The organism is Leclercia sp. W17, assembly GCF_003336325.1.
Classification (GTDB): domain Bacteria; phylum Pseudomonadota; class Gammaproteobacteria; order Enterobacterales; family Enterobacteriaceae; genus Enterobacter.
On record NZ_CP031101.1, the window covers coordinates 288,358 to 514,684 of the forward strand.

The window sequence follows — 226,327 nt, forward strand, 5'->3', positions numbered from 1 at the left end:
GCGCCGTAGTCAGCCAGCCCGCACGAAACGTAGGCCCGGTAAGCGCAGCGCCACCGGGCAGAAGGCCGCAGGTTACTTCTTCGCCTGCGCCTTAAACTTCTTCATCCACACCAGCAGCTCAAACACGCCGAAGATAAAGACGCGGGCCTGCTGCCAGCCGGTCATCTGCGGACCGTCTTTCGGTAATCCGTTTTTTAGCATCACCATCTGCAGGGCATGCATAAACGAGGTAAAAATCAGCGCCACGTTAACAAAAATGTTCATCGGGCGTGGGAACGGGTGGACGAGGTTGAGGAGCAAAAATGCCCAGACCCCCAGCATCAGCAAACGACCCAGATTAATCAGTACCGGCATCAGTCTCTCCTTGTGATTGACGGTGATAAAGACGATAGGCGACCTGTCCGGCCACTTTCTCCCGGTGCAGATCCCAGTGGGCGGGCACCGGCGGTAAACCGTTTTCTACCTCGCTCTCGACGTAGATTAGCGCATCATCCGCCAGCCAGCCGTTGTTTTCCAGCAGCGTTAGCGTCTCTTCCAGCAGCCCTTTGCGGAACGGCGGATCGACAAATACTACATCGTGTGGAGTACCCGCCTGGGCCAGAAACGCGAGGGTATTGGTGTTAACGACGCGGGCATGCGCCGCTTTCAGCGTCACCAGGTTTTGCTGTAACTGCTGGGCGACACTGCGATCCATCTCCAGCAGCGTGGTGCTGGCGGCGTAGCGTGACAGGGCTTCAAGGCCGAGCGCGCCGCTTCCGGCGAAGCAGTCCAGGCAACGGGCATCTACCATTGAAGGTGCCAGCCAGTTAAACAGCGTCTCACGGACGCGGTCGGTGGTCGGGCGCAGGCCGGGGCTGTCCGGGACGGGAAGTTTACGGCCACGCCACTGGCCGCCGATGATGCGAATTTGGCCCGCGGCAGCACGGTTGGGTTTCTTCATATTGTTGCTCAGGTCACTCGTACGGCCTGCGTTTTGCAGGCGGTGATGTGCGTTAAGTTAAGTGATAAACTATTTCATCATTTTTTTAGCTTCCATGTATATAGCGCCAGTAATTAACCGCGAGGGGTGTAGTCGCAGATGGCAAAAGAGAAAAAACGTGGCTTCTTTTCCTGGCTGGGATTTGGTCAAAAAGAGCAGGAAACCGAGCAGCAGAACGAAGAACAACAGAGCGCAGAACAGCCCGCAGCGGTTGAACAGCCGCAGCCTGAAACCCCTGTTGAAACCGTCGCTGACGTAGAAGCAGAAACGCGCACCCACAGCCCGCAAGAGACCGAAGCCTTTGCTGAAGAGGTGGTTGAGGTTACAGAGCAGGTTCAGGAGCGCGAAAAACCGCAGCCGGTTGAACCGGAGCCTGTCGCCGTTGAGCCAGAACCTGTCGCGGTCGAGGAGATTGTCGAGCCGGTCACGGAGGAGCTCCCGCCGCAGGCTGTCGAGCATGAAGAATTACCGCTGCCGGAAGAGATCGCTGAAGAGAGTAAAGAGGCGATTCCGGAAGAGTATCTGCCAGAAACCGAAGAAGAGACGATCAGCGACGAAGAGCTCGAAGCGCAGGCGCTGGCGGCTGAGGCGGCTGAAGAGGCGGTGATGGTTGTCCCGGTCGCCGACGAGAACGAGCCGGTTGAAGAGATTGTTCAGGAGCAGGAAAAACCAACCAAAGAAGGTTTCTTCGCGCGCCTGAAACGCAGCCTGATTAAAACCAAAGAGAACCTCGGTTCCGGATTTATCAGTCTGTTCCGCGGTAAAAAAATCGACGATGATCTCTTTGAAGAGCTGGAAGAACAGCTCCTGATTGCCGACGTTGGCGTGGAAACCACCCGCAAAATCATCAGCAGCCTGACGGAGAGCGCCAGCCGTAAACAGCTGCGCGATGCCGAAGCGCTCTACGGCCTGCTGAAAGAAGAGATGGGTGAAATTCTCGCAAAAGTTGACGAACCGCTTAATATTGAAGGCAAAATGCCATTTGTTATTCTGATGGTTGGCGTAAACGGCGTGGGTAAAACCACCACCATCGGCAAGCTGGCGCGTCAGTTTGAACAGCAGGGTAAATCGGTGATGCTGGCCGCGGGGGATACCTTCCGTGCTGCCGCCGTTGAGCAGCTGCAGGTGTGGGGCCAGCGCAACAATATTCCGGTGATTGCCCAGCACACCGGCGCAGACTCCGCATCGGTGATTTTCGATGCGATTCAGGCGGCGAAAGCGCGCAATATCGATGTCCTGATTGCCGATACCGCAGGGCGTCTGCAGAATAAATCGCACCTGATGGAAGAGCTGAAGAAGATCGTCCGCGTGATGAAAAAGCTGGACGAAGATGCACCGCATGAAATTATGCTGACTATTGATGCCAGCACCGGACAGAACGCCATCAGTCAGGCGAAGCTGTTCCATGAAGCGGTAGGGCTGACCGGGATCACGCTGACCAAGCTGGATGGCACCGCGAAAGGCGGGGTGATCTTCTCGGTAGCGGATCAATTTGGTATTCCTATCCGCTACATCGGTGTTGGCGAACGTATCGAAGATTTACGTCCGTTTAAATCGGGCGACTTTATTGAGGCACTTTTTGCCCGAGAGGATTAACAATGATTCGCTTTGAACACGTCAGCAAGGCCTATCTCGGTGGGAGACAAGCGCTGCAGGGAGTGACATTCCACCTGCAGCCGGGCGAGATGGCATTTCTGACCGGCCACTCCGGCGCGGGGAAAAGTACCCTGCTCAAGCTTATCTGTGGGATCGAACGGCCAAGCGCCGGGAAAATCTGGTTCAGCGGCCACGACATTAGCCGCCTGAAAAACCGCGAAGTGCCGTTTCTGCGTCGGCAGATCGGCATGATTTTCCAGGATCACCATCTGCTGATGGACCGCACGGTCTTCGACAACGTGGCGATCCCGCTGATTATCGCGGGCGCCAGCGGGGATGATATTCGTCGTCGCGTGTCGGCGGCGCTGGATAAGGTCGGGCTGCTGGACAAAGCGAAGAACTTCCCTATCCAGCTCTCCGGCGGTGAACAGCAGCGCGTGGGCATTGCCCGCGCGGTGGTGAATAAACCGGCGGTGCTGCTGGCGGATGAACCGACCGGTAACCTGGACGACGCCCTTTCCGAAGGGATCCTGCGTCTGTTTGAGGAGTTTAACCGCGTGGGGGTGACAGTACTGATGGCGACGCACGACATGGGGCTGATTGCTCGTCGTTCGTACCGCATGCTGACGCTCAGCGACGGTCATTTGCACGGAGGCCTCGGTGAATAAGCGTGACGCAATGAACCAGATGCGGCAGTTTGGCAGCAAACTTGACCGTTTTCGTAAATCGGCAGGCGGCCCGGGAGAGGGCAACCGCAATGCGCCGAAGCGCAGCAAATCCGCGCCAAGACCCAACTCGCGCAAAACCAACGTGTTTAACGAGCAGGTGCGTTACGCCTTCCAGGGCGCGCTGCAGGATCTAAAAAGTAAACCGTTCGCCACCTTCCTGACGGTCATGGTGATCGCCATCTCCCTGACCCTGCCCAGCGTCTGCTACATGGTCTACAAAAACGTTAATCAGGCGGCGTCGCAGTACTATCCTTCTCCGCAGATCACCGTTTATCTCGATAAATCCCTCGACGATAACGCCGCTGCCCAGGTCGTGGGTCAGCTGCAGGCCGAGCAGGGGGTCGAGAAGGTGAACTACCTGTCGCGGGAAGACGCGCTGGGCGAGTTCCGTAACTGGTCCGGGTTTGGCGGCGCGCTGGATATGCTGGAAGAGAACCCTCTGCCAGCGGTGGCGGTGGTGATCCCCAAACTGGATTTCCAGGGCACCGAGTCGCTTAACACCCTGCGCGATCGCGTCTCCCGTATCCACGGCATTGATGAGGTGCGGATGGACGACAGCTGGTTCGCCCGTCTGACGGCGCTGACTGGCCTGGTCGGGCGCGTTGCGGCGATGATCGGCGTGTTGATGGTAGCGGCGGTGTTCCTCGTTATCGGCAACAGTGTGCGCCTGAGCATCTTTGCCCGTCGCGACACCATTAACGTGCAGAAGCTGATCGGCGCCACCGACGGTTTCATCCTGCGTCCGTTCCTGTATGGCGGCGCACTGCTCGGTTTTGCTGGTGCATTTCTTTCACTGATTTTGTCAGAAATTTTGGTGATGCGACTTTCCGCCGCGGTAACCGAAGTGGCGCAGGTTTTTGGAACTAAGTTTAATATCAGTGGCTTATCCTTCGACGAGTGCCTGTTATTGCTGCTGGTTTGCTCGATGATCGGCTGGATAGCGGCCTGGTTAGCAACCGTGCAACATTTACGTCACTTTACCCCTGACTAAAAAATCTCTGGTATAATCTTTCCCTGCATTGAGAATCACCGTGCAGGGAAAGAGCCTTTCGTTGACTCTGACCCGCATCATCATCTTCATGTCACATTTTGTGCGTAATTTATTCACAGTTTCACTCGGAACTTGTGGATAAAATCACTGTCTGATAAAAGAGTGAGTGATATTCTCGTTGCTCATTAATTCTGGCATGTTCGTTGCCTGATGGGGACAAACCGCCGCCAGAAAAATTGATTGAGAGGAATGAATGACCAAAGAAATGCAAACTTTAGCTTTAGCCCCTGTTGGTAACCTGGAATCTTACATCCGGGCCGCTAACACCTGGCCGATGTTGACGGCCGAGGAAGAAAAGGAGCTTGCTGAAAAGCTGCATTACCAGGGCGATCTGGAAGCAGCTAAGACGCTGATCCTGTCTCACCTGCGCTTTGTTGTTCACGTTGCTCGTAATTACGCGGGCTACGGCCTGCCGCAGGCAGACCTGATCCAGGAAGGTAACATTGGCCTGATGAAGGCGGTGCGTCGCTTCAACCCGGAAGTGGGTGTGCGTCTGGTCTCCTTTGCTGTGCACTGGATCAAAGCGGAAATCCACGAATACGTGCTGCGTAACTGGCGTATCGTGAAGGTCGCCACCACCAAAGCACAGCGTAAACTGTTCTTTAACCTGCGTAAAACCAAGCAGCGTCTGGGCTGGTTCAACCAGGACGAAGTGGAAATGGTTGCGCGCGAGCTGGGCGTGTCCAGCAAAGACGTGCGTGAGATGGAATCGCGAATGGCCGCGCAGGACATGACCTTTGATATGTCCTCTGACGACGATGCCTCCGACAGCCAGCCGATGGCCCCGGTTCTCTATCTGCAGGATAAGTCATCTAACTTTGCCGACGGCATTGAAGATGATAACTGGGAAGAGCAGGCCGCCAACAAGCTGACCTATGCAATGGAAGGCCTTGACGAGCGTAGCCAGGATATCATCCGTGCCCGCTGGCTGGACGAAGACAACAAGTCCACCCTGCAGGAGCTGGCCGACCGCTATGGTGTCTCCGCTGAACGTGTGCGTCAGCTGGAAAAGAACGCCATGAAAAAACTTCGCGCCGCTATCGAAGCGTAATCCCCGCGAAGCTCCCCGATAACCCTCGAATGCAAATTCGGGGGTTTTGTTTTTTTAGCGCCCGTACTGGCAAATACTCCCCTCCTGGCAAACAGTTACCTGACGCCGTGTGCTGACTCGTTAAAGCCTCGCTTACCTTATATACATTACAAAATAGCTATTCCAATTCGATAAAAATGGGGTATGTTTTAGCAGAGTATGCTGAAAAGTCGCGTACGGCAGACGCATAATTGAAATAAAGCGCCAAAAAACAACATCACAACAAACACAATAACCATCACAATGGGGATTCTCAGGATGAATATGAAGGGTAAAGCCTTACTGGCAGGATGTATCGCGTTGGCTTTCGGCACCGCTCAGGCTGATATCAAAGTGGCCGTTGTCGGCGCAATGTCCGGTCCGGTAGCCCAGTACGGCGATCAGGAGTTCACAGGTGCAGAGCAGGCGGTTGCCGACATTAATGCCAAGGGCGGTATCAAAGGCGAAAAGCTGCAGATCGTAAAATATGATGATGCCTGCGACCCGAAACAAGCGGTTGCGGTTGCCAACAAAGTGGTGAATGACGGCATCAAATACGTTATCGGCCACCTCTGCTCCTCTTCCACGCAGCCTGCGTCTGACATCTACGAAGATGAAGGCATTCTGATGATCACCCCAGCGGCTACCGCGCCGGAGCTGACCTCCCGTGGCTATAAGATGGTCATGCGTACCACCGGGCTGGACTCTGACCAGGGCCCAACCGCAGCGAAATATATCGTTGAGAAAGTGAAGCCGAAGCGTATCGCCATTGTCCATGACAAGCAGCAGTACGGTGAAGGCCTGGCGCGTTCCGTGCAGGACAACCTGAAAAAAGCGAACGCTAACGTGGTCTTCTTCGACGGTATCACTGCCGGTGAGAAAGATTTCTCTACTCTGGTGGCGCGCCTGAAGAAAGAGAACATCGATTTCGTTTACTACGGGGGTTATCACCCGGAGATGGGCCAGATCCTGCGTCAGTCTCGCGCTGCCGGTCTGAAAACGCAGTTCATGGGTCCGGAAGGGGTGGCGAACGTCTCCCTGTCTAACATCGCCGGTGAATCTGCGGAAGGCCTGCTGGTGACCAAGCCGAAGAACTACGACCAGGTTCCTGCCAACAAACCGATCGTAGACGCCATCAAGGCGAAGAAACAGGATCCAAGCGGAGCCTTTGTCTGGACCACCTACGCGGCGCTGCAAACCCTGCAGGCGGGCCTGAATCAGTCCGCTGAACCGGCTGACATCGCTACCTGGCTGAAAGCGAACTCCGTTGAAACCGTAATGGGGCCGCTCTCCTGGGATGAGAAAGGCGACCTGAAAGGCTTTGAATTCGGCGTGTTTGACTGGCATGCCAACGGTACGGCGACCGACGCCAAATAATCCTCAGGGCGAGCGTCTCATCGCTCGCCCTTTTTTTATCTTCTCGAATTCCCTCCTCTGACATCATCCCCGTCGTTTCGCGCTCGTCCGCTATTCCATTTCGCTAATCTCAAAAAATGTGATCATATATCTTATTTTTTAAAACTATATAGTTTTATTATGGCGTCACTGCAGGGAAATGGTCACGTTTTAGATATGGATAACTTTTAATATTTATTTTGATACATACAGCTCGTTAATAGAACGCGATGTATATAACCTGCATCGCGACGGCAATGATTCCGACGACCGCTACGGCGTGCAATTGCGCTTTAAATATTATCTCTGCTAAAGCCTTATATTTGCCGCTTATTACGGCAATAAATAATTGCTGAGGATAATAGGCAATATCGCTTTGCCGATAGCGTTTGGATCGCCTGCGCCCAAATGGCATTTATCCGTGAATAACTTATTGCCGCTCTGCATAAAAACAGGGGTTTTGCATAAAGGGAGAATACCTATGCCAGAAAATTACGAAGGAATGATTATGGGGCTAATTACCCATGCCGGCAGCTGCAACAGCCTGGCTTTCGCTGCGCTTCAGGCGGCGAAACGACAGGATAATGATCAGGTGCAGCGTCTGTTAGCCGAGGCGAAAAAGGTCCACCAGAACAGAGCGGAAGGCACATCATGACGGTTTTAGATACGATTGCCGGTTTTTCGCAAAAACTGGCTGGCCAGGTGCATCTGCGCAGCCTGCGCGACAGCTTTATTATCGCTATCCCGTTTTTAGTGTTGGCCGGGCTTTTTATTATGGTCAACTACGTCTTTCTCGATACCAACGGCTTTATGCGCCACGTGCTCTCTGCCGACACCATGGTGCAGTGGCGGGGTATCGGCGAGCGGGCGCTCAACGGCACCATGAACATTTTGTCCATTATGCTGGCGGTGCTGGTGGCCTATTCGCTGGCCAGCAAGCGTAAGTTCGAAAGCCCGATCATTGCCGCGATGGTTTCGCTGGCCTGCTTTTTTGTGCTGATGCCGGTTACCGCCTCCGTTACCGCTGCCACCGGCGAGACGGTGAGTGTGACGGGCGTGGTGCCCTACGCGCAGACCAACGCGGGTGGGGTATTTCTGGCGATTCTGTGCGCCTTTCTCTCTACCAGCATTTTTCTGAAGATCTCCAGCTCCCCGGCGCTGCGGATCTCGCTGGGGGAGGAGGTGCCTCCTATGGTGCAGCAGTCGTTTAACGCCCTGTCTGCCATCATGATCACCGTGGCTTTCTTCTCCGTCGCCACCTTTGCCATTACCAGCCTGACGCATACCGAGCTGTTTGCGCTGATCCAGACCCTGGTGCAAAAGCCGCTGGTCCATCTGACCACCAGCCTGCCGGGCTTTATTACCTTAACCACCCTGACGAACTTGCTCTTTTCGCTGGGTATTCACCCCTCGGGTATTATCAACCCGGTGCTGGAGCCGCCGCTGCTGGTCGCCATGCAGGAGAACATGGCCGCCTTCGCCGCTGGCCTACAGCCGCCGCACATTATCGTGCTGCCGTTTCGCGACCTGTATGGTCACATGGGCGGAACGGGTTCAACGCTGGCGCTGCTGCTGGCGATCCTGCTGCGCAGCCGCATGAGCAGCCATAAAAAGTTCGCCAGAACGGTGATTGCTCCTGGAGTGTTTAATATCAACGAGCCGGTGATTTTTGGCCTGCCGGTGATCCTCAACCCGCTGATGATGATCCCGTTTATTTTCTACCCGCAGATAAACTTTATCATCGCCTATTACGCCACCGCCTGGGGCTGGGTATCGCATATTGTCGCCTACGTACCCTGGTCGGTACCGCCTTTGCTCTCCGGCTGGCTGGGATCGGGAGGCGATCTGCGCAACGTGGTGCTGCAAATTATCCTGATTGGCGTTGGGGTCGTGATTTACCTTCCCTTCCTGCTGGCCTATGAGCGCTCAATCAGCGCGAAAAAAGCGCAGCAGGTCATCGAGACCATCGCCACGACGCCGCCAACAGCCCCTGAGCCAGAACCGGCAATCGCGCAGCCGTTGCGCGAGGGCGAGGCCCACCCGCTGGACGATAAAACCATCGTGCTGATGTGTAACGAGGGCATGTCCACCTCGCTGGTGGCAAAAAAGATGCGGCAATATGCAGAGAGTATCCACTGTACCGCGTCGATTAGCGCCACCCATATCGGCAACCTCGAAGAAACCGTGCAAAAAGCTGACCTGATACTCCTCTCGCCGCAGCTTACCTATATGGAAAGCAACGTTCGGGAAACGGCAGGAAATCGCTGCCGCGTGGCGCGGGTTAACCCACAGCATTTTTCAAATATGAATGGTCAGGCGCTCATTGAGCATGCCGTCACGTTGTTAAAATAAGGAAGTTATATGATTAATTGCGCATTTATTGGCTTTGGTAAAAGTGCTACCCGCTACCATTTGCCCTACGTCCTGATCCGCAACGATAAATATCGTGTGAAAACGATTTACGATATTGTCGCTAAGCCGGAGATAGAGTCCCGGCCGCAATACCGCGGAATTACTTTTACCCGTGACGTTAACGAGATCCTTACGGATGACACCATCCGCCTGGTGGTTATCTGCACCCACCCGGACAGCCACTATTCCTGGGCAAAGGCCTGCATCGAGCACGGCAAAAACGTCATGGTCGAGAAGCCGTTTACTACCACGCTGGACGAGGCGAAGACGCTGCTGGCGCTGGCGAAGCAGCACGGCGTCACCGTCACGCCGTTTCAGAACCGCCGCTTCGACTCCTGTTTCCTGACCGTGCAGCAGGTGATTAAGAGCGGCCTGCTCGGGGATATCGTGGAAATTGAGAGCCACTTCGACTATTTCCGCCCCGAGGCGCAGCCGCAGGTTAACCACCCCTTCAACGGCGCATTTTATGGCCTTGGGATCCACACCCTCGACCAGATGCTGGCGCTGTTTGGCCGGCCGCGCCAGGTAGCCTATGACATCCGTAGCCTGCGGCTGAAGCAAAATCCCGACGATACCTTTGAAGCCCAGCTCTATTACGACGACCTGAAGGCGATCATTAAAACCAGCCATCTGGTGATGACGCCCTATCCGCGGTTTATTGTTCACGGCACCCGCGGCTCCTTTATTCAGATGCAGATCGACCGTCAGGAGAGTTACCTGAAGGAGAATATCATGCCGGACCACCCGGCATTTTGCGCCAATAACCAGCCGGGCATTATTGAATATCTGAATGAGGAGCAGCAGACGGTTAAGCGCGAGGTGCCTGCGGTGCGCGGCGATTATGGCCGGGTGTATGACGCACTCTACGACACCATAATGAACGGGGCCGCCAATTACGTCAGCGAGCAGGATATGTTGACCAACCTGGAAATACTTGAGGGCGGTTTTAGCCGCGCCACGCCTTTCGTTATCGATTTGGATTAATACTATGAAACGGATATTAAATTGCCGGGCGTCCGATTTTCAGCGCCAGCCTGATGCGGCGGCGTTAGTGGCGGCCATTCGCGCTTCTGAGGGGCGGGTCGTGCTCGCCGAAGTGGCGGCGGAATCACCGCCGCTCTACCCGGATGTCACCAATGCCGAGCTGGTGGCGGCGTTCGGTGCCGATATGGTTCTGCTCAAGGGATACAATACCGCCACCCATGCGGTTGCCGGAGCGCCCGTGGCGGGGGGAGTTGAGCAGGTCAAAGCCCTTACCGGCAGGCTGGTGGGCGTCAGCCTTGAGGTGACTCCCGAAAACGACGCCGATAACCCGCGTAGCCTGTCGCGGCACGCGCTTGAACAGGTGCAGGGGGCGGATTTCCTCTGCCTGACCGGCTACGACAAGCCGGGGGTGGATCGGCACAGCATGCTTCAGGCGATAAGCCTTGCGAAGGCGCACTTCCCCGGCTTTATCATGGTGGCGAAGTTCAGCGCCCGGGGGCTGATGGCGGCGGCGGAATATGCGGAGTACGCGACGGCGGGCGCCCACGCGGTGGTGATCCCCGCACCAGGAACCTGTCAGGGGAGCCGTGAAGGGGAGGTGAGCGCGATCGTTGATGCCGTACACCTGGCGGGCGCCCTGGCTATTACTACCATCAGCACCAGTCAGGAGGGGGCAGACGGCGCAACGGTGAGCCAGATTGGTCTTGCCAGCAAGCGCTGCGGCAGCGACATCCATAGCTTTGGGGATGCTGGCTGCGCGGGAATAGCCGACCCGGAAGCGATTTATCGCCTGTCGATTGCCGTACGCGGAAAAAGGCACACCTGGGTTCGGATGGCCTCATCTATAATGCGTTGAGATTTCTATCTGCCTGTATTTATAGTATAACAGGCCTATGTTTATAGGTCTGTATTGTGGTCAGAATGCCGAAGTATCTTGCTATATATAAAGAGATTAAAAAAAGAATACTTTCTGGCTACTACGCCCAGAATAGCCAGCTGCCGGAAGGAAAGAAATTCGCGCTGCTTTTTGATTGTAGCGAACTGACTATTACCAAGGCGCTGGATATTCTGGTTAAAGAGGGGCTGGTCGTCAGAAAAAGAGGTCTCGGCTCTTTTGTTAAATTACCGTTTAATACCTCGTCAATTAATAGCCATCTGAAGGGCACCAAAGCGCGCTGTGATGAATCAGGCGAGACAATAACAACGCGAGTAATTGCTTTTTCCGCCATTCCCGCCCCGACCGACGTGCAGGAAAAACTCCAGCTTGGCGGCGATGAGATGGTCTATTCGATCCTTCGCGTCAGGGTTATTAACGACGTGCCGGCCATTATCGAAAAAACATTTATGCCGGTGAACGTTATTCCTGGCCTCAACTATGCCAACGTGGCGGACTCCATATACAGCTATATTACCGACGCGCTGGGCTATCAGATCCACAGCAGCCACATGATGATCACCGCCTCCATAGCAGATGAGCAGCAAAGCCAGCTATTGCAGCTGGCAGAGCCGGAGGTGGTTATCCACGTTGAGCAGACCGCCTATTTAGATAACGGCAAGCTGTTTGAATACTCGGTCGCCACTCACCGCTATAACCGGTTTAAATTCGCCACCGAGTTTATTAAATACAATTAAGCCGCAGGCTTATTCCTGCCCGTGGTGGACCCATCCGTCCTGCTGCGCCACAAACCCCAGCGCCTGCATAAAGGCCGCCATCACGCCGCGGTCTTCGACGCCCACGTCCGCCATCCACCACGAGGCCACGCTCGGGTTATCGCGCATCACCTCTTCAACCAGATATTGCCCTACGCCGCGACGACGCGTGACTTCACGCACGCGCAGGGAGTCCAGCGCGCCTTCCGTCCCGCTCAGCGTGACGCGCACCGCGCCTAACAGCCGCTCGTTAAAGCGCGCAGCATAAATTCGATGGGTATCATCAACGGTGAGGGAGGCGGGGGAGTATTCCGGCCAGATTTTGCCAAGATCGATACGATCCTGGTCGCTAAAGGTCACCAGACGGACGATAGTCAGTTTCATTAGCAGCTTATCCACGTAAAAAAAGTACAGGCAGTGTACTCAATTTATCCTGCTGACGGCTTCTCCTTTTTCAATCCATTCTTTAGGTGATTACTTTTTTGGCAGCCAAATGTACAGCCAGAAAACGCAGGGATCGAAAAATAAGCAGAATATTAACCTAAAAGGCAGCGTTTTATTCCGCTCTTTGTACCGTTATTTTATGCTGCAAACTCTACTTTTAGTTGTTTATCTCTGCCTGATTTCAGAATATTATCTTTGCTTAATCACCTGAAATATAGAGATTTTACTCTGATTTTTGTGAAAAAACTGTGCTAAACCATTAAAGGCAATAGCAAAAGTTGCGTTGTTTAATAAAAGTACAGAATGCTTTTTAACCATAATAAAACAAAATATATACATCACGTCACGAATGGGGATTCACCAATGAAAAGGAACGCGAAAACATTGATCGCGGGAATGGTTGCACTGGCAGTTTCGCAGGCGGCCATGGCGGAGGATATTAAAGTTGCGGTGGTAGGTGCATTGTCCGGTCCGGTTGCCCAGTGGGGTGATATGGAGTTCAACGGCGCGCGCCAGGCAATTAAAGACATCAACGCCAAAGGCGGCATAAAAGGCGACAAACTGGTCGGTGTGGAATATGACGATGCCTGCGACCCGAAACAAGCCGTGGCCGTTGCCAACAAAATTGTGAACGATGGTATTCAGTATGTGATTGGCCATCTCTGCTCTTCCTCCACCCAGCCTGCCTCCGATATCTACGAGGATGAAGGCATTCTGATGATCACGCCGGGCGCCACTAATCCTGAACTGACCCAGCGCGGCTATCAGTACATCATGCGTACCGCAGGGCTCGACTCTTCACAGGGGCCGACCGCGGCGAAGTACATTCTTGAGAGCGTGAAGCCGCAGCGTATCGCCATCATCCATGATAAGCAGCAGTACGGCGAAGGGCTGGCCCGCTCTGTACAGGATGGCCTGAAAAAAGGCGGTGCCAACGTGGTCTTCTTTGACGGCATCACCGCAGGCGAAAAAGACTTCTCCGCACTGCTGGCGCGTCTGCAAAAAGAGAACATCGATTTCGTCTACTACGGTGGGTACTACCCGGAAATGGGGCAGATGCTGCGCCAGGCGCGCGCTATCGGTCTGAAAACCCAGTTTATGGGGCCGGAAGGGGTAGGTAACGCCTCCCTGTCGAACATTGCAGGCGATGCGGGCGAAGGCATGCTGGTGACGATGCCAAAACGCTATGACCAGGATCCGGCGAACAGCGCTATCGTTAGCGCTCTGAAAGCCGAGAAGAAAGACGCGAGTGGTCCGTACGTCTGGATCACCTATGCCGCCGTACAGTCTCTGGCTACCGCCATGGATCGTACCGGCAGCAAAGCGCCGCAGGATCTGATTAAAGATTTAAAAGCACACGGGGCTAACACCGTGATTGGGCCGCTGAACTGGGATGAGAAAGGCGATCTGAAGGGATTTGAGTTTGGTGTCTTTAAGTGGCACGCCGACGGTTCATCCTCGGCCGCCAAATAATTATCCCACCGCCCGGCAGGACCGGGCGGGAATAGAAAGGTTACCTTATGTCCGAGCAGTTTCTCTATTTTCTGCAGCAGATGTTTAACGGCGTCACGCTGGGAAGCACCTATGCACTGATCGCCATCGGTTACACGATGGTGTACGGCATTATCGGCATGATCAACTTCGCCCACGGCGAGGTGTACATGATCGGCAGCTATGTCTCCTTTATGATTATCGCCGCGCTGATGATGATGGGCATCGACAGCAGCTGGCTGCTGGTGGCCGCCGGATTTGTCGGGGCGATTGTCATTGCCAGCGCCTACGGCTGGAGTATCGAACGGGTGGCCTATCGCCCGGTACGTAGCTCCAAGCGTCTGATTGCGCTGATCTCCGCGATTGGTATGTCCATCTTCCTGCAAAACTACGTCAGCCTCACCGAAGGGTCGCGCGACGTAGCGCTGCCAAGCCTTTTTAACGGCCAGTGGATTGTCGGTGCCAGCGAGAACTTCTCCGCCTCCATCACCACCATGCAGCTGGTGATCTGGGTTGTGACCTTTATTGCGATGCTGGCCCTGACGCTGTTTATCCGCTACTCCCGCATGGGTCGCGCCTGCCGCGCCTGTGCCGAAGACCTGAAAATGGCGAGCCTGCTCGGAATCAACACCGACCGCGTGATTGCCCTGACCTTCGTGATTGGTGCGGCGATGGCGGCGGTGGCCGGTGTTCTGCTCGGCCAGTTCTACGGCGTTATCAACCCGTACATCGGCTTTATGGCCGGGATGAAAGCCTTCACCGCGGCGGTACTGGGCGGTATCGGCAGTATTCCGGGCGCGATGATAGGCGGCCTGATCCTGGGCGTGGCCGAAGCGCTCTCCTCGGCCTATCTGAGTACCGAATATAAAGATGTGGTGTCGTTTGCCCTGCTGATTCTGGTTCTGCTGGTCATGCCTACCGGTATTCTGGGTCGTCCGGAGGTAGAGAAAGTATGAAACCGATGCATTTTGCTATGGCACTGCTCTCTGCGGCGATGTTCTTCGTGCTGGCGGCGGTCTTTATGGGCGTTCAGCTGGAGCTGAGCGGCACTAAGCTGGTGGTGGATTCCGCGTCGGATATCCGCTGGCAGTGGGTCTTTGTTGGCACCGCGGTGGTCTTCTTCTTCCAGCTGCTGCGTCCGGTTTTCCAGAAGACGTTGAAAAGCGTCTCCGGGCCGAAGTTTGTCCTGCCAGCTATCGACGGCTCAACCGTCAAACAGAAGCTGTTCCTTGTGGCGCTGCTGGTGGCGGCCGTGGCGTGGCCGTTAGTGGTCTCACGCGGCACGGTGGATATCGCCACCCTGACCATGATTTATGTGATCCTCGGCCTCGGTCTGAACGTGGTGGTGGGGCTTTCCGGCCTGCTGGTATTGGGCTACGGCGGTTTCTACGCCATCGGCGCTTACACCTTCGCCCTGCTGAACCACTATTACGGCCTCGGCTTCTGGACCTGTCTGCCGCTGGCGGGGCTGGTCTCTGCTGCCGCCGGTTTCCTGCTTGGCTTCCCGGTGCTGCGCCTGCGCGGTGACTATCTGGCGATTGTGACCTTGGGCTTCGGCGAAATCGTCCGTATCCTGCTGCTCAATAATACCGAAGTAACCGGCGGCCCGAACGGTATCAGCCAGATCCCGAAACCGACCTTCTTCGGCCTGGAGTTCAGCCGTTCCGCCCGTGAAGGCGGCTGGGACACCTTCAGCAACTTCTTCGGCGTGAAGTACGACCCGTCCGACCGCGTGATCTGGCTCTATCTGGTGGCGCTGCTGCTGGTGGTGCTCACCCTGTTCGTGATTAACCGTCTGCTGCGTATGCCGCTGGGGCGTGCATGGGAAGCGCTGCGTGAAGATGAGATCGCCTGCCGCTCCCTGGGCCTGAACCCGACCCGCATCAAGCTGACTGCCTTTACCATCAGCGCCGCGTTTGCCGGTTTTGCCGGAACGCTGTTTGCCGCGCGTCAGGGCTTCGTCAGTCCGGAATCGTTCACCTTTGCGGAATCCGCCTTCGTGCTGGCGATTGTGGTGCTGGGCGGGATGGGCTCGCAGTTCGCGGTGATTCTCGCAGCCATCCTGCTGGTGGTCTCCCGTGAGCTGATGCGCGACTTTAACGAATACAGCATGCTGATGCTGGGTGGTTTGATGGTGCTGATGATGATCTGGCGTCCGCAGGGTCTGCTGCCGATGACCCGTCCGCAGCTGAAGCTGAAGAACGGGCAGACAAAAGGAGAGCAGGCATGAGTCAGCCATTATTATCCGTTAACGGCCTGATGATGCGTTTTGGCGGCCTGCTGGCGGTCAACAATGTCTCTTTGGATCTGCATCAAAAAGAGATTGTGTCGCTGATCGGCCCGAACGGTGCCGGTAAGACCACGGTCTTTAACTGCCTGACCGGTTTCTACAAGCCGACGGGCGGCACCATCATGCTGCGCGACCAGCACCTGGAAGGGCTGCCGGGCCAGCAGATTGCCCGCATGGGCGTGGTGCGTACCTTCCAGCACGTGCGTCTGTTCCGCGAGATGACGGTGATTGAAAACCTGCTGGTAGCCCAGCATCAGCAGTTAAAAACCGGGCTCTTCTCCGGCCTGCTGAAAACCCCGGCGTTTCGCCGTGCCCAGGACGAAGCATTAGATCGCGCCGCCACCTGGCTCGATCGTATCGGCCTGCTCCAGCATGCTAACCGCCAGGCAAGCAACCTCGCTTACGGCGATCAGCGTCGTCTGGAGATTATCCGCTGCATGGTAACCCAGCCGGAGATCCTGATGCTCGATGAACCGGCGGCAGGGCTTAATCCGAAAGAGACCAAAGAGCTGGATGAGTTGATTGTCGAGCTGCGTAACCATCACGACACCACCATCCTGCTGATTGAGCATGATATGAAGCTGGTGATGGGCATTTCGGATCGTATTTACGTGGTGAACCAGGGGACGCCGCTGGCGAACGGCACGCCGGAAGAGATCCGCAACAACCCGGACGTGATCCGCGCTTACCTGGGTGAGGCATAAGATGGAAAAAGCGATGTTATCTTTTGACAAGGTTAATGCCCACTACGGCAAGATCCAGGCCCTGCACGACGTCAGTCTGCACATCAATCAGGGCGAAATCGTCACCCTGATTGGTGCCAACGGCGCGGGGAAAACCACCCTGCTCGGCACCCTGTGCGGCGACCCGCGCGCCACCAGCGGGCGTATCGTCTTTGACGGTAAAGACATCACCGACTGGCAGACCGCAAAAATCATGCGTGAAGCGGTGGCGATTGTTCCGGAAGGACGGCGCGTCTTCTCCCGCATGACGGTAGAAGAGAACCTGGCGATGGGTGGCTTCTTTGCCGAGCGCGAACAGTTCCAGACCCGCATCAAGCGCGTGTATGACCTCTTCCCGCGCCTGTTTGAACGCCGTATTCAGCGGGCGGGCACCATGTCCGGCGGGGAACAGCAGATGCTGGCGATTGGTCGCGCGCTGATGAGCCAGCCGCGCCTGCTGCTGCTCGACGAACCCTCGCTCGGGCTGGCGCCAATCATCATTCAGCAGATCTTCGACACCATCGAGCAGTTGCGCAGCGAAGGGATGACCATCTTCCTCGTGGAGCAGAACGCCAACCAGGCGCTGAAGCTCGCGGATCGCGGCTACGTGCTGGAGAACGGTCGGGTAGTGCTTGAGGATACCGGCGATGCCCTGCTGGCGAACGAGGCGGTGCGGAGCGCGTATTTAGGCGGCTGAGCCGTCTGTATTGCCCGGTGGCGCTTACGCTTACCGGGCCTACGGGATCGAGTAGGCCGGGTAAGGCGAAGCCGCCACCCGGCTTTTTTTACATATACCCCTTCACACAATCATCATCCCCCTGACGCCCTGTTGTCATATCTCTGTAAACAAACGGTTATTTTTCTGTAATTCGAGCATGTCATGTTACCTCGCGAGCACAAAACGCGTGATATCGCGCATCCGGCACAATAAGAGAGATGACAATGACATCGTTACGACACACAGCTTTGGGTCTGGCAATGGGTCTGGCTTTTGCGGCTAACGCAATGGCCGTCACCACTATTCCGTTCTGGCATTCCATGGAAGGGGAGTTGGGTAAAGAGGTTGACTCCCTGGCGCAGCGTTTCAACGACAGCCACCCGGATTATAAAATTGTGCCGGTGTACAAAGGCAACTATGAGCAGAGCCTGAGCGCGGGCATTGCCGCGTTCCGTACCGGTAACGCCCCGGCGCTGCTGCAGGTCTATGAGGTGGGCACGGCCACCATGATGGCCTCCAAAGCCATCAAGCCGGTCTATGAGGTGTTTAAAGAGGCGGGCATTAACTTCGATGAATCGCAGTTCGTGCCAACCGTGGCGGGCTATTACACCGATTCTAAATCCGGTCATCTGCTCTCCCAGCCGTTTAACAGCTCCACCCCGGTGCTGTACTACAACAAAGACGCCTTTAAGAAAGCCGGTTTAGATCCAGAGCAGCCGCCGAAAACCTGGCAGGATCTGGCGGAGTACACCGCCAAACTGAAAGCGGCCGGCATGAAGTGCGGCTACGCCAGCGGCTGGCAGGGCTGGATCCAGATCGAGAACTTCAGCGCCTGGCACGGCCAGCCGGTAGCCACCGAGAACAACGGTTTCAACGGCACCAACGCGGTGCTGGAATTCAACAAGCCGGAGCAGGTGAAGCACATTGCCCTGCTTGCCGATCTGAACAAGAAGGGCGATTTCAGCTACTTCGGACGTAAAGACGAATCCACCGAGAAGTTCTACAGCGGCGACTGCGCCATCACCACCGCTTCGTCCGGCTCGCTGGCGGATATCCGTCACTACGCTAAATTCAACTACGGCGTGGGGATGATGCCATACGACGCCGACTCGAAAGGCGCGCCGCAGAACGCCATTATCGGCGGGGCCAGCCTGTGGGTGATGCAGGGTAAAGATAAGGACACCTACAAGGGCGTGGCGGAGTTCCTCGACTTCCTGGCGAAGCCGGAAAACGCCGCCGAATGGCACCAGAAGACCGGCTACCTGCCGATCACCAAAGCCGCCTATGACCTGACCCGCGAACAGGGCTTCTATGACAAGAACCCAGGGGCAGACATCGCCACGCGTCAGATGCTGAACAAGCCACCGTTGCCGTACACCAAAGGGCTGCGTCTGGGCAACATGCCGCAGATCCGTACCGTCGTGGATGAAGAGCTGGAAAGCGTCTGGACCGGCAAGAAAACCCCTCAGCAGGCGCTGGATGCGGCAGTCGAGCGCGGAAACCAGCTGCTGCGCCGCTTCGAGCAGTCGACCAAATCGTAATGTGAAATGCCCGGTGACGCGTAGCGATCCGGGCCTGGAAGACCGTAGGCCGGGTAAGGCGTAGCCGCCACCCGGCGCTGTTCAGGAACACAACCCTCATGTCCTCATCCCGTCCGGTGTTTCGCTCCCGTTGGCTGCCGTACCTGCTGGTCGCACCGCAACTGGTCATCACCGTTATCTTCTTTATCTGGCCTGCGGGCGAAGCGCTGTGGTACTCGGTGCAGAGCGTCGATCCGTTCGGGCTCTCCAGCCAGTTTGTTGGCCTGGATAACTTCGCCGCCCTGTGGCACGACAGCTACTACATCGACGCCTTCTGGACGACGATCAAATTCAGCGCCCTGGTGACGGTGAGCGGTCTTCTCGCCTCGCTCTTCTTTGCCGCGCTGGTGGATTACGTGGTGCGCGGCAGCCGCTTGTATCAGACGTTGATGCTGCTGCCTTACGCCGTGGCTCCTGCCGTCGCCGCGGTGCTGTGGATCTTTCTATTTAACCCCGGGCGCGGGCTCATCACCCATTTTCTGGCAGAGTTAGGCTATGACTGGAACCACGCCCAGCACAGCGGCCAGGCGATGTTCCTGGTGGTTTTCGCCTCGGTGTGGAAGCAGATCAGCTACAACTTCCTCTTCTTCTTCGCCGCGCTGCAGTCCATTCCGCGTTCGCTGGTAGAAGCCGCCGCGATTGACGGCGCAGGCCCGATCCGCCGCTTCTTCCGGCTATCGCTGCCGCTGATCGCCCCGGTGAGTTTTTTCCTGCTGGTGGTCAACCTGGTCTACGCCTTCTTCGACACCTTCCCGGTGATCGACGCCGCCACCGCAGGCGGCCCGGTGCAGGCCACCACCACGCTGATCTATAAGATCTACCGCGAAGGCTTTGCCGGTCTGGATCTCTCGGCCTCTGCCGCCCAGTCGGTGGTGCTGATGTTCCTCGTCATCATCCTCACGGTGGTGCAGTTCCGCTATGTTGAAAGTAAGGTGCGCTACCAATGATTGAGAACCGTCGCGGGCTGACGATTTTCAGCCATACCATGCTGATCCTGGGGATCGTCGTTATCCTGTTCCCGCTGTATGTCGCCTTTGTCGCCGCCACGCTGGACAGAAACGCCATATTTGAAACCCCAATGACCCTGGTTCCAGGTTCGCATCTCTTCGAGAACATGGCGACCATCTGGACCCAGGGCGTGGGGGTCAACAGCGCCCCGTTCTGGCTGATGATGCTGAACAGCTTCATCATGGCATTCGGCATTACCGTGGGCAAAATCACGGTGTCGATGCTCTCGGCGTTTGCCATCGTTTGGTTCCGCTTTCCGCTGCGTAACCTCTTCTTCTGGATGATCTTCATCACCTTGATGCTGCCGGTGGAGGTGCGTATCTTCCCGACGGTAGAGGTGATCGCCAACCTCGGGATGCTCGACAGCTATGCGGGCTTAACCCTGCCGCTGATGGCCTCGGCCACCGCCACCTTCCTGTTCCGCCAGTTCTTTATGACCCTGCCGGACGAGCTGATTGAGGCCGCGCGGATCGACGGCGCCTCGCCGATGCGCTTTTTCCGCGACATCGTGCTGCCGCTGTCGAGAACCAACCTCGCGGCGCTCTTTGTCATCACCTTTATCTACGGCTGGAACCAGTACCTGTGGCCGCTGCTGATTATCCAGGACGTTAATCTCGGCACCGCCGTGGCGGGCATCAAAGGCATGATCGCCACCGGCGAAGGCACCACTCTCTGGAACCAGGTGATGGCGGCGATGCTGCTTACCCTTATCCCCCCGGTCGTTATCGTTTTAGCCATGCAGCGCGCGTTCGTGCGTGGTTTAGTGGACAGTGAGAAATAAGATGGCAGGTTTAAAATTACAGGCAGTGACCAAAAGCTGGGACGGCAAAACCCAGGTGATTCAGCCGCTGACCCTCGACGTGGCGGACGGCGAATTTATCGTGATGGTTGGCCCGTCGGGCTGCGGCAAATCCACCCTGCTGCGCATGGTGGCGGGGCTCGAGCGCGTCACCTCGGGCGATATCTGGATTGACCGCCAGCGCGTGACCGAGATGGAGCCCAAAGATCGCGGCATCGCGATGGTGTTTCAGAACTACGCCCTCTATCCGCACATGAGCGTGGAAGAGAACATGGCCTGGGGGCTAAAAATTCGTGGGATGGGCAAAAGCCACATCGACGAGCGCGTCAAAGAGGCGGCGCGCATTCTGGAGCTGGACGGCCTGCTGAAGCGCCGCCCGCGCGAGCTCTCCGGCGGCCAGCGCCAGCGCGTGGCGATGGGTCGCGCCATTGTGCGTGACCCGGCGGTGTTCCTGTTCGATGAACCGCTCTCCAACCTTGATGCCAAGCTGCGCGTGCAGATGCGCCTTGAGCTGCAGCAGCTGCACCGACGACTGAACACCACCTCTCTGTACGTTACCCACGATCAGGTGGAGGCGATGACCCTCGCCCAGCGGGTGATGGTGATGAACAAAGGTGTGGCCGAGCAGATTGGCACCCCGGTGGAGGTGTATGAAAAGCCCGCCAGCCGCTTTGTGGCGAGCTTTATCGGCAGCCCGGCGATGAACCTGCTGGAAGGGCGCATCAGCACCGCGGGCACCCATTTCGAACTGGAGAGCGGCATGGCGCTGCCGATCAACTGGTACTATCGCGGCTACGCCGGGCGTAAGATGACCCTGGGTATCCGCCCGGAACATATTGCGCTAAGCTCGCAGGCGGAAGGCGGCGTACCGCTGGTGATGGACACCCTGGAGATGCTGGGGGCCGATAACCTGGCGCACGGACGCTGGGGCGAGCAGAAGCTGGTGGTGCGTATGTCGCACGAGGAGCGCCCGAAAGCGGGCAGCACGCTATGGCTGCATCTGCCGGAAAATCATCTGCACTTATTTGATGGTGAAACAGGACAACGCATATGAGTAACTGGCCTTATCCCCGCATCGTCGCCCACCGGGGCGGCGGTAAACTGGCACCGGAAAACACGCTGGCGGCCATCGACGTTGGCGCGCGTTACGGTCATACCATGATCGAGTTCGATGCCAAGCTGTCGAAAGACGGGGAGATCTTCCTCCTGCATGACGATAACCTTGAGCGCACCAGCAACGGCTGGGGCGTGGCGGGTGATCTGCCGTGGCGCGATCTGCTGAAGGTGGATGCCGGAAGCTGGTTTAGCGGCGAGTTTAAAGGCGAACCGCTGCCACTGCTGACTGAGGTGGCCGACCGCTGCCGTCAACACGGGATGATGGCCAATATCGAAATTAAACCGACCACCGGCACCGGGCCGCTCACCGGCAAGGTGATTGCGCTGGCGGCGCGTGAGTTGTGGGCAGAAATGACTCCACCGCTGCTGTCGTCGTTTGAGATTGACGCGCTGGAAGCCGCGCAGGCTGCTGCGCCTGAATTGCCGCGTGGGTTATTGCTGGATGCCTGGCGTGATGACTGGCGCGAGCTGACCAGTCGACTGGAGTGCGTATCCATCCACCTGAACCATCGCCTGCTGGATGAAGCGCGGGTAAGCATACTGAAAAACGCCGGATTACATATCCTGGTTTACACCGTCAATCAGCCCCAGCGAGCAGCGGAACTGCTGCGCTGGGGCGTGGATTGTATCTGTACCGATGCGATTGCCCTTATCGGCCCGGACTTTCAGCCCTAAGGCTTATTGAGCATGTCGCCATTCTGCCGCTGCGGCAGCATATGTTGCTGCTGCACGCCGCCGGAGTCGACACTGCCGCCGCTGAGCATCCCGCCGCTGGTATTAGGCAGAACCTGCACCCCCGGCTGGCTCTGCTGAATCCGCTGGGTGTTGTTATCCATCTGCGTTTGCAGGTGCTGCTGCTGAACGCGGGTTTGCGTTTGCAGTTGCTGGTTTAGCATCCCTGTTTGCTGTTGCTGCTGCATCATCATCTGATTTTGCATTCGCTGCTGGCTGGGGTTCTGATAGCCCGGCTGATTGGGGTTATTCAGGGTGTTGATAGGCTGCGCGAATACGGTAAACGGCAGTAACGCCGCCACAAGAATGAGACGTTTCATGGTCATTCCCTCCATCTGAAGCCTTCTGTAAGTTTATCTCGAATCCGCCATTACGATGATTTTTTAAGAGTTATGAACCAGGCTTAAGCGGGAGCATGAGTCCCTGTACCTGGAGAATAAGAATGATGAAACCAACGTTTTTACGCTGGGTGGCGATTGCTGCCCTGACGGCAGGCGGTACGTTTTGCGTGGCAGCGAATCCGCCGGCGGCACCGCCGGTCTCCTATGGTGTGGAAGAGGATGTGTTCCATCCCGTGCGGGCGCAGAAAGGGATGGTCTCCTCAGTGGATGCCCTCGCGACCCAGGTGGGGGTGGATATTCTCAAACAGGGCGGTAATGCGGTGGATGCGGCGGTGGCGGTGGGCTATGCGCTGGCGGTGACCCACCCGCAGGCGGGCAACCTCGGCGGTGGCGGCTTTATGATGCTGCGTACCAAAGATGGCACCACCACGGCGATCGACTTCCGCGAAATGGCGCCGAACCAGGCCACGCGGGATATGTTCCTTGATGACCAGGGCAATGCCGACAGTAAAAAATCGCTTACCTCCCATCTGGCGACCGGTACGCCGGGCACCGTTGCGGGCTTCTCGCTGGCGCTGGATAAATATGGCACCCTGCCGCTGAACAAGGTGGTGCAACCCGCCATCAAACTGGCGCGGGACGGCTTTGAGGTCAACGACGCGCTGGCCGACGACCTGAAAACCTACGGCAGCGAAGTGATCCCCAACCATGAGAACAGCAAAGCGATCTTCTGGAAGGAGGGCGAGCCGCTGAAGAAGGGCGATAAGCTGGTTCAGACGAACCTCGCCAAAAGCCTGGAGATGATCGCGGAGAACGGCCCGGACGCCTTCTATAAAGGGGCGATTGCCGACCAGATTGCCGAAGAGATGAGTAAGAACGGCGGGCTGATCACCAAAGCTGATCTCGCGGAGTACAAGGCGGTGGAGCGCACGCCGATTAGCGGCGACTACCGCGGGTATCAGGTCTACTCCATGCCGCCTCCGTCCTCCGGCGGGATCCACATCGTGCAGATCCTCAACATCCTCGAAAACTTCGATCTGCATAAGTTTGGTTTCGGCAGTGCAGACACATTGCAGGTGATGGCCGAGGCGGAAAAATATGCCTACGCCGACCGCTCGGAGTATCTGGGCGACCCGGATTTCGTTAAGGTGCCGTGGCAGGCGCTGACCAATAAAGCCTACGCCAAATCCCTGGCCGATCAGATCGATATCAACAAGGCCAGACCGTCGAGCGAGATCCGCCCCGGTAAGCTGGCGCCGTATGAAAGCAACCAGACCACCCACTTCTCGGTGGTGGATAAAGATGGTAACGCAGTGGCGGTGACCTATACCCTCAACACCACCTTTGGTACCGGGATCGTGGCGGGCAACAGCGGCATTCTGCTCAACAACGAGATGGATGACTTCTCCGCCAAACCGGGCGTGCCGAACGTCTACGGGCTGGTGGGCGGGGATGCCAACGCCGTAGGGCCGAAGAAGCGTCCGCTGTCGTCAATGTCGCCGACGATTGTGGTGAAAGATGGCAAAACCTGGCTGGTGACCGGCAGCCCGGGCGGCAGCCGGATTATCACCACCGTACTGCAGATGGTAGTCAACAGCATCGATTTCGGGATGAACGTGGCCGAGGCGACCAACGCCCCGCGCTTCCATCACCAGTGGCTGCCGGATGAGCTGCGGGTGGAGAAGGGCTTCAGCCCGGATACGCTGAAACTGCTGGAGCAGCGCGGACAAAAAGTGGCGGTGAAAGAGGCGATGGGTAGCACCCAGAGCATTATGGTCGGGCCGGACGGCGCACTGTACGGGGCATCGGATCCGCGCTCGCCAGGGGATTTGACGGCCGGGTATTAAACGGTTTGCCGGGTGGCGGCTCCGCCTTACCCGGCCTACAAGGTTCCGTAGGCCCGGTAAGCGTAGCGCCACCGGGCAATACTCACTTAACCCGCGCCATATAGAGCGCATCGACAAATTCGCCGTCACGCAGGGCGAATCGCTTCCCGGTGCCTTCCACCACAAATCCGTACTTGCGGTACAGGGCAATGGCAGGCGCGTTGTCGGCAAACACCGTCAGCTCAATACGTTCGATGCGCAGCCAGTTGTCGCACAGGTTGATCATCTCCCGCATCAACGCGCTGCCCGCGCCGCGACCCTGCACGTCGGCAGAGACGCTGATACCAAAGGTCGCCACGTGGCTGCGTCGGGGGTTTTCCATCACGTCCAGCGCCAGATGACCGACAACGTTACCGTCCAGGCAGGCCACCAGATGGCGTCTGCCCGGCTTTTTCATTACCCGTTCCTGCCACATCTCCATCGACGGATGAGGAAGTTGTAGTGTCTGGTGATACACCCCCGGATGGGTATTAAGCAGGCGTAAAGCTTCGGCATCGGCGGCTTCAACGTGGCGTATCACTATCTCACTCATTCCTTCTTCCTCAGTCAGTTAGGTTCCTTTCCAACATCCGTCAGTTTGAAATGTGAGTCAACAAGCATTTTTTGCAAAAAATCAGTAGACAAGTGAGAATGAGAATGATTATTATTGTCTTGCGTTCAGGGAGTCCGCGACGGAAACCTGAAAGCACGACATTGCTCACATTGCTTCCAGTATTATTTTAGCCAGCGTCTCGCTGGCTTTTTTTTGTTTACAGCTTTTGCGAATGCAGGCGATCCGGTATATCAGCCGGGTTCTCTTTTATCATGCCCACCACGTTGTTCTTCTCCGCGACAGCCGGTAAGACCTCCGCCTGGCCGGAAAAGACGCCGCCTTTTTTGATCGCCAGGGTCCGGTAGAGCAGGGTGCCGGTAATCTGGCCATTTTCGCAGATTTCAATGGCCTCGCTGCTGCACTGACCGATGACCTTACCGTCCACGATCAACTCCCGGCAGGTGATGTTTCCCTCTACATAGCCCCCACGCATGATTTTTATCAGGCTCTCTTTAGAGTCGATATTGCCGTTCAGCTTGCCGTGAACATAGACGTGCCCGCCGGAAACGATATTGCCTTCAAAATGCACATCGCTGGCGATCACGGTGGTGCCATGCTTCTCCACCGCGGTGGGTTCTTTTTCAATGACCGGTGCCGGAGGGAGAATTTCTTGCTTGTCAGTTTCGGTTTTTTTTTGTTTCTTAAACATGAGGTTAACCTGATTAGATAGAAGAGGGAGACCAAAGGCCATTAGGGTTAATGCCGCGAACAGCCACGTCAGGGAGGGGGCATTGAAGCACCAGGCGACCAGGGCGAGCAGCCAGAAGAGAAGTGCGCTATTTAACGCGAGGTATTTTCTGTCCATAGAAAATGAGCGCGACTCCTTTCGCGAGCATGTTAATTTGTCTGCCTTCTTATCCTGGGATTCAGAGGCAGGGTCAAGGTTATGCCCGTTATTTTCGGATTCGATATAGCAATATATTCACGGCACGGTTTGCCCGCCGGAATAAGCCTAAAAGATTGATGGGGTTAAATTCGCCAGCAGGTTGCGCTATGGTTGAAGGCAGAGACCTTAGCCAGGAACAACATCATGACACTACACTGCGCATTTATTGGATTTGGCAAAAGCACCACCCGCTATCACCTTCCCTATGTACTTACCCGTAAAGCCAGCTGGCATGTGGCGCATATCTTCCGCCGCCACCCGAAACCGGAAGAGCAGTCTCCGCAGTACTCCCATATTCACTTCACCAGCGATCTCGACGAGGTATTGAACGATCCCGAAGTGAAGCTGGTGATCGTCTGTACCCATGCCGACAGCCATTTTGAGTACGCGAAACGCGCGCTGGAAGCGGGTAAAAACGTGCTGGTGGAGAAGCCATTTACTCCGACGATGGCCGAGGCGAAAACGCTGTTCGAGCTGGCGCGCAGCAAAGGGCTGACCGTCACGCCGTATCAGAACCGTCGCTTTGACACCTGCTTCCTTACCGCGAAGCAGGCCATCGAGAGCGGCAAGCTGGGCGAGATTGTCGAAATCGAAAGCCACTTCGATTACTACCGTCCGGTGGCGGAGACCAAACCCGGCCTGCCGCAGGATGGTTCGTTCTACGGCCTTGGCGTCCATACCATGGACCAGATAATCAGCCTGTTTGGCCGCCCGGATCACGTGGCCTATGACATCCGCAGCCTGCGTAATAAAGCCAACCCGGACGATACCTTTGAAGCACAGCTGTTCTACGGCGACCTGAAAGCGATTGTCAAAACCAGCCATCTGGTGAAGATCGACTACCCGAAATTTATCGTTCACGGCACCAAAGGCTCGTTTATCAAGTACGGTATCGACCAGCAGGAGACCAGCCTGAAGGCCAATATCATGCCGGGTGAACCAGGGTTTGCGGCGGACGATTCCGTGGGCGTGCTGGAGTACGTTAACGACGCGGGCGTGACGGTAAAAGAGGAGATCAAACCGGGCACCGGCGACTATGGCCAGGTCTACGATGCGCTGTACCAGACCCTCACCTGCGGCGCGCCAAATTACGTCAAGGAAATTGAAGTGATGACCAACCTGGAAATCCTTGAACGCGCCTTCGAACAGGCATCACCTGCCACGATAACCCTTGTCCGATAAGCCTGAATGACTCCTCTGTGCTTGTTCAGATATTTTGAACAGAGGAGTCAATTTTCACCCTCTATGATCCCAGGTCGATTGCGTCCACACTTACTCCATCGAAACGAACTGAGGGTAAAAACAATGATTTTCTTACGCAAAGCAAACGACCGTGGACACGCAAATCATGGCTGGCTGGACTCATGGCACAGCTTCTCGTTCGCCGATTATTACGACCCGAATTTTATGGGCTTCTCGGCACTGCGCGTGATTAACGATGACGTGATTGACGCAGGCCAGGGCTTCGGTACCCACCCGCACAAAGATATGGAAATCCTGACTTACGTGCTGGAAGGGGCGGTGGAGCACCAGGACAGCATGGGTAATAAAGAGCAGGTGCCGGCGGGTGAGTTCCAGATTATGAGTGCGGGCACCGGAGTGCGTCACTCCGAATACAACCCAAGCAAAACCGACCGTCTGCGTCTGTACCAGATCTGGATCATTCCGGAAGCGAAAGGCATCACCCCGCGCTACGAGCAACGCCGCTTTGACGCGCAGCAGGGTAAACAGCTGGTACTGTCGCCGGATGCCCGTGACGGCTCGCTGAAAGTGCATCAGGATATGGAGCTTTACCGCTGGGCGCTGGCGAAAGATGAGCAGTCTGTGCACCAGATTGCCGCCAACCGCAAAGTGTGGATCCAGGTGGTGAAAGGCGACGTGACCATCAACGGCACCAAAGCGACCACCAGCGATGGTCTGGCCATCTGGGATGAGCAGGCGATTTCTGTCCATGCTGACAGCGCCGCTGAAATCCTGCTGTTCGACCTGCCGCCGGTCTAAATAATTACGCAACCTTCCCTTTAAACGGGGAAGGTTGCGCTTTGTCCGTGATAAACTGAGAAAATCTCTCACTCATGATTTCTCAGGACGATGAAAAAGAAACGCCCCGTACTTCAGGATGTCGCCGATCGCGTCGGTGTGACCAAAATGACGGTCAGCCGTTTTTTACGTAACCCGGAACAGGTTTCCGTGGCCTTACGTGGCAAGATTGCGGCTGCTCTCGATGAACTGGGTTATATCCCCAACCGTGCTCCCGATATTCTCTCCAATGCGACCAGCCGTGCGGTGGGCGTCCTGCTTCCCTCCTTAACCAACCAGGTCTTCGCCGAAGTGCTTCGCGGCATCGAAAGCGTCACCGACGCCTTTGGCTATCAGACCATGCTCGCCCACTACGGCTACAAGCCGGAGCTGGAAGAGGAGCGTCTGGAATCTATGCTTTCCTGGAACATTGACGGCCTGATCCTCACCGAACGCACCCACACCCCACGCACGCTGAAGATGATCGAAGTGGCGGGTATTCCGGTGGTGGAGCTGATGGACAGCCAGTCGCCGTGCCTGGATATCGCCGTTGGGTTCGATAACTTCGAAGCGGCCCGGCAGATGACGGCGGCGATCATTGCCCGCGGCCATCGTCATGTCGCCTATCTTGGCGCACGTCTGGACGAACGTACTATCATCAAACAGAAGGGGTACGAGCAGGCGATGCTCGACGCGAACTTAACGCCCTACAGTGTGATGGTAGAGCAGTCCTCTTCCTACACCTCCGGCATTGAGTTGATGCGTCAGGCGCGTCGTGAATATCCGCAGCTTGATGGCATCTTCTGTACCAACGATGACCTCGCGGTGGGCGCCGCTTTTGAATGCCAGCGTCTGGGCCTGAAAATCCCGCAGGATATGGCGATTGCCGGTTTCCACGGTCACGACATCGGCCAGGTCATGGAGCCGCGTCTGGCGAGCGTCCTGACGCCGCGTGAACGCATGGGTCGTATCGGTGCGGAACGCCTGCTGGCGCGCATTCGTGGTGAAGCGGTGTCGCCTAAAATGTTAGATTTAGGTTTCACTCTGTCACCAGGTGGATCTATTTAGCGTGACAAGTTTGAACTAGCTCACACTTATTCACTTCGCGCACGTTTGGATATTGCTTCTCGTCAGCCCCGGCAGGACAATGTTACCGATAACTGTTACCCGTAACAATCGACTGAGGGACATACTTTGAGCACCACAAATCCAGATCACCACGTTTATGTCCTGATGGGCGTTTCCGGTAGCGGTAAGTCCGCCGTTGCCAGCGAAGTGGCACATCAAATCCATGCTGCGTTTCTTGATGGTGATTTTCTCCATCCGCGTAGCAACATCAACAAAATGGCCTCAGGTGAGCCGCTGAACGACGACGATCGTAAACCGTGGCTGCAGGCCCTGAACGATGCGGCGTTTGCCATGCAGCGCACCAACAAAGTCTCGCTGATCGTCTGCTCTGCGCTGAAAAAGAGCTACCGCGACCAGCTGCGCGAAGGTAACGCTAACCTCTCCTTTATCTACCTGAAGGGCGATTTCGACGTGATTGAAACCCGTCTGAAAGCGCGCAAAGGGCACTTCTTTAAGACCCAGATGCTGGTGACGCAGTTTGAAACCCTGCAAGAGCCGGGCGCGGATGAAAGCGATGTACTGGTTGTGGATATCGATCAGCCGCTGGACGGTGTTGTTGCAAGCACCATTGAGGTCATCAACAAAAGGCAGTAAGTTTTGAGTACGTTAACGCTTGTTTTAACAGCAGTAGGCTCCGTGCTGCTACTGCTGTTTTTGGTCATGAAGGCCCGTATGCACGCCTTCGTGGCTTTGATGGTGGTATCTATTGGTGCAGGTCTCTTTTCCGGCATGCCGCTCGACAAAATCGCCGCGACCATGGAAAAAGGGATGGGAGGCACGCTGGGCTTCCTGGCGATTGTGGTCGCGCTTGGCGCAATGTTTGGCAAAATCCTGCATGAAACCGGCGCGGTCGATCAGATCGCCGTCAGGATGCTGAAATCGTTCGGTCACAGCCGGGCGCATTACGCCATCGGTCTGGCCGGTTTGATCTGCGCCCTGCCGCTGTTTTTTGAAGTGGCGGTAGTGCTGCTGATTAGCGTGGCGTTTTCGATGGCGCGCCACACCGGCACCAACCTTGTGAAGCTTGTTATTCCGCTGTTTGCCGGTGTCGCCGCCGCCGCAGCGTTCCTGCTGCCTGGCCCCGCGCCGATGCTGCTGGCCTCGCAGATGCATGCTGACTTTGGCTGGATGATCCTCATCGGCCTGTGCGCGGCAATCCCGGGCATGCTCATTGCCGGTCCGCTGTGGGGCAACTTCATCAGCCGTTACGTTGAGTTGCACATTCCTGACGACATCACCGAGCCGCATCTGGGCGAAAACAAAATGCCCTCCTTCGGCTTTAGCCTCGCCCTGATCCTGCTGCCGCTGGTGCTGGTCGGGCTCAAAACCATCGCCGCGCGCTTTGTGCCGGAGGGATCGAGTGCCTACGAATGGTTTGAGTTTATCGGTCACCCGTTCACGGCGATCCTGGTGGCCTGTCTGGTAGCGATCTATGGTCTGGCGATGCGCCAGGGCATGGCGAAAGACCGCGTGATGGAGATCTGCGGTGCAGCGCTGCAGCCGGCGGGTATTATTCTGCTGGTGATCGGTGCGGGCGGGGTGTTCAAGCAGGTGCTGGTGGATTCTGGCGTTGGGCCGGCGTTAGGCGGCGCGCTCACCGGCATGGGTCTTCCGATTGCGGTGACCTGCTTCGTGCTGGCTGCAGCGGTGCGTATCATTCAGGGCTCCGCTACCGTGGCATGTTTGACCGCCGTCGGGCTGGTGATGCCGGTGATTGAACAGCTGAACTACTCCGGCGCGCAGATGGCGGCGCTCTCTATCTGTATCGCGGGGGGATCTATTGTGGTCTCTCATGTGAACGACGCGGGGTTCTGGCTGTTCGGTAAATTTACCGGGGCGACGGAAGCGCAGACGCTGAAGACCTGGACGATGATGGAAACCATCCTCGGGACGACCGGGGCGATTGTCGGGATGATTGCGTTTACGTTGTTGAGCTAGCAGCTACCGTAAACCGTAGGCCGGGTAAGGCGTAGCCGCCACCCGGCTTTTTTGTGTGTGCAGGAAACGTAGGCCGGGTAAGGCATAGCCGCCACCCGGCGTGAACATGCGGCAACGGGAGTGGTTCCGTTCACCTTACGTTTAATGCTTCTCTGTATGCCACGTCACCCCTGACCACCCCGGCTCCCGGCCAGGAAAATCGCCGCGTTGCGGTCCCTTCGGCTTATGACTTGCGGCTGTCGGGTCGGGGGCGATCCTACATCCCTGTAGGTCGCCCCCTCTCGGCGCGTCCCTGCGCCTCGCCCCGGCCTCCAGTCAACGCCTCAGCGATTTTCAGCCGGACCAGGGAGCCGCTGTGGGTGTTTTGCTTATCTGACTCTTTTCGTCGCTGGGGATTTAATTTCGGGTTATGTGGGCAGGGATGTAGGCCGGGTAAGGCGTAGCCGCCACCCGGCTTTTTTGTGTGTGCAGGAAACGTAGGCCGGGTAAGGCATAGCCGCCACCCGGCGTGAACATGCGGCAACGGGAGTGGTTCCGTTCACCTTACGTTCAATGCTGCTCTGTATGCCATGTCACCCGTGAACGTGTCAGAGGGGCTCGCCGCTGTCCCCCTTACCACACTCTTTCGGCGCATCTCTGCCCTCGACTCCGCCTCCAGTCAATGCCCCAGCGATTTTCAGCCGGACCAGGGCGCGCTGCGGGTGTTTTGCTTACCTGACTCTTTTCGCCGCTGAAGATTTAATTTCTGGTTATGCGAGCCGGTAAAACGCCGGGTGGCGCTTGCGCTTACCCGGCCTACATTACTTAACGCGATGTCCAAATTACAGGAAAGTAAAAAAGCTACAGCGACACCCAGGTCCGGCTGAAAATCGCCGAAGCGTTTCCCGCAGGCCGGGGCGAGGCGCATGGACGCGCCGAGAGGGCATAGCCTGCATGGATGCAGGCTATGCCCGACCCGATAGCCGGAGGGAATAAGCTGAGGGCACCGCGGAGCGGCGATTTTCTTGCCGGTAGCCCGGGTCGCCAGGGTGGTGGCGATTGAGCCACCCTGGCACGTTCACCGGTGCGGGTGTAACAGAGAAGCAAGGAACATGAAGTGAACGGAACTACCGCTGGTGCCAGTATATTCCCTTAAACCTAAACCCAACCCCTCACCCCTTCATCCACGCCCGAATCCCATCCAGGAACATCTGTGTCGCCATCATCACCAGGATCAGCCCCATTAGCCGCTCCAGCGCATTCACCCCTTTCTCCCCCAGCAGGCGCAAAAACAGCGACGACTGCAGCAGAATGATGAACGTTCCGCCCCAGGCAATCAGCAGGGCAATCACCAGGTGGCTCATCTGGTTCGGATACTGATGCGACAGCAGCATCAGCGTCGCCAGAATGGTCGGCCCGGCGACCAGTGGGATCGCCAGCGGCACAATAAACGGCTCTTCACCCGCCGGCAGGCCGCTGCTGTTGCCTTCGGTGCTCGGGAAAATCATTTTGATGGCAATCAGGAACAGAATAATCCCGCCGGAAATGGAGACCGTTTCAGCGCGTAAGTTCAGGAACGCGAGGATTTTCTCGCCGGCAAACAGGAAGATAAACATCACCAGCAGAGCGATGAGCAGCTCGCGGATCATGATGGCCCGACGACGCTTCGGCTCGGTGTGTTTCAACACCGACATGAAAATAGGCAGGTTTCCGAGTGGATCCATAATTAGGATCAATAAAACAGCGGCGGAAATGATTTCACTCATCGTACATTATCCCTGATACTTGTATGGTTTCCCCGATGATTAGCTCTTTTTCTGATCGGCGGGCAATCATCGATTAATTTCGCTTGCGACTTTGGCAGCATTTTGTAATGTGAAGCATATCCCAGTTCAATACTGGCTTGCACAAACATCACACACCCTCTGCAGGAAAAAAATGCTATGAAAAACGTTGGTTTTATCGGCTGGCGCGGTATGGTCGGCTCTGTACTCATGCAACGCATGGTTGAAGAGCGCGATTTCGACGCTATCCGTCCGGTCTTCTTCTCCACTTCCCAGCTCGGCCAGGCTGCACCGTCCTTTGGGGGTACCACAGGCACGTTGCAGGATGCTTACGATCTGGAAGCGTTGAAGGCGCTGGATATTATTGTCACCTGCCAGGGCGGCGATTATACCAACGAAATTTATCCAAAGCTTCGTGAAAGCGGCTGGCAGGGCTACTGGATTGACGCGGCCTCTTCGCTGCGCATGAAAGACGACGCCATCATTATTCTTGACCCGGTTAACCAGGATGTCATTACCGACGGCCTGAACAAGGGCGTGAAGACCTTCGTGGGCGGCAACTGTACCGTCAGCCTGATGCTGATGTCGCTGGGCGGCCTGTTTGCTCAGGATCTGGTGGAGTGGGTCTCTGTGGCGACCTACCAGGCGGCCTCCGGCGGCGGCGCGCGCCATATGCGCGAACTGCTGACCCAGATGGGCCAACTGCACCACAGTGTTGCTGATGAGCTGGCAAACCCGGCGTCCGCTATTCTCGATATCGAACGCAAAGTGACTCAGCTGACCCGCAGCGGCGAACTGCCGGTGGATAACTTCGGCGTACCGCTGGCCGGTGGCCTGATCCCGTGGATCGACAAACAGCTGGATAACGGCCAGACCCGCGAAGAGTGGAAAGGCCAGGCAGAGACCAACAAAATCCTGAGCACCGCTTCCGTGATCCCGGTTGATGGCCTGTGCGTGCGCATCGGCGCGCTGCGCTGCCACAGCCAGGCATTCACCATTAAACTGAAAAAAGATGTGTCTATTCCGACCGTGGAAGAACTGCTCGCATCACACAATGCGTGGGCGAAAGTGGTGCCAAACGACCGCGACATCACCATGCGCGAACTGACCCCAGCTGCGGTCACCGGCACATTATCTACCCCGGTAGGCCGTCTGCGTAAACTAAATATGGGTCCGGAATACCTTTCCGCCTTTACCGTCGGCGACCAGCTGTTGTGGGGTGCCGCCGAACCGCTGCGCAGAATGCTGCGTCAGCTGGCGTAATAAATACTTAATACTAAGGGGTGATTTATCACCCCTTTTTTTGCGTACTACATGGAGTAAACGCCAAATGGTCCATAATTTTTCAGGAGTCATATAAAGCGTTGGCTATGCTTTATGCGGGATGTCACATATTCCGCCTGGAGGTTGAACGGAACAGAGAGGATGCACAATGTGCGGTTCCGTTCAGGTCACATCAAGGTCGTACCCGGCGCGCGAAAGGGGCGGCAACTAAAAAAACAGGATGAATACCATGTCCGTTCGTATTGATAGAGACGTGATTAATGCGCTTATTACGGGTCACTTTGCGGATCCGTTTTCTGTACTTGGCATGCACCGCACTGATGCCGGCCTGGAAGTCCGTGCACTGTTACCTGACGCAACGGAAGTGTGGGTGATTGAACCTAAAACCGGCCGCAAGGTCGGGAAACTCGAATGTCTCGATTCACGCGGCTTTTTCGCTGGCGTGATGGCCCGCCGTAAAAACTTCTTCCGCTACCAGCTCGCTGTGATCTGGCATGGACAACAGAATCTGATCGACGATCCCTATCGCTTTGGTCCGCTGTTGCAGGAGATGGATGCCTGGCTACTGTCTGAAGGTACGCACCTGCGTCCTTATGAGACGCTTGGCGCTCATGCCGACACTATGGATGGCGTCACCGGCACCCGTTTTACCGTCTGGGCGCCAAATGCCCAGCGTGTCTCCGTGGTGGGGCAGTTCAACTACTGGGATGGCCGTCGCCATCCGATGCGTCTGCGGCGTGAAACCGGCATCTGGGAGCTGTTTATCCCTGGCGCACTGAACGGCCAGCTCTACAAATATGAGATGATCGATGCGCAGGGTAATCTGCGTATCAAAGCCGACCCCTATGCCTTCGAAGCGCAGATGCGCCCGGAAACGGCGTCACTCATTTGCGGCCTGCCGGATAAAGTCGCCCAGAGCGAAGAGCGTATTCGGGCGAACCAGTTCGATATGCCGATCTCTATTTATGAAGTCCATCTTGGCTCCTGGCGTCGTCATACCGACAACAACTTCTGGCTCAGCTACCGGGAGCTGGCCGACCAGCTGATCCCCTATGTGAAGTGGATGGGCTTTACCCATCTGGAGCTGCTGCCGATTAACGAACACCCCTTTGATGGCAGCTGGGGCTATCAGCCGACCGGGATGTATGCCCCGACCCGCCGTTTCGGCACCCGCGACGACTTCCGCTATTTTATCAACGCCGCGCACGCCGCCGGACTGAACGTGATCCTCGACTGGGTGCCGGGCCACTTCCCGTCCGATGACTTTGGCCTCGCCCAATTTGACGGCACCAGCCTGTATGAACACAGCGACCCGCGGGAAGGCTATCACCAGGACTGGAATACCCTGATCTATAACTATGGCCGTCGGGAAGTGACCAACTACCTGGTGGGCAACGCCCTCTACTGGATCGAGCGTTTCGGCATTGATGCCCTGCGCGTGGACGCCGTCGCCTCAATGATCTACCGCGACTACAGTCGCAAAGAGGGCGAGTGGATCCCGAACGAGTTCGGCGGACGTGAAAACCTGGAAGCGATTGAGTTTCTGCGCAGCACCAACCGCATTCTTGGCGAACAGGCGCCAGGGGCGGTCACGATGGCTGAAGAGTCCACCGACTTCCCGGGCGTCTCCCGTCCGCCGTCAATGGGCGGGCTGGGCTTCTGGTACAAGTGGAACCTGGGCTGGATGCATGACACCCTGGATTACATGAAGCTGGATCCGGTGCATCGTCAGTATCATCACGACAAACTGACCTTCGGCATGCTCTATAACAGCACCGAGAACTTTGTCCTGCCGCTCTCTCACGATGAAGTGGTGCACGGCAAAAAATCGATCCTCGACCGTATGCCAGGAGACGCGTGGCAGAAATTTGCCAATCTGCGCGCTTACTACGGCTGGATGTTCGCCTTCCCGGGCAAAAAGCTGCTGTTTATGGGTAACGAGTTTGCCCAGGGACGCGAATGGAACCACGACACCAGTCTTGACTGGCATCTGCTGGAAGGGGGCGACAACTGGCACCACGGCGTTCAGCGTCTGGTGCGCGACCTCAACCATACCTACCGTCACCACAAAGCCCTGCACGAGCTCGACTTTGATGATTACGGCTTTGAGTGGCTGGTGGTGGATGACCATGAGCGCTCGGTGCTGATCTTTGTCCGTCGCGACAAGGCGGGTAACGAAATTATCGTCGCCAGTAACTTCACCCCGGTGACGCGCCATCACTACCGTTTCGGCATCAATCAGCCAGGCAAATGGCGTGAAGTGCTGAATACCGACTCCATGCACTATCACGGCAGCAACGCGGGTAACGGGGGGCTGGTACAGAGCGATGAACAGGAGAGCCACGGTCGTCCACAATCCCTGAGCATTACGTTGCCGCCGTTAGCCACTATCTGGCTGGTCCGGGAGGGGGAATGACGCAACTCGCCGCAGGTAAACCCGCTCCGCTCGGCGCATGCTATGACGGAAAAGGGGTGAATTTCACTCTCTTTTCCGCCCACGCGGATCGGGTTGAACTCTGCGTGTTTGACGGCAAAGGCATTGAACATCGGTACGATATGGTGGCGCGCAGCGGCGATATCTGGCATGGCTATCTGGAACATGCCCGCCCCGGCATGCGCTATGGCTTTCGGGTATATGGCCCGTGGGATCCCGCAAAGGGGCTGCGCTTTAACCCGGCAAAACTGCTGCTTGACCCGTGCGCGTATCAGGTCGAAGGCACGCTGAATGATGATCCCCTGCTGCACAGCGGCACAGATACACCGGATCACCGTGACAGCGCGGCGGTGGCGCCAAAAAGCGTCGTGGTCAGCGATCATTACGACTGGGAAGAGGATGCCCCGCCCAATATACCGTGGGGCAAAACGGTCATCTATGAAGCCCACGTCAAAGGGTTGACCTGGCTGCATCCTGACATCCCCGAAGATATCCGCGGCACCTACAAAGCGCTCAGTCACCCGGTGATGATTGCTTATTTTAAGCACCTCGGTATCACCACCCTGGAATTATTACCGGTGGCCCATTTTGCCAGCGAGCCGCGCCTGCAACGCCTCGGCCTCAGTAACTACTGGGGCTATAACCCGATGGCGATGTTTGCCCTTGAGCCGCGCTATGCCTCGCATCCCGACCGGGCAAGAGATGAGTTTCGTGACGCGGTGAAGGCGCTGCACGAAGCGGGTATCGAGGTCATTCTGGATATCGTCCTCAACCACAGCGCCGAGCTGGATCTTGAGGGGCCGACGTTCTCCCTGCGCGGAATTGATAACCCTAGCTATTATTGGTTAAGAGAGGATGGTGATTATCACAACTGGACCGGTTGCGGTAACACTCTCAATCTCAGCCATCCGGCAGTGACAGACTATGCGTATGCCTGCCTGAAGTACTGGGTTGAAACCTTCCATATCGACGGTTTTCGTTTTGATCTTGCGTCGGTGATTGGACGCACGCCGGAATTCAGCCAGCAGTCGCCGCTGTTTGAGGCGATAAAAAACTGCCCGCTGCTCTCAGGTGTGAAGCTGATTGCAGAGCCCTGGGATATCGGCCCGGGCGGCTACCAGGTGGGGAATTTCCCGCCGCCGTTCGCGGAATGGAACGATCACTATCGTGATGCGGCGCGCCGCTTCTGGCTGACGCGCGATCTCTCTTTAGGAACATTTGCCGGACATTTCGCCGCTTCCAGCGATGTATTTAAACGCAACGGGCGTTTGCCTTCCGCGTCGATCAACCTGTTGACGGCGCACGACGGTTTCACCCTGCGTGACTGCGTTTGTTTCAATCAGAAACACAATGAAGCAAATGGTGAAGAAAACCGTGACGGCACCTCCAATAACCACAGTTTTAATCATGGTATTGAAGGGTTAAGTGGCAATCTGGATGTGATCGAGCGGCGCCGCGCCAGCGTGCATGCGCTGCTGACGACGCTTTTACTGTCACAGGGTACGCCGATGCTGCTGGCAGGCGATGAACATGGCCACAGTCAGCGCGGCAACAACAATGCTTATTGCCAGGATAACGCGTTAACCTGGCTTGACTGGCAGCAGGCAAACGAGGGACTCGTCGCCTTTACTGCCGCGTTGGTCCATCTGCGTAAGCAGATCCCGGCGCTCACCGAGGATCGGTGGTGGGAAGAGGGCGACGGCAACGTTCGCTGGTTAAATAAAATGGCGCAACCGTTAGGTGCGCACGAGTGGCAGAACGGGGTGCCGCGCCTGCAAATCCTGCTTTCGGATTGCTGGCTCATCACCCTCAATGCCACAGATGAGGTCGCAGAAATTATTTTACCTGAAGGGGAGTGGCGGGCTATCCCCCCATTTGCCGGAGAGGATAATCCGGTCGTTATGACTGTCTGGCATGGGCCTGCGCACGGTGTATGTGTATTCCAGAGATGATAATAAAAGGAGTTGATCATGGTTAGGTTAGATAAGAACGACCCTCTAATGTTGGCGCGTCAGCTGCCATTGAAGTCTGTTGCCCTGATTCTTGCTGGCGGCCGCGGTACCCGATTAAAAGATTTAACGATCAAGCGCGCCAAACCCGCCGTCCACTTCGGCGGTAAATTCCGTATTATCGATTTTGCTCTGTCCAATTGCCTCAACTCAGGCATTCGCCGTATTGGCGTCATTACCCAGTATCAGTCACACACTCTGGTGCAGCACATTCAGCGCGGCTGGTCGTTCTTCAGTGAGGAGATGAACGAGTTTGTCGACCTGTTGCCTGCCCAGCAGCGCGTCCATGGCGAAAACTGGTACCGCGGCACCGCTGATGCGGTCACGCAGAACCTCGATATCATTCGCCGTTATAACGCCGAGTACGTGGTGATCCTCGCCGGGGACCATATCTACAAGCAGGACTACTCGCGCATGCTTATCGACCATGTCGAAAAAGGGGCGCGCTGCACCGTAGCCTGTTTGCCGGTGCCCGTTGCCGAGGCGACGGCGTTTGGCGTCATGGCGGTGGACGAAAACGATAAGGTGATCGATTTCGTGGAAAAACCGGCGAACCCACCTTCAATGCCGGGCGATGACACTAAAGCGCTTGCCAGCATGGGTATCTATGTCTTTGATGCAGATTACCTTTACCAGCTGTTGGAAGAGGACGACAAGGATGAAAAATCCAGCCACGACTTCGGCAAAGACATCATCCCGAAAATCACCAAATCTGGCATGGCTTATGCACATCCTTTCCCGCTCTCCTGCGTACAGTCCGATCCGAATTCAGAACCGTACTGGCGCGATGTAGGAACCCTGGAAGCGTACTGGAAGGCTAACCTCGATCTGGCCTCTGTCACGCCGGAGCTGGATATGTACGACCATAACTGGCCGATCCGTACCCATATGGAGTCTCTGCCGCCGGCAAAATTTGTCCAGGACCGTTCGGGCAGCCACGGCATGACCCTGAACTCGCTGGTTTCCGGCGGGTGCATTATCTCCGGCTCGGTGGTGGTGCAGTCGGTATTGTTCCCGCGCGTGCGGGTGAACTCCTTCTGCAATATTGATTCGTCAGTGCTGTTACCCGACGTCTGGGTGGGCCGCTCGTGCCGCCTGCGTCGTTGCGTTATCGACCGTGCCTGCGTCATTCCGGAAGGCATGGTAATTGGAGAAAATGCGGAAGAGGACGCGCGCCGTTTCTACCGCTCAGAAGAAGGTATCGTGCTGGTTACGCGGGAAATGCTGCGTAAACTGCAGATCAAACAGGAGCGATGATGCAGGTTTTACACGTTTGTTCTGAAATGTTCCCGTTGCTCAAAACTGGCGGGTTGGCGGATGTGATAGGGGCGTTACCGGCGGCGCAAATTGCAGGTGGGGTTGATACCCGCGTGCTGTTACCCGCTTTTCCAGATATTCGTCGCGGCGTGCCTGACGCGCAGATCGTCAGCCGCCGCGAGACCTTTGCCGGGCGCATCACATTACTGTTTGGCCATTACAACGGCGTGGGTATCTACCTGATTGACGCGCCGCATCTTTATGACCGCCCAGGGAGCCCGTACCACGACACTAACCTGTTTGCCTATACCGATAACGTGCTGCGTTTCGCGCTGCTCGGCTGGGTAGGGGCGGAGATGGCCTGCGGGCTGGATCCGTTCTGGCGTCCGGACGTGGTGCATGCCCACGACTGGCACGCCGGGTTAGCGCCAGCCTATCTGGCGGCACGTGGCCATCCGGCGAAGTCGGTCTTTACCGTGCATAACCTGGCGTACCAGGGCATGTATTTCGCCAAACATATGGATGACATCGATTTGCCATGGTCATTCTTTAATATGCACGGGCTGGAGTTTAAGGGGCAGATCTCCTTCCTCAAGGCCGGGCTTTACTACGCCGATCACATCACCGCCGTCAGTCCAACCTACGCGCGGGAGATCACCGAAGCGCAGTTTGGCTACGGGATGGAGGGACTGCTCAGCCAGCGCCATCGCGAAGGCCGACTGTCGGGCATTCTCAACGGCGTGGATGAAAAAATCTGGAGTCCGGAAACCGATCTGCTGCTGGGGGCGCGCTATAACCGCGACTCCGTGGAAGATAAGGCCGAGAACAAACGTCAGCTGCAAGTTGCCATGGGACTGAAGGTCAACGACAAGGTGCCGCTGTTTGCGGTGGTAAGCCGTCTGACCAGCCAGAAAGGACTCGATCTGGTGCTCGAGGCGCTGCCGGGCCTGCTGGAGCAGGGCGGTCAGCTGGCGCTGCTGGGTGCGGGCGATCCGGTACTGCAGGAGGGCTTCCTCGCCGCCGCCGCCGAACATCCAGGACAGGTGGGTGTGCAGATTGGCTATCACGAAGCGTTTTCGCACCGCATCATGGCGGGCGCAGACGTTATTCTGGTGCCGAGCCGTTTTGAGCCCTGCGGCTTAACCCAGCTGTATGGTCTGAAGTACGGCACGCTGCCACTGGTGCGGCGTACTGGCGGGCTGGCGGATACCGTATCCGACACCTCGCTGGAGAATCTGGCGGATGGGATCGCCACCGGATTTGTCTTTGAAGACAGTAATGCCTGGTCGCTGTTACGCGCGATTCGTCGTGCTTTCGTGTTGTGGTCACGTCCTTCTTTATGGCGTTTTGTTCAACGCCAGGCGATGGCCATGGATTTTAGCTGGCAAGTTGCGGCGCAGTCCTACCGCGATCTTTATCAACGCTTGATGTAACAATGCTGGAATCAGAGATATGAATGCACCCTTTTCCTATGCGTCTCCCACGGTAAGCATTGAGGCGTTAAAGCACTCCATTGCTTACAAGCTGATGTTCACCATTGGCAAAGACCCGGTCATCGCCAACAAACACGAATGGCTCAACGCCACCCTGTTTGCGGTGCGTGACCGGCTGGTTGAGCGCTGGCTGCGCTCCAACCGCGCCCAGCTCTCACAGGAGACTCGCCAGGTTTACTATCTGTCGATGGAGTTTTTGATTGGCCGCACCCTTTCCAACGCGCTGTTGTCGCTGGGTATCTATGACGACGTCAAAACTGCGCTGGAAGAGATGGGGTTAGATTTAGAAGAGCTGATTGACGAAGAGAACGACCCTGGCCTCGGCAACGGTGGTCTGGGCCGTCTGGCAGCCTGCTTCCTCGATTCGCTGGCGACCCTTGCCCTGCCAGGGCGTGGCTACGGTATCCGCTACGATTACGGCATGTTCAAACAGAACATTGTCGATGGCCGGCAGAAAGAGTCTCCGGACTACTGGCTGGAGTACGGCAACCCGTGGGAGTTCAAGCGCCACAATACCCGTTATAAAGTCCGCTTCGGTGGCCGTATTCAGCAGGAAGGCAAGAAGAGCCGCTGGGTCGAAACCGAAGAGATCCTGGCTGTGGCTTACGATCAGATCATTCCCGGCTACGACACTGACGCCACCAATACGCTGCGCCTGTGGAACGCCCAGGCCAGTAGCGAGATTAACCTCGGTAAGTTCAACCAGGGCGACTACTTCGCGGCGGTGGAAGATAAAAACCACTCCGAGAACGTCTCCCGTGTGCTCTATCCGGATGATTCCACCTACTCCGGGCGCGAGCTGCGCCTGCGTCAGGAGTACTTCCTGGTCTCCGCGACCATTCAGGATATCCTGAGCCGTCACTACCAGCTGCACAAAACCTACGCCAATCTGGCGGATAAGATCGCAATTCACCTGAATGACACCCACCCGGTGTTGTCGATCCCTGAGCTGATGCGCTTGCTGATTGACGAGCACAAGTTCAGCTGGGACGAGGCGTTTGAGGTGACCTGCCAGGTCTTCTCCTACACCAACCACACGTTGATGAGCGAAGCGCTGGAAACCTGGCCAGTAGATATGCTGGGCAAAATCCTGCCGCGCCACCTGCAGATTATCTTCGAGATTAACGACTTCTTCCTGAGAACGTTGCAGGAGCAGTATCCGCACGACACCGGCCTGCTGAGCCGCACCTCAATCATTGATGAATCCAATGGCCGCCGGGTGCGCATGGCGTGGCTGGCGGTGGTGATCAGCCACAAGGTCAACGGCGTGTCTGAGCTGCACTCGAACCTGATGGTGCAGTCGCTGTTCGCAGACTTTGCGAAAATCTTCCCGATGCGTTTCTGCAACGTCACCAACGGGGTGACGCCACGCCGCTGGCTGGCGCTGGCGAACCAGCCGCTCTCTGATGTGCTCGACGAGAACATTGGCCGCACCTGGCGGACCGATTTAAGCCAGCTGAGCGAGCTCGAGCAGCATGCTGACTTCCCGACGGTGAATAAAGCGGTGCGTGATGCCAAACTGCTGAATAAAAAGCGGCTGGCGGTGTGGATGGCGCTGCATCTGAACGTGGTGGCTAACCCGAAAGCGCTGTTCGACGTGCAGATCAAACGTATCCACGAGTACAAGCGTCAGCTGATGAACGTGCTGCACGTGATCACCCGTTACAACCGCATCAAAGCCGACCCGGATGCGGACTGGGTGCCACGCGTGAACATCTTCGCCGGGAAAGCGGCGTCGGCCTATTACATGGCGAAGCACATTATTCATCTGATCAACGACGTGGCGAAGGTGATCAATAACGATCCGCAGATTGGCGACAAGCTGAAGGTCGTCTTTATCCCGAACTACAGCGTGAGTCTGGCCCAGCTGATCATTCCGGCCGCCGATCTCTCGGAGCAGATCTCGACCGCAGGCACCGAAGCCTCCGGCACCAGCAACATGAAATTTGCCCTCAACGGCGCGCTGACCATCGGCACGCTGGATGGCGCCAATGTTGAGATGCTGGAGCACGTGGGTGAAGAGAATATCTTTATCTTCGGTAATACCACGGAAGAGGTGGAGGCGCTGCGTGCTAAGGGCTACTCGCCGCGTGATTATTACGAGCAGGATGAAGAGTTGCGTCAGGTGCTGACCCAGATCGGCACCGGGGTATTTAATCCGGACGAGCCTGGCCGCTATCGCGACCTGGTGGATTCGCTGATTAACTTCGGTGACCACTACCAGGTGCTGGCGGACTACCGCAGCTATGTGGATTGTCAGGACCGGGTCGACGAGCTGTACCGCAAGCCGGAAGAGTGGGCCACCAAAGCGATGCACAACATCGCCAATATGGGCTACTTCTCGTCGGATCGCACCATCCAGGAGTATGCCGAGAACATCTGGCATATCAAACCGGTGCGGTTGTAAAAAACGCCGGGTGGCGGCTGCGCCTTACCCGGCCTACGTTCCTTTCTCTTTTGTAGGCCCGGTAAGCGCCAGCGCCACCGGGCATTTTTTATGATGCTAACGACAGCTCACGCTTTCCCATACGCTGCGCCAGCCACAGCGCCACGCGCGACTGTTGCTCCGCATTGAGCCACATCCCCTCTTTGGTGCGACGCCACAGCGCATCGTCTGCGCGGCGTACCCACTCGTGGTCGGCTAAGTAGCGCAGTTCCGCCTCGTAAAACTCGTGGCCAAAATGTTCGCCCAGATCGGTCAGATCCTTCGCCCCGTTCAGGATCAGCTCGCTATTGCTGCCGTAGGTGCGGGCAAAGTGGCGGGCCATGGATTCGCTGATAAACGGATAGCGACGGCGCAGTTTTGCCGCGTAATCATCGCGGTTGCCGCCGATATCACCGCCGGGCAGCACCGCGCCTTTGGTCCATGCCGGGCCAATACCCTGGTAGTAGGGTGCCAGTTTTTCCATCGCATGTTCCGCCAGCTTACGGTAGGTGGTGAGCTTACCGCCAAACACCGACAGCAGCGGCGCTTTGCCGTGATCGTCGTGAATATCGAGCGTGTAGTCGCGGGTGATGGCCTGCGGTGAATCGGACTCGTCGTCACACAGCGGACGCACGCCAGAGTAGCTCCAGACCACATCCTCGCGCGTCAGCGTCTTTTTAAAGTGCGCGTTATAGACCTCCAGCAGATAGCTGACTTCGCTCTCGTCGATCTCAACGTTCTTCGGATCGCCTTTGTACTCCACGTCGGTGGTGCCGATGATGGAGAATTCATCCATCCACGGGATGACAAACACGATGCGCTTGTCTTCGTTTTGCAGAATATAGGCCTGTTTCTGGGTATGCACCCGCGGCACCACAATGTGGCTACCTTTGATCAGGCGGATGCCATACGGTGACGGCAGCTGCATCCCCTGGTCAAAGAACTGCTTCACCCATGGGCCGGTTGCGTTCACCAGCCCGCGTGCCTGCCAGCTGAAACGCTCGCCGGTATCGATATCTTCCGCTTCGACAATCCACAGCCCCTTTTCCCGGCGCGCCGAGACCGCGCGGGTGCGGGTTTTCACCTCACCGCCTTTGCGTTCAACCATTTGCGCGTTGGCCAGCACCAGACGGGCATCGTCCACCCAGCAGTCGGAATATTCGAATCCGCGCACGATTTCAGGCTTCAGCACCGAGTCTGCGCCAAAACGCACACCGGCAGAGGCGGGCAGGCTGGTGCGTTTACCCAGGTGGTCGTACATAAACAGACCAATGCGGATCATCCATGCCGGGCGCAGATGCGGGCGGTGCGGCAGGCGAAAACGCATCGGCGTGGCGATATGGGGTGCCATTTTCAGCAGCACTTCACGTTCCGCCAGCGCTTCACTCACCAGGCGGAACTCATAGTGTTCCAGGTAACGCAGGCCACCGTGGATCAGTTTGGAGCTGGCGGAGGAGGTGGCACAGGCGAGATCCTGCGCTTCCAGCATCAGGACAGATAACCCGCGCCCGGCCGCATCAGCCGCAATACCTGCACCGTTGATACCGCCACCTATTACAATCAGATCTTTAGTTTCCATTGCATCCTCACGCACTTTCGTTAAAGCTCAAAAATGTTCGATATCGCTCATATTAGCAAAGGAAATGGATTTTAGTAACATCAAAAAAACATTTTTGAGTGATAGAGCTAACATAATGGCGTTTACCCGCCGCCACGACGTACACTAACCGTTAAAATAGTGCGGTCCCAGGCCGCACGGCACGTGAACAGACAACAGAGAGCACCATGGAACAATTTGAATGTATTAACGTAGAAGAAGCCCATCAGAAGATGCACCAGGGCACCGCAGTGCTGGTGGATATTCGCGATCCGCAAAGTTTTGCGATGGGCCACACCCCGGGCGCATTCCATCTGACCAATGCCTCGCTCGCCGAGTTTATGCGTGACAACGATTTCGACACCCCGGTAATGGTGATGTGCTATCACGGCAACAGCAGTAAGGGGGCGGCGCAATATCTGCTGCAACAGGGCTATGACTCGGTTTACAGCGTGGACGGCGGCTTCGATGCCTGGCACCGTCATTTCCCGGCAGAAGTCGAGCACGCGGGCATTTAGGGTATATACTGTCCCCTTTTGTGTGGAATAAGCGACTGCCGCCGATGCTACTGATCACCTCTTTTAACAACCCGCGCGTCGCCCAGGCGTTTGTCGACTACATGGCGACGCAGGGTGTCATTCTTACCATTCAACAACATACGCAAACCGACGTCTGGCTGGCGGATGAGAGCCAGGCTGCCCGGGTTGAGGCGGAGCTGGCGCGTTTTCTGGAAAATCCCGGCGATGCACGCTATCTGGCGGCGAGCTGGCAGTCCGGCCATACCGGTAGCGGCCTGCGTTATCAGCGCTTTCCTTTCCTTGCGACCCTGCGCGAACGCGCGGGGCCGTTTACCCTGGGGTTAATGGCGGCCTGCATTCTGGTCTTCATTATGATGAGCGTGGTGGGCGATCAGCAGATCATGCTGCTGCTGGCCTGGCCCTATGACGCCTCGTTAGAGTTCGAATTCTGGCGCTACTTCACCCACGCGCTGATGCACTTCTCGTTCCTGCATATTCTCTTTAACCTGCTGTGGTGGTGGTATCTCGGCGGGGCGGTGGAGAAACGGCTCGGCAGCGGCAAGCTCATCGTGCTCACCCTTATCAGCGCGCTGCTCAGCGGCTTTATCCAGCATAAGTTCGGCGGCCCGTGGTTTGGCGGCCTTTCCGGCGTGGTCTACGCGCTGATGGGCTATGTCTGGCTGCGCGGCGAGCGCGATCCAGAGAGCGGTATCTACCTGCAGCGCGGGTTGATGACCTTTGCATTAATCTGGATTATTGCCGGATGGTTTGATCTGTTTGGTATGGCGATTGCCAACGGTGCTCACGTCGCCGGGCTGGTGGTCGGGCTGGCGATGGCGTTTGCCGATACGCTCAATGCGCGAAAACGAACATAAATCTGGCAGGGAACTCCGATGAAACAAACACAACGTCATGATGCCATTATTGACCTGGTGAAAAAGCAGGGATACGTCAGTACCGAAGAGCTGGTGGAGCAGTTTGCCGTCAGCCCGCAGACCATCCGCCGCGACCTCAACGACCTGGCCGATCAGAACCGTATCCTGCGCCACCACGGCGGCGCGGCGCTGCCCTCCAGTTCGGTCAACACCCCCTGGCATGACCGCAAGGCGACGCAGACCTCGGAAAAGGAGCGTATCGCCCGTAAGGTCGCCAGTCAGATCCCCAACGGCGCGACGCTGTTTATCGACATCGGCACCACGCCGGAGGCGGTGGCACATGCCCTGCTCGGTCATGAAAATCTGCGTATCGTGACCAACAACCTCAACGTCGCCACCACCCTGATGCAGAAAGAGGACTTTCGCATCATTCTGGCGGGCGGCGAGCTGCGCAGCCGTGACGGCGGCATTATTGGCGAGGCGACCCTCGACTTTATCTCCCAGTTCCGCCTCGACTTTGGCATTCTCGGCATCAGCGGTATCGATACGGACGGCTCGCTGCTGGAGTTTGACTACCACGAAGTGCGCACTAAGCGGGCGATCATTGAGAACTCGCGCCATGTCATGCTGGTGGTGGATCACTCCAAGTTTGGCCGTAACGCGATGGTGAACATGGGCAGCATAAGTATGGTGAATGCGGTTTACACCGACGTGATGCCGCCAGCGGGTGTGTTGAAGGTCATTAAAGATAATAACTTGCAGTTAGAGCTGTGCTGAATTCATGTCGGGTGGCGCTGCGCTTACCCGACCTACAAAATCGTAGGCCCGGCAAGCGTAGCGCCGCCGGGCAATAAATGGCAACAAAACCGTAGGCCCGCGCAAGCGCAGCGCCGCCGGGCAATGCCCTACACGCCGTACCCCATCATCTTCAACAGCTGCTGCGCATGCTGCACCGCATCCTGACGGTGGGCGACGCCCAGCTTCTGATACAGGTTCCGGATATGCGTTTTAATGGTGGTGGCCGCCACCGCCAGCTCACCGGCAATCTGCTCGTTGCTGTAGCCTGAGTAAATCAGCCCCAGAACCTGCCATTCGCGCTGGGTCAGCGGACTGGTGCGGATCAGCTCCGGCACTTCCGGGTGATTCAGCAGACGCTCCACAAAGGTCTCGTCGAAGTGGGCAAACTTGTGGCGATGATGCTGGTTAATCTCACGCAGAATGCGCTGGGCACGGTGCTGATCCAGCTCCGGCAGCGTGTTGAGCTGAATAAGCTGGCGCAGCTGCTGCGCCATGGTCTCGCCTTCAATCACAAAGTGGCTGATAAAGCCGGTGCGATTAGCCAGCTGTAACGCTTCCAGCAGCACGCGCTGGGCGTCATTCTTACGGCCAGACTGCCAGTAAAGCTGATTTTGCAGCAGCAGGTTGCGGTTGAGATCGCTCATCAGACGCAGGCTGCGGGCATTTTCGTTCAGCTCTTCCAGCACCATCTCTGCCGGTTCAAATTCGCCTAACAGGATCTGCGCCCGGGCAATGTTGCGCCATTGGCTCTGCAGGAAGTGGTTATTGGCGAACGCCGGCTTCGGCGTCTGGCGCAGCCAGTTGGCCGCCGATTTCTTGTCGCCAGTCATCTGCCAGTAAATCACCCGCACCTTATCGGCGTTGGATACCCAGTCGCTGTGGTACTGACCGTTGCCGAGCAGGTTTTCCAGGCGGTTGAGGTGGTTACGGGCGTTGTCGAGATCGCCGCGCGCCAGCGAGCACTGCACCAGCAGGCCCAGACACTGCAACTGCTGCTGCGGCTGATAGGTGGAAAGCACATTGACCCCAAGACGGGCGGTGCTTTCGGCTTCGTCCAGACGCGCCCACGCCCACAGAAGCTGGGCGCGAATGCGCAGCAGGAACTCGTGCATTGGCAGCTGTTCCAGATGCTGATCGCGGATCAGATTGAACGCTTTTTCCTGCGTCTCCCAGGCGGCCTGCAGGAAGCCTTGGGCAAACAAAATTTCGCTCTGCTGGATCAGGCTCCACAGCGCGTAGTGCCAGACATCGTGACGGCGTGCCATCTGTTCGGTCTGCTGCATCAGCGACAGGGAGCGGGTGAGATCGCCTTTACAGTGCAGCACTTCCCCATGCACCGAGGTGGCAACGATACGGCTGTAGAAGTTCGCCAGGGGCAGCTCTTCCAGCGCGACCATTGACAGGCGCTGGGCCTCTTCCTGGTCGCCGTCATTGATCGCCACCTGCGCGCGCAGGGCGTTAAACTCGCCGTGCAGGGCGGCATCCATCTCGCCCTTCATCTCCTGCTCGGCGCGGGCCAGCAGGGTGTTCACTTCGCTGTAGCGATGCTGGCTTTGCATCAGCCAGGCCTGGAGCAGCACCAGGCGTGGATTTTCCAGCAGGCTCTCCCACGGCAGGGCGCGCAGCGACTCTTCCAGCAGGGCCAGCTCGCTGTGATTAAACAGGCTCCAGGCGTGGTTGAGCAGGATATCGCGCAGCATATGGGCATCGCCCGCTGCCAGCGCGTGATGAATCGCCTCGCTCGGGAAACCCTGCGCCATCCAGCTCTCGGCGGCGGCGCGGTGGATTTCCGGTAATTCGGTTGCCAGCTCCCACTGACAGCGCTGGCGCAGGAAGCTGCCAAACAGCGGGTGGTAGCTGAACCATTCGCCGGAGTCATCCATGCGCTGCAGGAACAACCCCTGACGCTCAATCTCTTCCAGGCGCATCTGGCCGTTGTCTTCGCCGGTGACGCGCACAATCAGCGCATCGTTCATTGAGCGCAGCAGGGAGCTTTTCAGCAGGAACTGACGGGTGGATTGATCGACGCTGTTGAGCACCTCATCCACCAGGTAATCGGAGAGGTGGCTGGCATTGATCCCCGACAGGCGACGGGCGGACTGCTGCGTCGGGCTGTTATTATGCCGCGCCGACAGGGCAATCAGCTGCAGGGCGGTCGCCCAGCCAGCCACGTCGTCGCACAGGCGGCTGCTTTCCGCCACCTCGATAGGGGATTTCAGGCGGCAGTCAAAGAACTGCTTCGCCTCCTGATGGGTAAAGGAGAGCTGCTGGCTGCCGATTTCCAGCAGCTGATCGCGCACGCGCAGGTTGGCAATGCCCAGCTGCGGCAGGTTGCGCGACAGCACCACCAGGGTCAGGTTTTCCGGCTGATGACGCAGGAAAAAGCGCATCGACTCATGGATCACCGGGTTGGTGATCAGATGATAATCGTCAATGACCAGATAGAGCGGGCGATGCCATTCGGCCAGCTCGATAAAGAGTTGGGAAAACAGTGAAGAGAGGCTGGCGTACTGCCGCTTTTGCACCATGCTTTCGCTGGTTACACAGTGTCCGTTGGTCGCCTGCTGAATGGCGGCGATAAGATAACTGGCGAAACGCTCCTGCTGGTTATCGCCCTCATCAAGGGAGTACCAGCCAAGATCGGTCTTGCCGGATGCCCACTGCGAAATGAGCGTGGTTTTGCCGTACCCGGCAGGGCTCGTTACCAGCGCCAGTCGAAAATTGTTCGCGCCGGAAAGTTTCGCCAGCAAGCGTTCGCGGACCACAGTATGGTCAAGACGAACCGGGCGACTTAATTTTGACGGAATCAACATAGTTTTCACTTCACTGTGTGGAAATCGAGATTTTTGATTTTTTTGCGCTTCGTAATTAATGCATATAAGGTCGGTCAGAAACCTCTTTATTGCAAGTTATGTCCGGGTTTTATATCCCTTAATTTGCACTCGGTCACAAAAATATATGCTGGGGTGCGGGAACTTTTCCGATGGGCCTCGAAAGCGCATGGATACTGGTTTGGCGCGTATGCGGAACGTTAAGCATAAAAAGGAATATAGAATCGTAAAGGCTGTGAAAAGTTAATAAAGTCCTGGGATGGTTACCCTGGTAAAATAACCCTCTGCGATGCAGTAAAATCCTACAATTATTATTTCAGGTAAGTAATTATTACTGCGCTCATATATTTCTTCTGAAAACCTGTTTCATTTTTTGACACTCTTCCCGGTAATCTCGTCTGCAATGCCCCACACTCTGGCTGCGGAAAGTGGCCGCGATCACACTTTATCGCTCATCCCCGCTACTCCTCCCCGCCTAATCCCTGGCAGGAGGAGGAAGAGCCATAAGTAGCCAGGCACACTAGCGCCAACGTTTTATTTTCTCTCTACAGGATGCAGATTCCCTATGTCACAGCCTACTTTCAACAAAGCTCAATTCCAGGCTGCCCTGACGCGTCAGTGGCAGCGTTTTGGTTTACATGCCGCTGAAGAGATGACCTCCCGCCAGTGGTGGCAGGCCGTCAGTGGAGCGCTCGCCGAGTTACTGAGCGCCCAACCCGCAGTAGAACCGGCGAAAGATCAGCGCCACGTTAACTACATCTCAATGGAATTCCTGATTGGCCGTCTGACCGGCAACAATCTGCTGAACCTGGGCTGGTATCAGGAGGTGAGCGATGTGCTAAACGCGCACAACGTTAACCTGACCGACCTACTGGAAGAGGAGATCGACCCGGCGCTCGGCAACGGCGGTCTGGGACGTCTGGCGGCCTGCTTCCTGGACTCCATGGCGACGGTAGGCCAGGCGGCGATCGGCTATGGTCTGAACTATCAGTACGGCCTGTTCCGTCAGTCCTTTGCCGACGGCCAGCAGATGGAAGCCCCGGATGACTGGCATCGTGGCAGCTACCCGTGGTTCCGCCACAACGAAGCGCTGGATGTGCAGGTGGGCATTGGCGGTAAAGTGACCAAAGCGGGTCAGTGGGAGCCAGGCTTCACCATCACCGGCCAGGCCTGGGATCTGCCGGTGCTGGGCTACCGTAACGGCGTGGCGCAGCCGCTACGTCTGTGGCAGGCGACCCATGCCCATCCGTTCAACCTGACCAAATTCAACGACGGTGATTTCCTGCGTGCTGAGCAGCAGGGGATCGACGCCGACAAGCTGACCAAGGTTCTTTACCCGAACGACAACCATCTGGCGGGCAAAAAGCTGCGCCTGATGCAGCAGTACTTCCAGTGCGCCTGCTCCGTGGCCGACATTCTGCGTCGCCACCACCTGGCGGGCCGCAAGCTGGCGGAGCTGGCGGATTACGAAGTGATCCAGCTGAACGACACCCACCCAACCATCGCCATTCCGGAACTGCTGCGCGTGCTGATTGACGAGCATCAGCTGAGCTGGGACGACGCCTGGGCGATTACCAGCAAGACCTTCGCCTACACCAACCACACCCTGATGCCAGAGGCGCTGGAGTGCTGGGACGAGAAGCTGATTAAAACTCTGCTGCCGCGCCATATGCAGATCATCAACGAAATCAACAACCGCTTCAAAAAGCAGGTCGAGAAAACCTGGCCGGGCGATAAAGCGGTATGGGCGAAGCTGGCGGTAGTGTTCGACAAGCAGGTTCGCATGGCTAACCTCTGCGTGGTCAGCGGCTTTGCGGTAAACGGCGTGGCCGCGCTGCACTCCGACCTGGTGGTGAAAGATCTGTTCCCGGAATATCACCAGCTGTGGCCGAACAAGTTCCACAACGTGACCAACGGCATCACGCCGCGTCGCTGGATCAAACAGTGCAACCCGGCACTCTCCGCGCTGCTGGATTCTTCGCTGGATAAAGAGTGGGCCAACGATCTCGATCAGCTGATCAACCTCGAGAAGTATGCCGACGATGCGGCGTTCCGCGAGACTTACCGCACCATCAAGCAGGACAACAAAGTGCGCCTGGCGGCGTACGTCAAAGCCCGTACCGGGATTGAGATCAACCCGAACGCGCTGTTTGATATTCAGATTAAACGTCTGCACGAGTACAAGCGTCAGCACCTGAATCTGCTGCACATTCTGGCGCTGTACAAAGAGATTCGCGAGAACCCGCAGGCCGACCGCGTGCCGCGCGTATTCCTGTTTGGCGCGAAAGCGGCACCGGGCTACTACCTGGCAAAAAACATCATCTTCGCTATCAATAAAGTGGCCGACGCGGTGAACAACGATCCGAAAGTGGGCGACAAGCTGAAGGTGGTCTTCCTGCCGGATTACTGTGTCTCTGCGGCCGAGCTGTTAATCCCAGCGGCGGACGTTTCTGAGCAGATTTCTACCGCAGGCAAAGAGGCCTCCGGCACCGGCAACATGAAGCTGGCCCTGAACGGCGCGCTGACTGTGGGTACTCTGGACGGGGCGAACGTTGAGATTGCCGAGCAGGTGGGCGACGAGAACATCTTTATCTTCGGCCATACTGTGGAAGAGGTGAAAGCCATTAAAGCCAAAGGTTACGACCCGGTGAAATGGCGTAAAAAAGACAAACTGCTGGATGCGGTACTGAAAGAGCTGGAGAGCGGCAAATACAGCGACGGCGACAAGCACGCGTTCGACCAGATGCTACACAGCATCGGCAAAGAGGGCGGCGACCCGTACCTGCTGATGGCGGACTTTGCGGGCTACGTTGAGGCGCAGAAACAGGTCGATGTTCTGTATCGCGACCAGGAAGCCTGGACCCGGGCGTGCATTCTGAACACCGCGCGCTGCGGCATGTTCAGCTCTGACCGTTCAATCCGCGACTACCAGGCCCGTATCTGGCAGGCAAAACGCTAAGGAAGCGCGATGGAAAGTAAACGTCTCGATAATGCCGCTCTGGCGGCGGGCATCAGCCCCAGCTATATCAATGCTCATGGTAAACCGCAGTCTATTGGTGCTGAAACCAAGAGGCGTTTGCTGGATGCCATGCATAAAGCCAAACCCGTCGCGAAAGCGGCGGTTACCCCCGTCCCGAACGTGATGGTCTACACCGCCGGGAAAAAGATGCCGCTGACGATCGAAGGCAGCGGCGACTTTAGCTGGCTGCTGACTACCGAAGAGGGACATCAGCACAAGGGCCACGCCACGGGCGGCAAAAACCTCAACCTTCCGGCAAAACTGCCGGAGGGCTACCACACGCTAACGCTCACCCAGGACGGCCAGCGCTGGCACTGCCGGGTGATTGTGGCGCCAAAACGCTGCTACGAGCCGCAGGCGCTGAAAGAGGGCAAAAAGCTGTGGGGTGCCTGTGTGCAGCTCTACACGCTGCGCTCGGAGAATAACTGGGGGATCGGCGATTTCGGCGATCTGAAAAAGATGCTGGCAGATGTTGGCAAGCGCGGCGGGGCCTTTATCGGTCTCAACCCGATCCATGCGCTCTATCCGGCTAACCCGGAGAGCGCCAGCCCGTACAGCCCGTCGTCCCGTCGCTGGCTGAACGTGATTTATATCGACGTGAACGCCGTGGAGGATTTCCGCAACAGCGACGAGGCGCAGGCGTGGTGGAAGATGGAGACTACCCGGCAGACGCTGCAACGCGCCCGCGATGCCGAGTGGGTCGATTATGCCTCCGTCACCGCGCTGAAGATGGCCGCGCTGCGTATGGCGTGGAAAGGCTTTGCGCAGCGTGACGACGACCAGATGGCGGCCTTCCGGGCGTTTGTTGCCCGCGAAGGGGAGAGCCTCTACTGGCAGGCGGCGTTCGACGCGCTGCATGCGCATCAGGTGAAAGAGGATGAAATGCGCTGGGGCTGGCCGGTCTGGCCTGAGCAGTATCAGTCCGTCGACTCCCCGGCAGTGAAAGCGTTTTGCGACGAACATGCCGACGAGGTCGATTTTTACCTCTGGCTGCAGTGGCTGGCCTACAGCCAGTTCGCAGCCTGCTGGCAGGAGAGCCAGGGTTACGACATGCCGATTGGTCTCTACCGTGACCTGGCGGTGGGTGTGGCCGAAGGCGGGGCGGAGACCTGGTGCGATCGCGAGCTTTACTGCCTGAAAGCCTCGGTCGGTGCGCCACCGGATATTCTTGGCCCACTCGGCCAGAACTGGGGCCTGCCGCCGATGGACCCGCATGTGATCGCGGCTCGCGCTTATGAGCCCTTTATCGAACTGCTGCGCGCCAACATGCAGAACTGCGGCGCGCTGCGTATCGACCACGTGATGTCGGTCCTGCGTCTGTGGTGGATCCCCTACGGCGAAACCGCCGACCACGGCGCCTATGTTCATTATCCGGTGGACGATCTGCTCTCGATTCTTGCGCTGGAGAGTAAGCGCCATAACTGTATGGTGATCGGCGAAGATCTCGGTACCGTACCGGTAGAAATTGTCAGCAAGCTGCGTGACAGCGGCGTGTACTCCTACAAGGTGCTCTATTTTGAAAACGACCTTGAAAAGAACTTCCGTGCGCCGGAGGCGTATCCAGAACAATCAATGGCAGTCGCGACGACGCATGACCTTCCTACGCTTCGGGGCTGGTGGGACAGCGGCGACCTTACCCTGGGCAAGACGCTGGGTCTCTACCCTGACGAAGTGATGCTCCGCGGGCTTTATCAGGATCGCGAGCTGTCGAAGCAGGGGCTGCTGGATGCGTTGCATGAGCACGGCTGCCTGCCAAAACGCACCGGGCATAAGGCGTCGTTGATGTCGATGACCCCGACGCTCAACCGCGGGTTACAGCGCTACATTGCCGACAGCAACAGTGCGCTGCTGGGATTACAGCCGGAAGACTGGCTGGGTATGGCGGAGCCGGTTAACATTCCGGGCACCAGCTACCAGTACAAGAACTGGCGTCGCAAGCTCTCCACCTCCCTTGAGGCGATGTTTGCCGATGACGGCGTGAACAAGCTGATTAAGGATCTCGATAAGCGGCGAAAAGCGGCTGCGAAGAAGTGATAAAAAAACCCGCCGGATGGCGGGTTTTTTATTGCCCGGTGACGCGTAGCGATCCGGGCCTACGGAATGAGCATGCTCTGCTTTTGTAGGCCGGGTAAGGCGCAGCCGCCACCCGGCGCTGTCACATCAAACAACCATACCCAGCAGCAGACACCCAATCAGGCCGCAGACGGAGATGATGGTTTCCAGCATCGACCAGGACTTGATGGTCTCACCGATAGTCAGGTTGAAGTACTCCTTGAACAGCCAGAAGCCCGGATCGTTGACGTGAGAGAAGATCACGCTACCGGAACCGACCGCGATAACCATCAGCTCAGGGCTGACGCCGGTGGTGGCAATCAGTGGCGCCACGATACCGCCCGCAGTGATAGCGGCCACGGTGGCAGAACCCAGCGCGATACGCAGGACTGCGGCGATAGACCAGGCCATCAGGATAGGGGAGATGTTGGTTTCATGCATCATAGAGGCGATGTACTTGTCCACGCCGCTATCCACCAGAACCTGTTTGAACGCACCGCCACCACCGATGATCAGCAGCATCATGGCGATGATTTTGATCGAGGAGCCCAGGGTGTCGTTAATCTGATCCATGGAGCGGCCACGGTTCAGACCAAAGGTGAAAAGCGCAATCAGAACCGCGATCAGCGTCGCCATTACCGGGTCGCCCAGGAACTCAGCCACGCCCAGAACCGGATGGCCTTTCGGCAGCACCATTTCACAGACGGCGCGCATGGCCATTAGCACAACCGGTACCAGAGAGGTCCAGACGCTGACGGCAAAGCTTGGCATCTCGGCTTCAGTAAAGGTCTTGGCGTTGTAGAGTCCTTCCGGGATCGGCTTGTCGATACCTTTCAGGCAGCGGGCAAATACCGGGCCTGCCAGGATAACGGTCGGGATCGCAAGGATGGTACCGAACAGCAGGGTTTTACCCATGTCCGCATGGAAAATAGTGGCGATAGCGGTCGGGCCCGGGTGCGGCGGCAGGAAGCCGTGGGTCACCGACAGTGCAGCAGCCATCGGCACACCGACATAGAGCAGCGGGATGCTGGCAGAGGCGGCGATGGTGAACACCAGCGGCAGCATCAGCACGAAGCCCACTTCGTAGAACAGCGCGAAACCAACGGTGAAGCCGGTTAAAACCACCGCCCACTGAATGTTGTTTTTGCCAAATTTTGCAATCAGCGTGGTTGCGATGCGCTGTGCGCCACCGCAGTCAGCCAGCATTTTACCGAGCATGGCGCCGAAGCCCATGATCAGCGCGAGGCTACCGAGCGTACCGCCCACGCCAGCTTTAATGGAGCTGATAACTTTTACCAGCGGCATACCCTGCATCAGGCCGACAGCAAGTGCCACCAGAACCAGAGCGATAAAACCGTTCATTTTGAAACGGATCATCAAGAGCAGTAATAAGACAACACCGATAGCGACAATAACTAATGGCATGATTGACCTGGCCTTTGAATTGTTATGGGTAACGTCGTTGTTTGACGACTATTTCCAAATGCCCCAACTGGGAACAGAGTGGTAATGGCACTTACGCTGATACCATCCGGACGTTTAAGTTTAGACGGCTGTTATAAGGGGAGGTGAGTGCCCACGGGAATGATACGGGTAACATCGGTGGGTTGAGAATCACCCCGGTGGTCAAAATGTGAATTATGAGACACAGGTCATGTTATGGCAGGAGAGGAAAAGAGGATTATTGCCCGGATCCAGCGCCGGTTCCGGGCAAAAAGAGCGGAAAAAACTTAGTAGTAGGAGTGTTCGCCGCGCTGGTGTTCGGTAAGATCGCGCACGCCTTTCAGCTCCGGGAACTCGTTCAGCAGCTGCTTCTCGATCCCCTCTTTCAGGGTGACGTCGACCATGGAACAGCCGTTACAGCCGCCGCCAAACTGCAGAATCGCCAGACCGTCTTCGGTGATCTCCATCAGGGAGACGCGACCGCCATGGCCCGCCAGCTGCGGGTTGATCTGGGACTGCAGCAGATACTCAACGCGCTCCATCAGCGGAGCGTCATCGCCCACTTTACGCATTTTGGCGTTTGGCGCTTTCAGGGTTAACTGCGAGCCCAGCTGGTCGGTGACAAAATCAATTTCCGCATCTTCCAGATACGGGGCGCTCAGCTCATCGACATAGGCAGTGAGCTGCTCAAATTTCAGGGCGGTGTCAGTTGCTTCCACAGCATCCGGTGGGCAATAAGAGACGCCGCATTCTGCATTCGGGGTGCCCGGGTTGATCACGAATACGCGGATCTGGGTCCCTTCTTCCTGATTTGCCAGCAGTTTGGCAAAGTGCGCTTGTGCAGCATCGGAAATACGGATCATAGAATTGGCCTAATAGTTGACTAAATTACCTGGGTATAATACGCCCAACCTGAGGGCGCTACAAGGTTCGACACAGACACCATACCTGAACCGACGCCGCGCCGCTTCGCAAAAGCAGGCGGGAGAGCTCCGCGACGGTAGCGCCTGTTGTCACGACATCATCCACCAGAGCGATATGGCGTCCTGCCACCGGGAATTCAAGCGCAAAGGCGTGCTGCAGGTTGCGTTTACGCAGTCGCGCGCTGAGCCGATGCTGGGCCGGGGTCGCGCGGGTGCGGCGAAGCGCGTCGGGAACATAGCGGCAGTTTAACCAGCGGGCCAGCGGGCGACAGAGCAGGTCACTCTGGTTAAAACCGCGCCGCCAGTGCCGCCGGGACCAGAGCGGCACGCTGACCATCATATCTACACGCGGTAAACCGTGGATGCGCCTGGCCCGCAACAGCGCCAACAGTAACAGCCTCGCCAGCGGCTGGGCCAGCTGGCTGCGGCGGGAAAATTTTAGCTGATGGACAAGCAGACTTACCGGCGGCCTGTAACCGCACACCGCCACCAGTGCCTGCCACGGCGGCGGTTTACGCAGGCAGCGCCCACAGGGCAGGTGAGGGTGAATGGCCGGCAAGCCGCACCGGGGGCAACAGCTCCCCCGCGGGGCAATTCCCCTTTCACATACGGAACAGACTCCCCAATGGCCGAGGGTCAGCGGCATCCGGCATAGCCAGCACAAGCCAGGCACTGTTAGCATAGACAACCTCCTTGTGAAAAAAGAGAACAGTAATCGATGAACAACCTTTGGTGGCAGACCGTCGGGACAGGAAATTGTCATCTTGTGCTGCTGCACGGATGGGGGCTGAATGCCGAAGTATGGCGTTGCGTCAGTGAGGAACTGGCCTCGCATTTTACGCTGCACCTGGTGGATCTGCCGGGCTTTGGCCGTAGCCGTGATTTTGGCGCGATGACGTTTGAGGAGATGGCGGAGCAGGTGCTGGCTCAGGCCCCGGATCGGGCGATCTGGCTCGGCTGGAGCCTGGGCGGGCTGGTGGCGAGCCAGATTGCCCTGACGCACCCGGAGCGGGTGCAGGCCCTGGTGACCGTCGCCTCTTCCCCCTGTTTTAGCGCTCAGGGGGAGTGGCCGGGGATCAAACCTGAAGTGCTGGCCGGTTTCCAGCAGCAGCTGAGCAATGATTTCCAGCGGACGGTAGAGCGTTTTCTTGCCCTGCAAACCATGGGCACAGAAACGGCGCGCCAGGATGCCCGCACGCTGAAAACCACGGTGCTGTCATTGCCGATGCCGGAGGTAGAGGTGCTGAATGGCGGGCTGGAGATCCTGAAAACGGCCGATCTGCGCACGCCGCTGGCGTCGCTTTCGCTACCGCATCTGCGTATTTATGGCTATCTGGACGGGCTGGTGCCGCGCAAGATAGTGCCGCTACTGGATGAGCAATGGCCGCAGAGCGAAGCCCTGATCATCGCCAAAGCGGCGCATGCGCCCTTCATCTCTCACTCCGACGAGTTTTGCGCGGCGCTGATGGCCTTAAGTCGCCGTTTAAACTGATTATTTTCTGTTCCCGCTGGAAAAAGTGACGTACCGCAACAATACTCAATATATCGTTGCGGTTATCCCGCGTTCGATAATCAAAATTACAATCATCTTTGGGAGTCATGACTATGAAACTTGTCACAGGTATTGTTGCTTCTCTGGTTATTGGATCACTCTCTTTTGGTGTTATGGCGGCGGAAGAGATCCAGAAAGACAAAGTCAAAGAGATGAATTTGACGAAAGTTGGCCATATCTCTACGTCTGACACCACCGCGCCAATGGATGCGCGAAAAGAGCTTTCACAGAAAGCGGATGAGATGGGCGGTAAATACTTTGTCGTCACCAGCGCCAACAAAGATTCGAAAGACATCCGCGCGACCGCAGAAGTCTACAAATAATTGCACAAAGCCGGGCAGAGTTGCCCGGCTTTATTCACGCTTAACGCAGCGCCCACCACTCCCTGAGGCAGGCTTTTCCTTCGGGGCAGCTTTTACAGCTTCTGGTTAAGCAGCCGTCGGCATCTTCCTGAATCCGCTTCGCTTTGCCCATCGCCTCAAGACGTTGCAGCATGGCCTCGATCATCGCCTGCGGGGTATGCAGCATCTGGCTAAGCTGGGTGGCCTCCATTCTTCCCTGTAACGTCAGTAAATCACGTACTTCAATTAACGATGCCATGCCGCCTCCTAATGACAGTCGCTTACCGGACTTTCACAGCAGGCCGCCGCGGTTTTGCCTTTCGCCAGCAGATTAACGTCCACACGGCTGCGGGCCCGGCGTAACAGCCCGATTACCACCACGTTAAACAGCACCACTGCCAGGATGCAGACCAGGCTGTACTGCGGATGCTGATTGAAATTGACCGTCTGGTAGTAGACCGTCGCCAGCGAGTAGGCGATGTTCAGCCCCCACAGCACCGAAAAGCCCATCCAGCCGCGGCTTGATTCGCGGGCGATGGCCCCCATGACCGAAATGCACGGAATGTAGAGCAGAACGAAGATCAGGTAGCTATAGGCCGCCGAGGCGCTGCCAAACTTCTCGCTCATCACGCCCATGGCGCCGCTCGCCATCTCCCCGTCGCCTTTGCTGGCTTCAATCGGGTTCGCCAGAACGCTCAGGCTGAAGGTCTCTTTCAGGCTCTGCCAGGTTTCATCCACGGCGCTGACCAGTTCGTCGCCGAGGTGGAAATCGGCCGGGTTAAATGCGGCTTCCTGAATATTTTCGGCGGTGTAGAGGGTGTTCAGCGTACCCACCACCACCTCTTTCGCCATTGCGCCAGTGAACAGCCCGACGGTAGCCTGCCAGTTGTCCTCGTGTACGCCAATCGGCTTGAACAGCGGGGTGATAACGCGGCTGACGGAGGCCAGGGCGGAGTCGTCAATATTGTCTACCGCCTTGCCGTTCAGGGAGAAGCTGTTGAGCGCGCTGAGGAAGATGCTGACCACCACAATCACTTTGCCCGCGCGCAGCACAAAGCCCTTCAGCCGCTGCCAGGTCTGGATCAGCAGACTTTTCAGGTGCGGAACGTGGTAAACCGGCAGCTCCATCACGAACGGGGTCGCCTCACCACGCATGATGGTGTGCTTGAGCATCAGGCCGGTGAGGATCGCCATCACAATGCCCAGCACGTAGAGCGAGAAGACCGCCAGGGCCCCCTCCTGACCGAAGAAGGCGGCGGCAAACACCGCGAAGATCGCCAGACGTGCGCCGCAGGACATAAACGGCGCCATCATGATGGTCATCAGCCGTTCGCGCGGCGCATCCAGCGTGCGCGCTCCCATTACCGATGGCACGTTGCAGCCGAAGCCGACAATCAGCGGCACGAACGATTTGCCCGGCAGGCCGAGGGCCTGCATCAGACGATCCATCACGAAGGCGGCGCGGGCCATGTAGCCAGAGTCTTCCAGGAAAGAGAGGAACAGATACATCATGCCGATCTGCGGCACCAGCGGCAGGACGGTGTTGATCCCGCCGCCCAGCCCCTGGGCGAGGAAGATAGTCAGCCATTCCGGCAGATGCAGCGTATAGCCCAGCCACTGAATGCCGTGAATAAAGATGGCGACGGAGCCGACGTCAAACAGCGGCTGCAGCGCGCCGCCAATGTTGATGGCCAGCAGGAACATCACATACATCACCAGCAGGAAGACCGGCAGACCGAGGAAGCGGTTGAGGATCACCGTGTCCATCGCACGGGTAAAGCGGCTTGGCTCGGCGGTGAGGGCATTGCTGACCACGTCGCAAATGGCGGCAATGCTCTGATAGCGGGCATCGGCAATATGCAGGGCAGGGTCGTCCAGCTCGTCATTCAACCGTGCCAGAGAGGCATCCAGCTGGTGGGCGGCATCACCGGCATAGGCGCGGCTGTAGATATCGCCTTCCAGCATTTGCAGGCCGAGCCAGTGGCGCAGCCTGAACGGCATGCTGTGCGCCATTGCTTTTGCGAGGATCCCGGCTTCACGCAGCAGCGGCTGGGCGTAGTGCACCAGCTCCACCTCAGCGTTACGGCTGTGGCGGTCAATGGCGATCTTCAGGGCATCGATTCCGCGGGCGCGGGTTGAGATCAGCGGCACTACCGGGCAACCCAGACGGGCGGAGAGGGCGTCGACGTCGATGCGGATCTGCTGTTTTTCCGCAATATCGAGCATGTTCAGCGCCACCACGCAGGGAATACCCAGCTCCAGCAGTTGCAGCGTCAGGTAGAGGTTTCGCTCGAGGTTCGAGGCGTCCACCACGTTGATCAGCAGGTCGGCGTCGCCGCTCAAAATATAGTGGCAGGCGATCTGCTCATCGAGCGAGGTTTGGGAGGAGATAGTGGTTAACGAGTAGGTGCCGGGCAGATCGACGAGGGTGACCTGATTGTCGATGGTCGTAAACTGACCCTCTTTACGCTCGACCGTGACGCCCGCCCAGTTACCGACGCGCTGACGAGCGCCGGTAAGCTGGTTAAATAACGTTGTCTTGCCGGAATTGGGATTGCCAATTAAGCCAATGGTTAATTTTTTCATTTTTTCAGACTCGCTACGAGAGCTGGCGTTTTATTGAGACAGAGCTTCAACTTCTATTAATGCGAGATCTTTCTTACGCAGAACCAGATTCACCCGTCGGGTTTCGATATGTACCGGATCGCCCAGCGGAGCCACGCGCACAACGTGGAATGCGGAGCCGGGAAGTAGCCCTAAAGAGAGCAGCTTCTGGCGATAGGCCGGGCTGATTTCGCGGGTGAAGCCGGTGATCTTCCACGCGCTGTCTGGAGTGAATTGCATAGTGCCTACTTAACGAGAGGTTAAATAACCAACAGGCACAATGGTAATGAGAATGGTTTCTATCATCAATATTAAATATGTGACGGAATGTGCATGGCGCTATTAATTTGCAGCCTGGTTGACCTTGCTCAATATTTACGGCGGAGGCGGGTGGATTATTTGTTAATAAAGTGCTGATGAGGAGTTTTATATTTGCTGCTTAATGAAAATAAAAATAACAAATAATAAACCCTCTCCCCAAAGAGGAGAGGGCACAACAATTAACGCTTTTTACCCATCGCCGCCGCCAGCGCATCCATCATCGCGCTGTTGCCGGATGGCTGTGCTTCACGCCCGCGCGGTTTCGCCGCCGGACGCTGCTGACGTGCCTCGCTATTACCGCCGCCACGACGGGCGTTGGTTTCGCCAGGCTGCTCGTCCAGACGCATGGTGAGGGCGATACGCTTGCGCTGCAGATCCACCTCCAGCACTTTCACCTTCACGATGTCGCCAGCTTTCACCACGGTATGCGGATCTTCCACGAACTTGTCGGCCAGGGAGGAGATATGCACCAGGCCGTCCTGATGCACGCCGATGTCCACAAACGCGCCAAAGTTGGTGACGTTGGTGACTGCGCCTTCCAGCACCATGCCCGGCAGCAGGTCGTTCATCGTCTCGACGCCTTCCGCAAACTGCGCGGTTTTGAACTCCGGACGCGGGTCGCGGCCAGGTTTTTCCAGCTCTTTGATGATGTCGGTCACGGTCGGCACACCGAATTTTTCATCGGTGAAGTCAACGGCTTTCAGGTTACGCAGCTCACTGCTGTTGCCCATCAGCGTCTTCAGCGCCTGCTGGGTAGCGGCCAGAATGCGTTCGACCACCGGGTAGGCTTCCGGGTGAACGGTGGAGGCATCCAGCGGGTTGTCGCCGTGGTTAATACGCAGGAAGCCGGCGCACTGCTCAAACGCTTTCGGCCCCAGACGACTCACCTTCAGCAGCTGCTGGCGGTTCTGGAACTGACCGTTCTCATCACGCCAGGCGACGATATTCTGCGCCATCATACGGGTTAAGCCCGCCACGCGGGTCAGCAGGGGAACGGAGGCGGTGTTAAGGTCAACGCCCACGGCGTTCACACAGTCTTCCACCACCGCGTCCAGCTTACGCGCCAGCTGGGTCTGGCTGACATCATGCTGGTACTGGCCCACACCGATGGATTTCGGGTCGATCTTCACCAGCTCCGCCAGTGGATCCTGCAGGCGGCGGGCGATAGAGACCGCCCCACGCAGGGAAACATCAAGATCCGGGAACTCCTGTGCCGCCAGCTCGGAGGCCGAGTACACGGATGCACCCGCTTCGCTGACAATCACCTTCTGGGCGGTCACTTTCGGGAACTGCTTTTGCAGATCGAGGAAGAAACGCTCGGTTTCGCGGGAGGCGGTGCCGTTACCGATCGCCACCAGCTCCACGTTGTACTTCTCGCACAGCGCCGCAACAACCGTCGCCGCTTTTGCCGCCTGACCGGTATGCGGATAAATGGTATCGGTGGCCACCAGCTTGCCGGTGCCATCCACCACGGCGACCTTCACGCCGGTACGCAGACCCGGATCGAGACCCATGGTGGCGCGCAGGCCAGCAGGGGCAGCCATCAGCAGGTCGTGCAGGTTACGGGCAAAGACGTTGATCGCCTCGTCTTCGGCGCGTTCGCGCACGGTGCCCATCAGTTCGGTTTCGAGATGCATCAGCACCTTGATACGCCAGGTCCAGCTCACCACCCCTTTGCGCCAGCTGTCTGCCGGGGCGTTGTTCAGGCGCAGACCGAGATGATCGGTGATGATCTGCTCGCCGTGGCTCTCTTTCGGCGGCTCGTCGAACTGCGGGTCGGCGTTCAGGGAGAGCTGCAAAATGCCCTCGTTGCGGCCGCGGAACATCGCCAGCGCGCGGTGAGAAGGCACGGTTGAAATCGGTTCATGGTGATCGAAGTAGTCGCGGAATTTCGCCCCTTCTTCCTCTTTGCCGCTGACCACGGTGGAGACGATATGGGCGTTCTTCCACAGGTAATCACGCACTTTTGCCAGCAGGGCAGCATCTTCGGCGAAGCGCTCCATCAGGATGTAGCGTGCGCCATCAAGGGCGGCTTTGGTGTCGGCCACGCCTTTATCGGCATCGATAAATTTCGCGGCTTCGGTTTCCGGGTCGTGCGAGGGCTCATTCCACAGCAGATCGGCCAGCGGCTCCAGGCCTGCTTCGATGGCAATCTGCCCGCGGGTTCGGCGCTTAGGTTTATAGGGAAGATAGAGGTCTTCCAGCTCGGTTTTGCTCAGGGTGCCATTAATGGCTTTTTCCAGATCGCTGGTCAGCTTGCCCTGTTCGCCGATGGATTTCAGAATCGCCTGGCGCCTCTCTTCCAGCTCACGGAGATAGCCAAGGCGGGTTTCCAGGTTACGCAGCTGCGTATCATCCAGACCGCCGGTGACTTCCTTACGATAACGTGCAATAAACGGCACGGTGTTCCCTTCATCAAGCAGGCGAACGGCAGCTTCTACCTGTTCAGCCCTTGCCTGAAGTTCACCCGCAATAATGCGGCAGAGCGAATCTTTCATCATGGCTATTTCATCTTGTGGGTCAAAAATCAGGGGATAGTTATACGGACTGGCACAGCAAAATGCCAGTCGCGGAGGGCGCTCCAGGACTATTTTACGTACTCGATTTCATTTACATACCAGCTGGCTTCTCCCGCCGGGGTCTGGACGATAGCCAGATCGCCCACCTCTTTTTTCAGCAGCGCGCGGGCCATTGGGGAATCGATGGAGATGTAATCCTTACGACCAAAAATTTCATCGTAGCCGACGATACGAAAGCGCTTGAGATCGCCGTCGTCGTTTTCAATTTCCACCCATGCGCCGAAGAAGACTTTGCCCTCCTGCTGCGGGGAATAGTCGACGATTTTCAGGTTCTCCAGGCATTTGGTCAGATAACGCACCCGGCGGTCGATTTCGCGCAGCCGCTTTTTGTTGTACTGGTAGTCGGCATTCTCACTGCGGTCGCCGAGACTTGCCGCCCAGGTCACTTTTTTCGTCACTTCCGGGCGCTCTTCCCGCCACAGGGTGTCCAGCTCTTTCTTCAGATTTTCATACCCTTCGCGGGTGATCAGGGGCGTTTTCATTCTTTTGCCTTACGACGAGGTTGCTTACCTTGCGCACATTACGTATCACTTATCTTAACAGAGAGGATTAATAATGAGTTATGTGATGGAATGTACATATAAGCTGCTGTTAAATATGCTTTGTAACAATTTCGACTAGAATTTATACCAGAATTAGCTGGTCGTGGGCGCGCACTTTTTTAGAATACGCTGTTCAAGATTATCCGAACCTTTGGGAGTACTGACAATGCAAGAGAATTATAAGATTCTGGTGGTGGATGACGACATGCGCCTCCGTGCGCTCCTTGAGCGTTATCTGACCGAGCAGGGCTTCCAGGTTCGTAGCGTGGCTAACGCCGAACAGATGGATCGCCTGCTGACCCGTGAATCCTTCCACCTGATGGTGCTGGATCTGATGCTGCCAGGCGAAGATGGCCTCTCTATCTGCCGTCGTCTGCGCAGCCAAAGCAACCCAATGCCGATCATTATGGTGACGGCGAAAGGGGAAGAAGTTGACCGTATCGTGGGTCTGGAAATTGGCGCCGACGACTACATTCCAAAACCGTTTAACCCGCGTGAGCTGCTGGCGCGTATCCGTGCCGTACTGCGCCGTCAGGCGAACGAACTGCCTGGCGCACCGTCGCAGGAAGAGGCGGTGATCGCCTTCGGTAAGTTCAAGCTGAATCTCGGCACCCGCGAGATGTTCCGCGAAGATGAGCCGATGCCGCTCACCAGCGGCGAGTTCGCGGTCCTGAAAGCGCTGGTCAGCCACCCGCGCGAGCCGCTGTCTCGCGATAAGCTGATGAACCTGGCCCGTGGTCGTGAATACTCCGCGATGGAGCGTTCCATCGACGTACAGATCTCCCGCCTGCGCCGCATGGTGGAAGAGGATCCGGCGCATCCGCGCTATATCCAGACCGTCTGGGGTCTGGGCTACGTGTTTGTCCCGGACGGCTCTAAAGCATGAGGCGAATGCGTTTTTCGCCGCGAAGCTCGTTTGCCCGCACCCTGTTACTGATCGTCACCCTGCTGTTTGTCAGCCTGGTGACGACCTATCTGGTGGTGCTGAACTTTGCGATCCTACCGAGCCTCCAGCAGTTTAATAAGGTCCTGGCCTACGAAGTGCGTATGCTGATGACCGATAAACTGCAGCTGGAAGATGGCACGCAGCTGGTGGTCCCCCCTGCGTTTCGCCGTGAAATCTACCGTGAGCTGGGGATATCGCTCTACTCTAACGAAGCGGCGGAAGACGCAGGCCTGCGTTGGGCACAACACTATGAATTTTTAAGTCAGCAGATGGCGCAGCAGCTGGGCGGCCCAACGGAAGTGCGCGTTGAGGTCAACAAAAGCTCGCCGGTGGTCTGGCTGAAAACCTGGCTCTCACCCAATATCTGGGTGCGCGTGCCGCTCACCGAAATCCATCAGGGCGACTTCTCGCCGCTGTTCCGCTACACCCTGGCGATCATGCTGCTGGCGATAGGCGGGGCGTGGCTGTTTATCCGCATCCAGAACCGACCGCTGGTCGACCTGGAGCATGCGGCGCTCCAGGTCGGTAAAGGGATTATTCCGCCTCCGCTGCGTGAATATGGCGCGTCGGAAGTGCGTTCCGTTACCCGCGCGTTCAACCATATGGCGGCGGGGGTGAAACAACTGGCGGATGACCGTACCCTGCTGATGGCTGGCGTCAGTCATGATCTGCGCACCCCGTTAACGCGTATTCGTCTGGCGACCGAAATGATGGGCGAGGAAGATGGCTACCTGGCGGAGTCCATCAACAAGGACATCGAAGAGTGCAACGCCATTATCGAGCAGTTCATTGACTACCTGCGCACCGGGCAGGAGATGCCGATGGAGATGGCGGATCTGAACGCGGTGCTGGGTGAAGTGGTGGCGGCCGAAAGCGGCTACGAGCGTGAGATCGAAACCGATCTGCAGCCGGGCGATATCACCGTACGGATGCACCCGCTCTCCATTAAGCGCGCCGTGGCGAATATGGTGGTGAATGCTGCCCGGTACGGCAATGGCTGGATCAAGGTCAGCAGCGGCTCCGAGCTGAGTCGCGCCTGGTTCCAGGTGGAAGATGACGGCCCGGGGATCAAACCGGAGCAGCGCAAACACCTGTTCCAGCCGTTTGTGCGCGGCGACAGCGCGCGCAGCACCAGCGGTACCGGTTTAGGGCTGGCGATTGTGCAGCGTATTGTGGATAACCATAACGGTCTGCTGGAGATTGGCACCAGCGAACGGGGTGGGTTGAGTATCCGCGCCTGGCTGCCGGTTCCGTTTCCGCGCGGGCAGGTGAAAGAGAGTTAAAAAAATGCCGGGTGGCGGCTTCGCCTTACCCGGCCTACGTTCTGGGGTGTTGTAGGCCGGGTAAGCGCAGCGCCACCCGGCACAGTCTCTACAGCTTAGGCCCTGCACTCACCAGCGCTTCACCCGCCGGGGTATCGGTATACTTCTCGAAGTTTTCAATAAAGAGCTTCGCCAGCGTTTCTGCTTTCTCACGCCACTGTTCAGGGGATCCGTAGGTGTTACGCGGGTCAAGGATATGCGTATCCACGCCCGGCAGTTCGGTCGGGATTGCCAGATCGAACATCGGCAGGGTGAAGGTTTCCGCATCATCCAGCGAACCATTCAGAATGGCGTCGATAATGGCGCGGGTATCTTTGATGGAGATACGTTTGCCAGTGCCGTTCCAACCGGTGTTGACCAGATACGCCTGGGCGCCAGAGGCCTGCATGCGTTTCACCAGCACTTCGGCGTACTGCGTCGGGTGCAGTGACAGGAAGGCTGCGCCGAAGCAGGCGGAGAAGGTTGGCGTCGGCTCAGTCACACCCCGTTCGGTACCGGCCAGCTTGGCGGTAAACCCGGAGAGGAAGTGATACTGCGTCTGGCTGGCGGTAAGGCGTGAAACTGGCGGCAGCACACCAAACGCGTCGGCGGTGAGGAAGATCACCTTGGTCGCGTGGCCCGCTTTTGACACTGGCTTAACGATATTGTCGATGTGGTAGATCGGGTAGCTGACGCGGGTGTTTTCCGTTTTTGACGCATCGTCAAAATCGACCGTGCCATCAGCGCGTACCGTTACGTTCTCCAGCAGCGCATCACGACGGATCGCCTGGAAGATATCCGGCTCCGCCTCAGCTGACAGACGAATGGTCTTGGCGTAGCAACCGCCTTCGAAGTTAAACACGCCGTCGTCATCCCAGCCGTGCTCGTCATCGCCAATCAGGCGGCGTTTCGGATCGGTGGAGAGGGTGGTTTTACCGGTGCCGGAGAGGCCAAAGAAGACCGCCACGTCGCCTTTCTCGCCCACGTTCGCCGAGCAGTGCATGGAGGCAATGCCTTTTAACGGCAGCAGGTAGTTCATCACCGAGAACATCCCTTTCTTCATTTCGCCGCCGTACCAGGTGCCGCCGATAAGCTGGATACGCTCCGTCAGGTTAAAGGCGACAAAGTTTTCCGAGTTCAGTCCCTGCTCTTTCCACTGCGGGTTGGTGCATTTCGCACCGTTCATCACCACAAAGTCAGGCTCGAAGCTCTGTAACTCTTCTTCGGTCGGGCGAATGAACATGTTCTTCACGAAATGGGCCTGCCAGGCGACTTCAGTGATAAAACGAACGGAAAGGCGGGTATCGGCGTTGGCACCGCAGTAAGCGTCGATGATGAACAGACGTTTACCGGAAAGTTGTTGGGTGACGAGGGATTTCAGATGCTGCCAGATTTCAGGGGAGATCGCTTTGTTGTCGTTCTTCCCTTTGCCGTGATCGGCCCACCACAGGGTGTCGCGGGTGGTGTCGTCACGAACAATGTACTTATCTTTCGGCGAACGGCCGGTAAAGATACCGGTGTCGACAGCGATAGCGCCGGTCGTCGTCAATATACCGCGCTCGTATCCTTCGAGTGCTGGATTGAGCTCTTCCTGATAAAGCGTCTCGTAATCAGGGTTATAGACGATATCGCGAGCGTCGTTGATACCATAAGCCTTGAGATCTTGCGGGGTTAAACCATTAACACGCATATCACTGCTCCTTAGCCAATTTATACTGCCTGAAATTGTAGGGGTTTTCTTCGAATGTTAACCGCGACCGGGCTCATAGATTTGCGTATCTGGACAAAAACCCTTTATGACGGAAAACGCTGTGACTCCTGTCACTTTGCGGTGCAGATTATGGCAGGAATCACTTTTCGGTTGGGGAAAATGTTCCGAAAAGGTTAATGAGCGATAAATTAAACTGCGAGAATGTGAATGTAAGCGCATACATGAAAGAAAATTACGAAAGACTTACATTACTGATAACGATTCAGCAGATTGGGGTAAATAGTGAATGAAATTAATGAGTAGGGGAGGGGGAAAAGGTTAACTGCCCCCTCAAGAGGGCAGTTAACGGCAGAACTTAGTGCAGCTGCGGATCGGCCGGGGAGGCGTTGTTGCGGATCTCGGCAATGTCCATTGCGTTAAAGACGTAGTGAGAACCGCAGTAGTCGCAGTTCATGTCGATTTCGCCATCTTCCGCCAGGATGCTGTCAATCTCTTCATCCGGCAGTGTTTTCAGGGCGCCCGCGCAGCGTTCACGGGAACAGGTGCACTTGAACTCAACATCCTGCGGATCGTAGAGCGTTACCTCTTCTTCGTGATACAGACGCCACAGCACTTCGTTCGCCGGTAAGGTGAACAGCTCTTCGGCTTTGATGGTTTCGGTCAGAGTGGCCAGGTGATCGAAATCATCTGCCTGCGCGTTCTGGGCTGGCAGCACCTGCAGCAGCATCCCGCCGGCACACGGCTGGCCGTCGACTTCGCCGGTACGGATAAACAGGCGCGTCGGCAGCTGTTCGGAGCGCAGGAAGTAGTCTTCCAGGCAGGCTGCCAGCGTGTCGCCTTCCAGACCGACGACCCCCTGATAGCGCTCGCCCTCTTCCGGGGAGATAGTGATGACCAGGTAGCCATTGCCCACCAGCGTTTTCAGGTCTGCGTTTTCAGGGATCTCGCCCTGTACGCGCGCCACGCCGCGCATCTGCTGCTGGTTGTTGCCGTTGATTACCGCCAGGCTCATCGGGCCATCACCCTGCAGCTGCACGGTGATGTCACCGGCAAATTTCAGGGTCGCAGTCAGCAGGCTGGTCGCGACCAGCAGCTCGCCCAGCACGGTTTTCACCGGCAGCGGGTAGTTGTGGTTTTCCAGGATCTGTTTCCAGGTTTCGGATACGGTAACCAGCTCGCCGCGAACGGCAAATTGTTCAAACAGATAGCGGTGTAATTGGTCGTGTTGGGCCATAGTCATCTCTCGTTCAGCAAGAATCACTCATTCTCGCCATTTTTAAATTTAATCAGATCGCGACGTTCTTTCTTGTCAGGGCGTCTGTCAGGATGCGGCATGGTCAGGGCATTCAGCTTTCGCGCCTGCGCCATCTTTTCGCGTTTCTCCACGCTTTCTGCCGTCTCTTCGTACAGGGTGCTGGCTTCCACTGCCGGGCGACGTTGTTCGGTGATGTTTTTCACGATCACCGTCCGTTCGTCGTTGCCCTGACGCAGGGTCAGGGTGGCGTTCAGCTCCACGAGCTTGCTCGGTTTGCTGCGCTGCCCGTTGTAATGCACCTTGCCGCCTTCAATCATTTCGCGGGCGAGGGCGCGCGTTTTGTAAAAGCGGGCAGCCCATAACCATTTATCCAGTCTTACTCCTTCGGAGGGTTTCTCTTTCATGGCTTCTCCTTCACGGTGAGTGAGGGGATCATCCGGCGGTAGTCGTTCAGCCCCGGATGTCGCAGATAGCTTTTTTCAGCCAGGCCAGAATCAGGATTGGTCACGCCAAGGCAATAACGAATGCCAAATTTTGCCGCCGCATCCAGAATGGGTTCGCTGTCATCAATGAACAACGTTCTTTCTGGCTGCAGGCCGGTCTCTTCTGCCACCGCCTGCCACAAACGCTGATCCTCTTTCGGATAACCAAATGTGTGGGTGGAAAGTAATAAATCAAGGTGTGAACCCAGTCCGGTATGTTCCAGCTTCACCGCCAGATTATGCGGATGTGCGTTGGTCAGCAAAATGCGCCGCTTGCCGCTGGCTTTGAGCGCGTCCAGAAAGGGGACGGTATCTTCACGCAAAACGGCGCGCGGGCCCTGAGCGGTGGTCATGGCACAAATATCCAGACCAAGGCGTTCGCTCCAGTAGTCCAGACAGTACCAGTTTAGCGTATGTTGTACGGCGGTATATTGCTGGCGTATGAATTCCTGCGCCTCCAGCGGGGTGATCCCTTGCTGCTCGCCGTAGGTTTCCGGCACCAGTGTTTGCCAGAAGTAGTTATCAAACGCGAGGTCCAGCAGCGTGCCGTCCATATCCAGCAGGACGGTATCAACCTCCTGCCAGGCGATATCAAGATGCATGGGGAATACTCCAGCCAGAAAAAACGTGCGCGACAGGGTAGCATATCTGGTCGCGCACAGAGGTTATCCGATCAGGCTCTCAGGGGTAGGAACCAGCTTCGGATTGAGGCAATTTTCGTAGTACTGCTGGATCTCCGCCAGGCGGGTGCGCGAGCGCTGGTAGCGGCGTAACGCCATCACGCCGTTCCAGATAATGCACACTACCATCGCCAGCATCAGCAGCGAGGTGGCAATGTAACGCCATAAAACGGCGCTATCCGGTATGCGGTGCAGCTCAATATGGCGGGTGCCATTGGCATCGGTAAAGATGCTCGTCACAATTCCTTCGGCGCTGAACGGCGTGCGCATCAGCATCTGCGCCAGTCGCTGAAACTCTCCCCACTGCTCCTGCGCCGGGTAGTCATACAGCGCCACTGGCGGGTAGGGCTGATCGACCAGATCGCTGCCTTCATCGCTGACGATCACAAAGCCGCCGGGAGCCGGGCTGTTAAGCGCCTGCGCGGCACGTGAGGTTTCGCGCATAACGAATGGCGCGGTAGAGGTGGCGACCAGGTTTTCCAGCGACTCGGCGCTCACCGGACGCAGCAGGACGTTAACACCATCAAGACGACCAGTCGTGGCACGTTTCACCAGCGCTTCCCAGTCTTTGCTGTTGCCGAGGTTCACCAGCGCGTTCTTCAGCCTGACGCACTCATCCGCCTCCGCGCACAGCTCCTGGGTCTTCAGTACGATATCGCCAAAATCATCCAGCAGGATCATGCCCGATTTCTGAATGGCGGAGCGTAACGCCGGGCTAACGCGCGTAACATCTTCCGGTTGAGGATGGAGCTGGCGGCTCAGGGCCTGGGTCAGCGCCGTGGCTTTGTTAACAATGTCTGATTCCGGCAGCGGCAGCGGGGCTGCGTCATTCCAGATCAGCTGCGAGCAGTCAAAGGGGGCAAAAGGCGAGCTCTGGCGGGCGTTCCAGTTGCCCGGCGCGTGGATATTACACATCCCCGTTCCCTTCAGATTCAGCGTATCGCCGACGCGCACCCCGGCGTTTTCAAGCTCCCCAACGCTGGTGGCCTCGATGGTCTGGGCGCCTTTGATCCACGACAGGGTAAATTTGATCGGCATATCCAGCGGTACGAGGAAAATCAGCATTGCCAGCACCAGCCCGGCGCCACCGGCAATCACCGTGCTGCGCAACCAGTGCTGCAGCGGGAAGTTTTTCACCTCGTCATGCAGGGATAAATAACGTCCCTGGCGCACCACATGCCTGTCCAGATAGATATCAACATCGGTCTTTTGCCCTAAATCCTGGGCCAGCCACGGCTGCCAGTGGCGCGGGTAGATCAGGTCAATAATGCCCATTGAGATGTTGTTGACGTGATCCTGATCGTTCTCGCCAAAGAGACCCCAGCGCTTTGGCGTCCCGCGCAGGCAGTGGATCTCACGCAGCGCGTTTTTCGCTGGCGGGGCAAATAATCCCCATAAACCCGCCGCCAGCAGCAGCACGCCGCCACCAGCAAGCCAGGGGACAAAAACATCCGGACTCAGCAGGCAGAAGAAGAACAGCAGGAAGGCGGCGACAATCAGCAGCGCTTCACGAATGCCATCCGGGCGGCTGAGGGCATACTCTTCGTGGGTCTCCTGACGAATGTTCAGCAGTTCGATCTGCTCTGTCTCTTCGCCACGAATTGACGCCTGGGTTGAGCTGACGTGTTCCAGCGCCAGATGCGGCGCTTCCTGGACATACTCGGCGATGGAGTGGCCGTTCAGGGTAATCACCAGCGGGATAGCGTCGGTGTGGATCAGCTCAACGCTGTTTTCGTCATTGATGTACTGCTCCCAGAACGGCGGCAGATGCACTTCGACGGAGTCGAGGTAGTAGCGCCATTTATTGGGATCGTCTGTGGTAATGCCATAGCGGGTAATGGAGCGCGTCAGGCAGAGCACGGTATTGCTCTCGGCATTCAGGCTTAACGAGACCGGAGCCGCGCTGGCGCCTGTTGCAGGCATTTGCTGGATGCGGTTAAACGACTCGAGATATTGCTCAATCGCGCTGCGTTCTTCTGCGGTGAGTTTGCGTGTGCTCGCCCCGGTAAAGGCGTTGAGATAAGGCAGGCGATATCGACGCTGCGATCGACGTCTGAACCACCACCCTGCAATTAATGCGCAGGCCAGCATAGCAGCGATAATTATTAAAATGGTGCTCATGCTTTCCCCATCTTACTTTTCTTACAGGTGTAGTCAGTAGCACCTTTAACAGTGAATGCGTGTCTGTGGTTGGCTATCGGCATGTAAGGCGTTGAACTTGAGCAATTTGAAGCGCATCCCAGTGTTCGCTGATGATAGCAAAGGCAACCGTGGCGGAATATCAGCAAATTCCTGGAATAATTTCAACCTATTGACTTTTGTGTTGAAATGCGTAATGAATCTGATTAGGTTGCATAAATGTAAATAAACCGCGAAGGACATTGCCGAAACCGTGCGGCATATCGCACAATGAGGTCTGTTCACCCAGCAAAGACCCGTCAAAATGAGCAAACCCTTACAAAAGCCCACCATCCTGAATGTTGAGACTGTCGCCAAATCGCGGCTGTTTAACGTTGAGAGCGTGGATCTGGAGTTCAGTAACGGCGTGCGCCGCGTCTACGAGCGTATGCGTCCCTCCACACGCGAAGCCGTCATGATTGTGCCTATTGTCGACGAGCATCTGATCCTGATCCGTGAATACGCGGTGGGAACGGAATCTTACGAGCTGGGCTTCTCCAAGGGACTTATCGATCCCGGCGAGTCGGTTTATGAAGCCGCCAACCGTGAACTGAAAGAAGAGGTGGGCTTTGGTGCGAAGGAGCTTACTTTCCTGAAAAAGCTCAGCATGGCCCCCTCCTATTTCTCCAGCAAAATGAATATCGTGCTGGCGGAAGATCTCTATCCTGAATCGCTGGAAGGTGATGAACCTGAGCCGCTGCCGCAGGTACGCTGGCCGCTGGCGCATCTGATGGATCTGCTGGAAGAGCCCGATTTTAACGAAGCCCGGAACGTAAGCGCACTGTTTCTGGTGCGGGAGTGGCTGAAAGGGCAGGGAAGACTATAGCGGAAAATTCCCCCCTCCACCGGGAAGGGGGGAGACATATCAGAAGAGCTCTTGCGTTTCGCCGTTATCTATCAACGTTGTACCCACCTCATGCACCACCTGATGCGTTGGCTGCGTACCTTCGATGAAATACTCCTCACGACTGTTACCACCGTTAGCGAGCTGACCGCTGTAGCGATCGATATTGACCGTTACGATGCCCGGCGGTGGCGTAAGTGGTTCTTCCGGTACGCCATCAAGAACGATCTTCATAAAGGCATCCCACGCGGGCTGCGCGCTTTTGGCTCCGCCCTCGTAACCGGAGATCTGATCTTTAATCGCCCCGGAGGCCGTGGTACGCCCTAAATCACGACGGTGATCGTCAAAGCCGATCCACACCGAGGTGACCGCACCCGGGCCATAACCCGAGAACCAGGCATCTTTGGAGCTGTTGGTGGTGCCGGTTTTGCCGCCAATATCCTTGCGCTGCAAATCACGACCGGCACGCCAGCCTGTACCCTGCCAGCCCGGTTCACCAAAGATGTTGCTGTTCAGCGCGCTCTTGATCAGGAACGCCAGCGGAGTGTTAATCACGTGCGGGGCGTACTCCTGAGCGCCAGTCTGGGCGACCAGCGCCTGGTTCGCCTGCTGGAGCTGTGGCATCGGCACCGCCGCATTTTGCCGCTCCTGTGAAATGGCGACATCTTCCATGTCCTGGTTGTTCAGCGCGTCTGACTTAGGCGTATCGCCATAGATGACGGGAATATCACACTCGGCGCAGGCGATCTTCGGCTTGGCCTCAAACAGTACGCCGCCCTGATCGTTCTCGATTTTGCTGATGAAGAACGGATCGACCAGGAAGCCGCCGTTGGCCATCACCGCATAACCGCGGGCCACCTGTAGCGGGGTAAACGACGCGGAGCCCAGCGCCAGCGACTCGGTATGCACGATATTCTGCGCCGGGAAGCCGAAGCGCTGCAGATACTCCGCCGCATAATCGACGCCCATAGCACGCATGGCGCGCACCATCACCACGTTCTTCGACTGCCCCAGTCCCTGACGCAGGCGAATCGGGCCGGCGTATTCTGCCGGTGAGTTTTTTGGCCGCCAGTCGGAACCGGCCCCGGCATCCCAGCGGGAGATTGGCACGTCATTGAGAATACTGGCGAGGGTCAGCCCCTTGTCCATTGCCGCGGTGTAGAGGAACGGTTTGATATTGGAACCGACCTGACGCAGCGCCTGAGTGGCACGGTTAAACTTGCTCTGATTGAAGTCGAAGCCGCCCACCAGCGCCAGAACCGCACCGTTATGCGGGTCGATAGAGACCAACGCCGAGTTAACGTCCGGGATCTGTCCCAGCCACCAGGCGTCGTTAACCTGGCGCACCCAGATTTGCTGGCCCACCTGTACGACGTCGGTCACTTTGCGTGGCGTCGCGCCCTGCTGTGTATCAGAGCGGTACGGACGTGCCCAGCGTACCCCTTCCATCCGCAGCGACACGGAGGTGCCGTCGGCGAGCATCGCCGTGGCTTCCTGCGGATTGGCCTGGGTCACCACCGCCGCCACGAAGGGCCCATAGCCCGGAAGCGGCTTCAGGGTGTCGGTGATTTTTTTACTGCTCCAGGCGGATTCACCCACCTTCCACAGCACGTTTGACGGGCCGCGGTAGCCGTGGCGCATATCGTAATCTATGACGTTGTTACGCACCGCCTGCTGCGCGCCCTGCTGGATGTTGCGGCTGATGGTGGTGTAGACGCGGTAACCATCCTCGTAGGCCTGTTCGCCGTAGCGGGAGACCATCTCCTGGCGAACCATCTCGCTGAGATAGGGGGCGGAGAAGGCAATTTCCGGCGCGTGATAGTTGGCATCAATCACCTCACTGCGCGCCTGATCGTACTGCGTCTGGCTGATATAGCCCTCGCTCAGCATACGCGACAGCACCACGTTGCGACGTGCGGTAGCGCGATCCAGCGAGTAGAGCGGGTTGAAGGTGGAAGGCGCCTTCGGCAGACCGGCGATGGTCGCCATTTCACTCAGGGTCAGCTGTTCGATGGATTTACCGAAATAGACCTGCGCCGCCGCACCCACGCCATAGGCGCGGTAGCCGAGATAGATCTTGTTGAGGTAGAGCTCGAGGATCTCATCTTTATTCAGCAGCTGCTCAATGCGGATCGCCAGGAACACTTCCTTAATCTTACGCATCAGCGTTTTTTCAGGGCTCAGGAAGAAGTTACGCGCCAGCTGCTGGGTGATGGTACTCGCCCCCTGCGAAGCATGGCCGGAGAAGAGCGCCACGCTTGCGGCACGGAAAATCCCCACCGGGTCGACGCCGTGGTGCTCATAAAAGCGGCTATCTTCTGTGGCAATAAAGGCTTTCACCATTACTGGCGGAATTTGATTCAGCGTCAGCGGGATACGCCGCTTTTCGCCGTACTGGGCAATCAGCTCGCCGTCGGCGCTATAAACCTGCATCGGGATCTGAAGGCGTACGTCACGAAGCGTAGCGACATCAGGCAGTTGCGGCTCAATATATTTGTACAAACCAAAAATCGAGCCTGCTCCAAGCAGAATGCAACAGACTGCAAGGATCAATAAATACTTTACGAACTTCACTGGAGATTTCCCATTTAGTTTGAACTGGGCAGTTTCTAAACAATCGCGCGGTAGTATAAAGGCAAGCCTGTAGCATTGATATAGCCGTTATCCCCCCGGACGATAAGGAGATCGTGAAACATGGTATTTAAAACATGGCGAACAGGCGTTCATATTCAACAGGATAAGGTACTGGCCGTCGCGCTGGTACGCAGAAAGTCGGGCTGGGGGCTGCGCCGCTGGTGGCAGCTCCCCCTGGCGGAGGGCATTATCCGCGACGGGCAAATTCTTCAGCCCGAACAACTGGCTGCAGCGCTGCGCGAGTGGCGGCAATGGCTGCCTTATCAGCATCAGGTACTTCTCGCCTTTCCGGCCGCACGCACCCTGCAACGCACCTTTCCGCGCCCGGCGATAACCCTGCGCGACAGCGAAGAGACGGCCTGGATTGGCGCGGCCTTGAGCCGCGAGCTGGAGATGGCATCCGATGCCCTGCGTTTTGATTATGCGGAAGATACGTTCAGCCAGGGGTATCAGGTTACCGCGGCACAAAATAAAGAGATCGCCACGCTGCTAGATCTGGCCCGGGTGTTGCGTCTGCGGCTGACTGCGATCACACCCGATGCCGGGGCGCTGGCCCATTTTCTGCCTTTTGTACACGCGCCTGCCCAGTGCGTTGCCTGGCGCGATCGGGATCAATGGCTATGGGCAATGCGTCACCAGTGGGGCAGGCGTGGGCTGGCGGAGGCGCCCGATGTTGAAAGCCTTGCAGCCCTGCTGGCGCTAGGGGTTGAGGAGATCGCCTGCTGCGATATGCGCAGTTTCGACCCCTGGAACGTGTTGTCCCACCGGCAACCGCCGCTGCCTGAAAATGGCGCGGATTTTAGCGTCGCACTGGCGTTAGCGCTGGCGACGGAAGGCTATGCGCGATGAGCGCGGCCAACCTGCTGCCGTGGCGTCAGCAACAAAAACGCCACTGCCTGCGCTTCTGGGGCTTGCTGTTCACCGGCTCGCTGCTGGTAACGCTGGGGCTCTGGACCGCCCGGCGGGCCGACGCCCCGCTGCAGGCGCAGGTTTTCGCGCAGCGACAGGCCAGCGATGTGGCGCTGAGGCAGGCGCTGGCGCAGCGGCAAAAGCAGTGGACGGCGCGTATTGTTCAGCGCCAGCAACAGCAGATTTGGGCGCAAAAAAAAGCGCAGACGGAGGCCTGGCAGACGATCCTCATCGCCCTGGCCCGCGCCCTGCCGGAGCAGGCATGGCTGGCGCAGCTTCGTTTCCAGCACTCCACGCTCTCCCTGAGTGGATCCGCCGCCACGTTACCGGCGCTTGCGGCGCTGGAGACGGCGCTACGCCAGCTGCCGGGGTTTACCCCTACCACGCCCGGCGAGATGCGCCAGGACGCACAGGGGCGCTGGCAATTTAGCTGGGCGCTGACCCGCAAGGAGGAGGCTGATGCGGATCCCTCCTGACATCTGGTACGGGTTGTCCCCGCGCTGGCGCTGGCTGTGCTGGGGCCTCAGCTCAGGGCTGATGCTGCTCTGTGTGCTCGGGGGGCAGCTACGCATGCAGCAGCAACAGCTCGCCACGCACCAGGCTCAGCACGCGCGTGACGCGGCGATCAACGGCCGCTTATGGACCGCGGTGCGTAAGCTCTCGCCCGTTGAGGAGGCGCCATCGTCCGTGGCGTTGCGCCCCTTTTCACCGCTGGAGTTCGATACCGGTGAGCTACACATGGTGCGCTGGCAGCCCGTCAATGCGGGAGGCGAACTGGTGGTCGAGGCGGTATGGGGGCAGATACCCGGGCTGTTTGCCACTCTCGCCCAACGCGATGTGGCGGTGGCGCGTTTTACGCTCCAGCCAGAACAGCAAAAGCTGCGCCTCACCCTGCAACTGGAGCGCCAGAATGCGGGTTAGCCGTGGCGTACTGCTTCTGCTGCCGCTTCTTCTCGGCATGCGCGATCCGTTTCAGGCTCCGGTGTCACGCTGCCCCAACGCAGCCCTGAGCCAGTGGCGTTATGCCGGGCTAGTATCCGGCGCGGTGCCGGTAGGCATCGTCAGGGATGAAAAGTCCCGCTGGTTGCGGGTGCGTCGCGGCGACACGCTGCCCCAGGGCTGGCAGGTAAGGGTGCTGAATGAAAAGTAGTTGGTCATCGACACGTCTGAGGCGTGTGAACCGCCGTTATGGCGATGGCAACGACAAGGAACGAAACAGGATGAAAAGAGGGATGGTGGCATTACTACTGATCGGCGGCCAGACGCTGGCAGCGGAACCGTTGGCCGTGAATCTGGTCGTGGATGATGTGCCGGTCGCCCAGCTTCTGCAGGCCCTGGCGGAGCAGGAGAACCGCAATATGATTATTGCACCAGACGTGAGCGGCAATGTCTCTTTGCGTCTGCAAAAGGTGCCCTGGTTACAGGCGATACAGACGGTGGTGACCAGCGCCGGGCTGGTGATGCGCCAGCAGGAGGGCATCTTTTATATCCACAGCGCCGCCTGGCAACAGCAACAGCAGGCCAGAAAAGAGGCGGAGCGCGCTAAGCGTCAGCTCAGTGTGCCGCTGGAGGCGCGCAGTTTTTCTCTCTCCTATGCGGATGCGGGCGATCTCAGGCAGGCTGCCGAAAAGCTCCTCAGCCCAAAAGGCAGCCTTGCGGTGGACAAACGCACTAACCGTCTGCTGGTGCGCGACAGCCGGGCTGCGCTGGATGCGTTACAGCACTGGGTGGAGCAGATGGATCTGCCGGTAGCCCAGGTCGAGTTGGCGGCACACATTGTCAGCATGAGTGAAAAAAGCCTGCGGGAGCTGGGCGTGAAGTGGAGCCTGGCGCAGGCGCAGCAGCCTGGTAAGCCCGGAGAGCTGACGATACTCAACAGCGATCTTGCGGTGATCAACGCCACTACGCAGGTGGGTTTCACTATCGGCCGGATTAATGGCCGGTTGCTGGACATTGAGCTTTCCGCCCTGGAACAAAAACAGCAGGTGGATATTATTGCCAGCCCGCGTCTGCTGGCGTCGCACATGCAGCCTGCCAGCATTAAACAGGGGAGTGAAATTCCCTACCAGGTCTCCAGCGGAGAGAGCGGCGCGACGTCGGTGGAATTTAAAGAGGCGGTGCTGGGCATGGAGGTGACTCCGGTGGTGCTGGCCAACGGACGTGTACGCCTGAAGCTGCGCATCAGCGAGAACAGCCCGGGCCAGGTGCTGAAACAGGCCGACAGTGAAACCATGACGATAGACAAACAGGAGATCGAAACCCAGGTAGAGGTCAAAAGTGGTGAAACGCTGGCCTTAGGCGGAATTTTTTCTCAGAGACATAAAAGCGGGAGTGAAAATGTGCCAGGCTTGAGCCGTATCCCCATCCTGGGGCAGTTTTTTCGCCATCAGGGTAAAGACAACGAGCGCCGGGAATTAGTGGTTTTTATCACCCCTCGTCTGGTTACGACCTCCTGATATGCGGCAACGCCCCACGTGATTTTGCATTCTGTTTGTTGCAGATGTTTGACGTGGGGCATTAATTAGCATACAAGGAGTACCGATTTGAGAATCAGCCTACTCAATCTCACACCTTAACAACTTAAGCGGCAAGCAGGGTGATTTATTCTGTTGCCAAACAAGCTGGAGTATTGAGATAATTTTTAGTCTGACTCTCGCTCTATCGCATATGAGGTTTCAGTTCATGTCCTGTTACGCCAGGTGTCGGCGAAGCGGGTTTACCATTAACGAATAGTCTTAGTAGTACCGAAAAAATGGCAGAGAAACGCAATATCTTTCTGGTTGGGCCTATGGGTGCCGGCAAAAGCACTATTGGGCGCCAGTTAGCTCAACAACTCAATATGGAATTTTACGATTCTGATCAAGAGATTGAGAAACGAACCGGAGCTGATGTGGGCTGGGTCTTCGATGTAGAAGGCGAAGAGGGTTTCCGTGACCGAGAAGAAAAAGTTATCAATGAACTTACGGAAAAACAGGGCATTGTGCTGGCTACCGGCGGCGGCTCTGTAAAATCTCGCGAAACTCGCAACCGTCTCTCCGCCCGCGGTGTCGTGGTCTATCTCGAAACGACCATCGAAAAACAACTGGCGCGTACGCAGCGTGATAAAAAACGCCCGTTGCTGCAGGTTGAGACGCCTCCACGTGAAGTTCTGGAAGCGCTGGCTGATGAACGCAATCCCCTGTACGAAGAGATTGCTGACGTTACCATTCGCACAGACGATCAGAGCGCTAAAGTGGTCGCAAACCAGATTATTCATATGCTGGAAAGCAACTGATTCTGGCTTTATATATACTCGCCTGCGGGTAAAAAGTATTTAAGGTGGATGTCGCGCTATGGAGAGGATTACAGTCACTCTCGGTGAACGGAGTTACCCTATCACTATCGCGGCTGGTTTGTTTAACGACCCAGCTTCCTTCTTACCACTGAAAGCGGGTGATCAGGCAATGCTGGTCACCAATGAGACGCTGGCTCCGCTTTATCTCGACCGCGTACGTCAGCTGCTTGAACAGGCTGGCGTGAAGGTCGACAGTGTGATTCTGCCTGATGGCGAGCAGTATAAAAGCCTGACGGTACTTGATACCGTCTTCACCGCATTACTGCAAAAACCACACGGTCGCGACACAACACTGCTGGCATTAGGCGGCGGTGTTGTTGGCGATCTGACGGGGTTTGCGGCGGCAAGCTATCAGCGTGGCGTTCGTTTTATTCAGATTCCGACCACGCTGTTGTCGCAGGTTGACTCTTCTGTTGGCGGCAAAACCGCCGTAAACCATCCGCTTGGCAAAAACATGATTGGCGCGTTCTATCAGCCCGCGTCGGTGGTGGTGGATCTCGACTGTCTGCAAACGCTGCCGAAGCGCGAGCTGGCATCTGGCCTGGCGGAAGTGATCAAGTACGGCATTATTCTGGATGGCGAGTTCTTTAGCTGGCTTGAAGAGAATATGGACGCCTTATTGCGCCTGGATGGTCAGGCGATGGCGTACTGTATTCGCCGTTGTTGTGAACTGAAAGCAGAAGTGGTTGCCGCAGACGAGCGCGAAACAGGCTTACGTGCTTTACTGAATCTGGGGCACACCTACGGGCATGCTATCGAAGCCGAAATGGGCTACGGTAACTGGCTGCATGGCGAGGCCGTGGCGGCGGGGATGGTGATGGCCGCTCGCACCTCGGAGCGTCTGGGTCAGTTCAGCAAGGCGGATACACAACGCATTATCACGTTGCTTGAGCGTGCCGGGTTACCGGTGACGGGGCCGCGCGAAATGTCAGCGCAGGCCTATTTGCCGCACATGATGCGTGATAAAAAAGTATTAGCAGGCGAGATGCGTCTGGTACTCCCGCTTGCAATCGGAAAGAGTGAAGTTCGTGGCGGTGTGCCGCACGATGTCGTTCTTGGCGCTATTGCTGATTGCCAGCAAGCGTAACTATTAGAAAGGTCCGGCTGCGGTAATACGTAGCCATTTTGCTTCAGGTGATGTGCAAAGTCGTAGGCATAAGCCTTTTAGTGGGGTGTTAAATGGATGAATTCAAACCAGAAGACGAGCTGAAACCCGATCCCAGCGATCGTCGTACTGGTCGTACTCGCCAATCTTCAGAACGTGATAACGAGCCGCAAATCAACTTTGATGAGGTCGATCTGGACAATGACGATCCTCGTCCTTCGCGTGGCCGCGCCGCCCGCGACGAGCGTGAAGAAGAGGATTATGAGTCCGAAGATGATTCAATGGACGAAGCGCCCGTACAGCGTCGCCCGCGTAAGCGTAAGGCCGCTGCGGCGAAGCCCGCTTCCCGCCAGTATATTATGATGGGCCTGGGTGTGCTGGTCCTGCTGCTGCTGATTATCGGCGTCGGCTCCGCACTGAAAGCCCCGTCCACCTCGCCTGCTGAACAAACTGCTTCCGGCGAGAAGAGTATCGATCTTTCCGGCAGCGCTGCCGACCAGGCAAATGGCTCGCAGCCAGCGCCAGGCGCTACCTCCGCGGAGAATACGCAGCAGGAGATCTCTCTGCCGCCTGTTGCCTCCACGCCGACTCAGGGCCAGTCTCCGGCTACGCCTGAAGGCCAGCAGCGCGTTGAGGTTCAGGGCGATCTGAATAACGCCCTGACGCAGCCGCAGAGCGAGCAGCAGGTTAACAATGTGGTGGTGAACTCCACCCTGCCGACCGAGCCTGCGACCGTAGCGCCAATTCGTGGTGCTAACGGGCAACAGCAGACGGCGGCCGCAGAATCTGCGCCGCGTCAGACTAAACCTGCGCAGCATCAGGAGCGTAAGCAGGCGGTGATTGAGCCGAAGCGTGAAGTGAAGCCGCAGCCTGTTGCGAAAGCAGAAGCGCCAAAAGCAGCCGCGCAGCCGAAGCACACTGAAACGGCAACCAGCGCCCCGGCGAAAGCGCCTGCAACAACCGCGACGGCACCGAAAGCAACGCCAGCGCCGACCGCAACAGCATCGACGCCAGCGGCGAGCGCCCCGGCGGCTTCTGCCAGCACCGGTAAATCGACAGGGAACGTGAGTTCACTGAAATCTGCGCCGTCCACCAACTACACGTTGCAGCTGAGCAGCTCTTCCAGCTATGACAACCTCAACGGCTGGGCGAAAAAATCGAACCTGAAAAACTTTGTTGTCTACGAAACCACCCGTAACGGTCAGCCATGGTATGTGCTGGTAAGCGGTGTGTACTCATCGAAAGACGAAGCAAAACGCGCGGTTGCCACACTGCCAGCCGACGTTCAGGCGAAAAATCCGTGGGCGAAGCCGATCCGTCAGGTTCAGTCCGATTTGAAGTAATCTGTGAAGCGCAGGATGCTGTCGGAGCTTTCTCCACAGCCGGAGAAGGTGTAATCAGTTAGTCAGCATGAAAAAAAATCGCGCTTTTTTGAAATGGGCAGGGGGGAAATACCCCCTGCTCGATGATATTCAAAAACACCTGCCAGACGGCGAGTGTCTTGTCGAACCCTTTGTTGGTGCGGGCTCGGTATTTCTCAATACCAACTACACCCGCTACATCCTTGCGGATATCAACAGCGACCTGATCAGTCTTTACGAAATCGTAAAAGAGCGTACCGATGAGTACGTTGATGAGGCGCGCAAGCTCTTTACGCCAGAGAACAACACCCCGGACGTTTACTATCAGCATCGCACTGAGTTTAATCAGTGCCAGGATAAGTTCCGCCGTGCGCTGCTGTTCCTCTATCTTAATCGCCATGGCTACAACGGCCTGTGCCGGTATAACCTGCGTGGTGAATTTAACGTGCCGTTTGGACGCTACAAGCGCCCCTATTTCCCTCAGGCTGAGCTGTATCACTTTGCTGAAAAAGCGCAGAATGCGGAGTTCCATTGCCTCTCGTATGAAGAGTGCATGAACCTTGCTGACGCCAATTCGGTGGTTTACTGTGATCCACCGTACGCACCTCTGTCTGCTACGGCGAACTTTACCGCTTATCACACCAACAGCTTTAGTCCTGCCGAGCAGGCGCATCTGGCGGGGATGGCGGAAAAGCTGGTCAGCAAAAGTATCCCGGTGTTAATTTCGAATCACGATACGCCCGATACGCGCGAATGGTACAAGGCCGCGAAGCATTTTCAGGTCAAAGTCCGGCGCAGCATCAGCAGCAACGGCGGCACACGTAAAAAGGTGGACGAACTGCTGGCTCTCTATCTGCCCTGAGCCGTTTCGCCCGCCGTTAAACAAAGTTCAAGGAGATGCGGATGAAACAGTATTTGATTGCACCCTCAATTCTTTCGGCTGATTTTGCCCGGCTGGGCGAAGATACCGCGAAAGCACTGGCTGCCGGTGCGGATGTCGTTCATTTCGACGTTATGGATAACCACTACGTGCCTAACCTGACCATCGGCCCGATGGTCCTGAAGGCGCTGCGCAATTATGGCGTGACCGCACCCATTGACGTGCACCTGATGGTGAAACCGGTCGATCGCATCGTGCCGGATTTTGCCGCCGCAGGTGCCAGCATCATCACCTTCCATCCTGAAGCCTCCGAACACGTTGACCGTACGCTACAGCTGATCAAAGAGCACGGCTGTAAGGCGGGCCTGGTCTTCAATCCGGCCACACCGCTGAGCTACCTGGATTACGTCATGGACAAGCTGGACGTGATCCTGCTGATGTCCGTTAACCCGGGCTTTGGCGGGCAGTCTTTCATTCCGCAAACGCTGGATAAACTGCGGGAGGTACGTCGCCGTATCGACGAGTCTGGCTTTGATATCCGTCTCGAAGTGGATGGCGGCGTGAAGGTCAGCAATATCGGCGAAATCGCGGCGGCGGGGGCAGATATGTTTGTCGCGGGTTCGGCTATTTTCGATCAGCCGGACTACAAAAAAGTCATTGATGAAATGCGCAGTGAACTGGCGAAGGTAAGTCATGGATAATTTGCAGGCAATTCGGGGTGTTGCATTTGACCTCGACGGTACGCTGGTGGACAGCGCACCGGGTTTAACCGCGGCGGTCGATCAGGCGCTGTACGCGCTGGAACTGCCGGTGGCGGGCGAAGAACGTGTGGTAACGTGGATCGGTAACGGGGCCGACGTGCTGATGGAGCGCGCGCTGACCTGGGCGCGTCAGGAGCGTGCTGTTCAACGTGCGGCGCAGGGCAAACCGAGTGTCGATGATGCAGACATCCCCCAGGAAGAGCAGGTGCGTATCCTGCGTAAGCTGTTTAACCGTTTTTATGAAGAGACGGTGGAAGAGGGCAGCTTCCTGTTCCCGGATGTGGCCGCTACGCTGAGCGCGCTGCATGCTCAGGGTCTGCCGCTGGCGCTGGTGACCAACAAGCCGACGGCATTCGTCGCCCCACTGCTGGAGGCGCTCGATATCGCTCACTATTTCTCGGTTATTGTCGGCGGCGACGATGTGCAGAACAAGAAGCCGCATCCCGAACCGCTGCTGCTGGTGGCAGGAAAATTATCCTTAACGCCTGAAGCGCTACTCTTTGTGGGGGATTCGCGTAATGATATTCTGGCTGCCAGGGCCGCAGGCTGCCCTTCCGTTGGCCTGACCTATGGTTATAACTATGGTGAATCCATTACGCTGAGTGAGCCGGATTTTGTCTTCGACCACTTCAAAGATTTGTTGCCCGTTCTCGGGCTTTCGCACAGTGAAAATCAGGAATTGAAAAATGACTAAGCCCATCGTATTTAGTGGCGCACAGCCCTCAGGTGAACTGACCATTGGCAACTATATGGGTGCGCTGCGTCAGTGGGTCAGCATGCAGGATGAGTACGATTGCATTTACTGCATCGTGGATCTGCACGCTATCACCGCGCGTCAGGATCCTGAGAAACTGCGTAAGGCCACGCTGGATACGCTGGCGCTGTATCTGGCCTGCGGTATCGACCCGCAGAAAAGCACCATTTTCGTTCAGTCTCACGTGCCGGAGCATGCGCAGCTGGGCTGGGCCCTGAACTGCTACACCTATTTTGGCGAACTGAGCCGCATGACCCAGTTCAAGGACAAATCGGCCCGCTATTCTGAAAACATCAACGCCGGTCTGTTTGATTACCCGGTGCTGATGGCCGCTGACATTCTGCTGTACCAGACCAACCAGGTGCCGGTGGGTGAAGATCAGAAGCAGCATCTGGAGCTGAGTCGTGATATCGCCCAGCGCTTTAACGCGCTGTATGGTGATGTCTTCAAAGTGCCGGAGCCGTTTATTCCGAAGTCCGGTGCCCGCGTGATGTCCCTGCTGGAGCCGACTAAAAAGATGTCCAAGTCGGACGATAACCGCAATAACGTTATCGGTCTGCTGGAAGATCCGAAATCGGTGGTTAAAAAGCTCAAACGTGCGGTTACTGATTCAGATGAGCCGCCTGTGGTGCGTTATGACGTGCAGAACAAAGCGGGTGTCTCTAACCTGCTGGATATCCTCTCTGGCGTAACGGGCCGCACCATTCCGGAGCTGGAGCAGCACTTCGAAGGCAAAATGTACGGCCATCTGAAAGGTGAAGTGGCGGATGCGGTCTCCGGCATGCTGACCGAACTGCAGACGCGCTATCACCAGTTCCGCAATGACGAAGCCTTCCTGCAGAAGGTGATGAAAGAGGGCGCCGAGAAAGCCAGCGCACGTGCCTCTGAAACGCTGAAAGCGGTCTACGAAGCGATTGGATTTGTGGCGAAACCTTAAGCTTGTTTGCCGGGTGGCGGCTTCGCCTTACCCGGCCTACGGGAAATAAAAAAACCGGGAATTTCCCGGTTTTTTTATTTCCTGCGAAACGATTACTGATTTGCTGCCGGGCCGCAGCCACCGATGATCTTGGAAATAGAGATCGCCGGGTGGAGCAGGTAATCGTAGCTGCAGTTATTTTTGGTGTTTTGCACGTGGCCAGTACACGCCGTCAGGGTTGTTAAGATGCCTGCAACCAGGGCAATCTTTGCCAGTTTGAACATAACGCTTCCTTGTCTGTAACTTGAGGGAATATATAGAAAATGTGCTTTCGCGGAAGGTATGTTATCGGCAGCGTCAGGAGAGGAGTAGTCCATTACAGGACTACTCATTTAGCGGGGAATATGTTCAGCCTGGCTTAGTGGTTCGAAAACCAGTTGAGTTTGTCACGCAGCGCCACCACGCGACCCACCACGATCAGCGCCGGGCTTTCAACCTGCTGCGCCAGCTCGCCCAGTTGGGTTAACACGCCGCTGACCACGCGCTGTTTAATCGATGTGCCGTTTTCCACCAGCGCAACCGGCATTTCCGCATCCATGCCATGTTCCAGCAGTTTCGCCTGAATGGTCGCCGCCTGGTTCAGCCCCATATAGAAGACCAGAGTCTGTTTCTCTGCGGCCAGGTTGTGCCAGTCCAGTTCACTGCCTGTTTTCAGGTGGCCGGTCACCAGACGCACGCTCTGGGCGTAATCGCGATGGGTCAGCGGAATGCCGGAATAGGCGGAGCAGCCGGAGGCAGCGGTAATACCCGGCACCACCGAAAAGGGAATGCCCGCTTCGCACAGCGTCTCCAGCTCCTCGCCGCCGCGCCCGAAGATAAAGGGATCACCACCTTTCAGCCGCACCACGCGTTTACCCTTCTGGGCTTCACGCAGCAGGATCTGGTTAATCTCTTCCTGCGGAACGCAGTGATAACCGGCGCGCTTGCCGACAAACACCCGATCGGCATCCCGGCGCACCAGGTTCATAATGTCGTCAGAGACCAGGCGGTCATAGACCACGATATCCGCCTGCTGGATCTGCTGTAGCCCTTTCAGGGTTAACAGGCCGGCATCACCCGGACCGGCGCCCACCAGCACCACTTCGCCCCGGTGATCGAGCGGGGCATTGATCAGTTGCTCGGTGGTTTCATCCACGGCCTTTTGATCCTGATTCGCCAGCGACTGCGCCAGCCGGTCGTTCACAAAGAATTTTTCCCAGAAGCGGCGACGTTCGCCTACGGTGGCAAACTGCTTTTTCACACGGCTTCGCAGCTGCCCCGCATAGTGGGCCACCTGGCCTAAATGCTGCGGCAGAATGGCTTCCAGCTTTTCGCGTAGCAGGCGCGCCAGTACCGGCGAGGTGCCGCCGGAGGAGACGGCGACCATCAGCGGCGAGCGGTCGATAATCGACGGCATGATAAAACTCGCCTCTTTCGGCGCATCCACCACGTTGCAGAAGATTCGGCGAACTTCACAGGCGTCGCTGACGCGCTGGTTAACCGCATCATCGTCGGTGGCGGCGATGGTCAGCCAGCAGGTATCGAGCAGCGTTTCGTTGAACTCACCCTCAACGAGGGTGAGCATCCCTTCCTGCGCCCACACGGTGAATTGCGGGGCAAAGTCGAGGGCATTGACGGTAAGCCGGGCACCTGCGTCTAACAGCAGGCGGGCTTTGCGTTCAGCCACATCGCCACCACCTACAAGCAGGCAGTCACGATTGCGTAATTGACAGAATATTGGCAGGTGATCCACGACATTACCTCTTACTGGTTGGCTTTCGCCTGAACGGTTGCGATGGTTGCAGGAGTCGGACGCTCCGCTTTAGGGGTAGCATACCAGTAACCCCAACCCATAAATACAACCCCGGAAAGGGTATTGCCAAGCGTTACCCACAACAGGTTATGGCCAATACCTGACAGGGTATACGCTTCGCTGTGGTGACCGAACCAGGAGAGGGCAAACAGCGTCATGTTGGCGATGGAGTGTTCGTAGCCAGAGGCGATAAAGGCCAGCAGACACCACCAGATCGCGATGAACTTCGCGGCGCCTTCAGTACGGATTGCCATCCAGATAGCCAGGCAAACCAGCCAGTTACAGAGCGCGCCTTTAAAGAAGAGCACCATCGCCGGGGCGGTAGTTTTTGCCAGCGCGACGGTGTGCACGAGGCTGGTATCGACCGGCAGCAGGCTTCCGCCGCCCCAGCTATACAGCAGCGCGACAAACACCGAGCCCACCAGGTTACCGAGCCAGGTCTGCGGCAGAATGCCCCACATCTGGCCCTGAGTGATGGTGCCCGCTTTTACGCCGAGCGTCAGGAACATGGTGTGACCGGTGAACAGTTCAGAGCCAGCGATGATGACCAGGGTTAATGCGATCCCGAAGGTGGCGCCCATCACCAGCGGACGCACAGACGGGTCGACGAGGTTACCAAGAGTGAAAATTAAAATGATCCCCAGGCCGACATAGGCGCCCGCCATGGCGGAGCTGATCCAGAAGCCGAGAGGACTGTTTTTACTGAGGCGTGCAATCCGGGCAGCGTTAGCCGCACACTTATTGATGGTGTCTGTAAACATTTGATTATCCAGAATAGTAATGAAAGAAAGAATAAATACGTTGTAGGCCGGATAAGGAGCCTGCTCCGCCACCCGGCAACTGCCCGGCGGCGCAGCGCTTGCCGGGCCTACAACATCAAAATCAAAACAAATAGCGGGGGCATTGCGCCCCCGTTTCAATCAGCCTCGCAGCTGCACCTTGCCGTCCTTCACGCGAACGTCATAGTGCTTCACGGAGCGGGTTTCGTCTTCCATACAGTGGCCGTCGCTCAGGCGGAAACGCTGCTTTTTCAGCGGGCTGGCAACCCACAGCTCCCCCTGATGCTCAGCGATAATCCCACGGGAAAGCACGCTGGCCTCAAAGAACGGGTCGATATTGCTGATGGCAAAAACCTGTTCGTCGTGGCGCGGACGGAAAATGGCAACCTGTTCATGACCTAACAGCGCGCACACACCGGTGGCAGGCAGGATCTCGTCGATGTTGCAGATGTTTACCCACTGGCTCATACGTTTTCCTCCACCAGCATCACCGGAATACGTTCATACGGCGTTGCCGGGCGATGTTGCTCGCGCTCAGGCACGACCTGCACGCTCGGATCGCGCTGGTTGCTGTTGATAAAGTGTTTGAAGCGAACCTGCGCCGACGGGGTATTGACGGTTTCAGTCCATTCGCAAATCACGGCGTCGCGCAGGCGAGCCATCTCTTCTTCCAGCGTCGCGTTCAGGCCGAGCTTGTCGTCGATGATGACGGACTTCAGGTAGTCGATGCCGCCTTCCAGGTTATCCAGCCACGGCGCGGTACGGGTCAGTTTGTCCGCGGTACGGATGTAGAACATCATGAAGCGGTCGAGGTATTTAATCAGCGTTTCACGGTCGATATCCGCCGCCAGCAGATCCGCATGGCGTGGTTTCATCCCGCCGTTACCGCAGACGTACAGGTTCCAGCCTTTCTCAGTGGCGATGATACCCACATCTTTACCCTGCGCTTCGGCACATTCACGGGTACAGCCGGAGACGCCGAACTTCATTTTGTGCGGGGTGCGGATGCCTTTGTAGCGGTTTTCCAGCTCGACGCCGAAGCCGACGCTGTCGCCCACGCCGTAACGGCACCAGGTGCTGCCGACGCAGGTTTTCGCCATACGCAGCGCTTTGGCATAGGCATGACCGGTTTCGAAGCCCGCTTCAATCAGCTGACGCCAGATTTCCGGCAGGTCATCTTTCTGCGCACCGAACAGACCGATACGCTGGGAGCCGGTGATTTTGGTGTAAAGGTTAAACTCGCGGGCGATGCGGCCCACCGCCACCAGCCCTTCCGGGGTGATTTCGCCGCCGGCAGAGCGTGGGATCACCGAGTAGGTACCGTCTTTCTGGATGTTCGCCAGGAAGTTGTCGTTAGTGTCCTGCAGCGGCGTGTGCTGTGGTTTGAGCACATACTCATTCCAGCAGGAGGCCAGCAGAGAACCGACGGTCGGTTTACACACTTCACAGCCGTAACCCTGGCCATGTTTTTGCAGCAGCTCGTCGAAGGATTTGATGCCTTCAACGCGGATCAGGTGGTACAGCTCCTGGCGAGAGTAAGCGAAGTGCTCGCACAGGTTGTTGTTCACTTCGATACCCTGTTTCGCCAGCTCGGCGTTGAGCACCTGGGTCACCAGTGGGATACAGCCGCCGCAGCCGGTACCGGCTTTGGTTTCCGCTTTCAGCGCCGCCACGGTGTGGCAGCCTTTGTTGATGGCAGAAATCAGCATGCCTTTGGTGACATCGAAGCAGGAGCAAATTTGTGCGCTGTCGGGCAGCTTATCGACACCGATAGAAGGTTTGCCGCTGGCAGCATGAGCAGGCAGGATCAGCGCATCCGGGTTCTCCGGCAGTTCGATAGCGTTCAGCACCAGCTGCAGCAGGTTGCCGAAATCGCTGGTGTCGCCTACCAGCACCGCGCCGAGCAGGGTTTTGTTATCTTCGCTGACGATAAGACGTTTATAGACCTCTTTGCTTTCGTCGAGATAGACGTAGCTGCGGGAGTTTGGCGTACGGCCATGCGCATCGCCGATACCGCCCACGTCCACGCCCAGCAGCTTCAGCTTGGCGCTCATGTCCGCGCCTTCGAAGGCGTTTTCATTGCCGAGGATATGGTCAACGGCGACCTGCGCCATTTTGTAGCCAGGGGCGACCAGACCGTAGACGTGGTTTTCCCAGCTGGTGCACTCGCCGATGGCGTAGATATCCGGATCGGAGGTCTGGCAGGTAGAGTTGATCATGATGCCGCCACGCTGTGCAACCGCCAGGCCGCACTGGGTGGCCAGCTTGTCGCGCGGACGAATACCGGTAGAGAAGACAATAAAGTCGACTTCCAGCTCGCTACCGTCGGCGAAGCGCATGGTTTTACGCGCCTCGGTACCTTCCTGCACGATCTCTTTGGTATTTTTGCTGGTGTGAACTTTCACACCCATGCTCTCAATTTTGCGTTTGAGCTGCTCGCCACCCATGTGGTCAAGCTGCTCTGCCATCAGCATCGGGGCAAATTCGATGACGTGGGTTTCAACGCCTAAGTTCTTCAGTGCGCCAGCGGCTTCGAGGCCGAGCAGGCCGCCGCCAACCACCGCGCCACGTTTACTGCGACGGGCGCAGGATTCGATAGCGTTGAGATCTTCAATGGTGCGATAGACGAAGCAGTCCTGGGTTTCCGAGCCTTTGATCGGCGGGATCCACGGATAGGAGCCAGTCGCCATGATCAGCTTGTCGTAAAAAACCGTGCGTCCCGCACTGGAATGAATCACTTTTTCCTGACGGTTGATGGTGATAGCGCGCTCGCCCACCAGCACCTTCACGCCATGTTTCTCGTAAAAACCTTCGCGCACCAGAGAGAGCTCCTCGGCGGTGTGGTGAGAGAAATAGGAGGAGAGGTGCACGCGGTCGTACGCCTTACGGGGTTCTTCACAGAACACGGTAATGTCGAACTGGGCGGCATCGGCTTTATCGAGAAGATCCTCAATAAAGCGGTGACCGACCATGCCGTTACCGATAATAGCGAGTCTGACTTTGCTCATTTTTGCCTCGATTTCTTTTCTATTACTGCCTACCTTAACGATTCAGCAACGGCGCTTATTGATGCAAATCAAATACGCCTTCAACTACTCCTTAGTGGGTAGATGACTGATTTGTCAGGTTTTTTATAAGTCGTGGAAATCGCAGGCTTTTCATAGTCGATGATTATGTGTACAAATCAGGAGGCTAATTTTTAATTTCAGCTACTCCTGAATTTCAGCCCCCATCTTAGAGAGAATATGATGTCTACAGCACCGCTTTGGCTTATTCAGAACGTCCGTTTACCTGGCCGTGACGGCTTTTGGCAACTGGCTATTGAGAACGGTCGTTTTGGCGAGATCACCCCGACGGGCGAAAAGCAGGTTGAGAGCGATGAAGTGTTGAATGCCCGCGGAGGGTTAGCCATCCCGCCTTTTATCGAACCGCATATCCACCTGGATACTACCCAGACTGCAGGTGAGCCGAACTGGAACCAGTCCGGGACGCTGTTTGAAGGCATAGAGCGTTGGGCAGAGCGCAAGGCGCTGCTCAGCCATGAGGATGTTAAAGCCCGGGCCTGGAAAACCCTGAAGTGGCAGATCGCCAACGGCATCCAGTTTGTGCGCACCCATGTGGATGTCTCCGACCCGACGCTGACCGCCCTGAAAGCGATGCTGGAGGTGAAGCAGGAGGTCGCCCCGTGGGTGACGCTGCAGATTGTGGCCTTCCCGCAGGAAGGGATTCTCTCTTATCCGAATGGCGCGGCGCTGTTGGAAGAGGCCTTAAAGCTGGGGGCGGATGTGGTGGGCGCCATCCCGCACTTCGAATTCACCCGGGAGTATGGCGTGCAGTCCCTGCATATCGCCTTTGAACTGGCGAAGAAGTACGACCGGCCGCTGGATATTCACAGCGATGAAATCGACGACGAACAGTCTCGGTTTGTCGAAACGGTGGCGACGCTGGCGTATGAGGCCGGGATCGGCCCGCGCGTCACTGCCAGCCATACCACCGCCATGCACTCTTATAACGGGGCTTACACTTCGCGGCTGTTTCGTCTGCTGAAGCTCTCCGGGATTAACTTTGTGGCCAATCCGCTGGTGAATATCCACCTGCAGGGGCGCTTTGATGATTATCCGAAGCGGCGCGGCATTACCCGTGTGAAGGAGCTGCTTGAAGCGGGCGTCAACGTCTGCTTCGGCCATGACGACGTGTTTGATCCGTGGTATCCGCTGGGCACCGGCAATATGTTGCAGGTGCTGCATATGGGGCTGCATGTCTGTCAGATGATGGGGTATCAGCAAATCGATAGCGGACTTAACCTGATCACCCATAACAGCGCCAGAACGTTTGGGCTGAGCGATTACGGTATTGAGACGGGGAATCCGGCAAATCTGGTGATTCTGCCCGCGGAAAGTGGCTTTGAGGCGGTGCGTTGCCAGGTGCCGGTGCGCTGGTCGATTCGTCAGGGCAGGGTCATTGCCGCCACGCAGTTAGCCCAGACCTGGGTGCAGATGGACAGCGGTGGGGAAGAGGTATGCTTTACCAAAAACAGCCCCTTCACTGAGCGCAAAGGGGCGTAAGGATTAGTGCGTCGCTGCCGCCGCGTTATGCTGGCGGTGGCGGGTGACGAAGCCCAGCACCAGGCACATCACAAATACCACGGCATAAAGACCATTGGCGGTGTGTAACGCTGCCAGCGGGCCCTTGTGCGCCACAATCGGGCCGGTCACCACGAAGGTCAGCATGGTGCCGATGGTGCCGCAGGTCAGCACGAAGTTTACCAGCTTCGGCGAGGCCACTTTGGTCTGCAGGGAGCCCAGAGTGATGATCGAGGTGTAAATGGCGCTGGAGAAGAAGCCGAGCGTCAGGATAAACCACGGCATCTGCTCCGGGGAGCCGTTGATAAAGAGGTACATCAGCACGGTGGCGACGCCCGCCAGCACGGTAAGGATCCGCTGCAGGTCAAAGAAGCGCAGGATAAAGCTGAACGCCCACATGCCGAACATGTACGACATCCAGAAGTCACTCACCAGCTTACCGGCATCGTTCAGGCTCATCCCCAGACCTTTGGCATACTCCGGTACCCAGGAGATAAAGCCCAACTGGCCCAGGATGTAGCAGAGGGCGGCGACAGAGAGGAACAGGACGCCAATCCCCCATTTTTCTTTTACCACCGGCTCGCTGGTGGTCTGCGCTTTTTTGCCCAGAACCGGGAAGTCACAGCCGAAGGTCAGAATAAAGATCGCCACGTAGACCAGACCAATGCAGGCGTAGACCCAGTACCACTCAATGCTGCGGGCCAGCAGCGCGGCGGCCACAATCGGGAAGATCATCCCTGCCATGCTGAAGAAGGAGTCGGTGAAGAGCAGTCGCGCGCCGCGCTGGCGGCCTTCATACATGTGGGTGATGAGGAATGTCCCGATGGACATGGTGATGCCGCTGACCAGACCCAGCACAAACATGGCGGCGGAGAACAAGGCGATGCTGTGGCTGAGCATCAGACCCGCCACGGCAAGGACCATCAACACAAAGCCAAAACGCAGCTGCGTTTTCAGCGGGACGATTTCCATCAGCCAGGCATTGAGAAAAATGGAGATCAGGATCCCGGCGTTAAGAAAGGTGAAGGTGTTACTCATGCTGGAAACGGGCAGGTTGAAATAGTCTGCGATATTTCCCATCACCATCCCGGTGACAATTACCAACGCACCGGTGAGGGCGTAGGAGAAGAAGCTGATCCATGTGAGCTTGATACGATTGCTGTTAGTCATGACTGGCCTGTGAATAGAAGTGTAAAGCGCATTGACGGCGCTGCGAGCGGCCAGATTTTAATCGTGAATGTGATCTAATTAAATCTTTTAGGACAAATTAATCATTCATTGCATAAAAAAGGGTGATATTAATCACGTTAAGGTCGCTGGCATGACTTTGCCGGGCGGTTACATCTGTTTCAAATAGGTAAAATTAGGTAAAGGGCTGGCCTACGTTCATACTGCTCTTTAGAATCAAGCCATTCGCTTTCTTTACTGCGCTTTGTTAAGGAATTCTCATGCTCAAATCAACCCTGGCGGCTGTCGCGGCTGTACTCGCTCTTTCAGCCCTCTCTCCTGCTGCGCTGGCAGCGAAAGGAGACCCGCACGTTCTGTTGACCACCTCTGCCGGCAACATTGAGCTGGAACTGAACAGCCAGAAAGCTCCCGTTTCTGTGAAAAACTTCCTCGATTATGTCAACAGCGGTTTTTATAACGGCACCACGTTCCACCGTGTGATCCCAGGCTTTATGGTGCAGGGCGGCGGCTTCAACGAGCAGATGCAGCAGAAGCAGCCAAACCCGCCAATCAAGAACGAAGCGGATAACGGCCTGCGTAACACCCGCGGCACCATCTCCATGGCCCGTACCGCCGATAAAGACAGCGCAACCAGTCAGTTCTTCCTCAACGTGGCGGATAACGCCTTCCTCGACCATGGCCAGCGTGATTTTGGCTATGCGGTGTTTGGTAAAGTTGTGAAAGGCATGGATGTGGCCGATAAAATTTCTCAGGTACAGACGCACGACGTCGGTCCTTACCAGAATGTGCCGTCAAAACCGATAGTTATCCTCTCTGCGAAAGTCCTGCCTTAATGCGTAATGGCGCGGGCAAGTTTTGCCCGCGTTACCTTTACCTCCCTGCGAAACCGCAGTTTGCTGCTTATACTTGTGGCAACACGGGCACAAGCAGGGAGGAAAAAGGTGAAAAAACTCACTGATAAGCAAAAATCCCGTCTTTGGGAACAACAGCGAAACGCGAATTTTCAGGCCAGTCGCCGTCTTGAAGGCGTCGATAGTCCATTAGTCACGCTCAATGCCGACGAGGCAGAACTGCGTCTTGAGGAGCTCAGGAGGCAGTATGAGCGATAAATACGGCAACGATCGCGATCCCTATCTCTATCCCGGCCTGAATGTCATGCGTAACCGGCTGGGCATCCGCCAGGCGGAGCGTCTGGCGCAGGCGGCGTATGAATTCACCGCGCTGCGAGCGGCAACCCTGGGGCTGGGGCCATTGCTGCGTGGCCTGCCGCATCTGTGCGCCATTCATCAGCATATCTATCAGGATATCTTCGACTGGGCGGGTGATATTCGCGAGATGGATATTTACCAGGGCGATACCCGCTTCTGCCACTTCGCCTACATCGAAAAAGAGGGCAATGCCCTGATGCAGGATCTGGAGGAGGAGGGCTATCTCGTCGGGCTGGAAAGAGAGGACTTCATTAACCGCCTCAGCCACTACTATTGCGAGATCAACGTTCTGCATCCGTTCCGCATCGGCAACGGTATTGTTCAGCGCATCTTCTTTGAGCAGCTGGCGATCCATGCGGGCTATCAGCTTGACTGGCGCGGTATCGACCCGGAAGAGTGGGCGCAGGCCAACCAGAGCGGTGCGATGGGGGATCTGAGTGCGTTGAACGCAATCTTCCGTAAAGTGGTAAGCGAAGCCGGGGAAACTGAGTAGAATAGGGCGGCCATTTTTTCAGGAGCTGCCATGATTCTGCTGATTGATAACTACGATTCCTTCACCTGGAACCTGTACCAGTATTTTTGCGAGCTGGGGGCGGAGGTGGTGGTCCGGCGCAACGACGCACTCTCTCTGGAGGATGTCGCCGCGCTCAATCCGCAAAAAATCGTTATCTCTCCTGGCCCCTGCACGCCGGATGAGTCCGGCATCTCGCTGGCGGTGATCCAGCGCTATGCCGGTAAAGTGCCGATTCTGGGCGTCTGCCTCGGGCATCAGGCCATCGCCCAGGTCTTTGGCGCCACCATTGTGCGGGCCGCAAAAGTGATGCACGGCAAAACCTCCCCGGTGACGCACAACGGCGTCGGGGTTTTCTGCGGTCTGAACAACCCCCTTACCGTCACCCGCTATCACTCACTGATTATTGATCCGCCCACCTTACCCGACTGCTTTGAGGTCACCGCCTGGAGCGAAACGCAGGAGATCATGGGTATCCGTCACCGTAAATGGGATCTGGAAGGGGTGCAGTTCCACCCCGAAAGCATTCTCAGCGAACAGGGCCACCAGCTGCTGGCTAATTTCCTCAATCGTTGATTTTTAGTTGCCATGAAGTGATTTTTTAAGCATATTTCGTGATTATATTTTCACTTCTGCTTTTTGCTTAAAAAAGGGTGGGGTTACATGGCAACTGAACAATCTGCAATTACGCGCGCAACATTCGATGAAGTGATACTGCCAATTTATGCACCGGCTGAGTTTATCCCGGTGAAGGGGAAAGGCAGCCGCGTCTGGGATCAACAGGGCAAAGAGTATATTGATTTTGCGGGCGGCATTGCGGTAACGGCGTTAGGTCACTGCCACCCGGCGCTGGTCGAGGCGCTCAAAACTCAGGGCGAAACCCTGTGGCACACCAGCAACGTCTTTACCAACGAACCTGCGCTACGTCTGGGCCGCAAAATCATCGACGCCACCTTTGCCGAGCGTGTGCTGTTTATGAACTCCGGCACCGAAGCCAACGAAACCGCTTTTAAGCTGGCCCGCTATTACGCCTCCACCCGCCACAGCCCGTTTAAAACCAAAATCATCGCCTTCCACAATGCGTTTCATGGCCGTTCGCTTTTTACCGTGACCGTGGGCGGTCAGCCAAAATATTCCGATGGCTTTGGCCCGAAACCGGCCGACATCATCCACGTGCCGTTCAACGATCTGCATGCGGTAAAAGCGGTGATGGACGATCACACCTGCGCGGTGGTGGTTGAGCCGATCCAGGGTGAAGGCGGCGTGATGGCGGCAACGCCAGAATTCCTGCAGGGGCTGCGCGATCTGTGCGATCAGCACCAGGCCCTGCTGGTCTTTGACGAAGTGCAGAGCGGTATGGGCCGTACCGGGGATCTGTTTGCTTATATGCACTACGGCGTGACGCCGGACATCCTGACCAGCGCCAAAGCGCTCGGGGGGGGCTTCCCGGTGAGCGCCGTGCTCACCACGCAGGATATCGCGTCGGCATTCCACGTGGGCTCTCACGGCTCGACCTACGGCGGCAACCCGCTGGCGTGCGCGGTTGCCGGAGCGGCATTCGATATCATCAATACCCCGGAAGTGCTGAGCGGCGTCAATACAAAGCGCGAGCAGTTTGTGAAGCATCTTCAGCAGATCGATGCGCAGTACGATGTCTTCAGCGATATCCGTGGCATGGGGCTGTTGATTGGCGCCGAACTGAAGCCGCAATACAAAGGCCGGGCGCGCGATTTCCTCTACGCCGCCGCCAGTGAAGGGGCGATGGTGCTCAACGCCGGGCCGGACGTGATGCGCTTTGCGCCATCGCTGCTGGTGGAGAGCCAGGATATCGAAGAGGGGATGACCCGCTTTGCGCAGGCGGTGAAGCGGGTGGTTCAGGGATAAGTGAGATGCCGGGTGGCGCTGCGCTTACCCGGCCTACAAGATCCGTAGGCCCGTGCAAGCGTAGCGCCGCCGGGCAAAACAAAGCTTAATACGGCGTCCGCTTCAAACGCCGTATCAACCAGATGCCATGATGCGGACGCTGGCGCCACGCCACCGACGAAATGGTGTGCATGGTGTTCAGATGCCCGAGGGTGCGCTGCAGATGTTGTTCCAGCGTACTCATGGGGCCTTGCGTCAGGGTCTCTGGCGCTTCCAGGATATTGCTGTCCCCACTCTCACCCGGCTCGTCATACTCCAGACGCTGCTGACAGCGCTGAAGGGCGATTTCACAGGACTGCAGATAACGCTGCGCCAGGTCTGGCGTCAGCATCGTATGCTCCCGCGCCAGGGTCGTCATTGCGTTGATATGCTCGACGATAAACTGGCTGTGCGTCACCCAGAGTTTCATATCCGCCAGATACGCCGAATTGAAGCCCGGCTCCTGCATCGCCTGATTGAGGGAGTTGAACAGCGCATTGTGCGCCTGATTGACCTTCATGCGCTGCCAGGCCAGCGGCGTGGGTTGCGGATCGTCGCTGAGGATCAGGCGGATGGCTTCCTGATCGGCCTCCAGCGCGTCGTGAGCGTTCTGCCGCAGCAATCCGCTCTGCCACTGCGGCCACAGCCAGACCATGCCGCCAAAGGCAATCAGGCAGCCAATCAGCGTATCGGCCAGCCGGGCGATAATAAACTGCTCACCGTTGAGCGTAATCAGTTGCAGGCTGTACACGGCGGTCAGCGTAAAGCCCACGGTCGCCCAGCCGTAGCTCTTGCGAATGATCAGGTAGCTTACCAGCGTCACCAGCAGCATCCCCGCCAGGGTATAGCCTTCCGGGACGTGTAAGTGCAGGGTGATCCCGGCAATAATCAGCCCCGCCATCGTGCCGCCCGCCCGGTGAAGGATGCGCACCCGCGTGGCGCTGTAGCCGTTTTGCGTCACCAGCAGCACGGTCATTAAGATCCAGTAAGGCTTAGGCAGATGCAGCGCCATCCCCATCAGGCTGGCGATACTCAGCATCACGCTGATGCGGGCCGCATTGCGCAGGGCGGCAGACTTCAGTGACAGATAGCTTTTCAGGGCGGGGATCAGCGGCAGGCGTTTCTGCTTATCCGCCATCAGGTCGCGGGGGTAGAGCGGGCGCTGGGTGCGCAGCACACGGGCAATACGGCTGAAGTGCCAGGCGCAGAACTGGCCCACCGGGTTATCCGGATGCTGACGGGCGATCTTCTCCAGCGCGCCGAGCTGCTTGTCCATAGTGAAACGGGTGGGGTATCGATGATAGAGAATGTCGTCAGCCAGCACCCGCAGTCGGGCGGCGACGGTTTGTGCGTTCCAGCGGATCACTGCTTCGGCGTGGCTGCGCTCCACCAGCTTTTGCACTTCCTGCGGATGATGCAGGCTGACGGAAATATGCTCCTGCAGATCCAGCCCCACCTGGAAGGTACGCAGCAGGCGTTTGTATTCATGATTCCTGTTCGCCGCCAGCATATGCAGCTGCTGGTAGCACTGACTAATCAGGTCCACCACCTTCTGCTGACGGGCCAGCAGCGGCGGCAGCGATTTTTCCGGGTCGGTATGCTGGGTCAGCAGGGTGTATTTCGCTTCGCAGTAATCGGCCAGCTGGCGGTAGAGCACGCTCAGGGATTCACGCAGCGGCTGCTCCCGCCACAGCCAGAACCAGAACCAGTTAAACAGCCCGTACCAGAGTGTCCCCAGGGCGTAGATCAGCAGCGGCGCCCAGATCGGCATATTTCCCGCCAGACTGAGGGTAAAGATGGCCGCAATCAGCGAGGCGGGCAGCAGGCGGGCGTGCAGAGCGCTTATCTCCGCCGTGACCCCTAACGTCATCGCCAGGGCAGTCAGAATGAGGGGCAGCGGAATATCGCGCGCCAGCAGCAATTGCACGGCAAGACTACAGCCGGCAAACAGGCAGCCGCCAATCATCAGGCGTTTAAAAAAGCGTTTATGGGGCGTGTCGAGACCCGCAATGTTGCAGCAGGCGGGAACGAGAGAAAACAGAAGGCCGTATTGCAGGTAACCGAGAACTAAACCCACAGCCACAGGGAGACACAGCACCAGGGTTTGCCGCAGTGCGTAGTTAACTTCCGGGTGGTAAATGAGCCTGCGCCACATGGGTGAGAGAGACAAAAACGGCGTGTCATCATGCGATGCCACGCCGTCTGAGCGGAATTAACGTGTTCCGTAAACCACGATGGTTTTACCGTGGGCGGAAATCAGATTCTGATCTTCCAGCATTTTCAAAATACGGCCCACTGTCTCACGGGAACAACCGACGATCTGACCAATTTCCTGACGGGTGATTTTAATTTGCATACCGTCCGGGTGGGTCATGGCGTCTGGCTGTTTCGCCAGGTTCAGCAGCGTCTGAGCGATACGGCCCGTTACGTCCAGGAAGGCGAGGTTGCCCACTTTCTCGGAAGTAACCTGCAGACGGCGAGCCATCTGCGAAGAGAGGCGCATCAGGATATCCGGGTTAACCTGGATCAGCTGGCGGAACTTTTTATAAGAGATCTCAGCCACTTCACACGCGGTTTTCGCACGGACCCAGGCGCTACGCTCCTGACCTTCTTCAAACAGGCCCAGTTCACCGATAAAGTCTCCCTGATTCAGGTAAGAGAGGATCATCTCTTTGCCTTCTTCATCTTTGATCAGCACTGCCACTGAGCCTTTGACGATGTAATACAACGTTTCCGCTTTTTCACCCTGGTGAATCAGCGTGCTCTTCGATGGGTACTTATGAATGTGGCAATGAGACAAGAACCATTCGAGAGTCGGGTCTGTTTGCGGTTTGCCAAGCACCATGCGCTGTTATCCTCTGTTATAAGCTGGCTCCAGAGTCTGGCTCTGTACCTGTACTCTGGGGTTGCAATCGTATTCTTTCCCCTGCCTGGGGTCTGGCTGTCACAATGATTAGCAGCCTGTAATGTGTGATGTCCTCTGCATACATGTGCAACGTCAATGTATTACTGTAGCATCTCGACTGTTTTAGCATAGCTTTTGCCGCGTGTCTCCTGGTGTCTCGCTTCAGCTTGATGCAGGTCGACTTCCGTTGCCAGAATTGTTACTGGCGCGTAATCTGACAAGAAAAATGCAATCCTGGAGTGAGTTAAAATGCAAGCACGTGTGAAATGGGTTGAAGGTTTAACGTTTCTCGGTGAGTCCGCGTCGGGGCACCAGATTCTGATGGATGGCAACTCCGGTGATAAAGCACCCAGCCCAATGGAAGTGGTTCTGATGGCGGCGGGAGGATGCAGCGCTATCGACGTGGTATCGATTCTGCAAAAAGGGCGTCACGATGTGACCGACTGCGAAGTGAAACTGACCTCAGAGCGTCGGGATGAAGCGCCGCGTCTCTTTACCCATATCAACCTGCATTTCGTGGTCACCGGCAAAGCGCTGAAAGATGCTGCGGTCTCCCGCGCGGTAGATCTCTCTGCGGAGAAGTACTGCTCCGTGGCGCTGATGCTGGAGAAAGCGGTCAATATTACCCATTCGTATGAAGTGATCGAGGCGTAAGGCCTGGATCAAACGCCGGGCGGCACTTCGTTTGCCCGGCCTACAGAACCTTGTAGGCCCGGTAAGCGTAGCGCCACCGGGCAACACGCCTCAATCGATCTTCTTCCCTTCCATTAACCGCTGCACCAGCGGCGTCATGATTAACTCCATCGCCAGCCCCATCTTCCCGCCCGGCACCACCAGCGTATTGATGTGTGAAATAAACGAACCCTGCAGCATCGCCAGCAGCCAGGGGTAATCGATATTGTCCAGATTACGGAAATGGATCACCACAAAGCTCTCATCCAGCGACGGTATGCCTTTAGCGGCAAAGGGGTTAGAGGTATCCACGGTCGGGACGCGCTGGAAGTTAATATGGGTGCGGGAAAACTGCGGCGTCAGGAAGTTGATGTAATCCTCCATCGAGCGCACCACGGAATCCATCACCGCCTCGCGGGAATGGCCGCGCTCACTGGTATCCCGCGTCAGCTTCTGGATCCACTCCAGGTTGACGATAGGCACTACCCCCACCAGCAGATCGACATGGCGCGCCACGTCATGGTGCGGCGTAACGACCCCGCCGTGCAGACCTTCATAAAACAGTACGTCTGTGGGTTCTGGCAGCGGCTGCCAGGGGGTAAAGGTGCCCGGAACCTGGTTCCAGGGTACCGCTTCATCATAGGTATGCAGGTATTTGCGCGACTGGCCGGTGCCGCTTCGACCGTACTCTGCAAAGGTCTGCTCCAGCAGGCCAAAGTCGTTAGCATCGGGGCCAAAGTAGCTGATATGTTTGCCTAAATCACGGGCCTTGCGGATGGCCATATCCATCTCAGGGCGAGTGTAACGGTGAAAGCTGTCGCCTTCCACTTCCGCGGCACGCAGATGAAGTTGCGAGAAGATCTTACGAAAGGCGAGGCTGGTGGTGGTGGTACCCGCACCACTCGATCCTGTGACGGCGATAACCGGATGTCTGGCGGACATAGCAACTCCCTGAGTGGAAAGATGTCGCGGTTAACCGCGAAATTGATTGCGAGGCATGATGTTGACGGTTTCGTGCAACTCGGACCATACGACCAGCACCTCACCGCTTTGCAGCTGCCGCCTTATGTCAGCGACCTTCTGCTCAAGCGAACGTTCCTCTTCACCATAATCGGTGCCTTCGCGTAACACAAAGCTTTCAATCAGATTATCCAGCGTTTCGGGAGCCAGATCTTGCCAGGGAATAATCATGTTTATTTTTCCAGATAGGGGGTCAGCCAGCCCGGGATACGTGTCTCCAGCCACATCTGCGGTCGGCGCAGCGTTCCGCTGATAAAGCCCACGTGCCCGCCATGTTCGGTCAGCTGATACTGTACGTTTGCCGGTAAATGTTCCGGCGCCGGAATCGAATGATGATCCATAAACGGATCGTCTTTCGCATGAATGATCAGCGTAGGCCGGGTGATTTGATTCAGCAATGGCATGGCGCTGCACTGACGATAGTAGTCAATCGCATCGGCAAAACCGTGAATTTTGGCGGTGATCAGATCGTCAAATTCACGAATGCGTCGCATGCGCTTGAGCTGCTCCAGGTTTATCGGCAGCGAGCCCGGATAGGCTTTCAGTTTACGTGAGGCGTTGCCTTTCAACAGATTAAGCAGGTAGCGCTGATAGACGCGCGAAAAGCCCTTATCCATATGATAGCTGCACTGTTCCAGCATAAACGGGGCAGAGACGATGACGGCGGCATCCAGCGGGATCGTGTCCCCCTCTTTCGCCAGCAGGCAGGCGAGCATGTTTCCCCCCAGCGAATAGCCCACCGCAGCGGTAGGGGCCGGGCCGTGGGTCTCCGCCAGCCAGCGCAGGAACCAGGTGCCATCTTCTGTTTCGCCGGAGTGATAGATGCGTTTCTGGCGATTGGGTTCGCCGCTACAGCCTCTGAAATGCATCACCACGCCCAGCCAACCGCGCGCTTTCGCCGCCTGAATCAGGCCGTGAGCATAGGGGCTGTGCAGGCTGCCCTCCAGACCATGAAAGACCACCAGCCGGGGTTTGCGCTGTGCCTTAGAGGGATCTTCACTCCATGCCAGATCCACAAAGTCATCATCCGGCAGGTCGAGTCGCTGCCAGACGGGAGTAAAAAGCACTTTACGGCGGATGAGACGCGGCAGCATGGTTTGCAGATGGCGGTTCGACAGGCCCCGCATGGGGACAAAGGTCGCGCTCTCGTCGGGCGTAAAGTTAAATTCAGATGGGATTGTCTGCGTCATAACGGTGTGATGTTAATTCTTCTCAATCGTTCACTATACCTTCCGAATCGGCTCCTGTTTATAAAAAGCCACGCGATTGCGCGATCGCATCCCCTCACAGCGCCCTTATTTAGCCCGTAGCCTGTTGTTTAACAACGTCAAATGATCCCGATCACAATTAATTGCCTTCTTTATTACTCTCAGGCTAACGATTCTGTTCCAGGCTTAATTGATGCCTTTATCACCAGGGTGCAGACTTAACTCAACGTTAAGCAAATCTAAAGATGTGCTGAATCAGGAGGTTAACAATGTTATCAGGGCAAACGCCAGCCCGGAACTGGAACACGCGTCGCACTGAAAAAGCGCGCCGCCTGGCTTCCGTCCCGGTGCAGGGCAAGGTACTGCCAACAGGCGACCTCGTCGCTATGCTGGAAAAACTGATCGCCCCAGGCGACAAAGTCGTACTGGAAGGGAACAACCAGAAGCAGGCGGATTTCCTTTCCCGCTCGCTGGCCGAGGTGAACCCTCAGGTCGTTCACGATCTGCATATGATTATGCCGAGCGTGGGCCGCAGCGAACACCTGGATATCTTTGAAAAAGGCATCGCCCGCAAGCTCGACTTCTCCTTCTCCGGTACCCAGAGCCTGCGTATTTCGCAGCTGCTGGAGGATGGACAGCTGGAGATCGGTGCCATCCACACCTACATCGAACTCTACTCCCGCCTCTATGTCGACCTGTCGCCGAACGTGGCGCTGATTGCCGGGTTTAAAGCGGACCGTAAAGGTAATCTCTATACCGGTGCCAGCACCGAGGATACCCCGGCGCTGGTAGAAGCCGCCGCCTTCCACGACGGCATCGTCATCGCCCAGGTGAACGAACTGGTGGACGACGAGTGTGACCTGCCGCGCGTGGATATCCCCGGCTCCTGGATTGATTTCGTGGTCGTCGCCGATAAGCCGTTCTTCATTGAACCGCTCTTCACCCGCGACCCGCGCCTGATCAAACAGGAACATATCCTGATGGCGATGATGGCCATCAAGGGCATTTATGCGGAACACCAGGTGCAGTCCCTGAACCACGGGATTGGCTTCAACACCGCGGCGATTGAGCTGCTGCTGCCTACCTACGGCGAACAGCTCGGTCTGAAGGGCAAAATCTGTAAGCACTGGACCCTGAACCCGCATCCGACGCTGATCCCGGCGATTGAGAGCGGCTGGGTGGAGAGCGTGCACTGCTTCGGCGGTGAGCTGGGGATGGAAGAGTACATTCGTGCCCGTCCGGATATCTTCTTTACCGGTGCCGATGGCTCCATGCGCTCTAACCGCGCCTTCTGTCAGCTGGCAGGCCAGTACGCGGTCGATATGTTTATCGGCTCAACCCTGCAGGTGGATGGTTACGCCAACTCCTCTACCGTGACCCGCGGCCGTCTTTCCGGCTTCGGCGGGGCGCCTAACATGGGCCATGACCCGCACGGCCGTCGTCATGCCACCCCGGCCTGGCTGAACATGATCACCGAGCCCGACCCGATGCAGCGCGGTAAGAAACTGGTCGTGCAGATGGTCGAAACCTTCCAGGCGGGCGTGAAGCCGACCTTCGTCGAAAAACTTGATGCGGTTGATGTGGCGAAAGCCTCCGGTATGCCGCTGGCACCGGTCATGATCTACGGCGATGACGTCACCCACGTGCTGACGGAAGAGGGGATTGCTTACCTCTACCGGGCGAAAGATCTGGAAGAGCGTCGCGCCATGGTCGCCGCGGTCGCAGGTATTACCGATATCGGTCTGGGTGTGGACGCTAAACGCGTCGCCGAGCTGCGTCAGAGCGGCAAAGTGCTCTACCCGGAAGATATGGGCATTCGCCGCACCGACGCCACCCGCTCGCTGCTGGCGGCGGGCAGCGTCTCTGACCTGGTTGAATGGTCCGGCGGTCTCTACAACCCACCTGCGAAATTCCGGAGCTGGTAATGAAACTTCTGCCCCGGATCCAGGTTGAAGGCGGTGCCGAATGGCTGGCGCGAACCGCCACGCAGTGTCTGATTGACGAAGCGCGACTTAGCCCGAAACCCGGCCTGGTGGACAGTCGGGGGAACGGCGCGCACCACGATCTCTCGCTCGCGCTGATGGAGCGCTCGGCGCACAGCCTGACCCCTACGTTTCAGGCGCTGGCGCTGCAAAGCTGGCAGCGTCCGGCCGATATCGCGCTACGGCAGACCGTGGGTCGGCTGGGGCGCGAAGGCGAACAGCAGATGATGGCCGCCACCGGCGGGGTGAATACCCACCGTGGCGCTATCTGGGCGCTGGGATTGTTAGTCAGCGCCGTGGCGATGCATGGCGGCAGCGCAACAGCGCAGTCGGTCGCCGACACCGCCGCGCAGCTGGCGAAACTGCCGGATGACGCCGCGCCGAAAGTGTTCAGCAAAGGGCTGCGCGCCACCCACCGTTATCGGGTGCCGGGCGCGCGCGAAGAGGCGCAGCAGGCGTTTCCGCACATTATGCAGCGGGCATTGCCGCAGCTTCGCCTGAGCCGTCTTAACGGCAGTAGCGAAGCCCATGCCCGGCTCGATGCGCTGATGGCGATCATGACCTCATTAACCGATACCTGCGTGCTTTCCCGCGCCGGAATGGAGGGGTTAGATGCCATGCAGCACGGGGCCCGGGCGGTATTAGCCGCTGGCGGCACCGCACAGCCTGAGGGGCAACGTGCGCTCGCGGTATTAGACAAACAGATGCTCTTGCTCAATGCCTCACCGGGCGGCGCGGCCGACCTGCTGGCCGCCACGCTGTTCCTTGACCGCATAGAGACGCCTTATTTAGCGAATTAAGAGGATGTTATGGAAAAAATCACATTAACACTGCCCGCCAGCCGTGCCCTGAACGGCAAAGCGCTGGCAGGCGTTGTGGGCTCCGGTGATATGGAGGTGTTATTTACCGCCGACCAGGGCCAGACATTAACAGTCGAGATCACCACCTCCGTCGATAACAGCCGTGGCCGCTGGGACGCGCTGTTTAACAGACTGCAAACCGTCAGCAGCCTGCCGGCTGGCAAGCTAACCATTCACGACTTTGGCGCAACGCCGGGCGTAGCGCGCATTCGTATCGAACAGGTCTTTGAGGGGGTGAGCCATGCGTGATGACAGCAGCTTTATTGAATTGAAAGCACGCCAGCGTGCGCAGGCGCTGCTCGACGAGGGCAGCTATCGCGAACTGCTGGATCCGTTTGAAGGGATTATCTCTCCGTGGCTGGGGCCGCAGGGCATTGTGCCGCAGGCCGATGACGGCATGGTGGTGGCAAAAGGCACCATCAACGGTAAACCCGCCGTGGTCGTGGCGATAGAAGGCGCGTTCCAGGGTGGCAGTATGGGCGAAGTCTCCGGCGCCAAAATGGCGGCCGCGCTGGAGCTGGCGGCGGAAGATAACCGTAACGGCATTCCAACCCAGGCGGTACTGAGCCTCGAAACCGGCGGCGTACGTCTGCAGGAGGCTAACCTTGGCCTGGCGGCGATTGCCGATATCCACGCGGCCATCGTCGATCTGCGTCGCTATACCCCGGTCATCGGCATTGTCGCCGGTACCGTTGGTTGCTTCGGCGGGATGTCCATTGCCGCAGCGCTGTGCAGCTATCTGATTGTGACCCGCGAAGCGCGTCTCGGCCTGAACGGCCCACAGGTTATCGAGCAGGAGGCGGGCATTGAAGAGTATGACTCCCGCGACCGTCCGTTTATCTGGAGCATGACCGGGGGCGAAATTCGCTATCAAAGCGGGCTGGTGGATGCCCTGGTGGGCGACGGCGTGAACGCGGTGAAAGCGGCGATGAACGACGCGATTGCGAAAGGCGTGCCGGCAAAACACCGCACCGACAATTATGACTGGTATCTCGAACGCCTGAGTCACTTCGACACCCGCAAACAGGCGGATACCGAACAGATTCACGCGCTCTTTGCCCGGGAGGTGAAATGATGAGTACTTCAATTAGCCGTGGTGAACTCTGGCTGGAAACCCTTGCGCCGAATGTCCGTCGTCTGGAAGGGCTCTGCCCGTCGGTTCAGGCGGCGGACGGCGAGCTGAATGGCGAAGCGGTACGCTTTGTGGCGGTGGTGCCGGATGCAAACAACCACTACCCGCGTGCGGCGAAAGGCGAAGTCGGTCTGCTGGAGGGCTGGACGCTGGCGAAAGTGGTGAGCGAAACCGTTGCCGCCGACGCCGATAACGCCGTGAAACGCCCGATTGTGGCGGTGATCGACGTGCCGAGCCAGGCCTATGGCCGCCGTGAAGAGGGCTTTGGTATTCACCAGGCGCTGGCCGGTGCTGCTGCGGCCTATGCTAACGCGCGTCTGGCGGGCCATCCGGTGATTGGTCTGATCGTCGGGAAAGCGATGTCCGGGGCGTTTCTGGCCCACGGCTATCAGGCCAACCGGCTGATCGCCTTCAACGACAAGGGCGTGCTGATCCACGCGATGGGCAAAGAGTCTGCCGCCCGCATCACGCTGCGTACCGTCGACGCGCTTGAAAAACTGGCGGCGACCATTCCGCCGATGGCGTATGACATCAGTAACTACGCTACCCTGGGGCTGCTGGAGAACCTGCTGGATATCAGCAATCCGGACGCACCTTCATCCATCGATCTGGCGCTGGTGAAAACCACATTGCAACAGGCCATTGATGACGCTCGCCGTGATCCGACGCTGAAAAGCCGTCTGGGTGCCGACAATCGTCATAGCTCCGCTCTTGTACGCGAACGTATGCGAGCCAGCTGGTAATACCAAAAAATAAAAGACCTGCCAGATGCACGCCCCGTGGGCGCACCCGTTGCGCCCGCGTGGGAACCTGCATCCTGAAAATAATAACCATCGCGTCAGTGCTTAAACTTCTTTTTTACAGGTGATTTATGACTTATGTGATTGTTCATGCCCTTGCCCCCATTTTTGTCATCATGCTGCTCGGCTTCTGGGCCGGTAAAGCCAAAATGGTGGACAACAAAAATGTCTCTCTGCTTAATATCTTCGTGATGGATTTTGCGCTGCCCGCCGCGCTGTTCAGTGCCACGGTGCAAACGTCCTGGACAGGTATCATTGCCCAGTCGCCGCTGATCCTGGTTCTGACTCTGGCGATGTGGATCACCTATGCGGCCATCTACTTCCTCGCCACGAAAGTCTTTAAAAAGTCCCCGCAGGATGCCGCCGTGCTGACGCTGACCGTGGCGCTGCCGAACTATGCGGCACTGGGCCTGCCGATTCTGGGCAGCGTGTTGGGTGAAAGCCCGGCGACCTCGCTCTCGGTAGCGGTCTCCATTGCCTGCGGCTCCGTACTGATGACGCCGTTCTGTCTGCTGATCCTTGAACGTGAGAAAGCGCGCGCCGAGGGCAATAACTCAGGTTCAACGCTCTCTATGCTGCCGGTGCTGATGTGGCGCTCCATTAAGAAACCGATTGTGATGGGCCCGCTGCTGGGTGTCATTCTCTCTGCCATCGGTATCAAAATGCCGGAACTGGTTCTGGCGGCGATTAAACCGCTGGGACTCTCCGCCACCGCTGCGGCGCTGTTCCTGACCGGGGTGATCCTGTCGGCCCGTAAGCTGCAGATCAACACGATGGTCATTAGCGCGACGATCGCCAAACTGCTGATTCAACCAGCCATTGCGTGGGGTATCGTTTTACTCTTCGGTCTGCACGGTTCTGTGGCTATCACCGCTATCCTGATGATTGCTCTGTCCGCCGGTTTCTTCGGCGTGGTGTTCGGTAACCGCTTTGGCGTGCAGTCGCCGGATGCGGAAGCGGTGCTGCTGTTAAGCTCCGTCCTGTGTATCCTGTCGCTGCCGCTGTTTATCTCGCTGACTTCAGGAATGTAATCATGACCACAACATTACGCCCGCACGACTTAATCTGGCTTACCACACGGGATGCGCTGGAGGATATCCAGGAGCCCTGGGTGGATGCAGCCTGGCATACCGGGTTGCCGGTGGTGGTGCGGCGTGATGTTGAGGGTAGCGGGCGTATTCCGGTCGGGGTACGCGGCCTTAAGCGCGAGCAGCGCGCGGCGGGCTGGGTTAACCCTCACCAGATTGCCCGCGTGGTCTCCCCCGAACAGCTGAGCGCAGAAGAAAGTCTGCTGCGCTCGCCGTTTATCACTCAGCCACCGGTTCAGGTGGGCGTACAGCTTTCCCGCATCTCCTGGCCCTGGACATGGGGCATTACCGGTAGCACCGGCTATGCGCTGGCGACCGGTATTGCGGTGATCCACGCCGCAAGCGATCTCGATCTGCTGATCCGCGCCCCGCAGCCGCTTTCCCGCACGGATTTACTCAGCTGGCAGTCACAGCTTGAGGGGGCGCTCTGCCGGGCCGATACCCAGGTCGAGACGCCGCTGGGCGGCTTTGCGCTCAACGAATGGCTACGTGATGGAAAAACGTTGCTGAAAACCGACCGGGGGCCGCGCCTGACGGCGAACCCCTGGGCATGGGAGGAACAATGAAGATCCTGTTTACCTTTCCGGGGCAGGGGACGCAGCATCCCGGTATGCTGCAAAACCTGCCGGGAACCGAGCTGGCGCAGGCGCGTGAAGTGCTGGGTGCCAGTGAAGTGGATGCGCTGGACTCCCCGGCGGCGCTACAGCACACCCGCGCGGTACAGCTCTCGCTGCTGATCGCGGGCGTCGCCTGGGCGCGTGAACTGGCGCGTCGCGGCGTGGCGCCGGATATTGTCAGCGGCCTCTCTATCGGCGCGTATCCTGCGGCAGTGCTCTCCGGAGCGCTCGATTTTGCTGATGCCCTGACGCTGGTGGCCCTGCGTGGCGATCTGATGGAGCAGGCTTACCCACACGGCTACGGCCTGACGGCCATTATGGGGTTAACCCTTCCGCAGGTAGAAACCCTGATGGAAGGCACCGGCACCTACGTTGCCAACCTGAACGCGGAGACGCAGATTGTGATTGCGGGAACCGACGAAGGGATGGCGGAAGTGGCGGCGCGCGCGCTGGCGAAAGGGGCCAACAAAGCCCGTCGTCTGGCGGTGAGCGTCCCGTCGCACTGCGAACTGCTGGCCGAGCCGGCGCAAAAACTGGTTGAGGCCTTTAGTCGGGTCACGCTTTCTCGTCCCCGCTGCGCCTACCTTAGCGGCAGCACCGGGCGTGTACTCTGGCAGCCAGAGAAAATTGCCGACGATCTGGCGATGAACATGGCCCGGACGGTGCGCTGGCAGGAGGCGGTGATTGCCGCTAACGAACGCGAAGCGCGGCTGGCGATAGAGATGCCTCCCGGCGGCGTGCTCACCTGCCTGACGCGTCAGGCAGCCTGGGAAGGGGAGTCGGTCTCTCTGGAACGCAGCGGCATGGACGTCGCGGTGCATCTCGCCCGGCGTCTTAAGGCGTAGCGTTCTCTTCAAGGCGGCGGGCGTACATGCGGCCTTCCGCCGCCAGCGCCCGCAGGCTCGGATCCTGCTCGCGGTTGCGGGCAAAGACGATGGCGATCAGCTGCTGCATTTGATACGGCTGGGCCAGCTTTAACAGCTGCACCGAGTTTTCATACACCTTTTTCATCCTGCCCGGCATCAGCGTAAAGCCGACACCCGCCTGCACCAGACTCAGCATCGAGAAAATATCATTGACCCGGGTGACGATTTCCGGCTCAAAGCCAGCGATATGAAACGCTTCCTGGAAACCGGCATAGGTGGCGAAGCCCTCTGCCAGGGCGACAAACTTCTGGTCTTTGTAGTCGCGTAAGTCCGCCAGCGCGTTGGTATTGAGCTGCGCCGAAGCGGGGGCGGCCAGAAAGATGTCATCGTGGAACAGGGGCAGCACTTCGAGGTTGTTGCGATCAATCTCACTCTCCGAGATGGAGATGAGAATGGCATCGAGCGCGCCTTCATCCAGCAGATGCAGCAGGGTGTCGTTGGATCCCATGGTGAGATCCATCTCCAGATCCGGACGGCGCAGTTTCATGCCCATAATGAGCTGCGGAACGGTCTCAAGCGTCAGAGAGTAGAGCGTCCCCACCCGCAGACGGCCCTGGCCGACGCCAGCCGTTTTACGCGCCTCTTCCAGCCCGCGCTTCATCACCTGCATCACCTCCTGACAATACTCAAGCAGCGTCCAGGCGGCGGGCAGGGCAATCAGATTTCGGCCTTTATGCGTAAACAGCGGGCAGCGGACGTTCTCTTCCAGGGTGTGCAGGGCGCGATGGACGCTGACCCCGCTGAGGTTCAGCACCTCAGCGGCACGGGCGATATTTCCCGTCTCCATGAATGTCATGAAGATGCTCAGTTTGCGGAATGTAATTTCGCTGGTCAGGTCAGGTATCATCGCCCCTCCCGGGTTAGTCGCTCTGGAGCATCTCTTCGAGCTGTTCCTGCGCCTCCAGCCAGGCCATTTCGCACTCCTCAAGGCTGGATTTGGTTTTAGCCTGCACCTGCAGGCACTCGGTGAGCTCGGCTTTACGCGTCTGGTCATACAGGCCGCTGTCGCCCAGCTTCTCTTCCACGGTGGCAAGCGTGGCGTTGAGCTTCTCCATCTCTTTTTCCAGACGGGTAATCTCTTTACGCAGCGGCTGGGTCTGAGTGCGCAGCTCTGCTTCACGGCGCTTCTGATCTTTACGCGCCTGGGCGCTGTTGGCGTTCTCTTTCGCTGCCTCTTCCGGCTGGTTTTCCTGCTTCTGCACGTCCGTCAGCCACTGCTGGTAATCTTCCAGATCGCCGTCGAAAGGCTCTACTTTACTGTCGTGCACCAGGTAGAGATCGTCGGTGGTGGAGCGGATCAGGTGACGATCGTGGGATACGACCACCAGCGCGCCTTCGAACTCAATCAGCGCCTCGGTCAGCGCCTGGCGCATGTCGAGATCCAGGTGGTTAGTCGGTTCATCGAGCAGCAGCAGATTCGGGCGCTGCCAGACGATCAACGCCAGCACCAGGCGCGCTTTTTCGCCGCCGGAGAAGCGCTCAGTATTCTCGGTCACTTTATCGCCCTGGAAGCCGAAGCCGCCCAGGTAATCCCGCAGCTTCTGCTCCATCTCCTGCGGGGCCAGACGCGCCAGGTGCTGTAGCGGCGATTCGTCAGCGCGTAAAAACTCCAGCTGATGCTGGGCGAAATAGCCCAGCTTAATGCCCTTCGCCAGACCAATATCGCCACGTACCGGCGCAAGCTCGCCCGCTAGCAGCTTAATCAGCGTCGATTTACCGGCGCCATTACGCCCGAGCAGACCGATACGGGAACCCGGCACCAGGTTGAGTTTGATGGAATCCAGGATGATGCGCTCGCCATAGCCCGCGCTGACCTTTTCCATTTTCAGCAGGGGGTTGGGCAGGCTTTCCGGCGCGCGGAAGCTAAAGTGGAACGGGTTGTCGACGTGCGCCGGGGCGATCATCTCCATGCGTTCCAGCATCTTAATGCGGCTCTGGGCCTGTTTGGCTTTTGACGCCTTCGCCTTGAAGCGATCGACAAAGCTCTGCAGGTGCGCCACGCGCTGCTGCTGGCTTTCGTACATCGCCTGCTGCTGGGAGAGACGTACCGCGCGCTGGCGCTCAAACGAGCTATAGTTGCCGGTGTACTCGAACATCGTTTCCTGTTCGATATGAATAATTTTGTCCACCACCGGGTCAAGGAAGTCACGGTCATGGGAGATCAGGATCAGCGTGCCCTGATAGCTCTTCAGCCACTTCTCCAGCCAGATCACCGCATCGAGATCGAGGTGGTTGGTCGGTTCATCGAGCAGCAGCAGGTCAGAGCGGCAGATCAGCGCCTGGGCCAGGTTAAGGCGCATGCGCCAGCCGCCGGAGAAATCACTGACCGGGCGTTCCAGTTGCTCGTTACTGAACCCCAGGCCGTGCAACAGGCTGGCGGCGCGGGAGCGAATAGTCCAGGCATCAATGGCGTCGAGTTTGCCGTGCACGGTGGCAATCGCATGGCCGTCGTTGCGTTCGTTGGCGGCATGCAGCTCCGCTTCCAGCTTGCGGTATTCCCGATCGCCGTCGATAACATAATCCATCGCCGGTACGCTCAGGGCTGGCGTCTCCTGGTTTACCCAGGCCAGCTGCCAGTTGCCGGGGTAGGTAAAATTACCCCCGTCGGCACTGATTTCGTTTTTCAGCAATGACAGTAACGTGGATTTACCGCAGCCGTTTTTGCCCACCAGGCCGACTTTCTGGCCCGGGTTAATGGTGGCTGTAGCGTTGTCCAGCAGGACACGTACGCCGCGACGAATTTGTAATGAGGAGAAAACAATCATAGAGCGCCGTATGTTCCGACTATGTTAAGTTGTCATTATAATCAGGTTAAATGTGCCGCCACGCGCCGCGTGGGTGTGCCATGGTAGCCCAAAACAACAGTGATGACGACCCGGGAGAGGAATGATGTCCCAGACAGCCAAAGTGCTGCTGCTGTATGCCCATCCGGAGTCTCAGGACTCGGTCGCTAACCGGGTTTTGCTACAACCGGCATTACAGCTAAGTAATGTGACAGTGCACGATCTTTACGCGCACTACCCCGATTTTTTTATCGATATTCCCTATGAGCAGGAGTTGCTGCGCCAGCACGACGTCATCGTGTTCCAGCATCCGCTTTACACCTACAGCTGCCCGGCACTGCTGAAAGAGTGGCTGGACCGCGTGCTGAGCCGTGGATTTGCCAGTGGCGTGGGAGGAAACCAGCTGGCGGGAAAGTCCTGGCGGAGCGTCATTACCACCGGCGAGCCGGAGAGTGCGTATCGCCACGATGGGCTTAACCGCTACTCGATGAACGAGATCTTACGCCCGTTCGAGCTGACGGCGGCCATGTGCCGCATGCAGTGGCTGAGTCCGATCATTATCTACTGGGCTCGTCGCCAGCATCAGGATGAGCTGGCCAGCCATGCCCGCGCGTACGGTGAGTGGCTGGCGGCGCCAAATCTGACAGGAGGTCACTGATGGAAGGCTCAGATCTTTTACTGGCAGGCGTGTTGTTCCTGTTCGCCGCCGTGGTGGCGGTGCCGTTGGCATCGCGTCTGGGGATTGGCGCGGTGCTCGGCTATCTGCTGGCAGGCATCGCTATCGGTCCGTGGGGGCTGGGATTCATCAGCGATGTGGACGAAATCCTGCACTTCTCGGAGCTGGGCGTCGTCTTTCTGATGTTTATTATCGGCCTTGAGCTCAACCCGACGAAGCTCTGGCAACTACGGCGCTCGATCTTTGGCGTGGGTGCCGCGCAGGTGTTGTGCAGCGCGGTGATCCTCGGCGGACTCCTGATGCTGACCCAGTTCTCATGGCAGGCCGCGGTGGTTGGCGGGATTGGTCTGGCGATGTCCTCTACGGCAATGGCGTTACAGCTGATGCGCGATAAGGGCATGAACCGCAACGAAGCGGGGCAGCTGGGCTTCTCGATCCTGCTGTTTCAGGATCTGGCGGTGATCCCCGCGCTGGCCCTGGTTCCACTGCTGGCAGGATCGGGAGAGGAACATTTCGACTGGATGAAGATCGGCATGAAGGTGCTGGCCTTTGCCGGCATGCTGGTGGGAGGGCGCTATCTGCTCCGCCCGGTGTTCCGGTTTATTGCCGCCTCCGGCGTACGTGAGGTGTTTACCGCCGCGACGCTACTGCTGGTGCTGGGATCGGCCCTGTTTATGGATGCGCTGGGTCTGTCGATGGCGCTCGGTACTTTTATTGCAGGCGTACTGCTGGCGGAGAGTGAGTACCGGCATGAACTGGAAATTGCCATCGATCCCTTTAAAGGACTGCTGTTAGGGCTGTTCTTTATCTCTGTCGGCATGGCGCTCAATCTCGGCGTGCTCTACACCCATATCCTGTGGGTGGTGATGAGCGTTGCCGTGCTGGTCACGGTTAAAATGGCGGTGCTGTATGGGCTGGCGCGGGTTTACGGCCTGCGGCAGGCGGAAAAGGCGCAGCTTGCCGGGGTGCTGAGCCAGGGGGGCGAATTCGCTTTTGTGCTCTTCTCCACAGCATCGTCCCAGAGATTGTTTCAGGATGACCAGATGGCGCTGCTGTTAGTGACCGTGACGCTGTCGATGATGACCACGCCGCTGCTCATGAAGCTTATCGATAAGCAGCTGTCTCGCCGGATGAATGCCCCGGAAGATGAGCATGAAGCGCCCTTTGTGGAGGACGATAAACCGCAGGTGATTGTGGTGGGCTTCGGGCGGTTTGGGCAGGTGATCGGGCGTCTGCTGATGGCAAATAAAATGCACGTGACGGTGCTTGAGCGCGACATCAGCGCGGTAAATCTGATGCGCAAGTACGGTTATAAGGTCTATTACGGCGATGCCACACAGGTCGAACTGCTGCGCTCCGCAGGCGCAGAGGCGGCGGAGTCGATTGTTATCACCTGTAATGATCCGGAAGACACCCTGAAGCTGGTGGAGATCTGCCAGCAGCATTTTCCCCATCTGCACATCCTGGCCCGGGCGCGAGGGCGTGTTGAGGCACATGAGCTGCTTCAGGCTGGGGTAAAGTATTTTACCCGCGAGACCTTCTCCAGTGCGCTGGAGCTGGGGCGTAAAGCATTAGTGACGCTGGGTATGCATCCTCATCAGGCCCAGCGCGCGCAGTTACATTTCCGTCGTCTTGATATACGCATGCTGCGCGAGTTGATGCCGGTCCACACCGATACGGTGCAGATTTCCCGCGTACGGGAGGCGCGTCGCGAGCTGGAAGAGATCTTCCAGCGTGAGATGCAGCAGGAGCGTCGGCAGCCGGACGGCTGGGATGAATATGAATAACGAGGTATAGAATGGCGGTACGTAAACGTTTTATCGCCGGCGCGAAATGCCCGGCCTGCCAGGCTCAGGATTCACTGGCCATGTGGCGAGAGAACAATATCGATATTGTTGAGTGTGTTAAGTGCGGTCACCAGATGCGGGAAGCCGATAAAGAAGTGCGCGATCACGTTCGCAAAGAAGAACAAGTGATCGGCATTTTTCATCCGGACTAGCGATATGTCCCGAGTTTTTTTAAGCTAAAGGGTACACGGGTGCAGAATTCGGCTACAATCTGCGCCAGCAATTTTCCCACGCTCAGGAGATATCATGAAAGTAGCAAAAGACCTGGTGGTCAGCCTGGCCTATCAGGTACGTACAGAAGACGGTGTGTTGGTTGATGAGTCTCCGGTGAGTGCGCCGCTGGACTACCTGCACGGTCACGGTTCCCTGATCTCCGGCCTGGAAAACGCGCTGGACGGTCATGAAGTTGGTGACAAATTTGACGTTGCTGTAGGCGCAAACGACGCTTACGGTCAGTACGATGAAAACCTGGTTCAGCGTGTTCCTAAAGACGTCTTCATGGGCGTTGATGAGCTGCAGGTTGGCATGCGTTTCCTGGCTGAAACTGACCAGGGTCCGGTTCCAGTAGAAATTACGGAAGTTGAAGACGACCACGTTGTGGTTGACGGCAACCATATGCTGGCTGGCCAGAACCTGAAGTTCAACGTTGAAGTGGTTGCGATCCGCGAAGCCACTGAAGAAGAGCTGGCTCACGGCCACGTTCATGGTGCGCACGGTCATGACCACGATCACGGTCACGATGGCTGCTGCGGTGGTCACGGCCACGATCACGACCATGGTCACGAGCACGGTAAAGGCGGTTGCGGCGGTAACGGCGGCTGCGGTTGCCACTAAGCGTTACGCCTTAAGGCACAAAAAAGCGGGATATTCCCGCTTTTTTTACGTCTTAATAATGGGGTGGCGGCGTCTCTTCCGACTGCGACGCGATGTGCGATGCCTGGGAGGCTTTTACTTTTTCAGTTAACAGACGCATCAGATCCCGCAGCTTTGCCATCTCCAGCTCGTGGGCGGTGACGGTCTGATTCAGCTCATCGATGGTGATCTCCTGAAAAGCCAGGCGGCTTTCAAGCTCAGCCAGACGTGCTTCCATCTCTCTATTCTGCATGATTCACCTCGTTTGTTTCGTTAAACCCGTCCGGGGCTGGCGGCGGCGAATTTTACCTGAGATTATCCTTGCGCGCAGTAAACATCCCCTTGCTGCGAAACTAATTTAAACAAAAATAGTCTGAAATGTGGTGCTAATCAGGGGTGTCTACCTGTAGATTTGTTCCTCAACGTTTTATAGTACGCTACTCATTTACGCTTAATACGGGGTGAGAGTCCCCGGCCCTGGAGAAATGGATGAAATCACTGTTTAAAGTAACGCTGCTGGCGACCACAATGGCTGTCGCTTTGCATGCGCCGCTGACTTTCGCTGCTGATACCGCTGCGAAACCTGCTGCGACTGCTGACAGCAATGCAGCGTTCAAAAATGACGACCAGAAATCAGCCTACGCGCTGGGCGCATCTCTGGGCCGTTACATGGAAAACTCTCTGAAAGAGCAAGAAAAACTGGGCATCAAACTGGACCAGGCTCAGCTGATCGCAGGCGTTCAGGATGCGTTTGCAGACAAGAGCAAACTGTCTGACCAGGAAATCGAGCAAACTCTGCAGGCTTTCGAAGCGCGCGTGAAAGGCGCAGCGCAGGAGAAGATGGAGAAAGACGCGGCTGAGAACGAAACGAAAGGCAAAACCTACCGTGAGGCTTTCGCTAAAGAGAAAGGCGCGAAAACCTCTCCTACTGGCCTGGTCTACAAAGTAGAGAAAGAAGGGACTGGCGAGGCACCGAAAGACAGCGATACCGTTGTTGTGAACTACAAAGGTACGCTGACCGACGGTAAAGAGTTCGATAACTCTTACACCCGCGGTGAGCCGCTCTCCTTCCGTCTGGATGGTGTTATCCCTGGCTGGACTGAAGGCCTGAAGAACATCAAGAAAGGCGGTAAAATCAAGCTGGTCATCCCACCGGAGCTGGCTTATGGCAAAACGGGCGTCCCGGGTATCCCGGCTAACTCCACGCTGGTATTCGACGTAGAGCTGCTGGACATCAAGCCAGCGCCGAAAGCGGATGCTAAGCCTGACGCGAAGCCGGAAGCGCCGGCAGAAGCCACCAAGAAGTAAACCGGTTAAAACCGCCGCCTCAGAAGCGGCGGTTTTTTTATTGGGGTGTAGATATAATTAACACTGGAAGCGCTACCTACGCTGTATTAACTTAATTGCCCGTGTAAATAATGAGCCTGCCCTGAAAACCTACCGACAGGCTCCTGAAAAGGAGTGTTTTTTTCATGACCAGGTCGCTTTTAACCAACGAAACCAGCGAACTTGATTTGCTGGATCAACGTCCTTTCGATCAGACCGATTTCGATATTCTGAAATCCTACGAAGCGGTAGTGGACGGGTTAGCGATGCTCATTGGGTCCCACTGCGAAATCGTTTTGCACTCCCTGCAAGATCTGAAATGTTCTGCCATCCGTATCGCCAATGGTGAGCATACTGGCCGTAAAATCGGCTCGCCAATCACTGACCTTGCACTGCGTATGCTGCACGACATGACCGGCGCGGACAGCAGCGTCTCCAAATGTTATTTCACCCGCGCGAAGAGCGGTGTTCTCATGAAGTCCGTGACCATCGCGATCCGCAACCGCGATCATCGCGTGATTGGTTTGCTGTGCATCAACATGAACCTTGATGTGCCGTTCTCCCAGATCATGAACACCTTCATTCCGCCAGAAACACCGGATGTCGGCTCCTCCGTAAACTTTGCCTCTTCCGTTGAAGACCTCGTGACCCAGACGCTGGAATTCACCATCGAAGAAGTTAATGCCGATCGCAACGTCTCCAACAATGCCAAGAATCGTCAGATCGTGCTTAACCTCTACGAAAAAGGCATTTTTGATATTAAAGATGCCATTAACCAGGTGGCCGATCGCCTCAACATCTCCAAGCACACGGTCTATCTCTACATCCGTCAGTTCAAAAGCGGCGATTTCCTGGGGCAAGAGAAGTAATGCGTTTTGCATTAATGGTGACAGGCCCGGCATACGGTACACAGCAGGCTAGCAGCGCGTTGCAGTTTGCCCGTGCACTGCTGGCGGCCGGCCATGAGCTGGTCAGCGTCTTTTTTTATCGGGAAGGGGTGTATAACGCAAACCAGCTGACCTCTCCGGCATCAGACGAGTTCGATCTGGTCCGGGCCTGGCAGTCGCTGAACCAGGAGCATGGCGTTGCCTTGCATATCTGCGTGGCGGCGGCTCTGCGTCGGGGGGTAAGCGATGCGAATGAAGCGCAACGTCTCGGTTTGCCTGCCGCGAATCTTAACGAGGGCTTCTCCCTTAGCGGTCTTGGGGCGCTGGCACAGGCTGCCTTAACCTGCGATCGTATGGTGCAATTCTGATGAACCGCGTTGCGTTTGTATTTCATTCTGCCCCACATGGCAGTGCCGCCGGAAGGGAAGGGCTGGATGCGTTACTGGCCACTTCTGCGCTGACGGAAGAGATCGGGGTATTCTTTATCGGAGACGGCGTATTCCAGCTGCTTGCCGGTCAGCAGCCGCAGGCGGTGCTGGCGCGGGATTACATCTCGACCTTTAAAGTCCTGCCGTTGTATGACATCGAGACGTTCTATGTTTGTGCAGCTTCACTGCAGGCCCGCGGCCTGAACGAGAATACTCCCTTCATTCTGGACGCGACCGTACTTGCACCGGCATTACTGCGGGAACAGCTTTCCCACTACGACACAATCCTGACATTCTGAGGCGCGCATGCTCCATACCCTGAGCCGTTCCCCCTGGCATTGCGACATCGAAAGCCTGTTAAGCATGCTGCGTGAGGGTGATACTGTGCTGCTGATCCAGGATGGCGTTCTGGCGGCAGTAGAAGGCAGCCGCTTTGTTGATATTCTCTGTAATGCCCCCATCTCTGTCTCAGCGCTAAAAGATGATATCGAGGCTCGCGGCCTTATTGGTCAAATTTCAACCAAAATTGACGTGGTTAGCTATACTGATTTTGTCAATCTGGCCATCCAGCACACCGGCCAAATGAACTGGTGATCTGAGATCGCTGTATAATTCTTGACACCTTTTCGACGTAGCCCTAAAATTTCGCGTCCTCATATTGTATGAGGGCGTTTTATTACGTGTTTACGAAGCAAAAGCTAAAACCAGGAGCTATTTAATGGCAACAGTTAACCAGCTGGTACGCAAACCACGTGCACGCAAAGTTGCAAAAAGCAACGTGCCTGCGCTGGAAGCCTGCCCGCAGAAACGTGGCGTATGTACTCGTGTATATACTACCACTCCTAAAAAACCAAACTCCGCACTGCGTAAAGTATGCCGTGTGCGTTTGACTAACGGTTTTGAAGTGACTTCCTACATCGGTGGTGAAGGTCACAACCTGCAGGAACACTCCGTGATCCTGATCCGTGGCGGTCGTGTAAAAGACCTTCCGGGTGTTCGTTACCACACCGTTCGTGGTGCGCTTGACTGCTCCGGCGTTAAAGACCGTAAGCAATCTCGCTCCAAATACGGCGTGAAACGTCCTAAGGCTTAATGGTTCTCCGTTAAGTAAGGCCAAACTGATTTATCTTAATGTCACACTAAACTCTTAGAGTTTTGGACAATCCTGAATTAACAACGGAGTATTCCCATGCCACGTCGTCGCGTCATTGGTCAGCGTAAAATTCTTCCAGATCCGAAATTCGGATCAGAACTGCTGGCAAAATTTGTAAATATCCTGATGGTAGATGGTAAAAAATCTACTGCAGAAGCAATCGTATACAGCGCGCTGGAGACCCTGGCTCAGCGTTCTGGTAAAAATGAACTGGAAGCTTTCGAAGTAGCTCTCGACAACGTACGCCCGACTGTAGAAGTTAAGTCTCGCCGCGTTGGTGGTTCTACTTATCAGGTACCAGTTGAAGTCCGTCCGGTCCGTCGTAATGCTCTGGCAATGCGTTGGATCGTTGAAGCTGCTCGTAAACGCGGTGATAAATCCATGGCTCTGCGTCTGGCGAACGAACTTTCTGACGCTGCAGACAACAAAGGTACTGCAGTTAAGAAACGTGAAGACGTTCACCGTATGGCAGAAGCCAACAAGGCGTTCGCACACTACCGTTGGTAATCCCTTCGGAGTATTAGTCACCAGGCGGGCGCTTCAGCGAAGCAGCCCGCTTTGGGTTACTTAACTGAACGCCTAAAAAGATAAACGAGGAATCAAATGGCTCGTACAACACCCATCGCACGCTACCGTAACATCGGTATCAGTGCGCACATCGACGCCGGTAAAACCACTACCACCGAACGTATTCTGTTCTACACCGGTGTAAACCATAAAATCGGTGAAGTTCATGACGGCGCCGCAACCATGGACTGGATGGAGCAGGAGCAGGAGCGTGGTATTACCATCACCTCCGCAGCGACTACTGCATTCTGGTCTGGTATGGCTAAGCAGTATGAACCACACCGCGTAAACATCATCGACACCCCGGGCCACGTTGACTTCACCATCGAAGTAGAACGTTCCATGCGTGTTCTTGATGGTGCGGTAATGGTTTACTGCGCAGTTGGTGGTGTTCAGCCACAGTCTGAAACCGTATGGCGTCAGGCAAACAAATATAAAGTTCCACGCATTGCGTTCGTTAACAAAATGGACCGTATGGGTGCGAACTTCCTGAAAGTTGTTGGTCAGATCAAAACCCGTCTGGGCGCGAACCCTGTTCCGCTGCAGCTGGCGATTGGTGCTGAAGAAGGTTTCACCGGTGTTGTTGACCTGGTGAAAATGAAAGCCATCAACTGGAATGAAGAAGACGCAGGCGTAACCTTCACTTATGAAGATATCCCGGCTGACATGCAGGACCTGGCTGACGAATGGCACCAGAACCTGATCGAGTCCGCTGCAGAAGCTTCAGAAGACCTGATGGAGAAATACCTGGGTGGTGAAGAACTGTCTGAAGAAGAGATCAAAAAAGCTCTGCGTCAGCGTGTTCTGAACAACGAAATCATCCTGGTAACCTGTGGTTCTGCGTTCAAGAACAAAGGTGTTCAGGCGATGCTGGATGCGGTAGTTGACTACCTGCCATCCCCGGTAGACGTTCCTGCGATCAACGGTATCCTGGACGACGGTAAAGACACGCCGGCTGAGCGTCACGCAAGTGATGACGAGCCGTTTGCTGCTCTGGCGTTCAAAATCGCTACCGACCCGTTCGTTGGTAACCTGACGTTCTTCCGCGTGTACTCTGGTGTGGTTAACTCCGGTGACACCATCCTGAACTCCGTGAAAGCTGCACGTGAGCGTTTCGGTCGTATCGTACAGATGCACGCGAACAAACGTGAAGAGATCAAAGAAGTTCGCGCGGGTGACATCGCTGCTGCTATCGGTCTGAAAGACGTGACTACTGGTGATACCCTGTGTAACCCAGATCACCCGATCATTCTGGAGCGCATGGAGTTCCCAGAGCCAGTAATCTCTATCGCCGTTGAACCAAAAACCAAAGCTGACCAGGAAAAAATGGGTCTGGCTCTGGGCCGTCTGGCTAAAGAAGACCCATCATTCCGCGTATGGACTGATGAAGAATCTAACCAGACCATCATCGCTGGTATGGGTGAACTGCACCTGGACATCATCGTTGACCGTATGAAGCGTGAATTCAACGTTGAAGCTAACGTGGGTAAACCTCAGGTTGCTTACCGCGAAGCAATTCGCCAGAAAGTTACCGATGTTGAAGGTAAACACGCTAAGCAGTCTGGTGGTCGTGGTCAGTACGGTCACGTTGTGATCGACATGTACCCACTGGAGCCGGGCTCTAACCCTAAAGGTTACGAGTTCATCAACGACATCAAAGGTGGTGTAATTCCTGGCGAATACATCCCTGCCGTTGATAAAGGCATCCAGGAGCAGCTGAAGTCTGGTCCGCTGGCTGGTTACCCGGTAGTAGACATGGGTATTCGTCTGCACTTCGGTTCTTACCATGACGTTGACTCCTCTGAACTGGCGTTTAAACTGGCTGCTTCTATCGCCTTTAAAGAAGGCTTTAAGAAAGCGAAACCAGTTCTGCTTGAGCCAATCATGAAGGTTGAAGTAGAAACGCCTGAAGAGAACACCGGTGACGTCATCGGTGACTTGAGCCGTCGTCGTGGTATGCTGCGTGGTCAGGAAACTAACGTTACTGGCGTTGTGATCCACGCTGAAGTTCCGCTGTCTGAAATGTTCGGATATGCAACTCAGCTGCGTTCTCTGACCAAAGGTCGTGCTTCTTACTCCATGGAGTTCCTGAAGTATGATGATGCGCCGAACAACGTTGCTCAGGCCGTAATTGAAGCCCGTGGTAAATAAGCCGTAGGGTTAAAATCTAAGTCCCGTGCCCCCTCGGTGAGGGGGCACTATAGTAAGGAATATAGCCGTGTCTAAAGAAAAATTTGAACGTACAAAACCGCACGTCAACGTTGGTACTATCGGCCACGTTGACCACGGTAAAACTACCCTGACCGCTGCAATCACTACCGTTCTGGCTAAAACCTACGGTGGTTCTGCTCGTGCATTCGACCAGATCGATAACGCACCAGAAGAAAAAGCTCGTGGTATCACCATCAACACTTCTCACGTTGAATATGACACCCCGACTCGCCACTACGCACACGTAGACTGCCCAGGCCACGCCGACTATGTTAAAAACATGATCACCGGTGCTGCGCAGATGGACGGCGCGATCCTGGTTGTTGCTGCGACTGACGGCCCAATGCCTCAGACCCGTGAGCACATCCTGCTGGGTCGTCAGGTAGGCGTTCCTTTCATCATCGTGTTCCTGAACAAATGCGACATGGTTGATGACGAAGAGCTGCTGGAACTGGTAGAGATGGAAGTTCGTGAACTTCTGTCTCAGTACGATTTCCCAGGCGACGATACCCCAATCGTTCGTGGTTCTGCTCTGAAAGCGCTGGAAGGCGAAGCTGAGTGGGAAGAGAAAATCATCGAACTGGCTGGCTACCTGGATTCTTACATCCCGGAACCAGAGCGTGCTATCGACAAGCCGTTCCTGCTGCCAATCGAAGACGTATTCTCCATCTCCGGTCGTGGTACCGTTGTTACCGGTCGTGTAGAGCGCGGTATCATCAAAGTTGGTGAAGAAGTTGAAATCGTTGGTATCAAAGAGACTGCTAAGTCTACCTGTACTGGCGTTGAAATGTTCCGCAAACTGCTGGACGAAGGCCGTGCTGGTGAGAACGTTGGTGTTCTGCTGCGTGGTATCAAGCGTGAAGAAATCGAACGTGGTCAGGTTCTGGCGAAGCCAGGCTCAATCAAGCCACACACCAAGTTCGAATCTGAAGTGTACATCCTGTCCAAAGACGAAGGCGGCCGTCATACTCCGTTCTTCAAAGGCTACCGTCCACAGTTCTACTTCCGTACTACTGACGTGACCGGTACCATCGAACTGCCAGAAGGCGTTGAGATGGTAATGCCAGGCGACAACATCAAAATGGTTGTTACCCTGATCCACCCAATCGCAATGGACGATGGTCTGCGTTTCGCAATCCGCGAAGGCGGCCGTACCGTTGGCGCGGGTGTTGTTGCTAAAGTTCTGGGCTAATTAATTATCCCTGAATTAAAAAGGACGCTTCGGCGTCCTTTTTTGTTTTCAGCGTTTATGGCTGTCACAAATTTTCGTATTTTTTGTTCGCTCCCGCCCCGCATCTTCATGCTTGTGCTATTGTAATCATAATTATTCTCACTTACACTTTGCACATATTTTGAACGGGAGTGGTTATGTACGTTTGTTTATGTAACGGTGTGAGTGATAAAAAAATTCGTCAGGCCGTTCGCCAGTTTCATCCTCAATCTTTTCAGCAGCTGCGTAAGTTTGTTCCGGTTGGAAATCAATGCGGTAAGTGCGTTCGCGCTGCCCGCGAGATTATGCAGGACGAATTGATGCAGATCCCGGAATACAAAGAGATTGCCTGAGGCGCATACTTTTCTTTTGACATCCCTGTAGCCCCATCTACGCTTCAATGAGTGGAAGCGGAGGGACTATAATGAAAGGTGATATCAAAATCATAAGTTATCTCAATAAATTATTGGGAAATGAGCTTGTCGCAATCAACCAATACTTTCTCCATGCGAGAATGTTCAAAAACTGGGGTCTGACTCGCCTCAACGATATTGAATACCATGAGTCCATCGATGAGATGAAGCACGCTGATAAATACATCGAGCGTATTCTGTTCCTCGAGGGTATCCCTAACCTGCAGGATCTCGGCAAGCTGGGTATCGGCGAAGATGTCGAAGAGATATTGCGTTCGGATCTGACGCTGGAGCTCGAAGGGGCGAAAGATCTGCGGGAAGCTATCGCTTATGCAGATAGCGTTCATGACTACGTCAGCCGCGATATGATGATTGAGATTCTGGCTGATGAAGAAGGGCACATCGACTGGCTGGAAACAGAACTGGATCTTATCAGTAAAATTGGGCTGCAAAATTACCTCCAGTCGCAAATTAAAGTGGAAAGCTGATCAGGCTTTGCCCACTCATCATTAAACCCGCTGCCGCCATGAAAGGTCCAAATGGCAGTGGGTTTTTTAATATCTGTTCCCCGGGTTTACACATCGCCAGGATGAGAAGATAAAGCGTAGCCAGCAACGCTGCTGATAATGCCAGCACAGGAAGTACGCACCATCCATGCCATGCGCCCAGCGCACCCAGATACTTTACGTCACCGTAACCCAGCCCTTCACGCTTACGTAGCAGCCTGTAACCCCAGTAAATAATCGCGAATCCTGTGTACCCCGCTATCGCCCCTGCGACGGCGGCAGGCAGCCGCTCGGGTTGAAGACAGAGGTGATAAAGCAGACCAACCCATAGTAGCGGGCAGAGATATCGGTCCGGAAGCAGATGTGAGCGGATATCCTCGCGAACTAACAGTGCTGTTAATCCCAGGTAGGCAAGCAAGAAGGGGAGGAGAGTAAGCATTGGCGTAAACCTCAATAGAATGTTTGCCTCCATATTCCATGCCCCCCAAAGGTGAAACAAACGGCAAACTAAAACGCTGCGAGACGCCTTCCTGCCTGTTATCACGACAATGTACGATTGCATCGTATTTACGAGGGGACACGCAAAATTGAGCTCTGCCGTCTATTTTCTAAACTGGGCTTGCGTCCTGCCCAGATTTACGTATAATGCGCGGGCTTGTCGTAATTGACAGCTGGTTCAATCTGAACCCCGGGCAGCAATCTTTTTCAGTTGCCTAACAATGCTCCCAATCGGGGAGCTACGTAAGAACGGTTACACTCTCCCATCAATCGTAATGGGTCTGAGTAGTGATCATTTTCGTTTATAAAATAATTGGAGCTCTGGTCTCATGCAGAACCAAAGAATCCGTATCCGCCTTAAAGCGTTTGATCATCGTCTGATCGATCAATCAACCGCGGAAATCGTCGAGACTGCTAAGCGCACTGGTGCGCAAGTCCGTGGTCCGATCCCGCTGCCGACCCGCAAAGAGCGCTTTACCGTTCTGATCTCCCCGCACGTTAACAAAGACGCGCGTGATCAGTACGAGATCCGCACTCACAAGCGTCTGGTTGACATCGTTGAGCCAACTGAGAAAACCGTTGATGCTCTGATGCGTCTGGATCTGGCTGCCGGTGTAGACGTGCAGATCAGCCTGGGTTAATCAGGTCATCGAGCGATTGAGAGGTTGATACAATGATTGGTTTAGTCGGTAAAAAAGTGGGTATGACCCGCATCTTCACTGAAGATGGCGTTTCTATCCCAGTAACCGTAATCGAAGTTGAAGCAAACCGCGTTACTCAGGTTAAAGATCTGGCTAACGATGGCTACCGCGCTATTCAGGTTACCACTGGTGCTAAAAAAGCTAACCGTGTAACCAAGCCAGAAGCGGGTCACTTCGCTAAAGCTGGCGTAGAAGCTGGCCGTGGTCTGTGGGAATTCCGCCTGGCTGAAGGCGAAGAGTTCACCGTAGGTCAGGACATTAGCGTTGAACTGTTTGCTGAAGTTAAAAAAGTTGACGTAACCGGTACCTCTAAAGGTAAAGGTTTTGCTGGTACCGTTAAGCGCTGGAACTTCCGTACCCAGGACGCTACTCACGGTAACTCCTTGTCTCACCGCGTTCCGGGTTCTATCGGTCAGAACCAGACTCCGGGCAAAGTGTTCAAAGGCAAGAAAATGGCAGGTCAGCTGGGTAACGAACGTGTAACCGTTCAGAGCCTGGACGTAGTACGTGTTGACGCTGAGCGCAACCTGCTGCTGGTTAAAGGTGCGGTCCCGGGCGCAACCGGTAGCGACCTGATCGTTAAACCAGCTGTGAAGGCGTAAGGGGATAGCAATGGAATTAGTATTGAAAGACGCGCAGAGCGCGCTGACTGTTTCCGAAACTACCTTCGGTCGTGATTTCAACGAAGCGCTGGTTCACCAGGTTGTTGTTGCTTATGCAGCTGGTGCTCGTCAGGGTACTCGTGCTCAGAAGACTCGTGCTGAAGTAACTGGTTCCGGCAAAAAGCCGTGGCGCCAGAAAGGTACTGGCCGTGCGCGTTCAGGTTCTATCAAGAGCCCGATCTGGCGTTCCGGTGGCGTGACCTTCGCTGCTCGCCCGCAGGACCACAGTCAAAAAGTTAATAAAAAGATGTACCGCGGCGCGCTGAAAAGCATCCTGTCCGAGCTGGTACGTCAGGATCGTCTGATCGTTGTCGAATCTTTCTCTGTAGAAGCGCCTAAAACTAAGCTGCTGGCACAGAAACTGAAAGACATGGCTCTGGAAGATGTGCTGATCATCACCGGTGAGCTGGACGAGAACCTGTTCCTGGCCGCACGTAACCTGCACAAGGTTGACGTACGCGATGCGACTGGTATCGACCCGGTTAGCCTGATCGCCTTCGACAAAGTCGTAATGACTGCTGATGCTGTTAAGCAAGTTGAGGAGATGCTGGCATGATTCGTGAAGAACGTCTGCTGAAGGTGCTGCGCGCACCGCACGTTTCTGAAAAAGCGTCTACTGCGATGGAAAAAACTAACACCATCGTTCTCAAAGTTGCTAAAGACGCGACCAAAGCAGAAATCAAAGCTGCTGTGCAGAAACTGTTTGAAGTCGAAGTCGAAGTCGTTAACACCCTGGTAGTTAAAGGGAAAGTTAAACGTCACGGACAGCGTATCGGTCGTCGTAGCGACTGGAAAAAAGCTTACGTCACCCTGAAAGAAGGCCAGAATCTGGACTTCGTTGGCGGCGCTGAGTAAGTCGGAGGAGTAATACAATGGCAGTTGTTAAATGTAAACCGACATCTCCGGGTCGTCGCCACGTTGTTAAAGTGGTTAACCCTGAGCTGCACAAGGGCAAGCCTTTTGCTCCGTTGCTGGAAAAGAACAGCAAATCCGGTGGTCGTAACAACAATGGCCGTATCACCACTCGTCACATCGGTGGTGGCCACAAGCAGGCTTATCGTATTGTTGACTTTAAACGCAACAAAGACGGTATCCCAGCAGTTGTTGAGCGTCTTGAGTACGATCCGAACCGTTCCGCGAACATCGCGCTGGTTCTGTACAAAGATGGCGAACGCCGTTACATCCTGGCCCCTAAAGGCCTGAAAGCTGGCGACCAGATTCAGTCTGGCGTTGATGCTGCAATCAAAGCAGGTAACACCCTGCCGATGCGCAATATCCCGGTTGGTTCTACCGTTCATAACGTAGAAATGAAACCAGGTAAAGGCGGTCAGCTGGCACGTTCCGCTGGTACTTACGTTCAGATCGTTGCGCGTGATGGTGCTTATGTCACCCTGCGTCTGCGTTCTGGTGAAATGCGTAAAGTCGAAGCAGACTGCCGCGCTACCCTGGGCGAAGTTGGCAATGCTGAGCATATGCTGCGCGTTCTGGGTAAAGCAGGTGCTGCACGCTGGCGTGGTGTTCGTCCTACCGTTCGCGGTACTGCGATGAACCCAGTCGACCACCCACATGGTGGTGGTGAAGGTCGTAACTTTGGTAAGCACCCGGTAACTCCGTGGGGCGTTCAGACCAAAGGTAAGAAGACCCGCAGCAACAAGCGTACTGATAAATTTATCGTACGTCGCCGTAGCAAATAATATTAGAGGATAAGCCATGCCACGTTCTCTCAAGAAAGGTCCTTTTATTGACCTGCACTTGCTGAAGAAGGTAGAGAAAGCGGTGGAAAGCGGAGACAAGAAGCCCCTGCGCACTTGGTCCCGTCGTTCAACGATCTTTCCTAACATGATCGGTTTGACCATCGCTGTCCATAATGGTCGTCAGCACGTTCCAGTATTCGTTTCCGATGAAATGGTCGGTCACAAACTGGGTGAATTCGCACCGACTCGTACTTATCGCGGCCACGCTGCTGATAAAAAAGCGAAGAAGAAATAAGGTAGGAGGAAGAGATGGAAACTTTAGCTCAACATCGCCATGCTCGTTCTTCTGCTCAGAAGGTTCGCCTTGTTGCTGACCTGATTCGCGGTAAGAAAGTGTCGCAGGCCCTGGATATTCTGACCTACACCAATAAGAAAGCGGCTGTACTGGTCAAGAAAGTTCTGGAATCTGCCATTGCTAACGCTGAACACAACGATGGCGCTGACATTGACGATCTGAAAGTTGCGAAAATTTTCGTAGACGAAGGCCCGAGCATGAAGCGCATTATGCCGCGTGCGAAAGGTCGTGCAGATCGCATCCTGAAGCGCACCAGCCACATTACTGTGGTTGTGTCCGATCGCTGAGACTCTGGAGACTAGCAATGGGTCAGAAAGTACATCCTAATGGTATTCGCCTGGGTATTGTAAAACCATGGAACTCAACCTGGTTTGCGAACACCAAAGAATTCGCTGACAACCTGGACAGCGATTTTAAAGTACGTCAGTACCTGACTAAGGAACTGGCTAAAGCGTCCGTATCTCGTATCGTAATCGAGCGTCCGGCTAAGAGCATCCGTGTAACCATTCACACTGCTCGTCCTGGCATCGTTATCGGTAAGAAAGGCGAAGACGTAGAAAAACTGCGCAAGGTCGTAGCGGATATCGCTGGCGTTCCTGCACAGATCAATATCGCTGAAGTTCGTAAGCCTGAACTGGACGCAAAACTGGTTGCTGACAGCATCACTTCTCAGCTGGAACGTCGTGTTATGTTCCGTCGTGCTATGAAGCGTGCTGTACAGAACGCAATGCGTCTGGGCGCTAAAGGTATCAAAGTTGAAGTTAGCGGCCGTCTGGGCGGCGCGGAAATCGCACGTACCGAATGGTACCGCGAAGGTCGCGTACCGCTGCACACTCTGCGTGCTGACATCGACTACAACACCTCTGAAGCGCACACCACTTACGGTGTAATCGGCGTTAAGGTATGGATCTTCAAAGGTGAGATCCTGGGTGGTATGGCTGCTGTTGAACAACCGGAAAAACCGGCTGCGCAACCTAAAAAGCAGCAGCGTAAAGGCCGTAAATAAGGAGCGTCGCTGATGTTACAACCAAAGCGTACAAAATTCCGTAAAGTGCACAAAGGCCGCAACCGTGGTCTGGCGCAGGGTACGGATGTTAGCTTCGGCACTTTCGGTCTGAAAGCTGTTGGCCGTGGTCGTCTGACTGCACGTCAGATCGAAGCAGCACGTCGTGCTATGACCCGTGCAGTTAAGCGTCAAGGTAAAATTTGGATCCGTGTATTCCCGGACAAACCAATTACCGAGAAGCCGCTGGAAGTTCGTATGGGTAAAGGTAAAGGTAACGTGGAGTACTGGGTTGCCTTGATCCAACCGGGCAAAGTCCTGTATGAAATGGACGGTGTTCCGGAAGAGCTGGCCCGTGAAGCCTTCGGCCTGGCAGCAGCGAAACTGCCTATCAAAACCACCTTTGTAACTAAGACGGTGATGTAATGAAAGCAAATGAGCTGCGTGAAAAAAGCGTAGAAGAGCTGAACGCTGAGCTGCTGAACCTGCTGCGTGAGCAGTTCAACCTGCGTATGCAGGCTGCAAGTGGCCAGCTGCAACAGACTCACCTGCTGAAGCAAGTGCGTCGTGATGTTGCACGCGTTAAGACTTTACTGACTCAGAAGGCGGGTGCGTAATGACCGATAAAATCCGTACTCTGCAAGGTCGTGTTGTTAGCGACAAAATGGAGAAATCCATCGTTGTTGCTATCGAGCGCGTTGTGAAACACCCGATCTACGGTAAATTCATCAAGCGTACGACCAAACTGCACGTACATGACGAGAACAACGAATGTGGTATCGGTGACGTGGTAGAAATCCGCGAATGCCGTCCACTGTCCAAGACTAAGTCCTGGACGCTGGTTCGCGTTGTAGAGAAAGCGGTTCTGTAATAGAGTAGCCTTCTCGATACGAATAAACGGCTCAGCGATGAGCCGTTTATTTTTTCTACCCATATTGCAGAAGCGGTGTTATAATGCCGCGCCCTCGATATGGGGCTTTTTAACGGCTCTGATTTTAGAGTCTCAGGTAGTAGTTGACATTAGCGGAGCACTAAAATGATCCAAGAACAGACTATGCTGAACGTCGCCGACAACTCCGGTGCACGTCGCGTAATGTGTATCAAGGTTCTGGGTGGCTCGCACCGTCGCTACGCAGGCGTAGGCGACATCATCAAGATCACCATCAAAGAAGCAATTCCACGTGGTAAGGTCAAGAAAGGTGATGTGCTGAAAGCGGTAGTGGTGCGCACCAAGAAGGGTGTTCGTCGCCCTGACGGTTCTGTCATTCGCTTCGATGGTAATGCATGCGTTATTTTAAACAATAACAGCGAGCAGCCTATCGGCACGCGTATCTTTGGGCCGGTAACTCGTGAACTTCGTACTGAGAAGTTCATGAAAATTATCTCTCTGGCACCAGAAGTACTCTAAGGAGCGAATCATGGCAGCGAAAATCCGTCGTGATGACGAAGTTATCGTGTTAACCGGTAAAGATAAAGGTAAACGCGGTAAAGTAAAAAATGTCCTGTCTTCCGGCAAGGTCATTGTTGAAGGTATCAACCTGGTTAAGAAACATCAGAAGCCGGTTCCGGCCCTGAACCAGCCAGGTGGCATCGTTGAAAAAGAAGCTGCTATTCAGGTTTCTAACGTTGCAATCTTCAATGCGGCAACCGGCAAGGCTGACCGTGTAGGCTTTAGATTCGAAGACGGCAAAAAAGTCCGTTTCTTCAAGTCTAACAGCGAAACTATCAAGTAATTTGGAGTAGTACGATGGCGAAACTGCATGATTACTACAAAGACGAAGTAGTTAATAAGCTCATGACTGAGTTTAACTACAATTCTGTCATGCAAGTCCCTCGGGTCGAGAAGATCACCCTGAACATGGGTGTTGGTGAAGCGATCGCTGACAAGAAACTGCTGGATAACGCAGCAGCTGACCTGGCAGCTATCTCCGGTCAAAAACCGTTGATCACCAAAGCACGCAAATCTGTTGCAGGCTTCAAAATCCGTCAGGGCTATCCGATCGGCTGTAAAGTAACTCTGCGTGGCGAACGCATGTGGGAGTTCTTTGAGCGCCTGATCACTATTGCTGTACCTCGTATCCGTGACTTCCGTGGCTTGTCCGCCAAGTCTTTCGACGGTCGTGGTAACTACAGCATGGGTGTCCGTGAGCAGATCATCTTCCCAGAAATCGACTACGATAAAGTCGACCGCGTGCGTGGTTTGGATATTACCATTACCACTACTGCGAAATCTGACGAAGAAGGCCGTGCTCTGCTGGCTGCCTTTGACTTCCCGTTCCGCAAGTAAGGTAGGGTTACTGAATGGCTAAGCAATCAATGAAAGCACGCGAAGTAAAGCGCGTAGCTTTAGCTGATAAATTCTTCGCTAAACGCGCTGAACTGAAAGCGATCATTTCTGATGTGAACGCTTCCGACGAAGATCGTTGGAATGCAGTTCTCAAGCTGCAGACTCTGCCGCGTGATTCCAGCCCGTCTCGTCAGCGTAACCGCTGCCGTCAAACTGGTCGTCCGCACGCTTTCCTGCGGAAGTTCGGGTTGAGCCGTATCAAGGTCCGTGAAGCCGCAATGCGCGGTGAAATCCCGGGTCTGAAAAAGGCTAGCTGGTAATTGTCACCAATTGAATCACGGGAGTAAAGACAGATGAGCATGCAAGATCCGATCGCGGATATGCTGACCCGTATCCGTAACGGTCAGGCCGCGAACAAAGCTGCGGTCACCATGCCTTCCTCCAAGCTGAAAGTGGCAATCGCCAACGTGCTGAAGGAAGAAGGTTTTATCGAAGATTTTAAAGTTGAAGGCGACACCAAGCCTGAACTGGAACTTACTCTTAAGTATTTCCAGGGCAAGGCTGTTGTAGAAAGCATTCAGCGTGTCAGCCGCCCAGGTCTGCGCATCTACAAACGTAAAGATGAGCTGCCAAAAGTTATGGCCGGCATGGGTATCGCAGTTGTTTCTACCTCTAAAGGTGTTATGACTGATCGTGCAGCGCGCCAGGCTGGTCTTGGTGGCGAAATTATCTGCTACGTAGCCTAATCGGAGGAAAAAATGTCTCGTGTTGCTAAAGCACCGGTCGTTGTTCCTGCCGGCGTTGATGTAAAAATCAACGGTCAGGTTATTACGATCAAAGGTAAAAACGGCGAGCTGACTCGTACTCTCAACGATGCTGTTGAAGTTACTCATGCAGATAACGCTCTGACTTTCGGCCCACGTACTGGTTACGTTGATGGCTGGGCTCAGGCTGGTACCGCGCGTGCCCTGCTGAACTCAATGGTTATCGGTGTTACCGAAGGCTTCACTAAGAAGCTGCAGCTGGTTGGTGTAGGTTATCGTGCAGCGATCAAAGGGAACGCAGTAAGCCTGGCTCTGGGCTTCTCTCACCCTGTTGAACACGCGCTGCCAGCAGGTATTACTGCAGAATGCCCGTCTCAGACTGAAATCGTGCTGAAAGGCGCTGATAAACAGCTGATCGGTCAGGTTGCAGCAGATCTGCGCGCCTACCGTCGTCCTGAGCCTTACAAAGGCAAGGGTGTTCGTTACGCCGACGAAGTCGTGCGTACCAAAGAGGCTAAGAAGAAGTAAGGTAACACTATGGATAAGAAATCTGCTCGTATCCGTCGTGCGACCCGCGCACGCCGCAAGCTCAAAGAGCTGGGTGCAACTCGCCTGGTGGTACATCGTACCCCGCGTCACATTTACGCACAGGTAATTGCACCGAACGGTTCTGAAGTTCTGGTAGCTGCTTCTACTGTAGAAAAAGCTATCTCTGAACAATTGAAGTACACCGGTAACAAAGACGCCGCTGCAGCTGTAGGTAAAGCTGTTGCTGAACGCGCTCTGGAAAAAGGCATCAAAGATGTTTCCTTTGACCGTTCCGGGTTCCAATATCATGGTCGTGTCCAGGCACTGGCAGATGCTGCCCGTGAAGCTGGCCTTCAGTTCTAAGGTAGAGGTGTAAGATGGCTCACATCGAAAAACAAGCTGGCGAACTGCAGGAAAAGCTGATCGCGGTTAACCGCGTATCTAAAACCGTTAAAGGTGGTCGTATTTTCTCCTTCACAGCTCTGACTGTAGTTGGCGATGGTAACGGTCGCGTTGGTTTTGGTTACGGTAAAGCGCGTGAAGTTCCAGCAGCGATCCAGAAAGCGATGGAAAAAGCCCGTCGCAATATGATTAACGTCGCGCTGAACCACGGCACCCTGCAGCACCCAGTTAAGGGTACTCACACGGGTTCTCGTGTCTTCATGCAGCCGGCTTCCGAAGGTACCGGTATCATCGCCGGTGGTGCAATGCGCGCCGTTCTGGAAGTCGCTGGGGTTCATAACGTTCTGGCTAAAGCATACGGTTCCACCAACCCGATCAACGTGGTTCGTGCAACTATTGATGGCCTGGAAAATATGAAATCTCCAGAAATGGTCGCTGCCAAGCGTGGTAAATCCGTTGAAGAAATTCTGGGGTAATTGACCATGGCAAAGACTATTAAAATTACACAAACCCGCAGTGCAATCGGACGTCTGCCGAAACACAAGGCAACGCTGCTTGGCCTGGGTCTGCGTCGTATTGGTCATACCGTTGAGCGCGAGGATACTCCTGCTGTACGTGGTATGGTCAACGCGGTTTACTTCATGGTTAAAGTTGAGGAGTAAGAGATGCGTTTAAATACTCTGTCTCCGGCCGAAGGCTCTAAAAAGGCGGGTAAACGCCTGGGTCGTGGTATCGGTTCTGGCCTCGGCAAAACCGGTGGTCGTGGTCACAAAGGTCAGAACTCTCGTTCTGGCGGTGGCGTACGTCGCGGTTTCGAGGGTGGCCAGATGCCACTGTACCGTCGTCTGCCGAAGTTCGGCTTCACCTCTCGCAAATCAGCGATCACAGCCGAAGTTCGTCTGTCTGATCTGGCGAAAGTTGAAGGCGGCGTTGTAGACCTGAACACGCTTAAAGCAGCAAACATTATCGGTATTCAGATCGAGTTCGCGAAAGTGATCCTGTCTGGTGAAGTTTCTACCCCGGTAACTGTTCGTGGCCTGCGTGTTACTAAAGGTGCTCGTGCTGCTATCGAAGCTGCTGGCGGTAAAATTGAGGAATAAGTAGCAGATGGCTAAACAACCGGGATTAGATTTTCAAAGTGCCAAAGGTGGGCTTGGCGAACTGAAACGCAGACTTTTGTTTGTGATCGGTGCGCTGATTGTTTTCCGTATTGGCTCTTTTATTCCGATCCCTGGTATTGATGCCGCTGTACTTGCCAAACTGCTTGAGCAACAGCGTGGCACCATCATTGAAATGTTTAACATGTTCTCTGGTGGTGCTCTCAGCCGTGCTTCTATCTTTGCTCTGGGTATCATGCCGTACATTTCGGCATCGATTATTATCCAGCTGCTGACGGTCGTTCATCCGGCCTTGGCAGAACTGAAGAAAGAAGGGGAGTCTGGTCGTCGTAAGATCAGCCAGTACACCCGCTACGGTACTCTGGTGCTGGCAATATTCCAGTCGATCGGTATTGCTACCGGTCTACCGAATATGCCTGGTATGCAGGGCCTGGTTATTAACCCAGGCTTTGCATTCTATTTCACCGCTGTTGTAAGTCTGGTTTCAGGAACAATGTTCCTGATGTGGCTCGGCGAACAAATTACTGAACGGGGTATCGGTAACGGTATTTCGATCATTATTTTCGCCGGTATTGTTGCGGGACTCCCGCCAGCCATTGCCCATACTATCGAGCAAGCGCGTCAAGGCGACCTGCACTTCCTCCTGTTGCTGTTGGTTGCAGTATTAGTATTTGCAGTGACGTTCTTTGTTATTTTCGTTGAACGTGGTCAACGCCGCATTGTGGTAAACTACGCGAAACGTCAGCAAGGTCGTCGTGTCTATGCTGCACAGAGCACACATTTACCGCTGAAAGTGAATATGGCAGGGGTAATCCCGGCAATCTTCGCTTCCAGTATTATTCTGTTCCCGGCGACCATCGCGTCATGGTTCGGGGGCGGGACTGGTTGGAACTGGCTGACAACAATTTCGCTGTATTTGCAGCCTGGGCAACCGCTTTATGTGTTACTCTATGCGTCTGCGATCATCTTCTTCTGTTTCTTCTACACGGCGTTGGTCTTCAACCCGCGTGAAACAGCAGATAACCTGAAGAAGTCCGGTGCATTTGTACCAGGAATTCGTCCGGGAGAGCAAACGGCGAAGTATATCGATAAAGTAATGACCCGCCTGACTCTGGTTGGTGCGCTTTATATTACCTTTATCTGCCTGATCCCGGAGTTCATGCGTGATGCAATGAAAGTACCGTTCTACTTCGGTGGAACCTCACTGCTTATCGTTGTTGTCGTGATTATGGACTTTATGGCTCAAGTGCAAACTCTAATGATGTCAAGTCAGTACGAGTCTGCATTGAAGAAGGCGAACCTGAAAGGCTACGGCCGCTAATAGGTCGCCCGAGAAGTTACGGAGAGTAAAAATGAAAGTTCGTGCTTCCGTCAAGAAATTATGCCGTAACTGCAAAATCGTTAAGCGTGATGGTGTCATCCGTGTGATTTGCAGTGCCGAGCCGAAGCATAAACAGCGCCAAGGCTGATTATTTCGCATATTTTTCTTGCAAAGTTGGGTTGAGCTGGCTAGATTAGCCAGCCAATCTTTTGTATGTCTGTACGTTTCCATTTGAGTATCCTGAAAACGGGCTTTTCAGCATGGTGCGTACATATTAAATAGTAGGAGTGCATAGTGGCCCGTATAGCAGGCATTAACATTCCTGATCAGAAACATGCTGTGATCGCATTAACTTCGATCTATGGCGTCGGCAAGACCCGTTCTAAAGCCATTCTGGCTGCAGCGGGTATCGCTGAAGATGTTAAGATCAGTGAGCTGTCTGAAGAACAAATCGACACGCTGCGTGACGAAGTTGCCAAATTTGTCGTTGAAGGTGATCTGCGCCGTGAAGTTAGCATGAGCATCAAGCGCCTGATGGATCTTGGTTGCTATCGCGGTTTGCGTCATCGTCGTGGTCTGCCAGTGCGCGGTCAGCGTACTAAGACCAACGCACGTACCCGTAAGGGTCCGCGCAAACCGATCAAGAAATAATCGGGGTGATTGAATAATGGCAAAGGCACCAGTTCGTGCACGTAAGCGTGTAAGAAAACAAGTCTCTGACGGCGTGGCTCATATCCATGCTTCTTTCAACAACACCATCGTTACTATTACTGATCGTCAGGGTAACGCGCTGGGTTGGGCAACAGCCGGTGGTTCCGGTTTCCGTGGTTCTCGCAAATCCACTCCGTTCGCAGCTCAGGTTGCAGCAGAGCGTTGCGCTGAAGCCGTAAAAGAATACGGCATCAAGAATCTGGAAGTTATGGTAAAAGGTCCGGGTCCGGGTCGCGAATCTACCGTTCGTGCTCTGAACGCCGCTGGTTTCCGCATCACTAATATTACTGATGTGACTCCGATCCCTCATAACGGTTGTCGTCCGCCGAAAAAACGTCGCGTATAACGCGTTCGTTTTCCAGGTTTGTTGGAGATAGAAAATGGCAAGATATTTGGGTCCTAAGCTCAAGCTGAGCCGTCGTGAGGGCACCGACTTATTCCTTAAGTCTGGCGTTCGCGCGATCGATACCAAGTGTAAAATTGAACAAGCTCCTGGCCAGCACGGTGCGCGTAAACCGCGTCTGTCTGACTATGGTGTGCAGTTGCGTGAAAAGCAAAAAGTTCGCCGTATGTACGGTGTGCTGGAGCGTCAGTTCCGTAACTACTATAAAGAAGCAGCACGTCTGAAAGGCAACACCGGTGAAAACCTGTTGGCTCTGCTGGAAGGTCGTCTGGACAACGTTGTATACCGTATGGGCTTTGGCGCCACTCGTGCTGAAGCACGTCAGATGGTTAGCCATAAAGCAATCATGGTAAACGGTCGTGTTGTTAACATCGCTTCTTATCAGGTTAAAGCGAATGACGTTGTTAGCATTCGTGAGAAAGCGAAAAAGCAATCTCGCGTGAAAGCCGCTCTGGAGCTGGCTGAGCAGCGTGAAAAGCCAACCTGGCTGGAAGTTGATGCTGGCAAGATGGAAGGTACGTTCAAGCGTCAGCCAGAACGTTCTGATCTGTCTGCGGACATTAACGAACACCTGATCGTCGAGCTTTACTCCAAGTAAAGCTTAGTACCAAAGAGAGGACACAATGCAGGGTTCTGTGACAGAGTTTCTAAAACCGCGCCTGGTAGATATCGAGCAAGTGAGTTCGACGCACGCCAAGGTGACCCTTGAGCCTTTAGAGCGTGGCTTTGGCCATACTCTGGGTAACGCACTGCGCCGTATTCTGCTCTCATCGATGCCGGGTTGCGCGGTGACCGAGGTTGAGATTGATGGTGTACTTCATGAGTACAGCACCAAAGAAGGCGTTCAGGAAGATATCCTTGAAATCCTGCTCAACCTGAAAGGGCTGGCGGTGAGAGTTCAGGGTAAAGATGAAGTTATTCTTACTCTGAATAAATCTGGCATTGGCCCTGTGACTGCAGCCGACATCACCCACGACGGTGATGTTGAAATCGTCAAGCCGCAGCACGTGATCTGCCACCTGACCGATGAGAACGCAGCTATTAGCATGCGTATCAAAGTTCAGCGCGGTCGTGGTTATGTGCCGGCTTCTGCCCGAATTCATTCGGAAGAAGATGAGCGCCCAATCGGCCGTCTGCTGGTCGACGCATGCTACAGCCCTGTAGAGCGTATTGCCTACAATGTTGAAGCAGCGCGTGTAGAACAGCGTACCGACCTGGACAAGCTGGTCATCGAAATGGAAACCAACGGCACAATCGATCCTGAAGAGGCGATTCGTCGTGCGGCAACCATCCTGGCAGAACAACTGGAAGCTTTCGTTGACTTACGTGATGTACGTCAGCCGGAAGTGAAAGAAGAGAAACCAGAATTCGATCCGATCCTGCTGCGCCCTGTTGACGATCTGGAATTGACTGTCCGCTCTGCTAACTGCCTCAAGGCAGAAGCTATCCACTATATCGGTGATCTGGTACAGCGTACCGAGGTTGAGTTGCTGAAAACGCCGAACCTGGGTAAAAAATCTCTTACTGAGATTAAAGACGTGCTGGCTTCACGTGGTCTGTCTCTGGGCATGCGCCTGGAAAACTGGCCACCAGCAAGCATTGCTGACGAGTAACCGGATCACAGGTTAAGGTTTTACTGAGAAGGATAAGGTCATGCGCCATCGTAAGAGTGGTCGTCAACTGAACCGCAACAGCAGCCATCGCCAGGCTATGTTCCGCAACATGGCAGGTTCACTGGTTCGTCATGAAATCATCAAGACGACCCTGCCTAAAGCGAAAGAGCTGCGTCGCGTAGTTGAGCCGCTGATTACTCTTGCCAAGACTGACAGCGTTGCTAATCGTCGTCTGGCATTCGCCCGTACTCGTGATAACGAGATCGTGGCAAAACTGTTTAACGAACTGGGCCCGCGTTTCGCGAGCCGTGCCGGTGGTTACACTCGCATTCTGAAGTGTGGCTTCCGTGCAGGCGACAACGCGCCGATGGCTTACATCGAGCTGGTTGATCGTTCAGAGAAAGCAGAAGCTGCTGCAGAGTAATCTGCAGTAACGTAAAAAAACCCGCCTCGGCGGGTTTTTTTATATCTGCTGAATCCCCATTTTCTACACTAGTCATATTCTTTTCCTTCTTACTGGAGTTTTGCTATGTGGTTATTGGACCAATGGGCAGAACGACACATTCTGGATGCCCAGCGCCAGGGTGAATTCGATGACCTGCCCGGCAGTGGCCAGCCGCTGAAACTGGATGATGATTCACATGTCCCCCCAGAGCTTAGAGCAGCCTACCGCATGTTGAAAAATGCGGGTTGCCTCCCGCCTGAACTTGAACAGCGTAAAGAGGCGATCGAACTGTCTCAATTGCTTTCCACAGTCAAAGAGGGCACTGCAGCGCATGCGGATTACGCTCGCCGACTCGCCCTTCTGGAACTAAAGCTTCGCCAGGCGGGAGCGAGTACTGAGTTTCTGCGCGGGGACTATGCTGATCGTCTAATGCAAAAAATGAAGGAGGAGTAGCGATGTATCGTATTGGTGAGCTTGCTAAGCTGGCTGAGGTTACCCCTGATACTATTCGTTATTACGAAAAGCAGCAGATGATGGAACATGAGATTCGCACTGAAGGGGGCTTCCGGCTTTATACCGACCGGGATCTTCAGCGCCTTAAGTTTATTCGTCATGCGCGACAGCTGGGATTTACCCTGGAATCGATCCGCGAGCTACTGTCGATCCGTATCGATCCCGAGCATCACACCTGCCAGGAATCAAAAAGTATTGTGCAGGCGAGATTGAGTGAAGTCGAGGCGCGCATCGAAGAGCTTCAAACCATGCGGCTCTCTTTACAGCGGTTGAACGATGCCTGTTGCGGTACTGCACATAGCAGCGTTTACTGTTCTATTCTGGAAACCCTTGAACAAGGGGCGAATGGCGAGTCTTGTGGATGTTGATTTTATTGTCAGCACCTTCTACACTCGCGTCGATATTTTGAACACTGGAGAAAGTATGAGCCATTATCAACACAAGAAAGGTCAGATCAACGACAATGCCATCGAGGCGTTACTGCATGATCCTTTATTCAGACAGCGGATCGAGAAGAATAAGAAAGGGAAAGGAAGTTATCTGCGCAAAACTAAACATGCAAAACGGGGTAACTGGGAGGCCAGTGGCAAGCAAGCGAATCGCTTTCTTACCACTGGCCTTCTTGCTTTGAGCGGCTTACAAAGTGCGGTTGTTCTGCGCTTTCAGTAAGTCACGAATTTCAGTAAGCAGCACTTCTTCTTTCGATGGGGCTGGCGGCGCAGCCGGTTCTTCTTTTTTCTTACGGTTTAATTTGTTGATGAGCTTAATGGCCATAAAGATGGCAAAAGCAACAATCATGAAATCAAATACGTTTTGAATAAACACGCCATAGTGCATTACCACTGCAGGGACATCACCTTGCGCTTCCCGCAGCGTTATGGCGAATTGCTTGAAATCTATTCCGCCAATTAAAAGGCCCAGTGGTGGCATGATGATATCCGCAACCAGTGATGAAACGATCTTGCCAAACGCCGCACCAATAATCACACCCACAGCCAAATCCACTACGTTTCCGCGCATCGCAAATTCGCGAAATTCTTTAATAAAACTCATTTTGTTCTCCTTGTGCCAGCTGACAAATACAAGTCTAACAAATCATTAGCGGATTGCCATTGAAGAGAGACGTACGTCACAGAAATATAACCCTTACATATTATTGGGTTAAAAAGAAAAGGTGCTGAAAACAGCACCTTTGCAAGCGTCAGAGGAAGAAAGGACTTGGCTGGAATAAGCGCTCGACGTCGGTAATAAACTTTTTGTCTGTCAGGAACATAATAACGTGATCGCCCTGCTCAATACGTAGATTGTCATTAGCGATCATGACATCGTTACCCCGCACCACTGCACCAATGATAGTGCCCGGCGGGAGCTTAATCTCATCAATGGTACGCCCAACCACACGGGAGGTGCTCTCGTCGCCATGCGCCACGGCTTCGATAGCTTCTGCCACTCCACGACGGAGGGAAGAAACGCCAACGATATCCGCTTTTCGCACGTGACTCAGCAGGGCAGAGATAGTGGCCTGTTGCGGCGAAATCGCAATATCGATAACGCTTCCCTGCACCAGATCGACATAGGCTTTGCGCTGGATAAGCACCATAACCTTTTTCGCACCCATCCGTTTCGCCAGCATCGCTGACATGATGTTGGCTTCGTCGTCGTTGGTAACCGCAATGAAAAGATCAACCTGATCGATATGCTCTTCGGCAAGCAGCTCCTGATCCGATGCATCGCCATAAAAAACGATCGTATTTTGCAGTTTTTCTGCCAGTTCAGCGGCGCGCTGTTGATCCCGTTCGATCAATTTTACGCTGTAGTCTTTTTCCAGCTGCCGGGCCAGGCCAGCGCCGATATTACCGCCCCCGACCAGCATGATGCGCTTATAGGGTTTTTCCAGTCGCTGAAGCTCGCTCATTACCGCGCGGATGTGCTGTGACGCGGCGATAAAGAAGACCTCATCACCGGCTTCGACAATGGTAGAGCCTTGCGGACGAATAGGGCGGTCATGACGGAAAATCGCGGCGACGCGCGTATCGATGTGCGGCATATGTTCGCGCATCGTAGAGAGTGCGTTACCGATCAGCGGGCCGCCATAGTAGGCTTTTACTACCGCAAGACTGACCTTGCCTTCTGCGAAATTCACAACCTGCAGTGCGCCCGGGTATTCAATCAGGCGATAAATACTGTCGATAACCAGCTGTTCCGGCGCGATTAAGTGATCGATTGGCACCGCATCGGACTGAAACAACTTATCGGCGTCACGAACGTAATCCGGCGAACGTATACGCGCGATTCGGTTTGGGGTATTAAATAACGAATAGGCCACCTGACAGGCCACCATATTCGTTTCATCAGAACTGGTGACAGCAACCAGCATGTCTGCGTCGTCCGCTCCGGCTTCACGCAACACGCGTGGATGAGAGCCATGCCCCTGAACCACGCGCAGATCGAATTTATCCTGCAGGCCGCGCAGACGATCGCCATTAGTATCAACGATAGTGATGTCGTTATTCTCACCGACCAGGTTTTCTGCCAGCGTACCGCCTACCTGCCCCGCGCCCAGAATGATTATCTTCATATCTTGTGACCCGTTATCAACATCACTCTTTGATTAGCTTAGCGTAAAAGAAACCGTCGCCTTCTTCTGCCCCTGGCAGGTTTTGCTTGCCGGGCAGTTCTGGTGTGCCGGTCAGATGCAGGCGGGCATCAGGTGTGCGCTTCAGGAACGCAGCGATCTGCTGGCTATTCTCTTCCGGCAGAACAGAACAGGTGGCATAAACCAGCGTCCCGCCTGTTTTCAGATGCGGCCAGATAGCGTCGAGGATCTCTGACTGCAACTGTGCCAGTTCGTTGATATCCCGGCCGCGGCGCAACCATTTGATATCCGGATGGCGGCGGATAACGCCAGTCGCTGAGCAAGGGGCATCCAGTAAAATGCGATCGAACTGCTCATCCCCGCACCACTGCCCAGGGGTACGCCCGTCACCCTGCTTAACCTCCGCCTTCATACCCAGACGTTTGAGATTATCGTAGACACGCGAAAGACGCTGTTCGTCAACGTCGACAGCCATCACGTTCGCCTGTGGTGCGACTTCCAGGATATGCGTTGTCTTACCGCCTGGCGCGGCGCAAAGATCAAGGATCCGCTCGCCATTCTGCGGCTCAAGCCAGGTCATGCAACCCTGGGCTGAAGCGTCCTGAACGGTAACCCAGCCCTGTTCAAAGCCAGGCAGAGCATGTACCGGTGCAGGGGCCGCCAGACGCACTGCATCGCTGTATTCAGGATGAGGGAACCCGGTCATCCCGGCCTCTTCCAGTAGCGCCAGCCAGGCGTCCCGGGTGTGGTGATTGCGGTTAACGCGTAGCCACATAGGTGGACGCTGGTTATTGGCATTAATTAGCACTTCCCACTGCTCAGGATAGGCTTTTTGCAGACGCTTTAATAACCAGTCAGGATGCAGGAAACGTTTTTCCGTGCGGGCAAACTCAGCCAGTAATTCATCTTGCTGACGTTGGAACTGTCGCAACACGCCGTTGATCAACCCTTTCAGCTGCGGGCGTTTTACCGCAACCGCGCCTTCTACGGTCTCTGCCAGTGCGGCATGAGGTGGAATGCGGGTATGCAGCAGCTGATAGAAGCCGACCATGATCAGGTAGTGAATGACGCGTTGCTTGCCCGCCATCGGGCGCGCCATAAGTTTTCCGATCAGCCACTCCATCTGGGGTAACGTGCGCAGAACACCAAAGCACAACTCCTGAAGCAGCGACTTATCTTTATCGGAAACCTTTTGCTGTAACGGTGGCAGGACATTGCTCAGGGACTGACCCTGCTCGACCACTTGCTCAATCGCCTGTGCTGCCAGGCTGCGTAAATTTTGTTTTTTCATAACCGCAAAAATAAAAATGCCCGGAAACACCGGGCCTTAATTTGAGATGATCTCAGGCGAGACTGTTGCCAGGGGTAAACCATTCACGGCGGGAGTTAAGAAGGTCCTGCGCGCTCATGGCTTTTTTACCTGCTGGTTGTAAGGATTCCAGATTAAGGATCCCTTCAACTGTCGCGACCTGAATACCCTGTTTACTGGCTTCAATGATTGTTCCCGGTGCAGCGTGAGTTTGGCCATCAATCACGGAGGCCTTCCATACCTTCACCGGCTGTCCGTCTATCTCAAGCCAGCTCATTGGCCATGGATTGAAAGCCCGAATGCAGCGTTCAAGCTGAGCAGCAGGGAGAGTCCAGTCGAGGCGGGCCTCTTCTTTGCTGAGCTTTTCAGCATGGGTCACTAATGCTTCGTCCTGAACTTCTGGTTGAGCCCGATTCTCTGCAAGCTGTTGCAGTGTATCAATCAGCCCTTTTGGCCCAAGCTCTGCCAGTTTGTCATACAGGGTGGCACTGGTATCTTCGGCGGTAATAGGACAAGAGAGCTTATGCAGCATATCGCCAGTATCCAGCCCTACGTCCATTTGCATAATCGTCACGCCAGTATCGGCATCGCCAGCCCACAACGAACGCTGGATCGGCGCTGCGCCACGCCAGCGTGGGAGAAGTGAACCGTGGACATTAATGCAGCCCAGACGCGGCATATCAAGCACCGCTTTCGGCAGGATGAGGCCATACGCCACAACCACCATGACATCTGCATTTAACTGCGCAACCAGCTGCTGATTTTCCTGCGGCCGTAACGACGCAGGTTGAAAGACCGGTAAACCGTGCTCTTCAGCCAGGACTTTAACCGGGCTCGGCATCAATTTTTTACCACGGCCTGCCGGACGATCGGGCTGAGTAAACACGCCAACAACCTTATGACCAGACGACAACAGCGCGTCGAGATGACGCGCTGCGAAGTCAGGTGTTCCTGCAAAGATGATACGTAGTGATGTAGACACGTTATTCCTTGTATCCGGGGTCACATTAAGCGCGAGCGCGCATGCGATCCAGTTTCTCTACTTTCTGACGAATACGCTGCTGCTTCAGTGGAGAGAGATAATCGATAAACAGTTTACCGACCAGATGATCCATCTCATGCTGAATGCAGATGGCCAGCAGATCATCCGCTTCCAGTTCGAACGGCTTACCGTCGCGATCAAGCGCGCGGATTTTGACCTTTTCTGCACGCGGTACCAGTGCTCGCTGCTCAGGGATAGAGAGGCAGCCTTCTTCGATACCGGTTTCACCGCTTTTTTCCAGAAGCTCCGGATTGATTAATACCAGGCGCTCGTCGCGGTTCTCAGAAACGTCGATCACAATGATGCGCTGGTGAATATCCACCTGAGTCGCCGCGAGGCCGATGCCTTCTTCGGCGTACATCGTATCGAACATATCATCAATGATACGTTGAGTTTCTGCATTCACTTCTTTAACCGGCTCGGCGACTTTGCGAAGGCGCTCGTCCGGAATATGTAACACTTGCAAAACTGCCATATATTTCCAGAGTCGTATTCAGGAGTTGATAAGAATATAACCTCTATTCTAGACAAAACCCCCTCTGATTGACAGCATCAGTGACCAATCGCAAAGATTGCTATAGCGGCTTCTGGCAGGGGAAAGGATGACATCCACAGAGATTTGGCTACGCCTGATAAGCACGGGAGATATGTACGGCGATAAGATGGTGGCGATAGCGCAGCAGCTGCAGCGCGAACCCCATATTGATGGTGCTCTGCTCGTGGAAAGGGGGCTCACCCACAGGCAAAAGGAGAAGTTTTTATCGTTTTCACCGCGGGAGCTCGACCGCAGTATGGCCTGGCTGGCCGGACAGGACCATCATCTGATATGTGCGGATAATGCCCTCTATCCGGACCAGCTTCGCGCTATTGCCGATTACCCTGGGGCTTTGTTTGTTAAGGGGGACCTTTCGGTGCTGTCGAGTCTGCAACTTGCCGTGGTCGGCAGCCGTTCTCATTCCTGGTATGGAGAGCGTTGGGGCAAAGCGCTTTGTGAGCAGTTAGCCCAGGCGGGCCTGACGATTACCAGCGGGCTGGCCTGCGGCATCGATGGTATAGCGCATCGCGCTGCGCTCAACGTTAAAGGCAAAAGCGTCGCGGTGCTGGGCAACGGTCTGGCGGATGTCTATCCCCGCCGCCATTCGTCGCTGGCCATGCGTCTTGTTGAAAGCGGTGGTGCAGTGATCTCTGAGTTTTCACTCGCGACACCTCCCTGGCCAGGTAATTTCCCGCGACGTAACCGCATCATTAGCGGCCTCAGTCAGGGTGTGTTCGTTATCGAAGCGATGATAAGAAGCGGTTCTCTCGTTACCGCCAAATGCGCCCTTGAGCAGGGGCGACTCCCGTGACAACGGCAGAAGATATTTTGGAAACGTTGCAAAACGGACTGAACTGGCTGCCAGAGGATCCCAAAAATTGGCTTTATTCTTCAGATCAGGACCAGGTAGCATTGCCATTTCCTGAGCTCCTGGCTAACGTAGGAGATGAGGTAACACCTGTTGACGTTGTCGCTGAACGTGCCGGCCAACCTGTGCCAGTAACCGTAGCACAGCTACTCGAACTGGAGTTAGCAGGATGGATCGCAGCTGTACCCGGCGGCTATGTCCGATTAAGGAGGGCAAGCCATGTTCGACGTACTCATGTATTTGTTTGAGACTTACATCCATAACGAAGCTGAAGCACGCGTGGATCAGGACAAACTCACACGCGATCTCACCGATGCAGGTTTCGAACGGGAAGATATCTACAACGCGTTAATATGGCTGGAAAAACTGGCTGATTATCAGGAAGGCCTTGCCGAACCGATGCAGTTAGTTTCCGATCCACTGTCTGTACGCATCTATACGGCTGAAGAGTGTGAAAGGCTGGATGCCAGTTGCCGGGGATTTATCTTATTCCTTGAGCAGATTCAGGTGCTGAACCTCGAAACACGAGAAATGGTGATAGAGCGCGTCATGGCGCTGGATACCGCAGAATTTGAGCTGGAGGACCTGAAGTGGGTCATCCTGATGGTTCTGTTCAATATTCCAGGGTGTGAAAATGCCTATCAGCAAATGGAAGAATTACTCTTTGAAGTGAATGAAGGTATGCTGCATTAATTCATTGTGCAGCACCAAGAGTTGTTATGGCCAAATCAGCACTATTTACGGTGCGTAAACATGAGTCCTGCCCGCAGTGTGGGGCAGAACTTGTTATCCGGTCCGGTAAACACGGGCCGTTTCTCGGTTGTTCACACTATCCAGAATGTGATTATGTCCGTCCCCTGAAAAACCAGGCGGACGGGCATATTGTTAAGATTCTGGAGGGACAAGCCTGTCCGGAATGTGGCGGGGATCTGGCGCTGCGCCAGGGGCGTTTTGGCATGTTTATCGGCTGCAGTCGCTATCCCGAATGTCATCACACCGAACAAATCGATAAACCTGATGAAACAGCCGTAGCCTGCCCGCAATGCGGCAGCGGTCATCTCGTGCAACGCCGTTCACGCTATGGTAAGACATTCCACTCCTGCGATCGTTATCCTGAATGTCAGTTTGTTACCAATTTCAAACCAGTGGCGGGCAGCTGCCCTGAGTGCCATTACCCGCTACTTATCGAGAAAAAAACGGCGCAAGGTATGAAGCGCTTCTGCGCCAGTAAACAATGTGGAAAGCCGGTTTCGGCGGAATAAAAAAGTGAAGAATAACCTGCAGTCAGGCTCCGTTGCGCATGCAGTGGATGTGCTGAAAAATGAAGAAGTCATCGCCTATCCAACAGAAGCGGTTTTTGGGGTGGGATGCGATCCCGACAGCGAAGTAGCCGTAACACGTCTCTTAACGCTTAAACAGCGCCCGGTAGAAAAAGGGCTGATTCTCATCGCCGCCAGTTTTGAACAGCTTAAACCTTATATAGATGATTCTATGTTGACGTCAGCGCAGCGTGAAACCATTTTCTCCTCCTGGCCCGGGCCGGTAACGTTTGTGTTTCCGGCGCTGCCGACAACGCCTCGATGGCTGACGGGGCGTTTTGACTCCCTTGCTGTTCGCGTGACGGACCATCCATTAGTTATCGAACTATGTAATCGCTTTGGTAAACCGCTGGTCTCTACCAGCGCCAATCTGACGGGATTGCCTCCTTGCCGCACTGCAGAAGAGGTGTCAGCGCAGTTTGGCAGTGAGTTCCCGGTGGTCATCGGTGAAACCAGTGGTCGCCTGAACCCGTCAGAAATTCGTGATGCTTTGACCGGCGAACTTTTTCGCCAGGGGTAATCAGATGGAAGCGTACGCCGTTTTTGGTAATCCAGTTGCGCATAGCAAATCGCCGTTTATTCACCAACAGTTCGCACAGCAGTTGCATATCGATCACCCTTATGGCCGTGTGCTTGCACCCGTTGATGCCTTTGTGACGACGCTGGAGGCTTTTTTCGCTGGTGGCGGAAAAGGGGCGAATGTCACCGTACCTTTTAAAGAAGAGGCATTCGGGCGTGCCGATGAGTTAACCGAGCGCGCCTCTCTTGCGGGAGCTGTGAATACGCTCAAGCTGCTTGAAGATGGCCGAATTCTGGGAGACAACACTGATGGCATTGGCCTGCTGAGCGATCTGGAACGTCTGTCATTTATCAAACCTGGCGCGCGTATTCTTTTGATTGGCGCGGGCGGCGCGGCGCGAGGTGTGATTTTACCTCTGCTCTCCCTGGATTGCGCAGTAACCATTACGAATCGTACCTACTCCCGGGCAGAAGAGTTGGCTGCTCTGTTTGCCCACACTGGCAGCATTCATGCGGTTGCCATGGACGCGCTAAGCGGCCATGAGTTTGATCTGATCGTTAATGCGACCTCAAGCGGCATTGGCGGCGATGTTCCCGCCATTCCGGCGTCATTGATCAATGGACAGGTTAATTGCTATGACATGTTCTATCAGAAAGGCAAAACACCTTTTCTGAGCTGGTGTGAACGGCAAGGCGCAAAACGTGTGGCTGATGGGCTGGGGATGCTGGTGGGGCAGGCCGCGCATGCGGTGATGCTCTGGCACGGCGTGCTGCCGGAAGTGGAGCCGGTCATTGAAAAACTCAAACTGGAGCTATCGGCATGAACCAGGCGATCCAGTTCCCGGATCGAGAAAGCTGGGATGAAGATAAACAGGCAGTCTGTTTTCCCGCGCTGGTAAACGGCATGCAAATGATGTGTGCCATTGAAGCAGGGACGCTGGCGCGTCGTTTTGGTGACGGCCTGCCAATTGAGATGTTTCGTGAACATCGCTGGGATCTGGAAGAAGAAGCCAGCGATGCGATCCGCAAGGGTGACGAGGACGATCAAGGGTGGTTCTGGCTTTCCTGATCCAGATAGTCATTCTTCCATTTTACGTAGTTATTGGCTGAGTACTTTAACCCTTCTATTTCCGCTTCCGTCAGGGGGCGGATCTGTTTTACCGGACTCCCTAAATAGAGAAAGCCGCTCTCGAGCCGCTTGTTTTGCGGAACCAGACTACCAGCACCAATCATTACGTCATCTTCTACTACCACACCATCCAGTAAAATCGATCCCATGCCGACCAGAACGCGATTGCCGATCGTGCAGCCGTGCAACATCACTTTATGACCGACAGTGACCTCTTCACCAACGATCAGGGGATTACCTTCAGGGTTATAAGAAGATTTATGGGTGACATGCAGCACGCTGCCATCCTGAATATTGGTACGGGCGCCGATAGCGACGTAATTCACATCTCCACGAATGGCAACCAGCGGCCAGATGCTGACATCATCACCCAGTCGGACATCGCCAATGACCACGCTACTGCTGTCGATCATGACGCGATCGCCTTGTTTTGGGAAAAGATCTTTATAGGGACGGAGTACTGCAGACATATCAACCTCGACTGATGTGCATTCTTTTGATGACTGTGATCCTAATACGTAGCTTGATCAAGGGCCAGTTACGTCATTATTTGAGCATATCGGATGGGATTTCAGCGGAAAGAACGAAAAAAGAACAGTCAGAAGAAAAGATCGAAAAAATGCTTGTGCTAAAAACTGGGATCCCTATAATGCGCCTCCATCGACACGGCGGATGTGAATCACTTCACACAGACAGCCGGGCCGGTTGAGGAGAAAAGCGAAAATAATCGCTTGACTCTGAAAGAGGAAAGCGTAATATACGCCACCTCGCAACGGTGAGCGAAAGCCGCGTTGCACTGCTCTTTAACAATTTATCAGACAATCTGTGTGGGCACTCAAAGTGACATGGATTCTTAATGTCCTCGGACAATAAATGAATACCAAGTCTCTGAGTGAACACGTAATTCATTACGAAGTTTAATTCACGAGCATCAAACTTAAATTGAAGAGTTTGATCATGGCTCAGATTGAACGCTGGCGGCAGGCCTAACACATGCAAGTCGAACGGTAGCACAGAGAGCTTGCTCTCGGGTGACGAGTGGCGGACGGGTGAGTAATGTCTGGGAAACTGCCTGATGGAGGGGGATAACTACTGGAAACGGTAGCTAATACCGCATAACGTCGCAAGACCAAAGAGGGGGACCTTCGGGCCTCTTGCCATCGGATGTGCCCAGATGGGATTAGCTAGTAGGTGGGGTAATGGCTCACCTAGGCGACGATCCCTAGCTGGTCTGAGAGGATGACCAGCCACACTGGAACTGAGACACGGTCCAGACTCCTACGGGAGGCAGCAGTGGGGAATATTGCACAATGGGCGCAAGCCTGATGCAGCCATGCCGCGTGTATGAAGAAGGCCTTCGGGTTGTAAAGTACTTTCAGCGAGGAGGAAGGCATTGTGGTTAATAACCACAGTGATTGACGTTACTCGCAGAAGAAGCACCGGCTAACTCCGTGCCAGCAGCCGCGGTAATACGGAGGGTGCAAGCGTTAATCGGAATTACTGGGCGTAAAGCGCACGCAGGCGGTCTGTTAAGTCAGATGTGAAATCCCCGGGCTCAACCTGGGAACTGCATTTGAAACTGGCAGGCTTGAGTCTTGTAGAGGGGGTAGAATTCCAGGTGTAGCGGTGAAATGCGTAGAGATCTGGAGGAATACCGGTGGCGAAGGCGGCCCCCTGGACAAAGACTGACGCTCAGGTGCGAAAGCGTGGGGAGCAAACAGGATTAGATACCCTGGTAGTCCACGCCGTAAACGATGTCGACTTGGAGGTTGTGCCCTTGAGGCGTGGCTTCCGGAGCTAACGCGTTAAGTCGACCGCCTGGGGAGTACGGCCGCAAGGTTAAAACTCAAATGAATTGACGGGGGCCCGCACAAGCGGTGGAGCATGTGGTTTAATTCGATGCAACGCGAAGAACCTTACCTACTCTTGACATCCAGAGAACTTGCCAGAGATGGCTTGGTGCCTTCGGGAACTCTGAGACAGGTGCTGCATGGCTGTCGTCAGCTCGTGTTGTGAAATGTTGGGTTAAGTCCCGCAACGAGCGCAACCCTTATCCTTTGTTGCCAGCGGTTAGGCCGGGAACTCAAAGGAGACTGCCAGTGATAAACTGGAGGAAGGTGGGGATGACGTCAAGTCATCATGGCCCTTACGAGTAGGGCTACACACGTGCTACAATGGCGCATACAAAGAGAAGCGACCTCGCGAGAGCAAGCGGACCTCATAAAGTGCGTCGTAGTCCGGATTGGAGTCTGCAACTCGACTCCATGAAGTCGGAATCGCTAGTAATCGTAGATCAGAATGCTACGGTGAATACGTTCCCGGGCCTTGTACACACCGCCCGTCACACCATGGGAGTGGGTTGCAAAAGAAGTAGGTAGCTTAACCTTCGGGAGGGCGCTTACCACTTTGTGATTCATGACTGGGGTGAAGTCGTAACAAGGTAACCGTAGGGGAACCTGCGGTTGGATCACCTCCTTACCTTAAAGAACCTGCCTTTGTAGTGCTCACACAGATTGTCTGATGAAAATTAGCAGTAAAAATCTCTGCAGGCTTGTAGCTCAGGTGGTTAGAGCGCACCCCTGATAAGGGTGAGGTCGGTGGTTCAAGTCCACTCAGGCCTACCAAATTTGCAACGCAAATTTGAAGAGATTAACTACGATGGGGCTATAGCTCAGCTGGGAGAGCGCCTGCCTTGCACGCAGGAGGTCTGCGGTTCGATCCCGCATAGCTCCACCATCTTTACTGCACAACCTGAAAACTTCAGAGTGTACCTGCGAAGGTGCGCTGCGAAGTTTTGCTCTTTAAAAATCTGGATCAAGCTGAAAATTGAAACGACACACGTTAAGTGTGTTCGGGTCTCTCAAATTTTCACAACGCGAAGTGAAACAGCTTCGGGTTGTGAGGTTAAGCGACTAAGCGTACACGGTGGATGCCCTGGCAGTCAGAGGCGATGAAGGACGTGCTAATCTGCGAAAAGCGCCGGCGAGGTGATATGAACCCTTGACCCGGCGATGTCCGAATGGGGAAACCCAGTGTGTTCCGACACACTATCGTTAGCTGAATACATAGGCTAACGAGGCGAACCGGGGGAACTGAAACATCTAAGTACCCCGAGGAAAAGAAATCAACCGAGATTCCCCCAGTAGCGGCGAGCGAACGGGGAGCAGCCCGGAGTCTGAATCAGCTTGTGTGTTAGTGGAAGCGTCTGGAAAGTCGCAGGGTACAGGGTGATACTCCCGTACACGAAAGCACACATGCTGTGAACTCGAAGAGTAGGGCGGGACACGTGGTATCCTGTCTGAATATGGGGGGACCATCCTCCAAGGCTAAATACTCCTGACTGACCGATAGTGAACCAGTACCGTGAGGGAAAGGCGAAAAGAACCCCGGCGAGGGGAGTGAAAAAGAACCTGAAACCGTGTACGTACAAGCAGTGGGAGCATCCTTCGGGGTGTGACTGCGTACCTTTTGTATAATGGGTCAGCGACTTATATTCTGTAGCAAGGTTAACCGTATAGGGGAGCCGGAGGGAAACCGAGTCTTAACTGGGCGTTAAGTTGCAGGGTATAGACCCGAAACCCGGTGATCTAGCCATGGGCAGGTTGAAGGTTGGGTAACACTAACTGGAGGACCGAACCGACTAATGTTGAAAAATTAGCGGATGACCTGTGGCTGGGGGTGAAAGGCCAATCAAACCGGGAGATAGCTGGTTCTCCCCGAAAGCTATTTAGGTAGCGCCTCGTGAACTCATCCTCGGGGGTAGAGCACTGTTTCGGCTAGGGGGCCATCCCGGCTTACCAACCCGATGCAAACTGCGAATACCGAGGAATGTTATCACGGGAGACACACGGCGGGTGCTAACGTCCGTCGTGAAGAGGGAAACAACCCAGACCGCCAGCTAAGGTCCCAAAGTCATGGTTAAGTGGGAAACGATGTGGGAAGGCACAGACAGCCAGGATGTTGGCTTAGAAGCAGCCATCATTTAAAGAAAGCGTAATAGCTCACTGGTCGAGTCGGCCTGCGCGGAAGATGTAACGGGGCTAAACCATGCACCGAAGCTGCGGCAGCGACACTATGTGTTGTTGGGTAGGGGAGCGTTCTGTAAGCCTGCGAAGGTGTGCTGTGAGGCATGCTGGAGGTATCAGAAGTGCGAATGCTGACATAAGTAACGATAAAGCGGGTGAAAAGCCCGCTCGCCGGAAGACCAAGGGTTCCTGTCCAACGTTAATCGGGGCAGGGTGAGTCGACCCCTAAGGCGAGGCCGAAAGGCGTAGTCGATGGGAAACAGGTTAATATTCCTGTACTCGGTGTTACTGCGAAGGGGGGACGGAGAAGGCTATGTTGGCCGGGCGACGGTTGTCCCGGTTTAAGCATGTAGGCGGAGGTTCCAGGTAAATCCGGTACCTTGTTAACGCTGAGGTGTGATGACGAGGCACTACGGTGCTGAAGCAACAAATGCCCTGCTTCCAGGAAAAGCCTCTAAGCATCAGGTAACACCAAATCGTACCCCAAACCGACACAGGTGGTCAGGTAGAGAATACCAAGGCGCTTGAGAGAACTCGGGTGAAGGAACTAGGCAAAATGGTGCCGTAACTTCGGGAGAAGGCACGCTGATATGTAGGTGAAGCCCCTGCGGGTGGAGCTGAAATCAGTCGAAGATACCAGCTGGCTGCAACTGTTTATTAAAAACACAGCACTGTGCAAACACGAAAGTGGACGTATACGGTGTGACGCCTGCCCGGTGCCGGAAGGTTAATTGATGGGGTTAGCGGCAACGCGAAGCTCTTGATCGAAGCCCCGGTAAACGGCGGCCGTAACTATAACGGTCCTAAGGTAGCGAAATTCCTTGTCGGGTAAGTTCCGACCTGCACGAATGGCGTAATGATGGCCAGGCTGTCTCCACCCGAGACTCAGTGAAATTGAAATCGCTGTGAAGATGCAGTGTACCCGCGGCAAGACGGAAAGACCCCGTGAACCTTTACTATAGCTTGACACTGAACACTGGTCCTTGATGTGTAGGATAGGTGGGAGGCTTTGAAGTGTGGACGCCAGTCTGCATGGAGCCGTCCTTGAAATACCACCCTTTAATGGCTGGTGTTCTAACGTGGACCCGTAATCCGGGTTGCGGACAGTGTCTGGTGGGTAGTTTGACTGGGGCGGTCTCCTCCTAAAGAGTAACGGAGGAGCACGAAGGTCAGCTAATCCTGGTCGGACATCAGGAGGTTAGTGCAATGGCATAAGCTGGCTTGACTGCGAGAGTGACGGCTCGAGCAGGTGCGAAAGCAGGTCATAGTGATCCGGTGGTTCTGTATGGAAGGGCCATCGCTCAACGGATAAAAGGTACTCCGGGGATAACAGGCTGATACCGCCCAAGAGTTCATATCGACGGCGGTGTTTGGCACCTCGATGTCGGCTCATCACATCCTGGGGCTGAAGTAGGTCCCAAGGGTATGGCTGTTCGCCATTTAAAGTGGTACGCGAGCTGGGTTTAGAACGTCGTGAGACAGTTCGGTCCCTATCTGCCGTGGGCGCTGGAGAATTGAGGGGGCTGCTCCTAGTACGAGAGGACCGGAGTGGACGCATCACTGGTGTTCGGGTTGTCATGCCAATGGCACTGCCCGGTAGCTAAATGCGGAAGAGATAAGTGCTGAAAGCATCTAAGCACGAAACTTGCCCCGAGATGAGTTCTCCCTGACTCCTTGAGAGTCCTGAAGGAACGTTGAAGACGACGACGTTGATAGGCCGGGTGTGTAAGCGCAGCGATGCGTTGAGCTAACCGGTACTAATGAACCGTGAGGCTTAACCTTACAACGCCGAAGCTGTTTCGGTGGGTTTGAGAAGATTTTCAGCTGATACAGATTACAGAATTTGCCTGGCGGCTGTAGCGCGGTGGTCCCACCTGACCCCATGCCGAACTCAGAAGTGAAACGCCGTAGCGCCGATGGTAGTGTGGGGTCTCCCCATGCGAGAGTAGGGAACTGCCAGGCATCAAATTTAGCGTGCTGATATGGCTCAGTTGGTAGAGCGCACCCTTGGTAAGGGTGAGGTCCCCAGTTCGACTCTGGGTATCAGCACCACTTTATACTTAGGTTAAAGTTCGGCAAGAAGTAAAAGAATTTGTCTGGCGGCTGTAGCGCGGTGGTCCCACCTGACCCCATGCCGAACTCAGAAGTGAAACGCCGTAGCGCCGATGGTAGTGTGGGGTCTCCCCATGCGAGAGTAGGGAACTGCCAGACATCAAACAAGTGAAAAGGCCATCCGAAAGGATGGCCTTTTTGCATTTCTGCGCCACAAAAGCCATGGCCCGACGCGTACAGCGCCGCCGGGCCAATCAACATTAGTGGATAACCTGCGACAAAAACGCGCGCGTACGTTCTGATTTGGGGTGGGAGAAGAACTCTTCCGGCGGTGCCTGCTCGACAATTTCTCCGCGATCCATAAAGATCACCCGGTCCGCCACGGTTCTGGCGAAGCCCATCTCGTGCGTGACGCAGAGCATGGTCATCCCAGATTCCGCCAGGCCTATCATCGTATCCAGAACCTCTTTCACCATCTCGGGATCGAGCGCTGAAGTCGGCTCATCAAACAGCATTATTTTAGGTTTCATGCACAGAGAGCGGGCGATGGCCACGCGTTGCTGCTGACCGCCCGAGATCTGTCCCGGAAACTTATGAGCGTGTTCAGCAATGCGTACCCGCTCCAGATAGTGCATGGCAAGTGCTTCAGCTTCTTTTTTTGGCATCTTACGGACCCAGACAGGCGCCAGAGTACAGTTTTGCAGAACGGTCAGATGAGGGAATAAATTAAAATGCTGGAAGACCATGCCCACCTCCTGGCGAACACGCTCAACGTTGCGGATGTCGTCATTCAGCTCGATCCCATCCACCACAATCCGGCCTTGCTGATGCTCTTCCAGATGGTTGATGCAGCGGATCGTTGTTGATTTACCCGAGCCTGAAGGCCCACAAAGGACAATACGCTCGCCTTGTTTCACCTTCAGGTTAATGTTTTTCAGCACATGAAATTGCCCGTACCACTTATTCACATTATCCAGGGTAATCATCGCGTCAGCGGGGGTCATAGTTATCTGGCTCATAGGTTCCTCAGTGCGGTGTACGCCCGGTGTTAAAGCGCTTTTCCAGATGCTGGCTGTAGCGCGACATGCTAAAACAGAAAATCCAGTAGATAAGTGCTGCAAAAACGTAGCCTTCTGTCGACATGCCCAGCCACGCCGGGTCGACGGTAGCCTGCTGCACGCTACTGAACAGATCGAATAATCCAATGATGATCACCAGACTGGTGTCCTTAAACAGCGCAATGATGGTGTTCACCAGGCCCGGGATCACCAGCTTCAGCGCCTGGGGAAGGATCACCAGTCCCTGCGTTTTCCAATAACCCAGCGCCAGCGATTCGGCTGCTTCATACTGGCCCTTGGGGAGCGCCTGCAATCCGCCGCGCACGACCTCGGCGACATAAGCAGACTGGAACAGAATGACGCCGACCAGGGCGCGGATCAGCTTGTCGATGGTAGTGCCTTCCGCCATAAACAGCGGTAGCATCACGGAAGACATAAAGAGCACGGTGATAAGCGGAACGCCGCGCCAGAACTCGATAAAAATTACCGAGAGGACGCGCACGACCGGCATGGTTGAGCGGCGACCCAGCGCCAGTAAAATCCCTAATGGCAATGCGCCGGCAATCCCTACCGAGGCGATAATGAGCGTCAGCGTCAGACCGCCCCACTGGCGGGTTTCAACGCGATCCAGCCCCAGCACGCCGCCATACAACAGTCCCCAGACGAGCAGGGTATATATCACCGCCCAACAGGCGATGTATCGTCCCCGATGGGGTAGCCTCTTCCAGAACATGGGAACGACAGAGAGCAGCCCGATAACCAGCGCAAGGTTGATGCGCCAGCGCTGATCGTGGGGATAGAGCCCATACATAAACTGGCCGAAGCGCTGATGAATAAAGACCCAGCAGGCTCCCTCTTTTGTGCAATCGGCACGGGTGGTACCGATCCAGTTAGCCTGCAAAAATGCCCAGTTGAGCAGCGGAGGGATAAGCTCCCACATCAGCCAGAAGCAGAACAGGGTGAGCAAACTGTTGCTCCAGCTGGAGAACAGGTTTTTACGAGCCCAGTTAATGATGCGTCCGTTGCCGGTAGTGGCCGGACGCGCAGGGTGAGACAAGACCGCTTTTGTCATCATGGTTCCTTAGCGTTCAACCAGCGCGATACGACGGTTGTAGATATTCATCAACAGTGAAATGGTCAGGCTAATAATCAGGTAGACCGACATCGTAATGGCAATGGTTTCTATTGCCTGGCCGGTCTGGTTAAGAACGGTTCCGGCAAACAACGAGACCATATCGGGATAGCCGATCGCCGCCGCGAGAGAGGAGTTTTTCACGATGTTGAGATACTGGCTGGTCAGCGGAGGGATGATCACCCGTAAGGCCTGGGGGATGATGACCTGGCGCAGAGTGACCGGATTGGGAAGCCCAAGGGAGCGAGCAGCCTCATGCTGACCATGGGGAACGGCCTGAATACCGGCGCGAATAATTTCTGCGATAAAGGCCGAGGTATAGATGGAGAGCGCCAGCGTCAGGGCGGCCAGCTCCGGGATCAACACCATGCCGCCGCGGAAGTTAAACCCCTTCAGCTGCGGAACATCCCAGTGCATTGCCGGGCCAGCTATTGTATGCGCCAGCCACGGCAGGATCACCACTAAAGCCAGGGTGACGGGCCAGGTGCGCCGTAGCTGGCCGGTTTTAATCTGATGCATGCGATTGTAGCGAAACAGCGCAACCGAAACGCCAATTACGCACGCCAGCGCGGCCAGCAATGCCAGCATCCCTTCGGCAATTTGCGGCGCGGGGATATAGAGACCACGGTTGCTTAAAAAGGCCAGATCGAACGCATCCACCGCCTGACGGGGGCCAGGCAGGTTGCGCAGGACGGCGAAATACCAGAAGAAGATCTGCAGCAGCGGGGGAATGTTACGGAAGGTCTCGATATAAAATGTGGAGAGCTTACGCAGCAGCCAGTTATCCGAGAGACGCGCGAGTCCGAGGAAAAAGCCCAGCAGAGAAGCAAACACAATGCATAATGCTGAAACCAGCAGGGTATTCATCAGGCCGACAAGGAATACGCGGCCATAGGTATCGCCTTCACCGTAATCAATTAAGTGCTGAACAATGCCAAACCCTGCACTACGGTCAAGGAAGGCAAAGCCCGACGTAATGCCGCGTGTGCTGAGGTTGGTAACAGTGTTGTGGAACAGGTAGATCGCGACGGCCAGGACAGCGAGAACAGCGAGGATCTGAAACAGCCAGGCGCGAACCGCAGGATTAGAAAAGGAGAGGGCTCCTTTCAGGGCTAAGCGGCGATGGAACATATAAAACCTCGGGTAACCATGACTCTGGACTGGGCACTGCGCTGGCAGTGCCCGTTACAGCAAGATGCTTAGCGTACTGGCGGCGCGTATTGAATGCCGCCATTGTTCCAGAGGTTGTTCTGCCCACGGCTGATCTTCAGCGCGCTCTCAGATCCAACGTTACGCTCGAAGATCTCCGCGTAGTTACCCACCTTTTTAATGATGTTGTACGCCCATTTATTATCCAGCTTCAGATCCTTGCCGTAATCTCCTTCTTTGCCCAGCAGATGGGCCATATCAGGCGTGGCCGGATTAGCCGCCTTCTCATCGACGTTCTTCGAGTTGACACCCATCTCTTCCGCGTTGAGCATGGCGAACAGCGTCCAGCGAACGACAGCGTTCCATTCATCATCCCCGCGACGGACGACCGGCCCCAGCGGCTCTTTGGAGATCACTTCTGGCAGGACGATCCATTCCGCCGGATTGCTCAGCTTGATCCGCAGCGCATAGAGCTGAGACTGATCCGAGGCCAGGGTATCGCAGCGGCCGGACTCCAGCGCTTTGGCGGATTCGTCAGAGCGGTCAAAGGTCACTGGCGTATATTTCATGTTATTGGCTTTGAAATAGTCGGCGACGTTCAGCTCAGTATCCGTACCCGCCTGAATACAGACGGTGGCACCATCCAGCTCTTTCGCACTTTTGAGGCCCGCTTTATTGTGCGTCAGGAAACCAATGCCGTCGTAATAGGTCACACCGGTGAAGGTCATTCCCATCCCGGCATCACGGGATGAGGTCCAGGTGGTATTACGCGAAAGCATATCCACTTCGCCGGATTGCAGGGCAGTAAAGCGCTCTTTCGCCGTCAGCGGGGTATATTTCACTTTGGTGTCGTCACCGAATACCGCAGCGGCAACGCCACGGCACACGTCGACATCAATACCGGAGAACTTACCGTTGGCGTCGGCGTAAGAGAAACCCGGCAGACCGTCACTGATCCCGCATTGCACAAACCCTTTTTGTTTAACTGCATCCAGAGTGGCACCCGCCTGAGCCTGGCCGGTCATTGCAATGAGCACTCCTGCAGCGGCGAGGCTGGCCATCATCATCTTTTTCATAATGCATCCTGTGTAGCGAAAAATTATCGTTATAGTGAGGCGTTTATAAACGCTTTAACCTGTCTGTGGCTGTGGCCGACGTGAATAAAGCAAACGTAATGCCAGCTTTTGCTTTCAACGTAATAAGGGATTACACAACGCGTAAAGCAGGATGCAGGCAGTGATAATTAAATCGAGCGCCCTGAAATGGTGCGAAATTACAATCTGCGCCACAAATCAGAGCAAAATATGGATGGGTAAAGGGATAAATAAAACGGAGGGTTAATAGCGGGAAAATAGAAAGAAAATAAGATGTGAGCCCATTCAGGCTTATTTGTTCATCTGCAATGGAAAAGCAAAAGCGCGGACGGATCCGCGCTTCCTGGATTACTTGGACACGGCAATGATACCCAGTGTCAGGCCAGCTAAAGCCGCTGCGCCACCTGCGATCGCCCCCGCGGTTTCCCAGTTATCCTGCGTGGTGCCTTTCATACAGGTATTGGTGTGAACCAGTCTGCCCTGATCGTCGTATACCGGTACGCACGGTGAGTCATGTGCACAGCCCGCAAGCAACGTGGCAAGGAGTGCAACCGAAATGAATCTTTTCATGGTGTTACCTCAAAATGAAATCTAACTTTGCGATATAACCAGTAACGACTTCTGCAAAGCTGGAGGCTATTTTACCACCGCTTCAAAATCGCCATGAAACGTCAATAATCTCAAATTATTTGGATTGTAAAAAATATGGAGAAATGGTCATTCTTGCGGGGCAATAATGGAGAGAATGAGGAGAGAGACAGCGTAAATAGTCGAATGCTGAAAAACGTAAGCAAACAATTCATTGGACCGCTAATCAATAAGGTAAATAAATAGTAAGGCTAACTCCCTGTTTATTATCATAAGAAAAGGCGCCGAAGCGCCTTTACTCATTACTGCTCTGAATGACGCGTAAAGCGTCGCCGCACTACCACAAAGAAGACCGGCACAAAGAAGATTGCCAGCAGGGTAGCTGAAAGCATACCGCCCATCACGCCGGTCCCCACGGCGTTTTGCGCGCCGCTGCCCGCTCCGTGACTGATGACCAGCGGCAACACGCCAAGGATAAATGCCAGCGAGGTCATGAGGATGGGACGAAGGCGCATGCGTGATGCCTCCAGCGTGGCTTCAATAATCCCTTTCCCCTCTTTCTCCATCAGATCCTTAGCAAACTCGACAATCAGGATGGCGTTCTTTGCCGACAGACCAATGGTGGTGAGCAGCCCCACCTGGAAGTAGACGTCATTATTCAGCCCACGCAGGGAAGCGGCCAGCAGGGCGCCAACCACCCCTAATGGCACCACCAGCATCACCGAGAAAGGAATCGACCAGCTCTCATACAGCGCCGCCAGGCAGAGGAACACCACCACCAGCGAGATGGCATACAGGGCAGGCGCCTGGTTGCCGGAGAGCCGTTCCTGATACGACATGCCTGTCCAGTCGTAACCGATGCCGGTTGGCAGTTTCGCCGCCAGTTTTTCCATTAGCACCATGGCTTCACCGGTACTCTTGCCGGGCGCGGCTTCCCCGAGGATCTCCATGGAAGGGCTGCCGTTATAGCGCTCCAGGCGCGGTGAGCCATAGATCCAGTGCGACTGGCTGAACGCGGAGAGCGGCACCATTTCACCGTTGGCGCTGCGGACATAGAGGCGATTAATATCCTCCGGCAGCATCCTGAAGTGGGCATCCGCCTGGACATAGACTTTCTTCACCCGGCCACGGTCGATGTAGTCATTGACATAGGTTCCCCCCAGCGCGGTGGAGATGGTCTGGTTGATGTCCGACACGCTCACGCCCAGCGCCTGCGCTTTCTCCTGATCGATATCCAGCTTGAACTGCGGGGTATCTTCCAGCCCATTGGGTCGTACACGCACCAGCATATCGCTGTGCTCTTTGATCATGCCCAGCAGCTGGTTTCGCGCCTGCGTCAGCTGGTTATGTCCCAGGTTGGCCTGGTCAATCAGTTCAAAATCGAAGCCCGTTGCGGTGCCCAGTTCGATAATGGCGGGCAGGTTGAACGGGAAGACCAGCCCGTCTTTGATCTGACTAAAGGCCCGTGTTGCCCGGCTGACGATGGCCCCAACGCTGTTTTCCGCACCCGGGCGCTCCTCCCAAGGCTTCAGGCTGATAAACGCCACCCCGGCGTTTTGCCCCTGGCCGCTGAAGCTGAAGCCGTTAACGGTAAACACCGATTCTACGTTGGCCTTCTCATTGTTGAGGTAGTAGTGCTCAACCTGATCCAGCACCTTCTGGGTGCGGCTTTGCGTCGCGCCCGCCGGGAGCTGCACCATCGTCATAAACACGCCCTGATCCTCTTCCGGCAGGAAGGAGGTGGGCAGACGCAGGAATAGCACCGCCATGCCGCCGACAATCAGGACATAGACCACCAGGTAGCGGCCCGTCTTACGCAGAATATGGCTCACGCTGTTGCTGTAATGGGCCACGCTTCTGTCGAACAGGGCATTAAACCAGCCGAAAAAGCCGCCTTTGTTCTCATGATGCTCGCTGGGAGCTTTCAGCAGGGTGGCACACAGGGCAGGAGTCAGAATCAGCGCCACCAGTACCGAGAGGGCCATCGCCGAAACAATGGTCAGAGAGAACTGGCGATAAATCGCCCCGGTGGAGCCGCCGAAAAAGGCCATCGGGATAAATACCGCTGAGAGCACCATGGCGATGCCGACCAGCGCCCCCTGAATTTGCGACATCGATTTTTGCGTCGCCTCTTTAGGCGGGAGTTTTTCCTCCACCATCACGCGCTCGACGTTTTCCACCACCACGATGGCATCATCCACCAGCAAGCCTATTGCCAGCACCATACCAAACATGGTCAGGGTGTTTATCGAGAAGCCAAACGCCGCCAGCACCGCAAAGGTGCCCAGCAGAACCACCGGCACGGCAATGGTCGGGATGAGCGTGGCCCGCAGGTTTTGCAGGAACAGGTACATCACGAGGAAGACGAGAATGATGGCTTCAAACAGCGTCTTGACCACTTCATGAATAGAGATCTTCACGAACGGCGTGGTGTCATAGGGGTAGACCACCTTCAGCCCCTGCGGGAAAAAGGCTTGCAGCTGCGCCAGTTTGCTTTTAATCGCCGCGGCGGTATCCAGCGCGTTGGCACCGGTAGCGAGCTTAATACCGAGCCCGGTTGCCGCCTGACCATTGATTTTGGTCACCATGTTGTAGTTTTCACCACCTGGCGCAATGCGGGCGACATCTTTCAGATGCACCATCGACCCGTCCTGGTTGACCTTCAGGGTGATGTTGCCAAACTCCTCTGCGGTTTTCAGGCGCGTCTGGGCGATGATGGAGGCGTTGAGCTGCTGGCCCGGCACCGACGGCGTTCCGCCGAGCTGGCCGGCGGCAATCTGGTTGTTCTGGGTTTTTAACTGGTTAATCACATCCAGCGGCGTTAACTGATAGGCGTTCAGCTTATTCGCATCCAGCCAGATACGCATCGCATACTGGGCGCCAAACAGCTGCACATCGCCCACCCCGGAGGTGCGGCTGATAGCATCCTTGACGTTAGAGGCGACATAATCCGAGATATCTTCCTGGCTCAGGTTCTTATTGTCCGAGACAAAACCGGCCACCAGCAGGAAGCTGCTGCTCGACTTCTCCACGCTAATCCCTTGCTGCTGCACTTCCTGCGGCAGTAACGGCATGGCCAGCTGCAGCTTGTTCTGCACCTGTACCTGAGCGATATCCGGATCGGTTCCCGACTGGAAGGTCAGGGTGAGGGTAACACTGCCCGCTGAATCGCTGGTGGAGGACATGTACATGAGGTTATCGATACCGTTCATGTTCTGCTCGATAACCTGGGTAACCGTATCCTGCACCGTCTGGGCATCCGCGCCGGGATAGGTCGCCGAGATAGCCACTGCAGGCGGCGCAATGGTGGGATACTGCGCCACCGGCAGCTTGAGGATCGCAAGCCCGCCCGCCAGCATCAGGATAATGGACAGCACCCACGCAAAGATTGGGCGCTGAATAAAGAAGTTAGCCATGCTCTGTTCCTTATCCCACTTTCTGCGCAGCGGTGTCCGGCGTTGCCACCACCGCGACGCCAGGACGTACTTTTTGCAGCCCGCTGATAATCACCCGGTCGCCTTCCTGTAGGCCGTCTGTAACCAGCCATTGATCGCCAATTGCCTGAGGGGCGACAACGTTACGGGCTTCAACCTGATTTTTACTGTTGACCACCATCACGCTGGCCTCACCGCGTGGGGTGCGCGTAACGCCCTGTTGTGGAACCAGAATGGCGTGCGGCTGGGTGCCTTCATTAATGCGCGCGCGGACAAACATGCCGGGCAGCAGGATATGTTGCGGGTTGGGGAAGATAGCCCGCAGGGTGATGGAGCCGGTGCTCTCATCCACGGTGACATCTGAGAATTGCAGCGATCCTTTTAATGGATAGGGCTGACCGTTCTCCATCAACAGCTGTACGCTGCTGGTGCCTTCGCCGGTCTGCAGGCTGGACTGCTTGAGACGCATAAAATCGTTGCTGGACTGTGTAACATCGACATAAATCGGATCAAGCTGCTGAACCGTTGCCAGCGCTGTGGCCTGTCCGTTCGCGACCAGGGCACCTTCGGTGACGCTGGATTTACCGATCCGCCCGCTGATAGGCGATGTCACTTTGGTGTACGCAAGGTTGATGCACGCGGTTTCGACGGCGGCTTTGGCCGCAATCACCGAGGCATCAGCCTGACGGGCATTCGCCACTGACTGATCGTACTCCTGTTTGCTGACGCACTGCGTGCCGACCAGGGGTAAATAACGTTTTACCGTCAGGTGAGCAATGCTGGCGGCAGCCTGGGCTTTTGCCAGTTCCCCCGACGCACTGTCAAATGCGGCCTGATAAGAGGCGGGATCGATCTGATACAGCGACTCACCAGCTTTCACATCGCTGCCTTCAGTAAAGTTGCGCTTCAGTACAATGCCGCTGACCTGCGGGCGAACCTCGGCGACGCGATAAGCATCGGTCCGACCAGGCAGTTCGGTGGTCACCTCCAGCGGCGCACTCTTCACGACATGCACCACGACCTGGGGTGTCGGCGGCTGCTGCGCCTGGCCTGCATGATCATCACAACCCACAAGCAATGCGGCACCGATGATAAAACCGGATAAGGGTAAAAACCTGAAATTAGGCGTCATGACTATTCCTTCAAAATCATCAATCCGCATTAACCGACATGGTTAAGCGTTAAATAGAGGTAAACGGAAAAGGGCGGGCGCCATAATAAAGAATGGCCGTGCGGGTTTTTGATTTATAAGTGCGGAGAATGAACTGAGGATAAAAAAAAGAGCAGCGAGCGAGCGTAAACAATGATATAGCACGTCCGGCTATGCATTGCTGGCTGTTTTGCTTTAGATGCATTCATGTAGTTTATGAATTGAATGCCTGGTAAATATCATCATGGTTTATAAGTTAGGTGAGTTAACTTTTTTTGTTCATATTTATTTTCCTGACTGATGGATAATTCCTGCTCCGACGATTAGTGTCGTTGTTTAATAAAAGTAATCAATTCGTTAAATGAGTGATTTTCTATGGGGCGCAAAACCAAGGCCGAGGCGCAGAAGACACGCCAGTTATTGATTGAGGCGGCAATAGAGCAGTTCGCCACACGGGGTGTCGCCAACACGACGCTGACGGATATCGCCGATGCTGCCTGCCTGACACGGGGAGCCGTTTACTGGCATTTCACCAGTAAAGCCGAGATATTTAACGCTATCTGGCAGGAGCAACGCCCGCTGCGCGAGATTATTCGCGGTCAGCTGTCGCAGGCAGAAGAGAGCGATCCCTTATTCACTTTGCGTGAGCAGTTTGTTACCGCTTTGCAATATATTGCCCAGGATCGGCGCCAGCGGACCTTATTGCAGATCCTGTATCACAAATGTGAATTTGATGAGGATATGATTTCAGAAAACCAAATTCGCGAAAGGATTGGATTCAATTATGAAAACGTCCGTGAAATATTGCAGAGAGGCATTATGCTTGGCAGCATCTCCGCGCAGATCAATATCGACACGACGTTAATTGTTTTGCATGGCTTTTTTTGCGGGCTGATTAAAAACTGGTTAATGAGCCCGGAACACCTGGATCTCTACCGGCAGGCCCCGGAACTGGTCGACAATATTCTCTCAACGTTGCCGATAGCCCATAGAGAATACGACACCGCCTCATAGCGGCATCGCGTCAGATTTGCTGCGTCAGCATGGCCTGCGGATCGCGGCTCAGAGCGTTGATAGCTTGTGCCGTGACGGGTTTACCCAGCAGATAGCCCTGTAGCGTATGACATCCCAGATTGGTCAAAAAGGTCTGCTGCTCCTCGGTTTCCACCCCTTCGGCAACCACCTTCAGATTGAGCGTTTTTGCCAGCGCAACAATGGCGGAAACGATGGTTGCATCATCATCCGTGCTGTTGAGATCTTTCACAAACGCCCGATCAATTTTCAGCTCGCAGGCGGGCAACTTTTTCAGGTACAGCAGGCTGGAATAGCCGGTGCCAAAATCATCGATCGAGGCTTTTACCCCGGCCTGAGTCAATTCAGTCAGCACCCGGACACTCTCATCGGGGTTATTCATGGCCGTGGTTTCGGTCACTTCCAGAATCAGGGTATGCGGCGGAATGCAGTGTCGCGCCAGGCTGCCCATCACCGTCTCAACCAACTGGGGCTGTTCAAACTGCAGCGTAGAGAGGTTCACCGCCATCGACCATTCAGTATGGCCGTCAAGATGCCATACGCGCAGCTGGCGGCATGCTTCATCAATTACCCAGTTGCCGATAGGAATAATCAGCCCGCTTTTTTCTGCCAGCGGCAGGAACTGGTCGGGAGATAACAAGCCCTGGACAGGATGTTGCCAGCGCAGCAGGGCTTCAAAGCCGACAATGGGGCCCATCGGCGCCTGGAACTTAGGCTGATAGACCAGATGCAGCTCCTTGCGCTCCAGCGCCAGCCACAGATCGTTCATTAGCTGTAGCTGATTTTGCGCCAGGGTATTCATCGACGGCTGGAAGAAGTGATAGCCGTTACGCCCCATGTGCTTGGTGTGATACATCGCCGCATCGGCGTTAAACATCAGTTCGCGCTGGTTTTTGCCGTCATGGGGATAAATAGCGATGCCTACGCTAAGGGTCACTACCACATCGTACAGCTCAAGGCTGAAAGGCTGATCGATAACGTGCACCAGCGAGCTGGCGAGTGATGCGGCATCGTTCGGGGAGTCGATCTCGGCCAGCAGCACAAACTCGTCGCCACCAATACGGGCGAGGGTGTACTGGCCCTTCAGGGGCTGTTCCAGACGCTCAGTCACGGCAACCAATAGCTTATCGCCTGTATCATGGCCGTAGGCATCGTTAACAGCTTTGAAGCCATCCAGATCCATAAACAGCAGGGCAAACAGCTTGCCTTCGCGATCGGCTTTGTTGATCGCCTGCTCGAGACGATCTTCCAGCAGTACGCGGTTCGGCAAGCGGGTCAGCGTATCGTGCAGCGCCAGCTGGGCCAGCTCGCGGTTGGCTTCCGCCAGCGATGAGGCGAGAAGGGAGGTACGGGCCTGCAGCCGGGCATCAAACATAGAAACCAGCAGCGTAATACCCAGAATAGAGAGCGCCACAACGCTCACCAGCACCGCCAGCCAGCTGCCGTTCACCCCCTGATGATGCATATGCACCTGAAGCGGAAACTGGGCCGCTTTCATGCCGGTGTAGTGCATGCCCGCAATCGCGATGCCCATCAGCACGGCAGCGCCCGCACGCATCAGCGCGACCTGGGCGGCATCCCGCCGTAAACGGAACGTCAGCCACAGGGCGGCCAGCGAGGCGAGGAGGGCGATAACCACCGACAGCGCAACCCAGCGCATATCCCAGACGATAGCGGGCGCTACCTGCAGGGCTTTCATGCCGGTGTAGTGCATCGCCACGATACCGGTCCCCAGGATCACCGCGCCGGTAAACAAGCGGCGTTTGCGTAAATGATCGCGGCTCACCAGCCAGAGGGCAAACAGCGAGGCGCCAATGGCGATCAGCATGGAAAGACCTGTTTTGGGCAGGTCGTAGTTCATCCGCATGGAGATATCCATCGCCAGCATGCCGATAAAATGCATGGCCCATATCCCGATACCCATGGCGATCCCCCCGCCCGTCAGCCAGATATGTGCCGCGACGCCGGTACTGCCGGCAACCCGCCCTGCCATATTCAGCGCGGTATAGGATGCAAGAATGGCGACAACAAAGGAGATAACCACAAGAAGTTGGTCATATTGGCTAACCAGCATGATCTCATCAACTCATACGCAGTGGGGTATTACGTGATACCGGGTGAGACGGGCTGAGACATTATCATCCAACAGAGATGCCTCAAAGGTTTTTAAAACCGCACATTTTTCGAGGAAAAGCAGGCGTTTAATCCAGATCCGAGCAATTAACCAGCTTAAGCGGATTAACCGAATTCATGTTGCGGCATTGGTCCGTTTCCGTAGACATCAACTCAATCCACTGCATTAACAGCGCATCGAAAAGGAAAACGCTAATCGCGAAGACGACTAACCACCAATACTTACGGATCATTCGGAATTTCCGGGGACAATTGACAAGAGTGCAGGAAATATACACGAAAAATAGCGGCTGAGAAGTGGGCTGAGAGATGTTTACGTTTCGGGGGATAATGGTGTGAGAAGCGTTAAAAAACGAGGGAAGGCCAGGCATAAAAAAAGGCGCTTCCCCATGCCGGTTCGCGCCTTTTTAAACAAGCATTTAGCTAATCGAAATTAGTTCATGCCGTATTTTTTCAGTTTCTTACGCAGCGTACCACGGTTGATGCCCATCATCAGAGCAGCACGGGTCTGGTTACCGCGGGTGTATTGCATCACCATGTCCAACAGGGGCTGTTCAACTTCAGCCAGTACCAGCTCATACAGGTCGTTAACGTCCTGACCATTCAGTTGAGCAAAATAGTTCTTCAGTGCCTGTTTAACCGAGTCACGCAGGGGCTTTTGAGTTACCTGGTCCTGAGAGTTAACGGTGGAAACGGTCAGTACGTCAGAATTTACGCGTTGTTCGAACATAGTTCTGTCAGCTCTTTATTTCATTACGCAAGATTTTCGAAGTATGCCTCCAACGCCTCCAGCTGTTCGCTGGCATCCTCTATGGCGTTGAATGTGCGCCGAAACTGGTCATCCGGAGCGTGTTCCTGGAGATACCAGGATACGTGTTTACGCGCAATTCGGTACCCTTTAGCCTGACCATAAAAGTCGTGCAGTTCCCGAATATGTGCGCATAGCAAGTGCTTAACCTCTGCCAGCGGCAGCGGGGCAAGCAACTCCCCAGTGTCCAGATAATGCTGGATTTCCCGAAAGATCCAGGGTCTTCCCTGAGCTGCACGTCCTATCATCAGAGCATCAGCCCCTGTATAGTCGAGCACAGCTCTGGCTTTAAGCGGGTCAGTAATGTCGCCATTCGCGATAATCGGAATGGAAACTTTCTGCTTAACTGCCCGAATGCTGTCGTATTCAGCTTCACCGTTGAACAAACAGGCGCGGGTGCGTCCATGTATGGTCAGGGCCTGAATGCCACAGTCTTCGGCCAGTTGGGCAATCTCTACACAGTTACGGTGATCCGGCGACCAACCCGTGCGAATCTTTAACGTAACAGGAACGTCCACTGCGCTGACAACCGCGGTCAGGATTGACTTCACCTGATCGGGGTATTGCAGAAGGGCTGAACCTGCAAGCTTGCGATTCACCTTTTTGGCCGGGCATCCCATATTGATATCAATAATCTGGGCGCCACTTTCCACGTTGATACGCGCGGCATCTGCCATCTCTTCAGGCACGCTCCCGGCGATTTGCACGGTGCGGATACCTGGTTCGTCAATGTGCACCATCCGAAGACGGGATTTATCGCTTTCCCAAACCTGCGGGTTAGACGACATCATCTCTGAAACGGTTAATCCTGCTCCCATCTCATAGCACAGCGTCCTGAATGGTCGGTCGGTAATACCTGCCATAGGTGCTGCGATCAGGCGATTTCTGAGCTGGTGGTTTCCGATGCGCATGAGTTAAGAAATGACCATACTGTGACTGCAAGGCGGCGTATCTTACGCATTTTTTGCACGAGATGAAAGGCCAAACTTTGAACAATCCCCTGTTGCAGATCATGGAATCACAGGCAAAGCTATTGCTGTGTAAATATAATTTATTTAAATCATGCATTTAATGAATTATGCTGTTTTTATGACCGCTTACAATTTCCCAAAACTTCTCGTTTATTCTTAATGAATGAAACCTCCCGGCGAGATAATCTGCTGTTTTTAACAGCAGATTTCCCCTGTTCTTTGCGATCTGCGTCGCATTTTAGAACATCATGTCAGGACCGGGATTGTGCATTATTCAACCACAATACGACCATGGAGCGACTGTACCGGGCGGTTATTATTGTGGTGCAGCGTATGACGGAATTTTTCCAGCTGTGTGGCCGAGAGCGTCAGGGGATGCTTCATGACTATCCAGGTCACGCCTTCAGAGCAGGGCGGGGTGGTCAGTGAACCGCTAAAACGCCAGTAGGTTTTATCCGCTGGCAGCAGAGGTAATGCTGCCAACTTACTGATTTAGTGTATGATGGTGATTTTAAGGTGCTTGCGTGGCTTCCATTTCCATCAGATGTCCTTCCTGCTCCGCTACTGAAGGCGTGGTGCGTAACGGCAAAAGCACTGCCGGACATCAGCGCTATCTCTGCTCTCATTGCCGTAAAACATGGCAACTACAGTTCACTTACACCGCCTCTCAGCCCGGTACGCACCAGAAAATCATTGATATGGCCATGAATGGCGTCGGATGTCGCGCCAGTGCACGCATTATGGGCATTGGCCTCAACACGGTTTTACGTCACTTAAAAAACTCAGGCCGCAGTCGGTAACCTCGCGCATACAACCGGGCAGTGATGTGATTGTCTGCGCTGAAATGGACGAACAGTGGGGCTACGTCGGTGCTAAATCACGTCAGCGCTGGCTGTTTTACGCGTATGACAGGATACGGAGGACGGTTGTGGCGCACGTCTTCGGTGAACGCACTCTGGCCACACTGGAGCGTCTTCTGAGCCTGCTGTCGGCTTTTGAGGTGGTGGTATGGATGACGGATGGCTGGCCGCTGTACGAATCACGCCTGAAGGGAAAGCTGCACGTTATCAGCAAGCGTTACACTCAGCGCATTGAGCGACATAACCTGAATCTGAGACAACATCTGGCAAGGCTGGGACGGAAGTCACTGTCGTTCTCAAAATCGGTGGAGCTGCATGACAAGGTCATCGGGCATTATCTGAACATAAAACACTATCAGTAAGTTGGAGTCATTACCGGCAGCAGATGGTCCAGATCCAGATGTTCTGTTATGGCGGTCGACTCTTCCGGCTGCGCAGGCATGGCGCGCCACAGTTTTTCCAGTTGCGGATTGGCGGCCCCTTGCTCAAACATCACGGCGACGACGGCGATCTCACCTTCGTCATTCTTGTGTACCAGATGCATTTCCATCGCGTATGTTTTGCCCTGCACAGTGTTTTCACTGGGGGCATGGAAGTGGAACTGCTGTAGCATCCACTTTTTACCGTCGAGGGTAATGCTGTCCTGGGTATTGATTTTTTCGCCTGCCTGAATGGTATGGCCGTTGTTAATCAACGTGGCCGGGCCGTCCGTATAGTGAGTGACCAGCGGGTTGAGGTGGGCTTTCAGCGTTGAGTCAATATTGATGGGGGATTGATTCATCCCGGTCCGGCAAGTCTTCCAGGCTTCATCCAGCTCGCCCCAGTGCTCGGGGGCGCCTTCCCCTTCGTAACTCCAGTGTGAAGCGTATCCTGAAGCGGACATGATACTCAGTGTCAGTAGCGCGGCCTTGCCAATACGTCTGGTCATAATATTCTTCCGATGAATTGTATGTAAAATAAGACATATACTTCGAAGGGATATTATTACGAGGCTAAGCGCTTGTAAACGCGGTAAAAACTGCGTGGCCTGAACGGCCACGCGGCAGGATTACTTCTTACAACCCGTAATACGGCACCACTCCTCTTTCTCAACCACCGGGTCAAGAGCGAAAAGATCGGCGTAGGCTTCGCATACGCTTTCTGCCTGGCTGGCAAGAATACCGGAAAGGCCCAGCAGACCGCCCTCAACGGGCAGCACGCTGATTAACGGTGCCAGCTCACGTAACGGGCCAGCCAGAATGTTCGCGACCACCACGTCCGCTTTCATGGCTTGCGGCTGGTCATTCGGCAGATAAAGTTCAAGACGATCGGAGACACCGTTGCGTTCGGCGTTATCGCGACTGGCCTGAATCGCCTGCGGATCGATATCGATCCCAATCGCTTTTGCCGCACCCAGCTTCAGGGCCGCGATGGCGAGGATCCCGGAACCGCAGCCAAAGTCGATCACCGTCTTGCCATCCAGATCCAGGCTATCCAGCCACTGCAGGCACAGAGAGGTGGTCGGGTGAGTACCGGTACCAAACGCCAGGCCCGGATCGAGCATCACGTTTACCGCATTTTCATCCGGCACGTCTCGCCAGCTCGGGCAGATCCACAGACGCTTACCGAACTGCATCGGGTGGAAGTTATCCATCCACTCGCGCTCCCAGTCTTTGTCCTCCAGCTGTTCAATCTTGTGCGCAAAACCGGCGCCCAGCAGCGGGTGATTTTCCAGAATCGCGACCACTTCAGCCATATCAGTTTCGGCGTCAAACAGGCCGATGACGTCGGTATCGCCCCAAAGACGCGTTTCACCCGGCAGCGGTTCAAACACTGGCGTGTCATGCGTGTCCTGGAAAGTGATGGAGACCGCTCCGGCCTCCATCAGCGCATCGCTCATCTCTTCGGCGTTAGCGCCGGTCGTATTCAGTTTTAATTGGATCCACGGCATGGCAAAACTCTTTATTTATCAGTAGAAATGACGACGCTCTGTGGTGCGGGTTGACCGAAACGGTTCCCTACCACAAACGCCAGCAAACTTAGCAGTAACGAAGGCACAATCGGATGGAAGCCCAGGTACTGAATCTTAAAGGTGGCGAGCACGGCATAGAGTACGCCGCCGACAATCATCGCGCTCAGGGCACCGGCCGCGTTGGCACGCTCCCAGTAGAGCCCCAGCACCAGCGGCCAGAGGAACACTGCTTCCAGGCCACCAAACGCCAGCAGGTTCAGCCAGATGATCATCTCAGGCGGTCGCCACGCGGCCAACAGCAGCAACGTACCCAAAACCAGGGTGATGACGGCAGACATCCGCTTCAGGCGGCGCTCGTTGGTCATCTGATCCGGGCGCATGTTCAGGTAAAGATCTTTAATGATCGTAGCGGAACTTTGCAGCAGCTGGGCGTTAATTGTCGACATGATCGCCGCCATTGGCGCGGCGAGGAAGATCCCGGCAGCAAACGGCGGTAGCACTTTCACCATCAGGGTAGGGATCACCAGATCCGGCACGGTTAAGTCAGGTATTACCGCCCGGCCCAGCGCGCCCGCAAGGTGCATACCGAACATCAGGATCGCCACCACGACAGTGCCGATGATAATCCCCCGGTGTACCGCCTTGCTGTCTTTATAGGAGATGCAGCGCACGGCGGTATGGGGTAAACCAATCACCCCGAAGCAGACCAGCACCCAGAAGGAGGTCATAAAGGTTGGCGACAGAATGTCGTCTGCACCCTGCGGCGAAACCAGTTTCGGATCGATGGCCTGCAATGTTTCTACCGCGTGGCTTAACCCGCCCGCCGCATGTACCACGCCCACCAGCAGCACAAGGGTGCCAATCAGCATTACCATGCCCTGCATGGTGTCGTTGAGCACGCTGGCGCGGAATCCGCCAAAGGCGGTATAGAGCGCAATACTGACCCCAAAAATCAGCAGGCCCGTTTCATAGGGGATCCCGGCAGCAGTCTCAAGCAGGCGCGCGCCGCCGATAAACTGCACGGTCATGGCACCTACGAAGGCCACCAGCAGGCTAAGGCTGGCCAGCCAGACCAGCAGGCGGCTCTGATATCGGGCAAACAGCATGTCGTTGAGGGTTACTGCATTATAACGACGCGCCAGGATAGCGAATTTCTTCCCCAGAATGCCCAGCGAGAGCCAGATGGCGGGGAGCTGGATCATCGCCAGCAATACCCAGCCCAGCCCATATTTATAGGCCGCACCCGGACCGCCAATAAAAGAGCTGGCGCTGATATAGGTGGCGGTCAGGGTCATCGCCAGCACAATACCGCCCATCGAGCGGCTGCCAAGAAAATACTCGTTCAGGAAGGTGCCCGTTGTCCGTTTGCGCATGGCATACACGGACAGACCAAAAACAATAAAAAGATACGCGACGAGCGGCAGGATCACTTCAAGCTGCATTATCGTCATCCTCCAGCGGAATATCGCGATAGATGAATTTCACCATCGCCCAGCAGAGCAGAATAAACACCAGCGGGATGAGCAGGCAGGCCATCTCAAACCAGTGCGGAAGACCGGTAATACCGATAGCAGAATCAGGTAAGTAAGCGGCCACTAACCATGCGGCGAGATAGAGAAGGGTTAGCCACAGCGCCCAGCGCGCTTCTTTATGGGCCTGAACAAAACGTTTGTCCATTTTTTGTCCCTTGTGGAAAAAGAAAGCGGGGATTGTACCTTATGGGGCCTGGCGATCCCCAGAAATAAAAAAAGGCCGGATTAACCGACCTTTTTACGCTTACGCAGGCTTATTTCTCATTGAGACCGAGTTTCTTCTCCAGATAGTGGATGTTGGTTCCACCATGCTGGAAGTTCTCGTCGCTCATGATACGCATCTGCAGATCAACGTTGGTTTTGATGCCGTCGATGATCAGCTCCTGCAGGGCATTCTTCATGCGGGCAATCGCCACATCACGGGATTCGCCGTAGCAGATCAGCTTGCCGATCATTGAGTCATAGTACGGCGGTACGGTGTAACCGGCGTAGATATGAGACTCCCAGCGCACACCAAAGCCACCCGGCGCGTGGAAACGCGTGATTTTACCCGGGCTTGGCAGGAAGGTGTTCGGGTCTTCGGCGTTGATACGGCATTCCACCGCATGGCCTTTAACCACAACTTCTTCCTGCTTGATGGAGAGCGGCTGGCCCGCAGCGATACGCAGCTGCTCTTTGATCAGGTCAACGCCGGTGATCATTTCGGTAACCGGGTGTTCAACCTGAATACGGGTGTTCATCTCGATGAAGTAGAACTCGCCGTTTTCGAACAGGAACTCGAAAGTACCCGCCCCGCGATAGCCGATATCCACACAGGCTTTGGCGCAACGCTCGCCGATGTAGCGACGCAGCTCCGGCGTGATGCCTGGTGCTGGTGCCTCTTCGACCACTTTCTGGTGACGACGCTGCATGGAGCAGTCACGTTCTGCCAGATAGATTGCGTTACCCTGACCGTCTGCCAGCACCTGAATTTCGATGTGGCGTGGGTTTTCCAGGTACTTCTCCATGTAAACCATGTCGTTGTTGAACGCGGCTTTCGCTTCCGCTTTGGTCATGGAGATAGACTGGGCCAGTTCGGCATCGCTGCGCACAACGCGCATACCGCGACCGCCGCCGCCGCCAGACGCTTTGATGATAACCGGGTAGCCAATGCGTTTTGCATGGGCGCGGTTAGCATCCATATCGTCGCCCAGTGGGCCGTCGGAACCTGGTACGGTCGGTACGCCCGCTTTCTTCATCGCGGTGATCGCAGACACTTTGTCGCCCATCAGGCGGATGGTGTCAGCTTTCGGGCCGATGAAGATAAAGCCAGAGCGTTCAACCTGCTCAGCAAAGTTGGCGTTCTCAGAGAGGAAGCCATAACCCGGGTGAATAGCCACCGCGCCGGTGATCTCAGCGGCGCTGATGATTGCCGGGATGTTCAGATAGCTTTTGACGGACGGAGCCGGGCCAATACAGACCGTCTCATCCGCCAGTAATACGTGTTTCAGATCGCGGTCCGCGCTTGAGTGCACAGCGACGGTCTTGATGCCCAGCTCTTTACAGGCACGAAGGATGCGCAGGGCAATCTCGCCACGGTTAGCGATAACAATTTTATCCAGCATGTTCGCCTCGTTACTCGATGACGACCAGCGGCTCGTCAAATTCAACCGGCTGACCACTTTCGACCAGAATCGCTTTCACAGTACCTGACTTGTCTGCTTCGATCTGGTTCATCATTTTCATGGCTTCAACGATGCACAGGGTATCGCCCACGTTAACTTTCTGGCCCACTTCGATGAACGCTTTCGCGTCCGGGCTCGGGGTGCGGTAGAAAGTACCAACCATTGGGGAACGTACGATGTGGCCACTGATTTCAGCTGCTGCTGGCGCTTCCATTGCTGGAGCCGCTGCTGGCGCGACAGCGTTAGACAGCGCTGGCTGCTGCATCATTGGCGCAGCATAAGCCTGTTGCATAACCGGGAAGCCTGCGTTTGGCGCTGCACGGCTGATGCGTACAGACTCTTCGCCTTCAGAAATTTCCAGTTCGGAGATGCCTGATTCTTCAACCAGCTCGATCAGTTTTTTAATCTTACGAATATCCATGAGTGGGTTCCGTACTCTTTGTTTAGTGTGATTGTGACAGGCGTTTTACCGCTGTCTGTAAAGCGAATGAATAACCGTCAGCCCCCAGTCCACAGATGACGCCAGTGGCGATATCCGACAGGTAGGAGTGGTGGCGGAACGGCTCCCGCGCATGCACGTTGCTGAGGTGGATCTCAATAAATGGGATGCTCACTGCCAGCAGCGCGTCGCGAATAGCAACACTGGTGTGCGTAAACGCGGCCGGATTGATCAGGATATAGTCAGTCTCGTCTTTAGCCTGATGAATGCGGTCGATGAGTGCGTACTCCGCATTCGACTGAAAATGGTCAAGTTCCACATTGAGCGCCGCGGCTTCGCTACACAGACGATTAACAATATCGGTGAGCGTCAGCGTGCCGTACTTCTCGGGTTCACGGGTGCCGAGCATATTCAGGTTCGGTCCGTTCAAAACTAAGATGTGAAACTTGTCAGCCATTGTGCCGCTATCTCCTGCGATTCTCCGGTAAAAAACAAAATATACCTTCGATGCGCGATTGTCACCCTTTCAGGCCATGAAAAACCCGTCGGGAAAACCAAAGTGGCACATTATAACGATTTCGTAGCATTTGGCAGCTAAATACTGGTCTTATCAGGGAAGATTATCAACAGGATTCGGATAAATACCCGGGAAGGTTAAACGATCTGCGGCAACAGGCACGTTTTCGTGCACTATCGCCACCATTGGCGAAACTTCTTATAACGCCATGCCAGAAGCCCCACTGCCAGCAGTGCGTAGAGGATGGGCTGTGGCGAGAGAATTTTCACTGACCAAAGGTAGTGGATGGGTGCCAGGATCGCGACAAGATAAACGAAATTATGCAGAAGTTGCCAGCGCCTTCCCAGTTTTCGCTGGGCGAACTGGGTAGAGGTGAGGGTTAACGCCAGTAAAATCACCCAGCTGACGATCCCGAGCGTCAGGTATGGACGAGTCACCAGTTCGCTCCCCAGTAGGGCCAGATTGTTGATGCCCAGTTCCAGTAACGCATAGCTGGTGAGGTGTAACGTCGCCCAGGCGAAGCACCAGAGCCCCAGAAGGCGACGGGTGCGGATCAGCAGCGGCTGTTTTGCATAGCGCGCCAGCGGTGAAACCAGCAGCGTCGCCAGTAAAAACTTCAGCGCGGTCCGGCCGGTAAAGTGCTGGATATCTTTGGCCGGATCGGCGCTAAACCCGCCATGACTGGCGGCCCAGAAAAGCCATATAAAAGGAAGTAACCCCGCAAGATGCAGGGCGATTTTCAGCCAGGTAATCTGTTTTGCCGTCAGACGCACTTAGAAAAACTCCTTTAAATCGAGGCCGCGATAGAGCGAGGCCACCTGGTCAGCATAGCCGTTAAACAGCAGCGTGGGCTGGCGTTTGACGTCCAGCGCGCCGCCTGAGCCTATAAAGCGCTCGGTAGCCTGCGACCAGCGCGGGTGATCGACGTGCGGGTTCACGTTGGCGTAAAAACCGTACTCGTTTGGTGCGGCAAGGTTCCAGGTGGTAGGCGGACGCTCGCGGGTCAGCTTGATGCTGACAATCGATTTGATCCCCTTAAAGCCATACTTCCACGGCACGGTCAGGCGGATGGGGGCGCCATTTTGCGGCGGCAGGGCTTTACCGTACACGCCGACGGTGAGCAGCGTGAGCGGGTGCATGGCCTCGTCAATCCGCAGCCCTTCCACGTAAGGGTAATCGAGTCCGCCGCCGATAAACCGGTCTTTCTGCCCGGGCATGATCTCCGGGGCGTAAAGGGTCTGGAAAGCGACATACTTCGCGTTGCTGGTGGGCTCTACCAGCGCAAGCAGTTTATGCAGCGGAAAACCTATCCACGGCACCACCATCGACCAGGCCTCAACGCAGCGCATCCGGTAAATTCGCTCTTCCAGCGGAAAACGGTTAGTCAGGTCGTCGTAATCAAGGGTCAGCGGTTTTGCCACTTCGCCGTCAATTTTCAGCGTCCAGGGATTGGTCTTCAGGCTGCCGGCGTTGGCGGCAGGATCGGCTTTATCGAGGCCAAACTCATAGAAGTTGTTATAGCCCGTCACTTTCTCTTCAGGCGTCTTCGCAAGCTGGCTTTGCCACTGGGCAGGCTGGGTAAAGGTGAGTGGTTTTCCGGGTGGCGCTTTTGGGCGATCGTTGCCCTTGAACCAGTCCAGCAGGTCGGCCTGGGCGAGGGGCGAAAGGGTCAGCGCACCAGCGCCGATCCCCAGCATCTTCAGGATCTGGCGGCGCTTGAGCATAAAAACGGATTCCGCGGTGATATCGGCTTCCGTCAGGGGTTTCACTTTCATGGCATCCTCCGTCATGCATTTTTCTAAGCATGACGGAGGTGCGGGGTTAAAGCGAATATGTCACGAAAATTTGAAGATTACGCCAGCTTCACCAGGGTACGGCCCTGGATCTGGTTATTGATGATCTTCGCGGCATACTCCGGCGCCTGCTCAAGGCTAATCTGAGTGGCGCTTTGGTCGTAGAAGGCGGCTGGCAGATCGCGAACCAGTCGCTCCCAGGCCTGGGCACGGCGCTCTGGCGGGGTCATCACGGAATCGACACCCTGCAGACGGACGTTGCGCAGAATAAACGGCATCACCGTGGTCGGCAGGGCAAAACCGCCCGCCAGGCCGCACGCCGCCACGCAGCCGCCGTAATTCATCTGCGCCAGCACTTTCGCCAGCACTTTGTCGCCCACGGTATCAATGGCACCGGCCCAGATCTGTTTCTCCAGCGGGCGGGTCTCAGCGAACTCGTCGCGGCCCAAAATGCGGCTCGCGCCCAGGGAACGCAGATAGTCATGGGTACTTTCGCGGCCGGACACCGCCGCCACCTGATAGCCCAGCTTATGCAGCAGGGCAACCGCCGTACTGCCGACGCCGCCGCTGGCGCCCGTCACCACAACTTCACCCGATTCAGGGCGCACTCCTGCCTCTTCCAGCGCCATCACGCAGAGCATGGCGGTAAAACCGGCGGTACCGATAATCATCGCTTTCCGGCCATCCAGCCCTTGTGGCATTGGCACCAGCCAGTCGCCATTGACACGCGCCTGCGCCGCCAGCCCACCCCAGTGGTTCTCGCCCACGCCCCAGCCGGTGAGCAGCACCTGCTGGCCGGCATGAAAACGTGGGTCTTCGCTTGAGTGCACACGTCCCGCAAAGTCAATACCTGGAACCATTGGGAAATTACGGATAATTTTTCCGGTGCCCGTAATGGCAAGGGCGTCTTTATAGTTAAGGCTGGACCAGTCGATATCTACAGTCACGGCCCCTTCAGGCAGGCGGCTCTCCTCGATTGATTGTACTGACGCAAGAGTTTTGCCTTCCTGCTGTTCTAAGATCAAAGCCTGCATACGATTCCTTACTCAGCATGATGATTGGAAAAAATTTTTTGAAGACTATACTCGCTCATTGACATGCAATGCCGATTTAACGCAATAAATTGCCAGATACACCGGATTTGGTAGTATGCCGATGCCGTATTGCAAGTTAGTACTTACTTGCTATCCTCACCAACTCACGGAGTAATCTCAAGGATGCGATTATCGACGAAGTTCTCCGCTTTTATCTCCTTGCTTACCGGATTGACCATTTTTGTCACCTTTATCGGCTGCTCGCTCAGTTTTTATAATGCGATTCAGGGGAAGCTGGCGAACCGCGTTCACTCTGTGGCGGCAGTGATTGATTCCCGCCTTGTCAGCACACCCTTTCCAGAACTTTCCCGTCAGCTGGATGAGCTGATGGCTCCGGTGGATATCATGCGGGTGGAGATTAAGCAGGGCGGCAACCTCCTTTTAAGCCACACCGGGCATACGCATTACCGGCAGGCGGGTTCACCTCCGCAGCTGCTCGAACTCACCGTCCACTCCCTGAAAAACCCCGGTATAACGATAAGCCTGGTCTATCTGGACCCCATGACCAGTTATTTTCGTTCATTGATGACCACCGCCCCGCTGACGGTAGCGGTGATTTTCATCGTGGTGCTGATCTTCCTGGCCGTGCGCTGGCTGCGGCGTCAGCTCGCGGGACAAGAATTACTGGAGTCGCGTTCCACGCGGATCCTCAACGGTGAACGCGGCGCGCAGGTGCGCGGCTCGGTCTATGAGTGGCCCTCACGTACCAGCAGCGCGCTGGACGTTTTGCTGTCCGAAATTCAGTTCGCCAGCGACCAGCGCAGCCGGATAGACACCCTGATCCGATCCTATGCCGCCCAGGACAATAAAACCGGCCTCAATAATCGTCTGTTCTTTGATAATCAGCTGGGCACTTTGCTGGAAGATCAGGAGAACGTGGGCACACATGGGGTGGTGATGATTATCCGTCTGCCGGATTTCGATCTGCTGAAAGATAACTGGGGCCGGGCAGTGGCGGAGGAGCAGCAGTTTACGCTCATTAATATGCTCTCCACCTTTATCATGCGTTACCCCGGCGCGCTGCTGGCACGCTATCACCGCAGTGATTACGCCGTATTGCTGCCGCACCGCACCCTGAAAGAGTCTGAAAGCATTGCCGGGCTGCTGTTGAAATCGGTGGATGCGCTCCCCCCCAGCAAAATGCTCGATCGTGATGATATGGTGCATATCGGCATTTGCGCCTGGCGCGGCGGGCAGACCACCGAACAGGTGATGGAGCATGCGGAAGTCGCTACCCGCAACGCGGTACTTCAGGGGGCGAACGGCTGGGCGGTTTATGATGACTCCCTGCCCGAAAAAGGGCGCGGCAACGTGCGCTGGCGAACCTTAATCGAGCAGATGCTTACCCGCGGCGGGCCGCGGATTTATCAAAAACCGGCAGTGCTGACCAGTGGCAAGGTCCATCATCGGGAACTGCTCTGCCGGCTCTTCGACGGCAATGAAGAGGTGGTATCGGCGGAGTTCCTGCCGATGGTCCTGCAGTTTGGTCTCTCTGAAGAGTACGACCGTCAGCAGATATCGCGATTGATGCCATTCTTATCCTACTGGCCTGAAGAGAACCTGGCGCTGCAGGTGACGGTGGAGTCGCTGATCCGCCCGCGTTTCCAGCGCTGGCTGCGCGATCTGCTGATGCAATGTGAAAAATCGCAGCGTAAACGGATTATTTTTGAACTTGCAGAGGCGGATGTTTGTCAACACATCAGTCGGTTACAGCCGGTTGTTCGGCTGATTAACGCGTTGGGTCCGCGCGTCGCGGTGACGCAGGCGGGTTTAACGCTGGTCAGCACCAGCTGGATCAAGGCGCTGGAGGTAGAGCTACTGAAGCTGCATCCGGGGCTGGTAAGGAATATCGAAAAGCGCACAGAAAACCAGCTGCTGGTACAGAGCCTGGTGGAAGCGTGCAAAGGAACGCAAACGCGTGTATTTGCTACAGGTGTACGCTCGCGAACGGAATGGCAGACATTGACAGAGCGCGGCGTGACAGGGGGCCAGGGGGATTTTTTCGCGGCCTCTCAGCCTCTTGACAGCAATGTGAAAAAATATTCGCAAAGATACTCTGTTTAACCTGCCGTTTGGTGAGTTTTCACGTAGAATATCGCGCCTGTAGCGTGATGTATGACGAGCAAAAAGACAGTGAACGACCTTTAACGGGTTACAAATGTACGTGAGGAATACTGCTGTTTTCTCAGCCCTGAGGGAGTCAGGCGACGATTTGTAACAAAGGAAACGTGCTGCACTAATTTTCACCGTAGCAGGCGATTTTTGCGCCTTGTCGCTGCTGCGTGTGGTTGGTAAAGTAAGCGGATTTTGTTTTCCGCCCCAGCTTTCAGGATTATCCCTTAGTATGTTGAAAAAATTTCGTGGCATGTTTTCCAATGACCTGTCCATTGACCTGGGTACCGCGAATACCCTCATTTATGTAAAAGGACAAGGCATCGTACTGAATGAGCCTTCAGTTGTGGCCATTCGTCAGGATCGTGCTGGTTCACCGAAAAGCGTAGCGGCTGTAGGCCATGACGCTAAGCAGATGCTTGGCCGTACGCCGGGTAATATCGCTGCCATTCGTCCGATGAAAGACGGCGTTATCGCTGACTTCTTCGTGACCGAGAAAATGCTTCAGCACTTTATCAAGCAAGTGCATAGCAACAGCTTTATGCGTCCGAGTCCACGTGTTCTGGTGTGTGTGCCGGTTGGCGCGACCCAGGTTGAACGTCGTGCTATTCGTGAATCCGCTCAGGGCGCTGGTGCGCGTGAAGTCTTCCTGATTGAAGAACCAATGGCTGCGGCAATCGGCGCGGGTCTGCCGGTTTCCGAAGCAACCGGTTCCATGGTGGTGGATATCGGTGGCGGTACCACTGAAGTGGCCGTTATCTCCCTGAATGGTGTGGTTTACTCCTCCTCCGTACGTATCGGTGGCGACCGCTTTGACGAAGCCATCATCAACTACGTACGCCGTAACTACGGCTCTCTGATCGGTGAAGCCACCGCAGAGCGTATCAAGCACGAAATCGGTTCTGCTTATCCGGGTGATGAAGTTCGCGAGATCGAAGTTCGCGGCCGTAACCTGGCAGAAGGGGTTCCGCGTGGCTTTACCCTGAATTCCAATGAAATCCTCGAAGCGCTGCAGGAGCCGTTAACCGGTATCGTCAGCGCCGTCATGGTTGCCCTCGAGCAGTGCCCGCCGGAACTGGCTTCCGATATCTCCGAGCGCGGTATGGTTCTGACCGGTGGTGGTGCGCTGCTGCGTAACCTCGACCGCCTGTTGATGGAAGAGACAGGAATTCCTGTCGTAGTTGCAGAAGATCCACTGACTTGCGTAGCCCGTGGCGGCGGCAAGGCGCTGGAGATGATCGACATGCACGGCGGCGACTTGTTCAGCGAAGAGTAGTCAGGTGTGAAAGGGTAGCGGATGGCTACCCTTTCTCTCTGACGCGAGAGTACGCATAGCCTATGAAGCCAATTTTTAGCCGTGGCCCGTCGCTACAGTTTCGCCTCATCCTTGGGGTGTTGGTAGCGCTTGGTGTCATTATTGCCGATAGCCGCCTCGGTACGTTCAGCCAGATCAGAACGTACATGGATACCGCCGTCAGTCCTTTCTATTTTGTATCAAATGGTCCCCGTGAATTACTCGACAGCGTCTCGCAAACCCTGTCCTCACGCGATCAACTCGAACTTGAAAACCGCGCGTTACGACAGGAACTGCTGCTGAAAAACAGCGAACTGCTGATGCTGGGCCAGTACAAGCAGGAGAATGCCCGTCTGCGCGAGCTGCTGGGCTCTCCGCTGCGTCAGGATGAGCAGAAGATGGTGACCCAGGTGATCTCCACCGTTAACGATCCATACAGCGATCAGGTGGTTATCGACAAAGGCAGCGTTAATGGCGTCTACGAAGGCCAACCTGTTATCAGCGATAAAGGCGTCGTCGGCCAGGTGGTGGCTGTTGCCAAGCTTACCAGCCGCGTATTGCTGATTTGCGATGCGACCCATGCGCTGCCGATCCAGGTTCTGCGTAACGACATCCGCGTGATTGCCGCCGGTAACGGCTGTACGGACGATCTGCAACTGGAACATCTGCCGGCGAATACCGATATTCGTGTGGGTGACGTGCTGGTGACCTCCGGTCTCGGCGGGCGTTTCCCGGAAGGGTACCCGGTTGGGGTGGTCTCCTCCGTGAAGCTGGATACTCAGCGCGCGTATACCGTGATTCAGGCACGTCCTACCGCGGGCTTGCAGCGTCTGCGCTATCTGCTGCTGTTGTGGGGCGCCGATCGTAACGGTAGCAACCCCATGACGCCGGAAGAGGTGCACCGCGTGGCAAACGAGCGTCTGATGCAGATGATGCCGCAGGTTCTGCCTGCGCCAAACTCCATGGGGCCGCCGGCGCCAGTCCCTGCGCCGGCGACAGGGCTGACCCAGCCACCGCCTGATGCGCCGCCGCCACCGCAACTCTCTCCGGGAGGGCAATAGTGGCAAGCTACCGTAGCCAGGGACGCTGGGTTATCTGGCTCTCGTTTTTGATCGCGCTGTTACTGCAAGTCATGCCCTGGCCGGACGACATTCTCGTTTTCCGGCCAAACTGGGTGCTGCTGATTTTGCTCTACTGGATCCTCGCTCTGCCGCACCGCGTAAATGTGGGCACAGGTTTTGTGATGGGTGCCATACTGGATCTGATCAGTGGCTCGACGCTTGGCGTACGCGCACTTTCCATGAGTATCATCGCATACCTGGTCGCACTGAAATATCAGCTCTTTCGTAATCTGGCGCTCTGGCAACAGGCGCTGGTGGTGATGTTGTTATCCATGGCCGCGGATATCATTGTTTTCTGGGCAGAGTTTTTAGTGATCAACGTCTCTTTCCGTCCGGAAGTGTTCTGGAGTAGTGTAGTAAACGGTGTGCTCTGGCCATGGTTATTCCTGTTGATGCGTAAGGTCCGCCAGCAATTTGCCGTGCAATAAAAGGTTTCTATGACGTCTTTATATCTCGCTTCCGGCTCCCCGCGCCGTCAGGAGTTGCTCACGCAGTTGGGTCTCTCTTTTGAACGTATCGTTACCGGCATTGAGGAAACACGGGCTGAGGGCGAAAGCGCTCAGCAGTATGTCTCTCGCCTGGCGCGGGAGAAAGCGCAGGCTGGCGTGGCGCAGGTGCCGCGCGATTTACCGGTGCTGGGCGCAGATACCATCGTGATCCTTAACGGTGAAGTCCTCGAGAAACCTCACGACGGCGAGCATGCCTTCAGGATGCTGCGCAAATTGTCCGGACAAACGCATCAGGTGATGACCGCCGTCGCGCTGGCTGATCGTCAGCACGTGCTCGACTGTCTGGTTGTCACCGATGTCACGTTCAGAGTACTCACAGATGAGGATATCGCCGGTTATATCACCAGCGGTGAACCTATGGATAAAGCAGGTGCATACGGTATTCAAGGGTTGGGTGGCTGTTTTGTCAGGAAGATCAATGGCAGCTATCACGCCGTAGTCGGCTTACCGCTGGTGGAAACGTATGAGTTGCTGAGCAATTTTAACTCACTGCGTGAGGGAATGGATAATTATGACGGCTGAATTGTTGGTAAACGTAACGCCATCGGAAACCCGTGTGGCCTATATTGATGGCGGCATTCTTCAGGAAATCCATATTGAGCGCGAAGCGCGACGCGGAATAGTAGGCAATATCTACAAAGGTCGTGTCAGTCGTGTACTACCGGGTATGCAGGCGGCATTTGTAGATATTGGACTCGATAAAGCGGCATTTTTACACGCCTCAGATATCATGCCGCACACCGAATGCGTGGCGGGAGAAGAGCAGAAGCAGTTTACCGTCCGTGATATCTCCGAGCTGGTGCGTCAGGGCCAGGATCTGATGGTGCAGGTGGTGAAAGATCCGCTGGGCACCAAAGGGGCGCGCCTGACCACCGACATCACCTTACCCTCCCGTTATCTGGTCTTTATGCCTGGCGCGTCACACGTTGGCGTCTCTCAGCGTATCGAAAGCGAAAGCGAGCGCGAGCGGCTGAAAAAGGTCGTCAGTGCTTATTGCGATGAGCAGGGCGGCTTTATCATTCGCACCGCTGCAGAGGGGATTAGCGAAGAGGATCTGGCCTCGGATGCGGCCTACCTGAAACGCGTCTGGACCAAAGTGATGGAGCGTAAAAAACGCAACCAGACCCGCTGTCAGCTGTACGGCGAACTGGCGCTGGCCCAGCGCGTGCTGCGCGACTTCGCCGATGCCCAGCTCGATCGCATCCGCGTCGACTCCCGTCTGACCTATGATGCGCTGCTCGAATTCACCGCTGAATACATTCCTGAAATGCCGGGCCTGCTGGAGCACTACACCGGCAAGCAGCCCATCTTCGATCTCTACGACGTTGAGAACGAAATTCAGCGCGCACTGGAGCGTAAAGTCGAGCTGAAGTCCGGCGGCTATCTGATTATCGATCAGACCGAAGCGATGACCACCGTGGATATCAACACCGGAGCGTTTGTCGGGCATCGCAATCTGGACGACACCATTTTCAACACCAATATTGAAGCGACGCAGGCCATTGCGCGTCAGCTTCGTCTGCGCAATCTGGGTGGCATCATCATCATCGACTTTATCGATATGAGTAACGAAGACCACCGCCGTCGCGTGCTGCATTCGCTGGAGCAGGCGCTGAGTAAAGATCGCGTGAAAACCAGCATTAACGGCTTCTCCCAGCTTGGGCTGGTAGAAATGACCCGCAAGCGCACCCGTGAAAGCGTGGAACATGTGCTGTGTAACGAGTGCCCAACCTGCCATGGTCGCGGCACGGTGAAGACGGTAGAGACGGTTTGCTATGAGATCATGCGTGAGATCGTGCGCGTGCATCACGCCTACGACTCCGACCGTTTCCTGGTCTATGCTTCTCCTTCGGTGGCGGAAGCTCTGAAAGGGGAAGAGTCACACGCTCTGGCGGAAGTGGAAATCTTTGTCGGCAAACAGGTAAAAGTACAAATCGAGCCGCTCTATAATCCGGAGCAGTTTGACGTGGTGATGATGTAAAACGCAGCGTGCTGCGAGAAAACGGCTGACAAGGAGAGACGCGTGAGGCGATTGCCGGGGATTTTACTGCTTACAGGGGCAACGCTGATAGTGATTGTCGCGCTGCTGGTAAGCGGGCTGCGTCTCGTATTGCCGCATCTGGACAACTGGCGCCCGCAGCTGCTGGCGAAGATCGAATCCGCGACCGGTGTGCCCGTCGCGGCCAGCCAGCTCAACGCGAGCTGGCAAAATTTTGGCCCGACCCTGGAAGTGCGCGACATCAACGCGCAGCTGAAAGATGGCGGCCACGTTAAGATTAAGCGTGTGACCCTGGCGCTGGATGTCTGGCAAAGCCTGCTGCATCTGCGCTGGCAGTTTCGCGATCTCACCTTCTATCAGCTGCAATTTCTGACCAACACCCCGCTGCGCAGCGACGATCAAGGCGAAGGCTTTGAAGCCAACCGCATCAGCGATCTCTTTCTGCGTCAGTTCGATCATTTCGATCTGCGCGACAGCGAGATTAGCTTTATCACCCTTTCCGGGCAGCGTGCCGAGCTGGCGATCCCCCAGTTAACCTGGCTCAACGGCAAAGAGCGCCATCGCGCTGAAGGCCAGGTCAGCCTCTCCAGCCTGAACGGACAGCACGGCGTGATGCAGGTGCGTATGGATCTGCGTGACGACAATGGCCTGCTGAATAACGGCAAAGTGTGGATGCAGGCCGACGACGTGGATGTTAAACCCTGGCTGGGGGAGTTGCTGCAGCAGGACATGCAGCTCGAAACCGCACGCTTTAGCATTGAAGGCTGGATGACTCTCACTAATGGCCAGTTCGCCAGCGGCGATCTCTGGCTTAAGCAGGGAGGCGCTACCTGGCCGGGGGAAACGCGTCAGCATCAGCTCTCTGTGGATAATCTCACCGCCCATGTGACCCGTGCCAATGAGGGGTGGCAGTTCGCCATTCCGGATACCCGTATCACCCTGGATGACAAAGCCTGGCCACGTGGGGCGCTGTCGCTGGCCTGGATCCCGGCGCAGGATGTGGGCGGCGTTAACAGTAAACGCAGCGATGAACTGCGCATTCGCGCCAGCAATCTGGAGCTGTCTGGCCTTGAGGGGCTGCGGACCATTGCGGCGAAGCTCTCTCCGGCGCTGGGCGAAGTCTGGCAGGCCACCCAGCCGGTGGGGGCGATCAACGCCCTGGCACTGGATATTCCGTTGCAGGCAACAGAAAAAACCCGCTTCAACATTGCCTGGACCGATCTCGCCTGGAAGCAGTGGGAGATGTTGCCGGGCGCCGAGCATTTTAGCGGCACGCTGGAAGGCAGCATGGAAGATGGCCGTCTGGTAGCCCATATGCGTGATGCGAAAATGCCGTATGAAACGGTCTTCCGCGCGCCGCTGGAAATTGAAAAAGGGACCGCCACCCTCCACTGGCTGAAGAACGAGAAGGGTTTCCAGCTCGACGGGCGCGACATCGACGTGAAAGCCAAAGCGGTACATGCCCGGGGTGATTTCCGCTATCTGCAACCGGCGGGCGATGAACCCTGGCTGGGGATCCTGGCGGGCATCAGCACCGACGACGGTTCACAGGCCTGGCGCTATTTTCCTGAAAACCTGATGGGTAAAGCGCTGGTGGACTATTTGAGCGGGGCCATTCAGGGCGGGCAGGCGGACAGCGCCACCCTGGCGTATGGCGGCAACCCGCACCTGTTCCCCTACAAGCACAACGAAGGGCAGTTCCAGGTGCTGGTGCCGTTACGTAACGCCACCTATGCCTTCCAGCCTGGCTGGCCGGCGCTGAAAAACCTCGATATTGAGCTCAATTTCATCAATGACGGCTTGTGGATGAAAACCGACGGCGTGGCGCTGGGCGGCGTGAAGGCCAGCAACCTGACGGCGGTGATCCCCGATTATTCAAAAGAAAAACTGCTGATCGACGCCGATATCAACGGGCCTGGAAAAGCCGTTGGGCCCTATTTTGACGAGACGCCGCTAGACGATTCGCTGGGCGCCACGCTCCAGCAGCTCCAGCTGGATGGCGATGTGAATGCTCGCTTACATCTGGATATCCCGCTGGACGGCACCATGACCACCGCAGAAGGCGACGTCAGGCTGAAAAATAACAGCCTGTTCATCAAGCCGCTGAACAGTACATTGAAAAACCTGACCGGCCAGTTCAGCTTCGTGAATGGCGACCTGAAAAGCGGGCCGCTGACCGCAAACTGGTTCAGCCAGCCGGTGAAGATCGATTTCTCCACCACCGAGGGCGAGAAAGCCTACCAGGTGGCGGTCAATATGGATGCCAGCTGGCAGCCTTCGCGGATGGATGTGCTGCCCAAAGTGGTCAGCCAGTCCCTTGAAGGCCGCTTACCGTGGAACGGCAAAGTCGCAATCGATCTGCCTTATCGTGGCACCCCGCATTACAAAGTGGACATCAGCGGCGACCTGAAAAGCGTCAGCAGCGATCTGCCTTCGCCCCTGAACAAGCGCGCAGGCGAGCCGCTGCCGGTGAAGCTGAATGTCGACGGGGATCTCAACAGCTTTACCCTGACCGGCAACGCCAGCGGGACAAATCACTTTAACAGCCGCTGGCTGCTGAACCGCAAGCTGACGCTGGATCGCGCCATCTGGACCACCGACAGCCGCACCCTGCCGCCGCTGCCGGAGCAGGCGGGTATAGAGCTCAACCTGCCGCCGATGGATGGGGCAGAATGGCTGGCGCTGTTCCAGCGCGGGGTGGGACAAAATGTGGATGAAGCGGCGCAGTTCCCGCAACACATCACGGTACGCACGCCAGCGCTGACGCTGGGCGGGCAGCAGTGGAATAACCTGAGCATTGTCTCGCAGCCCACCCTCAACGGTTCGAAAATCGATGCCCAGGGACGGGAGATCAACGCCAGCCTGCTGATGCGTGACACCGCGCCGTGGCAGGCGCAGATCCGCTATCTCTATTACAATCCGGCCTCCGTCACCGCCGGGGCAAGCAATACCGTCTCGCCGTTATCCAGTACCTCGCGAATCGATTTTAGCGGCTGGCCTGACCTACAGCTGCGCTGCGCCGAGTGCTGGCTCTGGGGACAGAAGTATGGCCGGATTAATGGCGATTTCACCATCAAGGGCGATACCCTGACCCTGGCGGGAGGGTTGATTGATACCGGCTTCGGGCGCCTGACCGCCAACGGCGAATGGGTGAACGGCGTCCGCGAGAAGCGCACCTCCCTGAAGGGGCAAATTAAGGGCAACAAGCTGGATGCCGCCGCTAACTATTTTGGCGTCACCACCCCGATTCGCGGTTCGTCGTTTGATGTCGATTACGATCTGCACTGGCGCGACATGCCCTGGAAGCCTGACGAAGCCTCGCTGAACGGCATTCTGAAAACGCGGCTGGGGAGAGGTGAAATCGCCGATCTCAGCACCGGTCATGCAGGGCAACTGTTGCGGTTACTCAGTTTCGATGCCCTGCTGCGCAAGCTGCGCTTTGACTTCAACGATACCTTTAATGAAGGCTTCTACTTCGACTCGATCCGCAGCACCGCGTGGATCAAAGATGGCGTATTGCACACCGACGACACGCTGGTGGACGGGCTGGAAGCCGATATCGCTATGAAAGGCTCCGTCAATCTGGTGCGTCGTGAGCTGGATATGGAAGCGGTGGTGGCGCCGGAAATTTCCGCCACCGTCGGCGTGGCGGCGGCCTTTGCCGTTAACCCGATTGTCGGCGCGGCCGTGTTTGCCGCCAGCAAAGTGCTGGGGCCGCTGTGGAGCAAAGTCTCTATTCTGCGCTATCACATCACCGGCCCGGTGGATAAACCGCAGATTAATGAAGTGCTGCGTCAGCCACGCAAAGATGCACAGCAATGATTTGACGCGGGCAATTAATTGCCTCACTCTCAATAGATAAGATCTTAGATACGTCCTGTGGACGGCAACGAACGAGTAGCAAAACGATGAGTCTGAACCTGGTAAGTGAACATCTGCTGGCAGCGAACGGCCTGAGCCATCAGGACCTGTTTTCCATTCTTGGTCAACTGACCGAACGCCGTCTCGACTACGGCGATCTCTACTTTCAGTCGAGCTATCACGAATCCTGGGTTTTAGAAGACAGCATCATCAAAGATGGCTCGTATAACATCGACCAGGGCGTCGGCGTACGTGCCATTAGCGGTGAGAAAACCGGCTTTGCCTATGCGGACCAGGTTAGCCTGACCGCGCTGGAACAGAGCGCGCAGGCAGCCCGCACCATCGTGCGCGAGAGCGGCGATGGCCGGGTGAAAACCCTGGGCGAAGTGCAGCACTCTGCGCTCTATACCAGCGTCGATCCGCTGCAAAGCATGAGTCGTGAAGAGAAGCTGGATATCCTGCGCCGGGTGGACAAAGTCGCCCGGGCGGAAGACAAGCGCGTGCAGGAAGTCTCGGCCAGCCTGAGCGGCGTGTATGAACTGATTCTGGTGGCGGCAACCGACGGCACCCTGGCCGCCGACGTGCGTCCGCTGGTGCGTCTCTCCGTCAGTGTGCTGGTGGAAGAGGATGGCAAACGCGAGCGCGGCTCCAGCGGCGGCGGCGGTCGTTTCGGTTATGAATGGTTCCTCAATCCGGTGGATGGCGAAGTGCGTGCCGACGCCTGGGCGAAAGAGGCGGTGCGCATGGCGCTGGTTAATCTCTCTGCCGTGGCGGCACCTGCGGGTACGCTGCCGGTGGTGCTGGGTGCGGGCTGGCCTGGCGTACTGCTGCACGAAGCGGTAGGCCACGGTCTGGAAGGCGACTTCAACCGCCGCGGCACCTCTGTGTTCAGCGGTCAGGTAGGGGAGCTGGTGGCCTCGGAACTCTGTACCGTAGTGGATGATGGCACCATGACCGACCGTCGTGGCTCTATCTCCATCGACGACGAAGGCACGCCGGGCCAGTATAACGTGCTGATCGAAAACGGCATCCTGAAAGGCTATATGCAGGACAAGCTGAATGCGCGCCTGATGGGCGTTGCGCCAACCGGCAATGGCCGTCGCGAATCCTACGCGCACCTGCCGATGCCGCGTATGACCAACACCTATATGCTGGCGGGTAAATCCACGCCGCAGGAAATTATCGAATCCGTTGATTACGGGATCTACGCCCCGAACTTCGGCGGTGGCCAGGTGGATATCACCTCCGGTAAATTTGTCTTCTCAACCTCAGAGGCCTATCTGATTGAGAAGGGCAAAGTGACCAAAGCGGTGAAAGGCGCCACCCTGATTGGCTCCGGCATCGAAGCGATGCAGCAGATCTCAATGGTGGGTAACGATCTGAAGCTGGATAACGGCGTCGGTGTCTGCGGTAAAGAGGGGCAGAGCCTGCCGGTAGGTGTCGGCCAGCCAACCCTGAAAGTGGATAACCTGACCGTCGGCGGTACTGCGTAATCTTGTCATCCTGACCCTCTCCCGCGGGAGAGGGTTACTCCTTCCTTCCCCGCATCTCCTGAAACAGCGTCGCCACCTGCACAAAATAGTCCGTCAGATAGTTAATGCACACCTGCACCTTCAGCGGCAGCTTGTCCTTTTGGGTATAGACCGCGTAAACCGGGCGTGGATCCGACTGATAGCGCGGGAAGAGGATCTCCAGTTCCCCGCTGTTGATCTCGTTAATCACCCACATCAGCGGGACGTAGGCGATCCCGGCTCCGGCCACCAGCCAGCGGGAGATGGTCATCGGATCGTTAGTCACAAAACGCCCCTGCGGCAGCAGCTTTGTTGACAGACCCTCTGGCGCAGTCAACTCAAATTCATTGTCCGGACGCACGCTGTACTCCAGCCAGGCGTGATTGCTGAGGTCCGCCGGTTTTTCCGGGATCCCCGCTCTGGCGAGGTACTTTTTCGCCGCGCACACCACCATCGGCATGCTCCCCAGACGACGCGAAAAGAGGCTCGAGTCCTGCAAAGCCCCGACGCGGATCACCACATCCAGGCCATCGGCGATCAGATCCGGGGCGGGAATACCGGTGACCAGATTAACCGTCAGCCCCGGATACTCCTGCAACATCTCAGCGGTCATTTCAGCGAGGACATTTTGTGCCATAGTTGAAGAGCAGCCGATGCGCAGCGTGCCGATGGGGGTGTTATTGAAAGCGTAGAGTTGCTCATGCACCGACTGAGCTTCATACAACATTCGCCGACAGCCCTGGTAATAGATTTTCCCGGCCTCCGTCAGGCCGAGACTGCGGGTGCTGCGGTTGAGAAGCTTCACCTGGAGGTCATCTTCCAGTTTGGCAACGGTCTGGCTGATAGAAGAGACGCTCATCTGTAGTTGCCTGGCCGCGGCAGTAAAAGAGCCCAGCTCAACGACTTTGGCAAAAACTGACATCCGTTTTAGACGTTCCATTATTCACTCTGGCTTAAAAGTGATTTAGATCACATATGATAGATAACAGCATAACAGTTACGCTAATATATTATTAATACATTATAGCTACGCCACTCTCGCCCGGCTTTTCTGGCCACTTCTGCGGTGGTGTACGCTGAATAATTCTTTCGCCTGCTCGCTCTAATCAAGGTCAACATGAGTCTGTTTCCCGTTATCGTGGTGTTCGGTTTGTCGTTCCCACCGATATTCTTCGAACTGCTTTTATCACTGGCGATTTTTTGGCTGGTGCGAAAGGTGCTGGCTCCAACCGGGATCTATGATTTCGTCTGGCACCCTGCATTGTTCAATTCCGCGCTCTATTGCTGCCTGTTCTATCTGGTATCGCGCCTGTTTGTTTGAGGTAGATGTGAAAACACTAACAAGAAAAGTCTCCCGTACCGCCATTACGCTGGCACTGGTCATCCTCGCGTTCATCGCTATTTTCCGCGCGTGGGTTTACTACACCGAATCACCGTGGACGCGTGATGCGCGCTTTAGCGCCGACATCGTCGCCATCGCCCCGGATGTGGCGGGGCTTATTACCGCCGTCAATGTGCATGATAACCAGCTGGTCAAAAAGGACCAGGTGCTGTTCACCGTTGACCAGCCTCGTTACCAGAAAGCCCTGGAACAAGCGGAAGCGGATGTCTCCTATTACCAGGCGCTGGCCGCGGAAAAACGCCGCGAGGCAGGGCGGCGTAATAAGCTGGGGGTACAGGCGATGTCCCGTGAGGAGATTGACCAGTCCAACAACGTGTTGCAAACCGTGCTGCATCAGCTGGCGAAGTCCGAGGCCACCCGCGATCTGGCGAAGCTCGATCTCGAGCGTACCGTCATCCGCGCCCCGTCCGACGGTTGGGTGACCAACCTCAACGTCTATACCGGTGAATTTATTACCCGCGGCTCTACCGCCGTGGCGCTGGTGAAACAGCACTCCTTCTATGTACTTGCCTATATGGAAGAGACCAAACTGGAAAACGTCCGTCCGGGTTACCGGGCGGAGATCACCCCGCTTGGCAGCAACCAGGTGCTGAAAGGTACCGTCGACAGCATAGCGGCAGGGGTGACCAACTCCAGCGCCACCCGCGACAGCAAAGGGATGGCGACCGTCGATTCCAATCTGGAGTGGGTGCGTCTGGCGCAGCGCGTGCCGGTGCGTATTCGTCTGGATGAGCAGCAGGGCGACCTGTGGCCAGCGGGTACGACGGCGACAGTGGTGATCACCGGTGAGAAAGACCGGGATGCCAGCCACGACTCGCTGTTCCGCAAAATTGCCCACCGTCTGCGCGAGTTTGGTTAATCGCCATGGGTATCCTTTCCATCGCCAATCAGCACCTGCGCTTCGCGATTAAGCTGGCCTTCGCCATTGTGCTGGCGCTGTTTGTCGGGTTCCACTTTCAGCTGGAAACGCCCCGCTGGGCGGTGCTGACGGCCGCGATTGTTGCCGCCGGCCCGGCGTTTGCCGCAGGCGGTGAACCTTACTCCGGCGCCATCCGCTATCGCGGGATGCTGCGTATCGTCGGCACCTTTATCGGCTGTATCGCGGCGCTGACCATCGTGATCCTGATGATCCGCACCCCGCTGCTGATGCTGATGGTGTGCTGTATCTGGGCCGGTTTTTGTACCTGGATCTCCTCCCTGGTGCGGGTAGAGAACTCCTACGCCTGGGGCCTTTCCGGCTATACGGCACTGATCATTATCATCACCATTGAGGCCAACCCGCTGTTGACGCCGCAGTTTGCCGTGGAGCGCTGCAGTGAGATCGTGATGGGGATCGTCTGCGCGATCGTAGCGGATCTGCTGTTTTCTCCGCGCTCGATCAAACAGGAGGTGGATCGCGAACTGGATGCGCTGATCGTTGCCCAGTATCAACTCATGCAGCTCTGCATCGAGCACGGCGACAGTGAAGAAGTGGATAACGCCTGGAGTGCGCTGGTGCGCCGTACCACCGCCCTGGAGGGGATGCGCAGCAACCTCAATATGGAGTCGTCGCGTTGGTCGCGGGCAAACCGCCGCCTGAAGGCGCTTAATACCGTCTCTTTAACCCTGATCACCCAGGCCTGTGAAACCTATCTGATCCAGAACACGCGCCCCGAGGCGATCACCGGGACCTTCCGGGAGCTGTTTGCCACCCCCGTTGCCACCGTTCAGGACGTGCATAAACAGCTCAAACGTATGCGCCGGGTCATCGCCTGGACCGGCGAACGCGATACGCCGGTCACCATCTATACCTGGGTTGGTGCGGCGACGCGCTACCTGCTGCTCAAACGTGGCGTGATCGGTAATACCAAAATCAGCGCCACCGAAGAGGAGGTGTTGCAGGGGGAAGTGGTGGTGAAAGCCGAGTCGGCGGAACGTCACCATGCGATGGTTAACTTCTGGCGCACCACGCTGGCCTGTATGCTGGGTACGCTTTTCTGGCTCTGGACCGGCTGGACCTCCGGCAGCGGTGCGATGGTGATGATCGCGGTGGTCACCTCGCTGGCGATGCGTCTGCCTAATCCCCGGATGGTGGCACTCGATTTTCTGTATGGCACGCTGGCGGCGCTGCCGCTTGGCGCCTTCTATTTCCTGGTGGTTTTGCCCTCGACCCAGCAAAGCATGCTGTTGCTCTGTCTGAGTCTCGCGGTTATGGCCTTCTTTATTGGTATCGAGGTGCAGAAGCGACGCCTCGGATCGCTGGGGGCCCTGGCCAGTACCATCAATATTCTGGTGCTGGATAACCCGATGACCTTCCACTTCAGCCAGTTTCTCGACAGCGCGCTGGGGCAGATTGTCGGCTGCTTCCTGGCGATGATGGTGATCCTGCTGGTGCGCGATAACTCTCAGGCCCGAACCGGCCGCGTACTGCTGAACCAGTTCGTTTCTGCCGCCGTCTCGGCGATGACCACTAATACCGCCCGGCGTAAAGAGAACCATCTGCCTGCGCTCTATCAGCAACTCTTTTTACTGCTGAACAAGTTCCCGGGCGATATCGCGAAATTCCGCCTGGCCCTGACGCTGATCATCGCCCACCAGCGTCTGCGCAACGCGCCGATTCCGGTTAATGACGATCTCTCTGCCTTCCACCGCCAGCTGCGGCGTACTGCCGATCATGTGATTTCGGCGTCCAGCGACGACAAGCGCCGACGCTACTTCACGCAGCTGCTGGCGGAGCTGGATATCTATCAGGAAAAACTGCGTATCTGGGACGCACCGCGACAGGTGACCGAACCGGTGCAGCGGCTGGTGGGCATGCTGCATCGTTACCAGAATGCCCTGACCGACAGCTGATCCTTCCGAAAACCGACGCCATAAGCGTCGGTTTTTTTGTGACTATACTTATTCGGGCAAGTACTTAAACCCAGAATGGGAGGATACATGACTACCCAGTCTCTTCAGGATAGTGCGCTATTTCAGACCGGATATTTAGTCGATGGCGTATGGAAAACGCTCGATACCACATTTGATGTACTTAACCCGGCGACCGGGGCGGTAATAGCCCAGGTGGCAAAAGCAGGCAAGAAAGAGACCGAAGAGGCCATTGCCGCCGCAAGCCGTGCTTTCCCGGCCTGGCGTGCCAGAACGGCAAAAGAGCGCTCGACCATCCTCTATCGCTGGTATGAATTAATTATTGAAAACAAGCAGTGGCTTGGACAGCTGATGACCACCGAGCAGGGCAAACCGCTGAAAGAGGCGGAAGGGGAAGTGGAGTACGCGGCCAGCTTTATTCAGTGGTTTGCCGAGCAGGCAAAACGCGCCAATGGTGAAATCATTCCCCCTGTTAAACCCGGCTCCCGCATTCTGGCCACCCGCGAACCGGTTGGCGTGGTGGCGGCTATCACGCCGTGGAATTTCCCGATGGCGATGCTGACCCGCAAGCTGGGCCCGGCACTGGCGGCAGGCTGTACCGGTGTGATAAAACCGGCCAATAACACGCCGTTGAGCGCCTTTGCGCTGCTCACTCTGGCTAAAAAAGCGGGTGTCCCGGACGGCGTACTCAACGCAGTGGCCGGAAATACCGCTGAGATAAGCGACGCGATCATGTCCAGCCCTGAGGTGCGCAAAATCTCCTTTACCGGCTCGACGGCGGTGGGCAAAACCCTGATGCGCAATGCCGCCGAGACCATGAAAAAAGTGTCGATGGAGCTGGGCGGGAATGCGCCTTATATCGTCTTTGACGATGCCGATATCGATGCGGCGGTGAAAGGAGCCATCGCCAATAAATTCCGTAACGCGGGCCAGGTCTGCGTCAGCGTTAACCGCTTCTATATTCAGGAGTCGGTGTATGAGGCGTTTGTCAGCAAACTCGTGGCTGCCGTGAACGACTTAAAAGTGGGTAACGGTCTGGAAGAGGGGACCGTTGTCGGGCCGTTGATTGAACCCGCCGCAGTAAAAAAAGTGCGTGAACATGTGGAGGATGCGGTCGCCAAAGGAGCCACGGTGCTGGCGGGCGGCAAAGCCCATGCCCTCGGCGGCAACTTTTGGCAACCGACGGTATTGGGAAACTGTCATGAAGGGATGGCGCTTGCCAGCGAAGAGACCTTCGGACCCGTGGCGGCCTGCTTCCGTTTCACCTCCGAAGAGGAGGTAATTCAGCGTGCCAACAATACGCCGTTTGGCCTGGCTGCCTATTTCTATACTCAGAATTTGCAGCGGGTGTTCCGCGTTTCGCAAGCCATTGAGAGCGGGATGATCGGCATAAACGAGTGCGCGGTATCCACGGAGCTTGGGCCTTTCGGCGGGGTGAAAGAGTCGGGGCTGGGCCGCGAAGGGTCAGTACTGGGACTGGAGGAGTTCCTGGAAGTGAAAACCCTGCATATCGGGGGATTATAATCGACGGGGCGGCAGAAGCCGCTCACCTGGACGGGGTGGCTGGCATGAATATCTATACGTTTGATTTTGATGAAATCGACAGTCAGGAGGATTTCTACCGTGAGTTTTCACGGACCTTCGGCATAGGTCAGGAGAGGGTGACGGATCTGGACTCCCTGTGGGAAATAGTGACCAGCAGCCAGTTGCCGCTACCGCTTGAAATCGAATTCATCCATTTACCGGAAAAGCTGCGCAGACGTTTTGGGGCGCTGATCCTGCTGTTTGATGAGGCGGAAGAGGAGCTGGAAGGGCAGATTCGCTTTAACGTACGTTAGTGCGGGACATAAAAAAGCCCCTGCAAAGCAGGGGCAAGTCGTATATCAATACGACGAGGGTTTATTTGTACAGCTCAGCGGTCGCGTGCCAGTGGTCACCGGTATTCAGTTCGGTGACGCGGTAGCTGCTGGCGCCCGCCTTTTCAGCTTTTTCCGCCAGAGCCTGACGGATATCCATCGGAGAACCGGCAACCTCATTAACAGAGATACTTCCCATCGATTGCAGGCCTTGCGCCTGATCAGCGTTTACCTGGTGTACGGCTGCGCCGGCACCAAATGAGAGAACGGAAGCGAAACCAGCGGCGATGATTAATTTAGTGTTCATAGTCTTTACTCCTGGAGTGCAGGCTCAACGGCAGGAAGGGTTGTGCTGCTATTTTTATGCCTGATGCCGTTGAACAGAGATATCGGGTAGTACGGGTAATGCTCGGTACGACTTATTTGTACAGCTCAGCAGTGGCGTGCCAGTGGTCACCTGAACGCGCTTCGATAACGCGATAAGAAGAGGCACCCTGTTCCTGTGCTTTTTTGTTCAGCATCTGATTCATGTCCATCGGAGAGGTACCGATAGCACCGACGGAAACCGTACCGATAGATTCACGGGACTGGGCCTGCTCGGCGTTAATCGCATCGGCGGCAAAAGCACCGAAAGACAGGACAGACAGAATGCTTAGTGTGGCTACGGTAGTTTTGATTTTCATGATTCTCTTCCTCGTCATATTTTTTACTGGGGTCTTCGTTTCGTGACCCTCATCACAAAATCAAGTATACACTAATAACGGCAAAAATTAATACCATGCTAATTGTTTCTTGTGTAATCACGTATTAAGCAAAATGCTTTTTATAACCACATGGAATAAAAACAAGAAGATTAAGCGGAGTTCAGACGTTTATTCCTATTGAAATTAAGGGGATACGCGAATTTGATTATTCGTGCGATCTCGCGGTTTATCATTCACTGGGTGAATGCATTGGGACAGAAAAACGCACTATTTGTTAAATTACAGATAATAGATTGTAGGGAAAAACGAGGCGGGAGCAGAAGGTTCCCCGCCGCGAGTGGCAGCGGGGAAGGGGATCAGAGTTCCTGTTCGAACAGCACCAGAATGGCTTCGTAGAGATCTTTCACCGAAAAACCATTAGCCGGGGTCGTGAAGATGGTATCGTCACCGGCAATAGTGCCGAGGATACCTTCCGCTTTACCCAGCGAGTCGAGCAGGCGCGCAATCAGTTGTGCTGCACCCGGGCTGGTGTGGATCACCACCACAGCATCGTTATAGTCGATATCCAGTACCAGATTCTTCAGCGGGCTCGAGGTGGTCGGGACGCCCAGTTCGGCTGGCAGACAGTAGACCATCTCCATTTTGGCGTTGCGGGTACGCACCGCGCCGAACTTGGTTAACATGCGGGAGACTTTCGACTGGTTGATGTTTTCGAAACCCTCATCCTGGAGAGCCTGGACAATCTCCCCCTGGGAACTAAATTTTTCTTCTTTAAGCAGCGCTTTAAACGCTTTAACCAATTCTTCTTGTTTAGAAGAGATTCGCATAAATCACCCGAAATATAGCGGTAGAAACAACATTATTATGCACATGGATGAATTTTTATGCAAAATTATCTGCCCAATCTTAGGCTGAAATAATGTTATGAAAGGGAGTGATTTTATCAAAATTCGTTATCAAGGAACATGCCTGCGTCACGCCTCGCAAATAACCTTAAAAGTAAATTAAATGTTATCAAATTGATGTTGTTTTGGTGGCTGGCGAGGGTGTATTGTAACCACCTCTTGATTCGTTGCTTAGTTATCGCATAACGCCCGATAGCTTTCCGGCAGAAGCGAAAAGCGCGTGACCGCTAATTCCTGATACATCACGATTGTAATTATTGATCTGCTGAATTAAGGTCGCCGCGACGGAGTAACAGAAAGTTAGCTCACCATAATAAGGAGTTTAGGATGAAAGTCGCAGTCCTCGGCGCTGCTGGCGGTATCGGCCAGGCGCTTGCCCTACTACTGAAAACTCAGCTGCCTGCAGGCTCAGAACTCTCTCTCTACGATATCGCCCCGGTAACACCTGGTGTGGCGGTAGACCTCAGCCACATCCCGACGGCTGTTAAAATCAAAGGCTTCTCCGGTGAAGATGCTCGCCCGGCGCTCGAAGGCGCAGACGTGGTGCTGATCTCCGCAGGCGTGGCGCGTAAGCCTGGTATGGATCGTTCCGACCTGTTCAACGTGAACGCGGGTATCGTTAAGAACCTGATTCAGCAGGTTGCTACTACCTGCCCGAAAGCCTGCATCGGTATCATCACTAACCCGGTTAACACCACTGTGGCTATCGCGGCAGAAGTGCTGAAAAAAGCGGGCGTGTATGACAAGAACAAACTGTTTGGCGTGACCACGCTGGACATCATCCGCTCCAACACCTTTGTGGCGGAACTGAAAGGCAAACAGCCAACCGAGCTCGAAATCCCGGTTATCGGCGGTCACTCTGGCGTGACTATTCTGCCACTGCTGTCCCAGATCCCAGGCGTGAGCTTCACCGAGCAGGAAGTGGCTGATCTGACCAAACGTATCCAGAACGCCGGCACCGAAGTGGTGGAAGCGAAGGCGGGTGGCGGTTCTGCAACCCTCTCTATGGGCCAGGCTGCGGCACGTTTCGGTCTCTCTCTGGTTCGCGCCCTGCAGGGTGAGCAAGGCGTGGTGGAATGCGCTTACGTTGAAGGTGACGGCGAGCACGCGCGCTTCTTCTCTCAGCCGCTGCTGCTGGGTAAAAACGGTATCGAAGAGCGTAAGTCTATCGGCACCCTGAGCGCGTTTGAACAGCAGGCGATGGCTGGCATGCTGGAAACCCTGAAGAACGATATCGTTCTGGGCGAAGAGTTCGTTAACAAGTAAGCGACGCGCTTCCCGTCAGGGCAATAAAAAAACCGGAGCATGGACTCCGGTTTTTTTATGCCAGCCAACTCAGTTGGTGGCCGGGTATTCCTGAATGGTCACCTGCAGGGTCAGTTTCTTATCATCACGCATTACTTCCACCGGGATGATAGAGCCTGGCCTGATCTCCGCCACCTGATCCATGGTTTCCAGCGCCGATACGGCCGGTTTGCCGTTCACCGAGACAATCACGTCGTTAACCCTGATACCCGCTTCTGCCGCCGGGCCGCCAGGGGTCACTTCGTTCACCACAATCCCCTGGATCTGATCGATTCCGCCACCCTGAGAATGCAGCGGAGCAATCTCACGCCCGCCAATGCCAATGTAGCCGCGGATCACGCGTCCGTCGCGAATCAGCTTATCCATAATCTTGTTGGCGAGCTGGAACGGGATGGCGAAGCCGATCCCTTCGGGCGTTTCCCCGTCGTTGCTCTTATCAAACGAGAGGGTGTTGATGCCCATCAGTTCGCCCAGCGAGTTCACCAGCGCGCCGCCGGAGTTGCCATGGTTGATGGACGCGTCCGTCTGCAGGAAGTTCTGCCGTCCGGATGGATTCAGGCCGATACGCCCGGTTGCGCTGATGATCCCCTGGGTAATGGTCTGTCCGAGGTTATAGGGGTTGCCAATGGCCAGCACCACGTCGCCGATATGCGGCGTCCGCTTACGGTTGATGGGGATAACGGGCAGGCCGCCCGTGGCGTTGATTTTGAGGACTGCCAGATCCGTCAGACTGTCGGAACCCACGAGCAGTGCCTCAAAGACGCGGCCATCCTGCAGCGCCACGATGATCTGATCGGCATCGTTGATCACATGTTTGTTGGTAATAATGTAGCCGCGTTCATCCATGATCACCCCGGAGCCAAGGGTGCGGATCTCCAGCTGATTATGGCTGGTGCTGTTCAGCCCACGGTTATAGACGTTAACCACCGCAGGGGCGGCGCGGCGTACTGCCTGGTTATAACTGGCAGGCGTTTCATCTGCGCTGTCGAACTGCGGCGCAGCCAGCTGATTGAACTGACGTAAAGAGGGCATCGCGGCCAGTAACAGGCCACCTACTACCAGGCCGATGGCGACCGAACGAATGAGCTTAAAAACCATGATACGGGCGTCGTTAAAGGGAGAACGCAAGCAGCATAACATGACTTATCCGGACATCACACGGGGCGATGTCCGGACAGGCACAGGCTTAACGCAGCAGAATATAGAGCGTATCGTTACCACGCACGATCTGCAGGGCGATAACGGTAGGTTTGCTCTCCAGCACCTTGCGCATTTCGGCGATAGACTGCACGCGAACGCGGTTCACCCCGATAATCACATCGTCCTGATGAAGCCCAGCCTGCGCGGCAGGGCTGCTCTTCTCAACGCTGTCGAGAGTGATGCCTTTGGTGCCATCTTTTAACTGCCCGTCGCTTAAGGTCGCCCCCTGTAGCGCGGGAGCAATCATCTCTGCGCTGGCCGAAGAAGAGGTGCTTTTATCGAGCGTGACCTGCAGATCCAGCGGCTTCCCGTCACGCAAAATGCCGAGTTTAACCGTCGCACCCGGCTCCGTAGTGGCGATGCGCGAGCGCAGTTCGGCAAAGCTGCTTAACGGTTTATCATTCAGGCTGACAATCACGTCCCCGGATTTCACGCCCGCTTTTGCGGAACCGGAATTCGGCAACACTTCGCTGACGAAGGCGCCGCGCTGCACGTTCAGGTTGAACGCTTTCGCGATATCCGCGCTCATCTCCGTGCCTTTAATACCCAGCAGGCCACGTTTCACTTCGCCAAACTCAATCAGCTGCTGGGCCAACGTGCGGGCCATGTTGCTGGGAATGGCAAAGCCAATCCCGACGCTACCGCCGCCTGGGGCCAGAATGGCGGTGTTAATGCCAATCAGCTCGCCGTTCAGGTTCAGCAGCGCGCCGCCGGAGTTACCCCGGTTAATGGCGGCGTCGGTCTGGATAAAGTTTTCCAGCCCTTCAAGATTCAGGCCACTGCGGCCCAGCGCGGAGATAATGCCCGAGGTGGCGGTTTGGCCGAGGCCGAAGGGGTTACCCACCGCCACCGCGAAATCGCCGACGCGCAGCTTGTCGGAATCAGCAATGGCGATTTGCGTCAGGCCGGTTGGGTTTTGCAACTGCAGCAGGGCGATGTCGCTCTGATCGTCACCGCCAATCAGTTTGGCATCAAACTCCCGGCCATCATTCATCTGCACGCTGATTTTATCGGCATGGCTGATGACGTGGTTATTGGTCAGGACATAGCCTTTCGCGGCGTCGATGATGACCCCGGAGCCCAGACCTTCAAAGGGCTGTCCCTGCTGGTCAGGGGCCTCATCGCCAAAATACTTTTTCAACTCTTCCGGAATACGCTGGCTCTGCACCGCAGTGCCTTCGACCTGTACGCTCACGACGGCGGGCAGGACTTTCTCCAGCATTGGCGCCAGGCTCGGCAGGGCGGCCTCGCCGGGAACCTGCGAAGGAAGTGCGGCGGCCAGCGGATACGAGGCCGACAGGGATAAACCGATACTCAATGCTAACGCGCTCAACAGCTGATTTTTTTTGTTCATTTATGCTGGCTCTCGCAACCTGGAATGAAGGGATAACGGCCCTGAAACAGACTGATGTTATTGAATTTTAAAACGCTGAACAATGAGGTGTTTGACTAAATAATAGCTGGGGTCAGGAAGAAAGGACGGGCGCAAAGGCTGCGCCCGTAAAATTTATTTTCGATCTGCGATTAGTCGCGCTTTGCGCCACCGCGCAGCAGGCCGGAAGCCCCTTCGGAGTAGTCACGTGGCATCTGTACAGGCGCTTGATCGTTACTGGCTTCGGACTCGGCCAGACGGTTACGGAACGGATTGTTTTCCGCGCTCATCTCCGGCAGCAGGCTGCTGGAGCTTTTCGCCATGTGCTGATAAAGCTGACGGTAGTCATGCGCCATGTTGTCCAGCAGCTCGGCGCTCTGAGCAAAGTGGCTGACCAGCTCTTCACGATACTCGTCCAGTTCCGCTTTGTTCTTTTCCAGTTCGTACTGCAACGCCTGTTGCTGACGCAATTTGCGATTACCAAAACGCATGGCCACGGCGCCGATAGCGATGCCGACGACTAAACCAATTAGCGCATATTCCCAGGTCATGAACTTCTCCCGTTGTCTTGTGGTTCCGTAGGGTGTTGGCTCGGCTCCATGCCAGGGCCTGATTATGCCACTATAACCGCTATTTCCTTAGAAGTGGAATCCCGCCGCATCATCGCGTACTGTAGAACGGCCTTTTTTTCGTCAACTGAGCAATCTGACGGGTATTAATTGAAGGAATAACAATAACATTATGCAAAGTCTCTCCCCTACATCGCGTTATCAACAGGCCCTGAGCGAGGGCTCCCACCAGCCAGATGAGGTACAGCGTGAAGCGGTAAGCCGTCTGGACGGCATCTGGCATGAGCTGACGGCCCGGCCAGCCGAAGCTGCGCCTTCCGGTGGGTTAAAAGCCGCATTTGGACGGTTGTTGGGCAAGAAAGCGCCGCAGAGCGTCACGCCAGTGCGCGGCTTATATATGTGGGGGGGCGTCGGGCGCGGCAAAACCTGGCTGATGGATCTTTTTTACCAGAGCCTGCCGGGGACGCGTAAGCAGCGTCTGCACTTTCACCGCTTTATGCTGCGGGTGCATGAAGAGCTGACGGCCCTGCAGGGGCAGAGCGATCCGCTGGATATCGTTGCCGAGCGTTTTAAAGCCGAAACCGATGTGCTCTGCTTCGATGAGTTTTTTGTCTCGGATATTACCGACGCCATGCTGCTGGGCGGATTAATGAAGGCGCTCTTTGACCGGGGTATCACCCTGGTGGCGACGTCAAACATTCCGCCAGATGATCTCTACCGTAACGGCCTGCAACGTGCCCGCTTCCTGCCTGCTATCGCGGCGATTAAAGAGCATTGTCACATCATGAATGTGGATGCTGGCATCGACTACCGTCTGCGTACGCTGACCCAGGCCCATCTGTGGATTTCGCCGTTGAATGACGACACGCAACAGCAGATGGACAAGCTGTGGCTTGCGCTTGCCGGCGCGGAGCGGGGTAACGCCCCGGTGCTGGAGGTAAACCATCGTCCGCTGCAAACGCTGGGCGTCGTCAACCAGACCCTCGCCGTGTCGTTTGCCACCCTCTGTGTCGATGCCCGCAGCCAGCATGACTATATTGCGCTCTCGCGCCTGTTCCATACGGTGATGCTGTTTGAGGTGCCGGTGATGACCACCTTGATGGAGAGCGAAGCCCGACGTTTTATCGCGCTGGTGGATGAGTTCTACGAACGCCACGTCAAGCTGGTGGTGAGCGCAGCCGTGCCTTTATATGAGATCTATCAGGGGGAGCGGCTGAAGTTTGAGTTCCAGCGCTGCCTGTCGCGCCTGCAGGAGATGCAAAGCGAAGAGTATCTGAAGCGCGAGCATATGCCGTAATAAATGCCACCCTCTCCCCGTGGGAGAGGGCAACAGACCGCGCTTTTCCCGCCCCTGGAAAAACCCGCTTCAAATCACAATTAAGGGTCGATCTTTACCCCTGACTTCTCTATAATCTTGCGACCCCACGTTACAAGAAGGTTTTTTTCCCAAAACTTTCTCTGCGCCGGCATAGGCTATTCGAAGGGGTAGGTTTGCTGGACAATGTCGTGTGAACCTCAACTACTAAACGTTTGGGTGTTCACCAACGTGTAACTTATTTATTTGGGTAAGCTTTTAATGAAAACTTTTACAGCTAAACCAGAAACCGTAAAACGCGACTGGTATGTTGTTGACGCGACCGGTAAAACTCTGGGCCGTCTGGCTACCGAACTGGCTCGTCGCCTGCGCGGTAAGCACAAAGCGGAATACACTCCGCACGTCGATACCGGTGATTACATCATCGTTCTGAACGCTGACAAAGTTGCTGTAACCGGCAACAAGCGTACTGACAAAGTGTACTATCACCACACCGGCCACATCGGCGGTATCAAACAAGCGACCTTTGAAGAGATGATTGCCCGCCGTCCTGAGCGTGTGATTGAAATCGCGGTTAAAGGCATGCTGCCAAAAGGCCCGCTGGGTCGTGCTATGTACCGTAAACTGAAAGTTTACGCAGGTAACGAGCACAACCACGCGGCACAGCAACCGCAAGTTCTTGACATCTAATCGGGATTATAGGCAATGGCTGAAAATCAATACTACGGCACTGGTCGCCGCAAAAGCTCCGCCGCTCGCGTGTTCATCAAACCGGGCAGTGGTAAAATCGTAATCAACCAGCGTTCTCTGGAACAATACTTCGGTCGTGAAACTGCCCGCATGGTAGTTCGCCAGCCGCTGGAACTGGTTGATATGGTAGAAAAACTGGATCTGTACATCACCGTTAAAGGTGGTGGTATCTCCGGTCAGGCAGGTGCGATCCGTCACGGTATCACCCGCGCTCTGATGGAGTACGACGAATCCCTGCGTTCTGAACTGCGTAAAGCTGGCTTCGTTACTCGTGACGCTCGTCAGGTTGAACGTAAGAAAGTGGGTCTGCGTAAAGCACGTCGTCGTCCACAGTTCTCCAAGCGTTAATTGCTTTCTGCTTCGGCAGACAACAATTTGCGAAAAACCCGCTTCGGCGGGTTTTTTTATGGTTCATGCTCAACGCATCCACGTCCAGAGGCCCTTTCTGACCTCTTTTTCCGCATTTCCAGAATACCCTCACCACAAAGGTCGCAAAATCTGGTAAACTATCATCCACTTTTCTGCCCAAATAATGGTGAATGCTCGATTTTTGTTCTCTTTTTGAACAAGAGTAGAAATTCCCTGGGATGGGCAACAAAACATCTGGCTGGCCTGTATGGCCGGTAGCAGTAAAAATTCTGAATATACCTGGAGGTTTTCATGGCTGTCGCTGCCAACAAACGTTCGGTAATGACGCTGTTTTCTGGTCCTACTGACATTTATAGCCATCAGGTTCGTATCGTGCTGGCCGAGAAGGGTGTCAGTTTTGAGATCGAGCATGTGGAAAAGGATAACCCGCCTCAGGATCTTATTGATCTCAACCCAAGCCAGAGCGTACCAACGCTGGTGGATCGTGAGCTGACCCTGTGGGAATCCCGTATCATTATGGAATATCTGGATGAGCGTTTCCCGCATCCGCCGCTGATGCCGGTCTATCCGGTTGCGCGTGGGGAAAGCCGTCTGTACATGCAGCGTATCGAGAAAGACTGGTATACGCTGATGAACGTCATTGCGAACGGTTCCTCTTCGGAAGCCGATGCTGCGCGTAAACAGCTGCGTGAAGAGCTGCTGGCGATCGCACCGGTGTTCGGTCAGCGTCCGTTCTTCCTGAGCGATGAGTTCAGCCTGGTGGATTGCTACCTGGCTCCGCTGCTGTGGCGTTTGCCAACTCTGGGTGTTGAATTCAGCGGTCCTGGCGCGAAAGAGCTCAAAGGCTACATGACGCGCGTATTTGAACGCGACTCCTTCCTTGCTTCTCTGACTGAAGCTGAACGTGAAATGCGTCTCGGCCGGGGTTAATCATTGTGGAAATGTCACAGCTTTCTCCGCGCCGTCCGTATCTGCTGCGTGCCTTCTATGAATGGCTGCTGGATAACCAGCTCACGCCGCACCTGGTAGTGGATGTGACGTTACCGGGCGTGCAGGTTCCTATGGAATATGCACGTGACGGGCAAATTGTGTTGAACATTGCGCCGCGCGCGGTGGGTGGTCTTGAGCTGGCGAACGACGAAGTTCGCTTCAACGCCCGCTTTGGCGGCGTTCCGCGTCAGGTTTCTGTGCCGCTGGCCGCTGTACTGGCTATTTACGCACGGGAAAACGGCGCGGGCACCATGTTTGAGCCGGAAGCGGCTTATGATGAAGACGTTGCCAGCCTCAATGATGAACATGGCGCGACCGAGAGTGAAAGCGAACCGGTCATGTCGATTATCGATGGCGATAAGCCCGATCACGATGATGATCCAGACGACACGCCGCCACCACGCGGTGGGCGTCCATCGCTTCGCGTTGTGAAATAAAAAAGGGCCTGATGGCCCTTTTTTTTGTCCCGTAAACCCCTCTTTAACGGTTCGGCGGGAGTCAATCCCGCCGGGCCTGTTTACACTTCGAGGTAGTTCATGATGCCGTCAGCCGCTTTACGGCCTTCGGCAATGGCGGTCACCACCAGGTCTGAACCGCGAACGATATCGCCACCGGCGAAGATTTTCGGGTTGCTGGTCTGGAAGGCGTTGTCGCTGCCTTCCGGGGCGATGATGCGGCCCTGAGAATCCAGCTCGACGCTGTGTTTCGCCAGCCACTCCATGCTGTGTGGACGGAAACCAAATGCCATCACCACCGCATCAGCCGGGATCACAAACTCAGAACCGGCCACAATCTCGGCGCGGCGACGGCCTTTGGCATCTGGCGCACCCATCTCGGTACGCGCCATCTTCACGCCACTCACCCTACCGTTGGCATTCACTTCAATACCCAGTGGCTGGATGTTGAACTGGAATTCCACGCCCTCTTCACGCGCGTTTTTCACTTCGCGTTTAGAGCCCGGCATGTTCTCTTCATCACGACGGTAGGCACAGATAACGTGTGCCGCATTCTGACGAATGGAGGTACGCACGCAGTCCATCGCGGTATCGCCCCCACCCAGCACCACAACGCGCTTGCCTTCCATGCTCACAAACGGCTCGTCGGCGGTTTCGCCATAGCCCATCAGCTGCTTGGTGTTGGCAATCAGGAACGGCAGCGCGTCGTATACGCCTGGCGCCTCTTCGTTCTCCAGCCCGCCACGCATCGACTGATAGGTGCCCACGCCCAGGAACACGGCGTCGTAATCTTTCAGCAGATCGTCGAGCTGCACGTCACGGCCCACTTCGGTATTGAGTTTGAACTCAATGCCCATACCGGTGAAGATTTCACGGCGGCGGGTCATCACCTCTTTTTCCAGTTTGAAGGCCGGGATGCCGAAGGTCAGCAGACCGCCGATCTCCGGATGACGGTCAAACACCACCGCTTTCACGCCGTTGCGGGTCAGCACGTCGGCACAGGCCAGCCCTGCCGGACCGGCACCGATGATCGCCACGCGTTTGTCAGTCTGACGTACGCCGGTCATGTCCGGGCGCCAGCCCATCTCAAACGCTTTGTCGTTGATATAGCGTTCGATATTACCGATGGTCACCGCACCGAACTCGTCGTTCAGGGTGCAGGAACCTTCACACAGACGGTCCTGAGGGCAGACGCGGCCGCACACTTCCGGCAGGGTGTTGGTCTGGTGAGAGAGCTCGGCGGCCTCAAAAATACGTCCTTCGTTAGCCAGCTTCAGCCAGTTCGGGATGTAGTTATGCACCGGACATTTCCACTCGCAGTACGGGTTGCCGCAGGAGAGGCAACGGTCTGCCTGTGCTTTGGCCTGGCCTTCGGAAAACGGCTCATAAATTTCAACAAATTCAATTTTACGGATCTTCAGCGGCTTCTTCGGCGGATCCACACGCTGCAGGTCGATAAACTGGTAAACATTCTGGCTCATCTGAATTCCTTACTGCGCCTGCACACGCAGCTCTGCTGCGCTACGACTACGGTGACCCAACAGGGCTTTAACATCGCTGGACTTCGGTTTAACCAGCGCGAATTTCGCAGAGAACGCCGGCCAGTTCGCCAGGATCTCTTCGCCGCGTACGGAACCGGTATGATGCACGTGCTCGGTAATCAGACCACGCAGGTGCTCCTCGTGGATCGCCAGGCTATCAACCTCCAGCACTTCCACCAGTTCCGGGTTCACGCGTTTGCGGAACTCACCGTCTTCATCCAGTACATAGGCGAAACCACCGGTCATACCTGCACCGAAGTTAACGCCCGTTTTGCCCAGTACGCAGACAATCCCGCCGGTCATGTATTCACAGCCGTTATCGCCGATACCTTCCACCACGGTGATGGCACCGGAGTTACGTACCGCAAAACGCTCACCCGCACGGCCTGCTGCAAACAGACGACCGCCGGTAGCACCGTACAGACAGGTGTTGCCGATGATGCTCGCATCACAGCTGCGGAAGGCAGAGCCCACCGGAGGACGTACCGCCAGCAGACCGCCCGCCATGCCTTTACCAACGTAGTCGTTGGCATCGCCTGTCAGGTACAGCTCAACGCCGCCTGCGTTCCAGACGCCGAAGCTCTGGCCCGCGGTACCGCTGAAGTGCGCGATAATCGGATCGGCAGCCAGGCCTTGATCGCCGTGCGTCTGCGCGATATAGCCAGAGAGCGACGCGCCTACGGAACGGTCGGTGTTGCGAATATCAAACCAGAAGGTTTTGCTCTGCTTCTCATCCACAAACGGCTTCGCCTGCTGCAACAGCTGCGCGTTCAGCACGCCATTGTCGAACGGCGGGTTGTTCTCGGTGCAGTAGACCGCTTTGCCCGGATGCGGCTCAGCCGTTTCCAGCAGGCGGGAGAGCTTCAGGTTCTGCTGTTTAGCCGTGAACCCGTCCAGCTCTTTCAGCAGGTCGGTACGGCCAATCAGATCCACCAGACGCGTCACGCCCAGCTGCGCCATCAGCTCGCGGGTTTCGCGGGCGATGAAGTCAAAGTAGTTGGTCACTTTGAACGGCAGACCGTGATAGTGGTTCTTACGCAGCTTCTCGTCCTGGGTAGCAACACCGGTTGCGCAGTTGTTCAGGTGACAAATACGCAGGTATTTACAGCCCAGCGCCACCATCGGGCCGGTACCGAAACCAAAGCTTTCCGCACCCAGAATCGCCGCTTTAATGATGTCGAGGCCGGTTTTCAGGCCGCCATCCACCTGCAGACGGATCTTGTGGCGCAGGCCGTTAGCCACCAGCGCCTGCTGGGTTTCCACCAGGCCCAGCTCCCACGGACAGCCCGCATACTTCACGGAGGAGAGCGGGCTTGCGCCGGTACCACCGTCATAACCGGCGATGGTGATGAGATCCGCATAGGCTTTTGCCACGCCGGTGGCGATGGTGCCGACACCCGGTTCGGAAACCAGCTTCACGGAGATCATCGCTTTCGGGTTGACCTGTTTCAGGTCGAAAATCAGCTGCGCTAAGTCCTCGATAGAGTAGATATCGTGGTGCGGCGGCGGGGAGATCAGCGTCACGCCCGGTACCGAGTAGCGCAGTTTGGAGATGTACGGGGTCACTTTGTCACCCGGTAACTGGCCGCCTTCGCCCGGTTTTGCACCCTGAGCGACTTTAATCTGAATCACATCGGCGTTGACCAGGTACGCTGGGGTCACACCGAAGCGACCGGACGCAACCTGCTTGATACGCGACACTTTATTGGTGCCGTAGCGCGCCGGATCTTCACCGCCTTCGCCGGAGTTAGAGTTGCCGCCGATGCTGTTCATCGCCTCAGCCAGCGCCTCGTGGGCTTCCGGGCTCAGCGCACCGATGGACATCGCAGCGGTATCGAAGCGTTTGAACAGTTCAGACGCAGGCTCTACGTCGTCGATGCTCACCGCCTCGTCACCCGGGTTCAGCGCCAGCAGGTCACGCAGCGTGGCCGCCGGGCGGTTGTTTACCAGCTCAGCATATTGCTGATAATCGCTGTACTCGCCGCTCTGGACAGCCTGTTGCAGGGTACGCACCACGTCCGGGTTATAGGCGTGATATTCGCCGCCGTGCACGTACTTCAGCTGTCCGCCCTGATCCAGCGGCTTACGTGCCAGCCAGGCGCGTTTGGAGAGGTTCAGCAGATCCTGCTGGAAGTCGCTGAAGCCCGCCCCGCCGATACGGCTGATCACACCCTGGAAGCAGAGATCGGCGACATCATCATGTAGACCGACCGCTTCGAACAGCTTCGAGCAGCGGTAAGAGGCGATGGTCGAGATGCCCATTTTGGACATGATCTTGTACAGACCTTTGTTGATGCCGTTACGGTAGTTCAGCATCACGGTACGGTAATCTTTTTCGATGGCGTTGGTGTCGACCAGTTTTGCCAGCGTTTCGTAGGCCAGGTACGGGTAGATCGCCGTCGCACCAAAGCCCAGCAGCACGGCAAAGTGGTGCGGGTCGCGCGCACTTGCGGTCTCAACAATGATGTTGGCGTCGCAGCGCAGGCTCTTCTCCACCAGGCGGGTCTGGATTGCCCCCACCGCCATAGGCGCCGGAACCGGCAGACGGTTCTTCGCGATATTACGGTCGGACAGCACCAGCAGAACGGTACCGTTACGCACCATCTGTTCGGCCTTATCGCACAGCGCTTTCACCGTCTCTTCGAGGTTCGCTTCGGTCACGTCGAAGGTGATATCGAGCGTGTCGGCGCGGTAGTGCTCCTCTTGCATGGTGGTCAGCTGGGTAAAATCGGAGTAGAGCAGAATCGGCGATTTAAAGGTCAGACGGTGCGCCTGGCCTTCGGCTTCGCAGAAGACATTCATCTCACGACCGATGCTGGTCGCCAGCGACATTACGTGGGCTTCACGCAGCGGGTCGATCGGCGGGTTGGTCACCTGCGCGAACTGCTGACGGAAGTAGTCGTAAATAATGCGTGGCTGGCTGGAGAGCACGGCAAACGGGGTATCGTCACCCATAGAGCCGACCGCTTCCTGGCCGTTTTCACCCAGTACGCGGATAACGGAGTCCAGCTCTTCCGCGCTGTAGTTAAACTGTTTCTGGTAGCTGGCGAGGGTATCGTCATCCAGCTCGCGGCTGCCCACGTCGTTATCTGGCAGATCTTCGAACGGCACCAGACGGCGGACGTTTTTCTCCATCCACTCTTTATACGGGTGACGGCTCTTCAGATCGTTGTCGGTTTCCGCGGAGTGCAGGATGCGGCCGCCACGGGTGTCGATGACCATCAGCTCGCCAGGGCCAACGCGGCCTTTTTCCACCACTTCGTCAGGCTGGTAATCCCAGATGCCCACTTCGGAGGCACAGGTGATCAGCTTGTCTTTGGTGATGACGTAGCGCGCCGGACGCAGACCGTTACGGTCGAGGTTACAGGCAGCAAAACGACCGTCGGACATGACGATACCGGCCGGGCCATCCCACGGCTCCATGTGCATGGAGTTAAAGTCGAAGAAGGCGCGCAGCTCCGGATCCATATCCGGGTTGTTCTGCCAGGCTGGTGGCACGAGCAGGCGCATGGCACGGACGATATCCATCCCGCCGGCGAGCAGCAGCTCCAGCATGTTATCCATGGAGCTGGAGTCCGAGCCGGTTTCGTTAACGAACGGCGCGGCATCGTGCAGATCCGGGATCAGCGGGGTCTGGAATTTATAGGTACGGGCGCGGGCCCACTGGCGGTTACCGGTAATGGTGTTGATCTCGCCGTTGTGCGCCAGATAGCGGAACGGCTGAGCCAGCGGCCAGCGAGGTACGGTGTTGGTGGAGAAGCGCTGGTGGAACAGGCAAATGGCCGATTCCAGACGCAGGTCCGCCAGGTCCAGGTAGAAGCGCGGCAGGTCAGCCGGCATACACAGACCTTTATAGATGTTCACCAGGTTCGAGAGGCTACAAACGTAGAACTCTTTATCGTCCTGGAGACGTTTTTCAATGCGGCGGCGGGCGATAAACAGGCGGCGTTCCATATCACGCGGACGCCAGCCCGCAGGCGCGTTGACAAAGATTTGCTCGATACGAGGCAGCGAGGAGAGGGCGATTTCACCGAGCACCCCTTCGTTGGTTGGCACATCGCGCCAGCCGACAATAGAGAGGGTTTCACGTTGAAGTTCTTCTTCGACGATGCGGCGTGATACGGCGGCTTTTTCAGCGTCCTGATTCAGGAACAGCATGCCGACAGCGTAGTTTTTGGCTAAACGCCAGCCGCGCTCTTCCGCCACGATACGGAAGAAACGATCCGGTTTTTGCAGCAGCAGACCGCAACCGTCGCCGGTTTTACCATCCGCAAGGATAGCGCCACGGTGCTGCATACGGGCCAGTGCGTGTATAGCGGTACGCACTACCTTGTGGCTAGGTTCGCCTTCTATGTGGGCGATCAGGCCGAAACCACAGTTATCCTTCTCAAGGGATTTATCGTACAACATATCAGTGAACCTCCCCAGGCTCGTCGGGCTTCCCACTGAACCGTGGCGCACAGGCACAGAAAGAGCATGGCGACGGGGTTTGCGCTTCATACGCGTACCTCGCATTCGCCCTCTTAATATCCTTTTCGCGCAGGTAAACAAGTTTGAGGACTTGCTTCAGAGGGAATCTCAATTACTGCATAAATATGATGAGCAGGCTGCTCATCCAGAAAGCTTCCAGCGGATTTCCAACTTATCGGGAATCTGTACACAGGTCAAATGGCAATCTTATTTATCCAAATATGTGCTACAGTAAGGTTAATTATTTGATTCATATAGATATTTAACTGCTTTCACATCACTGTAACCTTGCTGTGGGCTTTTGGGGAGTGTGATCTGACTCACTATATGAAAGCGGTATTATCGCTGTAGCATGCTAAATAGTGCGATTTAAGCAGGATTAAATGCTGCCATGCCAGAAAAGCCCGCATGATGTCACTGTTTTTCAGCGAAGACGATATAAATGAAAAAAACCATCAGAACATAAGGAAAAGTAATTAAGCGGGCGATGCATGAAATTGCAATTATCCTGGTTAATTATTCAAAAGATAAAAGCGCACCGGGGCGATTGATCCAGGTCATCGCCGACGGCGGTTATAAATGGCAGGCTTGTCCCCTTTCAACGGGGCGGTCTAACAGATTATGCAGTTACAGAAATTAGTCAATATGTTTGGTGGGGATCTTTCGCGCCGTTACGGGCAAAAGGTTCATAAGCTGTCGCTGCACGGGGGGTTTAGCTGCCCGAACCGCGACGGCACTATCGGACGCGGCGGCTGTACCTTCTGTAATGTGGCCTCTTTTGCTGACGAAGCGCAACAGCATCAGTCTATCGCTGCGCAGCTTGCCTATCAGTCGACGCGGGTTAACCGGGCGAAGCAGTATCTGGCCTATTTTCAGGCTTATACCAGCACCTGGGCTGAAGTGCAGGTGCTGCGATCGATGTATCAACAGGCGGTGAGCCAGGCGAATATCGTCGGGCTCTGCGTCGGTACACGCCCCGACTGCGTACCGGAAGCGGTACTCGATCTGCTCAGCGAATATAAAGAGCAGGGGTACGAGATCTGGCTGGAGCTGGGATTGCAGACCGCCCACGATAAAACCCTGCATCGCATCAACCGTGGTCATGATTTTGCCTGCTATCAGCGGACCACCCGGCTGGCGCGCGAGCGCGGGCTGAAGGTCTGTACCCATCTTATTGTCGGCCTGCCGGGAGAAGGGCGGCATCACGCACTGGAAACCCTGCACAGCGTGGTAGAGACCGGCGTGGATGGCATCAAGCTGCACCCGCTGCATATCGTCAGAGGCAGCATTATGGCGAAATCGTGGGAAGCCGGGCGGCTGAACGGGATTGAGCTGGACGAGTATGTTCTCACCGCCGGGGAGATGATTCGCCATACACCACCGGAAGTGGTCTATCACCGCATCTCCGCCAGCGCCCGTCGTCCAACGCTGCTGGCACCGCTGTGGTGTGAGAATCGCTGGACGGGGATGGTGGAGCTGGACCGCTATCTGAACGAGCAGGGCGTGCAGGGCTCGGCCCTGGGCACACCCTGGGTGCCCACGCTATCTCCGGCGTCCGCCCAGTAAACTGCCCAACACACCGCGGATAATCTGATTCGTCACCTGACGTGCCGCGCTTTTCGCCATGGTTTGCACCACCCCGTCGCGTTTACCGCCGCGCGGCCCGGTGCTGCCAAACAGAATCTCTTTTAACCCGCCGAGAATGCCCTCATCGACCGCCACGGACTGGCCTTTAGCGGCTGGCGCCTGCTGCTGCTCTGTGGTGGCCTGCACCCCTTTTTGCAGCATCTCAAACGCGGACTCCCGGTCCACCTGATCTTCATATTTACCGTAAACCGGGGAATGGTTGATCAGCCCGTTACGCTCGTCGTCGCTAATCGGCCCCATTCTGGAGTGGGGTGCAATGACCATCGCGCGCTCCACCATGGATGGGCTGCCTTTGGCATCGAGAAAGGAGATCAGCGCTTCGCCGGTACCCAGCGCCTGAATGGCCGCTTCGGTCTCAAAGGCCGGATTAGCGCGCATGGTCTGCGCTGCGGCTTTGACCGCTTTCTGATCTTTCGGCGTAAAGGCGCGCAGGGCGTGCTGGACGCGGTTACCCAGCTGGCCCAGGACGTTATCAGGAATATCGGCCGGGTTTTGCGAAACAAACCAGACGCCCACCCCTTTAGATCGGATCAGGCGGATCACCTGCTCGATCTTATCCAGTAGCACCTGTGGCGCATCGTTGAACAGCAGATGGGCTTCGTCGAAGAAAAAGACCAGCTTCGGTTTGTCCAGATCGCCCGCTTCCGGCAGCTGTTCATAGAGCTCTGAGAGCATCCAGAGCAGGCTGGCCGCGTAGAGCTTCGGCATCTGGTAGAGCTTTTCCGCGCTCAGGATGTTGATAATGCCTTTGCCGTTGCTGTCGGTTCGCATCCAGTCTTTGATATCGAGCATCGGCTCGCCAAAGAAGTGCTCGGCTCCCTGCTGCTCCAGGGAGAGCAAGCCACGCTGGATAGCGCCGATAGAGGCGGGGCTGATATTGCCGTACTGCGTCTGGAAGGCTTTGGCGTTATCGCCGATATACTGCGTAATGGCCCGCAGATCTTTGAAATCGAGCAGCAACAGCCCCTGATCGTCGGCAATGCGGAAGATAATGTTCAGCACGCCGGTCTGCACCTCGTTCAGATCGAGCAGACGTGCCAGCAGCAGCGGGCCGAGATCGGAAACGGTCGCCCGTACCGGGTGGCCGCGCTCGCCAAAAATATCCCACGCCACCACCGGGTTGCTCTGCGGTTGCCAGTCGGTCACGCCAATATTCTTCAGCCGTTCGAGTAACTTATCCGATGCGGCTCCCTCCCGGGCAACGCCGCTGAGATCGCCTTTCACGTCAGCCATAAACACCGGCACGCCAATAGTGGAAAATGACTCGGCCAGCTTTTGCAACGTCACCGTTTTCCCCGTGCCCGTTGCACCGGTGATCAGGCCATGACGGTTTGCCATCGCGGGCAGCAAAAACAGCTCAGTGTCTGGCGTCCGGGCAATCAGCAGGGGTGTACTCATGATGCGCATCCTCGTGGAATCCTGCGTGGAGTATAGGCAACCTGACGGCAAAATGAATGTGTCAATTTCTTAGTTTGCGGCGCATTACGCAGCGCGGACTATGCTTTTGCATACGGTTAACAACATATTGGAAAGCTATGTCCAGATTCTTCTTTAACGACCGCAAACAGCTGGTGAATGATGCCATTGAAGGGATGCTCATCTCTGCCCCGCACGGCAATCTCGCCAGACTGGATATCGATCCGGCTATCCGCGTGGTGGTGCGCGCCGACTGGGATAAAAGTCGCGTGGCGGTGATATCCGGCGGGGGCTCCGGCCATGAACCGGCGCATGCGGGCTTTGTTGGTAAAGGGATGCTGACCGCGGCCGTCTGCGGCGATCTGTTTGCGTCCCCTAGCGTCGAGGCGGTGCTGAACGCCATTGTGGCCGTCACGGGCGATCGTGGCTGTCTGCTGATCGTCAAAAACTACACCGGGGATCGTCTCAACTTTGGCCTCGCGGCAGAAAAGGCCAAACGCTACGGGCTCAAAGTGGAGATGGTGATCGTGGCCGATGATATTGCCTTGCCGGATAACAAGCAGCCGCGTGGCATCGCCGGAACTGCGCTGGTGCATAAGATCGCCGGGTATGCCGCCGAACAGGGCAAGTCGCTAAACGAGGTACGCGATATGGCCCGCCAGGCCTGCGAAAATCTCTGGAGCCTGGGTGTGGCCATGCAAACCTGCAACCTGCCGGGCAGCGATGATGAAGAGGGGCGCATCAAAAAAGGCCATGTCGAGCTGGGGCTGGGGATCCACGGCGAGCCCGGGGCATCGGTGGTGGAGACGCAAAACAGCAGGGAGATTATCGATACGCTGGTGCAACCGCTGCTGGCGCAGGCGGGGGAGGGACGACTGGCGGTGCTTATCAATAACCTTGGCGGCGTGTCGGCCCTGGAGATGGCGCTGCTGACCAAAGAGCTGGCGCATTCCGCCCTGAAGGATCAGATTGCGTATTTGATTGGCCCGGCACCGCTGGTGAGCTCGCTGGACATGAAAGGCTTTTCGTTATCGCTGCTGAAGCTGAACGCGACATTTGAGCAGGCGCTGAACGCCCCGGTGGAGACGCTGGGCTGGCAAAAGCCCGTCGCCTTTGCGCCGCTGCGTACGTTAACGCACACTCCGCTGCACGATAGCGTAGAGTTTACCCCGTCGGCAAATGCGCATGTGGCGCAGCACGTCGCTGCGGTGGCGGAGCGGTTAATCGCCCTGGAAAACCGCCTTAACGCCCTGGACGCGAAAGTGGGTGATGGCGATACCGGTTCGACCTTTGCGCAAGGCGCGCGGGACATTGCGCAATGGCTGGAAGAAGATCGCCTGCCGCTGAACGATCTGCCGCAGCTGTTGCTGCTGGTGGGTGAGCGGCTGGCGACGGTAATGGGTGGTTCAAGCGGGGTGTTGATGTCGATCTTCTTTACCGCCGCCGGGGAGGGGCTGCGTAGCGGTAAGCCCCTGCCGGATGCCTTGCTGACCGGGCTTGCGCAAATGAAGCACTATGGCGGTGCCGAACTGGGGGATCGTACGCTGATTGATGCGCTGCAGCCCGCGCTGGAAGCGTGGCAGAAAGAGGGGCTTCAGGCTGCCGTCAGGGCGGCAAAAGAGGGGGCTGATGCCACGACGAGCATGGGCAAAGCCGGGGCGGGGCGTTCATCGTATGTGAATAAAGAGAATCTGCAGGGTGTTGCCGATCCTGGCGCGGTTGCGGTTGCCGAGGTGTTTGCGGCTCTGGTGCGATTGTAGAGAAACGCCCGGTGGCGCTACGCTTACCGGGCCTACAAAGCACATGTAGGCCGGGTAAGGCGTAGCCGCCACCCGGCACATTCACGTCAAAAATCCGCTTTCAACACCACACGGTAACGGGCTTTGCCGTCACGGACATGCTGGATCGCTTCGTTGATTTTCGACATCGGGTACATCTCGATGGTCGGCGCGACTCCGGTGCGGCCGGCAAACTTCATCAGTTTGCGCAGCTCGTACGGTGTGCCCGTTGCAGATCCGGAGATGCTGCGATCGCCACCGATCAGCGTAAAGGCGGGAACCGGGAGCGGCTTCAGCACGGCACCGACGGTATGGAAGTTTCCGCCATAGGCCAGCGCTTCAAAGTAGGGCTGCCAGTCGAGATCGACATTTACGGTGTTGATGATCAGATCGAACTGTCCCGCCAGGGCGGTCAGCGCCTCGGGATCGCGGCTGTTGACCACTTTGTCAGCACCCATCGCCAGCACTTCCTGCTCTTTGGCCGGGTTTGAGCTAAAGGCGGTCACTTCACAGCCCATCGCATGCAGCAGCTTAATGGCAATGTGGCCCAGACCACCGATGCCAATCACCCCTACGCGGCTGGTGGCGGTGATGTGGTGCATCAGCAGCGGTTTGAAGACCGTGATCCCACCGCACAGCAGCGGACCCGCAGATTCAATATCCATCTGCTCAGGGAGAGGAATGACCCACTGCCAGTCGGCGCGCAGTTTGTCGGCGAAGCCGCCGTTGTTCAGGATGGTAGGTGTGGCCCCTTCCAGACAGTTGATCTGGTTGCCGCTGATACAAGCATCACAGTGACCACAGCTACGGGCAGTCCAGCCAATGCCCACGCGCTGACCAATTTTCAGCCCCTTATCCTGCGCGGCATCGCCCAGGGCAACAACGCGACCGATAACTTCGTGACCGGCAATCAGCGGGTATTGTGAAAAGCCCCATTCGTTATCGATCATCGACAGGTCGGAATGGCAAATGCCGCAGTAATCCACCTGCACTTCGACGTCTTCTGCTTTCAGCTCGCCTGCATCGTATTCGTACAGCTCAAGCTCTGCACCCGCCTGCGGTGCGGCGTAGCTTTTTATCTTTGACATCAGTTTTCCCCTTCGTGGTGTTGAACTGAGAGTGTAGAGCATTCAGTTTACAACCGCTTAACAGAAGGGGGCAGGAGAGAGGTTACAGCGTTTTCAGCATTCGCACTTCGCAATCAACATGGCCGGTACAGCCCAGTGGCTGGTCGATATGCTCAAAGCCGAGATGCTCGTACAGCCTGATGGCTTCGGTCAGGAAGGCAGTGGTTTCAAGATAGCAGCGTTTAAAACCTTGAGTGCGGGCGTGATCCATCGCCAGTAATGCCAGTTTTTTCGCCAGGCCTTGTCCACGGACAACGGGCAGGAAATACATTTTTTGCAGCTCGCAGATATCGGGTTCGCTGCAAACTAATGGCGCAACCCCACCTCCACCTACGACCTGACCCTCTTGCTCAACCACCCAATAGGCTGCACCCGGCTGGCTGTACAGCTGAAAAAGTTCATCCAGATTAGGGTCGGCCACGGTGTAGCCTTTATCGGCGGTCAGGCCATATTCTGCGGAAACCTGACGGATAACAGCGGCTATCGCGGCATTATCCTGCGCAGAGAGGCGGCGTAGCGAGGCGGTCTTTGGCGCAACAAGATTCATAAATAACTCAATTTCAATTCAGAAAACTATACGTTTCTTTAATACCACTATTTTTTTAATGGCGCAAGGTACGTGTTTAATGTATTGCTGACGAAACGGAAATCAATATATCCTTTTGTTTGTTCTAGCAAGGCTGGATTTTTATTTGTTATTAAAAATACAAGGACGATATATTTATGAGTGCACTATCAGGGCAACATAATAACACGCAACATTTTATATTTCATGGGCAGGTTAAACCCTATTTTATTATCTGTTTAGTTAATGTCATTTTATCGATTATTACATTCGGCATATTTATTCCCTGGGCGTTGGTGCGTACGCGGCGCTATATCTGTGAGAACATGGAGCTAAAAGGGGCGCGTTTTGCCTACAGGGCGCGTGGCGGCACGATCCTGCTCAGTTGGCTTTTCATCCTGGTCGTGTTAACGCTGGTATCGCTGGCGCAACTCTTCATTATCCCGGATGCCGAAGGTGTCGGTACACTGCTTTTTATCTTGCTGGCTCTGCCGTTTATGATCGTAAAGGGGATCAGCTATCACCTCATGATGACGTCACTCAATTCCATCCATTTTAATTTTCAAACGTCTGCATTTCGTGCATGGTGGGTGATGATTGGGATGCCTGTGGTGATGGCCGCGCTGGTGACGGTGATGTTGAGTCTGATTGTCAGGGATCCAATGAGTCTCAGCGATATGCTATTTCGCGCCGCTGTAGTATTGCTGCTCATTTTTGTGGCAAGCAGTGTCATTTATGGTCTCGTTTATAGCCATTTAATGGAGTTAATAGGGAATGGTCTCTCATTTGGCGCAAATACATTCAGCATTTTGATTAGTAGCAAACGTTGCATCATTATTTTTTTATGTGCCACGGCAATAATGATCCCCTTTATTTTATTCATTATCTGGGTACTGGTTTCCCTTTTTTCCGGGATGATGACGAGCTGTATGCTGGGTATATGCAATGGCAGTACAGCGGAGAGATATATATTGACAAATTCAGGCTGGGTTGTTTTTTGCTATCTCGTTCTGGGGATCGGCGCCGTTTTATCGAAGGCGTATCTTTGGGGCGCTTTACGTAATCTTGCCATGAATAATCTGGTACTGGGGGAAAGCATTCGATTCCGCTCTACGCTGACATTCTCTGGAATGGCTCCGCGCCTTTTAGGTTTAGTTTTCCTGTCGGCTATAACGCTGGGGCTGGCTTATCCATGGGCAAAAATTGGTTTATTACGTTATCTGGCTGAGAATACTGCTGTTGTTGGCGATCTGGATAGTGTGTCTACTGACATTGAAGAGAGCCAGCCGGAACCCAATGTAACGACTCGTTTGTGCAGTGGTTTCGTTATTTAAAATAGAAACTGAATAAAAAAAGCCGGAGCGAACTCCGGCTTTTTTGTTCCGCCTGTATGTGCGATTAGAGCGCGGCGATTACGGCCTGCTGCTCAATCAACTTCGCTTTCGCTTGTGCATAACCGTTCAGCTTTTCACGCTCTTTGGCGATCACCGCTTCCGGGGCACGGGCAACGAAGCCTTCATTGGACAGTTTGCTTTCGATACGGCCAATTTCATCGTCAACTTTAGCCACTTCTTTCGCCAGACGTGCCAGCTCAGCATCTTTGTCAATCAGGCCTGCCATCGGGATCAGCAGCTCGGCGCCGTCGATGATTTTGGTCACGGAGACCGGACCTTTATCATCGGCTGGCAGCACGGTGATGCTCTCCAGACGCGCCATGGTCTGCAGGAAGGTGCTGTTCTCGGTCACGCGACGCTGTGCCGCTTCGCTGCAACCGCGCAGTAACAGCGCCAGTGGTTTGCCCGGGGCGATGTTCATTTCGGCACGGATATTACGCACCGCAATGATTGCCTGCTTCAGCCATTCGGTATCGGATGCGGCGGCTTCATCAATCTGCGTGGCATCGAAGGACGGGAACGGCTGCAACATGATGGTATCGGCATTGATACCCGCAATGACCTTCACACGCTGCCAGATGGTTTCGGTGATGAACGGGATGATCGGGTGCGCCAGGCGCAGCAGACCTTCCAGAACGGTAATCAGCGTATGGCGCGTGCCGCGCAGTTCCGCTTCAGTGCCGCCGTTCATGACCGGCTTGGTCAGCTCCAGGTACCAGTCGCAGAACTGGTTCCAGGTGAATTCGTACAGAATGCCTGCCGCGATATCGAA

221 protein-coding genes, 3 tRNA genes, 4 rRNA genes and 4 pseudogenes (2 of these 232 running past the window's edge) are annotated in these 226,327 nt (G+C 55.8%); 153 read left to right on the forward strand and 79 right to left on the reverse strand.

The features are described from left to right. Positions 1–9, forward strand: the final stretch of a protein-coding gene (locus DVA44_RS01390) for a DUF2500 domain-containing protein (RefSeq protein ID WP_103177367.1). It extends 351 nt beyond the left edge of the window; only the last 9 of its 360 coding nucleotides appear in the window; the start codon falls outside the window, past its left edge; it ends in the stop codon at positions 7–9. A 63-nt stretch (positions 10–72) separates the two neighbouring features. Here DVA44_RS01390 and DVA44_RS01395 read toward each other — a convergent pair whose 3' ends face one another. Next, positions 73–354, reverse strand: coding sequence for a DUF1145 family protein (locus DVA44_RS01395; protein ID WP_103177366.1), 282 nt, complete (start codon positions 352–354; stop codon positions 73–75). Continuing rightward, positions 338–940 (reverse strand): 16S rRNA (guanine(966)-N(2))-methyltransferase, encoded by a 603-nt coding sequence (gene rsmD, locus DVA44_RS01400; protein WP_103824761.1) that lies wholly within the window; start codon positions 938–940, stop codon positions 338–340. The genes DVA44_RS01395 and rsmD overlap by 17 nt, the downstream gene beginning before the upstream one ends. A 138-nt stretch (positions 941–1,078) precedes the next feature. On the opposite strand from rsmD, the gene ftsY reads away from it, so the two are divergent. From ftsY to DVA44_RS01455, 10 genes are all read left to right on the forward strand, one after another. Next, complete coding sequence (ftsY, locus tag DVA44_RS01405; RefSeq protein WP_114316487.1) at positions 1,079–2,575, forward strand: signal recognition particle-docking protein FtsY; 1,497 nt, start codon at positions 1,079–1,081, stop codon at positions 2,573–2,575. A 2-nt stretch (positions 2,576–2,577) separates the two neighbouring features. After that, complete coding sequence (ftsE, locus tag DVA44_RS01410; protein WP_103177363.1) at positions 2,578–3,243, forward strand: cell division ATP-binding protein FtsE; 666 nt, start codon at positions 2,578–2,580, stop codon at positions 3,241–3,243. Further along, positions 3,236–4,294, forward strand: a complete 1,059-nt coding sequence (gene ftsX / locus DVA44_RS01415; RefSeq protein ID WP_103177362.1) for a permease-like cell division protein FtsX — start codon at positions 3,236–3,238, stop codon at positions 4,292–4,294. Before ftsE ends, ftsX begins: the two co-directional genes overlap by 8 nt. 253 nt (positions 4,295–4,547) lie before the next feature. Beyond that, a complete protein-coding gene (gene rpoH / locus DVA44_RS01420) occupies positions 4,548–5,405 on the forward strand; it encodes an RNA polymerase sigma factor RpoH (protein ID WP_032614938.1) in 858 nt (285 codons plus the stop codon). 297 nt (positions 5,406–5,702) lie between these two features. After that, the gene (locus DVA44_RS01425; protein ID WP_103791337.1) at positions 5,703–6,800 is read left to right on the forward strand and encodes a branched-chain amino acid ABC transporter substrate-binding protein; all 1,098 of its coding nucleotides are present in this window, start codon (positions 5,703–5,705) and stop codon (positions 6,798–6,800) included. A gap of 499 nt (positions 6,801–7,299) precedes the next feature. Continuing rightward, complete coding sequence (locus tag DVA44_RS01435) at positions 7,300–7,473, forward strand: PTS lactose/cellobiose transporter subunit IIA (RefSeq protein ID WP_114385589.1); 174 nt, start codon at positions 7,300–7,302, stop codon at positions 7,471–7,473. Next, positions 7,470–9,170 (forward strand): PTS transporter subunit EIIC, encoded by a 1,701-nt coding sequence (locus DVA44_RS01440; RefSeq protein WP_114385590.1) that lies wholly within the window; start codon positions 7,470–7,472, stop codon positions 9,168–9,170. Before DVA44_RS01435 ends, DVA44_RS01440 begins: the two co-directional genes overlap by 4 nt. A gap of 9 nt (positions 9,171–9,179) precedes the next feature. After that, the gene (locus tag DVA44_RS01445) at positions 9,180–10,214 is read left to right on the forward strand and encodes an oxidoreductase (RefSeq protein WP_114385591.1); all 1,035 of its coding nucleotides are present in this window, start codon (positions 9,180–9,182) and stop codon (positions 10,212–10,214) included. Positions 10,215–10,218: 4 nt separating this feature from the next. Continuing rightward, positions 10,219–11,070, forward strand: a complete 852-nt coding sequence (locus DVA44_RS01450) for a hypothetical protein (RefSeq protein WP_114385592.1) — start codon at positions 10,219–10,221, stop codon at positions 11,068–11,070. A gap of 65 nt (positions 11,071–11,135) precedes the next feature. Beyond that, positions 11,136–11,846, forward strand: a complete 711-nt coding sequence (locus tag DVA44_RS01455; protein WP_114385593.1) for a GntR family transcriptional regulator — start codon at positions 11,136–11,138, stop codon at positions 11,844–11,846. A 9-nt stretch (positions 11,847–11,855) separates the two neighbouring features. Here DVA44_RS01455 and panM read toward each other — a convergent pair whose 3' ends face one another. Further along, a complete protein-coding gene (panM, locus tag DVA44_RS01460; RefSeq protein ID WP_103824769.1) occupies positions 11,856–12,248 on the reverse strand; it encodes an aspartate 1-decarboxylase autocleavage activator PanM in 393 nt (130 codons plus the stop codon). A gap of 423 nt (positions 12,249–12,671) precedes the next feature. On the opposite strand from panM, the gene livK reads away from it, so the two are divergent. The 10 genes from livK to ugpQ all read left to right on the forward strand — a co-directional run bounded on the left by livK (position 12,672) and on the right by ugpQ (position 22,707). Then, a complete protein-coding gene (gene livK / locus DVA44_RS01465) occupies positions 12,672–13,781 on the forward strand; it encodes a high-affinity branched-chain amino acid ABC transporter substrate-binding protein LivK (protein WP_114385594.1) in 1,110 nt (369 codons plus the stop codon). A 47-nt stretch (positions 13,782–13,828) separates the two neighbouring features. Then, positions 13,829–14,755, forward strand: a complete 927-nt coding sequence (gene livH / locus DVA44_RS01470; RefSeq protein WP_013099131.1) for a high-affinity branched-chain amino acid ABC transporter permease LivH — start codon at positions 13,829–13,831, stop codon at positions 14,753–14,755. Continuing rightward, on the forward strand, positions 14,752–16,029 hold the full coding sequence (locus tag DVA44_RS01475; protein ID WP_114385595.1) for a high-affinity branched-chain amino acid ABC transporter permease LivM: 1,278 nt from the start codon (positions 14,752–14,754) through the stop codon (positions 16,027–16,029). The genes livH and DVA44_RS01475 overlap by 4 nt, the downstream gene beginning before the upstream one ends. Next, positions 16,026–16,793, forward strand: a complete 768-nt coding sequence (livG, locus tag DVA44_RS01480) for a high-affinity branched-chain amino acid ABC transporter ATP-binding protein LivG (protein ID WP_039032512.1) — start codon at positions 16,026–16,028, stop codon at positions 16,791–16,793. The genes DVA44_RS01475 and livG overlap by 4 nt, the downstream gene beginning before the upstream one ends. A 1-nt stretch (position 16,794) precedes the next feature. Beyond that, positions 16,795–17,508: a high-affinity branched-chain amino acid ABC transporter ATP-binding protein LivF gene (gene livF / locus DVA44_RS01485; RefSeq protein WP_103177352.1), complete on the forward strand. Its 714-nt coding sequence runs from the start codon at positions 16,795–16,797 to the stop codon at positions 17,506–17,508. 245 nt (positions 17,509–17,753) lie between these two features. Continuing rightward, positions 17,754–19,070 (forward strand): sn-glycerol-3-phosphate ABC transporter substrate-binding protein UgpB, encoded by a 1,317-nt coding sequence (gene ugpB, locus DVA44_RS01490; RefSeq protein ID WP_114385596.1) that lies wholly within the window; start codon positions 17,754–17,756, stop codon positions 19,068–19,070. Positions 19,071–19,168: 98 nt separating this feature from the next. Further along, complete coding sequence (gene ugpA / locus DVA44_RS01495; protein WP_114385597.1) at positions 19,169–20,056, forward strand: sn-glycerol-3-phosphate ABC transporter permease UgpA; 888 nt, start codon at positions 19,169–19,171, stop codon at positions 20,054–20,056. Then, complete coding sequence (gene ugpE / locus DVA44_RS01500; protein ID WP_114316496.1) at positions 20,053–20,898, forward strand: sn-glycerol-3-phosphate ABC transporter permease UgpE; 846 nt, start codon at positions 20,053–20,055, stop codon at positions 20,896–20,898. The genes ugpA and ugpE overlap by 4 nt, the downstream gene beginning before the upstream one ends. Position 20,899: 1 nt before the next feature. After that, the gene (locus tag DVA44_RS01505; protein WP_103177348.1) at positions 20,900–21,970 is read left to right on the forward strand and encodes a sn-glycerol-3-phosphate import ATP-binding protein UgpC; all 1,071 of its coding nucleotides are present in this window, start codon (positions 20,900–20,902) and stop codon (positions 21,968–21,970) included. After that, on the forward strand, positions 21,967–22,707 hold the full coding sequence (gene ugpQ, locus DVA44_RS01510; RefSeq protein WP_114385598.1) for a glycerophosphodiester phosphodiesterase: 741 nt from the start codon (positions 21,967–21,969) through the stop codon (positions 22,705–22,707). The genes DVA44_RS01505 and ugpQ overlap by 4 nt, the downstream gene beginning before the upstream one ends. Here ugpQ and DVA44_RS01515 read toward each other — a convergent pair. After that, positions 22,704–23,084 carry a DUF2756 family protein gene (locus DVA44_RS01515; RefSeq protein ID WP_114317172.1) on the reverse strand — a complete coding sequence of 127 codons (381 nt, stop codon included), beginning with the start codon at positions 23,082–23,084 and terminating at the stop codon, positions 22,704–22,706. The two genes, ugpQ and DVA44_RS01515, sit on opposite strands and share 4 nt — an antisense overlap. A 122-nt stretch (positions 23,085–23,206) precedes the next feature. On the opposite strand from DVA44_RS01515, the gene ggt reads away from it, so the two are divergent. Then, complete coding sequence (gene ggt, locus DVA44_RS01520) at positions 23,207–24,952, forward strand: gamma-glutamyltransferase (RefSeq protein ID WP_168194445.1); 1,746 nt, start codon at positions 23,207–23,209, stop codon at positions 24,950–24,952. Positions 24,953–25,034: 82 nt separating this feature from the next. Here ggt and yhhY read toward each other — a convergent pair whose 3' ends face one another. Together yhhY and DVA44_RS01530 are read right to left on the reverse strand one after the other, a co-directional pair. Then, positions 25,035–25,523, reverse strand: a complete 489-nt coding sequence (gene yhhY, locus DVA44_RS01525; protein WP_103824777.1) for an N-acetyltransferase — start codon at positions 25,521–25,523, stop codon at positions 25,035–25,037. A 217-nt stretch (positions 25,524–25,740) separates the two neighbouring features. After that, the gene (locus tag DVA44_RS01530; protein ID WP_114385599.1) at positions 25,741–26,388 is read right to left on the reverse strand and encodes a polymer-forming cytoskeletal protein; all 648 of its coding nucleotides are present in this window, start codon (positions 26,386–26,388) and stop codon (positions 25,741–25,743) included. A 225-nt stretch (positions 26,389–26,613) separates the two neighbouring features. Between DVA44_RS01530 and DVA44_RS01535 the strand changes: the two genes are divergently transcribed. The 5 genes from DVA44_RS01535 to gntU all read left to right on the forward strand — a co-directional run bounded on the left by DVA44_RS01535 (position 26,614) and on the right by gntU (position 31,554). Continuing rightward, entirely contained in the window at positions 26,614–27,651 is a 1,038-nt protein-coding gene (locus DVA44_RS01535; protein WP_114385600.1) for an oxidoreductase, read from the forward strand. Positions 27,652–27,774: 123 nt separating this feature from the next. Beyond that, positions 27,775–28,470, forward strand: a complete 696-nt coding sequence (locus tag DVA44_RS01540; protein ID WP_103824780.1) for a pirin family protein — start codon at positions 27,775–27,777, stop codon at positions 28,468–28,470. A gap of 90 nt (positions 28,471–28,560) precedes the next feature. Next, entirely contained in the window at positions 28,561–29,556 is a 996-nt protein-coding gene (gntR, locus tag DVA44_RS01545; protein ID WP_103177342.1) for a gluconate operon transcriptional repressor GntR, read from the forward strand. Positions 29,557–29,682: 126 nt separating this feature from the next. Further along, the gene (gntK, locus tag DVA44_RS01550) at positions 29,683–30,210 is read left to right on the forward strand and encodes a gluconokinase (RefSeq protein WP_103824781.1); all 528 of its coding nucleotides are present in this window, start codon (positions 29,683–29,685) and stop codon (positions 30,208–30,210) included. Between the two features lie 3 nt (positions 30,211–30,213). Further along, positions 30,214–31,554 carry a gluconate transporter gene (gene gntU / locus DVA44_RS01555; RefSeq protein ID WP_103824782.1) on the forward strand — a complete coding sequence of 447 codons (1,341 nt, stop codon included), beginning with the start codon at positions 30,214–30,216 and terminating at the stop codon, positions 31,552–31,554. Positions 31,555–32,705: 1,151 nt separating this feature from the next. Here gntU and yhgN read toward each other — a convergent pair. Continuing rightward, a complete protein-coding gene (gene yhgN / locus DVA44_RS01565; RefSeq protein WP_103177338.1) occupies positions 32,706–33,299 on the reverse strand; it encodes an NAAT family transporter YhgN in 594 nt (197 codons plus the stop codon). 177 nt (positions 33,300–33,476) lie between these two features. Between yhgN and asd the strand changes: the two genes are divergently transcribed. The 6 genes from asd to glgP all read left to right on the forward strand — a co-directional run bounded on the left by asd (position 33,477) and on the right by glgP (position 44,201). Beyond that, positions 33,477–34,580 carry an aspartate-semialdehyde dehydrogenase gene (gene asd / locus DVA44_RS01570; RefSeq protein WP_114385601.1) on the forward strand — a complete coding sequence of 368 codons (1,104 nt, stop codon included), beginning with the start codon at positions 33,477–33,479 and terminating at the stop codon, positions 34,578–34,580. A gap of 250 nt (positions 34,581–34,830) precedes the next feature. Further along, positions 34,831–37,017, forward strand: a complete 2,187-nt coding sequence (gene glgB / locus DVA44_RS01575; protein WP_103824787.1) for a 1,4-alpha-glucan branching enzyme — start codon at positions 34,831–34,833, stop codon at positions 37,015–37,017. After that, the gene (gene glgX, locus DVA44_RS01580) at positions 37,014–38,987 is read left to right on the forward strand and encodes a glycogen debranching protein GlgX (protein WP_114385602.1); all 1,974 of its coding nucleotides are present in this window, start codon (positions 37,014–37,016) and stop codon (positions 38,985–38,987) included. Before glgB ends, glgX begins: the two co-directional genes overlap by 4 nt. An 18-nt stretch (positions 38,988–39,005) precedes the next feature. After that, positions 39,006–40,301: a glucose-1-phosphate adenylyltransferase gene (gene glgC / locus DVA44_RS01585; RefSeq protein WP_103177334.1), complete on the forward strand. Its 1,296-nt coding sequence runs from the start codon at positions 39,006–39,008 to the stop codon at positions 40,299–40,301. Then, a complete protein-coding gene (glgA, locus tag DVA44_RS01590; protein WP_103177333.1) occupies positions 40,301–41,734 on the forward strand; it encodes a glycogen synthase GlgA in 1,434 nt (477 codons plus the stop codon). Before glgC ends, glgA begins: the two co-directional genes overlap by 1 nt. 19 nt (positions 41,735–41,753) lie before the next feature. Next, a complete protein-coding gene (gene glgP, locus DVA44_RS01595; protein WP_103177332.1) occupies positions 41,754–44,201 on the forward strand; it encodes a glycogen phosphorylase in 2,448 nt (815 codons plus the stop codon). Between the two features lie 88 nt (positions 44,202–44,289). Here glgP and glpD read toward each other — a convergent pair whose 3' ends face one another. Continuing rightward, the gene (glpD, locus tag DVA44_RS01600; RefSeq protein ID WP_114385603.1) at positions 44,290–45,798 is read right to left on the reverse strand and encodes a glycerol-3-phosphate dehydrogenase; all 1,509 of its coding nucleotides are present in this window, start codon (positions 45,796–45,798) and stop codon (positions 44,290–44,292) included. 206 nt (positions 45,799–46,004) lie between these two features. Here glpD and glpE point away from each other — a divergent pair, with 206 nt between their 5' ends. From glpE to DVA44_RS01615, 3 genes are read left to right on the forward strand one after another with little or no spacing between them, the layout of a single operon-like run. After that, positions 46,005–46,334, forward strand: coding sequence for a thiosulfate sulfurtransferase GlpE (gene glpE / locus DVA44_RS01605; RefSeq protein ID WP_103177330.1), 330 nt, complete (start codon positions 46,005–46,007; stop codon positions 46,332–46,334). Between the two features lie 44 nt (positions 46,335–46,378). Beyond that, positions 46,379–47,209 (forward strand): rhomboid family intramembrane serine protease GlpG, encoded by an 831-nt coding sequence (glpG, locus tag DVA44_RS01610; protein ID WP_114385604.1) that lies wholly within the window; start codon positions 46,379–46,381, stop codon positions 47,207–47,209. An 18-nt stretch (positions 47,210–47,227) separates the two neighbouring features. Next, positions 47,228–47,986, forward strand: a complete 759-nt coding sequence (locus DVA44_RS01615; RefSeq protein WP_103824792.1) for a DeoR/GlpR family transcriptional regulator — start codon at positions 47,228–47,230, stop codon at positions 47,984–47,986. A 128-nt stretch (positions 47,987–48,114) separates the two neighbouring features. On the opposite strand, the gene malT is transcribed toward DVA44_RS01615, so the two are convergent. After that, on the reverse strand, positions 48,115–50,820 hold the full coding sequence (gene malT, locus DVA44_RS01620) for an HTH-type transcriptional regulator MalT (protein ID WP_114316507.1): 2,706 nt from the start codon (positions 50,818–50,820) through the stop codon (positions 48,115–48,117). A 583-nt stretch (positions 50,821–51,403) separates the two neighbouring features. Between malT and malP the strand changes: the two genes are divergently transcribed. After that, entirely contained in the window at positions 51,404–53,797 is a 2,394-nt protein-coding gene (gene malP, locus DVA44_RS01625) for a maltodextrin phosphorylase (RefSeq protein WP_114385605.1), read from the forward strand. A 9-nt stretch (positions 53,798–53,806) separates the two neighbouring features. Next, positions 53,807–55,891: a 4-alpha-glucanotransferase gene (malQ, locus tag DVA44_RS01630; RefSeq protein ID WP_114385606.1), complete on the forward strand. Its 2,085-nt coding sequence runs from the start codon at positions 53,807–53,809 to the stop codon at positions 55,889–55,891. A gap of 126 nt (positions 55,892–56,017) precedes the next feature. Here the strand turns inward: malQ and gntT are convergent, their stop codons facing one another. The 3 genes from gntT to gntX all read right to left on the reverse strand — a co-directional run bounded on the left by gntT (position 56,018) and on the right by gntX (position 58,957). Beyond that, complete coding sequence (gene gntT, locus DVA44_RS01635; RefSeq protein WP_114316510.1) at positions 56,018–57,334, reverse strand: gluconate transporter; 1,317 nt, start codon at positions 57,332–57,334, stop codon at positions 56,018–56,020. Between the two features lie 305 nt (positions 57,335–57,639). Beyond that, the gene (gene nfuA, locus DVA44_RS01640) at positions 57,640–58,215 is read right to left on the reverse strand and encodes a Fe-S biogenesis protein NfuA (protein ID WP_103824797.1); all 576 of its coding nucleotides are present in this window, start codon (positions 58,213–58,215) and stop codon (positions 57,640–57,642) included. Between the two features lie 58 nt (positions 58,216–58,273). Continuing rightward, positions 58,274–58,957 carry a DNA utilization protein GntX gene (gene gntX, locus DVA44_RS01645; RefSeq protein ID WP_114385607.1) on the reverse strand — a complete coding sequence of 228 codons (684 nt, stop codon included), beginning with the start codon at positions 58,955–58,957 and terminating at the stop codon, positions 58,274–58,276. Between the two features lie 36 nt (positions 58,958–58,993). On the opposite strand from gntX, the gene bioH reads away from it, so the two are divergent. Both bioH and DVA44_RS01655 read left to right on the forward strand, forming a co-directional pair. Then, positions 58,994–59,767, forward strand: a complete 774-nt coding sequence (gene bioH, locus DVA44_RS01650; protein WP_114385608.1) for a pimeloyl-ACP methyl ester esterase BioH — start codon at positions 58,994–58,996, stop codon at positions 59,765–59,767. A gap of 113 nt (positions 59,768–59,880) precedes the next feature. Then, on the forward strand, positions 59,881–60,150 hold the full coding sequence (locus DVA44_RS01655) for a YdgH/BhsA/McbA-like domain containing protein (protein WP_103177320.1): 270 nt from the start codon (positions 59,881–59,883) through the stop codon (positions 60,148–60,150). A 40-nt stretch (positions 60,151–60,190) separates the two neighbouring features. Here DVA44_RS01655 and feoC read toward each other — a convergent pair whose 3' ends face one another. From feoC to greB, 5 genes are all read right to left on the reverse strand, one after another. After that, positions 60,191–60,427 (reverse strand): [Fe-S]-dependent transcriptional repressor FeoC, encoded by a 237-nt coding sequence (gene feoC / locus DVA44_RS01660; protein ID WP_114385609.1) that lies wholly within the window; start codon positions 60,425–60,427, stop codon positions 60,191–60,193. Between the two features lie 8 nt (positions 60,428–60,435). Then, positions 60,436–62,754, reverse strand: coding sequence for a Fe(2+) transporter permease subunit FeoB (gene feoB / locus DVA44_RS01665; protein WP_114385610.1), 2,319 nt, complete (start codon positions 62,752–62,754; stop codon positions 60,436–60,438). Positions 62,755–62,784: 30 nt separating this feature from the next. After that, positions 62,785–63,012, reverse strand: a complete 228-nt coding sequence (gene feoA, locus DVA44_RS01670; RefSeq protein WP_103824803.1) for a ferrous iron transporter A — start codon at positions 63,010–63,012, stop codon at positions 62,785–62,787. 260 nt (positions 63,013–63,272) lie between these two features. Continuing rightward, entirely contained in the window at positions 63,273–65,594 is a 2,322-nt protein-coding gene (locus DVA44_RS01675) for a Tex family protein (RefSeq protein WP_114385611.1), read from the reverse strand. Between the two features lie 86 nt (positions 65,595–65,680). Continuing rightward, positions 65,681–66,154: a transcription elongation factor GreB gene (gene greB, locus DVA44_RS01680; RefSeq protein WP_103177315.1), complete on the reverse strand. Its 474-nt coding sequence runs from the start codon at positions 66,152–66,154 to the stop codon at positions 65,681–65,683. 226 nt (positions 66,155–66,380) lie between these two features. Here greB and ompR point away from each other — a divergent pair, with 226 nt between their 5' ends. Both ompR and envZ read left to right on the forward strand, forming a co-directional pair. Beyond that, positions 66,381–67,100, forward strand: coding sequence for a two-component system response regulator OmpR (ompR, locus tag DVA44_RS01685; protein WP_001157751.1), 720 nt, complete (start codon positions 66,381–66,383; stop codon positions 67,098–67,100). Further along, a complete protein-coding gene (gene envZ, locus DVA44_RS01690) occupies positions 67,097–68,443 on the forward strand; it encodes a two-component system sensor histidine kinase EnvZ (protein WP_103824805.1) in 1,347 nt (448 codons plus the stop codon). Before ompR ends, envZ begins: the two co-directional genes overlap by 4 nt. 88 nt (positions 68,444–68,531) lie before the next feature. Here envZ and pckA read toward each other — a convergent pair whose 3' ends face one another. The 5 genes from pckA to DVA44_RS01720 form a co-directional block, all read right to left on the reverse strand. Continuing rightward, the gene (gene pckA / locus DVA44_RS01700; RefSeq protein ID WP_114316516.1) at positions 68,532–70,151 is read right to left on the reverse strand and encodes a phosphoenolpyruvate carboxykinase (ATP); all 1,620 of its coding nucleotides are present in this window, start codon (positions 70,149–70,151) and stop codon (positions 68,532–68,534) included. A gap of 376 nt (positions 70,152–70,527) precedes the next feature. Beyond that, the gene (gene hslO, locus DVA44_RS01705) at positions 70,528–71,406 is read right to left on the reverse strand and encodes an Hsp33 family molecular chaperone HslO (protein WP_103824807.1); all 879 of its coding nucleotides are present in this window, start codon (positions 71,404–71,406) and stop codon (positions 70,528–70,530) included. Between the two features lie 23 nt (positions 71,407–71,429). Next, positions 71,430–71,831: a ribosome-associated heat shock protein Hsp15 gene (hslR, locus tag DVA44_RS01710; protein WP_103824808.1), complete on the reverse strand. Its 402-nt coding sequence runs from the start codon at positions 71,829–71,831 to the stop codon at positions 71,430–71,432. Next, on the reverse strand, positions 71,828–72,511 hold the full coding sequence (gene yrfG, locus DVA44_RS01715) for a GMP/IMP nucleotidase (protein WP_114385612.1): 684 nt from the start codon (positions 72,509–72,511) through the stop codon (positions 71,828–71,830). Before yrfG ends, hslR begins: the two co-directional genes overlap by 4 nt. Positions 72,512–72,574: 63 nt before the next feature. Continuing rightward, positions 72,575–74,710 carry an intracellular growth attenuator family protein gene (locus DVA44_RS01720; protein WP_114385613.1) on the reverse strand — a complete coding sequence of 712 codons (2,136 nt, stop codon included), beginning with the start codon at positions 74,708–74,710 and terminating at the stop codon, positions 72,575–72,577. A gap of 322 nt (positions 74,711–75,032) precedes the next feature. Between DVA44_RS01720 and nudE the strand changes: the two genes are divergently transcribed. Beyond that, complete coding sequence (gene nudE, locus DVA44_RS01730; RefSeq protein WP_039031517.1) at positions 75,033–75,593, forward strand: ADP compounds hydrolase NudE; 561 nt, start codon at positions 75,033–75,035, stop codon at positions 75,591–75,593. Between the two features lie 39 nt (positions 75,594–75,632). Here nudE and mrcA read toward each other — a convergent pair whose 3' ends face one another. Next, entirely contained in the window at positions 75,633–78,185 is a 2,553-nt protein-coding gene (mrcA, locus tag DVA44_RS01735; RefSeq protein ID WP_103824811.1) for a peptidoglycan glycosyltransferase/peptidoglycan DD-transpeptidase MrcA, read from the reverse strand. Between the two features lie 120 nt (positions 78,186–78,305). Here mrcA and DVA44_RS01740 point away from each other — a divergent pair, with 120 nt between their 5' ends. The 12 genes and pseudogenes from DVA44_RS01740 (at position 78,306) to trpS (ending at position 88,286) form a co-directional block, all read left to right on the forward strand. Continuing rightward, complete coding sequence (locus DVA44_RS01740) at positions 78,306–79,094, forward strand: DNA utilization protein HofM (RefSeq protein ID WP_114385614.1); 789 nt, start codon at positions 78,306–78,308, stop codon at positions 79,092–79,094. Then, positions 79,091–79,630 (forward strand): PilN domain-containing protein, encoded by a 540-nt coding sequence (locus DVA44_RS01745; RefSeq protein WP_114385615.1) that lies wholly within the window; start codon positions 79,091–79,093, stop codon positions 79,628–79,630. Before DVA44_RS01740 ends, DVA44_RS01745 begins: the two co-directional genes overlap by 4 nt. Then, the gene (locus tag DVA44_RS01750; protein ID WP_114385616.1) at positions 79,614–80,075 is read left to right on the forward strand and encodes a HofO; all 462 of its coding nucleotides are present in this window, start codon (positions 79,614–79,616) and stop codon (positions 80,073–80,075) included. Before DVA44_RS01745 ends, DVA44_RS01750 begins: the two co-directional genes overlap by 17 nt. 37 nt (positions 80,076–80,112) lie before the next feature. Beyond that, a pseudogene (locus DVA44_RS01755) lies at positions 80,113–80,460 on the forward strand (HofP DNA utilization family protein). Beyond that, positions 80,375–81,610, forward strand: a complete 1,236-nt coding sequence (gene hofQ / locus DVA44_RS01760) for a DNA uptake porin HofQ (protein WP_114385617.1) — start codon at positions 80,375–80,377, stop codon at positions 81,608–81,610. The pseudogene DVA44_RS01755 and the gene hofQ overlap by 86 nt, the downstream one beginning before the upstream one ends. 296 nt (positions 81,611–81,906) lie before the next feature. After that, positions 81,907–82,428 (forward strand): shikimate kinase AroK, encoded by a 522-nt coding sequence (gene aroK / locus DVA44_RS01770; RefSeq protein ID WP_003861630.1) that lies wholly within the window; start codon positions 81,907–81,909, stop codon positions 82,426–82,428. A gap of 58 nt (positions 82,429–82,486) precedes the next feature. Then, complete coding sequence (aroB, locus tag DVA44_RS01775) at positions 82,487–83,575, forward strand: 3-dehydroquinate synthase (RefSeq protein ID WP_103177302.1); 1,089 nt, start codon at positions 82,487–82,489, stop codon at positions 83,573–83,575. Positions 83,576–83,667: 92 nt separating this feature from the next. Beyond that, the gene (gene damX, locus DVA44_RS01780) at positions 83,668–84,936 is read left to right on the forward strand and encodes a cell division protein DamX (RefSeq protein WP_114385618.1); all 1,269 of its coding nucleotides are present in this window, start codon (positions 83,668–83,670) and stop codon (positions 84,934–84,936) included. Between the two features lie 67 nt (positions 84,937–85,003). Next, on the forward strand, positions 85,004–85,816 hold the full coding sequence (gene dam / locus DVA44_RS01785) for an adenine-specific DNA-methyltransferase (RefSeq protein WP_103824818.1): 813 nt from the start codon (positions 85,004–85,006) through the stop codon (positions 85,814–85,816). A gap of 41 nt (positions 85,817–85,857) precedes the next feature. Next, the gene (rpe, locus tag DVA44_RS01790; RefSeq protein WP_114316526.1) at positions 85,858–86,535 is read left to right on the forward strand and encodes a ribulose-phosphate 3-epimerase; all 678 of its coding nucleotides are present in this window, start codon (positions 85,858–85,860) and stop codon (positions 86,533–86,535) included. Then, entirely contained in the window at positions 86,528–87,289 is a 762-nt protein-coding gene (gene gph / locus DVA44_RS01795) for a phosphoglycolate phosphatase (RefSeq protein ID WP_114316527.1), read from the forward strand. Before rpe ends, gph begins: the two co-directional genes overlap by 8 nt. Beyond that, positions 87,282–88,286: a tryptophan--tRNA ligase gene (gene trpS / locus DVA44_RS01800; RefSeq protein ID WP_114316528.1), complete on the forward strand. Its 1,005-nt coding sequence runs from the start codon at positions 87,282–87,284 to the stop codon at positions 88,284–88,286. Before gph ends, trpS begins: the two co-directional genes overlap by 8 nt. A gap of 92 nt (positions 88,287–88,378) precedes the next feature. Here the strand turns inward: trpS and DVA44_RS01805 are convergent, their stop codons facing one another. The 5 genes from DVA44_RS01805 to nirB form a co-directional block, all read right to left on the reverse strand. Beyond that, entirely contained in the window at positions 88,379–88,549 is a 171-nt protein-coding gene (locus DVA44_RS01805) for a YhfL family protein (protein ID WP_032614785.1), read from the reverse strand. A 134-nt stretch (positions 88,550–88,683) separates the two neighbouring features. Then, positions 88,684–90,057, reverse strand: coding sequence for a siroheme synthase CysG (cysG, locus tag DVA44_RS01810; RefSeq protein ID WP_114385619.1), 1,374 nt, complete (start codon positions 90,055–90,057; stop codon positions 88,684–88,686). Positions 90,058–90,068: 11 nt separating this feature from the next. After that, positions 90,069–90,878, reverse strand: a complete 810-nt coding sequence (gene nirC / locus DVA44_RS01815) for a nitrite transporter NirC (protein ID WP_114317174.1) — start codon at positions 90,876–90,878, stop codon at positions 90,069–90,071. 159 nt (positions 90,879–91,037) lie between these two features. Then, complete coding sequence (nirD, locus tag DVA44_RS01820) at positions 91,038–91,364, reverse strand: nitrite reductase small subunit NirD (protein WP_103177294.1); 327 nt, start codon at positions 91,362–91,364, stop codon at positions 91,038–91,040. Continuing rightward, on the reverse strand, positions 91,361–93,904 hold the full coding sequence (nirB, locus tag DVA44_RS01825) for a nitrite reductase large subunit NirB (protein WP_114385620.1): 2,544 nt from the start codon (positions 93,902–93,904) through the stop codon (positions 91,361–91,363). The genes nirD and nirB overlap by 4 nt, the downstream gene beginning before the upstream one ends. 240 nt (positions 93,905–94,144) lie before the next feature. Here nirB and DVA44_RS01830 point away from each other — a divergent pair, with 240 nt between their 5' ends. Beyond that, positions 94,145–95,461, forward strand: coding sequence for a cytosine deaminase (locus DVA44_RS01830; protein ID WP_114385621.1), 1,317 nt, complete (start codon positions 94,145–94,147; stop codon positions 95,459–95,461). A gap of 3 nt (positions 95,462–95,464) precedes the next feature. Here DVA44_RS01830 and tsgA read toward each other — a convergent pair whose 3' ends face one another. Further along, complete coding sequence (gene tsgA / locus DVA44_RS01835; RefSeq protein ID WP_114316533.1) at positions 95,465–96,649, reverse strand: MFS transporter TsgA; 1,185 nt, start codon at positions 96,647–96,649, stop codon at positions 95,465–95,467. Between the two features lie 278 nt (positions 96,650–96,927). On the opposite strand from tsgA, the gene ppiA reads away from it, so the two are divergent. The 5 genes from ppiA to DVA44_RS01860 all read left to right on the forward strand — a co-directional run bounded on the left by ppiA (position 96,928) and on the right by DVA44_RS01860 (position 100,270). Next, entirely contained in the window at positions 96,928–97,500 is a 573-nt protein-coding gene (ppiA, locus tag DVA44_RS01840) for a peptidylprolyl isomerase A (protein ID WP_103824826.1), read from the forward strand. A gap of 108 nt (positions 97,501–97,608) precedes the next feature. Continuing rightward, positions 97,609–97,776 (forward strand): YhfG family protein, encoded by a 168-nt coding sequence (locus DVA44_RS01845; RefSeq protein WP_103177289.1) that lies wholly within the window; start codon positions 97,609–97,611, stop codon positions 97,774–97,776. Then, positions 97,766–98,368, forward strand: coding sequence for a putative adenosine monophosphate-protein transferase Fic (locus DVA44_RS01850; RefSeq protein WP_103824827.1), 603 nt, complete (start codon positions 97,766–97,768; stop codon positions 98,366–98,368). The genes DVA44_RS01845 and DVA44_RS01850 overlap by 11 nt, the downstream gene beginning before the upstream one ends. Positions 98,369–98,398: 30 nt before the next feature. Next, positions 98,399–98,962, forward strand: coding sequence for an aminodeoxychorismate synthase component 2 (pabA, locus tag DVA44_RS01855; RefSeq protein WP_114385622.1), 564 nt, complete (start codon positions 98,399–98,401; stop codon positions 98,960–98,962). 87 nt (positions 98,963–99,049) lie between these two features. Further along, positions 99,050–100,270, forward strand: coding sequence for an aspartate aminotransferase family protein (locus DVA44_RS01860; protein ID WP_114385623.1), 1,221 nt, complete (start codon positions 99,050–99,052; stop codon positions 100,268–100,270). Positions 100,271–100,355: 85 nt separating this feature from the next. Here DVA44_RS01860 and DVA44_RS01865 read toward each other — a convergent pair whose 3' ends face one another. Continuing rightward, entirely contained in the window at positions 100,356–102,443 is a 2,088-nt protein-coding gene (locus tag DVA44_RS01865) for a YccS/YhfK family putative transporter (protein WP_114385624.1), read from the reverse strand. Positions 102,444–102,500: 57 nt separating this feature from the next. After that, positions 102,501–103,133, reverse strand: a complete 633-nt coding sequence (gene crp / locus DVA44_RS01870) for a cAMP-activated global transcriptional regulator CRP (protein ID WP_000242758.1) — start codon at positions 103,131–103,133, stop codon at positions 102,501–102,503. Between the two features lie 309 nt (positions 103,134–103,442). Between crp and DVA44_RS01875 the strand changes: the two genes are divergently transcribed. Further along, on the forward strand, positions 103,443–103,847 hold the full coding sequence (locus DVA44_RS01875) for an OsmC family protein (RefSeq protein WP_103824831.1): 405 nt from the start codon (positions 103,443–103,445) through the stop codon (positions 103,845–103,847). 90 nt (positions 103,848–103,937) lie between these two features. Here the strand turns inward: DVA44_RS01875 and DVA44_RS01880 are convergent, their stop codons facing one another. From DVA44_RS01880 to DVA44_RS01890, 3 genes are read right to left on the reverse strand one after another with little or no spacing between them, the layout of a single operon-like run. Next, positions 103,938–104,807 (reverse strand): phosphoribulokinase, encoded by an 870-nt coding sequence (locus DVA44_RS01880; protein ID WP_103824832.1) that lies wholly within the window; start codon positions 104,805–104,807, stop codon positions 103,938–103,940. Positions 104,808–104,837: 30 nt separating this feature from the next. After that, positions 104,838–105,056, reverse strand: coding sequence for a YheU family protein (locus DVA44_RS01885; RefSeq protein ID WP_103177282.1), 219 nt, complete (start codon positions 105,054–105,056; stop codon positions 104,838–104,840). A 2-nt stretch (positions 105,057–105,058) separates the two neighbouring features. After that, positions 105,059–106,075 carry a hydrolase gene (locus DVA44_RS01890; RefSeq protein WP_114385625.1) on the reverse strand — a complete coding sequence of 339 codons (1,017 nt, stop codon included), beginning with the start codon at positions 106,073–106,075 and terminating at the stop codon, positions 105,059–105,061. Between the two features lie 287 nt (positions 106,076–106,362). Between DVA44_RS01890 and mdcA the strand changes: the two genes are divergently transcribed. The 8 genes from mdcA (at position 106,363) to mdcH (ending at position 113,417) form a co-directional block, all read left to right on the forward strand. After that, entirely contained in the window at positions 106,363–108,018 is a 1,656-nt protein-coding gene (gene mdcA, locus DVA44_RS01895) for a malonate decarboxylase subunit alpha (RefSeq protein ID WP_114316538.1), read from the forward strand. Beyond that, positions 108,018–108,875, forward strand: a complete 858-nt coding sequence (locus DVA44_RS01900) for a triphosphoribosyl-dephospho-CoA synthase (RefSeq protein WP_103824836.1) — start codon at positions 108,018–108,020, stop codon at positions 108,873–108,875. The genes mdcA and DVA44_RS01900 overlap by 1 nt, the downstream gene beginning before the upstream one ends. Positions 108,876–108,884: 9 nt before the next feature. Next, positions 108,885–109,184 (forward strand): malonate decarboxylase acyl carrier protein, encoded by a 300-nt coding sequence (gene mdcC / locus DVA44_RS01905; protein WP_103824837.1) that lies wholly within the window; start codon positions 108,885–108,887, stop codon positions 109,182–109,184. Then, entirely contained in the window at positions 109,177–110,010 is an 834-nt protein-coding gene (locus DVA44_RS01910) for a biotin-independent malonate decarboxylase subunit beta (protein ID WP_103824838.1), read from the forward strand. Before mdcC ends, DVA44_RS01910 begins: the two co-directional genes overlap by 8 nt. Then, the gene (gene mdcE, locus DVA44_RS01915) at positions 110,010–110,810 is read left to right on the forward strand and encodes a biotin-independent malonate decarboxylase subunit gamma (RefSeq protein WP_114388361.1); all 801 of its coding nucleotides are present in this window, start codon (positions 110,010–110,012) and stop codon (positions 110,808–110,810) included. Before DVA44_RS01910 ends, mdcE begins: the two co-directional genes overlap by 1 nt. A 128-nt stretch (positions 110,811–110,938) precedes the next feature. Continuing rightward, complete coding sequence (locus DVA44_RS01920; RefSeq protein ID WP_103824839.1) at positions 110,939–111,898, forward strand: AEC family transporter; 960 nt, start codon at positions 110,939–110,941, stop codon at positions 111,896–111,898. A gap of 2 nt (positions 111,899–111,900) precedes the next feature. Continuing rightward, the gene (locus tag DVA44_RS01925; protein WP_114385626.1) at positions 111,901–112,521 is read left to right on the forward strand and encodes a malonate decarboxylase holo-ACP synthase; all 621 of its coding nucleotides are present in this window, start codon (positions 111,901–111,903) and stop codon (positions 112,519–112,521) included. Further along, on the forward strand, positions 112,518–113,417 hold the full coding sequence (gene mdcH / locus DVA44_RS01930; protein ID WP_114385627.1) for a malonate decarboxylase subunit epsilon: 900 nt from the start codon (positions 112,518–112,520) through the stop codon (positions 113,415–113,417). Before DVA44_RS01925 ends, mdcH begins: the two co-directional genes overlap by 4 nt. On the opposite strand, the gene DVA44_RS01935 is transcribed toward mdcH, so the two are convergent. Beyond that, positions 113,407–114,345, reverse strand: a complete 939-nt coding sequence (locus DVA44_RS01935) for a LysR family transcriptional regulator (protein WP_114385628.1) — start codon at positions 114,343–114,345, stop codon at positions 113,407–113,409. The genes mdcH and DVA44_RS01935 overlap by 11 nt on opposite strands. Positions 114,346–114,358: 13 nt before the next feature. Continuing rightward, positions 114,359–116,263, reverse strand: coding sequence for an ABC transporter ATP-binding protein (locus tag DVA44_RS01940; protein ID WP_103824843.1), 1,905 nt, complete (start codon positions 116,261–116,263; stop codon positions 114,359–114,361). A gap of 121 nt (positions 116,264–116,384) precedes the next feature. Between DVA44_RS01940 and kefG the strand changes: the two genes are divergently transcribed. The 4 genes from kefG to slyD all read left to right on the forward strand — a co-directional run bounded on the left by kefG (position 116,385) and on the right by slyD (position 119,638). Then, a complete protein-coding gene (gene kefG, locus DVA44_RS01945; protein ID WP_114385629.1) occupies positions 116,385–116,939 on the forward strand; it encodes a glutathione-regulated potassium-efflux system ancillary protein KefG in 555 nt (184 codons plus the stop codon). Next, entirely contained in the window at positions 116,939–118,744 is a 1,806-nt protein-coding gene (gene kefB, locus DVA44_RS01950; protein ID WP_114385630.1) for a glutathione-regulated potassium-efflux system protein KefB, read from the forward strand. Before kefG ends, kefB begins: the two co-directional genes overlap by 1 nt. Before the next feature lie 11 nt (positions 118,745–118,755). Further along, on the forward strand, positions 118,756–118,956 hold the full coding sequence (locus DVA44_RS01955) for a YheV family putative zinc ribbon protein (protein WP_103177277.1): 201 nt from the start codon (positions 118,756–118,758) through the stop codon (positions 118,954–118,956). Between the two features lie 94 nt (positions 118,957–119,050). Beyond that, complete coding sequence (gene slyD / locus DVA44_RS01960; protein ID WP_103177276.1) at positions 119,051–119,638, forward strand: peptidylprolyl isomerase; 588 nt, start codon at positions 119,051–119,053, stop codon at positions 119,636–119,638. Between the two features lie 52 nt (positions 119,639–119,690). Here the strand turns inward: slyD and DVA44_RS01965 are convergent, their stop codons facing one another. Further along, on the reverse strand, positions 119,691–119,909 hold the full coding sequence (locus DVA44_RS01965) for a protein SlyX (RefSeq protein WP_103177275.1): 219 nt from the start codon (positions 119,907–119,909) through the stop codon (positions 119,691–119,693). Positions 119,910–120,145: 236 nt separating this feature from the next. Here DVA44_RS01965 and fkpA point away from each other — a divergent pair, with 236 nt between their 5' ends. The 11 genes from fkpA to bfr all read left to right on the forward strand — a co-directional run bounded on the left by fkpA (position 120,146) and on the right by bfr (position 128,339). Continuing rightward, positions 120,146–120,964: an FKBP-type peptidyl-prolyl cis-trans isomerase gene (fkpA, locus tag DVA44_RS01970; protein WP_103824846.1), complete on the forward strand. Its 819-nt coding sequence runs from the start codon at positions 120,146–120,148 to the stop codon at positions 120,962–120,964. Positions 120,965–121,128: 164 nt separating this feature from the next. Further along, a complete protein-coding gene (locus tag DVA44_RS01975) occupies positions 121,129–121,851 on the forward strand; it encodes a transcriptional regulator (RefSeq protein WP_103824847.1) in 723 nt (240 codons plus the stop codon). Then, entirely contained in the window at positions 121,851–122,237 is a 387-nt protein-coding gene (gene tusD, locus DVA44_RS01980; RefSeq protein ID WP_103177272.1) for a sulfurtransferase complex subunit TusD, read from the forward strand. The genes DVA44_RS01975 and tusD overlap by 1 nt, the downstream gene beginning before the upstream one ends. Beyond that, complete coding sequence (gene tusC, locus DVA44_RS01985; protein WP_114385631.1) at positions 122,237–122,596, forward strand: sulfurtransferase complex subunit TusC; 360 nt, start codon at positions 122,237–122,239, stop codon at positions 122,594–122,596. Before tusD ends, tusC begins: the two co-directional genes overlap by 1 nt. Before the next feature lie 7 nt (positions 122,597–122,603). Continuing rightward, a complete protein-coding gene (gene tusB / locus DVA44_RS01990) occupies positions 122,604–122,891 on the forward strand; it encodes a sulfurtransferase complex subunit TusB (RefSeq protein WP_103177270.1) in 288 nt (95 codons plus the stop codon). Positions 122,892–123,015: 124 nt separating this feature from the next. After that, the gene (gene rpsL, locus DVA44_RS01995; protein ID WP_003023654.1) at positions 123,016–123,390 is read left to right on the forward strand and encodes a 30S ribosomal protein S12; all 375 of its coding nucleotides are present in this window, start codon (positions 123,016–123,018) and stop codon (positions 123,388–123,390) included. 96 nt (positions 123,391–123,486) lie between these two features. After that, positions 123,487–123,957 carry a 30S ribosomal protein S7 gene (rpsG, locus tag DVA44_RS02000; protein WP_004106370.1) on the forward strand — a complete coding sequence of 157 codons (471 nt, stop codon included), beginning with the start codon at positions 123,487–123,489 and terminating at the stop codon, positions 123,955–123,957. A gap of 96 nt (positions 123,958–124,053) precedes the next feature. Further along, positions 124,054–126,168 (forward strand): elongation factor G, encoded by a 2,115-nt coding sequence (fusA, locus tag DVA44_RS02005; protein ID WP_103824850.1) that lies wholly within the window; start codon positions 124,054–124,056, stop codon positions 126,166–126,168. Positions 126,169–126,235: 67 nt separating this feature from the next. Then, positions 126,236–127,420, forward strand: a complete 1,185-nt coding sequence (gene tuf, locus DVA44_RS02010) for an elongation factor Tu (RefSeq protein ID WP_114316183.1) — start codon at positions 126,236–126,238, stop codon at positions 127,418–127,420. A gap of 176 nt (positions 127,421–127,596) precedes the next feature. Further along, complete coding sequence (gene bfd, locus DVA44_RS02015; protein WP_059180778.1) at positions 127,597–127,791, forward strand: bacterioferritin-associated ferredoxin; 195 nt, start codon at positions 127,597–127,599, stop codon at positions 127,789–127,791. 71 nt (positions 127,792–127,862) lie between these two features. Then, positions 127,863–128,339 carry a bacterioferritin gene (gene bfr, locus DVA44_RS02020; RefSeq protein WP_103177268.1) on the forward strand — a complete coding sequence of 159 codons (477 nt, stop codon included), beginning with the start codon at positions 127,863–127,865 and terminating at the stop codon, positions 128,337–128,339. On the opposite strand, the gene DVA44_RS02025 is transcribed toward bfr, so the two are convergent. Next, on the reverse strand, positions 128,323–128,796 hold the full coding sequence (locus DVA44_RS02025; RefSeq protein WP_114317176.1) for an A24 family peptidase: 474 nt from the start codon (positions 128,794–128,796) through the stop codon (positions 128,323–128,325). The genes bfr and DVA44_RS02025 overlap by 17 nt on opposite strands. Before the next feature lie 388 nt (positions 128,797–129,184). Here DVA44_RS02025 and rpsJ point away from each other — a divergent pair, with 388 nt between their 5' ends. From rpsJ to DVA44_RS02180, 31 genes are all read left to right on the forward strand, one after another. Then, the gene (gene rpsJ, locus DVA44_RS02030; RefSeq protein WP_001181005.1) at positions 129,185–129,496 is read left to right on the forward strand and encodes a 30S ribosomal protein S10; all 312 of its coding nucleotides are present in this window, start codon (positions 129,185–129,187) and stop codon (positions 129,494–129,496) included. A gap of 32 nt (positions 129,497–129,528) precedes the next feature. Next, positions 129,529–130,158: a 50S ribosomal protein L3 gene (gene rplC / locus DVA44_RS02035; protein ID WP_006817279.1), complete on the forward strand. Its 630-nt coding sequence runs from the start codon at positions 129,529–129,531 to the stop codon at positions 130,156–130,158. A 10-nt stretch (positions 130,159–130,168) separates the two neighbouring features. Then, positions 130,169–130,774, forward strand: coding sequence for a 50S ribosomal protein L4 (rplD, locus tag DVA44_RS02040; protein WP_003031119.1), 606 nt, complete (start codon positions 130,169–130,171; stop codon positions 130,772–130,774). Further along, positions 130,771–131,073, forward strand: coding sequence for a 50S ribosomal protein L23 (gene rplW / locus DVA44_RS02045; protein ID WP_000617546.1), 303 nt, complete (start codon positions 130,771–130,773; stop codon positions 131,071–131,073). Before rplD ends, rplW begins: the two co-directional genes overlap by 4 nt. 17 nt (positions 131,074–131,090) lie before the next feature. Continuing rightward, entirely contained in the window at positions 131,091–131,912 is an 822-nt protein-coding gene (gene rplB, locus DVA44_RS02050; protein ID WP_000301859.1) for a 50S ribosomal protein L2, read from the forward strand. A 16-nt stretch (positions 131,913–131,928) separates the two neighbouring features. Further along, positions 131,929–132,207 (forward strand): 30S ribosomal protein S19, encoded by a 279-nt coding sequence (rpsS, locus tag DVA44_RS02055; RefSeq protein ID WP_001138115.1) that lies wholly within the window; start codon positions 131,929–131,931, stop codon positions 132,205–132,207. Between the two features lie 14 nt (positions 132,208–132,221). Then, complete coding sequence (gene rplV / locus DVA44_RS02060; protein ID WP_002919773.1) at positions 132,222–132,554, forward strand: 50S ribosomal protein L22; 333 nt, start codon at positions 132,222–132,224, stop codon at positions 132,552–132,554. A 17-nt stretch (positions 132,555–132,571) separates the two neighbouring features. Then, positions 132,572–133,273 carry a 30S ribosomal protein S3 gene (rpsC, locus tag DVA44_RS02065; RefSeq protein WP_000529945.1) on the forward strand — a complete coding sequence of 234 codons (702 nt, stop codon included), beginning with the start codon at positions 132,572–132,574 and terminating at the stop codon, positions 133,271–133,273. Positions 133,274–133,285: 12 nt separating this feature from the next. Continuing rightward, the gene (rplP, locus tag DVA44_RS02070) at positions 133,286–133,696 is read left to right on the forward strand and encodes a 50S ribosomal protein L16 (RefSeq protein WP_002919759.1); all 411 of its coding nucleotides are present in this window, start codon (positions 133,286–133,288) and stop codon (positions 133,694–133,696) included. Further along, on the forward strand, positions 133,696–133,887 hold the full coding sequence (gene rpmC / locus DVA44_RS02075) for a 50S ribosomal protein L29 (protein ID WP_032614707.1): 192 nt from the start codon (positions 133,696–133,698) through the stop codon (positions 133,885–133,887). The genes rplP and rpmC overlap by 1 nt, the downstream gene beginning before the upstream one ends. Next, entirely contained in the window at positions 133,887–134,141 is a 255-nt protein-coding gene (gene rpsQ / locus DVA44_RS02080; protein ID WP_008457160.1) for a 30S ribosomal protein S17, read from the forward strand. Before rpmC ends, rpsQ begins: the two co-directional genes overlap by 1 nt. A 165-nt stretch (positions 134,142–134,306) precedes the next feature. Then, positions 134,307–134,678 (forward strand): 50S ribosomal protein L14, encoded by a 372-nt coding sequence (rplN, locus tag DVA44_RS02085; RefSeq protein ID WP_002919748.1) that lies wholly within the window; start codon positions 134,307–134,309, stop codon positions 134,676–134,678. Positions 134,679–134,688: 10 nt separating this feature from the next. Next, positions 134,689–135,003, forward strand: a complete 315-nt coding sequence (gene rplX / locus DVA44_RS02090) for a 50S ribosomal protein L24 (RefSeq protein WP_000729185.1) — start codon at positions 134,689–134,691, stop codon at positions 135,001–135,003. A 14-nt stretch (positions 135,004–135,017) separates the two neighbouring features. Further along, positions 135,018–135,557, forward strand: coding sequence for a 50S ribosomal protein L5 (gene rplE, locus DVA44_RS02095; RefSeq protein ID WP_007702494.1), 540 nt, complete (start codon positions 135,018–135,020; stop codon positions 135,555–135,557). A gap of 14 nt (positions 135,558–135,571) precedes the next feature. Beyond that, positions 135,572–135,877 carry a 30S ribosomal protein S14 gene (gene rpsN / locus DVA44_RS02100; protein ID WP_042396030.1) on the forward strand — a complete coding sequence of 102 codons (306 nt, stop codon included), beginning with the start codon at positions 135,572–135,574 and terminating at the stop codon, positions 135,875–135,877. Positions 135,878–135,910: 33 nt separating this feature from the next. Next, entirely contained in the window at positions 135,911–136,303 is a 393-nt protein-coding gene (gene rpsH / locus DVA44_RS02105) for a 30S ribosomal protein S8 (protein ID WP_003031127.1), read from the forward strand. A 12-nt stretch (positions 136,304–136,315) separates the two neighbouring features. After that, complete coding sequence (rplF, locus tag DVA44_RS02110) at positions 136,316–136,849, forward strand: 50S ribosomal protein L6 (protein WP_103177266.1); 534 nt, start codon at positions 136,316–136,318, stop codon at positions 136,847–136,849. A gap of 9 nt (positions 136,850–136,858) precedes the next feature. Further along, positions 136,859–137,212 (forward strand): 50S ribosomal protein L18, encoded by a 354-nt coding sequence (gene rplR, locus DVA44_RS02115; RefSeq protein ID WP_039076817.1) that lies wholly within the window; start codon positions 136,859–136,861, stop codon positions 137,210–137,212. Between the two features lie 14 nt (positions 137,213–137,226). Beyond that, positions 137,227–137,727: a 30S ribosomal protein S5 gene (gene rpsE, locus DVA44_RS02120; protein ID WP_007369821.1), complete on the forward strand. Its 501-nt coding sequence runs from the start codon at positions 137,227–137,229 to the stop codon at positions 137,725–137,727. 6 nt (positions 137,728–137,733) lie between these two features. Continuing rightward, positions 137,734–137,913 carry a 50S ribosomal protein L30 gene (gene rpmD, locus DVA44_RS02125; RefSeq protein ID WP_003863301.1) on the forward strand — a complete coding sequence of 60 codons (180 nt, stop codon included), beginning with the start codon at positions 137,734–137,736 and terminating at the stop codon, positions 137,911–137,913. A gap of 3 nt (positions 137,914–137,916) precedes the next feature. Continuing rightward, on the forward strand, positions 137,917–138,351 hold the full coding sequence (gene rplO, locus DVA44_RS02130) for a 50S ribosomal protein L15 (RefSeq protein WP_039032065.1): 435 nt from the start codon (positions 137,917–137,919) through the stop codon (positions 138,349–138,351). Positions 138,352–138,358: 7 nt separating this feature from the next. Next, positions 138,359–139,690 (forward strand): preprotein translocase subunit SecY, encoded by a 1,332-nt coding sequence (gene secY / locus DVA44_RS02135; RefSeq protein ID WP_103177265.1) that lies wholly within the window; start codon positions 138,359–138,361, stop codon positions 139,688–139,690. Positions 139,691–139,721: 31 nt separating this feature from the next. Further along, complete coding sequence (gene rpmJ, locus DVA44_RS02140) at positions 139,722–139,838, forward strand: 50S ribosomal protein L36 (protein WP_000868187.1); 117 nt, start codon at positions 139,722–139,724, stop codon at positions 139,836–139,838. A 146-nt stretch (positions 139,839–139,984) separates the two neighbouring features. Beyond that, positions 139,985–140,341, forward strand: a complete 357-nt coding sequence (gene rpsM / locus DVA44_RS02145; RefSeq protein WP_003031135.1) for a 30S ribosomal protein S13 — start codon at positions 139,985–139,987, stop codon at positions 140,339–140,341. 16 nt (positions 140,342–140,357) lie between these two features. Then, complete coding sequence (gene rpsK, locus DVA44_RS02150) at positions 140,358–140,747, forward strand: 30S ribosomal protein S11 (protein WP_003863312.1); 390 nt, start codon at positions 140,358–140,360, stop codon at positions 140,745–140,747. Between the two features lie 34 nt (positions 140,748–140,781). Then, on the forward strand, positions 140,782–141,402 hold the full coding sequence (gene rpsD / locus DVA44_RS02155; RefSeq protein WP_032614687.1) for a 30S ribosomal protein S4: 621 nt from the start codon (positions 140,782–140,784) through the stop codon (positions 141,400–141,402). 25 nt (positions 141,403–141,427) lie between these two features. Next, positions 141,428–142,417, forward strand: a complete 990-nt coding sequence (gene rpoA / locus DVA44_RS02160; RefSeq protein WP_002919219.1) for a DNA-directed RNA polymerase subunit alpha — start codon at positions 141,428–141,430, stop codon at positions 142,415–142,417. A gap of 40 nt (positions 142,418–142,457) precedes the next feature. Further along, on the forward strand, positions 142,458–142,841 hold the full coding sequence (rplQ, locus tag DVA44_RS02165; RefSeq protein WP_001216368.1) for a 50S ribosomal protein L17: 384 nt from the start codon (positions 142,458–142,460) through the stop codon (positions 142,839–142,841). A 105-nt stretch (positions 142,842–142,946) separates the two neighbouring features. Then, the gene (locus DVA44_RS02170; RefSeq protein WP_114385632.1) at positions 142,947–143,315 is read left to right on the forward strand and encodes a DUF1992 domain-containing protein; all 369 of its coding nucleotides are present in this window, start codon (positions 142,947–142,949) and stop codon (positions 143,313–143,315) included. 2 nt (positions 143,316–143,317) lie between these two features. Next, complete coding sequence (gene zntR / locus DVA44_RS02175; protein WP_114385633.1) at positions 143,318–143,743, forward strand: Zn(2+)-responsive transcriptional regulator; 426 nt, start codon at positions 143,318–143,320, stop codon at positions 143,741–143,743. Between the two features lie 55 nt (positions 143,744–143,798). Further along, on the forward strand, positions 143,799–144,044 hold the full coding sequence (locus DVA44_RS02180) for an alternative ribosome-rescue factor A (RefSeq protein WP_114388362.1): 246 nt from the start codon (positions 143,799–143,801) through the stop codon (positions 144,042–144,044). Here the strand turns inward: DVA44_RS02180 and mscL are convergent. The 5 genes from mscL to def all read right to left on the reverse strand — a co-directional run bounded on the left by mscL (position 144,012) and on the right by def (position 148,797). Then, a complete protein-coding gene (mscL, locus tag DVA44_RS02185) occupies positions 144,012–144,428 on the reverse strand; it encodes a large-conductance mechanosensitive channel protein MscL (RefSeq protein ID WP_103177261.1) in 417 nt (138 codons plus the stop codon). The genes DVA44_RS02180 and mscL overlap by 33 nt on opposite strands. 148 nt (positions 144,429–144,576) lie before the next feature. Beyond that, on the reverse strand, positions 144,577–145,953 hold the full coding sequence (trkA, locus tag DVA44_RS02190; RefSeq protein ID WP_103177260.1) for a Trk system potassium transporter TrkA: 1,377 nt from the start codon (positions 145,951–145,953) through the stop codon (positions 144,577–144,579). A 22-nt stretch (positions 145,954–145,975) separates the two neighbouring features. Then, positions 145,976–147,262 carry a 16S rRNA (cytosine(967)-C(5))-methyltransferase RsmB gene (gene rsmB / locus DVA44_RS02195; protein ID WP_114388363.1) on the reverse strand — a complete coding sequence of 429 codons (1,287 nt, stop codon included), beginning with the start codon at positions 147,260–147,262 and terminating at the stop codon, positions 145,976–145,978. Positions 147,263–147,314: 52 nt separating this feature from the next. Continuing rightward, the gene (gene fmt / locus DVA44_RS02200; protein WP_114385634.1) at positions 147,315–148,262 is read right to left on the reverse strand and encodes a methionyl-tRNA formyltransferase; all 948 of its coding nucleotides are present in this window, start codon (positions 148,260–148,262) and stop codon (positions 147,315–147,317) included. Between the two features lie 25 nt (positions 148,263–148,287). After that, entirely contained in the window at positions 148,288–148,797 is a 510-nt protein-coding gene (gene def / locus DVA44_RS02205) for a peptide deformylase (protein WP_103825484.1), read from the reverse strand. Positions 148,798–148,924: 127 nt separating this feature from the next. On the opposite strand from def, the pseudogene dprA reads away from it, so the two are divergent. The 6 genes and pseudogenes from dprA (at position 148,925) to DVA44_RS02235 (ending at position 152,632) form a co-directional block, all read left to right on the forward strand. Next, positions 148,925–149,973 (forward strand): annotated as a pseudogene (gene dprA / locus DVA44_RS02210) (DNA-processing protein DprA). Further along, a complete protein-coding gene (gene smg, locus DVA44_RS02215) occupies positions 149,945–150,418 on the forward strand; it encodes a DUF494 family protein Smg (RefSeq protein ID WP_039032055.1) in 474 nt (157 codons plus the stop codon). Before dprA ends, smg begins: the two are co-directional and overlap by 29 nt. Positions 150,419–150,444: 26 nt before the next feature. Next, the gene (locus DVA44_RS02220; RefSeq protein WP_114316550.1) at positions 150,445–150,987 is read left to right on the forward strand and encodes a type I DNA topoisomerase; all 543 of its coding nucleotides are present in this window, start codon (positions 150,445–150,447) and stop codon (positions 150,985–150,987) included. Between the two features lie 4 nt (positions 150,988–150,991). Further along, entirely contained in the window at positions 150,992–151,564 is a 573-nt protein-coding gene (tsaC, locus tag DVA44_RS02225) for an L-threonylcarbamoyladenylate synthase type 1 TsaC (RefSeq protein WP_103825486.1), read from the forward strand. Positions 151,565–151,568: 4 nt separating this feature from the next. Next, positions 151,569–152,387: a shikimate dehydrogenase gene (gene aroE, locus DVA44_RS02230; RefSeq protein WP_114385635.1), complete on the forward strand. Its 819-nt coding sequence runs from the start codon at positions 151,569–151,571 to the stop codon at positions 152,385–152,387. Then, positions 152,384–152,632, forward strand: a complete 249-nt coding sequence (locus DVA44_RS02235) for a DUF1488 domain-containing protein (RefSeq protein WP_103825488.1) — start codon at positions 152,384–152,386, stop codon at positions 152,630–152,632. Before aroE ends, DVA44_RS02235 begins: the two co-directional genes overlap by 4 nt. Here the strand turns inward: DVA44_RS02235 and DVA44_RS02240 are convergent. Then, complete coding sequence (locus DVA44_RS02240) at positions 152,608–153,162, reverse strand: gamma carbonic anhydrase family protein (RefSeq protein WP_103177253.1); 555 nt, start codon at positions 153,160–153,162, stop codon at positions 152,608–152,610. The two genes, DVA44_RS02235 and DVA44_RS02240, sit on opposite strands and share 25 nt — an antisense overlap. Positions 153,163–153,631: 469 nt before the next feature. On the opposite strand from DVA44_RS02240, the gene DVA44_RS02250 reads away from it, so the two are divergent. The 7 genes from DVA44_RS02250 (at position 153,632) to rrf (DVA44_RS02280) (ending at position 158,928) form a co-directional block, all read left to right on the forward strand. Further along, positions 153,632–155,170 (forward strand): 16S ribosomal RNA (locus tag DVA44_RS02250). A 69-nt stretch (positions 155,171–155,239) separates the two neighbouring features. After that, positions 155,240–155,316, forward strand: a tRNA-Ile gene (locus DVA44_RS02255). 36 nt (positions 155,317–155,352) lie between these two features. Further along, positions 155,353–155,428: transfer RNA gene (locus DVA44_RS02260), tRNA-Ala, on the forward strand. A 166-nt stretch (positions 155,429–155,594) separates the two neighbouring features. After that, a 23S ribosomal RNA gene (locus DVA44_RS02265) occupies positions 155,595–158,499 on the forward strand. A gap of 64 nt (positions 158,500–158,563) precedes the next feature. Next, positions 158,564–158,679, forward strand: a 5S ribosomal RNA gene (rrf, locus tag DVA44_RS02270). Between the two features lie 14 nt (positions 158,680–158,693). Continuing rightward, positions 158,694–158,769: transfer RNA gene (locus DVA44_RS02275), tRNA-Thr, on the forward strand. A gap of 43 nt (positions 158,770–158,812) precedes the next feature. Continuing rightward, positions 158,813–158,928: ribosomal RNA gene (rrf, locus tag DVA44_RS02280) — 5S ribosomal RNA — on the forward strand. Together the 16S, 23S and 5S rRNA genes with 3 tRNA genes alongside form the textbook arrangement of a ribosomal RNA operon. A 101-nt stretch (positions 158,929–159,029) precedes the next feature. On the opposite strand, the gene DVA44_RS02285 is transcribed toward rrf (DVA44_RS02280), so the two are convergent. The 7 genes from DVA44_RS02285 to DVA44_RS02315 form a co-directional block, all read right to left on the reverse strand. Next, a complete protein-coding gene (locus DVA44_RS02285) occupies positions 159,030–159,788 on the reverse strand; it encodes an amino acid ABC transporter ATP-binding protein (protein ID WP_114385636.1) in 759 nt (252 codons plus the stop codon). A 7-nt stretch (positions 159,789–159,795) separates the two neighbouring features. After that, positions 159,796–160,899 carry an amino acid ABC transporter permease gene (locus tag DVA44_RS02290; protein ID WP_114385637.1) on the reverse strand — a complete coding sequence of 368 codons (1,104 nt, stop codon included), beginning with the start codon at positions 160,897–160,899 and terminating at the stop codon, positions 159,796–159,798. A 9-nt stretch (positions 160,900–160,908) separates the two neighbouring features. Beyond that, positions 160,909–162,090 carry an amino acid ABC transporter permease gene (locus DVA44_RS02295; protein WP_114385638.1) on the reverse strand — a complete coding sequence of 394 codons (1,182 nt, stop codon included), beginning with the start codon at positions 162,088–162,090 and terminating at the stop codon, positions 160,909–160,911. Between the two features lie 68 nt (positions 162,091–162,158). Beyond that, positions 162,159–163,184, reverse strand: coding sequence for an amino acid ABC transporter substrate-binding protein (locus DVA44_RS02300; protein ID WP_103177249.1), 1,026 nt, complete (start codon positions 163,182–163,184; stop codon positions 162,159–162,161). 366 nt (positions 163,185–163,550) lie between these two features. After that, positions 163,551–163,772 (reverse strand): lipoprotein, encoded by a 222-nt coding sequence (locus DVA44_RS02305; RefSeq protein WP_114316555.1) that lies wholly within the window; start codon positions 163,770–163,772, stop codon positions 163,551–163,553. Between the two features lie 320 nt (positions 163,773–164,092). Further along, the gene (locus tag DVA44_RS02310) at positions 164,093–167,206 is read right to left on the reverse strand and encodes an efflux RND transporter permease subunit (RefSeq protein ID WP_114385639.1); all 3,114 of its coding nucleotides are present in this window, start codon (positions 167,204–167,206) and stop codon (positions 164,093–164,095) included. A 10-nt stretch (positions 167,207–167,216) separates the two neighbouring features. Next, a complete protein-coding gene (locus DVA44_RS02315; RefSeq protein ID WP_114385640.1) occupies positions 167,217–168,356 on the reverse strand; it encodes an efflux RND transporter periplasmic adaptor subunit in 1,140 nt (379 codons plus the stop codon). 393 nt (positions 168,357–168,749) lie between these two features. Between DVA44_RS02315 and envR the strand changes: the two genes are divergently transcribed. After that, positions 168,750–169,388, forward strand: a complete 639-nt coding sequence (gene envR, locus DVA44_RS02320) for an acrEF/envCD operon transcriptional regulator (RefSeq protein WP_114385641.1) — start codon at positions 168,750–168,752, stop codon at positions 169,386–169,388. 10 nt (positions 169,389–169,398) lie between these two features. Here the strand turns inward: envR and DVA44_RS02325 are convergent, their stop codons facing one another. The 5 genes and pseudogenes from DVA44_RS02325 to DVA44_RS02345 all read right to left on the reverse strand — a co-directional run. Beyond that, entirely contained in the window at positions 169,399–171,480 is a 2,082-nt protein-coding gene (locus DVA44_RS02325; RefSeq protein ID WP_114385642.1) for a bifunctional diguanylate cyclase/phosphodiesterase, read from the reverse strand. 127 nt (positions 171,481–171,607) lie between these two features. After that, a complete protein-coding gene (locus DVA44_RS02330) occupies positions 171,608–171,772 on the reverse strand; it encodes a DUF2556 family protein (protein WP_039030652.1) in 165 nt (54 codons plus the stop codon). A 200-nt stretch (positions 171,773–171,972) separates the two neighbouring features. After that, entirely contained in the window at positions 171,973–172,269 is a 297-nt protein-coding gene (gene fis / locus DVA44_RS02335; protein WP_000462905.1) for a DNA-binding transcriptional regulator Fis, read from the reverse strand. A gap of 23 nt (positions 172,270–172,292) precedes the next feature. Then, the gene (dusB, locus tag DVA44_RS02340) at positions 172,293–173,258 is read right to left on the reverse strand and encodes a tRNA dihydrouridine synthase DusB (protein ID WP_039030651.1); all 966 of its coding nucleotides are present in this window, start codon (positions 173,256–173,258) and stop codon (positions 172,293–172,295) included. Positions 173,259–173,588: 330 nt separating this feature from the next. Beyond that, positions 173,589–173,786, reverse strand: a pseudogene (locus DVA44_RS02345) (carbonic anhydrase family protein); the annotation flags it as partial. Positions 173,787–173,842: 56 nt separating this feature from the next. Between DVA44_RS02345 and DVA44_RS02350 the strand changes: the two are divergent. Continuing rightward, a protein-coding gene (locus DVA44_RS02350; RefSeq protein WP_225321516.1) for an IS1 family transposase occupies positions 173,843–174,540 on the forward strand; the annotation gives its coding sequence in 2 pieces (ribosomal slippage) (positions 173,843–174,092 and positions 174,092–174,540; 699 coding nt in all). Positions 174,541–174,554: 14 nt separating this feature from the next. On the opposite strand, the pseudogene DVA44_RS02355 reads toward DVA44_RS02350, so the two are convergent. The 10 genes and pseudogenes from DVA44_RS02355 to DVA44_RS02405 form a co-directional block, all read right to left on the reverse strand. After that, positions 174,555–175,106 (reverse strand): annotated as a pseudogene (locus tag DVA44_RS02355) (carbonic anhydrase); the annotation flags it as partial. 120 nt (positions 175,107–175,226) lie between these two features. Next, positions 175,227–176,108 carry a 50S ribosomal protein L11 methyltransferase gene (prmA, locus tag DVA44_RS02360; RefSeq protein WP_114385644.1) on the reverse strand — a complete coding sequence of 294 codons (882 nt, stop codon included), beginning with the start codon at positions 176,106–176,108 and terminating at the stop codon, positions 175,227–175,229. 11 nt (positions 176,109–176,119) lie between these two features. Beyond that, complete coding sequence (gene panF / locus DVA44_RS02365) at positions 176,120–177,571, reverse strand: sodium/pantothenate symporter (protein WP_114385645.1); 1,452 nt, start codon at positions 177,569–177,571, stop codon at positions 176,120–176,122. Beyond that, positions 177,561–177,806: a YhdT family protein gene (locus DVA44_RS02370; RefSeq protein ID WP_114385646.1), complete on the reverse strand. Its 246-nt coding sequence runs from the start codon at positions 177,804–177,806 to the stop codon at positions 177,561–177,563. The genes panF and DVA44_RS02370 overlap by 11 nt, the downstream gene beginning before the upstream one ends. Positions 177,807–177,915: 109 nt before the next feature. After that, a complete protein-coding gene (accC, locus tag DVA44_RS02375; protein ID WP_114316561.1) occupies positions 177,916–179,265 on the reverse strand; it encodes an acetyl-CoA carboxylase biotin carboxylase subunit in 1,350 nt (449 codons plus the stop codon). A gap of 10 nt (positions 179,266–179,275) precedes the next feature. Then, on the reverse strand, positions 179,276–179,746 hold the full coding sequence (gene accB, locus DVA44_RS02380; protein ID WP_103824968.1) for an acetyl-CoA carboxylase biotin carboxyl carrier protein: 471 nt from the start codon (positions 179,744–179,746) through the stop codon (positions 179,276–179,278). Between the two features lie 22 nt (positions 179,747–179,768). After that, on the reverse strand, positions 179,769–180,221 hold the full coding sequence (gene aroQ, locus DVA44_RS02390) for a type II 3-dehydroquinate dehydratase (RefSeq protein WP_114316562.1): 453 nt from the start codon (positions 180,219–180,221) through the stop codon (positions 179,769–179,771). A 233-nt stretch (positions 180,222–180,454) separates the two neighbouring features. Further along, entirely contained in the window at positions 180,455–181,054 is a 600-nt protein-coding gene (msrQ, locus tag DVA44_RS02395; protein ID WP_114316563.1) for a protein-methionine-sulfoxide reductase heme-binding subunit MsrQ, read from the reverse strand. Beyond that, complete coding sequence (msrP, locus tag DVA44_RS02400; protein ID WP_103824965.1) at positions 181,055–182,056, reverse strand: protein-methionine-sulfoxide reductase catalytic subunit MsrP; 1,002 nt, start codon at positions 182,054–182,056, stop codon at positions 181,055–181,057. It lies immediately after the preceding gene. A 77-nt stretch (positions 182,057–182,133) separates the two neighbouring features. Next, positions 182,134–183,108, reverse strand: a complete 975-nt coding sequence (locus DVA44_RS02405) for an MDR family oxidoreductase (RefSeq protein ID WP_114316564.1) — start codon at positions 183,106–183,108, stop codon at positions 182,134–182,136. 183 nt (positions 183,109–183,291) lie between these two features. Here DVA44_RS02405 and csrD point away from each other — a divergent pair, with 183 nt between their 5' ends. The 8 genes from csrD to tldD all read left to right on the forward strand — a co-directional run bounded on the left by csrD (position 183,292) and on the right by tldD (position 195,557). Beyond that, positions 183,292–185,232, forward strand: coding sequence for an RNase E specificity factor CsrD (gene csrD / locus DVA44_RS02410; RefSeq protein ID WP_103824963.1), 1,941 nt, complete (start codon positions 183,292–183,294; stop codon positions 185,230–185,232). A gap of 280 nt (positions 185,233–185,512) precedes the next feature. Then, on the forward strand, positions 185,513–186,556 hold the full coding sequence (gene mreB / locus DVA44_RS02420; protein ID WP_000913396.1) for a rod shape-determining protein MreB: 1,044 nt from the start codon (positions 185,513–185,515) through the stop codon (positions 186,554–186,556). Positions 186,557–186,618: 62 nt separating this feature from the next. After that, positions 186,619–187,635, forward strand: a complete 1,017-nt coding sequence (gene mreC / locus DVA44_RS02425) for a rod shape-determining protein MreC (protein WP_103177231.1) — start codon at positions 186,619–186,621, stop codon at positions 187,633–187,635. After that, the gene (gene mreD / locus DVA44_RS02430; RefSeq protein WP_103177230.1) at positions 187,635–188,123 is read left to right on the forward strand and encodes a rod shape-determining protein MreD; all 489 of its coding nucleotides are present in this window, start codon (positions 187,635–187,637) and stop codon (positions 188,121–188,123) included. The genes mreC and mreD overlap by 1 nt, the downstream gene beginning before the upstream one ends. A 9-nt stretch (positions 188,124–188,132) precedes the next feature. Continuing rightward, the gene (locus DVA44_RS02435; RefSeq protein WP_114385647.1) at positions 188,133–188,726 is read left to right on the forward strand and encodes a nucleoside triphosphate pyrophosphatase; all 594 of its coding nucleotides are present in this window, start codon (positions 188,133–188,135) and stop codon (positions 188,724–188,726) included. Then, positions 188,716–190,185: a ribonuclease G gene (gene rng, locus DVA44_RS02440; RefSeq protein ID WP_103177228.1), complete on the forward strand. Its 1,470-nt coding sequence runs from the start codon at positions 188,716–188,718 to the stop codon at positions 190,183–190,185. The genes DVA44_RS02435 and rng overlap by 11 nt, the downstream gene beginning before the upstream one ends. Before the next feature lie 42 nt (positions 190,186–190,227). Further along, positions 190,228–194,025, forward strand: coding sequence for an AsmA2 domain-containing protein YhdP (yhdP, locus tag DVA44_RS02445; protein ID WP_114385648.1), 3,798 nt, complete (start codon positions 190,228–190,230; stop codon positions 194,023–194,025). An 86-nt stretch (positions 194,026–194,111) separates the two neighbouring features. Further along, on the forward strand, positions 194,112–195,557 hold the full coding sequence (tldD, locus tag DVA44_RS02450; RefSeq protein ID WP_103824959.1) for a metalloprotease TldD: 1,446 nt from the start codon (positions 194,112–194,114) through the stop codon (positions 195,555–195,557). 34 nt (positions 195,558–195,591) lie between these two features. Here the strand turns inward: tldD and aaeR are convergent, their stop codons facing one another. Then, a complete protein-coding gene (gene aaeR / locus DVA44_RS02455; protein ID WP_114316568.1) occupies positions 195,592–196,515 on the reverse strand; it encodes an HTH-type transcriptional activator AaeR in 924 nt (307 codons plus the stop codon). 177 nt (positions 196,516–196,692) lie between these two features. Between aaeR and aaeX the strand changes: the two genes are divergently transcribed. The 5 genes from aaeX (at position 196,693) to DVA44_RS02480 (ending at position 201,665) form a co-directional block, all read left to right on the forward strand. Next, a complete protein-coding gene (aaeX, locus tag DVA44_RS02460) occupies positions 196,693–196,896 on the forward strand; it encodes a p-hydroxybenzoic acid efflux pump operon protein AaeX (RefSeq protein ID WP_032614553.1) in 204 nt (67 codons plus the stop codon). A 7-nt stretch (positions 196,897–196,903) separates the two neighbouring features. After that, positions 196,904–197,836, forward strand: a complete 933-nt coding sequence (gene aaeA / locus DVA44_RS02465) for a p-hydroxybenzoic acid efflux pump subunit AaeA (protein ID WP_114388365.1) — start codon at positions 196,904–196,906, stop codon at positions 197,834–197,836. 5 nt (positions 197,837–197,841) lie between these two features. Next, complete coding sequence (gene aaeB, locus DVA44_RS02470) at positions 197,842–199,809, forward strand: p-hydroxybenzoic acid efflux pump subunit AaeB (RefSeq protein ID WP_114385649.1); 1,968 nt, start codon at positions 197,842–197,844, stop codon at positions 199,807–199,809. A gap of 87 nt (positions 199,810–199,896) precedes the next feature. Beyond that, positions 199,897–201,351, forward strand: coding sequence for an NAD-dependent succinate-semialdehyde dehydrogenase (locus DVA44_RS02475; RefSeq protein ID WP_114385650.1), 1,455 nt, complete (start codon positions 199,897–199,899; stop codon positions 201,349–201,351). 44 nt (positions 201,352–201,395) lie between these two features. Next, complete coding sequence (locus tag DVA44_RS02480; protein WP_103824955.1) at positions 201,396–201,665, forward strand: barstar family protein; 270 nt, start codon at positions 201,396–201,398, stop codon at positions 201,663–201,665. A gap of 61 nt (positions 201,666–201,726) precedes the next feature. On the opposite strand, the gene yhcN (DVA44_RS02485) is transcribed toward DVA44_RS02480, so the two are convergent. The 3 genes from yhcN (DVA44_RS02485) to argR all read right to left on the reverse strand — a co-directional run bounded on the left by yhcN (DVA44_RS02485) (position 201,727) and on the right by argR (position 203,214). Next, positions 201,727–201,990, reverse strand: coding sequence for a peroxide/acid stress response protein YhcN (gene yhcN, locus DVA44_RS02485; RefSeq protein ID WP_103824954.1), 264 nt, complete (start codon positions 201,988–201,990; stop codon positions 201,727–201,729). A 112-nt stretch (positions 201,991–202,102) separates the two neighbouring features. Next, positions 202,103–202,366 (reverse strand): peroxide/acid stress response protein YhcN, encoded by a 264-nt coding sequence (gene yhcN / locus DVA44_RS02490; protein WP_114385651.1) that lies wholly within the window; start codon positions 202,364–202,366, stop codon positions 202,103–202,105. 377 nt (positions 202,367–202,743) lie between these two features. Beyond that, positions 202,744–203,214: a transcriptional regulator ArgR gene (gene argR, locus DVA44_RS02495; RefSeq protein ID WP_103824952.1), complete on the reverse strand. Its 471-nt coding sequence runs from the start codon at positions 203,212–203,214 to the stop codon at positions 202,744–202,746. A 405-nt stretch (positions 203,215–203,619) separates the two neighbouring features. On the opposite strand from argR, the gene mdh reads away from it, so the two are divergent. Next, the gene (gene mdh / locus DVA44_RS02500; protein ID WP_114385652.1) at positions 203,620–204,558 is read left to right on the forward strand and encodes a malate dehydrogenase; all 939 of its coding nucleotides are present in this window, start codon (positions 203,620–203,622) and stop codon (positions 204,556–204,558) included. A gap of 69 nt (positions 204,559–204,627) precedes the next feature. On the opposite strand, the gene degS is transcribed toward mdh, so the two are convergent. From degS to zapG, 3 genes are all read right to left on the reverse strand, one after another. After that, positions 204,628–205,695: an outer membrane-stress sensor serine endopeptidase DegS gene (gene degS / locus DVA44_RS02505; RefSeq protein ID WP_103180994.1), complete on the reverse strand. Its 1,068-nt coding sequence runs from the start codon at positions 205,693–205,695 to the stop codon at positions 204,628–204,630. Between the two features lie 88 nt (positions 205,696–205,783). Further along, complete coding sequence (degQ, locus tag DVA44_RS02510; RefSeq protein ID WP_114385653.1) at positions 205,784–207,151, reverse strand: serine endoprotease DegQ; 1,368 nt, start codon at positions 207,149–207,151, stop codon at positions 205,784–205,786. A gap of 170 nt (positions 207,152–207,321) precedes the next feature. Next, on the reverse strand, positions 207,322–207,720 hold the full coding sequence (zapG, locus tag DVA44_RS02515) for a Z-ring associated protein ZapG (RefSeq protein ID WP_103177216.1): 399 nt from the start codon (positions 207,718–207,720) through the stop codon (positions 207,322–207,324). A gap of 190 nt (positions 207,721–207,910) precedes the next feature. On the opposite strand from zapG, the gene zapE reads away from it, so the two are divergent. The 5 genes from zapE (at position 207,911) to sspB (ending at position 211,599) form a co-directional block, all read left to right on the forward strand. Then, positions 207,911–209,035 (forward strand): cell division protein ZapE, encoded by a 1,125-nt coding sequence (gene zapE / locus DVA44_RS02520; RefSeq protein WP_114385654.1) that lies wholly within the window; start codon positions 207,911–207,913, stop codon positions 209,033–209,035. 279 nt (positions 209,036–209,314) lie between these two features. Next, positions 209,315–209,743 carry a 50S ribosomal protein L13 gene (rplM, locus tag DVA44_RS02525; protein ID WP_024551131.1) on the forward strand — a complete coding sequence of 143 codons (429 nt, stop codon included), beginning with the start codon at positions 209,315–209,317 and terminating at the stop codon, positions 209,741–209,743. A gap of 15 nt (positions 209,744–209,758) precedes the next feature. Beyond that, positions 209,759–210,151, forward strand: coding sequence for a 30S ribosomal protein S9 (rpsI, locus tag DVA44_RS02530; RefSeq protein ID WP_003860436.1), 393 nt, complete (start codon positions 209,759–209,761; stop codon positions 210,149–210,151). Positions 210,152–210,463: 312 nt separating this feature from the next. After that, positions 210,464–211,102, forward strand: coding sequence for a stringent starvation protein SspA (gene sspA, locus DVA44_RS02535; RefSeq protein WP_103177214.1), 639 nt, complete (start codon positions 210,464–210,466; stop codon positions 211,100–211,102). A gap of 5 nt (positions 211,103–211,107) precedes the next feature. Further along, positions 211,108–211,599: a ClpXP protease specificity-enhancing factor gene (sspB, locus tag DVA44_RS02540; protein ID WP_114316573.1), complete on the forward strand. Its 492-nt coding sequence runs from the start codon at positions 211,108–211,110 to the stop codon at positions 211,597–211,599. An 80-nt stretch (positions 211,600–211,679) separates the two neighbouring features. Here sspB and gltD read toward each other — a convergent pair whose 3' ends face one another. After that, entirely contained in the window at positions 211,680–213,098 is a 1,419-nt protein-coding gene (gltD, locus tag DVA44_RS02545) for a glutamate synthase subunit GltD (protein WP_114385655.1), read from the reverse strand. A 9-nt stretch (positions 213,099–213,107) separates the two neighbouring features. Continuing rightward, the gene (gene gltB / locus DVA44_RS02550; RefSeq protein ID WP_139157120.1) at positions 213,108–217,568 is read right to left on the reverse strand and encodes a glutamate synthase large subunit; all 4,461 of its coding nucleotides are present in this window, start codon (positions 217,566–217,568) and stop codon (positions 213,108–213,110) included. Between the two features lie 681 nt (positions 217,569–218,249). Between gltB and DVA44_RS02560 the strand changes: the two genes are divergently transcribed. Beyond that, positions 218,250–219,194, forward strand: coding sequence for a TIGR01212 family radical SAM protein (locus DVA44_RS02560; protein WP_114385658.1), 945 nt, complete (start codon positions 218,250–218,252; stop codon positions 219,192–219,194). On the opposite strand, the gene DVA44_RS02565 is transcribed toward DVA44_RS02560, so the two are convergent. Beyond that, entirely contained in the window at positions 219,171–220,673 is a 1,503-nt protein-coding gene (locus DVA44_RS02565; protein WP_114316576.1) for a helicase HerA-like C-terminal domain-containing protein, read from the reverse strand. The two genes, DVA44_RS02560 and DVA44_RS02565, sit on opposite strands and share 24 nt — an antisense overlap. 137 nt (positions 220,674–220,810) lie before the next feature. Here DVA44_RS02565 and DVA44_RS02570 point away from each other — a divergent pair, with 137 nt between their 5' ends. Continuing rightward, positions 220,811–222,451, forward strand: a complete 1,641-nt coding sequence (locus tag DVA44_RS02570; RefSeq protein WP_114385659.1) for a dihydroxyacetone kinase subunit DhaK — start codon at positions 220,811–220,813, stop codon at positions 222,449–222,451. Between the two features lie 86 nt (positions 222,452–222,537). Here the strand turns inward: DVA44_RS02570 and DVA44_RS02575 are convergent, their stop codons facing one another. Then, on the reverse strand, positions 222,538–223,557 hold the full coding sequence (locus DVA44_RS02575) for an NAD(P)-dependent alcohol dehydrogenase (protein ID WP_114385660.1): 1,020 nt from the start codon (positions 223,555–223,557) through the stop codon (positions 222,538–222,540). An 82-nt stretch (positions 223,558–223,639) separates the two neighbouring features. Beyond that, positions 223,640–224,143 carry a GNAT family N-acetyltransferase gene (locus DVA44_RS02580; RefSeq protein ID WP_114385661.1) on the reverse strand — a complete coding sequence of 168 codons (504 nt, stop codon included), beginning with the start codon at positions 224,141–224,143 and terminating at the stop codon, positions 223,640–223,642. Between the two features lie 176 nt (positions 224,144–224,319). Here DVA44_RS02580 and DVA44_RS02585 point away from each other — a divergent pair, with 176 nt between their 5' ends. Further along, a complete protein-coding gene (locus DVA44_RS02585; RefSeq protein ID WP_114385662.1) occupies positions 224,320–225,495 on the forward strand; it encodes a YjgN family protein in 1,176 nt (391 codons plus the stop codon). 64 nt (positions 225,496–225,559) lie between these two features. Here DVA44_RS02585 and DVA44_RS02590 read toward each other — a convergent pair whose 3' ends face one another. After that, on the reverse strand, positions 225,560–226,327 hold the 3' end of the coding sequence (locus DVA44_RS02590; RefSeq protein ID WP_103824941.1) for a valine--tRNA ligase. Its footprint extends 2,088 nt past the window's final position; only the last 768 of its 2,856 coding nucleotides appear in the window; its start codon lies beyond the right edge, outside the window — the gene reads right to left on this strand; it ends in the stop codon at positions 225,560–225,562.

What these genes read in the sequence shown, in the direction of transcription:
- DVA44_RS01395 (WP_103177366.1), bottom strand. Translation starts at nt 354, where the DNA reads ATGCCGGTACTGATTAATCTGGGTCGTTTGCTGATGCTGGGGGTCTGG.
- rsmD (WP_103824761.1), bottom strand. Translation starts at nt 940, where the DNA reads ATGAAGAAACCCAACCGTGCTGCCGCGGGCCAAATTCGCATCATCGGC.
- ftsY (WP_114316487.1), top strand. Translation starts at nt 1,079, where the DNA reads ATGGCAAAAGAGAAAAAACGTGGCTTCTTTTCCTGGCTGGGATTTGGT.
- ftsE (WP_103177363.1), top strand. Translation starts at nt 2,578, where the DNA reads ATGATTCGCTTTGAACACGTCAGCAAGGCCTATCTCGGTGGGAGACAA.
- rpoH (WP_032614938.1), top strand. Translation starts at nt 4,548, where the DNA reads ATGACCAAAGAAATGCAAACTTTAGCTTTAGCCCCTGTTGGTAACCTG.
- DVA44_RS01425 (WP_103791337.1), top strand. Translation starts at nt 5,703, where the DNA reads ATGAATATGAAGGGTAAAGCCTTACTGGCAGGATGTATCGCGTTGGCT.
- DVA44_RS01435 (WP_114385589.1), top strand. Translation starts at nt 7,300, where the DNA reads ATGCCAGAAAATTACGAAGGAATGATTATGGGGCTAATTACCCATGCC.
- DVA44_RS01440 (WP_114385590.1), top strand. Translation starts at nt 7,470, where the DNA reads ATGACGGTTTTAGATACGATTGCCGGTTTTTCGCAAAAACTGGCTGGC.
- DVA44_RS01445 (WP_114385591.1), top strand. Translation starts at nt 9,180, where the DNA reads ATGATTAATTGCGCATTTATTGGCTTTGGTAAAAGTGCTACCCGCTAC.
- DVA44_RS01450 (WP_114385592.1), top strand. Translation starts at nt 10,219, where the DNA reads ATGAAACGGATATTAAATTGCCGGGCGTCCGATTTTCAGCGCCAGCCT.
- DVA44_RS01455 (WP_114385593.1), top strand. Translation starts at nt 11,136, where the DNA reads ATGCCGAAGTATCTTGCTATATATAAAGAGATTAAAAAAAGAATACTT.
- panM (WP_103824769.1), bottom strand. Translation starts at nt 12,248, where the DNA reads ATGAAACTGACTATCGTCCGTCTGGTGACCTTTAGCGACCAGGATCGT.
- livK (WP_114385594.1), top strand. Translation starts at nt 12,672, where the DNA reads ATGAAAAGGAACGCGAAAACATTGATCGCGGGAATGGTTGCACTGGCA.
- livH (WP_013099131.1), top strand. Translation starts at nt 13,829, where the DNA reads ATGTCCGAGCAGTTTCTCTATTTTCTGCAGCAGATGTTTAACGGCGTC.
- DVA44_RS01475 (WP_114385595.1), top strand. Translation starts at nt 14,752, where the DNA reads ATGAAACCGATGCATTTTGCTATGGCACTGCTCTCTGCGGCGATGTTC.
- livG (WP_039032512.1), top strand. Translation starts at nt 16,026, where the DNA reads ATGAGTCAGCCATTATTATCCGTTAACGGCCTGATGATGCGTTTTGGC.
- livF (WP_103177352.1), top strand. Translation starts at nt 16,795, where the DNA reads ATGGAAAAAGCGATGTTATCTTTTGACAAGGTTAATGCCCACTACGGC.
- ugpB (WP_114385596.1), top strand. Translation starts at nt 17,754, where the DNA reads ATGACATCGTTACGACACACAGCTTTGGGTCTGGCAATGGGTCTGGCT.
- ugpA (WP_114385597.1), top strand. Translation starts at nt 19,169, where the DNA reads ATGTCCTCATCCCGTCCGGTGTTTCGCTCCCGTTGGCTGCCGTACCTG.
- ugpE (WP_114316496.1), top strand. Translation starts at nt 20,053, where the DNA reads ATGATTGAGAACCGTCGCGGGCTGACGATTTTCAGCCATACCATGCTG.
- DVA44_RS01505 (WP_103177348.1), top strand. Translation starts at nt 20,900, where the DNA reads ATGGCAGGTTTAAAATTACAGGCAGTGACCAAAAGCTGGGACGGCAAA.
- ugpQ (WP_114385598.1), top strand. Translation starts at nt 21,967, where the DNA reads ATGAGTAACTGGCCTTATCCCCGCATCGTCGCCCACCGGGGCGGCGGT.
- DVA44_RS01515 (WP_114317172.1), bottom strand. Translation starts at nt 23,084, where the DNA reads ATGAAACGTCTCATTCTTGTGGCGGCGTTACTGCCGTTTACCGTATTC.
- ggt (WP_168194445.1), top strand. Translation starts at nt 23,207, where the DNA reads ATGATGAAACCAACGTTTTTACGCTGGGTGGCGATTGCTGCCCTGACG.
- yhhY (WP_103824777.1), bottom strand. Translation starts at nt 25,523, where the DNA reads ATGAGTGAGATAGTGATACGCCACGTTGAAGCCGCCGATGCCGAAGCT.
- DVA44_RS01530 (WP_114385599.1), bottom strand. Translation starts at nt 26,388, where the DNA reads ATGGACAGAAAATACCTCGCGTTAAATAGCGCACTTCTCTTCTGGCTG.
- DVA44_RS01535 (WP_114385600.1), top strand. Translation starts at nt 26,614, where the DNA reads ATGACACTACACTGCGCATTTATTGGATTTGGCAAAAGCACCACCCGC.
- DVA44_RS01540 (WP_103824780.1), top strand. Translation starts at nt 27,775, where the DNA reads ATGATTTTCTTACGCAAAGCAAACGACCGTGGACACGCAAATCATGGC.
- gntR (WP_103177342.1), top strand. Translation starts at nt 28,561, where the DNA reads ATGAAAAAGAAACGCCCCGTACTTCAGGATGTCGCCGATCGCGTCGGT.
- yhgN (WP_103177338.1), bottom strand. Translation starts at nt 33,299, where the DNA reads ATGAGTGAAATCATTTCCGCCGCTGTTTTATTGATCCTAATTATGGAT.
- asd (WP_114385601.1), top strand. Translation starts at nt 33,477, where the DNA reads ATGAAAAACGTTGGTTTTATCGGCTGGCGCGGTATGGTCGGCTCTGTA.
- glgB (WP_103824787.1), top strand. Translation starts at nt 34,831, where the DNA reads ATGTCCGTTCGTATTGATAGAGACGTGATTAATGCGCTTATTACGGGT.
- glgX (WP_114385602.1), top strand. Translation starts at nt 37,014, where the DNA reads ATGACGCAACTCGCCGCAGGTAAACCCGCTCCGCTCGGCGCATGCTAT.
- glgC (WP_103177334.1), top strand. Translation starts at nt 39,006, where the DNA reads ATGGTTAGGTTAGATAAGAACGACCCTCTAATGTTGGCGCGTCAGCTG.
- glgA (WP_103177333.1), top strand. Translation starts at nt 40,301, where the DNA reads ATGCAGGTTTTACACGTTTGTTCTGAAATGTTCCCGTTGCTCAAAACT.
- glgP (WP_103177332.1), top strand. Translation starts at nt 41,754, where the DNA reads ATGAATGCACCCTTTTCCTATGCGTCTCCCACGGTAAGCATTGAGGCG.
- glpD (WP_114385603.1), bottom strand. Translation starts at nt 45,798, where the DNA reads ATGGAAACTAAAGATCTGATTGTAATAGGTGGCGGTATCAACGGTGCA.
- glpE (WP_103177330.1), top strand. Translation starts at nt 46,005, where the DNA reads ATGGAACAATTTGAATGTATTAACGTAGAAGAAGCCCATCAGAAGATG.
- glpG (WP_114385604.1), top strand. Translation starts at nt 46,379, where the DNA reads ATGCTACTGATCACCTCTTTTAACAACCCGCGCGTCGCCCAGGCGTTT.
- DVA44_RS01615 (WP_103824792.1), top strand. Translation starts at nt 47,228, where the DNA reads ATGAAACAAACACAACGTCATGATGCCATTATTGACCTGGTGAAAAAG.
- malT (WP_114316507.1), bottom strand. Translation starts at nt 50,820, where the DNA reads ATGTTGATTCCGTCAAAATTAAGTCGCCCGGTTCGTCTTGACCATACT.
- malP (WP_114385605.1), top strand. Translation starts at nt 51,404, where the DNA reads ATGTCACAGCCTACTTTCAACAAAGCTCAATTCCAGGCTGCCCTGACG.
- malQ (WP_114385606.1), top strand. Translation starts at nt 53,807, where the DNA reads ATGGAAAGTAAACGTCTCGATAATGCCGCTCTGGCGGCGGGCATCAGC.
- gntT (WP_114316510.1), bottom strand. Translation starts at nt 57,334, where the DNA reads ATGCCATTAGTTATTGTCGCTATCGGTGTTGTCTTATTACTGCTCTTG.
- nfuA (WP_103824797.1), bottom strand. Translation starts at nt 58,215, where the DNA reads ATGATCCGTATTTCCGATGCTGCACAAGCGCACTTTGCCAAACTGCTG.
- gntX (WP_114385607.1), bottom strand. Translation starts at nt 58,957, where the DNA reads ATGCTAACAGTGCCTGGCTTGTGCTGGCTATGCCGGATGCCGCTGACC.
- bioH (WP_114385608.1), top strand. Translation starts at nt 58,994, where the DNA reads ATGAACAACCTTTGGTGGCAGACCGTCGGGACAGGAAATTGTCATCTT.
- DVA44_RS01655 (WP_103177320.1), top strand. Translation starts at nt 59,881, where the DNA reads ATGAAACTTGTCACAGGTATTGTTGCTTCTCTGGTTATTGGATCACTC.
- feoC (WP_114385609.1), bottom strand. Translation starts at nt 60,427, where the DNA reads ATGGCATCGTTAATTGAAGTACGTGATTTACTGACGTTACAGGGAAGA.
- feoB (WP_114385610.1), bottom strand. Translation starts at nt 62,754, where the DNA reads ATGAAAAAATTAACCATTGGCTTAATTGGCAATCCCAATTCCGGCAAG.
- feoA (WP_103824803.1), bottom strand. Translation starts at nt 63,012, where the DNA reads ATGCAATTCACTCCAGACAGCGCGTGGAAGATCACCGGCTTCACCCGC.
- DVA44_RS01675 (WP_114385611.1), bottom strand. Translation starts at nt 65,594, where the DNA reads ATGATGAAAGATTCGCTCTGCCGCATTATTGCGGGTGAACTTCAGGCA.
- greB (WP_103177315.1), bottom strand. Translation starts at nt 66,154, where the DNA reads ATGAAAACGCCCCTGATCACCCGCGAAGGGTATGAAAATCTGAAGAAA.
- ompR (WP_001157751.1), top strand. Translation starts at nt 66,381, where the DNA reads ATGCAAGAGAATTATAAGATTCTGGTGGTGGATGACGACATGCGCCTC.
- envZ (WP_103824805.1), top strand. Translation starts at nt 67,097, where the DNA reads ATGAGGCGAATGCGTTTTTCGCCGCGAAGCTCGTTTGCCCGCACCCTG.
- pckA (WP_114316516.1), bottom strand. Translation starts at nt 70,151, where the DNA reads ATGCGTGTTAATGGTTTAACCCCGCAAGATCTCAAGGCTTATGGTATC.
- hslO (WP_103824807.1), bottom strand. Translation starts at nt 71,406, where the DNA reads ATGGCCCAACACGACCAATTACACCGCTATCTGTTTGAACAATTTGCC.
- hslR (WP_103824808.1), bottom strand. Translation starts at nt 71,831, where the DNA reads ATGAAAGAGAAACCCTCCGAAGGAGTAAGACTGGATAAATGGTTATGG.
- yrfG (WP_114385612.1), bottom strand. Translation starts at nt 72,511, where the DNA reads ATGCATCTTGATATCGCCTGGCAGGAGGTTGATACCGTCCTGCTGGAT.
- DVA44_RS01720 (WP_114385613.1), bottom strand. Translation starts at nt 74,710, where the DNA reads ATGAGCACCATTTTAATAATTATCGCTGCTATGCTGGCCTGCGCATTA.
- nudE (WP_039031517.1), top strand. Translation starts at nt 75,033, where the DNA reads ATGAGCAAACCCTTACAAAAGCCCACCATCCTGAATGTTGAGACTGTC.
- DVA44_RS01740 (WP_114385614.1), top strand. Translation starts at nt 78,306, where the DNA reads ATGGTATTTAAAACATGGCGAACAGGCGTTCATATTCAACAGGATAAG.
- DVA44_RS01745 (WP_114385615.1), top strand. Translation starts at nt 79,091, where the DNA reads ATGAGCGCGGCCAACCTGCTGCCGTGGCGTCAGCAACAAAAACGCCAC.
- DVA44_RS01750 (WP_114385616.1), top strand. Translation starts at nt 79,614, where the DNA reads ATGCGGATCCCTCCTGACATCTGGTACGGGTTGTCCCCGCGCTGGCGC.
- hofQ (WP_114385617.1), top strand. Translation starts at nt 80,375, where the DNA reads ATGAAAAGAGGGATGGTGGCATTACTACTGATCGGCGGCCAGACGCTG.
- aroK (WP_003861630.1), top strand. Translation starts at nt 81,907, where the DNA reads ATGGCAGAGAAACGCAATATCTTTCTGGTTGGGCCTATGGGTGCCGGC.
- aroB (WP_103177302.1), top strand. Translation starts at nt 82,487, where the DNA reads ATGGAGAGGATTACAGTCACTCTCGGTGAACGGAGTTACCCTATCACT.
- damX (WP_114385618.1), top strand. Translation starts at nt 83,668, where the DNA reads ATGGATGAATTCAAACCAGAAGACGAGCTGAAACCCGATCCCAGCGAT.
- dam (WP_103824818.1), top strand. Translation starts at nt 85,004, where the DNA reads ATGAAAAAAAATCGCGCTTTTTTGAAATGGGCAGGGGGGAAATACCCC.
- rpe (WP_114316526.1), top strand. Translation starts at nt 85,858, where the DNA reads ATGAAACAGTATTTGATTGCACCCTCAATTCTTTCGGCTGATTTTGCC.
- gph (WP_114316527.1), top strand. Translation starts at nt 86,528, where the DNA reads ATGGATAATTTGCAGGCAATTCGGGGTGTTGCATTTGACCTCGACGGT.
- trpS (WP_114316528.1), top strand. Translation starts at nt 87,282, where the DNA reads ATGACTAAGCCCATCGTATTTAGTGGCGCACAGCCCTCAGGTGAACTG.
- DVA44_RS01805 (WP_032614785.1), bottom strand. Translation starts at nt 88,549, where the DNA reads ATGTTCAAACTGGCAAAGATTGCCCTGGTTGCAGGCATCTTAACAACC.
- nirC (WP_114317174.1), bottom strand. Translation starts at nt 90,878, where the DNA reads ATGTTTACAGACACCATCAATAAGTGTGCGGCTAACGCTGCCCGGATT.
- nirD (WP_103177294.1), bottom strand. Translation starts at nt 91,364, where the DNA reads ATGAGCCAGTGGGTAAACATCTGCAACATCGACGAGATCCTGCCTGCC.
- nirB (WP_114385620.1), bottom strand. Translation starts at nt 93,904, where the DNA reads ATGAGCAAAGTCAGACTCGCTATTATCGGTAACGGCATGGTCGGTCAC.
- DVA44_RS01830 (WP_114385621.1), top strand. Translation starts at nt 94,145, where the DNA reads ATGTCTACAGCACCGCTTTGGCTTATTCAGAACGTCCGTTTACCTGGC.
- tsgA (WP_114316533.1), bottom strand. Translation starts at nt 96,649, where the DNA reads ATGACTAACAGCAATCGTATCAAGCTCACATGGATCAGCTTCTTCTCC.
- ppiA (WP_103824826.1), top strand. Translation starts at nt 96,928, where the DNA reads ATGCTCAAATCAACCCTGGCGGCTGTCGCGGCTGTACTCGCTCTTTCA.
- DVA44_RS01850 (WP_103824827.1), top strand. Translation starts at nt 97,766, where the DNA reads ATGAGCGATAAATACGGCAACGATCGCGATCCCTATCTCTATCCCGGC.
- pabA (WP_114385622.1), top strand. Translation starts at nt 98,399, where the DNA reads ATGATTCTGCTGATTGATAACTACGATTCCTTCACCTGGAACCTGTAC.
- DVA44_RS01860 (WP_114385623.1), top strand. Translation starts at nt 99,050, where the DNA reads ATGGCAACTGAACAATCTGCAATTACGCGCGCAACATTCGATGAAGTG.
- DVA44_RS01865 (WP_114385624.1), bottom strand. Translation starts at nt 102,443, where the DNA reads ATGTGGCGCAGGCTCATTTACCACCCGGAAGTTAACTACGCACTGCGG.
- crp (WP_000242758.1), bottom strand. Translation starts at nt 103,133, where the DNA reads ATGGTGCTTGGCAAACCGCAAACAGACCCGACTCTCGAATGGTTCTTG.
- DVA44_RS01875 (WP_103824831.1), top strand. Translation starts at nt 103,443, where the DNA reads ATGCAAGCACGTGTGAAATGGGTTGAAGGTTTAACGTTTCTCGGTGAG.
- DVA44_RS01880 (WP_103824832.1), bottom strand. Translation starts at nt 104,807, where the DNA reads ATGTCCGCCAGACATCCGGTTATCGCCGTCACAGGATCGAGTGGTGCG.
- DVA44_RS01885 (WP_103177282.1), bottom strand. Translation starts at nt 105,056, where the DNA reads ATGATTATTCCCTGGCAAGATCTGGCTCCCGAAACGCTGGATAATCTG.
- DVA44_RS01890 (WP_114385625.1), bottom strand. Translation starts at nt 106,075, where the DNA reads ATGACGCAGACAATCCCATCTGAATTTAACTTTACGCCCGACGAGAGC.
- mdcA (WP_114316538.1), top strand. Translation starts at nt 106,363, where the DNA reads ATGTTATCAGGGCAAACGCCAGCCCGGAACTGGAACACGCGTCGCACT.
- DVA44_RS01900 (WP_103824836.1), top strand. Translation starts at nt 108,018, where the DNA reads ATGAAACTTCTGCCCCGGATCCAGGTTGAAGGCGGTGCCGAATGGCTG.
- mdcC (WP_103824837.1), top strand. Translation starts at nt 108,885, where the DNA reads ATGGAAAAAATCACATTAACACTGCCCGCCAGCCGTGCCCTGAACGGC.
- DVA44_RS01910 (WP_103824838.1), top strand. Translation starts at nt 109,177, where the DNA reads ATGCGTGATGACAGCAGCTTTATTGAATTGAAAGCACGCCAGCGTGCG.
- mdcE (WP_114388361.1), top strand. Translation starts at nt 110,010, where the DNA reads ATGAGTACTTCAATTAGCCGTGGTGAACTCTGGCTGGAAACCCTTGCG.
- DVA44_RS01920 (WP_103824839.1), top strand. Translation starts at nt 110,939, where the DNA reads ATGACTTATGTGATTGTTCATGCCCTTGCCCCCATTTTTGTCATCATG.
- DVA44_RS01925 (WP_114385626.1), top strand. Translation starts at nt 111,901, where the DNA reads ATGACCACAACATTACGCCCGCACGACTTAATCTGGCTTACCACACGG.
- mdcH (WP_114385627.1), top strand. Translation starts at nt 112,518, where the DNA reads ATGAAGATCCTGTTTACCTTTCCGGGGCAGGGGACGCAGCATCCCGGT.
- DVA44_RS01935 (WP_114385628.1), bottom strand. Translation starts at nt 114,345, where the DNA reads ATGATACCTGACCTGACCAGCGAAATTACATTCCGCAAACTGAGCATC.
- DVA44_RS01940 (WP_103824843.1), bottom strand. Translation starts at nt 116,263, where the DNA reads ATGATTGTTTTCTCCTCATTACAAATTCGTCGCGGCGTACGTGTCCTG.
- kefG (WP_114385629.1), top strand. Translation starts at nt 116,385, where the DNA reads ATGATGTCCCAGACAGCCAAAGTGCTGCTGCTGTATGCCCATCCGGAG.
- kefB (WP_114385630.1), top strand. Translation starts at nt 116,939, where the DNA reads ATGGAAGGCTCAGATCTTTTACTGGCAGGCGTGTTGTTCCTGTTCGCC.
- DVA44_RS01955 (WP_103177277.1), top strand. Translation starts at nt 118,756, where the DNA reads ATGGCGGTACGTAAACGTTTTATCGCCGGCGCGAAATGCCCGGCCTGC.
- slyD (WP_103177276.1), top strand. Translation starts at nt 119,051, where the DNA reads ATGAAAGTAGCAAAAGACCTGGTGGTCAGCCTGGCCTATCAGGTACGT.
- DVA44_RS01965 (WP_103177275.1), bottom strand. Translation starts at nt 119,909, where the DNA reads ATGCAGAATAGAGAGATGGAAGCACGTCTGGCTGAGCTTGAAAGCCGC.
- fkpA (WP_103824846.1), top strand. Translation starts at nt 120,146, where the DNA reads ATGAAATCACTGTTTAAAGTAACGCTGCTGGCGACCACAATGGCTGTC.
- DVA44_RS01975 (WP_103824847.1), top strand. Translation starts at nt 121,129, where the DNA reads ATGACCAGGTCGCTTTTAACCAACGAAACCAGCGAACTTGATTTGCTG.
- tusD (WP_103177272.1), top strand. Translation starts at nt 121,851, where the DNA reads ATGCGTTTTGCATTAATGGTGACAGGCCCGGCATACGGTACACAGCAG.
- tusC (WP_114385631.1), top strand. Translation starts at nt 122,237, where the DNA reads ATGAACCGCGTTGCGTTTGTATTTCATTCTGCCCCACATGGCAGTGCC.
- tusB (WP_103177270.1), top strand. Translation starts at nt 122,604, where the DNA reads ATGCTCCATACCCTGAGCCGTTCCCCCTGGCATTGCGACATCGAAAGC.
- rpsL (WP_003023654.1), top strand. Translation starts at nt 123,016, where the DNA reads ATGGCAACAGTTAACCAGCTGGTACGCAAACCACGTGCACGCAAAGTT.
- rpsG (WP_004106370.1), top strand. Translation starts at nt 123,487, where the DNA reads ATGCCACGTCGTCGCGTCATTGGTCAGCGTAAAATTCTTCCAGATCCG.
- fusA (WP_103824850.1), top strand. Translation starts at nt 124,054, where the DNA reads ATGGCTCGTACAACACCCATCGCACGCTACCGTAACATCGGTATCAGT.
- bfd (WP_059180778.1), top strand. Translation starts at nt 127,597, where the DNA reads ATGTACGTTTGTTTATGTAACGGTGTGAGTGATAAAAAAATTCGTCAG.
- bfr (WP_103177268.1), top strand. Translation starts at nt 127,863, where the DNA reads ATGAAAGGTGATATCAAAATCATAAGTTATCTCAATAAATTATTGGGA.
- DVA44_RS02025 (WP_114317176.1), bottom strand. Translation starts at nt 128,796, where the DNA reads ATGCTTACTCTCCTCCCCTTCTTGCTTGCCTACCTGGGATTAACAGCA.
- rpsJ (WP_001181005.1), top strand. Translation starts at nt 129,185, where the DNA reads ATGCAGAACCAAAGAATCCGTATCCGCCTTAAAGCGTTTGATCATCGT.
- rplC (WP_006817279.1), top strand. Translation starts at nt 129,529, where the DNA reads ATGATTGGTTTAGTCGGTAAAAAAGTGGGTATGACCCGCATCTTCACT.
- rplD (WP_003031119.1), top strand. Translation starts at nt 130,169, where the DNA reads ATGGAATTAGTATTGAAAGACGCGCAGAGCGCGCTGACTGTTTCCGAA.
- rplW (WP_000617546.1), top strand. Translation starts at nt 130,771, where the DNA reads ATGATTCGTGAAGAACGTCTGCTGAAGGTGCTGCGCGCACCGCACGTT.
- rplB (WP_000301859.1), top strand. Translation starts at nt 131,091, where the DNA reads ATGGCAGTTGTTAAATGTAAACCGACATCTCCGGGTCGTCGCCACGTT.
- rpsS (WP_001138115.1), top strand. Translation starts at nt 131,929, where the DNA reads ATGCCACGTTCTCTCAAGAAAGGTCCTTTTATTGACCTGCACTTGCTG.
- rplV (WP_002919773.1), top strand. Translation starts at nt 132,222, where the DNA reads ATGGAAACTTTAGCTCAACATCGCCATGCTCGTTCTTCTGCTCAGAAG.
- rpsC (WP_000529945.1), top strand. Translation starts at nt 132,572, where the DNA reads ATGGGTCAGAAAGTACATCCTAATGGTATTCGCCTGGGTATTGTAAAA.
- rplP (WP_002919759.1), top strand. Translation starts at nt 133,286, where the DNA reads ATGTTACAACCAAAGCGTACAAAATTCCGTAAAGTGCACAAAGGCCGC.
- rpmC (WP_032614707.1), top strand. Translation starts at nt 133,696, where the DNA reads ATGAAAGCAAATGAGCTGCGTGAAAAAAGCGTAGAAGAGCTGAACGCT.
- rpsQ (WP_008457160.1), top strand. Translation starts at nt 133,887, where the DNA reads ATGACCGATAAAATCCGTACTCTGCAAGGTCGTGTTGTTAGCGACAAA.
- rplN (WP_002919748.1), top strand. Translation starts at nt 134,307, where the DNA reads ATGATCCAAGAACAGACTATGCTGAACGTCGCCGACAACTCCGGTGCA.
- rplX (WP_000729185.1), top strand. Translation starts at nt 134,689, where the DNA reads ATGGCAGCGAAAATCCGTCGTGATGACGAAGTTATCGTGTTAACCGGT.
- rplE (WP_007702494.1), top strand. Translation starts at nt 135,018, where the DNA reads ATGGCGAAACTGCATGATTACTACAAAGACGAAGTAGTTAATAAGCTC.
- rpsN (WP_042396030.1), top strand. Translation starts at nt 135,572, where the DNA reads ATGGCTAAGCAATCAATGAAAGCACGCGAAGTAAAGCGCGTAGCTTTA.
- rpsH (WP_003031127.1), top strand. Translation starts at nt 135,911, where the DNA reads ATGAGCATGCAAGATCCGATCGCGGATATGCTGACCCGTATCCGTAAC.
- rplF (WP_103177266.1), top strand. Translation starts at nt 136,316, where the DNA reads ATGTCTCGTGTTGCTAAAGCACCGGTCGTTGTTCCTGCCGGCGTTGAT.
- rplR (WP_039076817.1), top strand. Translation starts at nt 136,859, where the DNA reads ATGGATAAGAAATCTGCTCGTATCCGTCGTGCGACCCGCGCACGCCGC.
- rpsE (WP_007369821.1), top strand. Translation starts at nt 137,227, where the DNA reads ATGGCTCACATCGAAAAACAAGCTGGCGAACTGCAGGAAAAGCTGATC.
- rpmD (WP_003863301.1), top strand. Translation starts at nt 137,734, where the DNA reads ATGGCAAAGACTATTAAAATTACACAAACCCGCAGTGCAATCGGACGT.
- rplO (WP_039032065.1), top strand. Translation starts at nt 137,917, where the DNA reads ATGCGTTTAAATACTCTGTCTCCGGCCGAAGGCTCTAAAAAGGCGGGT.
- secY (WP_103177265.1), top strand. Translation starts at nt 138,359, where the DNA reads ATGGCTAAACAACCGGGATTAGATTTTCAAAGTGCCAAAGGTGGGCTT.
- rpmJ (WP_000868187.1), top strand. Translation starts at nt 139,722, where the DNA reads ATGAAAGTTCGTGCTTCCGTCAAGAAATTATGCCGTAACTGCAAAATC.
- rpsK (WP_003863312.1), top strand. Translation starts at nt 140,358, where the DNA reads ATGGCAAAGGCACCAGTTCGTGCACGTAAGCGTGTAAGAAAACAAGTC.
- rpsD (WP_032614687.1), top strand. Translation starts at nt 140,782, where the DNA reads ATGGCAAGATATTTGGGTCCTAAGCTCAAGCTGAGCCGTCGTGAGGGC.
- rpoA (WP_002919219.1), top strand. Translation starts at nt 141,428, where the DNA reads ATGCAGGGTTCTGTGACAGAGTTTCTAAAACCGCGCCTGGTAGATATC.
- rplQ (WP_001216368.1), top strand. Translation starts at nt 142,458, where the DNA reads ATGCGCCATCGTAAGAGTGGTCGTCAACTGAACCGCAACAGCAGCCAT.
- DVA44_RS02170 (WP_114385632.1), top strand. Translation starts at nt 142,947, where the DNA reads ATGTGGTTATTGGACCAATGGGCAGAACGACACATTCTGGATGCCCAG.
- zntR (WP_114385633.1), top strand. Translation starts at nt 143,318, where the DNA reads ATGTATCGTATTGGTGAGCTTGCTAAGCTGGCTGAGGTTACCCCTGAT.
- DVA44_RS02180 (WP_114388362.1), top strand. Translation starts at nt 143,799, where the DNA reads ATGAGCCATTATCAACACAAGAAAGGTCAGATCAACGACAATGCCATC.
- mscL (WP_103177261.1), bottom strand. Translation starts at nt 144,428, where the DNA reads ATGAGTTTTATTAAAGAATTTCGCGAATTTGCGATGCGCGGAAACGTA.
- trkA (WP_103177260.1), bottom strand. Translation starts at nt 145,953, where the DNA reads ATGAAGATAATCATTCTGGGCGCGGGGCAGGTAGGCGGTACGCTGGCA.
- rsmB (WP_114388363.1), bottom strand. Translation starts at nt 147,262, where the DNA reads ATGAAAAAACAAAATTTACGCAGCCTGGCAGCACAGGCGATTGAGCAA.
- def (WP_103825484.1), bottom strand. Translation starts at nt 148,797, where the DNA reads ATGGCAGTTTTGCAAGTGTTACATATTCCGGACGAGCGCCTTCGCAAA.
- smg (WP_039032055.1), top strand. Translation starts at nt 149,945, where the DNA reads ATGTTCGACGTACTCATGTATTTGTTTGAGACTTACATCCATAACGAA.
- DVA44_RS02220 (WP_114316550.1), top strand. Translation starts at nt 150,445, where the DNA reads ATGGCCAAATCAGCACTATTTACGGTGCGTAAACATGAGTCCTGCCCG.
- aroE (WP_114385635.1), top strand. Translation starts at nt 151,569, where the DNA reads ATGGAAGCGTACGCCGTTTTTGGTAATCCAGTTGCGCATAGCAAATCG.
- DVA44_RS02235 (WP_103825488.1), top strand. Translation starts at nt 152,384, where the DNA reads ATGAACCAGGCGATCCAGTTCCCGGATCGAGAAAGCTGGGATGAAGAT.
- DVA44_RS02240 (WP_103177253.1), bottom strand. Translation starts at nt 153,162, where the DNA reads ATGTCTGCAGTACTCCGTCCCTATAAAGATCTTTTCCCAAAACAAGGC.
- DVA44_RS02285 (WP_114385636.1), bottom strand. Translation starts at nt 159,788, where the DNA reads ATGAGCCAGATAACTATGACCCCCGCTGACGCGATGATTACCCTGGAT.
- DVA44_RS02290 (WP_114385637.1), bottom strand. Translation starts at nt 160,899, where the DNA reads ATGACAAAAGCGGTCTTGTCTCACCCTGCGCGTCCGGCCACTACCGGC.
- DVA44_RS02295 (WP_114385638.1), bottom strand. Translation starts at nt 162,090, where the DNA reads ATGTTCCATCGCCGCTTAGCCCTGAAAGGAGCCCTCTCCTTTTCTAAT.
- DVA44_RS02300 (WP_103177249.1), bottom strand. Translation starts at nt 163,184, where the DNA reads ATGAAAAAGATGATGATGGCCAGCCTCGCCGCTGCAGGAGTGCTCATT.
- DVA44_RS02305 (WP_114316555.1), bottom strand. Translation starts at nt 163,772, where the DNA reads ATGAAAAGATTCATTTCGGTTGCACTCCTTGCCACGTTGCTTGCGGGC.
- DVA44_RS02310 (WP_114385639.1), bottom strand. Translation starts at nt 167,206, where the DNA reads ATGGCTAACTTCTTTATTCAGCGCCCAATCTTTGCGTGGGTGCTGTCC.
- DVA44_RS02315 (WP_114385640.1), bottom strand. Translation starts at nt 168,356, where the DNA reads ATGACGCCTAATTTCAGGTTTTTACCCTTATCCGGTTTTATCATCGGT.
- envR (WP_114385641.1), top strand. Translation starts at nt 168,750, where the DNA reads ATGGGGCGCAAAACCAAGGCCGAGGCGCAGAAGACACGCCAGTTATTG.
- DVA44_RS02325 (WP_114385642.1), bottom strand. Translation starts at nt 171,480, where the DNA reads ATGCTGGTTAGCCAATATGACCAACTTCTTGTGGTTATCTCCTTTGTT.
- DVA44_RS02330 (WP_039030652.1), bottom strand. Translation starts at nt 171,772, where the DNA reads ATGATCCGTAAGTATTGGTGGTTAGTCGTCTTCGCGATTAGCGTTTTC.
- fis (WP_000462905.1), bottom strand. Translation starts at nt 172,269, where the DNA reads ATGTTCGAACAACGCGTAAATTCTGACGTACTGACCGTTTCCACCGTT.
- dusB (WP_039030651.1), bottom strand. Translation starts at nt 173,258, where the DNA reads ATGCGCATCGGAAACCACCAGCTCAGAAATCGCCTGATCGCAGCACCT.
- prmA (WP_114385644.1), bottom strand. Translation starts at nt 176,108, where the DNA reads ATGCCGTGGATCCAATTAAAACTGAATACGACCGGCGCTAACGCCGAA.
- panF (WP_114385645.1), bottom strand. Translation starts at nt 177,571, where the DNA reads ATGCAGCTTGAAGTGATCCTGCCGCTCGTCGCGTATCTTTTTATTGTT.
- DVA44_RS02370 (WP_114385646.1), bottom strand. Translation starts at nt 177,806, where the DNA reads ATGGACAAACGTTTTGTTCAGGCCCATAAAGAAGCGCGCTGGGCGCTG.
- accC (WP_114316561.1), bottom strand. Translation starts at nt 179,265, where the DNA reads ATGCTGGATAAAATTGTTATCGCTAACCGTGGCGAGATTGCCCTGCGC.
- accB (WP_103824968.1), bottom strand. Translation starts at nt 179,746, where the DNA reads ATGGATATTCGTAAGATTAAAAAACTGATCGAGCTGGTTGAAGAATCA.
- aroQ (WP_114316562.1), bottom strand. Translation starts at nt 180,221, where the DNA reads ATGGCTGACAAGTTTCACATCTTAGTTTTGAACGGACCGAACCTGAAT.
- msrP (WP_103824965.1), bottom strand. Translation starts at nt 182,056, where the DNA reads ATGAAAGTGAAACCCCTGACGGAAGCCGATATCACCGCGGAATCCGTT.
- DVA44_RS02405 (WP_114316564.1), bottom strand. Translation starts at nt 183,108, where the DNA reads ATGCAGGCTTTGATCTTAGAACAGCAGGAAGGCAAAACTCTTGCGTCA.
- csrD (WP_103824963.1), top strand. Translation starts at nt 183,292, where the DNA reads ATGCGATTATCGACGAAGTTCTCCGCTTTTATCTCCTTGCTTACCGGA.
- mreB (WP_000913396.1), top strand. Translation starts at nt 185,513, where the DNA reads ATGTTGAAAAAATTTCGTGGCATGTTTTCCAATGACCTGTCCATTGAC.
- mreC (WP_103177231.1), top strand. Translation starts at nt 186,619, where the DNA reads ATGAAGCCAATTTTTAGCCGTGGCCCGTCGCTACAGTTTCGCCTCATC.
- DVA44_RS02435 (WP_114385647.1), top strand. Translation starts at nt 188,133, where the DNA reads ATGACGTCTTTATATCTCGCTTCCGGCTCCCCGCGCCGTCAGGAGTTG.
- rng (WP_103177228.1), top strand. Translation starts at nt 188,716, where the DNA reads ATGACGGCTGAATTGTTGGTAAACGTAACGCCATCGGAAACCCGTGTG.
- tldD (WP_103824959.1), top strand. Translation starts at nt 194,112, where the DNA reads ATGAGTCTGAACCTGGTAAGTGAACATCTGCTGGCAGCGAACGGCCTG.
- aaeR (WP_114316568.1), bottom strand. Translation starts at nt 196,515, where the DNA reads ATGGAACGTCTAAAACGGATGTCAGTTTTTGCCAAAGTCGTTGAGCTG.
- aaeX (WP_032614553.1), top strand. Translation starts at nt 196,693, where the DNA reads ATGAGTCTGTTTCCCGTTATCGTGGTGTTCGGTTTGTCGTTCCCACCG.
- aaeB (WP_114385649.1), top strand. Translation starts at nt 197,842, where the DNA reads ATGGGTATCCTTTCCATCGCCAATCAGCACCTGCGCTTCGCGATTAAG.
- DVA44_RS02475 (WP_114385650.1), top strand. Translation starts at nt 199,897, where the DNA reads ATGACTACCCAGTCTCTTCAGGATAGTGCGCTATTTCAGACCGGATAT.
- DVA44_RS02480 (WP_103824955.1), top strand. Translation starts at nt 201,396, where the DNA reads ATGAATATCTATACGTTTGATTTTGATGAAATCGACAGTCAGGAGGAT.
- yhcN (WP_103824954.1), bottom strand. Translation starts at nt 201,990, where the DNA reads ATGAACACTAAATTAATCATCGCCGCTGGTTTCGCTTCCGTTCTCTCA.
- yhcN (WP_114385651.1), bottom strand. Translation starts at nt 202,366, where the DNA reads ATGAAAATCAAAACTACCGTAGCCACACTAAGCATTCTGTCTGTCCTG.
- argR (WP_103824952.1), bottom strand. Translation starts at nt 203,214, where the DNA reads ATGCGAATCTCTTCTAAACAAGAAGAATTGGTTAAAGCGTTTAAAGCG.
- mdh (WP_114385652.1), top strand. Translation starts at nt 203,620, where the DNA reads ATGAAAGTCGCAGTCCTCGGCGCTGCTGGCGGTATCGGCCAGGCGCTT.
- degS (WP_103180994.1), bottom strand. Translation starts at nt 205,695, where the DNA reads ATGGTTTTTAAGCTCATTCGTTCGGTCGCCATCGGCCTGGTAGTAGGT.
- degQ (WP_114385653.1), bottom strand. Translation starts at nt 207,151, where the DNA reads ATGAACAAAAAAAATCAGCTGTTGAGCGCGTTAGCATTGAGTATCGGT.
- zapG (WP_103177216.1), bottom strand. Translation starts at nt 207,720, where the DNA reads ATGACCTGGGAATATGCGCTAATTGGTTTAGTCGTCGGCATCGCTATC.
- zapE (WP_114385654.1), top strand. Translation starts at nt 207,911, where the DNA reads ATGCAAAGTCTCTCCCCTACATCGCGTTATCAACAGGCCCTGAGCGAG.
- rplM (WP_024551131.1), top strand. Translation starts at nt 209,315, where the DNA reads ATGAAAACTTTTACAGCTAAACCAGAAACCGTAAAACGCGACTGGTAT.
- rpsI (WP_003860436.1), top strand. Translation starts at nt 209,759, where the DNA reads ATGGCTGAAAATCAATACTACGGCACTGGTCGCCGCAAAAGCTCCGCC.
- sspA (WP_103177214.1), top strand. Translation starts at nt 210,464, where the DNA reads ATGGCTGTCGCTGCCAACAAACGTTCGGTAATGACGCTGTTTTCTGGT.
- gltD (WP_114385655.1), bottom strand. Translation starts at nt 213,098, where the DNA reads ATGAGCCAGAATGTTTACCAGTTTATCGACCTGCAGCGTGTGGATCCG.
- gltB (WP_139157120.1), bottom strand. Translation starts at nt 217,568, where the DNA reads ATGTTGTACGATAAATCCCTTGAGAAGGATAACTGTGGTTTCGGCCTG.
- DVA44_RS02560 (WP_114385658.1), top strand. Translation starts at nt 218,250, where the DNA reads ATGCAGTTACAGAAATTAGTCAATATGTTTGGTGGGGATCTTTCGCGC.
- DVA44_RS02565 (WP_114316576.1), bottom strand. Translation starts at nt 220,673, where the DNA reads ATGAGTACACCCCTGCTGATTGCCCGGACGCCAGACACTGAGCTGTTT.
- DVA44_RS02570 (WP_114385659.1), top strand. Translation starts at nt 220,811, where the DNA reads ATGTCCAGATTCTTCTTTAACGACCGCAAACAGCTGGTGAATGATGCC.
- DVA44_RS02575 (WP_114385660.1), bottom strand. Translation starts at nt 223,557, where the DNA reads ATGTCAAAGATAAAAAGCTACGCCGCACCGCAGGCGGGTGCAGAGCTT.
- DVA44_RS02580 (WP_114385661.1), bottom strand. Translation starts at nt 224,143, where the DNA reads ATGAATCTTGTTGCGCCAAAGACCGCCTCGCTACGCCGCCTCTCTGCG.
- DVA44_RS02585 (WP_114385662.1), top strand. Translation starts at nt 224,320, where the DNA reads ATGAGTGCACTATCAGGGCAACATAATAACACGCAACATTTTATATTT.